The sequence below is a fragment of the Aureimonas populi genome, assembly GCF_017815515.1.
GTDB classification, from domain to species: Bacteria; Pseudomonadota; Alphaproteobacteria; order Rhizobiales; family Rhizobiaceae; genus Aureimonas; species Aureimonas populi.
The window spans coordinates 3,423,983-3,649,808 of the sequence record NZ_CP072611.1 but is presented as its reverse complement, the minus strand read 5'-3'; the positions used below and the strand labels follow the sequence as shown (position 1 = coordinate 3,649,808).

206 protein-coding genes, 2 tRNA genes, 2 other RNA genes and 1 pseudogene (1 of these 211 only partly in view) are annotated in these 225,826 nt (G+C 68.8%); 132 read left to right on the top strand and 79 right to left on the bottom strand.

The genetic code is table 11. The features are described 5' to 3' along the window. Positions 1-15: 15 nt before the first annotated feature. Positions 16-402, bottom strand: a complete 387-nt coding sequence (locus J7654_RS17360; protein ID WP_209737087.1) for a tautomerase family protein — start codon at positions 400-402, stop codon at positions 16-18. Positions 403-565: 163 nt separating this feature from the next. Beyond that, positions 566-1,267: a histidine utilization transcriptional repressor HutC gene (locus J7654_RS17355; RefSeq protein ID WP_209737086.1), complete on the bottom strand. Its 702-nt coding sequence runs from the start codon at positions 1,265-1,267 to the stop codon at positions 566-568. A gap of 130 nt (positions 1,268-1,397) precedes the next feature. On the opposite strand from J7654_RS17355, the gene hutI reads away from it, so the two are divergent. The 12 genes from hutI to J7654_RS17295 all read left to right on the top strand — a co-directional run bounded on the left by hutI (position 1,398) and on the right by J7654_RS17295 (position 13,569). Next, positions 1,398-2,606 (top strand): imidazolonepropionase, encoded by a 1,209-nt coding sequence (gene hutI, locus J7654_RS17350; protein WP_209737085.1) that lies wholly within the window; start codon positions 1,398-1,400, stop codon positions 2,604-2,606. Then, entirely contained in the window at positions 2,603-4,144 is a 1,542-nt protein-coding gene (gene hutH / locus J7654_RS17345) for a histidine ammonia-lyase (RefSeq protein ID WP_209737084.1), read from the top strand. The genes hutI and hutH overlap by 4 nt, the downstream gene beginning before the upstream one ends. Continuing rightward, positions 4,141-4,944 carry an N-formylglutamate deformylase gene (gene hutG / locus J7654_RS17340; RefSeq protein WP_209737083.1) on the top strand — a complete coding sequence of 268 codons (804 nt, stop codon included), beginning with the start codon at positions 4,141-4,143 and terminating at the stop codon, positions 4,942-4,944. Before hutH ends, hutG begins: the two co-directional genes overlap by 4 nt. Further along, positions 4,941-6,614: a urocanate hydratase gene (gene hutU / locus J7654_RS17335; protein WP_209737082.1), complete on the top strand. Its 1,674-nt coding sequence runs from the start codon at positions 4,941-4,943 to the stop codon at positions 6,612-6,614. The genes hutG and hutU overlap by 4 nt, the downstream gene beginning before the upstream one ends. A 58-nt stretch (positions 6,615-6,672) precedes the next feature. Further along, the gene (locus tag J7654_RS17330; protein ID WP_209737081.1) at positions 6,673-8,094 is read left to right on the top strand and encodes an FAD-binding oxidoreductase; all 1,422 of its coding nucleotides are present in this window, start codon (positions 6,673-6,675) and stop codon (positions 8,092-8,094) included. Between the two features lie 101 nt (positions 8,095-8,195). After that, positions 8,196-9,410 (top strand): MFS transporter, encoded by a 1,215-nt coding sequence (locus J7654_RS17325; RefSeq protein ID WP_209737080.1) that lies wholly within the window; start codon positions 8,196-8,198, stop codon positions 9,408-9,410. Positions 9,411-9,593: 183 nt separating this feature from the next. Further along, a complete protein-coding gene (locus J7654_RS17320) occupies positions 9,594-10,412 on the top strand; it encodes a ferredoxin--NADP reductase (protein ID WP_209737079.1) in 819 nt (272 codons plus the stop codon). A 108-nt stretch (positions 10,413-10,520) separates the two neighbouring features. After that, complete coding sequence (locus tag J7654_RS17315) at positions 10,521-10,766, top strand: Lrp/AsnC family transcriptional regulator (RefSeq protein WP_209737078.1); 246 nt, start codon at positions 10,521-10,523, stop codon at positions 10,764-10,766. 37 nt (positions 10,767-10,803) lie between these two features. Beyond that, positions 10,804-11,628: a dihydroneopterin aldolase gene (locus J7654_RS17310; RefSeq protein WP_209737077.1), complete on the top strand. Its 825-nt coding sequence runs from the start codon at positions 10,804-10,806 to the stop codon at positions 11,626-11,628. Positions 11,629-11,754: 126 nt separating this feature from the next. Then, complete coding sequence (locus J7654_RS17305; protein WP_209737076.1) at positions 11,755-12,408, top strand: amino acid kinase family protein; 654 nt, start codon at positions 11,755-11,757, stop codon at positions 12,406-12,408. An 8-nt stretch (positions 12,409-12,416) separates the two neighbouring features. Continuing rightward, a complete protein-coding gene (locus J7654_RS17300; protein WP_245195556.1) occupies positions 12,417-13,241 on the top strand; it encodes an urease accessory protein UreD in 825 nt (274 codons plus the stop codon). Positions 13,242-13,266: 25 nt separating this feature from the next. Further along, positions 13,267-13,569: an urease subunit gamma gene (locus tag J7654_RS17295; RefSeq protein WP_209737075.1), complete on the top strand. Its 303-nt coding sequence runs from the start codon at positions 13,267-13,269 to the stop codon at positions 13,567-13,569. On the opposite strand, the gene J7654_RS17290 is transcribed toward J7654_RS17295, so the two are convergent. After that, positions 13,566-13,778, bottom strand: coding sequence for a hypothetical protein (locus tag J7654_RS17290; protein WP_209737074.1), 213 nt, complete (start codon positions 13,776-13,778; stop codon positions 13,566-13,568). The genes J7654_RS17295 and J7654_RS17290 overlap by 4 nt on opposite strands. Before the next feature lie 257 nt (positions 13,779-14,035). Here J7654_RS17290 and J7654_RS17285 point away from each other — a divergent pair, with 257 nt between their 5' ends. Together J7654_RS17285 and J7654_RS17280 are read left to right on the top strand one after the other, a co-directional pair. Continuing rightward, positions 14,036-14,608: a HupE/UreJ family protein gene (locus J7654_RS17285; protein WP_209737073.1), complete on the top strand. Its 573-nt coding sequence runs from the start codon at positions 14,036-14,038 to the stop codon at positions 14,606-14,608. After that, complete coding sequence (locus J7654_RS17280) at positions 14,605-14,910, top strand: urease subunit beta (RefSeq protein WP_209737072.1); 306 nt, start codon at positions 14,605-14,607, stop codon at positions 14,908-14,910. Before J7654_RS17285 ends, J7654_RS17280 begins: the two co-directional genes overlap by 4 nt. Here the strand turns inward: J7654_RS17280 and J7654_RS17275 are convergent. Together J7654_RS17275 and J7654_RS17270 are read right to left on the bottom strand one after the other, a co-directional pair. Further along, on the bottom strand, positions 14,907-15,407 hold the full coding sequence (locus J7654_RS17275; protein ID WP_209737071.1) for a hypothetical protein: 501 nt from the start codon (positions 15,405-15,407) through the stop codon (positions 14,907-14,909). The genes J7654_RS17280 and J7654_RS17275 overlap by 4 nt on opposite strands. A gap of 79 nt (positions 15,408-15,486) precedes the next feature. Then, complete coding sequence (locus J7654_RS17270; protein WP_209737070.1) at positions 15,487-15,897, bottom strand: hypothetical protein; 411 nt, start codon at positions 15,895-15,897, stop codon at positions 15,487-15,489. A gap of 134 nt (positions 15,898-16,031) precedes the next feature. Here J7654_RS17270 and ureC point away from each other — a divergent pair, with 134 nt between their 5' ends. The 5 genes from ureC (at position 16,032) to ureG (ending at position 19,935) form a co-directional block, all read left to right on the top strand. Continuing rightward, positions 16,032-17,744, top strand: coding sequence for an urease subunit alpha (ureC, locus tag J7654_RS17265; RefSeq protein ID WP_209737069.1), 1,713 nt, complete (start codon positions 16,032-16,034; stop codon positions 17,742-17,744). 62 nt (positions 17,745-17,806) lie between these two features. Beyond that, the gene (locus J7654_RS17260; protein WP_209737068.1) at positions 17,807-18,157 is read left to right on the top strand and encodes an MliC family protein; all 351 of its coding nucleotides are present in this window, start codon (positions 17,807-17,809) and stop codon (positions 18,155-18,157) included. Then, a complete protein-coding gene (locus J7654_RS17255) occupies positions 18,154-18,651 on the top strand; it encodes an urease accessory protein UreE (protein ID WP_209737067.1) in 498 nt (165 codons plus the stop codon). Before J7654_RS17260 ends, J7654_RS17255 begins: the two co-directional genes overlap by 4 nt. Beyond that, on the top strand, positions 18,641-19,306 hold the full coding sequence (locus J7654_RS17250; RefSeq protein WP_209737066.1) for an urease accessory protein UreF: 666 nt from the start codon (positions 18,641-18,643) through the stop codon (positions 19,304-19,306). The genes J7654_RS17255 and J7654_RS17250 overlap by 11 nt, the downstream gene beginning before the upstream one ends. Then, the gene (gene ureG, locus J7654_RS17245) at positions 19,303-19,935 is read left to right on the top strand and encodes an urease accessory protein UreG (protein ID WP_209737065.1); all 633 of its coding nucleotides are present in this window, start codon (positions 19,303-19,305) and stop codon (positions 19,933-19,935) included. The genes J7654_RS17250 and ureG overlap by 4 nt, the downstream gene beginning before the upstream one ends. Before the next feature lie 141 nt (positions 19,936-20,076). Here ureG and glgB read toward each other — a convergent pair whose 3' ends face one another. The 13 genes from glgB to uraH all read right to left on the bottom strand — a co-directional run bounded on the left by glgB (position 20,077) and on the right by uraH (position 40,463). Next, complete coding sequence (glgB, locus tag J7654_RS17240) at positions 20,077-22,284, bottom strand: 1,4-alpha-glucan branching protein GlgB (protein ID WP_209737064.1); 2,208 nt, start codon at positions 22,282-22,284, stop codon at positions 20,077-20,079. After that, the gene (gene treS, locus J7654_RS17235; protein WP_209737063.1) at positions 22,284-25,610 is read right to left on the bottom strand and encodes a maltose alpha-D-glucosyltransferase; all 3,327 of its coding nucleotides are present in this window, start codon (positions 25,608-25,610) and stop codon (positions 22,284-22,286) included. The genes glgB and treS overlap by 1 nt, the downstream gene beginning before the upstream one ends. A 73-nt stretch (positions 25,611-25,683) precedes the next feature. Then, positions 25,684-27,717: an alpha-1,4-glucan--maltose-1-phosphate maltosyltransferase gene (locus J7654_RS17230; RefSeq protein ID WP_209737062.1), complete on the bottom strand. Its 2,034-nt coding sequence runs from the start codon at positions 27,715-27,717 to the stop codon at positions 25,684-25,686. A 135-nt stretch (positions 27,718-27,852) separates the two neighbouring features. Next, entirely contained in the window at positions 27,853-29,232 is a 1,380-nt protein-coding gene (guaD, locus tag J7654_RS17225; RefSeq protein ID WP_209737061.1) for a guanine deaminase, read from the bottom strand. Beyond that, entirely contained in the window at positions 29,229-30,482 is a 1,254-nt protein-coding gene (locus J7654_RS17220) for a urate hydroxylase PuuD (RefSeq protein ID WP_209737060.1), read from the bottom strand. Before J7654_RS17220 ends, guaD begins: the two co-directional genes overlap by 4 nt. 204 nt (positions 30,483-30,686) lie before the next feature. Further along, positions 30,687-31,769 carry a BMP family ABC transporter substrate-binding protein gene (locus tag J7654_RS17215; protein ID WP_209737059.1) on the bottom strand — a complete coding sequence of 361 codons (1,083 nt, stop codon included), beginning with the start codon at positions 31,767-31,769 and terminating at the stop codon, positions 30,687-30,689. A gap of 28 nt (positions 31,770-31,797) precedes the next feature. After that, positions 31,798-32,724 (bottom strand): ABC transporter permease, encoded by a 927-nt coding sequence (locus tag J7654_RS17210; protein WP_209737058.1) that lies wholly within the window; start codon positions 32,722-32,724, stop codon positions 31,798-31,800. Further along, positions 32,721-33,839 carry an ABC transporter permease gene (locus J7654_RS17205; RefSeq protein ID WP_209737057.1) on the bottom strand — a complete coding sequence of 373 codons (1,119 nt, stop codon included), beginning with the start codon at positions 33,837-33,839 and terminating at the stop codon, positions 32,721-32,723. The genes J7654_RS17210 and J7654_RS17205 overlap by 4 nt, the downstream gene beginning before the upstream one ends. Beyond that, a complete protein-coding gene (locus J7654_RS17200; RefSeq protein WP_209737056.1) occupies positions 33,823-35,373 on the bottom strand; it encodes an ABC transporter ATP-binding protein in 1,551 nt (516 codons plus the stop codon). The genes J7654_RS17205 and J7654_RS17200 overlap by 17 nt, the downstream gene beginning before the upstream one ends. Beyond that, on the bottom strand, positions 35,357-36,265 hold the full coding sequence (gene xdhC, locus J7654_RS17195) for a xanthine dehydrogenase accessory protein XdhC (RefSeq protein WP_209737055.1): 909 nt from the start codon (positions 36,263-36,265) through the stop codon (positions 35,357-35,359). Before xdhC ends, J7654_RS17200 begins: the two co-directional genes overlap by 17 nt. Continuing rightward, entirely contained in the window at positions 36,262-38,658 is a 2,397-nt protein-coding gene (gene xdhB / locus J7654_RS17190) for a xanthine dehydrogenase molybdopterin binding subunit (RefSeq protein WP_209737054.1), read from the bottom strand. Before xdhB ends, xdhC begins: the two co-directional genes overlap by 4 nt. Continuing rightward, positions 38,658-40,088: a xanthine dehydrogenase small subunit gene (xdhA, locus tag J7654_RS17185; RefSeq protein WP_209737053.1), complete on the bottom strand. Its 1,431-nt coding sequence runs from the start codon at positions 40,086-40,088 to the stop codon at positions 38,658-38,660. Before xdhA ends, xdhB begins: the two co-directional genes overlap by 1 nt. A 3-nt stretch (positions 40,089-40,091) precedes the next feature. Beyond that, a complete protein-coding gene (gene uraH, locus J7654_RS17180; protein WP_209737052.1) occupies positions 40,092-40,463 on the bottom strand; it encodes a hydroxyisourate hydrolase in 372 nt (123 codons plus the stop codon). 156 nt (positions 40,464-40,619) lie between these two features. On the opposite strand from uraH, the gene puuE reads away from it, so the two are divergent. Genes puuE through J7654_RS17165 form a run of 3 tightly spaced genes read left to right on the top strand, consistent with a single transcriptional unit; the run spans position 40,620 to position 43,554 of the window. After that, a complete protein-coding gene (puuE, locus tag J7654_RS17175) occupies positions 40,620-42,044 on the top strand; it encodes an allantoinase PuuE (protein WP_209737051.1) in 1,425 nt (474 codons plus the stop codon). Beyond that, positions 42,041-43,060, top strand: a complete 1,020-nt coding sequence (gene alc / locus J7654_RS17170) for an allantoicase (RefSeq protein ID WP_209737050.1) — start codon at positions 42,041-42,043, stop codon at positions 43,058-43,060. The genes puuE and alc overlap by 4 nt, the downstream gene beginning before the upstream one ends. Continuing rightward, positions 43,057-43,554 (top strand): ureidoglycolate lyase, encoded by a 498-nt coding sequence (locus J7654_RS17165; protein WP_209737049.1) that lies wholly within the window; start codon positions 43,057-43,059, stop codon positions 43,552-43,554. Before alc ends, J7654_RS17165 begins: the two co-directional genes overlap by 4 nt. Here the strand turns inward: J7654_RS17165 and J7654_RS17160 are convergent. From J7654_RS17160 to J7654_RS17145, 4 genes are read right to left on the bottom strand one after another with little or no spacing between them, the layout of a single operon-like run. Beyond that, positions 43,527-44,564: a DUF1176 domain-containing protein gene (locus tag J7654_RS17160; protein ID WP_209737048.1), complete on the bottom strand. Its 1,038-nt coding sequence runs from the start codon at positions 44,562-44,564 to the stop codon at positions 43,527-43,529. The genes J7654_RS17165 and J7654_RS17160 overlap by 28 nt on opposite strands. After that, positions 44,561-45,445, bottom strand: a complete 885-nt coding sequence (locus tag J7654_RS17155; protein WP_209737047.1) for a transglutaminase family protein — start codon at positions 45,443-45,445, stop codon at positions 44,561-44,563. The genes J7654_RS17160 and J7654_RS17155 overlap by 4 nt, the downstream gene beginning before the upstream one ends. Next, positions 45,442-47,808, bottom strand: a complete 2,367-nt coding sequence (locus J7654_RS17150; protein WP_245195555.1) for a circularly permuted type 2 ATP-grasp protein — start codon at positions 47,806-47,808, stop codon at positions 45,442-45,444. Before J7654_RS17150 ends, J7654_RS17155 begins: the two co-directional genes overlap by 4 nt. 1 nt (position 47,809) lies before the next feature. Next, on the bottom strand, positions 47,810-51,127 hold the full coding sequence (locus J7654_RS17145; RefSeq protein WP_209737046.1) for a transglutaminase family protein: 3,318 nt from the start codon (positions 51,125-51,127) through the stop codon (positions 47,810-47,812). 208 nt (positions 51,128-51,335) lie between these two features. On the opposite strand from J7654_RS17145, the gene J7654_RS17140 reads away from it, so the two are divergent. The 7 genes from J7654_RS17140 to J7654_RS17110 all read left to right on the top strand — a co-directional run bounded on the left by J7654_RS17140 (position 51,336) and on the right by J7654_RS17110 (position 63,900). Next, positions 51,336-52,475 (top strand): zinc-binding metallopeptidase family protein, encoded by a 1,140-nt coding sequence (locus J7654_RS17140; protein WP_209737045.1) that lies wholly within the window; start codon positions 51,336-51,338, stop codon positions 52,473-52,475. A 154-nt stretch (positions 52,476-52,629) separates the two neighbouring features. Beyond that, entirely contained in the window at positions 52,630-54,498 is a 1,869-nt protein-coding gene (gene treZ / locus J7654_RS17135) for a malto-oligosyltrehalose trehalohydrolase (RefSeq protein ID WP_245195554.1), read from the top strand. Beyond that, positions 54,491-56,314, top strand: a complete 1,824-nt coding sequence (gene malQ, locus J7654_RS17130) for a 4-alpha-glucanotransferase (protein ID WP_209737044.1) — start codon at positions 54,491-54,493, stop codon at positions 56,312-56,314. Before treZ ends, malQ begins: the two co-directional genes overlap by 8 nt. Then, the gene (gene treY / locus J7654_RS17125) at positions 56,315-59,020 is read left to right on the top strand and encodes a malto-oligosyltrehalose synthase (protein WP_209737043.1); all 2,706 of its coding nucleotides are present in this window, start codon (positions 56,315-56,317) and stop codon (positions 59,018-59,020) included. A 29-nt stretch (positions 59,021-59,049) separates the two neighbouring features. Further along, a complete protein-coding gene (locus J7654_RS17120) occupies positions 59,050-59,445 on the top strand; it encodes a VOC family protein (RefSeq protein WP_209737042.1) in 396 nt (131 codons plus the stop codon). 82 nt (positions 59,446-59,527) lie between these two features. Further along, positions 59,528-62,989 (top strand): pyruvate carboxylase, encoded by a 3,462-nt coding sequence (gene pyc, locus J7654_RS17115; protein WP_209737041.1) that lies wholly within the window; start codon positions 59,528-59,530, stop codon positions 62,987-62,989. A 65-nt stretch (positions 62,990-63,054) separates the two neighbouring features. Next, positions 63,055-63,900: a formate/nitrite transporter family protein gene (locus J7654_RS17110; protein ID WP_209737040.1), complete on the top strand. Its 846-nt coding sequence runs from the start codon at positions 63,055-63,057 to the stop codon at positions 63,898-63,900. A 28-nt stretch (positions 63,901-63,928) separates the two neighbouring features. On the opposite strand, the gene J7654_RS17105 is transcribed toward J7654_RS17110, so the two are convergent. Further along, positions 63,929-64,087: a DUF3309 family protein gene (locus tag J7654_RS17105; protein WP_209737039.1), complete on the bottom strand. Its 159-nt coding sequence runs from the start codon at positions 64,085-64,087 to the stop codon at positions 63,929-63,931. Between the two features lie 159 nt (positions 64,088-64,246). Between J7654_RS17105 and ispG the strand changes: the two genes are divergently transcribed. Both ispG and J7654_RS17095 read left to right on the top strand, forming a co-directional pair. Further along, on the top strand, positions 64,247-65,512 hold the full coding sequence (ispG, locus tag J7654_RS17100) for a flavodoxin-dependent (E)-4-hydroxy-3-methylbut-2-enyl-diphosphate synthase (protein WP_209737038.1): 1,266 nt from the start codon (positions 64,247-64,249) through the stop codon (positions 65,510-65,512). Continuing rightward, positions 65,509-66,348 (top strand): lytic transglycosylase domain-containing protein, encoded by an 840-nt coding sequence (locus J7654_RS17095; protein ID WP_209737037.1) that lies wholly within the window; start codon positions 65,509-65,511, stop codon positions 66,346-66,348. The genes ispG and J7654_RS17095 overlap by 4 nt, the downstream gene beginning before the upstream one ends. Here the strand turns inward: J7654_RS17095 and J7654_RS17090 are convergent. Then, complete coding sequence (locus tag J7654_RS17090) at positions 66,345-67,247, bottom strand: polyprenyl synthetase family protein (protein ID WP_209737036.1); 903 nt, start codon at positions 67,245-67,247, stop codon at positions 66,345-66,347. The two genes, J7654_RS17095 and J7654_RS17090, sit on opposite strands and share 4 nt — an antisense overlap. Positions 67,248-67,398: 151 nt before the next feature. On the opposite strand from J7654_RS17090, the gene mtgA reads away from it, so the two are divergent. Together mtgA and rpmF are read left to right on the top strand one after the other, a co-directional pair. Continuing rightward, a complete protein-coding gene (gene mtgA / locus J7654_RS17085) occupies positions 67,399-68,076 on the top strand; it encodes a monofunctional biosynthetic peptidoglycan transglycosylase (RefSeq protein WP_209737035.1) in 678 nt (225 codons plus the stop codon). A gap of 219 nt (positions 68,077-68,295) precedes the next feature. Next, complete coding sequence (gene rpmF, locus J7654_RS17080; protein WP_209737034.1) at positions 68,296-68,481, top strand: 50S ribosomal protein L32; 186 nt, start codon at positions 68,296-68,298, stop codon at positions 68,479-68,481. A gap of 66 nt (positions 68,482-68,547) precedes the next feature. Here the strand turns inward: rpmF and phaR are convergent, their stop codons facing one another. Next, entirely contained in the window at positions 68,548-69,138 is a 591-nt protein-coding gene (gene phaR, locus J7654_RS17075) for a polyhydroxyalkanoate synthesis repressor PhaR (RefSeq protein WP_209737033.1), read from the bottom strand. 276 nt (positions 69,139-69,414) lie between these two features. Between phaR and J7654_RS17070 the strand changes: the two genes are divergently transcribed. The 8 genes from J7654_RS17070 to J7654_RS17035 all read left to right on the top strand — a co-directional run bounded on the left by J7654_RS17070 (position 69,415) and on the right by J7654_RS17035 (position 78,568). Beyond that, positions 69,415-70,599 carry an acetyl-CoA C-acetyltransferase gene (locus tag J7654_RS17070; RefSeq protein ID WP_209737032.1) on the top strand — a complete coding sequence of 395 codons (1,185 nt, stop codon included), beginning with the start codon at positions 69,415-69,417 and terminating at the stop codon, positions 70,597-70,599. A 72-nt stretch (positions 70,600-70,671) separates the two neighbouring features. Continuing rightward, positions 70,672-71,397, top strand: a complete 726-nt coding sequence (phbB, locus tag J7654_RS17065) for an acetoacetyl-CoA reductase (protein WP_209737031.1) — start codon at positions 70,672-70,674, stop codon at positions 71,395-71,397. Positions 71,398-71,491: 94 nt separating this feature from the next. Continuing rightward, positions 71,492-71,854, top strand: coding sequence for a PepSY domain-containing protein (locus J7654_RS17060; RefSeq protein ID WP_209737030.1), 363 nt, complete (start codon positions 71,492-71,494; stop codon positions 71,852-71,854). A 122-nt stretch (positions 71,855-71,976) separates the two neighbouring features. Next, positions 71,977-75,216, top strand: a complete 3,240-nt coding sequence (locus tag J7654_RS17055) for a helicase-related protein (RefSeq protein WP_209740668.1) — start codon at positions 71,977-71,979, stop codon at positions 75,214-75,216. Between the two features lie 7 nt (positions 75,217-75,223). Then, on the top strand, positions 75,224-75,589 hold the full coding sequence (locus J7654_RS17050; RefSeq protein WP_209737029.1) for an RNA-binding S4 domain-containing protein: 366 nt from the start codon (positions 75,224-75,226) through the stop codon (positions 75,587-75,589). Between the two features lie 441 nt (positions 75,590-76,030). Further along, positions 76,031-76,369 (top strand): ferredoxin FdxA, encoded by a 339-nt coding sequence (gene fdxA / locus J7654_RS17045; RefSeq protein WP_209737028.1) that lies wholly within the window; start codon positions 76,031-76,033, stop codon positions 76,367-76,369. 461 nt (positions 76,370-76,830) lie between these two features. Then, entirely contained in the window at positions 76,831-77,418 is a 588-nt protein-coding gene (locus J7654_RS17040) for a CarD family transcriptional regulator (RefSeq protein WP_209737027.1), read from the top strand. A gap of 283 nt (positions 77,419-77,701) precedes the next feature. After that, on the top strand, positions 77,702-78,568 hold the full coding sequence (locus J7654_RS17035) for an RNA polymerase factor sigma-32 (protein WP_209737026.1): 867 nt from the start codon (positions 77,702-77,704) through the stop codon (positions 78,566-78,568). 78 nt (positions 78,569-78,646) lie between these two features. Here the strand turns inward: J7654_RS17035 and J7654_RS17030 are convergent, their stop codons facing one another. The 8 genes from J7654_RS17030 to J7654_RS16995 all read right to left on the bottom strand — a co-directional run bounded on the left by J7654_RS17030 (position 78,647) and on the right by J7654_RS16995 (position 83,379). Then, positions 78,647-80,098, bottom strand: coding sequence for a M48 family metalloprotease (locus J7654_RS17030; RefSeq protein WP_245195792.1), 1,452 nt, complete (start codon positions 80,096-80,098; stop codon positions 78,647-78,649). Between the two features lie 526 nt (positions 80,099-80,624). Continuing rightward, positions 80,625-80,837 (bottom strand): cold-shock protein, encoded by a 213-nt coding sequence (locus tag J7654_RS17025; protein ID WP_209737025.1) that lies wholly within the window; start codon positions 80,835-80,837, stop codon positions 80,625-80,627. 185 nt (positions 80,838-81,022) lie between these two features. After that, a complete protein-coding gene (gene rpsU / locus J7654_RS17020) occupies positions 81,023-81,301 on the bottom strand; it encodes a 30S ribosomal protein S21 (protein ID WP_209737024.1) in 279 nt (92 codons plus the stop codon). Between the two features lie 90 nt (positions 81,302-81,391). Further along, the gene (locus J7654_RS17015) at positions 81,392-81,601 is read right to left on the bottom strand and encodes a hypothetical protein (RefSeq protein WP_209737023.1); all 210 of its coding nucleotides are present in this window, start codon (positions 81,599-81,601) and stop codon (positions 81,392-81,394) included. 139 nt (positions 81,602-81,740) lie between these two features. Further along, a tRNA-Arg gene (locus J7654_RS17010) sits at positions 81,741-81,817 on the bottom strand. 49 nt (positions 81,818-81,866) lie between these two features. Next, positions 81,867-82,319 carry a pyridoxamine 5'-phosphate oxidase family protein gene (locus tag J7654_RS17005; protein ID WP_209737022.1) on the bottom strand — a complete coding sequence of 151 codons (453 nt, stop codon included), beginning with the start codon at positions 82,317-82,319 and terminating at the stop codon, positions 81,867-81,869. A gap of 53 nt (positions 82,320-82,372) precedes the next feature. Beyond that, entirely contained in the window at positions 82,373-82,738 is a 366-nt protein-coding gene (locus tag J7654_RS17000; RefSeq protein ID WP_209737021.1) for a DUF427 domain-containing protein, read from the bottom strand. Positions 82,739-82,803: 65 nt separating this feature from the next. Further along, complete coding sequence (locus J7654_RS16995; RefSeq protein ID WP_209737020.1) at positions 82,804-83,379, bottom strand: DUF2585 family protein; 576 nt, start codon at positions 83,377-83,379, stop codon at positions 82,804-82,806. 162 nt (positions 83,380-83,541) lie between these two features. Between J7654_RS16995 and J7654_RS16990 the strand changes: the two genes are divergently transcribed. Genes J7654_RS16990 through J7654_RS16975 form a run of 4 tightly spaced genes read left to right on the top strand, consistent with a single transcriptional unit; the run spans position 83,542 to position 88,337 of the window. Continuing rightward, complete coding sequence (locus J7654_RS16990) at positions 83,542-84,774, top strand: glycosyltransferase (protein ID WP_209737019.1); 1,233 nt, start codon at positions 83,542-83,544, stop codon at positions 84,772-84,774. After that, positions 84,771-85,919 (top strand): lycopene beta-cyclase CrtY, encoded by a 1,149-nt coding sequence (crtY, locus tag J7654_RS16985; protein WP_209737018.1) that lies wholly within the window; start codon positions 84,771-84,773, stop codon positions 85,917-85,919. Before J7654_RS16990 ends, crtY begins: the two co-directional genes overlap by 4 nt. Beyond that, the gene (locus J7654_RS16980; RefSeq protein ID WP_209737017.1) at positions 85,916-87,415 is read left to right on the top strand and encodes a phytoene desaturase; all 1,500 of its coding nucleotides are present in this window, start codon (positions 85,916-85,918) and stop codon (positions 87,413-87,415) included. Before crtY ends, J7654_RS16980 begins: the two co-directional genes overlap by 4 nt. Next, positions 87,408-88,337, top strand: a complete 930-nt coding sequence (locus J7654_RS16975; RefSeq protein WP_209737016.1) for a phytoene/squalene synthase family protein — start codon at positions 87,408-87,410, stop codon at positions 88,335-88,337. Before J7654_RS16980 ends, J7654_RS16975 begins: the two co-directional genes overlap by 8 nt. Positions 88,338-88,347: 10 nt before the next feature. Here J7654_RS16975 and J7654_RS16970 read toward each other — a convergent pair whose 3' ends face one another. Together J7654_RS16970 and J7654_RS16965 are read right to left on the bottom strand one after the other, a co-directional pair. Further along, the gene (locus J7654_RS16970) at positions 88,348-88,857 is read right to left on the bottom strand and encodes a sterol desaturase family protein (protein ID WP_209737015.1); all 510 of its coding nucleotides are present in this window, start codon (positions 88,855-88,857) and stop codon (positions 88,348-88,350) included. 19 nt (positions 88,858-88,876) lie between these two features. Further along, on the bottom strand, positions 88,877-89,773 hold the full coding sequence (locus tag J7654_RS16965) for a polyprenyl synthetase family protein (protein ID WP_209740665.1): 897 nt from the start codon (positions 89,771-89,773) through the stop codon (positions 88,877-88,879). A gap of 91 nt (positions 89,774-89,864) precedes the next feature. Between J7654_RS16965 and fni the strand changes: the two genes are divergently transcribed. From fni to J7654_RS16950, 3 genes are all read left to right on the top strand, one after another. Further along, the gene (fni, locus tag J7654_RS16960; RefSeq protein WP_209737014.1) at positions 89,865-90,914 is read left to right on the top strand and encodes a type 2 isopentenyl-diphosphate Delta-isomerase; all 1,050 of its coding nucleotides are present in this window, start codon (positions 89,865-89,867) and stop codon (positions 90,912-90,914) included. A 78-nt stretch (positions 90,915-90,992) separates the two neighbouring features. After that, the gene (locus J7654_RS16955; protein WP_209737013.1) at positions 90,993-92,042 is read left to right on the top strand and encodes a threonine aldolase family protein; all 1,050 of its coding nucleotides are present in this window, start codon (positions 90,993-90,995) and stop codon (positions 92,040-92,042) included. Between the two features lie 256 nt (positions 92,043-92,298). Further along, positions 92,299-93,753 (top strand): glutamate synthase subunit beta, encoded by a 1,455-nt coding sequence (locus J7654_RS16950; RefSeq protein WP_209737012.1) that lies wholly within the window; start codon positions 92,299-92,301, stop codon positions 93,751-93,753. Positions 93,754-93,760: 7 nt separating this feature from the next. Here the strand turns inward: J7654_RS16950 and J7654_RS16945 are convergent, their stop codons facing one another. Together J7654_RS16945 and J7654_RS16940 are read right to left on the bottom strand one after the other, a co-directional pair. Beyond that, the gene (locus J7654_RS16945; RefSeq protein WP_209737011.1) at positions 93,761-95,110 is read right to left on the bottom strand and encodes an SGNH/GDSL hydrolase family protein; all 1,350 of its coding nucleotides are present in this window, start codon (positions 95,108-95,110) and stop codon (positions 93,761-93,763) included. Between the two features lie 8 nt (positions 95,111-95,118). Next, positions 95,119-96,351: a lytic murein transglycosylase gene (locus J7654_RS16940; RefSeq protein ID WP_209737010.1), complete on the bottom strand. Its 1,233-nt coding sequence runs from the start codon at positions 96,349-96,351 to the stop codon at positions 95,119-95,121. Positions 96,352-96,612: 261 nt separating this feature from the next. On the opposite strand from J7654_RS16940, the gene J7654_RS16935 reads away from it, so the two are divergent. The 5 genes from J7654_RS16935 (at position 96,613) to J7654_RS16915 (ending at position 100,506) form a co-directional block, all read left to right on the top strand. Continuing rightward, on the top strand, positions 96,613-97,236 hold the full coding sequence (locus J7654_RS16935; protein ID WP_209737009.1) for an alpha/beta hydrolase: 624 nt from the start codon (positions 96,613-96,615) through the stop codon (positions 97,234-97,236). A gap of 22 nt (positions 97,237-97,258) precedes the next feature. After that, entirely contained in the window at positions 97,259-98,197 is a 939-nt protein-coding gene (locus J7654_RS16930) for a ring-cleaving dioxygenase (protein WP_209737008.1), read from the top strand. Between the two features lie 70 nt (positions 98,198-98,267). Then, positions 98,268-99,101 (top strand): N-acetylmuramic acid 6-phosphate etherase, encoded by an 834-nt coding sequence (locus tag J7654_RS16925; RefSeq protein ID WP_209737007.1) that lies wholly within the window; start codon positions 98,268-98,270, stop codon positions 99,099-99,101. A 131-nt stretch (positions 99,102-99,232) separates the two neighbouring features. After that, positions 99,233-99,988 carry a cytochrome c oxidase assembly protein gene (locus J7654_RS16920; protein WP_209737006.1) on the top strand — a complete coding sequence of 252 codons (756 nt, stop codon included), beginning with the start codon at positions 99,233-99,235 and terminating at the stop codon, positions 99,986-99,988. Further along, a complete protein-coding gene (locus J7654_RS16915) occupies positions 99,985-100,506 on the top strand; it encodes a CopD family protein (RefSeq protein WP_209737005.1) in 522 nt (173 codons plus the stop codon). The genes J7654_RS16920 and J7654_RS16915 overlap by 4 nt, the downstream gene beginning before the upstream one ends. Here the strand turns inward: J7654_RS16915 and J7654_RS16910 are convergent. Continuing rightward, positions 100,470-100,970, bottom strand: coding sequence for a DUF2231 domain-containing protein (locus J7654_RS16910; protein ID WP_209737004.1), 501 nt, complete (start codon positions 100,968-100,970; stop codon positions 100,470-100,472). The genes J7654_RS16915 and J7654_RS16910 overlap by 37 nt on opposite strands. 24 nt (positions 100,971-100,994) lie before the next feature. Between J7654_RS16910 and coxB the strand changes: the two genes are divergently transcribed. The 3 genes from coxB to J7654_RS16895 are packed head-to-tail and all read left to right on the top strand — an operon-like array spanning position 100,995 to position 104,595. Continuing rightward, positions 100,995-101,696: a cytochrome c oxidase subunit II gene (coxB, locus tag J7654_RS16905; protein WP_245195553.1), complete on the top strand. Its 702-nt coding sequence runs from the start codon at positions 100,995-100,997 to the stop codon at positions 101,694-101,696. Next, positions 101,693-104,242, top strand: coding sequence for a cytochrome c oxidase subunit I (ctaD, locus tag J7654_RS16900; protein ID WP_245195552.1), 2,550 nt, complete (start codon positions 101,693-101,695; stop codon positions 104,240-104,242). Before coxB ends, ctaD begins: the two co-directional genes overlap by 4 nt. Then, positions 104,242-104,595 carry a hypothetical protein gene (locus tag J7654_RS16895; RefSeq protein WP_209737002.1) on the top strand — a complete coding sequence of 118 codons (354 nt, stop codon included), beginning with the start codon at positions 104,242-104,244 and terminating at the stop codon, positions 104,593-104,595. Before ctaD ends, J7654_RS16895 begins: the two co-directional genes overlap by 1 nt. 39 nt (positions 104,596-104,634) lie before the next feature. Here the strand turns inward: J7654_RS16895 and J7654_RS16890 are convergent, their stop codons facing one another. After that, positions 104,635-105,549, bottom strand: coding sequence for a choline ABC transporter substrate-binding protein (locus J7654_RS16890; RefSeq protein ID WP_209740661.1), 915 nt, complete (start codon positions 105,547-105,549; stop codon positions 104,635-104,637). Between the two features lie 268 nt (positions 105,550-105,817). Between J7654_RS16890 and betB the strand changes: the two genes are divergently transcribed. Beyond that, complete coding sequence (gene betB, locus J7654_RS16885; RefSeq protein ID WP_209740659.1) at positions 105,818-107,929, top strand: betaine-aldehyde dehydrogenase; 2,112 nt, start codon at positions 105,818-105,820, stop codon at positions 107,927-107,929. Beyond that, positions 107,929-109,584 (top strand): choline dehydrogenase, encoded by a 1,656-nt coding sequence (gene betA / locus J7654_RS16880; protein WP_209737001.1) that lies wholly within the window; start codon positions 107,929-107,931, stop codon positions 109,582-109,584. Before betB ends, betA begins: the two co-directional genes overlap by 1 nt. 4 nt (positions 109,585-109,588) lie before the next feature. Here betA and J7654_RS16875 read toward each other — a convergent pair whose 3' ends face one another. Continuing rightward, positions 109,589-109,831, bottom strand: a complete 243-nt coding sequence (locus J7654_RS16875; RefSeq protein WP_209737000.1) for a hypothetical protein — start codon at positions 109,829-109,831, stop codon at positions 109,589-109,591. Between the two features lie 210 nt (positions 109,832-110,041). On the opposite strand from J7654_RS16875, the gene J7654_RS16870 reads away from it, so the two are divergent. The 4 genes from J7654_RS16870 (at position 110,042) to J7654_RS16855 (ending at position 114,354) form a co-directional block, all read left to right on the top strand. Beyond that, on the top strand, positions 110,042-111,238 hold the full coding sequence (locus J7654_RS16870; RefSeq protein WP_209736999.1) for an MFS transporter: 1,197 nt from the start codon (positions 110,042-110,044) through the stop codon (positions 111,236-111,238). A 152-nt stretch (positions 111,239-111,390) separates the two neighbouring features. Then, positions 111,391-112,107, top strand: a complete 717-nt coding sequence (locus tag J7654_RS16865) for a GntR family transcriptional regulator (RefSeq protein WP_209736998.1) — start codon at positions 111,391-111,393, stop codon at positions 112,105-112,107. Between the two features lie 109 nt (positions 112,108-112,216). Next, a complete protein-coding gene (locus tag J7654_RS16860; protein WP_209736997.1) occupies positions 112,217-113,512 on the top strand; it encodes a hypothetical protein in 1,296 nt (431 codons plus the stop codon). Beyond that, positions 113,509-114,354, top strand: a complete 846-nt coding sequence (locus J7654_RS16855) for a COG3904 family protein (protein ID WP_209736996.1) — start codon at positions 113,509-113,511, stop codon at positions 114,352-114,354. The genes J7654_RS16860 and J7654_RS16855 overlap by 4 nt, the downstream gene beginning before the upstream one ends. Here J7654_RS16855 and J7654_RS16850 read toward each other — a convergent pair. Further along, on the bottom strand, positions 114,326-115,294 hold the full coding sequence (locus J7654_RS16850; protein ID WP_245195550.1) for an alpha/beta fold hydrolase: 969 nt from the start codon (positions 115,292-115,294) through the stop codon (positions 114,326-114,328). The genes J7654_RS16855 and J7654_RS16850 overlap by 29 nt on opposite strands. 164 nt (positions 115,295-115,458) lie before the next feature. On the opposite strand from J7654_RS16850, the gene J7654_RS16845 reads away from it, so the two are divergent. After that, positions 115,459-116,490 (top strand): ABC transporter substrate-binding protein, encoded by a 1,032-nt coding sequence (locus J7654_RS16845; RefSeq protein ID WP_209736995.1) that lies wholly within the window; start codon positions 115,459-115,461, stop codon positions 116,488-116,490. A gap of 29 nt (positions 116,491-116,519) precedes the next feature. Next, positions 116,520-117,305: an ABC transporter ATP-binding protein gene (locus J7654_RS16840; RefSeq protein WP_209736994.1), complete on the top strand. Its 786-nt coding sequence runs from the start codon at positions 116,520-116,522 to the stop codon at positions 117,303-117,305. 8 nt (positions 117,306-117,313) lie between these two features. Here J7654_RS16840 and J7654_RS16835 read toward each other — a convergent pair whose 3' ends face one another. After that, positions 117,314-118,543, bottom strand: coding sequence for an IS110 family RNA-guided transposase (locus tag J7654_RS16835; RefSeq protein WP_245195507.1), 1,230 nt, complete (start codon positions 118,541-118,543; stop codon positions 117,314-117,316). A gap of 290 nt (positions 118,544-118,833) precedes the next feature. On the opposite strand from J7654_RS16835, the gene J7654_RS16830 reads away from it, so the two are divergent. The 8 genes from J7654_RS16830 (at position 118,834) to J7654_RS18430 (ending at position 125,931) form a co-directional block, all read left to right on the top strand. Beyond that, positions 118,834-119,592 (top strand): ABC transporter permease, encoded by a 759-nt coding sequence (locus tag J7654_RS16830; protein ID WP_377946387.1) that lies wholly within the window; start codon positions 118,834-118,836, stop codon positions 119,590-119,592. A 56-nt stretch (positions 119,593-119,648) separates the two neighbouring features. Then, complete coding sequence (locus J7654_RS16825) at positions 119,649-120,638, top strand: ribonuclease T2 family protein (protein ID WP_209736993.1); 990 nt, start codon at positions 119,649-119,651, stop codon at positions 120,636-120,638. Between the two features lie 129 nt (positions 120,639-120,767). Further along, positions 120,768-122,417, top strand: a complete 1,650-nt coding sequence (gene ettA / locus J7654_RS16820; protein ID WP_209736992.1) for an energy-dependent translational throttle protein EttA — start codon at positions 120,768-120,770, stop codon at positions 122,415-122,417. A 180-nt stretch (positions 122,418-122,597) separates the two neighbouring features. Further along, entirely contained in the window at positions 122,598-124,076 is a 1,479-nt protein-coding gene (locus J7654_RS16815; protein ID WP_209736991.1) for a sensor histidine kinase, read from the top strand. After that, positions 124,054-124,452: a response regulator gene (locus tag J7654_RS16810; RefSeq protein WP_342451396.1), complete on the top strand. Its 399-nt coding sequence runs from the start codon at positions 124,054-124,056 to the stop codon at positions 124,450-124,452. Before J7654_RS16815 ends, J7654_RS16810 begins: the two co-directional genes overlap by 23 nt. A gap of 48 nt (positions 124,453-124,500) precedes the next feature. Beyond that, positions 124,501-125,121, top strand: a complete 621-nt coding sequence (locus tag J7654_RS16805) for a DedA family protein (RefSeq protein ID WP_209736990.1) — start codon at positions 124,501-124,503, stop codon at positions 125,119-125,121. Further along, on the top strand, positions 125,118-125,702 hold the full coding sequence (locus tag J7654_RS16800; RefSeq protein WP_209736989.1) for an MOSC domain-containing protein: 585 nt from the start codon (positions 125,118-125,120) through the stop codon (positions 125,700-125,702). Before J7654_RS16805 ends, J7654_RS16800 begins: the two co-directional genes overlap by 4 nt. Positions 125,703-125,808: 106 nt before the next feature. Beyond that, positions 125,809-125,931: a hypothetical protein gene (locus J7654_RS18430; RefSeq protein WP_280842344.1), complete on the top strand. Its 123-nt coding sequence runs from the start codon at positions 125,809-125,811 to the stop codon at positions 125,929-125,931. A 70-nt stretch (positions 125,932-126,001) separates the two neighbouring features. On the opposite strand, the gene J7654_RS16795 is transcribed toward J7654_RS18430, so the two are convergent. After that, positions 126,002-126,331 (bottom strand): DUF2293 domain-containing protein, encoded by a 330-nt coding sequence (locus J7654_RS16795; RefSeq protein ID WP_209736988.1) that lies wholly within the window; start codon positions 126,329-126,331, stop codon positions 126,002-126,004. An 88-nt stretch (positions 126,332-126,419) separates the two neighbouring features. On the opposite strand from J7654_RS16795, the gene J7654_RS16790 reads away from it, so the two are divergent. Further along, positions 126,420-127,406, top strand: a complete 987-nt coding sequence (locus J7654_RS16790) for an ArsR/SmtB family transcription factor (RefSeq protein WP_245195549.1) — start codon at positions 126,420-126,422, stop codon at positions 127,404-127,406. 11 nt (positions 127,407-127,417) lie between these two features. After that, entirely contained in the window at positions 127,418-128,323 is a 906-nt protein-coding gene (metF, locus tag J7654_RS16785; RefSeq protein ID WP_209736987.1) for a methylenetetrahydrofolate reductase [NAD(P)H], read from the top strand. A gap of 330 nt (positions 128,324-128,653) precedes the next feature. Here the strand turns inward: metF and J7654_RS16780 are convergent, their stop codons facing one another. Beyond that, complete coding sequence (locus J7654_RS16780; protein WP_209736986.1) at positions 128,654-129,922, bottom strand: amidase; 1,269 nt, start codon at positions 129,920-129,922, stop codon at positions 128,654-128,656. A gap of 103 nt (positions 129,923-130,025) precedes the next feature. On the opposite strand from J7654_RS16780, the gene J7654_RS16775 reads away from it, so the two are divergent. Beyond that, a complete protein-coding gene (locus J7654_RS16775) occupies positions 130,026-131,237 on the top strand; it encodes an alanine racemase (protein WP_209740650.1) in 1,212 nt (403 codons plus the stop codon). Between the two features lie 186 nt (positions 131,238-131,423). Here J7654_RS16775 and J7654_RS16770 read toward each other — a convergent pair whose 3' ends face one another. From J7654_RS16770 to J7654_RS16760, 3 genes are all read right to left on the bottom strand, one after another. Beyond that, on the bottom strand, positions 131,424-131,864 hold the full coding sequence (locus J7654_RS16770; protein ID WP_209736985.1) for a DUF4112 domain-containing protein: 441 nt from the start codon (positions 131,862-131,864) through the stop codon (positions 131,424-131,426). 119 nt (positions 131,865-131,983) lie between these two features. Further along, positions 131,984-133,177 (bottom strand): lytic murein transglycosylase, encoded by a 1,194-nt coding sequence (locus tag J7654_RS16765; RefSeq protein ID WP_209736984.1) that lies wholly within the window; start codon positions 133,175-133,177, stop codon positions 131,984-131,986. An 88-nt stretch (positions 133,178-133,265) separates the two neighbouring features. Further along, positions 133,266-134,117, bottom strand: coding sequence for a glycoside hydrolase family 25 protein (locus J7654_RS16760; RefSeq protein ID WP_245195548.1), 852 nt, complete (start codon positions 134,115-134,117; stop codon positions 133,266-133,268). A 150-nt stretch (positions 134,118-134,267) separates the two neighbouring features. Here J7654_RS16760 and J7654_RS16755 point away from each other — a divergent pair, with 150 nt between their 5' ends. The 29 genes from J7654_RS16755 (at position 134,268) to J7654_RS16615 (ending at position 165,063) form a co-directional block, all read left to right on the top strand. Next, positions 134,268-134,987 carry a TerB family tellurite resistance protein gene (locus tag J7654_RS16755; protein WP_209740646.1) on the top strand — a complete coding sequence of 240 codons (720 nt, stop codon included), beginning with the start codon at positions 134,268-134,270 and terminating at the stop codon, positions 134,985-134,987. Continuing rightward, on the top strand, positions 134,984-135,739 hold the full coding sequence (locus J7654_RS16750) for a peptidoglycan recognition protein family protein (RefSeq protein WP_209736983.1): 756 nt from the start codon (positions 134,984-134,986) through the stop codon (positions 135,737-135,739). The genes J7654_RS16755 and J7654_RS16750 overlap by 4 nt, the downstream gene beginning before the upstream one ends. A gap of 188 nt (positions 135,740-135,927) precedes the next feature. Further along, positions 135,928-136,446, top strand: coding sequence for a lytic transglycosylase domain-containing protein (locus J7654_RS16745; RefSeq protein WP_209736982.1), 519 nt, complete (start codon positions 135,928-135,930; stop codon positions 136,444-136,446). 71 nt (positions 136,447-136,517) lie between these two features. Then, positions 136,518-136,907: RNase P RNA component class A (rnpB, locus tag J7654_RS16740), an RNA gene on the top strand. 475 nt (positions 136,908-137,382) lie between these two features. Further along, positions 137,383-137,841, top strand: coding sequence for a division/cell wall cluster transcriptional repressor MraZ (gene mraZ / locus J7654_RS16735; protein WP_209736981.1), 459 nt, complete (start codon positions 137,383-137,385; stop codon positions 137,839-137,841). Then, positions 137,838-138,884 (top strand): 16S rRNA (cytosine(1402)-N(4))-methyltransferase RsmH, encoded by a 1,047-nt coding sequence (rsmH, locus tag J7654_RS16730; RefSeq protein WP_209736980.1) that lies wholly within the window; start codon positions 137,838-137,840, stop codon positions 138,882-138,884. Before mraZ ends, rsmH begins: the two co-directional genes overlap by 4 nt. Beyond that, positions 138,884-139,240 carry a cell division protein FtsL gene (gene ftsL, locus J7654_RS16725; protein WP_209736979.1) on the top strand — a complete coding sequence of 119 codons (357 nt, stop codon included), beginning with the start codon at positions 138,884-138,886 and terminating at the stop codon, positions 139,238-139,240. The genes rsmH and ftsL overlap by 1 nt, the downstream gene beginning before the upstream one ends. Then, positions 139,237-140,973: a peptidoglycan D,D-transpeptidase FtsI family protein gene (locus J7654_RS16720; protein WP_209736978.1), complete on the top strand. Its 1,737-nt coding sequence runs from the start codon at positions 139,237-139,239 to the stop codon at positions 140,971-140,973. The genes ftsL and J7654_RS16720 overlap by 4 nt, the downstream gene beginning before the upstream one ends. 187 nt (positions 140,974-141,160) lie before the next feature. Then, positions 141,161-142,609, top strand: a complete 1,449-nt coding sequence (locus tag J7654_RS16715; protein WP_209736977.1) for a UDP-N-acetylmuramoyl-L-alanyl-D-glutamate--2,6-diaminopimelate ligase — start codon at positions 141,161-141,163, stop codon at positions 142,607-142,609. Further along, the gene (locus J7654_RS16710) at positions 142,606-144,069 is read left to right on the top strand and encodes a UDP-N-acetylmuramoyl-tripeptide--D-alanyl-D-alanine ligase (RefSeq protein ID WP_209736976.1); all 1,464 of its coding nucleotides are present in this window, start codon (positions 142,606-142,608) and stop codon (positions 144,067-144,069) included. The genes J7654_RS16715 and J7654_RS16710 overlap by 4 nt, the downstream gene beginning before the upstream one ends. Beyond that, entirely contained in the window at positions 144,063-145,145 is a 1,083-nt protein-coding gene (gene mraY, locus J7654_RS16705) for a phospho-N-acetylmuramoyl-pentapeptide-transferase (RefSeq protein WP_209736975.1), read from the top strand. Before J7654_RS16710 ends, mraY begins: the two co-directional genes overlap by 7 nt. Beyond that, positions 145,142-146,533, top strand: coding sequence for a UDP-N-acetylmuramoyl-L-alanine--D-glutamate ligase (murD, locus tag J7654_RS16700; RefSeq protein WP_209736974.1), 1,392 nt, complete (start codon positions 145,142-145,144; stop codon positions 146,531-146,533). The genes mraY and murD overlap by 4 nt, the downstream gene beginning before the upstream one ends. 4 nt (positions 146,534-146,537) lie before the next feature. Continuing rightward, positions 146,538-147,704, top strand: coding sequence for a putative lipid II flippase FtsW (ftsW, locus tag J7654_RS16695; protein WP_209736973.1), 1,167 nt, complete (start codon positions 146,538-146,540; stop codon positions 147,702-147,704). Positions 147,705-147,710: 6 nt separating this feature from the next. Further along, entirely contained in the window at positions 147,711-148,808 is a 1,098-nt protein-coding gene (murG, locus tag J7654_RS16690) for an undecaprenyldiphospho-muramoylpentapeptide beta-N-acetylglucosaminyltransferase (protein ID WP_209736972.1), read from the top strand. Between the two features lie 20 nt (positions 148,809-148,828). Next, complete coding sequence (murC, locus tag J7654_RS16685) at positions 148,829-150,241, top strand: UDP-N-acetylmuramate--L-alanine ligase (protein WP_209736971.1); 1,413 nt, start codon at positions 148,829-148,831, stop codon at positions 150,239-150,241. Beyond that, positions 150,241-151,182 carry a UDP-N-acetylmuramate dehydrogenase gene (murB, locus tag J7654_RS16680; RefSeq protein ID WP_209736970.1) on the top strand — a complete coding sequence of 314 codons (942 nt, stop codon included), beginning with the start codon at positions 150,241-150,243 and terminating at the stop codon, positions 151,180-151,182. The genes murC and murB overlap by 1 nt, the downstream gene beginning before the upstream one ends. Before the next feature lie 42 nt (positions 151,183-151,224). After that, positions 151,225-151,464, top strand: a complete 240-nt coding sequence (locus J7654_RS16675) for a transcriptional regulator (RefSeq protein ID WP_209736969.1) — start codon at positions 151,225-151,227, stop codon at positions 151,462-151,464. Then, positions 151,464-151,631, top strand: a complete 168-nt coding sequence (locus tag J7654_RS18395) for a type II toxin-antitoxin system RelE/ParE family toxin (RefSeq protein WP_245195546.1) — start codon at positions 151,464-151,466, stop codon at positions 151,629-151,631. Before J7654_RS16675 ends, J7654_RS18395 begins: the two co-directional genes overlap by 1 nt. A gap of 259 nt (positions 151,632-151,890) precedes the next feature. Further along, positions 151,891-152,814 carry a D-alanine--D-alanine ligase gene (locus J7654_RS16665; protein WP_209740644.1) on the top strand — a complete coding sequence of 308 codons (924 nt, stop codon included), beginning with the start codon at positions 151,891-151,893 and terminating at the stop codon, positions 152,812-152,814. Further along, on the top strand, positions 152,802-153,713 hold the full coding sequence (locus tag J7654_RS16660; protein ID WP_245195545.1) for a cell division protein FtsQ/DivIB: 912 nt from the start codon (positions 152,802-152,804) through the stop codon (positions 153,711-153,713). Before J7654_RS16665 ends, J7654_RS16660 begins: the two co-directional genes overlap by 13 nt. Further along, positions 153,710-155,038 carry a cell division protein FtsA gene (gene ftsA, locus J7654_RS16655; RefSeq protein WP_209736968.1) on the top strand — a complete coding sequence of 443 codons (1,329 nt, stop codon included), beginning with the start codon at positions 153,710-153,712 and terminating at the stop codon, positions 155,036-155,038. The genes J7654_RS16660 and ftsA overlap by 4 nt, the downstream gene beginning before the upstream one ends. Before the next feature lie 118 nt (positions 155,039-155,156). Beyond that, entirely contained in the window at positions 155,157-156,683 is a 1,527-nt protein-coding gene (gene ftsZ, locus J7654_RS16650; protein ID WP_209736967.1) for a cell division protein FtsZ, read from the top strand. A gap of 291 nt (positions 156,684-156,974) precedes the next feature. Next, entirely contained in the window at positions 156,975-157,919 is a 945-nt protein-coding gene (lpxC, locus tag J7654_RS16645) for a UDP-3-O-acyl-N-acetylglucosamine deacetylase (RefSeq protein WP_245195544.1), read from the top strand. Positions 157,920-158,095: 176 nt separating this feature from the next. Beyond that, positions 158,096-159,001 carry an outer membrane protein assembly factor BamD gene (locus J7654_RS16640; RefSeq protein ID WP_209736965.1) on the top strand — a complete coding sequence of 302 codons (906 nt, stop codon included), beginning with the start codon at positions 158,096-158,098 and terminating at the stop codon, positions 158,999-159,001. Between the two features lie 142 nt (positions 159,002-159,143). Then, the gene (recN, locus tag J7654_RS16635) at positions 159,144-160,817 is read left to right on the top strand and encodes a DNA repair protein RecN (protein WP_209736964.1); all 1,674 of its coding nucleotides are present in this window, start codon (positions 159,144-159,146) and stop codon (positions 160,815-160,817) included. Between the two features lie 71 nt (positions 160,818-160,888). Next, a complete protein-coding gene (gene ligA / locus J7654_RS16630; RefSeq protein WP_209736963.1) occupies positions 160,889-163,420 on the top strand; it encodes an NAD-dependent DNA ligase LigA in 2,532 nt (843 codons plus the stop codon). A gap of 65 nt (positions 163,421-163,485) precedes the next feature. Continuing rightward, entirely contained in the window at positions 163,486-164,001 is a 516-nt protein-coding gene (locus J7654_RS16625) for a YbjN domain-containing protein (RefSeq protein ID WP_209736962.1), read from the top strand. 139 nt (positions 164,002-164,140) lie between these two features. Further along, entirely contained in the window at positions 164,141-164,770 is a 630-nt protein-coding gene (locus tag J7654_RS16620) for an AzlC family ABC transporter permease (RefSeq protein ID WP_209740641.1), read from the top strand. Continuing rightward, positions 164,767-165,063, top strand: a complete 297-nt coding sequence (locus J7654_RS16615) for an AzlD family protein (RefSeq protein WP_209736961.1) — start codon at positions 164,767-164,769, stop codon at positions 165,061-165,063. Before J7654_RS16620 ends, J7654_RS16615 begins: the two co-directional genes overlap by 4 nt. 61 nt (positions 165,064-165,124) lie before the next feature. Here J7654_RS16615 and J7654_RS16610 read toward each other — a convergent pair whose 3' ends face one another. Then, the gene (locus J7654_RS16610) at positions 165,125-166,108 is read right to left on the bottom strand and encodes a TIM44-like domain-containing protein (protein ID WP_209736960.1); all 984 of its coding nucleotides are present in this window, start codon (positions 166,106-166,108) and stop codon (positions 165,125-165,127) included. Between the two features lie 224 nt (positions 166,109-166,332). Here J7654_RS16610 and J7654_RS16605 point away from each other — a divergent pair, with 224 nt between their 5' ends. Next, positions 166,333-166,833 (top strand): BA14K family protein, encoded by a 501-nt coding sequence (locus J7654_RS16605; protein WP_245195542.1) that lies wholly within the window; start codon positions 166,333-166,335, stop codon positions 166,831-166,833. 70 nt (positions 166,834-166,903) lie between these two features. Here J7654_RS16605 and J7654_RS16600 read toward each other — a convergent pair whose 3' ends face one another. Next, the gene (locus J7654_RS16600; protein ID WP_209740637.1) at positions 166,904-168,730 is read right to left on the bottom strand and encodes an aminopeptidase P family protein; all 1,827 of its coding nucleotides are present in this window, start codon (positions 168,728-168,730) and stop codon (positions 166,904-166,906) included. Positions 168,731-168,917: 187 nt separating this feature from the next. On the opposite strand from J7654_RS16600, the gene J7654_RS16595 reads away from it, so the two are divergent. Next, positions 168,918-169,118 carry a hypothetical protein gene (locus tag J7654_RS16595; protein WP_209736959.1) on the top strand — a complete coding sequence of 67 codons (201 nt, stop codon included), beginning with the start codon at positions 168,918-168,920 and terminating at the stop codon, positions 169,116-169,118. A 6-nt stretch (positions 169,119-169,124) separates the two neighbouring features. Here the strand turns inward: J7654_RS16595 and J7654_RS16590 are convergent, their stop codons facing one another. Next, entirely contained in the window at positions 169,125-169,985 is an 861-nt protein-coding gene (locus J7654_RS16590) for a 50S ribosomal protein L11 methyltransferase (RefSeq protein WP_209736958.1), read from the bottom strand. 124 nt (positions 169,986-170,109) lie between these two features. Then, the gene (locus J7654_RS16585; RefSeq protein WP_280842343.1) at positions 170,110-170,739 is read right to left on the bottom strand and encodes an SCO family protein; all 630 of its coding nucleotides are present in this window, start codon (positions 170,737-170,739) and stop codon (positions 170,110-170,112) included. 76 nt (positions 170,740-170,815) lie between these two features. Here J7654_RS16585 and J7654_RS16580 point away from each other — a divergent pair, with 76 nt between their 5' ends. From J7654_RS16580 to J7654_RS16570, 4 genes are read left to right on the top strand one after another with little or no spacing between them, the layout of a single operon-like run. After that, a complete protein-coding gene (locus J7654_RS16580) occupies positions 170,816-171,514 on the top strand; it encodes a DapH/DapD/GlmU-related protein (protein ID WP_245195541.1) in 699 nt (232 codons plus the stop codon). Then, entirely contained in the window at positions 171,511-172,353 is an 843-nt protein-coding gene (locus J7654_RS16575) for a PhzF family phenazine biosynthesis protein (RefSeq protein WP_209736957.1), read from the top strand. The genes J7654_RS16580 and J7654_RS16575 overlap by 4 nt, the downstream gene beginning before the upstream one ends. A 28-nt stretch (positions 172,354-172,381) precedes the next feature. After that, complete coding sequence (locus J7654_RS18425; protein WP_280842342.1) at positions 172,382-172,516, top strand: hypothetical protein; 135 nt, start codon at positions 172,382-172,384, stop codon at positions 172,514-172,516. Positions 172,517-172,550: 34 nt separating this feature from the next. Further along, positions 172,551-173,588 carry an NAD-dependent epimerase/dehydratase family protein gene (locus J7654_RS16570; RefSeq protein ID WP_209736956.1) on the top strand — a complete coding sequence of 346 codons (1,038 nt, stop codon included), beginning with the start codon at positions 172,551-172,553 and terminating at the stop codon, positions 173,586-173,588. Positions 173,589-173,597: 9 nt separating this feature from the next. On the opposite strand, the gene J7654_RS16565 is transcribed toward J7654_RS16570, so the two are convergent. Beyond that, a complete protein-coding gene (locus tag J7654_RS16565; protein WP_209736955.1) occupies positions 173,598-176,321 on the bottom strand; it encodes an ATP-dependent helicase in 2,724 nt (907 codons plus the stop codon). Between the two features lie 136 nt (positions 176,322-176,457). Between J7654_RS16565 and J7654_RS16560 the strand changes: the two genes are divergently transcribed. Then, positions 176,458-180,147, top strand: coding sequence for an AsmA family protein (locus tag J7654_RS16560; RefSeq protein WP_209736954.1), 3,690 nt, complete (start codon positions 176,458-176,460; stop codon positions 180,145-180,147). 58 nt (positions 180,148-180,205) lie between these two features. Here the strand turns inward: J7654_RS16560 and J7654_RS16555 are convergent, their stop codons facing one another. The 4 genes from J7654_RS16555 to ssrA all read right to left on the bottom strand — a co-directional run bounded on the left by J7654_RS16555 (position 180,206) and on the right by ssrA (position 181,773). Continuing rightward, complete coding sequence (locus tag J7654_RS16555) at positions 180,206-180,445, bottom strand: ribbon-helix-helix domain-containing protein (RefSeq protein ID WP_209736953.1); 240 nt, start codon at positions 180,443-180,445, stop codon at positions 180,206-180,208. Then, positions 180,442-180,642, bottom strand: coding sequence for a DUF4169 family protein (locus tag J7654_RS16550; RefSeq protein ID WP_209736952.1), 201 nt, complete (start codon positions 180,640-180,642; stop codon positions 180,442-180,444). The genes J7654_RS16555 and J7654_RS16550 overlap by 4 nt, the downstream gene beginning before the upstream one ends. Before the next feature lie 18 nt (positions 180,643-180,660). Further along, on the bottom strand, positions 180,661-181,245 hold the full coding sequence (locus tag J7654_RS16545; RefSeq protein ID WP_209736951.1) for an SspB family protein: 585 nt from the start codon (positions 181,243-181,245) through the stop codon (positions 180,661-180,663). Between the two features lie 169 nt (positions 181,246-181,414). Continuing rightward, positions 181,415-181,773, bottom strand: a transfer-messenger RNA (tmRNA) gene (gene ssrA / locus J7654_RS16540). Positions 181,774-181,961: 188 nt separating this feature from the next. On the opposite strand from ssrA, the gene J7654_RS16535 reads away from it, so the two are divergent. The 5 genes from J7654_RS16535 to J7654_RS16515 all read left to right on the top strand — a co-directional run bounded on the left by J7654_RS16535 (position 181,962) and on the right by J7654_RS16515 (position 187,590). Continuing rightward, positions 181,962-182,756 carry a thymidylate synthase gene (locus tag J7654_RS16535; protein ID WP_209736950.1) on the top strand — a complete coding sequence of 265 codons (795 nt, stop codon included), beginning with the start codon at positions 181,962-181,964 and terminating at the stop codon, positions 182,754-182,756. After that, positions 182,753-183,307: a dihydrofolate reductase gene (locus J7654_RS16530; RefSeq protein ID WP_209736949.1), complete on the top strand. Its 555-nt coding sequence runs from the start codon at positions 182,753-182,755 to the stop codon at positions 183,305-183,307. Before J7654_RS16535 ends, J7654_RS16530 begins: the two co-directional genes overlap by 4 nt. 133 nt (positions 183,308-183,440) lie before the next feature. Continuing rightward, positions 183,441-184,676, top strand: a complete 1,236-nt coding sequence (gene hflK, locus J7654_RS16525) for an FtsH protease activity modulator HflK (RefSeq protein WP_209736948.1) — start codon at positions 183,441-183,443, stop codon at positions 184,674-184,676. Then, on the top strand, positions 184,673-185,827 hold the full coding sequence (gene hflC / locus J7654_RS16520) for a protease modulator HflC (protein ID WP_209736947.1): 1,155 nt from the start codon (positions 184,673-184,675) through the stop codon (positions 185,825-185,827). The genes hflK and hflC overlap by 4 nt, the downstream gene beginning before the upstream one ends. A gap of 176 nt (positions 185,828-186,003) precedes the next feature. After that, positions 186,004-187,590, top strand: coding sequence for a Do family serine endopeptidase (locus tag J7654_RS16515; RefSeq protein WP_209736946.1), 1,587 nt, complete (start codon positions 186,004-186,006; stop codon positions 187,588-187,590). A 3-nt stretch (positions 187,591-187,593) separates the two neighbouring features. Here the strand turns inward: J7654_RS16515 and serB are convergent, their stop codons facing one another. Then, on the bottom strand, positions 187,594-188,475 hold the full coding sequence (serB, locus tag J7654_RS16510; RefSeq protein WP_209736945.1) for a phosphoserine phosphatase SerB: 882 nt from the start codon (positions 188,473-188,475) through the stop codon (positions 187,594-187,596). Positions 188,476-188,502: 27 nt separating this feature from the next. Between serB and miaA the strand changes: the two genes are divergently transcribed. The 6 genes from miaA to J7654_RS16480 all read left to right on the top strand — a co-directional run bounded on the left by miaA (position 188,503) and on the right by J7654_RS16480 (position 194,825). Further along, a complete protein-coding gene (gene miaA / locus J7654_RS16505; RefSeq protein WP_209736944.1) occupies positions 188,503-189,396 on the top strand; it encodes a tRNA (adenosine(37)-N6)-dimethylallyltransferase MiaA in 894 nt (297 codons plus the stop codon). A gap of 47 nt (positions 189,397-189,443) precedes the next feature. Beyond that, positions 189,444-190,277 (top strand): DUF1206 domain-containing protein, encoded by an 834-nt coding sequence (locus J7654_RS16500; RefSeq protein ID WP_209736943.1) that lies wholly within the window; start codon positions 189,444-189,446, stop codon positions 190,275-190,277. Positions 190,278-190,527: 250 nt separating this feature from the next. Further along, a complete protein-coding gene (locus J7654_RS16495) occupies positions 190,528-192,285 on the top strand; it encodes an acetolactate synthase 3 large subunit (protein WP_245195790.1) in 1,758 nt (585 codons plus the stop codon). A 59-nt stretch (positions 192,286-192,344) separates the two neighbouring features. Further along, positions 192,345-192,926 carry an acetolactate synthase small subunit gene (gene ilvN, locus J7654_RS16490; RefSeq protein ID WP_209736941.1) on the top strand — a complete coding sequence of 194 codons (582 nt, stop codon included), beginning with the start codon at positions 192,345-192,347 and terminating at the stop codon, positions 192,924-192,926. A gap of 134 nt (positions 192,927-193,060) precedes the next feature. Further along, the gene (locus J7654_RS16485; protein WP_209736940.1) at positions 193,061-193,660 is read left to right on the top strand and encodes a LysE family translocator; all 600 of its coding nucleotides are present in this window, start codon (positions 193,061-193,063) and stop codon (positions 193,658-193,660) included. Between the two features lie 37 nt (positions 193,661-193,697). After that, complete coding sequence (locus J7654_RS16480; protein ID WP_209736939.1) at positions 193,698-194,825, top strand: ATP-dependent DNA helicase; 1,128 nt, start codon at positions 193,698-193,700, stop codon at positions 194,823-194,825. A 164-nt stretch (positions 194,826-194,989) separates the two neighbouring features. On the opposite strand, the gene J7654_RS16475 is transcribed toward J7654_RS16480, so the two are convergent. After that, a complete protein-coding gene (locus J7654_RS16475) occupies positions 194,990-195,814 on the bottom strand; it encodes a hypothetical protein (protein ID WP_209736938.1) in 825 nt (274 codons plus the stop codon). 150 nt (positions 195,815-195,964) lie between these two features. Here J7654_RS16475 and J7654_RS16470 point away from each other — a divergent pair, with 150 nt between their 5' ends. The 4 genes from J7654_RS16470 to J7654_RS16455 all read left to right on the top strand — a co-directional run bounded on the left by J7654_RS16470 (position 195,965) and on the right by J7654_RS16455 (position 199,075). Then, positions 195,965-196,702: a pyridoxine 5'-phosphate synthase gene (locus J7654_RS16470; protein ID WP_209736937.1), complete on the top strand. Its 738-nt coding sequence runs from the start codon at positions 195,965-195,967 to the stop codon at positions 196,700-196,702. 100 nt (positions 196,703-196,802) lie between these two features. After that, positions 196,803-197,477, top strand: coding sequence for a TetR/AcrR family transcriptional regulator (locus J7654_RS16465; protein ID WP_245195540.1), 675 nt, complete (start codon positions 196,803-196,805; stop codon positions 197,475-197,477). 2 nt (positions 197,478-197,479) lie between these two features. Continuing rightward, positions 197,480-198,499: a ketol-acid reductoisomerase gene (ilvC, locus tag J7654_RS16460; protein ID WP_209740631.1), complete on the top strand. Its 1,020-nt coding sequence runs from the start codon at positions 197,480-197,482 to the stop codon at positions 198,497-198,499. A gap of 138 nt (positions 198,500-198,637) precedes the next feature. Then, entirely contained in the window at positions 198,638-199,075 is a 438-nt protein-coding gene (locus J7654_RS16455; protein WP_209736936.1) for a PilZ domain-containing protein, read from the top strand. Here J7654_RS16455 and J7654_RS16450 read toward each other — a convergent pair. The 6 genes from J7654_RS16450 to J7654_RS16425 all read right to left on the bottom strand — a co-directional run bounded on the left by J7654_RS16450 (position 199,072) and on the right by J7654_RS16425 (position 205,935). Continuing rightward, complete coding sequence (locus tag J7654_RS16450) at positions 199,072-200,028, bottom strand: NAD(P)/FAD-dependent oxidoreductase (protein WP_209736935.1); 957 nt, start codon at positions 200,026-200,028, stop codon at positions 199,072-199,074. The genes J7654_RS16455 and J7654_RS16450 overlap by 4 nt on opposite strands. Positions 200,029-200,131: 103 nt before the next feature. After that, positions 200,132-201,568, bottom strand: a complete 1,437-nt coding sequence (locus J7654_RS16445; RefSeq protein WP_245195539.1) for an aspartate aminotransferase family protein — start codon at positions 201,566-201,568, stop codon at positions 200,132-200,134. 24 nt (positions 201,569-201,592) lie between these two features. Beyond that, positions 201,593-202,603 (bottom strand): NAD-dependent epimerase/dehydratase family protein, encoded by a 1,011-nt coding sequence (locus tag J7654_RS16440; RefSeq protein ID WP_209736933.1) that lies wholly within the window; start codon positions 202,601-202,603, stop codon positions 201,593-201,595. After that, positions 202,600-203,034, bottom strand: a complete 435-nt coding sequence (locus J7654_RS16435; RefSeq protein ID WP_209736932.1) for a DMT family transporter — start codon at positions 203,032-203,034, stop codon at positions 202,600-202,602. Before J7654_RS16435 ends, J7654_RS16440 begins: the two co-directional genes overlap by 4 nt. A 107-nt stretch (positions 203,035-203,141) precedes the next feature. Further along, positions 203,142-204,506 (bottom strand): FAD-binding oxidoreductase, encoded by a 1,365-nt coding sequence (locus tag J7654_RS16430; RefSeq protein ID WP_209736931.1) that lies wholly within the window; start codon positions 204,504-204,506, stop codon positions 203,142-203,144. After that, positions 204,496-205,935, bottom strand: a complete 1,440-nt coding sequence (locus tag J7654_RS16425) for a UbiA family prenyltransferase (RefSeq protein WP_209736930.1) — start codon at positions 205,933-205,935, stop codon at positions 204,496-204,498. The genes J7654_RS16430 and J7654_RS16425 overlap by 11 nt, the downstream gene beginning before the upstream one ends. Positions 205,936-206,217: 282 nt before the next feature. Here J7654_RS16425 and J7654_RS16420 point away from each other — a divergent pair. Then, a tRNA-Lys gene (locus J7654_RS16420) sits at positions 206,218-206,293 on the top strand. 138 nt (positions 206,294-206,431) lie between these two features. On the opposite strand, the gene J7654_RS16415 is transcribed toward J7654_RS16420, so the two are convergent. Together J7654_RS16415 and J7654_RS16410 are read right to left on the bottom strand one after the other, a co-directional pair. Further along, positions 206,432-208,165 carry a hypothetical protein gene (locus J7654_RS16415; protein ID WP_209736929.1) on the bottom strand — a complete coding sequence of 578 codons (1,734 nt, stop codon included), beginning with the start codon at positions 208,163-208,165 and terminating at the stop codon, positions 206,432-206,434. Positions 208,166-208,253: 88 nt separating this feature from the next. Continuing rightward, positions 208,254-209,212, bottom strand: a pseudogene (locus J7654_RS16410) (lysylphosphatidylglycerol synthase transmembrane domain-containing protein); the annotation flags it as partial. Positions 209,213-209,515: 303 nt separating this feature from the next. Here J7654_RS16410 and J7654_RS16405 point away from each other — a divergent pair. Continuing rightward, positions 209,516-209,665 carry an entericidin domain-containing protein gene (locus J7654_RS16405; protein WP_209736927.1) on the top strand — a complete coding sequence of 50 codons (150 nt, stop codon included), beginning with the start codon at positions 209,516-209,518 and terminating at the stop codon, positions 209,663-209,665. Between the two features lie 44 nt (positions 209,666-209,709). Here J7654_RS16405 and J7654_RS16400 read toward each other — a convergent pair whose 3' ends face one another. From J7654_RS16400 to J7654_RS16355, 10 genes are all read right to left on the bottom strand, one after another. After that, positions 209,710-210,738, bottom strand: coding sequence for a quaternary amine ABC transporter ATP-binding protein (locus J7654_RS16400; RefSeq protein WP_209736926.1), 1,029 nt, complete (start codon positions 210,736-210,738; stop codon positions 209,710-209,712). After that, positions 210,731-211,618 (bottom strand): ABC transporter permease, encoded by an 888-nt coding sequence (locus J7654_RS16395; protein ID WP_209736925.1) that lies wholly within the window; start codon positions 211,616-211,618, stop codon positions 210,731-210,733. Before J7654_RS16395 ends, J7654_RS16400 begins: the two co-directional genes overlap by 8 nt. Positions 211,619-211,806: 188 nt before the next feature. Continuing rightward, positions 211,807-212,142: a response regulator gene (locus J7654_RS16390; protein ID WP_209736924.1), complete on the bottom strand. Its 336-nt coding sequence runs from the start codon at positions 212,140-212,142 to the stop codon at positions 211,807-211,809. Positions 212,143-212,261: 119 nt separating this feature from the next. Beyond that, positions 212,262-214,265 carry a putative bifunctional diguanylate cyclase/phosphodiesterase gene (locus J7654_RS16385; protein ID WP_209736923.1) on the bottom strand — a complete coding sequence of 668 codons (2,004 nt, stop codon included), beginning with the start codon at positions 214,263-214,265 and terminating at the stop codon, positions 212,262-212,264. Between the two features lie 111 nt (positions 214,266-214,376). Next, positions 214,377-215,309, bottom strand: coding sequence for a lipid A biosynthesis lauroyl acyltransferase (locus J7654_RS16380; RefSeq protein ID WP_209736922.1), 933 nt, complete (start codon positions 215,307-215,309; stop codon positions 214,377-214,379). Beyond that, positions 215,306-216,352: a zinc-binding dehydrogenase gene (locus J7654_RS16375; protein ID WP_209736921.1), complete on the bottom strand. Its 1,047-nt coding sequence runs from the start codon at positions 216,350-216,352 to the stop codon at positions 215,306-215,308. Before J7654_RS16375 ends, J7654_RS16380 begins: the two co-directional genes overlap by 4 nt. A gap of 22 nt (positions 216,353-216,374) precedes the next feature. Next, entirely contained in the window at positions 216,375-217,655 is a 1,281-nt protein-coding gene (locus J7654_RS16370; RefSeq protein WP_209736920.1) for a beta-ketoacyl-ACP synthase, read from the bottom strand. After that, positions 217,652-218,836 carry a beta-ketoacyl-ACP synthase gene (locus J7654_RS16365; protein WP_209736919.1) on the bottom strand — a complete coding sequence of 395 codons (1,185 nt, stop codon included), beginning with the start codon at positions 218,834-218,836 and terminating at the stop codon, positions 217,652-217,654. Before J7654_RS16365 ends, J7654_RS16370 begins: the two co-directional genes overlap by 4 nt. A gap of 27 nt (positions 218,837-218,863) precedes the next feature. Further along, positions 218,864-219,148, bottom strand: coding sequence for an acyl carrier protein (locus J7654_RS16360; RefSeq protein ID WP_209736918.1), 285 nt, complete (start codon positions 219,146-219,148; stop codon positions 218,864-218,866). Positions 219,149-219,252: 104 nt separating this feature from the next. Continuing rightward, positions 219,253-220,161 (bottom strand): LysR family transcriptional regulator, encoded by a 909-nt coding sequence (locus J7654_RS16355; protein ID WP_209736917.1) that lies wholly within the window; start codon positions 220,159-220,161, stop codon positions 219,253-219,255. Between the two features lie 139 nt (positions 220,162-220,300). Between J7654_RS16355 and J7654_RS16350 the strand changes: the two genes are divergently transcribed. The 3 genes from J7654_RS16350 to J7654_RS16340 all read left to right on the top strand — a co-directional run bounded on the left by J7654_RS16350 (position 220,301) and on the right by J7654_RS16340 (position 222,754). Continuing rightward, on the top strand, positions 220,301-220,657 hold the full coding sequence (locus J7654_RS16350) for a hypothetical protein (RefSeq protein ID WP_209736916.1): 357 nt from the start codon (positions 220,301-220,303) through the stop codon (positions 220,655-220,657). 290 nt (positions 220,658-220,947) lie between these two features. After that, positions 220,948-221,898 carry a tRNA dihydrouridine(20/20a) synthase DusA gene (dusA, locus tag J7654_RS16345; RefSeq protein WP_245195789.1) on the top strand — a complete coding sequence of 317 codons (951 nt, stop codon included), beginning with the start codon at positions 220,948-220,950 and terminating at the stop codon, positions 221,896-221,898. A 31-nt stretch (positions 221,899-221,929) separates the two neighbouring features. Then, positions 221,930-222,754 carry a sulfite exporter TauE/SafE family protein gene (locus J7654_RS16340; RefSeq protein WP_209736915.1) on the top strand — a complete coding sequence of 275 codons (825 nt, stop codon included), beginning with the start codon at positions 221,930-221,932 and terminating at the stop codon, positions 222,752-222,754. Here the strand turns inward: J7654_RS16340 and J7654_RS16335 are convergent. Genes J7654_RS16335 through J7654_RS16325 form a run of 3 tightly spaced genes read right to left on the bottom strand, consistent with a single transcriptional unit; the run spans position 222,751 to position 225,213 of the window. Beyond that, positions 222,751-223,452 carry a retropepsin-like aspartic protease family protein gene (locus J7654_RS16335; protein WP_209736914.1) on the bottom strand — a complete coding sequence of 234 codons (702 nt, stop codon included), beginning with the start codon at positions 223,450-223,452 and terminating at the stop codon, positions 222,751-222,753. The genes J7654_RS16340 and J7654_RS16335 overlap by 4 nt on opposite strands. A gap of 4 nt (positions 223,453-223,456) precedes the next feature. Then, positions 223,457-223,654, bottom strand: coding sequence for a DUF1289 domain-containing protein (locus J7654_RS16330; RefSeq protein ID WP_209736913.1), 198 nt, complete (start codon positions 223,652-223,654; stop codon positions 223,457-223,459). 56 nt (positions 223,655-223,710) lie between these two features. After that, positions 223,711-225,213, bottom strand: a complete 1,503-nt coding sequence (locus J7654_RS16325) for an ATP-binding protein (protein WP_209736912.1) — start codon at positions 225,211-225,213, stop codon at positions 223,711-223,713. A 215-nt stretch (positions 225,214-225,428) separates the two neighbouring features. Here J7654_RS16325 and J7654_RS16320 point away from each other — a divergent pair, with 215 nt between their 5' ends. Continuing rightward, on the top strand, positions 225,429-225,826 hold the 5' portion of the coding sequence (locus J7654_RS16320; RefSeq protein ID WP_209736911.1) for a uracil-DNA glycosylase family protein. The gene runs 229 nt beyond the window's last position; 398 of the gene's 627 nt are visible here — the first part of the coding sequence; it begins with the start codon at positions 225,429-225,431; its stop codon lies beyond the right edge, outside the window.

The following is a 225,826-nucleotide window of genomic DNA, read 5'->3' as shown; positions in this document are numbered from 1 at the left end:
GGATCGTTGCGGCGATCACACGTCGATCTTGAAGCCGAGGTCGATCTCGCTGGCGGGCAGTCCCCCGAGCCCCCAGTTCACGGGATCGATTTCGACGAGCACGATTTTGATGTCGCTCGCCGGCACGCCGAATGCCGACAGTTCCTCGGCAAGGGCGGCATACAATTTTCGCTTGGCATCGAGAGATCGGCCGGAGAAAAGCTTGATCTCGATCACGGAGTAGGAAGGCCCCTTGCTCGGGGGCGTGATCATCGCGTCGGCTTCGTATTCCACCAGGCTTATGCAACGGTCGTGGTCCGGTATCTGCAAACCGGTCAGAAGTGCTCGTTGCACCGCCTCGATGACCTCCAGACGACGGTTGCCGATCCAACCTCGCCTCGTTTCCATTCTGGTGGCAGGCATGAGTTTCCCTTCCGTGCGCTTCTTCTCGCATCGCGGCTCATCAGCAGCTCTTTCCAAAATCGCGATGAAAGAGAGGCCTCGGCATCCGGCCGTTGCGACGCACCGGCCATTTATGCAGGCGGCGCCGATGGCCGCAACGGGTCGCCGCCGGCCCTCAGCCGGCTCACATCACTGTCGTCAGGCGGTGGCTCTGGGGGTGGACCATGCGCACGGCGGTGATGGGGCTGGCGAGGAGCCAGGTGCGGCGTTCGCCGATGAAGACGGGCTCGTGCGTCTCGACGCCGAGAAAGCGCGCTTCCTCTTCGGCCGGAAGGGCGGCGAGGAAGGTGAACTCGGCGCGCGAGAAGGGGGCGGCGGCCACCAGCCATTCATTCGGCCCCTGATGCTCGAAGCCCTCCTCCAGCGCCTTCGGCGCGGCCGCCGGATTGATGAGGCGGTCCTCGAACTGATAGGGCCGGCCGTCGGCGAAATGCAGGCATTGCAGGTGGAGGACGATCTTGCCCGGCGCCACCCCCAGGCGGGCGGCGTCCGCCTCGCTGGCCTCGCGCGCCTGCCGGGCGAGAAGCCGGTACTCGTAGGCCGCGCCCAATGCCACGATCTCCTGCGCCACGATGGGGATGGCGAAGCGCGCCTCCCGCACCGGGTGCAGCGCCACGCGCGTGCCTACCTTGCGCTTGCGCTCGATCAGGCCGGCCCTTGCCAGTTCCTGAAGCGCGCGGTTCACCGTGGCGCGCGCGGCGCCGAATTCGGCCGCCAGGGCCTCCTCGCCGGGAATGAGGCTGCCCGGCTTCCAGACACGCTCGCCGATGCGCCGGGCGATCTCGTCCTTGATGGCTCGAAAGGAGGAACGGGCAGGGGGCTTCATCCGCGTCGCCTTACCGTTTGCGAGGGGGGAAGGCCAGCGCGGCGCCGGCCTCGCAGCGCCGCGCGGCGTTGACGTATATGTCTATACATAATAGCGTCCGGACTCAAACGGAATGATCGGTGTGTGCACCATGACCAAGCGCCTCCTTCTCGATTTGACGCTCGCCACGATGGAGCCGGGGCGCGCGCCCTACGGCCTCGTGGAGGACGCGGCGGTCGCGCTGGAGGGCGGGCGCGTCGCCTGGGCCGGGCCGCGCGCCGGCCTGCCGGGGGAATGGCGGGGCATGGCGGCCGAGGGCCTCGACGGGCGGCTCGTCACGCCGGCCCTTGTGGATTGCCATACCCATCTCGTCTTCGGCGGCAATCGCGCGCGCGAGTTCGAGATGCGCCTCGAGGGCGCGAGCTACGAGGAGATCGCGCGGGCGGGCGGGGGCATCGTCTCCACCGTCTCGGCCACGCGCGCGGCAAGCGAGGAGGCCCTGTTCCAGGGCGCCCTGCCGCGCCTGGACGCGCTTCTGGCGGAGGGCGTGGCGAGCGTCGAGATCAAGTCCGGCTACGGGCTGACGGTCGAGGACGAATTGAAGATGCTGCGCGTGGCGCGCCGGCTGGGCGCGGCGCGCGGCGTGCGCGTGCGCACGAGCTGGCTGGCCGCCCATGCCCTGCCGCCGGAATACAAGGGCCGGGCGAGAGACTATCTCGACGAGGTGGTGCTGCCCGGCATGGAGCGGGGCGCCGCCGAGGGGCTGATCGACGCGGTGGACGCCTTCTGCGAGGGCATCGCCTTTTCGGTGGAGGAGACGCGCCGCGTGTTCGAGCGCGCACGAAGCCTCGGCCTGCCGGTCAAGCTTCACGCCGAGCAGCTCTCGGATCTGGGCGGCGCGGCGCTGGCGGCCGAGTTCGGCGCGCTTTCGGCCGATCATCTGGAATATCTCTCGCCGGCCGGCATCGAGGCGATGGCCGGGGCCGGCACCGTCGCCGTGCTCCTGCCGGGCGCCTTCTACACGCTGCGCGAACGCCAGGCACCGCCCGTGGCGGCCCTGCGCGAGGCCGGCGTTCCCATCGCGCTCGCCACGGACTGCAACCCCGGCACCTCGCCGCTCACCTCGCTGCTGCTCACCATGAACATGGGCGCGACGCTGTTTCGCCTGACGCCCGAAGAGGCGCTGGCGGGCGTCACGCGCGAGGCGGCGCGCGCGCTGGGGCTCCAGGGCGAGATCGGCACGATCGCGCCCGGCCGCCGGGCGGAACTCGCCGTCTGGAACGTGGAACACCCCGCCGAGCTTGCCTACCGCATCGGCTTCAACCCGCTTCACCGGCTCATCAAGGACGAGGCCGCATGACCATTCTTCTCAAGCCCGGAGCGGTGTCGCTCGCGACGCTGGAGCGCATCTATCGGGGAGACGAGGCCGTGCGGCTCGATCCCGCCTGCGGCCCGGCCGTAAAGGCCGCCGCCGGGCGCATCGCGGAGATCGCGGCCGGGGATGCGGCCGTCTACGGCATCAACACCGGCTTCGGGAAGCTCGCCAGCGTGCGCATCGCGCCGGGGGATGTCGAAACGCTCCAGCGCAATCTCATCCTGTCGCATTGCTGCGGCGTCGGCGCGCCGCTGGCGCCGGAGATCGTGCGGCTGGTCATGGCGACGAAACTCATCTCGCTGGGGCGCGGGGCCTCGGGCGTGCGGCCCGTCATCGTCGCGTTGATCGAGGCGATGCTGGAAAAGGGCATCCTGCCCGTCATCCCGGGGCAGGGCTCGGTCGGCGCCTCCGGCGACCTCGCTCCGCTCGCCCACATGGCCGCCGCGATGATCGGCGAGGGCGAGGTGACGGTGGAGGGCGTGCGCCGCCCCGCCGGCGAGGCGCTGCGCGAGGCGGGCCTCCGGCCGGTCACTCTCGCGGCCAAGGAGGGGCTGGCCCTCATCAACGGCACGCAGGTCTCCACCTCGCTCGCGCTCGCGGGCCTGTTCCGCGCCCACCGCGCGGGAGAGGCGGCGTTGATCACCGGCGCGCTCTCCACGGACGCGGCGATGGGCTCCTCGGCCCCCTTCCACCCGGATATCCACACGCTTCGCGGTCATCGCGGCCAGATCGACACGGCGCGGGCGCTGCGCGCTCTGCTGGACGGCTCGCAGATCCGCGAAAGCCATCTCACCGGCGACGAGCGGGTGCAGGACCCCTACTGCATCCGCTGCCAGCCGCAGGTGGACGGGGCCTGCCTCGACCTTCTGCGGCAGGCGGCGCGCACGCTGGTGGTGGAGGCCAATGCGGTGACGGACAACCCGCTGGTGCTCTCGGACGGCTCGGTCGTTTCGGGCGGCAATTTCCATGCCGAGCCGGTGGCGCTGGCCGCCGACCAGATCGCGCTCGCCATCTGCGAGATCGGGGCCATCGCGCAGCGGCGCGTGGCGCTGCTCGTGGACCCGGCGCTGTCCTTCGGCCTGCCGGCGTTCCTGGCGAAGAACCCCGGCCTCAATTCCGGGCTGATGATCGCGGAAGTCACCTCCGCCGCGCTCATGAGCGAGAACAAGCAGATGGCGCATCCGGCGAGCGTCGATTCCACGCCCACCTCCGCCAACCAGGAAGACCACGTCTCCATGGCCTGCCACGGCGCGCGGCGGCTGCTTCTGATGACCGACAATCTGGCCGGCATCATCGGCATCGAGGCGCTGACGGCCGCGCAGGGGGTGGAGTTCCGCGCGCCGCTGAAGACCGGCGCCGAACTCTTGCAGGCCCATGCGGCGATCCGCGCCGTGGTGCCGACGCTGGAGGAGGACCGCTACATGGCCGGCGACCTGGCGCGCGCGGCCGAACTCGTCTCCTCCGGCGCGCTGGCCGCCTCCATCTCCCCCGGCATCCTGCCCGCCCTGGAGGAAACGTCGTGAGCGTCGTCGAAGTCCGCCGGGGCTCATCGCCCGTCATCCTCGGCCTGCCGCATACGGGAACGCATGTCCCGCCCGAGGTCTTCGAGCACCTCAACGAGGAGGGGCGGCGGCTGCGCGACACGGACTGGCATATTCACCGCCTCTATGACGGATTGCCGGAAGACGCGACGAGCGTGCGCGCGACCTTCCACCGCTATGTGATCGACGCCAATCGCGACCCGTCCGGCGCCAGCCTCTATCCGGGACAGAACACCACCGGCCTCGTGCCGACGACGGATTTCGACGGGGCGCCGATCTGGGCGCGGGAGCCGGACGAGGCCGAGGTCGCGCGCCGGCTGGCCGCGTTCCACGCGCCCTACCACGCGGCGCTCGCGGCCGAGATCGAGAGGGTGAGGGCGCTGCACGGCGTCGTCATCCTCTATGACTGCCATTCGATCCGCTCGACCATTCCCTTCCTGTTCGAGGGGCGGCTGCCCGACTTCAACATCGGCACGGATGGCGGGCGTAGCTGCGACCCGCGCATCGAAGCGGCGGCGCGGGAGGTCTGCGAGGCGGCGAAAGGCTACACCAGCGTCCTCAACGGCCGCTTCAGGGGCGGCTGGACGGTGCGCCATTACGCCCGCCCGCAGGAGGGCGTCCACACGATCCAGATGGAGCTGGCGCAGGCGACGCATCTGGCGAGCGAGGCTCCGCCCTTCGCCTATGACGAGGCGAAGGGCGAGCGCCTGCGCGCGCCCCTGGCCATGATTCTCCAGCGCCTCGCGGCGCTCGCCACCGAACTGAAAGGGCTTGACCGATGAACCCTGTCGACCGCCGCCACAATGCCCGCGAAGTGCGCGCCCCGCACGGAAGCGAGCTGACCGCCAAAAGCTGGCTGACGGAAGCGCCGTTGCGGATGCTGATGAACAATCTCGACCCGGACGTGGCCGAGAACCCCAACGAGCTGGTGGTCTATGGCGGCATCGGGCGCGCGGCGCGTACCTGGGACGATTTCGACCGCATCGTCGCGGCCCTGCGCGCCTTGAACGAGGACGAGACGCTGCTGGTGCAGAGCGGCAAGCCGGTCGGCGTCTTCCGCACCCACCGGGACGCGCCGCGCGTGCTCATCGCCAACTCCAACCTCGTGCCGCACTGGGCGACCTGGGACCATTTCAACGAACTGGATCGCAAGGGGCTGGCCATGTACGGCCAGATGACCGCCGGCTCGTGGATCTATATCGGCACGCAGGGCATCGTGCAGGGCACCTACGAGACCTTCGTGGAGGCCGGGCGCCAGCATTACGGCGGCGACCTCGCGGGCCGATGGGTGCTGACCGGCGGGCTCGGCGGCATGGGCGGGGCGCAGCCGCTGGCCGCCGTCATGGCCGGGGCCTCGTGCCTTGCCGTGGAATGCAACCCGGACTCCATCGAGTTTCGCCTGCGCACCCGCTATCTCGACGAGAAGGCCGAGACGCTGGACGAGGCGATGGCGCTGATCGAGCGCTGGACGCAGGCCGGCGAGGCGAAATCGGTCGGGCTTCTGGGCAATGCCGCCGAGATCCTGCCGGAGATGGCCAGGCGCGGCATCCGGCCGGACATGGTGACGGACCAGACCTCGGCGCACGACCCGGTGAACGGCTACCTGCCCATCGGCTGGACGATGGCGCAGTGGCGCGCGATGCGCGAGAGCGACCCGAAGGCGGTGGAGAAGGCGGCGCGCGCCTCCATGCGCGTTCACGTGGAGGCCATGCTCGCCTTCCATGCGCGCGGCATCCCCACGCTCGACTACGGCAACAATATCCGGCAGGTGGCCAAGGACGAGGGGCTGGAGAACGCCTTCGACTTTCCCGGCTTCGTGCCCGCCTATATCCGCCCGCTCTTCTGCCGGGGCGTCGGGCCGTTCCGCTGGGCGGCGCTTTCGGGCGACCCGGAGGACATCTACAGGACGGACGCGAAGGTGAAGGAGCTTCTGCCCGACAATGCGCATCTGCACCGCTGGCTGGACATGGCGCGCGAGCGGATCGCCTTCCAGGGCCTGCCGGCGCGCATCTGCTGGGTGGGGCTGGGCGACCGGCACCGGCTGGGCCTCGCCTTCAACGAGATGGTGCGGAACGGCGAGCTGAAGGCGCCCGTGGTGATCGGCCGCGACCATCTGGATTCGGGCTCGGTCGCCTCGCCCAACCGCGAGACGGAAGCGATGAAGGACGGCTCGGACGCGGTGTCGGACTGGCCGCTCCTGAACGCGCTTCTCAACACCGCGTCGGGCGCGACATGGGTCTCGCTGCACCATGGCGGCGGTGTTGGCATGGGCTTCTCGCAGCATTCGGGCATGGTGATCTGCGCCGACGGCACGGAGGACGCCGCGCGCCGCCTTGCCAATGTCCTGTGGAACGACCCGGCCACCGGCGTGATGCGCCACGCCGACGCCGGCTATGAGGACGCCCTGGCCTGCGCCCGCGAAAAGGGCCTCAACCTGCCCGCCATTCTGTAATAGGGCTTTTCGCAGCTCGGCCGGGGGCTTAAAGCCTCGCGCGTGAAGGAGCCCGACCATGGATACGCCCATCTCCACCCTGCCTGCCGGCTTTGCCGAGGCGCTTGCCGATATCGTCGGCCCGCAGGGGCTGCGGGGAGGGGAGGCGGTGGGCCTCATCCATCCCGGCCAGCACGAGGACAATCTCGCCGCCGGCCTCGTGGTCTCGCCCGGCTCGACGGACGAGACGGCGCGCGTCGTGCGGGCGTGCCTTCAGGCGGGTGTACCCATCGTATCGCATGGCGGGCGCACGGGGCTCGTGGGTGGGGGCATCTCGCGCGGCGGGCAGATCGTCCTCTCCACCGCGCGCATGAACCGCATCCTGCGGCTGGATCCGGTGGAGCGCGTGGCCGTGGTGGAGGCCGGCGTCACGCTGGAGGCCTTGCAGGAGGCCGCCGCCGCGCACGGGCTGGAGCCCGGCATCGACATTCCCGCCCGCGGCTCGGCCACCATCGGCGGCATGATCTCCACCAATGCGGGCGGCCTTCTGGCCTTCCGCAACGGAGTGATGCGCCATCAGGTCTTCGGCATGGAGGCCGTGGTGGCGGACGGCACGGTGCTGTCGGACCTGACGCGTGTGGTGAAGACCTCGGCGGGCTACGACGTCAAGCACCTCCTGATCGGCGCGGAAGGCACGCTCGGCGTCGTGACCGCCGCGTCCATCAAGCTCTATCCCAAGCCCGCCGCCAGCGCGACGGCGCTGTTCTCCATGCCGGACGTGTCGGCGCTGCTGGACACGATCCGGCTGGCGCTGGAGCCGCAGGCGGGCGAACTGCGCGCCGCCGAGGCGATGTGGAACTCCTATATCCGCTTCACGGCCGACGAGCACGGCTGGTCGGACCCCGCCGTGCCGCTCGACGCGCCGCTCTACCTTCTCCTGTCGCTCGGCGGGCGGGACGAGGATGCCCTGAAAGGCGCCTTCGAGGCCTTGTTCGAGACGGTGGCCGAGCGCTACCCGGACATCACCGGCCTCATCGCCAGCTCGTCCCGGCAGGAGGCCGAGCTGTGGCGCCTGCGCGAGGACACCGAGGCGGTGTTCCGGCGCTATCCGGGCTCACCCGCCTTCGACGTGTCGCTGCCGCAATCGGAGATCGCCGCTTACGTGGCGCGGATCGAGGCGGAACTGAAGGCCATCGACCCGCAATTCGAGCCCTATATCTTCGGCCATCTGGCGGATGGCAACATCCACCTTCTCCTGAACCGTGCCGGCCCGCTGGACGCTGGACTCGTGGCGCGGGTGGAGGACGTGCTCTACCGGACGTTGAAGGCTTCGGGGGGCTGCTTCTCGGCCGAGCACGGCATCGGCGCCAAGCGCATCGACCCGCTCTATGCGACGGGCGACGCGGGCAAGCTCAGGCTGATGGAGACCATCAAGGCGACGCTCGACCCGCAAGGGCTGTTCAACCCCGGCAAGGTCCTGCGCGGGCGCATTCCCTCTTGACGGGAAAGCGCTAAGGGGAGCTTATGGCCGCGCTTCGTAGGCGGGCCGGCACCCGGGGAGCATGCGCCGTGCCGGGCGGGAGGAAGGCGGGGGGTGAGGACATGAGTGTGGCTGCCACGCGCGCACCGCAGGGCCAGGCCGCGAACCGGACGACCTTCGCCGTCCTGTTCGCCTTGAGCCTCTGCCATCTTCTGAACGACACGATCCAGTCGCTCCTGCCCGCGCTCTACCCCGTGCTGCAGGCGAACTATGCGCTGACCTTCACGCAGATCGGGATCCTGCACTTCACCTTCCAGGTCACCGCCTCGCTGCTGCAGCCGGCCGTCGGCTTCTGGACCGACAGGCGCCCGCGCTTCCGCCTGCTGACGCTCGGCATGGGCTTCAGCCTGGTGGGGCTGCTCATCCTTGCCGGCGCGCACAGCTACGCCGTGCTTCTCATCGCCGCGGCCGCCATCGGAATCGGCTCCTCGATCTTCCATCCCGACGCCTCGCGCGTCGCGCGGGCCGCCTCCGGGGGGCGCTACGGGTTCGCGCAGTCGATCTTCCAGGTGGGGGGCAACACCGGCACGGCGATGGGGCCGCTGCTGGCGGCCTATGTCGTCCTGCCGCTCGGCCAGCCGTCCGTCGCCTGGTTCGGCGCGCTCGCGCTTCTGGGCATGATCGTGCTGTGGAAGGTGGGGACATGGGCGAAGGCGCAGCATCTGGCGCGCGCGGGAGCCAAGCTCGCGCCGCTGGTCTCGCCGGGCCTCTCGCGCGGGCGGGTGGCGTTCGCCGTCCTCATCCTGGCGCTGCTGGTCTTTTCCAAGCAGATCTACACGGTCAGCCTGTCGAGCTACTACACCTTCTACCTGATCGAGGTCTTCGGCGTGTCCATCCGCCAGAGCCAGATCCTGCTCTTCCTGTTCCTGGCCTCGGCCGCGCTCGGCACGCTGCTGGGCGGCCCGCTGGGGGACAGGATCGGCCGCAAGGCGGTGATCTGGTTCTCCATCCTGGGCGTCCTGCCCTTCACGCTGGCGCTGCCCTATGCGGACCTGTTCTGGACGGCGGTGCTGACGGTGGCGATCGGGCTGATCCTCTCCTCCGCCTTCTCGGCCATCGTGGTCTTTGCGCAGGAGCTGATGCCCGGGCGCGTCGGGCTCGTGGCGGGCATCTTCTTCGGCTTCGCCTTCGGCATGGGCGGGATCGGGGCGGCGGTGCTCGGGGCCGTGGCCGATGCGCGCGGGATCGAGACGGTGTTCGTGATCTGCTCCTTCCTGCCCTTGCTCGGCCTTCTGACGATCCTGCTGCCGCCGGAGCCGTCCCTGCGGCGCGGGTGAGGGCGCATGCTTTTTCGCCTTCGCGGCGGCATGGAGCAAAATCCGTTCTGGCGTTACGGGCCGTTCTGCGGCAAAACGCTCGCGCGATCCCGTGCCCGCGCGCCCTTTCGTGCGCCGGCGCCATGCCATGAACGGCACGTCGTGCCGCGCCCGATCCGACGAACATCCGAAGGTCCGCCACTCATGAACGCCGTCGTCGAAGCGAAACAGACCGAGACCGCCTTCCCGATCCCCGCCAACGTGTTCGCCGAAACGGTGACGCAGGTGCGGCACTACACCGACAGCCTCTTCATGTTCCGCATGACGCGGCCCGCCAGCTTCCGCTTCCGCACGGGCGAGTTCGCCATGATCGGCCTGCCCAATGCCGAGAAGCCGGTCTTCCGCGCCTATTCCATCGCCAGCCCCGCCTGGGACGAGGAGCTGGAGTTCTTCTCCATCAAGGTGCCGGGCGGCCCGCTGACGGAGCATCTTCAGAAGATCAAGGTCGGCGACACGGTGCTGATGCGCAAGAAGCCGACCGGGACGCTCGTGCTGGACGCGCTGATCCCCGGCAAGCGGCTCTATCTCTTCTCCACCGGCACGGGCATCGCGCCCTTCGCCGGCATCGTGCGCGACCCGGAGACCTACGAGAAGTTCGAGGAGGTCATCCTCACCCACACCTGCCGCACGCGGGAGGAGCTGACCTATGGCCGCGACCTGGTGGAGGCGACGCGCACCGACGAGATCCTGTCCGAGGTGGTGGGCGACAAGCTGCGCTATTTCGGCTCGGCCACGCGGGACGGGGAGACCCGTGGCGAGCGCATCACGACGCTGATCGAGAACGGCAAGCTGTTCGACGAACTGGGCGTGCCGAGGCTCGACCCGGCCACCGACCGCGCGATGATCTGCGGATCCATGGCCATGCTCAAGGACACGGCGGCACTGCTGGAGGCCAACAGGCTGGAGGAGGGCGCCAACTCCAAGCCCGCCACCTACGTGGTGGAACGCGCCTTCGTGGATTGATGCCCGCCGAAGAGCGCGCCGGGCCGGCCTCTCCGTCCGCCTCGCGCCTTTGACGGGGATGGCGGCGCTTTGATACGAGACGGCGACGCATCGCATGGGAGCCGGCCGGTGAAGACCATTTTCGTTCAGTTCAAATGTCGTCCCGGCCGCGCCTACAAGGTGGCGGACACCATCGCCGAGACGGTGGAGGAGCTCTCGGAGGTTCATTCCACCTCCGGCCAGTTCGACCTGATCGCCAAATTCTATCTGGGCGAGGAGGCCGATATCGGCCATTTCGTCACCGAGCGGCTCCAGACCGTGGACGGCGTGTCCGATACCTTCACCACCGTCGCGTTCAAGGCCTTCGGCCGTTGAGCCGGAGCCTCGCCGACGGCCGGGGCCGGGCGGCCGGATGACGAAGCTTCTGGCCTCGCTTGCGCGGGAGGACGAGGCCGGCGCGGCCTTCGCGGCCGGGGCGGTGCTGGTGGAGATGCCGGCCGGCGCGGTTCTGGACGCTGGCGGGAATCGTGTGCCGGCCGCCTTCGTCGAAGCGGACGAGAGCGAGTGGCCCGCCGCGCTCGACGCGGCGGCGGATCGAGGCGGGAATCTGGCGATCCTGACGGAGCGGGGCGGGCCCTTCTTCGCGCGGCACAGCTTCGCGGAAGCCTCGCGCTTTGCGGCGCTCTGCCGCGCGCGGGGCCTCCCTTTCGGCTTTGCCGGGGCGCTGGAGCCGGCCGACGTGCCCCGCCTCCTGCCGCTGCGCCCGGACCTTCTGGGCTTCGGGGAAGCGCTGCGCCGGGAGGGGGCATTCGATGCCGGGGCCTGCCGGGCCCTGCTGGCGCTCATGGACCCGCCTCGGGTGCGGCCAGTGGAGCCGGGGACGGTGCCCGACCGCGTCTTCGTGCGCGATTTCGTGCAGGAGATGGCGGTGGGCGCCTATGGCGGAGAGCGCGGGCGATTGCAACGCGTGCGCTTCTCGCTGGAGGCGCAGGTCGCGCCGGCCGGCGGGGGAGTGGCTGGCCTCGGCGAGGTCTATTCCTACGACCGGATGATGGACGCGGTGCGCGAGCTGGCGGCCCGGGGCCATACCGATCTGGTGGAGACGCTGGCTGAGGAACTGGCCGCGGACCTCCTGCGGGACCCGCGCCTGGACTCGGTGACGGTCAAGGTGGAGAAGCTCGATCTCGGACCGCTGATTGCCGGCGTGGAGATCGTGCGGCGGCGGCTTCCGACCTGAACGCCGCACCGCGCTTTTGCGGCGCAACGACGAATTGAAGGAACCGCAGGCTGGTCAAACGTGTCTGAATAATGGCAGAATGACATCGCCTGCCTGTCGCATCGCGTAACGCGGAGAGGTTCAGAGATGGACGATATTCTGATCGTCAAATTCGGTGGAAGTTCGATTTCCCCGCCAGACCTCGTCCGCTGGGTGCGGGCGATGGAAGAAAGCCAGCGCCCGCTGATCCTCGTGCCCGGCGGGGGGCCGTTCGCCGATGTCGTGCGCGATTATCAGGCACAGGTGGGCTATGACGACGATGCCGCGCATCACATGGCGATCCTGGCCATGGAGCAGTTCGGCCGCGCGCTGGTGAGCCTGGGCGAGAAGCTGGTGCCCGTCGCCACGCAGGAGGCCATCGGCAAGGCTCTGGACGACGGGCTGGTCCCGGTCTGGATGCCTGCCAAGCTGGTGCTGCAGGCCGGTGAAATCCACCATGACTGGAGCACCACCTCCGACAGCCTGGCCGCTTGGCTTGCGGGCCGTTATCCCGGCGCCAGCCTCTGTCTCATCAAGCAGATCGACCTGCCGGAGGGGCGCGACCTCGATGCCGTTTCGGCCGCGGGCGTGGTCGACCCGTCCTTCGTGCGCCAGCTCCATCCGGCAACGCGCGTCTTCATCGCCGGTCCCTCGGACCTCGCCATGGCCGGCCGCCGGCTGGCGGGCGGCACGGTGCCGGGCCGGGAGGTGACCCCCGCGCACCGGCCCGAGGAGTGCGACCTCTTCGAGGCGGCGCAGTAAACCCCATCTTGGAACATTCCCTGCCGCAGATCGGCGGCGCTCCCTCCTTGCAGCGCGCGCGTGGGGCCGTGCAAGCCACGATGCGCCAGCGCGAGGGGCGAACGCGCCTCTCCCGCCTGCGCCAGGAGGGCTGCCTGAAGCTGCGCTTTCCCAAGGTGGGGGCCGGGCCGGCCCAAGCCGTGCTCGTGAACACGGCCGGCGGCCTCGCGGGCGGGGACAGGCTCGACCAGTCCTTCGCGGTGGAGGAGGCGGGCCATCTTTGCGTGACGACGCAGGCCGCCGAGCGCGTCTACCGGTCCCTGGGCGCGGCGGCCACGGTCCGCACGGGCGTATCGGTAGCGGCCGGGGCCGGATTCTCCTGGCTGCCGCAGGAAACCATCCTGTTCGACGGAGGGCGCCTGTCGCGGCGGCTCGATGTCGACGCGGAGGCGGGAAGCCGCCTGCTGCTTTGCGAAAGCGTCATTCTCGGCCGCGAGGCGATGGGCGAATCGGTGGCGGAGGGGCTTCTGGAGGAGCGCTGGCGCGTTCGTCTCGCCGGGCGCCTCGTCTTCGCGGACAATCTGCGCCTTCATGGCGATCTCGCGGGCCAGACCGCGCGGGCGGCCGGCCTGGCCGGCCATCGCGCCTTCGCCACCGTTCTGGCCACCGGGAGCGGATGCGATCTTTCGGCCCTGCGCGCTCTGCTCGGTCCCTCGGGCGGCGCGAGCCGGCTGGAGGAGGGCCTCCTCGTCGCGCGCCTCGTCGCGCCTTCGGGCATCGAACTGCGGCGGCGGCTGGTTCCTGCGCTCGCGCTTCTGGAAAACGGGCCCCTTCCGCGTCTATGGTCGCTATGAGGCTCAACGGAAAGGACCCCGGCGCATGCAACTGACCCCGCGCGAGAAGGACAAGCTCCTCGTCTCCATGGCCGCCAGCGTGGCCCGGCGGCGGCTGGAGCGCGGCGTCCTGCTCAACCATCCCGAGGCCATCGCCCTCATCACCGACTTCGTGGTGGAAGGCGCGCGCGACGGTCGGAGCGTCGCCGATTTGATGGAGGCCGGGGCGCACGTCATCACGCGCGAGCAGGTGATGGAGGGGGTGGCCGAGATGATCCACGACGTCCAGGTGGAGGCCACCTTCCCGGACGGCACCAAGCTCGTGACGGTTCACGAGCCGATCCGTTAGTCCTGCGGCAGGGACGCCAGATCGGCGCCATCTGGCGCGATGAAGCGGAAGCGCTTCTCGACCACGGAATAGTAGGCGGGGCCGGTGACGCCGTCGATAGTCACGACACGCACGATCGGCGGCTCGCCCGGCCCGGCGGGGGCGGGGGCCGCCGACAGGGCGATCAAGGCCGAGGCGAAGGCGAGCGCGAAGGCCATCGGCTTCCTCATCGAATCACTCCTTGCGAGACACAATCCATCGTCCTCCCGGTCGGGCACAGAACGCCGCAGGCGGCCTGCGGTTCATCTTGGTTAGCATTTGCTTAAAACTGCCGGCTTCTGGTGCATCCGGGGCGCTCGTTTCCTTTTGACAAGGCGTTGGGCCACCGCCCATCATGACCGCCTGGTGGGGACGGGAATCGGGCATTTCGCCGGACCGGCCCGCGACGAAGCACCGGCGCCACCGCGCGCAGGAAAAGGGACAGACCATGAAACGTGCCTTGACGGCCGCAATCGCGCTTCTGGCGGCAACGGCTCCGGCCTATGCGCATCTCGACCCGGCCGGGCATGGCTCCTTCATGGCCGGCTTTACCCATCCGCTCTTCGGGCTCGACCATATCCTCGCAATGGTCGCCGTCGGGCTCTGGGCGGCGATGCTGGGCGGGCGGTCGCGCTGGCGCGTGCCGGCGGTCTTCGTCGGAACCATGGCGGCCGGCTTCGCCCTTGCGCTCGCCGGCGTGCCGCTGCCCTTCGTCGAGCCTGCGATCCTGGCCTCTGTCGTCGCGCTCGGCCTGCTCGTGGCGATGGCCGCCCGCGTGCCGGCGGCCGGCTGCGCGCTCATCGTGGGCGGTTTCGCGCTGTTCCACGGCCATGCCCATGGCGGCGAGATCGGGGGCGCGGACGTCTTCGGCTATGGTGCGGGCTTCGTTCTCGCCACCGCCATGCTCCATGGCTCGGGCATCGCGCTGGGCCTCGGGCTGGCCCGGTTCGGCGCAGCGCCCGCGCGCTGGCTGGGCGCCGCGACGGCGGCGGCGGGACTCGTCCTGATGGTGCAGGCATGATTCCCGGCGAAGTCCTGCCGAAGGAAGGCGAACTCGTTCTCAACGAGGGCGCGCCGGTCACGCGGTTGACGGTGGCCAATACCGGCGACCGGCCGATCCAGGTCGGTTCGCACTATCATTTCGCGGAGACCAACCCCGCTCTGTCCTTCGACCGCGGCAGCGCGCGGGGAATGCGGCTCGACATCCCCGCCGGCACGGCGGTGCGCTTCGAGCCGGGGCAGGCGAGGGAGGTCGCTCTCGTGCCGATCGGGGGCGAACGGAAGATCTACGGCTTCAATGCCAAGATCATGGGCGCGCTCTAGCGCCCGTCGGCCTTCGGCGTGGCGCTGGGGCCGGCTTCCAACGCGTCGCGAATCCCACCCAGATCCACGGCGACGGAGGCGCGGGGAATGTTGACCTTCTCCCGGCCTGCCGGCGCACCGCCGGCCGCAGCCTGACCCGCCTCCGTTCCGCCCGAGCCGCCGATCGAAGTGGCCGCCCCGACATTGCCCGTGCGCGCCACCGCATCGGCGTTGATCGAGTTGATGCTGGTGGAGCCTTCCGTCGCCCGCTCCTGCGTGGAGAGCCCGCCCTCTCCAGTTCCGCCTGCACCTTGCGAGGGCGAAATACCGGTTCCCGAAGCGCCCGGCGTGGTCGTGGCGCCGGTGCCGGTCGATGTTCCCAGGCCGCCCGATGAGCCGACGCTGCTTCCACCGCCGGCGGACGTGCCGCCCGGGCTTCCGGACAACTGGGCTGCGGCCGGGGCCGCCAGGGCAAGGCTCACGATGACGGCGGCGGCGGGTGCCAGAAGCGGTTTCATGGATACGGTTCCTTCGAAGATCATCGGTCCCCACGCGAGGGCGTCGGGGGAGAAACGTACCCCGACGGGCAGCGTTCCGCTACCGCCCGATCCGCCGCGCGCCGAGCGCCGGGCGCGTGACGGAGCTGCCGCCGATGGCTCGCGGCCCCTCGCGCGCGAAGGAGCCGGCGCGGCCTGAATCGAGGCGCGAGCTGCCTTCGCGGGCGCGCAGCTCGATGGGCGTATCGGCCGTGGCCCGGGGCACGCGGGGGCGCAGATGGCTGTCGTCATAGTCCCGGCCCCAGGCCCGCTCCTCCACCGTGTCGCCGAAGACCCTTGCGTTCGGAACGCGCGGCGTGTTCAGCCGCACCGCCCCCCCCACCCGGGCGCCCGACTGGGAGGTTCCCACCACCGTGCCCGGCGGGCCCGATTCGAAGGGCTGGGCCCAGGCGTGCGAGCCGCCGGCGGCCAGCAGCGCGAGCGCTCCCGCGATTGCCCATTTTCGTGTCATCGGCCGATGCTCTCCTGCGGCGCGAGACGGCATGTCGCGGCGTTGCGCCTGAATGTGAAATGGTTGTGCGCTTGGGGGAAGACAAGCTTTTGCGATCTTCCTATTGTCTCGCCCGGTTCACCGGAGATCTGCCCATGCCCGCCAGAATTGCCCGCTCGACCTATGCCGCCATGTACGGGCCGACGGTCGGCGACCGGGTGCGGCTTGCCGACACCGAGCTGTTCATCGAGGTGGAGAAGGACCTCACCACCTATGGCGAGGAGGTGAAGTTCGGAGGCGGCAAGGTCATCCGCGACGGCATGGGGCAGTCCCAGGCCAGCCGCGCGGAGGGCGCCGTCGATACCGTCATCACCAACGCGCTGATCGTGGACCATACCGGCATCTACAAGGCCGATGTGGGGCTGAAGGATGGGCGAATCGCCGCCATCGGCAAGGCCGGCAACCCCGACACGCAGCCCGGCGTCACCATCATCGTGGGGCCGGGGACCGAAGCCATTGCCGGGGAGGGCAAGATTCTTACTGCCGGCGGGGTGGACAGCCACATACACTTCATCTGCCCGCAGCAGATCGAAGAGGCGCTGTTTTCCGGCGTCACCTGCATGGTGGGCGGGGGCACGGGGCCGGCGCACGGCACGCTGGCCACCACCTGCACGCCCGGCCCCTGGCACATGGCGCGGATGCTCCAGGCGCTGGACGCCTTCCCCATGAACTTCGTGCTCTCCGGCAAGGGCAACGCCTCGCAGCCGCAGGCGCTGGAGGAGATGATCAAGGGCGGGGCGGGCGCGCTGAAGCTGCACGAGGACTGGGGCACGACGCCGGCTGCCATCGACTGCTGCCTTTCGGTGGCAGACGCCTTCGACGTGCAGGTGATGATCCACACCGACACGCTCAACGAATCGGGCTTCGTGGAGGACACGGTCGGCGCCTTCAAGGGCCGCACCATCCATGCCTTCCATACGGAAGGGGCGGGCGGGGGCCATGCGCCGGACATCATCAAGGTCTGCGGCCTGCCCAACGTCCTGCCCGGCTCCACCAATCCGACGCGGCCCTACACGGTGAACACGCTGGAGGAGCATCTCGACATGCTCATGGTGTGCCACCACCTAGACTCCTCCATCCCGGAGGACATCGCCTTCGCCGAAAGCCGCATCCGCAAGGAGACGATCGCGGCCGAGGACATCCTCCACGACATCGGCGCCTTCTCCATCGTCGCCTCGGACTCGCAGGCCATGGGCCGCGTCGGCGAGGTTCTGATCCGCACCTTCCAGACGGCGGACAAGATGAAGCGCCAGCGGGGCCGGCTGGCGCAGGAAACCGGCGAGAACGACAATTTCCGTGTGCGGCGCTACATTGCCAAGGTGACGATCAATCCCGCCATCGCGCAGGGGCTTTCGCGGGAGGTCGGCTCGGTGGAGGTCGGCAAGCGCGCCGACCTCGTCTTGTGGGACCCGGCCTTCTTCGCGGTCAAGCCGATGATGGTTCTCATCGGCGGCACCATCGTCGCCGCGCCCATGGGCGACCCCAACGCCTCGATCCCCACGCCCCAGCCGGTGCACTACCGCCCCATGTTCGGCGCCTTCGGCAAGGCGGTGGGCGCGAGCGGCGTCTCCTTCGTCTCGCAGGTGGCGGCGGACGATGGGCTGCGCGAGCGGCTGGGCTGCGAGAAGGCCTTCCTGCCCGTCCACAACACGCGCGGCGGCATCTCCAAGGCCTCCATGCTGCTGAACGACGCCACGCCGCAAATCGAGGTGAACCCGGAAACCTACGAGGTGCGGGCCGACGGCGAACTCCTGACCTGCGAGCCGGCGAAGGTGCTGCCGATGGCGCAGCGCTACTTCCTGTTCTGACGCCTCTTTCCGGCCGCGAATGCGCTAGATTAGCAGGAGCGGAACGCAGGGAGAAACGCCTCATGGCTGCTCTATGGATCAGGCCGGCGCTGGCCGGCACGGCGCTTGCCGCGTTTGCGACAGGCGCGCTTGCGCTCGATCTCGACCTTCCGGGCGAGGCGCAGCGCGAAACGATAGGCTATGCGTGCTCGGACGAGGTTCGGCGCACGGCCGAATATATCAATATCGGAGACAATTCCTTGGCGCTTCTGAACCCGGGCGACGGCGCCCGCCTCTTCGTCAACGTGGTCGCGGCGTCCGGCGCGAAATATGTCTCCGGCTCCTCGGTGTGGTGGACCAAGGGCGCGGAGGCGACGCTGGAGGACGAGACGGCCGGCACCCAGGCCGTCACCTGCCGGGAGAGCGCGTCGTGATCGCCGCGGAGAACGTCGTCGAGCGCGGCCGGCACACAGGGGACTTCGCCGATACGATCACGCTGGATGAGGGGCAGCGCCATCGCCGGCGCATGGCGATGGTGTCCGATGGGGGTATCGCCTTCCTGCTGAATCTGCCGGAGGCCCGGCTCCTGCGCGAGGGCGACGGCATCCTTCTCGATGACGGGCGGGTGATCGAGGTGAAGGCGAAGCCGGAGGCGCTCTACGAGGTGCGCGGGCGCGATGCGGTGCACCTCCTGAACCTCGCCTGGCACCTGGGCAACCGGCACCTGGCCGCCGCCATCGAGGAGACCCGCATTCTCATCCGCCAGGACCGGGTGATCCGCGAGATGGTGGAGGGCCTCGGCGGGACGGTGAAGGAGGTGGAGGCCGCCTTCGATCCGGCCGGAGGAGCCTATGCTTCCGCCCACGTGCACGAGGGCGAGGCGGGGCACCATCCCCACGGGCATGGCGCCCATTCGCATGACCATTGAGGGGGAGGGCGCGCCCGGCCTTCTCACCTTGCTCACATGGTTCTCCCCAGCCTTTCCGGTCGGCGCCTTCGCCTATTCTCACGGTTTGGAAGCGGCCGTCGCGCAAGGGCGGGTAACGAGCGCCGGGGCGCTGTTCGACTGGGTCGAGACGCTCGTTCTCGAGGGCAGCGGCTGGAACGATCTCGTGCTTCTCGCCGAAGGGATGCGCCGGGCCGAGGCGCGGGACGCAGCCGGGCTGGATGAACTGGCGGAACTGGCGCTGGCCCTTTCCGGCTCGGCGGAGCGGCGGGAGGAGACGCGCGCGCTGGGCGAGGCCTTCGGCCGCGCGAGCCTGCCCTGGGGCGCGGCGGGTGCGCCGAGGCCCTATCCGCTGGCGGTGGCCGAGCGGGCGGCGGCGTCCGGCGCGCGTGAGGGCGACATCCTCGCCGCTTACGCCCATGCGTTCGCGGCCAATCTCGTCTCGGCGGCGGTGCGCCTCGTGCCGCTCGGCCAGAGCGAGGCGGTGGCGGTGATGAAGCGGCTGGAGCCCGTTATTGCCGGGGCGGCGCACCGCGCCGGCATGAGCACCCTTGACGATCTCGGCTCATCGGCGATCCTGTCCGACATCGCCGCCATGCGGCACGAATCCCTTCCGGTGAGGCTTTTCCGCACATGACGAACAGGCACGGTCCCCTTCGCGTCGGCATCGGCGGCCCCGTCGGCTCCGGCAAGACGACGCTTGTGGAAAAGCTTTGCGTGGCGGCGCGCGAGCGCTGGTCCATCGGCGTCGTGACCAACGATATCTATACGGTGGAGGACGCCGAGGCGCTGGTGCGCCGGCAGGCCCTGCCGGCCGACCGCATCGAGGGCGTGGAGACGGGTGGCTGCCCGCACACGGCGATCCGGGAAGACGCTTCCATCAACCTGTCGGCCATAGCGCGGCTGAACGCGCGCCATCCCGGGCTCGACCTCGTGCTGGTGGAATCGGGCGGCGACAATCTGGCCGCAACCTTCTCGCCGGACCTCGTCGACCTGTCCCTCTACGTGATCTCGGTCTGCCAGGGTGACGATATCCCGCGCAAGGGCGGGCCGGCCATCACCCGCTCGGACCTTCTCATCGTCAACAAGACGGACCTTGCGCCCTATGTCGGGGCCGACCTGACGCGCATGGAGCGGGATGCCGAAAAGGGCCGGCAAGGTCGCCCGACCGTCTTCACCGACCTTTCGCGCAGCCAGGGCCTCGACGTGGTGCTGCGGTTCCTGCTGGAAACGGGCGGGTTGCCGTCGTTCGACCGGGCCGCTTGAGCGAAGCGGGCTCCCGGCCTCGAGCCAGGGCCGCCCGCACGCCGGCTCAGCAGCCGTCCCGGCTCAAGGCCGGGATTGCGCCGTCAGGAAGGTTCGGGAAGGAAGCGGCTCCGCCCCAATCGAGCCGTTCCGGGAGCGCTCTCAGCCCTCCGGCACGAACACCATGGTCGCCAGAGGCGGGATGGTGAGGGGCAGGGAGTAGGGCCGGCCGTTCGCATGGGTCTCCTCGGCCTCGCGTCCGCCCATGTTCCCCACATTCGAGCCGCCGTAGATATCCGCGTCCGTATTCATCGCCTCGCGCCAGAAACCACCGCGCGGAACGCCGACGCGGTAGCCGTGATGGACGTTGGGCGTGAAGTTGCTGACGACCAGCACCGGGTTGCCGTCCGCATCCTTGCGCAGGAAGGAGAGGATCGACTGGTCGGCATCGGAGGTGTCCACCCATTCGAAGCCGTTCGGGTCGCAGTCGAGCTGGTGCAACGCGGGCGTGCCGCGATAGAGCGTGTTGAGGTCGCGCACGAGGCGCTGCGCGCCCTTGTGCTCGGCATGGTCGAGCAGATGCCAGTCGAGCGACTGGTCGTGGTTCCACTCCGCGCTCTGCCCGAACTCGCCGCCCATGAAGAGCAGCTTTTTGCCGGGATGGGTCCACATGAACCCGTAATAGGCGCGCAGATTGGCGAATTTCTGCCACCAGTCGCCCGGCATCTTGCCGAGGATCGAGCCCTTTCCGTAGACGACCTCGTCGTGGGAAAGCGGCAGGATGAAGTTTTCCGAATAGGCATAGACCATGCCGAAGGTCATGTGGTGCAGGTGGTATTTCCGGTTGATCGGGTCCTCCTGCATGAAGTGCAGCGTGTCGTGCATCCAGCCCATGTTCCACTTGAAATGGAACCCCAGCCCGCCGGCATAGGTGGGGCGCGAGACGTTGGGGAAGGAGGTGGATTCCTCGGCGTGGGTGGAGGCGGCCGGGTAGTATTCGCCAGCGCGCTCGTTCGTCTCCTTCAGGAAGGCGATGGCCTCCAGATTCTCGCGGCCCCCGTGGATGTTGGGCTCCCATTCGCCGTGGTTTCGCGAATAGTCGAGATAGAGCATGGAGGCGACCGCATCCACGCGCAGCGCGTCCACATGGAAACGGTCGAGCCAGTAGAGACCGTTGGCGACGAGGAAGTTCCTCACCTCCGTGCGCCCGTAATCGTAGATCAGCGTGTTCCAGTCCTTGTGGAAGCCGCGCCGGGGGTCCGGGTGCTCGTACAGCGCGGTTCCGTCGAAACGGCCGAGGCCATGGACGTCCGTCGGGAAATGGCCCGGCACCCAATCCAGGATCACGCCGATATCGGCCTGATGGAGCGCATCCACGAGGCGCGCGAAACCGGCCGGGTCGCCATGCCGCGCCGTGGGCGCGAAAAGGCCGATGGGCTGGTAGCCCCAGGAGCCGTAGAACGGGTGCTCGGACACCGGCAGAAGCTCCACATGGGTGAAGCCCATTTCCTTGACATAGGGGACCAGCTCGGCGGCGATCTCGTCGTAGGTGAGGAAGGCGTTGTCCTGCCCGCGCCGCCATGAACCGAGATGCACTTCGTAGATCGTCACAGGGCTGGACGTATCCTGCCAGCCCTGCCCCTTGGCACGGAAGGCCTCGTCGCCCCATTCGTGGGAGACGAGCCCGTCCACGACGGAGGCGGTGGAAGGCGCCAGCTCCTGGCGCAGGCCGACCGGGTCCTGCTTGAGCGGCTGCACGTCGCCATGCGGGCCGACCACCTCGAATTTGTAGACCTCCCCGCGCCCGATGCCGGGCACGAACAGCTCGAACATGCCTGTTTCGTGCCGCTTGCGCATCACGTGGCGGCGGCCGTCCCAGGCGTTGAAATTGCCGACCACCGAAACGCGCCGGGCGTTCGGCGCCCAGACGGCGAAGGCGACGCCCTCCACCCCCTCCATGGTCCTCGGATGGGCGCCCAGCTTTTCATAAAGCTTGTAGTGCTTTCCTTCCGCCAGGAGATAGGCGTCGAGATCGGAGAGGATCCAGCCGAAGCGGTAGGGATCCTCCTCCTCCCATGTCACCGAATCATGGGTGTAGCGCAGGCGATATTCGCTTGTGCCCTGCGGCAGCGCGCCGGAGAAGAAGCCCTGATCGCCAAGCGGCTCCAGCTTGGCGATCACCGTGCCCGCCGCGTCGATGGCCGCCGCGCTCTGCGCGCCGGGGCGGAAGACGCGCAGGGCCATCCCCCCGCCGAGATGGTGGGGGCCGAGCAGGGAGAACGGATCGCCATGCGCCCCGCTTTCGATCTCGCGAACCTCATGCGGGCTGGGGCGATGGGCGGCGGCCGTGGCCTCGCTGGCATTTTGCATCAGATCACCTGGCGGTTCTGGAGAAGGGAGACGATGCCGCGCAGCGGGATGGAGAGCCATGCCGGACGCATCGAGGCCTCGTATTTCAGCTCGTAGAAGGCCTTCTGGAGAAGGAAGAGATCGAGAAGCCTGCGGTTCCCTTCCTCGGACAGGTCGATGCCGGAGGCCGTCGACCACGCGGCGAGGAAGGACAGGGAAACATCGTCCCTCCACGCCTCGGCCATCTCCCGAACGCGCGTTGCCGCCGCCTCGTCGGTGGGCCCCACCTTGTCGCGCGCGGCGAAGGCCGCGTAGTCGTAGGAGCGCAGCATCCCCGCGACATCGCGCAGCGGCGAGGTCTTGGCGCGGCGCTCTTCCAGCGGCCGGCCGGGCTCACCCTCGAAATCGAGGATGACCACGTCGTTGCGCGACACAAGCACCTGCCCGAGATGGTAGTCGCCGTGAATGCGCGTGAGCCGGCCGGAGAGGCCCTGGGCGCCGAAGGCGTCGAACCAGCCCATCACCGCCGCGCGGGCCTCCTCCAGCGCCTGGATTTCGGCGACCTCCTCCTCGCTCAGCGCGACCCCCACCTTCGTCAGCATGTCGAGGGCCTCTCCGGCCTCGCGCTTGGCCTCCTGAACGATGCGCTCCACCCAGGCGGCATCCAGCGGCTCGGGATCGAAATCCGGGTCGCCCGTCACCGTGGCGAGCGCGGCGTGCATCTCTCCCGTGCGTCGGCCGATGGTCTCGCCCGGGTCGAACTGGAGCAGGAAGGCGGCGTCGGGATTGGCGCCCTCGTCCGCGGGTTCGGCCGGTTCATCGCGGCCATAGGCGTTGTCTCGCAGATAGAGCGCCAGCGTCTCCGTCACGCGCGACCATGCATCGCCCTGGTTGTCGATGCGCTCGAACAGGGCGGCGACGGCGGCAGAGGAGCCGTCCGCGCGATGCAGCTCGGCGGAGGCGAGAAGCGCGGGCGCGGCGGTGAAATCCGTCTTCTCCGTCAGGAAGCGCGTCACCTCCAGCTCCGGCTGGATGCCGTCGCGAAGGCGGCGGTAGAGCTTGAGGATGCCGGCGAGCCCCACCTTGATCGAGGTGTTGGACTGCTCGCCCGCCAGAGGAGCAATCTCCTCCAGCGTCACGTCGCGGGCCAGCTCCAGAGCCTCGGGCCGGCGCGAGGAGGTGACGACCTCTATGCTGCGGTCGCCGAAGGGCAGGGAGCGCCCGCCGATCAGGAGATCGACAAGGTTCTTGACGAAGCTGGTGTCGCGCGAGGCGTCCAGCACCGCGCCGATCTGCGCACCCTGGCGGATTTTCGCCAGCGTGTAGGGCAACGTCGGCGCGTCGCGGTTCAGGTGACTCTCGCCCCATTTGGCCGCCAGCGGCAGGAAGTAGCGCTGCTGGCCCTCGGCCGTCTCCACCACCGCCTCGCCCAGAAGGTCGAAGCGGCTGTTGGGCCTCAGCGAGCCGATGATCTCGTAGCTCGCCCGTGTGGGACTTGCCGCCTTGGCCGCGAACCAGCGCTGGCGGCCCATGAAGGCCGGCAGCACGCTTTCCACCTCGCGCCGGTTGCGCCCAGGGATCGTGTCCTTCAGGTCGCCCGTGATGACGAGGGTGGAGAATTCGGGAAGCGTCTGGGGGTCCTGCGCGCCGTCGCGAACCGTCTCGGAGGCGTTCAGAGAGAACCAGAAGAAGCCATAGGCGGGCAGGGAAAGGAGATAGGGATTCTGGCCGATGGGCGGGAAGACGGACAGGCCCAGCATCTCCACCGGCACCGTGCCCGCATAGGCCGACAGGTCGAGCTCCACCGCCTGCGCGGAGGAGGAGAGGTTGGCCACGCACAGGATGGCCTCGCCATTGTGCTCGCGGATATAGGCCAGGATCTTGCGGTTGGACGGGTAGAGGAAGCGGATGGCGCCGCGCCCGAAGGCCTCGCGCGTGCCGCGCACCTGGATGAGGCGGCGCGTCCAGTTGAGCTGGCTGGCCGGGTTGGCCCCTTGCGCCTCCACGTTGATGGCCTGATAGCCGTAGAGCGGGTCCTGGATCGTGGGCAGGTAAAGCCGCTGCGGATCGGCCCGCGAGAAGCCACCATTGCGGTCCGGCGACCATTGCATGGGCGTGCGAACCCCGTCGCGGTCACCGAGATAGATGTTGTCGCCCATGCCGATCTCGTCGCCGTAATAAACGACCGGCGTGCCGGGCATGGACATGAGCAGCGCGTTGAGAAGCTCCACCTTGCGCCGGTCGTTGCCCATGAGGGGCGCGAGGCGCCGGCGGATGCCCAGGTTGATGCGCGCCCGCTTGTCCGAGGCATAGGTGGACCAGAGATAGTCGCGCTCCTCGGCCGTGACCATCTCCAGCGTCAGCTCGTCATGGTTGCGCAGGAAGATCGCCCACTGGCAGTTGTCGGGAATGTCCGGCGTCTGGCGCAATATGTCGGTGATCGGGTGCCGGTCCTCCTGCGCCAGCGCCATGTACATGCGCGGCATCAAGGGGAAGTGGAAGGCCATGTGGCACTCGTCGCCCTCACCGAAATAGGGGCGCGTGTCCTCCGGCCACTGGTTGGCCTCGGCCAGCAGCATCCGGTCCGGGTAGGAGCGGTCCAGCTCGGCGCGGATCGCCTTCAAGACGTCGTGGGTCTCGGGCAGGTTCTCGTTGTTGGTGCCCTCGCGCTCGATCAGATAGGGGATGGCGTCGAGCCGCAGCCCGTCCACCCCCTTGTCCAGCCAGAAGCGCATGACGTTCAGCACCTCTTCCAGGACCTTGGGATTGTCGAAGTTCAGGTCGGGCTGGTGAGAGTAGAAGCGGTGCCAGAAATACTGGCCGGCGACCGGGTCCCACGTCCAGTTCGACGTTTCGGTGTCGAGGAAGATGATGCGGGTGAGGTCGTAGCCCTTGTCGTCGTCCGCCCAGACGTAGAAGTCGCGCTCGGGGCTGCCTTTGGGCGCGCTGCGGGCCGCCTGGAACCAGGCGTGCTGGTCGGAGGTGTGGTTGATCACCAGTTCGGTGATGACGCGAAGACCGCGCTTGTGCGCCTCTTCCACCAGCCTCTCGAAGTCCTCCATCGTGCCGTAGGACGGGTTGATGGACGTGTATTCGGCGATGTCGTAGCCGTCGTCGCGCAAGGGCGAGGGGTAGAAGGGCAGGAGCCAGATGGCCGTGACGCCCAGCTCCTTGATGTAGTCGAGCTTCGACAGGAGCCCCGGAAAATCGCCGATCCCGTCGCCGTTGGAATCGGCGAAGGTCTTCACGTGAAGCTGGTAGATGACGGCGTCCTTGTACCAGTCGTTCGCCTTCGGGTCGGGACTGGTCGCCTCGGTGGAGGCGGCGGGGGCGGTCTGCTCGTTCATGACGGCTCTTTTCGAAAATGTCGGCGGTTTCGGACGGCGCGGAAAAGCGCGGCCGGCACGGCGGGGAATGGGGTCAGGCGGAGAGGCGGAAAGCCGCGTAGGGGCAGTCCTGCGGGTTCAGCCACCAGTGCTGCATCTTCCCCTGCCAGGCGAAGCTCCTGCCGCTCACGAGGTCTTCCACCTGCAGCGTTCCATCGTCGGGCAGGCCGAACTCCCAGAGCGGCACCTCGAAGTGCCCGCCCTGCGCATTGTGCGGGTCGAGATTGACGAGGAAGAGGAGGTAGGAGGAACGGTCGGCCGTGCGCTTGGCGTAATAGAGGATCTTGTCGTTCCAGCACTGGAAGAAGGCGAGCGAGCGGAAGTCGCGCAGGGCCGGCTCCTCGCGCCGCAGGCGGTTGAAGAAGGCGATGTCCTCTCGGATGTTGCCCGGCGCGAACCAGTCGAAGGCGCGGATCTCGTACTTCTCCGAGTTCAGGTACTCCTCCTTGCCGGGCACCGGCTCGGCCTCACACAGCTCGAATCCGGAATAGACCCCATAATTGCCGCCGAGCGTGGCGGCCAGCGCCAGGCGCAGGCGAAAGCCCGCCCGGCCGCCGAGCTGGAGGAAGACGGGGTTGATGTCGGGCGTGTTGACGAAGAAGTTCGGCCGCATGAAATCGGCGCATTCCTCGCCCGTCAGCTCCTTGAGATACTTTTCCAGCTCCCACTTCTCGTTGCGCCAGGTGAAGTAGGAATAGGACTGGTTGTAGCCGACCTTGGCGAGCCGCTTCATCACCTTGGGGCGCGTGAAGGCCTCGGCGAGGAAGATGACGCCGGGATCGTGCCGGCGCACTTCCTCGATCATCCATTCCCAGAAGGGGAACGGCTTGGTGTGCGGGTTGTCGACCCGGAAGATGCGCACGCCCTTGTTCAGCCAGAACAGCACCACGTCGCGCAGCTCGACCCAGAGGGAGGGGATTGCGTCCGGCCGGTAGAAGTCGACATTGACGATGTCCTGGTACTTCTTCGGCGGGTTCTCGGCATATTTGATGGTGCCGTCCGGGCGCCAGTCGAACCAGCCGGGGTGTTCCCTGATCCAGGGGTGGTCCGGCGAGCACTGGATGGCGAAGTCGAGCGCGATCTCCAGCCCGTGCGCACCCGCCTCGTTGATGAGGCGGGCGAAATCCTCGAACGAGCCCAGCTCGGGATGGATGGCCTTGTGCCCGCCCTCCGGCGCGCCGATGGCGTAAGGCGAGCCCGGCTCGCCCTCCTGCGCCGTCACAGAATTGTTCTTGCCCTTGCGGAATGCCTTGCCGATGGGGTGGATGGGCGGAAAGTAGAGAACATCGAAACCCATCTGCCGAATGTCGGGCAGGCGCTTGATGACATCGTCGAACGTGCCATGGCGGTTCGGGTCGTTGGACTGTGAGCGCGGGAAGATTTCGTACCAGGCGGAGAAGCCGGCCGCCTCGCGATCCACCCAGACCGGCACCTCCACCTCCCAGCGCGTCAGGTCGTCGCGCGGGGCTACGCGGTTCATGAGGTCCACCGTCTCCGGCTCATCGAACAGCGCGTATCGGCGTTCCACGTCACCCAGCTTGTCGAGCCTGGCGATGAAGCTCTTCAACGCCTTCCGGTCCGCCTTCGAGCCGCGCCCGGCGGCGGCGGCGCGGTCCATCAGCGCGCGCGCCTCCTGCAACTCCAGCGACACGTCCTGGCCGGCGTCCTTCTTCTTCCTGGTGTCGCTCGCCCAGGTGGCGTAGGCGTCGCGCCAGGCGATGATGGTGTAGCGCGCCGGGCCCGCCTCGCCGAAGGACACGGAGCCGCGCCAGCGGTCGTTCTCCCAGAAGGTCAGCGGGGTCTCCACCCAGTCGTCGTCGCCCGCGCCGCGCGTGAGAAGGGCGGCGTCGATCTTCTCGTGCCCGTCGCAGAAAATATCGGCCTCGACCTCCAGCGGCTCGCCCACCAACCGTTTGACGGCGAAGCGGCCGTGGTCAATCAGCGGCGTCACGCCCTCGATGGCGAGCCGCGAGCGGGACAACTCCAGCAGCCGCTCCTGCGACGGGCCGGCCAGGCCTGCCTTGCGCGCAGCAGCCTTCAGGGGCTTGCTCAGGATTTCGCTCGCCATGGATGCCCTCTCGTCTTCGTCTCTCGGCCCGGCTGTGCCGCAAGCAGTCCCTCCCGCCCGTCGCCACACCCGCTCTAGGGATAGGAATCCCGTGGCGTCTGTCCAGTTGCATCCGCCGGAAAAGGTTTCGACAGCCTATTGCTGGGACGGACTCTCGTTCGCGCCGCCGGAGGCAAGGGCAGGGGGCGCCTCGACGGGCGGCAACGCGGCCGCGCCGCCTCGCGCATGGACCCGCCGGCCGTTGGCGTAGGTCGCCGCCACAGCCCGGTCGTCGCCCATCGTCATCAGCAGGAACAGCTCCTCCCCCAGCGTTTCCACCCGTTCCATGCGCCGGCGCATGGCGGGTGTGGCGGAGGAATCCAGAAGCGCGAAATCGGCCTCGAAGCCGGGCGCGATGCGGCCGATCCGCTTGCCGAGGCCGATGGCGGCGGCATTGCCGGCCGTCATCCAGTGAAACGCCTGCAGGGCCGGCAGCTTCTGGTGGCGCAGCGCCAGCGCCTTGTAGCCCTCGCCCGCCGTCGCCAGCATGGAATAGGACGTGCCGCCGCCGATATCGGTGGCGATGCCGGTGCGGATGCCGGCGGCCAGAAGCCCCGCGCGGTCGAACAGGCCGGAGCCCAGGAAGAGGTTGGAGGTGGGGCAGAAGATCGCGCTGGCGCCCGCTTCGGCAAGGCTGGCCTTCTCGCGCTCCGTCAGGTGGATGCAGTGGCCGAACAGGGCCTTCTCGCGCACCAGGCCGTAGCGCTCGTAGACGGCCAGATAGTCCTGCGCCCAGGGGAAAAGCTCCCGGACATAGGCGATCTCGGCGAGGTTCTCCGAGAGATGCGTCTGGATCGCCATGTCCGGGAATTCGGCCGCCAGTGCGCCGGTCGCCTCCAGCTGCGCCTCGGTGGAGGTGGGGGCGAAGCGGGGCGATATGGCATAGGACAGGCGGCCGCGCCCGTGCCAGCGCTCGATCAGGGCCTTCGATTCGTCATAGCCGCGCCGGGGCGTGTCGAGAAGCGATGGCGGCGCGCCGCGGTCCATCATCACCTTGCCGGCCAGGATGCGAAGACCCCGCCGCTCGGCCTCCGTCATCAGGCTGTCGACGGATTGCGGATGCGAGGTGCAGAAGAACACCGCCGTCGTGGTGCCGTTGGCCAGAAGCTCGGACAGGACGAACCGCGCCGCCGCGTCCGACACGGACTTGTCACCGTAGCGGCTTTCCTCCGGGAAGGTGTAGCGCGAGAGCCATTCGAGCAGTTCCGTGCCGTAGGAGGCGATGACCTGCGTCTGCGGCATGTGCAGGTGCGGGTCGATGAAGCCGGGCATGAGCAGATGCGGGCGGTGGTCCACCACGCGGCAGTCGTGCGGCAGGGCGGGCACGAGGTCCCGCGCCTCGCCGAGCGCCTCCACCACGCCCTCGCGGACGATGACGAGCCCGTCCTCGATATAGGTCGTGGCGGCCGGGTCGAGCCGGGGGTCGCCATCGAAGGTGAGGATGCGCGCCCGGATGGCCAGGGTGCCGCCGTTCATGGCCGGTAGAGCCCGTCGCCGGAGGCGATCCAGCGCGAGAGCGTCAGCCGCTCCTGCGCCTCCAGGCCGGTAATGTTGCCGGGCGGCATGGCGTGGCTGCGCACGGATTGCGCGTCGATGAGCCGGGCATTGTGGACGATGTCCTGCGGCGTTTCGAGGAAGATGGCCTTGGGCGCGTGGCCGATGCCCGGCCAGAGCGGCGCGCGCGCGTGGCACATGGAGCAGCGGGCCAGCACGATGCCCTCCGCCTCGGGAAAATGGGTGGAGGCCATCAGCGCGCGGCCGGGGTCGCCTTCGATGCGCGGGAGGACGACGGCTTCCTCTTTCTGCGCCGAGGCGCGCCAGCCCGGCGCGCCGGAGAGCGTGATGACGGCCGCGAACAGCGCCCCGGCCACGGCCCAGCACCACCACAGCTTCCGGTGCGTCTTGTGCATGGTGTTGAAGAAGTGCCGGATCACCGCGCCCATCAGCAGTACGAGGCCGGCGATCGCCCAGTTCCATTGGGTAGCGAAGGCGAGCGGGTAGTGGTTGGACAGCATGAGGAAGATGACGGGCAGGGTCAGGTAGTTGTTGTGCAGCGAGCGCTGCTTGGCCTCCGCCCCCAGCCGGGCCTCGGGCGTGCGGCCCGCCTTCAGGTCCGCCACCACGATCTTCTGGTTGGGGATGATGATGAAGAAGACGTTGGCCGTCATCAGCGTCGCGATCATCGCGCCCGTGTGCAGCATCGCGCCGCGCCCGGAGAAGAGCTGGGAGAAGATGAAGCTTGCCGCCACGACATAGACGAAGAGGACGGCGAGGAGAGCGGTGTCGTTGCCCTTCAGCGGAGACTTGCAGATGAAGTCGTAGACCACCCAGCCGAGCGCGAGGCCGCCTATGCCGATCAGGCTCGCGCCCCAGACCGGCAAATCGGCCACCGAGCGGTCGATGAGGTAAAGGTCCGCGCCGACATAATAGACGAGGAAGAGCAGGGCGAAGCCCGACATCCACGTCGCGTAGCTCTCCCATTTGAACCAGGTCAGATCCTCGGGCATGTGGGCCGGGGCGACCATGTATTTCTGGATGTGGTAGAAGCCCCCGCCATGCACCTGCCACGCCTCTCCGCCCACGCCCTCGGGAGGGGTGCCGTGCGGTTTGCGCAGGCCGAGATCGAGCGCGATGAAATAGAAGGACGAGCCGATCCAGGCGATGGCGGTGACGACGTGCAGCCAGCGCACGCCGAAGGAAAGCCATTCGGAGAAATAGGTCCACATGGGATGAGCCTCGAAACGCCGCCCCCTTGTCGCGGACGTTTCCGTTGTTGATCCGATGTGCCGTCATGGCCCTCCGTCGTTCAGGAGACGGTGAGGAGGGCAGGCGTTCCTGCAAGGCGCCGCAAGGGCGCCGTTTCTTGTGCCGGTCATCCCGGGCCGAGCCCGGGACGACCACGGTCGAGCCAAATCGCCGGCGCGGGCCGGCTAGTTGCGCACGCCTTCCACATACCACTCCATGGAAAGCAGCTCCTCGTCGGGGATGACCTCTCCATCGGCCACGCGCTCCTCTCCGGCCTGGTCGCGGATCGGTCCGGTGAAGACGTGATAGGTGCCGGCGACGGTGTCGTCCACGATCTTCTGGGCGGCGGCCCGCACATCCTCCGGCATGGCCTCGTTGAAGGGCGCCATCTCCACCTCGCCCTCCTTCATGCCCAGCCAGACGCTGCCCGTCTCCCAGGTGCCGTCGATCACCGCCTGCACGCGCTGCACGTAATAGGGGCCCCAGCGGTCCACGATGGCGGTCATGTGCGCGTTGGGCGCGAAGCTCTGCATGTCCCAGGCCTGGCCGAAGGCGATGGCGCCGCGCTCCTCGGCCGCCTGGAGCGGGCCGGGCGAATCGGTGTGCTGGGTGATCACGTCGGCGCCCTGGTCGAACAGCGCGTTGGCGGCCTGCGCCTCGCGCGCGGGGTCGTACCAGGAGTTCACCCACACGACCTGCGTCTCGAAGTCCGGGTTCACCGCGCGGGCGGCCTGGGTGAACGCGTTGATGCCCATCACCACTTCCGGGATCGGGAAGGAGGCGACATAGCCGGCCTTGCCGGTTTCCGACATCATGCCGGCGATGGTGCCCAGCACCGCGCGGCCCTCGTAGAAGCGCGCGTTGTAGGCGGCCATGTTCTCGGCGGTCTGGTAGCCGGTGGCGTGCTCGAACTTCACGTCCGGGAACTGCTGAGCCACACGGAGCGTCGGGTTCATGAAGCCGAAGGAGGTGGCGAAGATGATGTCATTGCCGTCCTGCGCGAGCTGGCGCAGCACGCGCTCGGCGTCCGGCCCCTCGGCCACGCTCTCCACATAGGTCGTCTCCACCTGGTCGCCGAGCTGCTCCTCCAGGTAGAGGCGCGCCTGGTCGTGGGCGTAGGACCAGCCGAAATCGCCGATCGGGCCGACATAGATGAAGGCCGCCTTCACGGGGCGGTCCGTGACCTGCGCGGCGGCGGGCGCGGCGACCGTGAAGGTGAGGATGGCGGCGGCGCCGGCCATCAGCATGCGGCGGTTGAGGAAGCTCATCGAACGATCTCCTTGGGATGGAACGGGATCAGGCAGCGGCCCGGAAGGGCTTGCCCAGGCAGGCGGGGGCGGCGGTGCGGGCGCTGAGCCGGCGGCCGGAAATGAGGGCGAGGACGAGGATGGTGGCCAGATAGGGCAGGCTGGTCAGGAATTCGGGCGCGAGCCCGGACCAGCCGGCGGCCTTGGCCTGCAACTCCAGCGTGATGACGGCGCCGAACAGATAGGCGCCGAGCAGCAGGCGGCCCGGCCGCCACGCTGCGAAGACCACCAGCGCGATGGCGATCCAGCCGCGCCCCGACGTCAGCCGCTCGGCCCACATGGGGGTGAGCACCAGCGAGTAGAAGGCACCCGCCAGCCCCGCCAGCGCACCGCCGAAGAGCACGGCCATGTAACGCACGAAGAGAACCGGATAACCGATGGAATAGGCTGAGCTATCGCTTTCGCCCACCGCGCGCAGCACCAGCCCGGCGCGGCTGTGCTTCAGGAACCACCAGACCGCCAGCGTCAGGGCGAAGGACAGGTAGACGAGCGGCGAATAGCCGAACAGAACGCGCCATATCGGATCAGCCGCGAGCGCGCGCGGGAAGACGGGCCCGAGCGTGGAGGTCGTGACCCCGACGAAGGACGCGCCCAGAAGCGCCGAGACGCCGGTGCCGAAAATGGTGAGCGCAAGGCCCGTGGCCACCTGGTTGGCCGTCAGCGTCAGCGTCAGATAGCCGAAGATCATGGAAACGGCCGCGCCCGCTGCCAGCGCCGCCAGCGCGCCGAGCCATGGCGAGCCGGTCGAGACGGTGACGATGAAGCCCGTCACCGCGCCGATCAGCATCATGCCCTCGACGCCCAGGTTGAGGACGCCGGACTTCTCCACCACCAGCTCGCCCAGCGCGGCGATGAGGATGGGGGTGGAGGACATGACCACCGCGAAGATGATGGCGACGGCGAATTCGGGGCTCATACCGCTGCCTCCCCGGAGCGCGAAGCCCCGGCGCCGGCCTTCGCCCCGCCCGCATCCCGCCCGCCGCGGGCAAGGCGGTAGCGGATGAGGATGTCGGAGGCGAGGAGGAAGAAGAGCAGCATGGCCTGGAACACGCCGATGGCCGCCGAGGGCAGGCCGATGGCGGTCTGCGCGCTTTCCCCGCCCACATAGGTGAGGGCGAGGACGAGGCTGGCCAGCACGATGCCGACGGGGTGCAGGCGCCCCAGGAAGGCGACGATGATGGCGGTGAAGCCGTAGCCGGTGGGAAAGCTGGGCACCATCTGGCCGAACGGGCCGGCCGCTTCCAGAATGCCGGCCAGGCCGGCCAGGCCGCCGCCCGCCAGAAGGCAGAGCCAGACGATGCGGTTCTCGGAAAAGCCGCCGTAGCGCGCGGCCTGCGGGGAAAGGCCCATGAGCCGCACCTGGAAGCCCGCCACGGTGCGCGCCATCACGAACCACACGGCCAGCGCCAGCGCCAGCGCGAGGGGAATGCCCAGATGGATGAGCGTGCGCGGCACGATGATGGGCAGCGTCTGGTCGAGTGAGAACATCGCCGTCTGCGGGAAGCCGAAGCCCATCGGGTCCCGCCAGGGGCCGCGCATCAGGTAGTAGAGAAGCTGGATGGCCACGTAGTTCAGCATCAGGCTGGAGAGAATCTCGTTGACCCCCAGCTTCACGCGCAGGAAGGCGGGAACCGCCGCATAGGCCATGCCGCCCACGATCCCGCCGAGCACCATGGCCGGCAGGATCCAGGCGCCCGACAGGTCGAGCGTGGCCAGCGCGATGCCGGTGCCGGCAAGGCCGCCCACGACATACTGGCCCTCGGCCCCGATGTTCCAGACATTGGCGCGGAAGCCGATGGACAGGCCGATGGCGATGATGGCCAGCGGCGCCGCCTTCACCAGAAGGTCCTGCCAGCGGTTGATGTTGGTGAGCGGCGCGAGGAAGATCTGCCGCACGGCCCCGAAGCCGTCATAGCCCAGAAGCGTGAAGACGACGCCCCCGACGATGAGCGTCGCCACCACCGCCGCCAGCGGCGAGGCGAACAGCATGAGGCGGCTGGGCTGAAGGCGCGGCTCAAGCCTGAGCGACATGGACGGCCTCCTCTCGCGCGGGCGCCAAGGGGCTGCCGTGGATGCCGCCCATCAAGAGGCCCAGCTCCTCGATGGACACGGCGCCCACATCCATCGCCTTCGACAGGCGCCCCTCGTTGATCACGGCGATGCGGTCGCAGATCGACAGAAGCTCGTCGAGGTCCTGGCTGATCACGAGGATTGCCGCACCTTTCTCGGCAAGGTCGGCCATCGCCTGCCGGATGAAGGCGGCCGCGCCCGCGTCCACCCCCCATGTCGGCTGCGAGACGATGAGCACCGCCGGGTCCTGTCCGATCTCGCGGCCCATGATGAACTTTTGCAGGTTTCCGCCCGAGAGGGAGCCTGCGGCGGCGTTCGGCCCGGTGGCCTTCACCGAGAAGGCGGAGATGACGGAGGCGGCGAAATCGCGCGCCGCGCCCGTGCGCAGGAGGCCGCCGGAGGAAAGGCGCGCGCGGCCGCGCGCCGAAAGAATGGCGTTCTCGGCCAGGGACATGGCCGGCACCGCGGCATGGCCGTTGCGCTCCTCCGGCACGCTGGCAAGGCCGAGGCGCCGGCGGGCGGAGACGCCCTGCGACACGGTCTCCTCTTCCCCGATGCGGATCGAGCCCGCGACCCCTTGCATCTTCTCTCCCGACAGGACCTCGAACAGCTCGCCCTGCCCGTTGCCGGCCACGCCCGCAATGCCGAAGATCTCGCCCGAGCGGACCTGAAGGGCGATGTCCTTCAGGCTCGTGCCGAAGGGCGGCTCGCCCGGGGCGCTCAAGCCCTCGACCGTGAGGCGCGGTTCGCCGAAGGCGCGCCAGCCGCGCCTCTGCACGTCCTTCAGATTGCCGCCGATCATCATCTCGGCCATGGAGCGCGCCGTTTCCCGCGCCGGATCGCAGGTGGCCACCACGCGCCCGCCGCGCAGGATGGTGGCGGTGGAGCAGAGCGCTTTGATCTCGTCCAGCTTGTGCGAGATGTAGAGGATGGAGCAGCCCTCGGCCGCGAGCTGGCGCAGCGTGGCGAACAACTCCTCCACCTCCTGCGGGGTGAGGACGGAGGTCGGCTCGTCCATGATCAGGAGTTTGGGGCTGACCAGAAGCGCGCGCACGATCTCGATGCGCTGGCGTTCGCCGACGGAGAGGGTGTGCACGATGCGATGCGGATCGAGCGCCAGCTTGTAGTGCGCCAGCACTTCGCGCACCCGCGCCTCCAGCTCGCGGCCGGGCGGCGGCTCGTCCATGCCCAGCGCAATGTTCTCCAGCACCGTCATGGCCTCGAAGAGGCAGAAGTGCTGGAACACCATGGCCAGCCCGAGGGAGCGCGCCTGGCGCGGGGAGGCGATCTCCACCTCGCGCCCGTCGAACAGGATGGCGCCCTCGTCGGCCTTCTGCACGCCGTAGATGATCTTCACCAGCGTCGACTTGCCAGCGCCGTTCTCGCCCAGCAGGGCATGGATGGCGCCCGGGGCCACGGAAAAGGAAATGGAATCGTTGGCAACGACGCCCGGATAGCGCTTCGAGATCGACAAGAGCTCAAGACGTGGCGGCATGGCGCTCCGTTTCCCGGACCAGAGGATTCTGTCCGTCCGAGGAGTCTTTATCGCACTGCATTTCAACACGCGCAAAGGCTGTGCAACGGTTTTCCAGAGGCGCGAGCCTGACGAGGAGTTCGGCGGCGGTGAGGGCCGCGATCACCTCCGGCCGCTTGTCGCGCAGCGTGTGGCCGCCGATGGGCAGGGTCAGCGCGTCGATGGAGGCGCTGGACCCCGTCCGCGCCAGATGCCGGCGGAACTTCTCGCGCTTGGTGGCCGAGCCGATCATGCCGACATAGGCGGGGTCGGCGCGTTCGAGGGCTCTGGCCGTGAGGAGGAAGTCGAGCGCGTGGTCGTGGGTCATCACCACGAAACCGGAGCCGGGCGGGGCCTTGTCGATCTCTGCCTCGGGCAGGGGCGTGGCGCGGCGGGCGATGCCGGCGGGCAACTCGGCCAGCCGCTCGGGGCGGGTGTCGATCACCGTGAGGTTGAAGGGCAGGGGGGCGAGCGCGCGGGCCAGCGCCTGCCCGGTGTGCCCCGCGCCGAAGAGGAGGATGACGGGCCGGCCCGCGCGCTCGGCCTGCGCCCCGGCTTCCATCCGGCGTAGCAGGGCGGGCCCGGCGCGTTCGAGCGCGAGGGCGACGCGCCCGCCGCAGCATTGGCCGATGGCCGGGCCGAGCGGGATGTCGAGGGCGCTGGCGCTCTCTCCCGCCGCCAGCATCCGGCGCGCCTCCAGGATGGCCTCCATCTCCAGCGCGCCGCCGCCCACCGTGCCCGTCTGCCCGCCCGCCGTCACCAGCATGGCGGCGCCGGCCTCGCGGGGGGTGGAGCCCTGCGCGCGCGCCACCGTGACGAGGACGGCCGCCTCGCCCGCCGAAAGCGCTTTGCGAAGGGCGGCGAGCGGGCTCATCGCGCGGCCCGCACCATGTCCACGGCCGCCAGGATGCGCTCGGGCGTGGCGGGGGCGTCGAGATCGGGGAAAGCGCGATGATCCCCCGCCGCCAGAACGGCGTCGCCGAGCGCGGAGAAGACCGACAGCGCCAGCATGAAGGGCGGCTCGCCGACCGCTTTGGAACGGTAGATCGTGGCGGCTGGGTTGCGGCCCTTGTCCCAGAGCGCGATGCGCAGATCGTCCGGCCGGTCGTTGGCGGTGGGGATCTTGTAGGTGGAGGGTGCGTGGGTGCGCAGCCGGCCGGCCTTGTCCCACCACAGCTCCTCCATGGTCAGCCAGCCCATCCCCTGGATGAAGCCGCCCTCGATCTGGCCGAGATCGAGCGCCGGGTTCAGCGAGCGGCCGACATCGTGCAGGATATCGGCGCGGATCACGCGGTTCTCGCCGGTGAGCGTGTCGATCACCACCTCGGAACAGGCCGCGCCATAGGCGAAATAGTAGAAGGGCGTGCCGGAGGCCGTGTCGCGGTCGTAGGAGATGCCGGGCGTCGCGTAGAAGCCGGTGGAGGACAGCGAGACACGGGCAAGATAGGCCTCTCCAACGAGATCGTCGAAGGAAAGCTCTGTCTCGCCGATGCGCACGCGGCCGGGCAGGAACTCCACCTCTTCCCGGGGCACGCGGTAGCGCCGCACGGCGTAGTCGGCGAGGCGCTCCTTGATGGTGCGCGCGGCTTCGCGCGCGGCCATGCCGTTCAGGTCCGAGCCGGAGGAGGCGGCGGTGGCGGAGGTGTTGGGCACCTTGGCCGTGGTGGTGGCGGTGATCCTGATGCGGGAGACGTCGATCTGGAACTCCTCGGCCACCACCTGCGCGACCTTGGTGAAGAGGCCCTGTCCCATCTCCGTGCCGCCGTGGTTCAACTGGACCGAACCGTCCTTGTAGAGATGGACGAGGGCGCCGGCCTGGTTGAGATGGGTGGTGGTGAAGGAGATGCCGAACTTCACCGGCGTAAGCGCCAGCCCCTTCTTCAGGACAGGGCTTTGCGCGTTGAAGGCCCGCACCGCCCGGCGCCTCGCGCGATAGTCGCTCGAGTCCTCCAGCTCCTCCACGATCTCGGCGATGACGCAGTCGGTGACGGCCATGTGGTAGGGTGTCCGGGCCTCCACGCCCGAGCCCATGGCCGGGTAGAAATTGCGCTTGCGCACGTCCAGCGGGTCGAGCCCTTTCTCATGGGCGATGCGGTCGAGCGCGCGCTCCACCGCGACCATGCCCTGGGGCCCGCCGAAGCCGCGAAAGGCGGTGTTGGAGGCGGTGTGCGTCTTCAGCCGCCGCGAATGGATCCGCGCGTTGTGGAGCGCATAGGCGTTGTCGGCGTGGAACATCGCCCGGTCCGCGATGGCGCCCGAAAGGTCGCGCGAATAGCCGCAGCGCACGAAGTGCTTCAGGTCGGCAGCGAGGATGCGGCCCTCCTCGTCGAAGCCGAAATCGTAGTCGGCGCGCATCTCGTGGCGCTTGCCGGTCATCTCCATGTCGTCGTCGCGGTCGAGCCGGCATTTGGCCGGGCGCCCGGTCTTCACCGCCACCAGGGCGCAGACGGCGGCGAAGAGCGCGGGCTGGCTTTCCTTGCCGCCGAAGCCCCCACCCATGCGCCGCACCTCCACCGTCACCGCGTGGTCGGGCACGCCCAGCGCCTTGGCCACATTGTGCTGCACCTCCGAGGGGTGCTGGGTGGAGGAGCGCACGAGGACGTCTCCGTCTTCCAGCGGAACGGCGGTGGCGATCTGGCCCTCGAGGTAGAAATGGTCCTGCCCGCCAGTCTCCACGCGCCCGGCGATCCGGTGGGGGGCGGCGGCGAGCACGGCCTCCGGCTCGCCGAGCCGCATCGTGTGCGGGGGCAGAAGGTCCTCGCCGCCCAGCGCCAGGGCCTCGTCCAGCGTGATGGCGGCGGGCTTCTCCTCATAGGCGACGCGGGCGAGCCCGGCCGCGGCGCGCGCGGCCTTCAGCGTCTCGCCGGCCACGGCAAAGAGCGGCTGGCCGAGAAAGGACACGCTCTCCTCCGCGAAGATCGGGTCGTCGCCGAAGACGGGCGAATAGTCGTTCCTGCCGGGAATGTCGGCGGCCGTCAGGACCGCGACGACACCCGGCGCGGCGCGCACCGCCGCAAGGTCCATCGACACGATGCGCGCATGGGCCTTTTGCGCCATGGCAAGGTAGATGTGGAGCGTGCCCGGCAGTTCGGGGTCGTCATCGACATAGCGCGCCTGTCCGCTCACATGCTTGGCGCCGCTGTCGTGGCGCAGGCTCGTGCCGACGCCGCCCTCGATGAAACGCGGATGGGGCGGCGCCTTCTCGTGGAGCGTGGCCGGGTCGATCGTGCCGGCCTCGCCCCGGTCCTGGATGCGGGTCTCGTCCATCAGGCGACCTCCGCCACGCGGGTCCGCACGCCCCGAAGCGACAGGCAGAAGCGCAGGAGCGCGTTCTGCGCGGCCTTCAGGCGATAGTCGCTCGTGGCGCGCATGTCGGTGATGGGCTGGAAATCCGCCTCCATCGCCGCCATCGCGGCGCGGCAGGCGACCTCGTCGAAGGGCTTGCCGATGAGGGCGGCTTCCGCATGGGCCGCGCGCTTCGGTATGCCGGCCATGCCGCCGAAGGCAAGGCGGGCCTCGGCCACCGTCTCGCCGGCGAAGCCGAGCTTGAAGGCGGCCATCACCGCCGAGATGTCGGAATCCATGCGCTTGGCGATCTTCGAGGCGTGGAAGCGCTCGAAAGGCTGGAGAAGCGGCACCTCCACGGCGGCCACGAACTCGCCCGGAGTCCGGTCCTGCCGGCCGTAGTCGATAAAGAAGTCCTCCAGCGGCAGGGAGCGCGCCTCGTCGCCCTTGCGCAGATGCAGCGTGGCGCCGAGCGCGATCAGCGCGGGGGGCAGGTCGCCGATGGGCGAGCCGTTGGCGATGTTGCCGCCCACCGTTCCCGCATTGCGCACCTGATGGCCGGCAAAGCGGCGCATCAGCTCTCCGAGATCGGGATGGATGCCGGCCAGCTTCGCCGCCGCCTCGCTGTGGGTGACGGCCGCCCCGACATAGAGCCGGCCGGGCGCTTCCTCGACATGCATCAGGTCGGCGACGCGGCTGACATCGATCAGCACGGGAAGGTCGCGGTGCTGCTTCGTCACCCACAGGCCGACATCGGTCGCGCCCGCCACCAGCCGCGCATCCGGGTGCGCGGCATAGGTGTCGGCGAGGGCATCCACATCTGGGGGCGAGAGCCAGAGCCCGCCTTCGCCCTCGTAGGAGAAGACGCCGGCCCCGCGCAGCGCTTCGAGCCGGCTTGCGAGCCGCGCCTCCGCCGGCCCGTCCGCCACATGCTCGTGCCGGCCCGCCTCCAGCCCGGCCTCCACGATGGGGCCGTAGCCCGTGCAGCGGCACAGATTGCCCGAGACGAGGTCCTTGACCGCCTGCCGGTCCGTCAGCGTCTCGTTCAGCCAGCCCGAATAGAGCTGCATCACGAAGCCGGGCGTGCAGAAGCCGCATTGGCTGGCGTGCTTCTCCACCATCGCCGTCTGGACGGGATGCGCACCGCCCAGCGCCTCCACCGTCTCCACGGCGCGCCCGTGCAGCGCGGGCAGGAACAGGATGCAGGCGTTCACCGCCCGGCGCTTCAGCCCGCCGGCCCCGTCCGGCTCGGCCAGAACAACCGTGCAGGCCCCGCAATCGCCCTCCGCGCAGCCTTCCTTGGTGCCGGTCAGCCGCTCGCTGTAGCGCAGATGGTTCAGGACCGTGGTGGTGGGGTGCAGCCCCTCCACCGCCCGTTCCTCGCCGTTCAGGAGAAAGCGGATCGGCGCCATGCGTCAGCTTCCCCTGTAGGTTGAGTAGCCGAAGGGCGAAAGCAGCAGGGGCACATGGTAGTGCCGCTCCTCGGCCATGCCGAAGCGGATCACCACCTCGTCCAGGAACTTCGGCTCGGGCAGCGCGGCGCCCGATGCATCCAGATAGGCCCCGGCCTGGAAGACGAGCTCGTAGACGCCGGCCTCGAACGCCGCGCCCGAGAGCAGCGGCGCGTCGCAGCGGCCGTCCGCATTGGTCACGACGGAGGCGACAGCCTCGCGCGCGGCGCCGGTCACGCGGAAAAGCTCGATCGCCAGCCCGGCGGCGGGCCGGCCGGTCGCGGTGTCGAGAACATGAGTCGTGAGGCGCCCGGCGCCCGTTTCGTTCTGCGCCATCTGGCGATGATTCCGTCTGCGATTTATCCGTCCAGCCGGGGAGTGTGCCCTCGTCCCGCGCGTGCGTCCAGCCCCTCTGGAACCGTTCGAAACGCATGACGGCGCTTGGATCGGCGGGCCGCTTCGTCGTATCGGTAAGCCGAAGGAGACCGCCTCATGCCCAATCGCTACCCCCGCGACATGCGCGGCTACGGCCGCACCACGCCCGACCCGAAATGGCCGGGCGGCGCCAGGATCTGCGTCCAGTTCGTGGTCAATTACGAGGAGGGCGGCGAGAACGCGATCCTCCATGGGGACAAGGCGTCGGAAGCGTTCCTGTCGGAGATCGTGGGCGCGCAGCCCTGGCCGGGCCAGCGCCACATGAACATGGAATCCATCTATGAATACGGCGCGCGCGCCGGCTTCTGGCGGCTCTGGCGCCTGTTCACCGAGCGGGCCATGCCCGTCACCGTCTATGGCGTGGCCACCGCGCTCGAGCGCTCGCCCGAGCAGGTGGCCGCCATGCTGGAGGCCGACTGGGAGATCGCCTCGCACGGGCTCAAATGGATCGACTACAAGGACCATTCCATCGAGGCCGAGCGGGCCGACATGGAGGAGGCCTGCCGCCTGCACGAGGCGGTGACGGGCGAGAAGCCGCAGGGCTGGTACACGGGCCGTTCCTCCGGCCACAGCCTGGAACTCGCCGCCGAGAAGGGCTTCCTCTACGCTTCGGATGCCTATGCCGACGACCTGCCTTACTGGCAGGAGACGCGCTCGGGCCCGCTGCTCGTCCTGCCCTACACGCTCGACACCAACGACATGCGCTTCGCCACGCCGCAGGGGTTCAATTCGGGCGACCAGTTCTTCGCCTATCTGAAGGATTCCTTCGACGTGCTCTACGAGGAGGGCCGGGCGGGGGCGCCGAAGATGCTGAATGTCGGGCTGCACTGCCGGCTTGTCGGCCGCCCCGGGCGCGCCGCCGCCCTGGCCCGCTTCCTCGACTATGTGCAGGGGCATGAGGATGTGTGGGTGGCGCGGCGCGTCGATATCGCGCGGCATTGGCGCGAGCACTTCCCGCACCGGCCCGGCATCCGCCCGAGCTGGCTGGAGAAGCCGGTCTTCCTGCGCATGTTCGACGGGGTCTTCGAGCATTCGCCCTTCATCGCCGAGCGGGCCTTCGACAAGGGGCTGCACGATGCGCATGACAGCGCGGTGGGCCTTTCCGCCGCGCTGAACGCGGTGTTCCGCACCGCCAGCCGCGAGGAGCGGCTCGCCGTCCTGAAGGCGCATCCGGACCTGGCCGGCAAGCTGGCGCTGGCCGGGGGCCTGACGGCGGAATCGACGGCGGAGCAGAAATCGGCCGGCCTCGACGCCTTGAGCGCGGAGGAACTGGCGCGCTTCACCAGCCTCAACACGCGCTATCAGGCGCGTTTCGGCCATCCCTTCATCATCGCCGTGCGCGGGCTGGGCAAGCAGGACATCCTCGACGCTTTCGAGAGCCGCATGTCCAACACGCCGGACGAAGAGCTTGCAACCGCCGCCCGCGAGGTCGAAAAGATCGCCCGACTACGCATCGACGCGATTCTCGGAGGGACGACTTGAGCGAACGATTCCTGACCGCCGCCCCGGCGCCGGAAGCCGAGGAGCTTCTCAAGCGCTTCGTGGACCTGGCGCATCCGCGCCTCGGCACGGAGGTGACATTCGCCACGGACGACTTCTTCGCCGACAAGTCGCGCATGATCCAGCCGGAGCCGGCCGTGTTCTACCCGGACCGCTTCGACGACAACGGCAAGTGGATGGACGGCTGGGAATCGCGGCGCAAGCGCGTGCCCGGCCACGACCACGCGGTGATCCGCCTCGGCCAGCGCGGCACGATCGACACGATCGACGTGGACACCTCCTTCTTCACCGGCAATTTCCCGCCGGAGGCCGAGATCGAGGCGGCCGACACGCCGGGCGAGCCGGGCGAAGGGGACTGGACGGTCATCGTGCCCAGGGCCGCGCTGAAGGGCGATTCTCATAACCTCTTTTCCGTGACGGCCGAGGGGCCGTGGCGCTGGCTGCGCCTGCATATCCACCCCGATGGCGGCGTGGCGCGCCTGCGCGTCTACGGCACCATCGCCAAGGACTGGTCGCAGGTGGCGGCGGATGAGGAGATCGACCTCGCCGCGCAGGTGAACGGCGGCACCGCGATCGCCTGGAACGACGCCCATTACGGCTCCCCCGCCAACATGCTGGCGCCGGGCACCGCGCCGGTGATGGCGGACGGGTGGGAAACCGCGCGCCGCCGCAGGCCGGGGAACGACTGGTGCGTGCTCAAGCTCGGCACGGCGGGCACCATCGGGCGTGTCCATATCGACACGCGCCATTTCAAGGGCAACTTCCCGGACCGCTTTACCCTGCGCGCCAAGCGCCTCGGCTCGGACCCGGCCCCGGACGTGATCGAGGAGGCCTCGGCCGACTGGCCGCTGCTCGTGACCGAGACGAAGCTCGCCGCCCACGACCAGCTCGAGATATCGCAGGTGGAGGCGCTGGGGCCCGTCACCCATGTACGGCTCGACATCTTTCCCGATGGCGGCGTCTCGCGCCTTCGTCTCTTCGGAAGGAAGGAGGCGTGAGCGGCGTTCTCTTCCCCGAGCCGCTGACGGCGGATGCCTTTCGCCCCTTCGGTGAGGTGATCGAGCCGGACAACGCCTCCGAGATCAAGCTGATCAACAACGGAACGACGACGCGCTTCCATGACATCGCGCCGGTGGAGGTGGGGGAGGGCCGCGCGCTCATCTCCATCTTCCGGGGCAAGCCCTTCGCCCTGCCGCTGCAGGTGAGGATGCTGGAGCGGCACCCGCTCGGCTCCCAAGCCTTCATGCCGATCGAGGGCAGGCCCTATCTCGTTGTGGTGGCGCCGGACGATGGCGGGCGGCCCGGCGCGCCGCGCGCCTTCCTCTGCGAGGGCGACAAGGGCGTCTCCTACGCGCGCAATGTCTGGCACCACCCGCTGGTGGCGCTCGGGGAGCGCTCCGATTTCCTCGTGGTGGACCGTGGCGGGGAGGGGGTGAACCTCGAGGAGTTCGTCTTCGACGAGCCCTATTCGGTGGAAAGCTCGGCCCGGTAGAGCACCGGCCAGTCGTCGGGCATCACGCCCCGGCACTCGCCCATCACGGCACTCTCGACAAGGGTCGGCGCGCCGGCGTCCATCGCCCAGCTTGCGATGGCGCCGCAATCGCCGAGGCCCCGTCCGCGCGCGAAGGCGGTGATGGTGAGCCCGTCCTCCATCAGCGTCGGATTGACGAGCGTGGAGGTGCCGTCCCCGCTGAAACCCTGGCCGAAGGCGCCGAAATCGGCCGGCTCGGCGGTGCCGTCGCGCACGATCCAGAAGTCATAGGAGAGGTTGTAGGCGCCGGCCGAGCTGCAGACGCCCCAGAGGCGTGTGCCATCCGCCGCCTCGAACACGAGGTCGTCGAGGTTGTCGGGGCAGTATTCCTCCGGTGCGCCGAGGGCGGCGGGGCGCTCGCCCGGCTCGGCGATCTCGCTCAGCGGCTGGGCCGTCACGGTGACGGGCGGCGGGGCGGGCGTCACGCTGTCGGCCGCCGCCTCGCCCTTGGCGACGAGCGCGGTGAGGCCGCCGGCCCGGCCCTGCACATCATCCATGTAGCGGAGCGCGGCGGAAAGGCCCTCCAGCGAGACCGGCACCGTATCCCCGCCGAGGGAGACGTCGAGCACGGAAGCGGGCAGGAGTGCGTCGAGGAAGGCGCCGTGATCGACGTCGCCGAGTTCGGCGGCGGCAAAGCTCGTATCCGCGCCCTCCGGCACGTCGAGCGAGGTGACGGGCAGCGTGCCGTCCGGCAGCGCGAGGCCGATCGGCCCGCCGGTTTCCAACTGGTCGAGGATCGAGACGGAGACCGTGGGCTCCGCCTGCGCGCCCGCCTCCCGCGCCACCTTCAGATAGGCGAAGACCGGGGCGGCCTCGGGCGAGAGGCCGATGGCGGTACAAGAGAGGCGGTTGTCGCAGCCGGCGATCCAGTCACCGAAGCTGCGCATCTCGCCCGGCTCCCCGGCTGCGGCCGGCGCGGCGAGGAGCAGCGGCAGGAGGGGCGTGGCGCGCGCCAGGTCGGTCAACTTCATTCTTCGTTCTCCAGCGGGATCACGTCCACATTGTGCCATGCGCTTTGCGGCCCGGCCGTGATCAGGACGCCGTCCACCGGCGCGACATCGGCATAATCCCGCCCGAGAGCGACGATGATGTGGCCGTCCAGGGCAAGGCAGCCATTGGTGGGGTCGAACCCGACCCATCCCGCTTCCTCCCCCAGCCAGACATCGACCCAGGCGTGCATGGAATCGGCGCCTTCGAGGCGCGGCAGGCCCGGCGGCGGTTCGGTGCGGATAAAGCCGGAGACGTAGGCGGCAGGTACGCCAAGGCCACGCAGGGCGGCGATCATCAGATGGGCGAAATCCTGGCAGACGCCGCGCCGGTCGCGCAGCGTTTCCTCCACCCGTGTCTGGATGCCGGTGGAGCCCGATTCGTAGAGGAAATCGCGCTGGATGGCGCGGGCGAGCGCCAGCACGGCCTTGAGGGCGGGCGTGTCCGGCGCGCCGATGGCGCCTGCGGCGAAGTCGCGCGCCGCGCGTGGCAGGCTCACGAGGCGGCTGGGGCCGAGATGGTGGATGGGGCTGCCGCCCTCCGGCTCGCGGCAGCGCTCTGCCGCTTGCGCGATCTGCCGCAGCGTCGGGGTATGGGCGGGCGGGGGGCCGCGCGAAACGCGGGCACGGGCGCGCATCTCCACCGCGAATTCGCCATGCGCGCCCTCCAGGCGCAGATGGCGGGTTGCGTTGCCGAAGAAGTCCGTGTCCGCCGCCAGCTCGGCGGGGGTGGGGCGCAGCTCCAGCGCCAGCCGCTCCACGCTCTGGCCCCGGTCGGTGCGCGGGCAGATGCGCAGGGCGTGCCGCGCCTCCTTGACCGGGAAGGCATAGCGGTAGCCGATGCGCAGGCGCAGATCGTATCTCATTCGCCCTCGCCCGAAGGAGCGGCCATGGGCCGCGCGAGGCCGAAATAACGCTCGGCCAGATGGTCGGAGATGTCGGCGAAGTCGCCCACGACGCGTGCGAGGAAGGCTGCGTCGATCTCCGCCGGCTCTGCCGTGCGCAGGCGCACGCACAGGCGCGCAAGGCGCCGGCCGGCCGGTTCCACGCTCTGCCCGCGCGCCGTGCCCGGCAGGCGGGCGTGGATGTCCTCCACCCCGTTGGCCAGGAAGGCGAGCGAGCGCGGGTTGAGCGGATCGAGGATCGCAAGGTCGATCACCGCCTGCCGGTGAAGGTCCACGGAGAAGCGGCGGCGATAGGTCATGCGGCTGTCGGCGAACTCCAGAAGCGCCTCGCAGACGCCCTCTTCGCCCAACGCGGGGTCGAGCAGGCGCGAGCCCACATGGGCCGTCATCAGCCCTCGCTCCAGTTGCCGGCCGATCTCCAGGAAGCGCCAGCCGGTAAACTGGTACATGTTCTCCCGCACGAGGCCGGTGAAGCCGGCAAGCTGCATCAGGAGGCGCGAATGCAGCTCCGCCTCGCCAAGGGACGCGTCCTGAAGAAGCTCGACGATCTCGGACAGCGCCCGCCAGCCATCGGGCGAGAAGCGGTCACGGATGCGGGCGGCGATGTCGAGCGCGGTGCGCGCCAGCACGAGAAGGCCGGGCCGGCGGTCCTCGCCCGCGCCGAGAAGGCCGCCCAGAAGCTCGTCCAGCCGCCGGTCGAGCGCCGTCTCGCCCGTTTCGCCCGTGCGGCGCGCGGCGGCCAGGCGCGCCAGCCGCACGGCGATCTCCGTTCGCTCCGTCTGCCGGCCGAGCCAGTAGAGATTGTCGGCCGCGCGCGCGGGCAGGGCTCCCGGCAGGCGGCGGTGGAAGCGATCCTTCGAGGCCAGGAGGGTGAGCGGCGCTTCCGGCTTGTCGGACACGACCCAGACATCGGCCGTGCGCCCGCCGCCCTGCATGGAGACGGAGCTGCCGCCCGCGTCGTCCGAAAGGCGCGCGAAGCCGCCCGGCATCACCTCCCAGCCCGCCTCGCCGCGCGCCAGGAAGACGCGCAGCGAGACCGCGCGGGGCTCCAGCCGCCCTTCCACGAAGACCGGCGCGGTGGACAGGGGCGCGCTCTCCTGCGCCACCAGCGCGGCGGGGTCGTCCGCGAGGCGGCCGGCCGGGACCGGATCGTCCGCGCTGAGGCCCGGAAAGGCCGCGCGCAGCGTCAGCCCCGGCGCCCGGCCCACATGGGCCAGCGCCTCGGGCGTGCCGCACCACCATGTGGCGATGGTGGGAAGCGCCAGCGCCTCGCCGGTCAGCCGGCGGGCGAGAGCGCCCTCATAGGCAAGAAGGGCACGGGTTTCCAGAAGCCCCGAGCCGAGCGCGTTGACGAGGTGGAGCTTGCCCGCGCGCACCGCGCGCGCAAGGCCGGGCGTGCCGATGGCCGAGCCGGAGAACAGCTCCAGCGGGTCGGCGAAGTCGGCGTCGAGGCGCCGCCAGAGCACCGAGAGGGGCGCCGGCCCCTCCACCGTGCGCAACGCCACCTCGTCGCCGGTCACGGCCAGATCGCCGCCCTCCAAAAGCTGGAAGCCGAGATAGCGGGCGAGATAGGCGTGCTCGAAATAGGTCTCGTTGTGCGGGCCGGGCGAGAGCAGGCCGACCTTGGTGGGATGGGCGCCGTTCAGGGCCAGGAGCGAGCGGCGGAACCCGTCGAAGAAGCCGGCGAGGCGGCGCACCTTCATCTCGCCGGAGAGTTCGGGAAAGGCCTTGGCCGTCGCCACGCGGTTTTCCAGCGCGAAGCCCGCGCCCGAGGGTGCCTGCGTCCTGTCGCCCAGCACCCACCAGCGCCCGTCCGCGCCGCGCCCGAGATCCACGCCGATGAAGCGGATGAGCGGTTCGCCAGGCAGGCCCTGGCGGGCGAGCGGCCGCAGGAACTCCGGGTTGCGGCCCAGGATCGTGCTCGGCAGGAGCCCCTCGCGCACCACGCGCCGCTCGCCGTAGAGATCGGCGAGGAGGCGTTCGAGATAGGCCGCGCGCTGCTTCAGACCCGTTTCCAGCGCCTGCCACTCGCCCTGTTCCAGGATCAGCGGCGGGTGGGAGAGGGGCCAGGCCCTCGTCTCGTCCTCGCCCTCGCCCGGATCGTAGACGCGATAGAAGACGCCGGCCTCGCGCAGATATTGCGCGGCGGAGCCGAAGCGGGCCTGCCGCTCGGCCTCTCCGAATCCCGCCAGCGCCTCGATGAGCGGCCGGTAATGGGGGCGGAGCGCACCGCGCGCGTCCACCATCTCGTCGCGCAGGGCCGGCCGGTAACCGGCCAGCAGCGTCTCCACCCCGCCGGCGCCCGCCGGTTGCGCATGGCCCATGTCAGATCGCGAGCCGCGCCGGCCGGCGAAGGTCGAGCGTCATGGGGAAGGAAGGGTCCGGGATTTCCGCCATCGGCTCGAACACCCCGCCCGTGTGGCCGATGGGCTCGAACCGCGCGAGGCGGCGCGCTTCCGCCTCATAGGCGTTGACGGGGAAGGTATCGTAGTTGCGCCCGCCCGGATGGGCGACATGATAGGTGCAGCCGCCGAGCGAGCGCCGGGACCATTTGTCGTAGATGTCGAAGGTGAGGGGGGCGTGGACGGGGATGGTCGGGTGCAGGCCCGAGGCCGGCTGCCATGCCTTGAAACGCACGCCGGCCACCGCCTCGCCGGGCGTCTGCGTGGGGGTGAGCGGCACGAAGCGGCCGTTGCAGGTGACGGCATGGCGGGAGGCGTCGAAGCCGGTGAGCTTCACCTGAAGCCGCTCGACCGAGGAATCGACGAAGCGCACCGTGCCGCCGATGGCGCCGGTCTCGCCCATCACGTGCCACGGCTCCAGCGCCTGCCTCAGTTCCAGCGAGACGCCCTCGCGCTCGATGCGCCCGCAGAAGGGGAAGCGGAACTCGGCCTGCGCCTCGAACCATTCGGGCCGCACGGGGAAGCCGGAACGCTCCAGGTCGGAGAGAACGTCGAGGAAGTCGGCCCAGACGAATTCGGGCAGCATGAAGCGGTCGGCCAGCGCTGTGCCCCAGCGGGCGAAGCGCCCGTCCTGCGGCTCGTTCCAGAACTTGGCGATGAGCGCGCGGATGAGAAGCTGCTGGGCAAGGCTCATTTTCGCGTCCGGCGGCATCTCGAAGCCGCGGAACTCCACGAGCCCCAGCCGGCCGGTCGGCCCGTCCGGCGAATAGAGCTTGTCGATGCAGATCTCGGAACGGTGCGTGTTGCCGGTCACGTCCACGAGCAGGTTGCGGAAGAGGCGGTCCACCAGCCAGGGCGGCGGCGCCTCGCCCGTGCCGGGTGACGGCACGTGGCTCATGGCGATTTCCAGCTCGTAGAGCTGATCGTGGCGGGCCTCATCGACGCGCGGCGCCTGGCTGGTGGGGCCGATGAAGAGGCCGGAGAAAAGGTAGGAGAGGGAGGGGTGGCGCTGCCAGTGCAGGATGAGGGACTTGAGCAGGTCCGGCCGCCGCAGGAAGGGCGAGTCGGCCGGTGTCGCGCCGCCGACCACGACATGGTTGCCGCCCCCGGTGCCTGCGTGCTTGCCGTCGATCATGAACTTGTCGGTGCCCAGCCGCGAGAGCCGCGCCTCCTCGTAGACGGTGGTGGTGATCTCCACCGCCTCCTCCCACGAGGCGGCGGGGTGGACGTTCACCTCGATGACGCCGGGGTCCGGCGCGACGCGCACCACGTTGATGCGCGGGTCGAAGGGCGGCGCGTAGCCCTCGATGCGCACCGGCAGGTCGAGCGCCTCGGCGGCCGTTTCCACGGCGGCGAGAAGCTCCAGATAGGCTTCCATCGTTTCCACCGGCGGCATGAAGGCGCACAGCTTGCCCTCGCGCGGCTCGATGGTGAGCGCGGTGCGCACCGCGCTTTCGATCTCGCCCGCCACTTCCTCGGGCGGCTGCCAGACGGCCGGGTCCTGCGCCTCGATCCGGCGCTGCGCGTGGCCCAGCGCCTCGGGCGCGGCCTCGGGCAGGGGCGGGAAGTCCTGCATCGGGTCGGCCGGGTGGGTGTAGGGATATTGCGCCGGGGGCAGGTGCGGCAGGGAGGAGAGCGGGAGGCGGTAGCCCACCGCCGAATCGCCCGGCACGAGGAAGAGCTTGCCGCGCCGCGTCTTCCAGCGCTCGGAGCGGAAGCGCGAGGCGCGGCCCTGCCATTCCTGCACCGGCAGCACGACGCCCGAGGGCTTGTCGAGACCCCTGTCGAAGACCCGCGCCAGCCGGGCGCGCTCCTCCGCGTCCTCCAGCCTGGAATCGAGCGGATCGACATTGACCGGCAGCTTCGCCTCGCGCGCCAGCCAGTAGGCGGGATCCTCGAAGGCCGGCGCGGCATTGTCGGGATCGACGCCGAGGCTGGATGCCACGCGGCGCACGAGGCGCTCCGCGTTCTCGATCGTGGCTCCTTGCGCGCCGTCCTCTCGCACGAAGAGCGCGGGGTTCTTCCAGATGGGCTTGCCGTCCTTGCGCCAGTAGAGCGAATAGGTCCAGCGCGGCAGGGTCTCGCCGGGATACCACTTGCCCTGGCCGTGATGCAGGAAGCCGCCCGGCGCGAAGCGGTGCTGGAGGCGGCGGATGAGGTCGTCGGCCAACCCGGCCTTCTGAGGCCCGGTCGCATCCGCGTTCCACTGGCCGGATTCGAAATCGTCGATGGAGACGAAGGTCGGCTCGCCGCCCATGGTCAGGCGCACGTCGCCCGCCAGCAACTGCGCGTCCACCGCGTGGCCCAGCGCGTCGAGCGCCTGCCAGCTCTCCTCGGAGAAGGGGGCGGAGACGCGCGGGCGCTCGGAGATGCGGTCCACCGTCATCTCGAAATGAAAGTCCACCTCCGCATAGTCCACCGCGCCGGAAATGGGCGAGGCCGAACGGTAGTGGGGCGTCGCGGCGAGCGGCACGTGGCTCTCGCCCGTCATCAGGCCCGAGGTCGGGTCGAAGCCGATCCAGCCCGCGCCCGGCAGGTAGACCTCGGCCCAGGCGTGCAGATCCGTGAAGTCGCGGTCCGTGCCGCTCGGCCCGTCCAGCGCCTGCCGGTCTGGCTTCAACTGGATGAGGTAGCCGGAGACGAAGCGGGCGGCGAAGCCGAGATGCCGCAGGATCTGGACGAGCAGCCAGGAGGAGTCGCGGCACGAGCCGGAGGCCTTCGCCAGCGTCTCCTGGGGCGTCTGCACGCCTGGCTCCATGCGGATGGTGTAGGCCACGCGCTGCGCGAGCAGGCGGTTCAGCCCGACGAGGAAGTCCACCGTGTGCGTCTCGCTCCGGTCGAGCGTGGCGAGGAATTCCTGCAAGGCGGGCCCGGCCGCTTCGGGGCCGAGATAGGCCCTGAGGTCGGTTTCAAGCGCCGGCTCGTAGTGGAAGGGCCAGGCGGTGGCGTAATCCTCCACGAAGAAGTCGAACGGGTTGTAGACCGTCATGTCGGCGAGGAGATCGACCTCCACGCGGAACTCGGTCGCGGGTTCTGGAAAGACCAGCCGGGCGAGATAGTTGCCGAAGGCGTCCTGCTGCCAGTTGATGAAGTGGTTTTCCGGCAGGATCTTCAGCGCGTAGGAGGGAACGCGTGTCCTGGAATGGGGGGCGGGGCGCAGGCGGATGGTCTGCGGGCCGAGCCGGACGGGGCGATCGTAGCGGTAGTGCGTGACGTGATGCAAGGCGGCGAGGATCGACATCGGCTGGGATTTCGCCTTTACGCAGGGGCCTGGAACGAGAGGCAGACTAACGGAACCGGCCCCATGGGGAAACGGGCATTCGGCGGGGCCGCGCGGGGAGGCCGCGAATTATTTCGCGCCTGCGGGATTTGCCCGGAACCGCGAGGGTGCTGAAGCTCTTTCAGCGGGACGCAACCCATGCCGGCCGGCTCTTGGCGGATCGCTTCCCATGAAACTCTTCTCCTGCCCCTCCTGTGACCAGATCGTGTTTTTCCACAACACGCTGTGCGAACGCTGCGGCCATGCGCTCGGCTACGAGCCATTGTCGAACCGCATGCTGGCGCTGGAGCCGGACCCGGAGAGCGGCTTCTGGGTTTCGGTCGGCCGGGGCGCGCGGGGCGAGCGCTGGAAGTATTGCGAGAACTATCAGTACGGCGTGTGCAACTGGCTGCTGGCGGCCGACAGCCCCGAGACGCTCTCGCTCGCCTCGCGATTCAACAAGACGATACCCGACCTCTCCAACCCGGAGAACGTGACGCTCTGGCGCCGGATGGAGTTCGCCAAGCAGCAGCTCATCTATACGCTGCTGCGCCTTCGCCTGCCCCTGATGACGGCGGACGAGGCGCAGGAGGGGCTGTCCTTCGACTTCCTGACGAGCGATCCGCAAACGGGCGGCAACGTGATGACGGGCCACGATCTGGGCCACATCACCATCGCGCTGGTGGAGGCGGACGACGCCGAGCGCGAGAAGCGCCGCACCTCCATGGGCGAGCCCTATCGCACGCTGCTCGGCCATTTCCGCCACGAGATCGGCCACTGGTACTGGGACCGGCTGGTGCGCGACGGCGGGGCGTTGGAGGAATGCCGCGCCGTGTTCGGCAATGACGAGGAGGATTACGGCGAGGCGCTCCAGCGCCATTACGCCAACGGACCCAGGCCCAACTGGCAGGAGGAATACGTCTCCGCCTATTCCGGCGCCCATGCATGGGAGGATTTCGCCGAGACATGGGCGCACTACCTGCACATCGTCGATTCGCTGGAAACGGGCGGCGCCTGGGGCATCACCCTGCAACCGCGCCTCGACCGCGAGGGCATCCTCACCACCGATCTCGACTTCAAGGTCTACGACGACTCCACCCGGATCGAGGAGATCGCGGAAGCCTGGACCGCCCTGTCGGGCGCGCTCAACTCTCTGAACCGCTCGATGGGGTTGCAGGACGTCTATCCGTTCGTCCTCTCGCCCATCGTCGTCGGCAAGCTCGCCTTCATCCACGACCTCGTCCACGGGCGCGTCGGCCATGCGGCCAAGCAGGGGGTGAGCGAGGACCTAGCCAAGGACCAGCAGCCCTCCACGGCGCTGCCGGCCTGACGCTGGCCGGGCGAGGATGAAGGGCCGAAGCCTCCCCCTGCCCAAGGGCGGCCGGTGCTCCATGTGGACATGAGGGGTTCGCGCCGCAGCAGCGGGGCGAGAGACGGAAAGGCACGGGCCATGGCGGCCACGGCCGCGAAGGGACAATCTGACAATGGGCAATGGTTTCGCGTTCGAGACCTCCTGGGGCACGCGCTACGATGCCGCCGGCACGCGCTTCCGGCTGTGGGCGCCGCATGCGCGGCGTGTGGCGCTGGTGCATGAGGGAGTGGGCCAGCGCTCGCAACTGCCGATGGCGAAGGGCGAGGGCGGATGGTGGGAGATCGTCACGACGCACGTGCCCGTCGGCGCCGGCTACGGCTTTCGCGTCGATGACGGCGACATCGTGCCGGACCCGGCCGCGCGCGCCCAGCTCTCGGACGTGCACGGCCTCTCGCGGCTGGTGGATCCGCGCGCCTACAATTGGCGGACGACAGAGTGGCAGGGTCGGCCCTGGCACGAATGCGTCTTCTACGAGCTGCACACCGGCACCTTCTCGCCGCAGGGCAGCTTCGACGGCATCGTGGAAAAGCTCGAGCATCTGCAGGCGACCGGCATCACCGCCATCGAGCTTCTGCCCGTGGCGCAGTTCGGCGGGCGGCGCGGCTGGGGATATGACGGCGTGCTGCTCTATTGCCCGCATGAGATCTATGGCGGCGCGGAGGGGCTCAAGCGCCTCGTGGACGCGGCGCACGAGCGCGGGCTCATGGTCTTCCTCGACGTCGTCTACAATCATTTCGGGCCGGACGGGAACTACATCCCCTCCTATCTGCCGGACTTCTTCCATGCCGAGGTGAGCACCGCCTGGGGGCCGGCCATCGCCTATGGCGAGACCCCCGTACGCGACTTCATGATCGAGAACGCGCTCTACTGGCTGGAAGAATATCGCATAGACGGACTGCGGCTGGACGCTATCGATTCCATCAAGGACACCACCGACACGCCTCTGGTAAAGGAGCTGGCGCAGCGGGTGCGGGCGCGCTTCCCCGATCGCCACGTGCATATCACCACAGAGGACGACCGCAACATCACCTGGCATATCGAGCGGAACGAGGACGGCTCCATCCCGCTCGTCTCGGGCGAGTGGAACGACGACTTCCACCACACCGCCCACGTGCTCGCCACCAATGAGCGGGAAGGCTACTACCGCGATTTCGACCCGGCGACTGCCGAGCAGATGGCCACGGCGCTGGCCGGCGGCTTCGTTTATCAGGGGCTCGAATCCTCGCATAGATCCAGGAAGGTCGGCCATTCCTCGACGCATCTGCCGCCAACCGCCTTCGTCAACTTCATCCAGAACCACGACCAGATCGGCAACCGCGCCTTCGGCGACCGCCTGCGCACACTTTCGTCGGCGCGGGCGCATGACTGCCTGCACGCCATCCTGCTCCTCTCGCCCCAGATCCCGCTGATCTTCCAGGGCGACGAGTTCGGCGACTGCCACTCCTTCTGCTTCTTCACGGACTTCCACGGCGAGCTGGGCCTGGCTGTTTCGAAGGGCCGCAAGGAGGAGTTCAGCCATTTCGCCGCCTTCGAGGATTCGCGCGCGCAGGCCGTGTTTCCCGACCCCAACGACCCGATGACCTTCGAGGCCTCCAAGGTGGACTGGAGCCAGGTGATCCGCCCGGTGAACCGCCGCCGGCTCCAGGTGACGCAGGAGCTGTTGCAGGCGCGGCGCGATCATCTCGTGCCGCTGCTGGCGGGCGCGCCGGGCGAATGCGGCTCGGCGCTGGTGGACGGGCGAGCCTTCGTCGTGGCGTGGAAGCTGGCGCCGGGCCGCGTCTATCACCTCTTCGCCAATCTCTCCGACGCCTCGTGGGAGATCGAGGACGGCGTCCTCTCGCCGGCCGTGGCGGGCGCGCGCGAGGTCTTCTCCAACCATATTTACACGTTCGAGGAGCTGGGAACGGGCGTCATGTCCGGCTATTCCGTCAGCTTCGTCATGGCGGACGACTATCTGGTGGAGGTTTTCAAGGATGACTGAGTGGCTCGACGATCTGGCGGCGAGCCACGGCATCCAGACCCGCTACATCACCGAGCAGGGGGAGGAGGCGCGAATTCCCGACCACGCCAAGGAAGCGCTGCTGCGCATCCTGAAGGTCGATCCGGCATCCGGCGAGGCCGGGCATTTCGAGGGGGCGCAGCATAAGGCGACACGCGCCTGCCACATGCCCGACTGGCTTGCCGCGCACCGCGTCTGGGGCGTGGCCTGCCAGCTCTATGCCCTTCGCTCCCGGCGCAGCCTCGGGCTCGGCGATTTCGAGGATCTGGCGCGGCTGGCCGAGATCGCCGCACGGGGCGGCGCTTCGTTTCTTGGCGTCAGCCCGCTCCATGCGCTGTTCCTGGCCGATCCCGCTCGCTGCAGCCCCTATTCCCCCTCCACGCGCCGGTTCCTGAACCCGCTCTACATCGCCGTGGACCGGCTGCCCGGCGGGCCGGAGGCCATCGAGGCGCTGCGCGCGAAGGAGCCCAGCCTGTTCGAGACGCTGGACGGCGATCTGGTGGATTATCCGGCCGTGGGGCGCCTGAAGCGGACGCTCCTGCGCGCGCTGTTCGAGGAAAGCACGCACGATGCGGCCTTCGACGCCTTTCGCGTTTCGGGCGGGAAGGCGCTGCGCGAGTTCACGCTGTTCGAGGCGATCTCGGCCATGGAGGTGGAGGCGGGGCGCCATGCGGGCTGGCATGAATGGTCGCAGGAGATGCACCATCTGTCCGGCGGCGAGGCGGGGCGTTTCGCGCGCGACAACGAGGACGAGATCACCTTCCACCAGTGGCTCCAGTTCGTCGCGGACCGCCAGCTCGGCGAGGCGCAGGCCCGCGCCCGGGCGGCGGGGATGCGCGTCGGCCTCTATCTCGACTTCGCCGTGGGCGTCGCGCCGGACGGCGCCGACACCTGGGCCGATCCGCAGCTTGCGGTGCCGCAGGCGCGCGTCGGCGCGCCGCCGGACCTGTTCAACGCCGGCGGGCAGGATTGGGGCCTTGCGCCGCTCTCGCCCGATGCGCTGGCCCAGCGCGGCTACCGGCCCTTGGCGGAAGCCTATCGCGCCATCATGAAACATGCCGGCGCCATCCGCATCGACCACGCCATGGGGCTGGCGCGCCTGTGGTGGATTCCGCAGGGGCATGAATCGCGCGACGGCGGCTATGTCCGCTACCCGCTGGGTGCCATGATCGACACGGTGGCGGACGTTTCCGACGAGAGCCGGTGCCTCGTCATCGGGGAGGACCTCGGCACGGTGCCGGACGGTTTCCGGCCGCAGGCGCACGAGGCCAACATCCTGTCCTACCGCGTCCTCTATTTCGAGCGCACGGCGGGCGAGGGCTTCGTGGCCCCTTCGGCCTATCCGGAACTCGCGCTGGCCTGCGTCTCCACGCACGACCTCGCTACCCTGTCGGGCTGGTGGGCCGGCACGGATGTCGAGCTTCGGGCGCAGGCGGGGCGGCAGGACGAGGCGTCCACGGCCCGCGAGCGCGAGGAGCGCAGGGGCGACCGCAAGGCGCTTCTCTCCGCCCTCGCGCGCGAGGGATTGCTGCCGCAGGGCATCTCGGCGGACGCCGGCAAGATGACGGCGGAGCTGGCGGCGGCCGTCCACCGCTACGGTGCGCGCGCGCGTTCGCTGCTCTTCGCCGTGCAGCTCGACGACATGATCGGAGCCCGCCGCCAGCCGAACCTGCCGGGCACGATGGACGAGTATCCCAACTGGCGCATTCGCTGCGAGCTTCCGCTGGAGGAGATCGAGGCCGATGCGCGCTTCCAGACGATTGCCCGCGCGCTGCGCGAGGAGAGGCCGGAGAGCTGAATGACACGCCCGCTCGTCGCGACCTACCGGCTCCAGTTCCGCGAAGGGACGGGTTTCGGCGAGGCGCAGCAGCTCATCCCGTATCTGCGCCGGCTCGGGATCAGCCATCTCTACGCCTCGCCGGTCTTCTCGGCCTCCGAGGGGTCCACCCACGGTTACGACGTGACCGACTACAACGAGTTCGAGGCCGAGCTGGGCGGACAGGAGGGGTTCATCGCCCTTTCGGATGCGCTGCGCGCGGCCGGGTTGGGCCTCACCATCGACTTCGTGCCCAACCACATGGGTGTCTCGCCGCGCAACAAATGGTGGGAGGACGTGCTGCGCTGGGGGGCGGACTCGCGCTACGCCCAGACCTTCGACATCTCCTGGGAGGCGGAGAAGATCCTCATCCCCATTCTCGGCAAGCCTTACGGCGAAGCTCTGAAGGACGGCGACCTTTCCGTCCTTTTCGACGAGGCGCGGCGCGAGCTTCGCTTCGACGCGGCCGGCTATACCCTGCCCATCGACCCGCGCACCCTGTCCCACATTTTCGGCTTTCTCGATCATGAGGAGCGCGACCGGCTGGTACGCCGCTTCTCCGCCGCCGATCCGGCCGACGGGGACGACCTTTCCGAGCGATTCGAGGAGCATCTCGCCGCGCCCGGCTTCGAGGCGGCGCTGAAGAAGGCCGTGAAGGGGATCAACGCCGATCATTCCTGCCTCCACGCGCTGCACGAGGCGCAGGGCTGGCGGCTCGCCTGGTGGCGGCTGGCGCGCGAAAAGCTCTCCTATCGCCGTTTCTTCGAGATCGCGGAGCTGATCGGCGTGCGGCAGGAGATGCGCCGGGTGTTTCGCGACAGCCACCGCACCGTCCTGCGCCTTGCGCGCGACGGGCGCCTCGACGGCATCCGCATCGACCATGTGGACGGGGTGGCCGACCCGAAGAACTATCTTCTCGACCTGCGGCAGGCCTTCAACGCCGTGCGCGCCAACCCCTTCATCCATGTGGAGAAGATTCTCACCGGCCCCGAGCGCATCCGCGCCTCATGGAAGGTGGAGGGAACCACCGGCTACGAATTCATCACCGCGCTCGCCGGCCTTTACACGGACGCCGCGCGCGAGGTGGAGATGACGAAGGCCTATGAGGGCTTCATCGGCGGCACCGAGGATGTGCGCGCCATGGTGGCCGACCAGAAGCGCTACATTCTCGGCCACAACCTTGCCGGCGAGCTCGCCGTGCTGACCGATCTTGCGCTGAGCGTGGCGGCCGGCGGGCTCGACACGCGCGATTTCGGCCGCGACGCCATGTCCCGCTCCATCGTGGAGGTGGCCACCGCGCTGCCGGTCTACCGCACCTATGTGGGCGTGGACGGCGTGCCCTCCAAGGATATCGAGATCATCGACGACGCGGTGGAGCTGGCGCAGTCGCGGCGCGAGGTGGAGGCGGAGGAGCCGGTGGCCTTCGTCGGGCGGCTCCTGAAGCTCGATTTCGAGGAGGGGCGCGAGGTGTCCGGCGCGCTGGATTTCACACGGCGCTTCCAGCAGACCACCGGTGCCGTAATGGCCAAGGCCGTGGAGGACACGGTCTTCTACCGCTACAACCGCCTCATCGCGCTGAACGAGGTGGGCGGCGAGCCGGACCATTACGGCGCCGACGTCTCGGCCTTTCACGAGGCCATGGAGATCCGGCTTCAGGACCAGCCCGAGGGGCTGACGGCCTCCTCGACCCACGACACCAAGCGCGGGGAGGACGCGCGCGCCCGGCTCTATACGCTCAGCGAGGCGCCCGAGGCTTGGGCGCGGATCGTGGCCGGGGCCGCCGAGGCGCTCGCGCCCTTCCGCAAGATCGGGCCGGACGGACTGCTCTCCCCGGACCCGGCGACGGAATGGGGCTTCTACCAGTCGCTCCTCGGCGTGCTGCCGGCCGACTTCGACCCCGCGGACGACGCGGCGCGGGCCTCGATCTCGGAGCGCCTCGTCACCTTCATGGAAAAGGCGGTGCGCGAGGCGAAGAAGCACACCTCCTGGACCGCCCCCAACGAGCCGTATGAAAGCGCCCTGCGCGATTTCGTGCAGGCCGCCATGTCGCGGGAGGCGTCCGGCGGGTTCCTGGCCGGGTTCTGGCAGGCCGCGCAGCCCTTCGTCGCGGCGGGCGCGCTCACATCGCTGTCGCAGACGCTCCTGAAGCTGGCCGCGCCGGGCGTGCCCGACATCTACCAGGGCACAGAGTTCTACGACAATTCGCTCGTGGACCCGGACAATCGCCGCAAGAGCGACACGGCCCCGCGCCTCGCCGCGCTGGATGACGGTGTGCCGCTCGGCCTCGCCGGCCGGGACTGGCGCGACGGCCGCGTGAAGGCCAAGCTGACTCTGGCGGGCCTTCAGGCGAGGGCGGGGGCGCCCGCGCTCTATTCCAGGGGCGCCTACCGGCCGCTGGAGGTGGTGGGAGAAAAAGCCGCCCATATCGTCGCCTTCGCGCGCACGGATAGCGAGGGCCGGGCGGCGGTGGTGCTTGCGCCGCGCCTGGCGCACGCCCTTCTGGGCGGCGGAACGGACGCGACGCCTTCCGCCGAGGTGTGGGCGGATTCGACGGTTCGCCTGCCGGCCGAGCTCTCCGGCCTCGCCTTCTCCGACGTGCTGGGCGGGCCGGGCCATGCGGGCGGCGAAAGCCTTGCGCTCCGCACGGTTCTGGGCACCTTCCCCATGGCGCTGCTGACAGCGCCCTGAGGAACCACGAACCATCCGGGGGTCGCGATTTGGCCAAGCTCATCCATTCCATGATCCGCGTGCGCGAGGAAGCGCGCTCGCTCTCCTTCTACGAGAAGGCGTTCGGCCTGACGGTGGCCGAGCGCCTCGCCTTCGACGGTTTCACGCTGATCTACCTCTCCAATGCCGAGACCGGTTTCGAGCTGGAGCTGACGGTGAATGCCGGGCGCGATAGCGCCTACGATCTGGGCGACGGCTATGGCCATCTCGCTGTTTCGGTGAAGGATCTGGAGGCCGAGCACCGGCGATTCACGCAGGAGGGGCTGAAGCCGGGCGGCGTGAAGGAGCTGTCCCATCCCAGCGGCCTGCTGGCCCGATTCTTCTTCGTGGAAGACCCGGACGGTTACCGCATCGAGGTGCTGCAAAGGGGCGGCCGCTTCCTCTGACGCCGCGCATTTATGCTGCATTGCACAAACTCGCATCCGCGCCCTATAGTTGCGGCGTGAACGGCTTTGGGGGGAGCAGTGCATGCCGATTTCCAAAATCCTCGTCGCCAACCGGTCCGAGATCGCGATCCGCGTCTTCCGGGCGGCGAACGAGCTCGGCCTGAAGACGGTGGCCATCTGGGCGGAGGAGGACAAGCTCGCCCTGCATCGCTTCAAGGCGGATGAGAGCTGGCCCGTAGGGCGCGGCCCGCATCTGCCGAAGGACATGGGGCCGATCGAAAGCTATCTGTCGATCGAGGAGATCATGCGCGTGGCGCGGCTCTCCGGGGCGGATGCGATCCATCCCGGCTACGGCCTCCTGTCCGAGAGCCCGGAGTTCGCGGAAGCCTGCGCAGAGGCCGGCATCGTCTTCATCGGCCCGAGCCCGGAGACGATGCGCCGGCTCGGCAACAAGGTGGCGGCGCGCAACCTGGCCGTCGAGCTGGGCGTGCCCGTGGTGCCCGCCACCGAGCCCCTGCCGGACGACATGGGCGAGGTGGCGCGGATGGCCGGGGCGGTCGGTTATCCTGTGATGCTGAAGGCGAGTTGGGGCGGGGGCGGGCGCGGCATGCGCGCCATTCGCGAGCCGGCCGATCTCGCCCGCGAGGTGACAGAGGCCAGGCGCGAGGCCAAGGCCGCCTTCGGCAAGGACGAGGTCTATCTGGAGAAGCTGGTCGAGCGCGCCCGCCATGTCGAGGTGCAGGTGCTGGGCGACACCCACGGAAACGCCGTCCATCTCTTCGAGCGCGACTGCTCCATCCAGCGGCGCAACCAGAAGGTCGTGGAGCGCGCGCCGGCGCCCTATCTGAACGCGCAGCAGCGTGCGGAGCTGGCGGGCCATGCGCTGAAGATCGCGCGGGCGACGGCCTATGTCGGGGCCGGGACGGTCGAGTTCCTGATGGACGCCGACACGGGCGCCTTCTACTTCATCGAGGTCAATCCGCGAATCCAGGTGGAGCACACCGTCACCGAGGAGGTGACGGGCATCGACATCGTCAAGGCGCAGATCCACATCCTCGACGGCCATGCCATCGGCACGCCGGAATCGGGCGTGCCGGCGCAGGAGGACATCCGCCTCAACGGCCACGCCCTCCAGTGCCGCATCACGACGGAAGATCCGGAGCACAATTTCATCCCCGATTACGGGCGCATCACCGCCTATCGGGGCGCGACGGGATTCGGCATCCGGCTGGACGGCGGCACGGCCTATTCGGGCGCGGTCATCACGCGCTTCTACGACCCGCTTCTGGAAAAGGTGACGGCCTGGGCGCCGAGCGCGGCGGAAGCGGTGGCACGCATGGACCGGGCGCTGCGCGAGTTCCGCATAAGGGGGGTGGCGACGAACCTGACCTTCCTCGAGGCGATCATCGGGCACGAGAAGTTTCGCGATCTCACCTACACCACGAAGTTCATAGACGAGACGCCCGAGCTCTTCGCGCAGGTGCGCCGCCGCGACCGCGCGACCAAGCTCCTGACCTATCTGGCGGACGTGACCGTGAACGGCCATCCGGAGACGAAGGGGCGGGCCCGACCCCCGGCCGACCTGCGCAAGCCCCTTGCGCCGCTCTTTCCCGGCGAGGTGCCCGACGGCTCGCGCCAGCGCCTCGAGGCGCTGGGCGCGGCCGGCTTCGCGGCGTGGATGCGCGGGCAGCGGCAGGTGCTCGTCACCGACACGACCATGCGCGACGGGCACCAGTCGCTGCTGGCCACCCGCATGAGGACGCACGACATCGCCGGCGTGGCGCAGAGCTACGCCACCGGCCTGCCGCAGCTTCTCTCCCTCGAGTGCTGGGGCGGGGCGACCTTCGACGTCGCCATGCGCTTCCTGACGGAAGACCCCTGGGAGCGCCTCGCGCTGATCCGCGAGCGCGCGCCCAACATCCTCCTCCAGATGCTGCTGCGCGGCTCCAACGGCGTCGGCTACACCAACTATCCCGACAATGTGGTCAAGCGCTTCGTGGCGCAGGCGGCCATGGGCGGGGTGGACCTCTTCCGCGTCTTCGACTGCCTGAACTGGGTGGAGAACATGCGCGTCTCGATGGACGCGGTGCTGGAGGCGGGCAAGCTCTGCGAGGGCGCGATCTGCTACACGGGCGACCTCCTGGACCCCGCCCGCGCCAAATACGACCTCAAATACTATGTGGCGCTGGCCAGGGAGATGGAGGCGGCGGGCGCCCATATACTGGGCCTGAAGGACATGGCCGGGCTGTTGAAGCCGGCGGCCGCGCGGGTGCTGGTCAAGACCCTGCGCGAGGAGGTGGGCCTTCCGGTGCACCTGCACACCCACGACACGAGCGGTATCGCGGCCGCGACCGTGCTGGCGGCGGTGGAGGCGGGCGTCGACGCGGTGGACGCGGCCATGGACGCGCTGTCGGGCAACACCTCGCAGCCGTGCCTCGGCTCCATCGCCGAGGCACTGAAGGGCACGGAGCGCGATCCCGGCCTTTCGGCCGAGGCGATCCGGCGCATCTCCTTCTACTGGGAGGCCGCCCGCGCGCAATACGGGGCCTTCGAGAGCGACCTGAAGGGGCCGGCCTCCGAGGTCTATCTGCACGAGATGCCGGGCGGGCAGTTCACCAACCTCAAGGAACAGGCCCGCGCGCTGGGGCTGGAGGCACGCTGGCACGAGGTGGCGAGGGCCTATGCGGATGCCAACGCCATGTTCGGCGATATCGTCAAGGTCACGCCTTCCTCCAAGGTGGTGGGCGACATGGCGCTGATGATGGTGGCGCAGGACCTTTCCGCTGCCGACGTGGAGGACCCGCAAAAGGACATCGCCTTTCCCGAATCGGTGGTCTCCATGCTGCGGGGCGATCTCGGCCAGCCGGCGGGCGGGTGGCCGGAGGGCCTGCGCCGCAAGGCGCTGAAGGGTGAGGAGCCGATCACCGTGCGGCCCGGCTCGCTGATTCCCGAGGCCGATCTTTCGGCCGAGCGCGCGAGCGCGGAGGAGAGGGCCGGCCGCCCCGTGAGCGAGGCGGAGTTCGCCTCCTTCCTCATGTATCCCAAGGTCTTCACCGAGTTCGCCGCCGCCGGCGAGCGCTACGGCCCGGTCTCGGCGCTGCCCACCATGAACTATTTCTACGGCATCGCCCCGGAGGAGGAGATCGGCATCGAGATCGAGCGCGGCAAGACGCTGATCGTGCGGTGCCTCGGCCTCGGTGAAACGGACGAGAAGGGGATGCGCACCGTCTTCTTCGAGCTGAACGGCCAGCCGCGCCGCATCAAGGTGCCCGACCGCTCCCGCTCGGACGCTTCCGTGTCGCGCGCCAAGGCCGAGGCCGGCAGCGCCACCCAGCTCGGCGCGCCCATGCCCGGCGTCGTCTCCACTCTCGCCGTCTCGGCCGGCCAGGCGGTAAGGTCCGGCGATATCCTCCTGTCCATCGAGGCCATGAAGATGGAGACCGCCCTCCACGCAGAGCGCGACGGCATCATCGAGGCCGTCTTCGTGAAGGCGGGCGACCAGATCGACGCCAAGGACCTGCTCCTGGCCTACAAAGCGCAGTAAGGCGGTTTCCAAACGCCTCGAGCGCGACATCTTCCCCTTGCGGTTGCGGAAGGGAAGGGGCCTGAATGGCGGACGAGGCGGAATTGGCGGTGGACGACGCGTCTCCCGCGCAAACGGCGCGGAACACGCTCGACTATCTGTGCGGCAAGGTGCGCAAGGCGTCGAGCGAGGTGCTTGTGCTCTCGCTCCTCGCAGGCGGCTACATCGCCTTCGGGGCCATCGTCTTCCTCGTCGTGGGTGCGGGCGGGGAGGGGTTCTCGGGCCCCGGCCACCTGCTCGCCGGCCTCGGCTTCAGCGTGGGGCTGATCCTCGTCATCGTGGCGGGGGCGGAGCTTTTTACCGGCGATACGCTTCTCGTCGTCAACCGCATCCGCGGAACGCTGGACGCGGGCACCATGTGGCGCTTCTGGACACTCGTCTATTTCGCCAACTTCGCGGGCGCCCTGGTGATCGCGGCGCTCTTCGTGGTAGCAGGCGGGCACATGGCCGGCGAAGGAGCGGTGGGCCTCAACGCGCTGGAGGTGGGCGCCAGCAAGACGGGCAAGAGCGTTGTCGCCATTCTGGCTTCGGGCATTCTGGCCAACATGCTGGTGTGCCTTGCCGTGTGGGCCGCGCAGGCCGCGCGCACCGTTCCGGGCAAGATCCTCGCCGTCATCGGGCCGATCTCGGCCTTCGTGGCGGCGGGCTTCGAGCATTCGGTGGCCAATATGTCGCTCCTGCCCATCGCGCTGATGGTGAAGGGCGGGGCCGGCCCGGAATTCTGGGCCGCCACCGGCGTGAGCGCGGCGGATTTCCCCGAGCTGACGCTGGGGAGCGCCGTCCTGAACCTCGTCGTCTGCACGATCGGGAATACGCTGGGCGGCGCTTCCATCGGCCTGGCCTATTGGTACGCCTTTCTGAGAAAGGCGTGAGGCGCTTTCGCGCCCCACGCCCCCCGTGTCAGAGCCGCCCGGTCAGGAGCAGGATGATGACGATGATGAGGATGACGCCGAGAATGCCGCTCGGCCCATATCCCCAGCTCCGCGAATGGCCCCAGGAGGGCAGGGCGCCAACCAGCAGCAGCACGAGAATGATGACGATGATGATCGTGAGGTCCATGATGTCCGTCTCCAGCCGTGGGGCTTGAAGCGCCCCCTGTTCTCACAAACCCTTGACCGTGGCGGCGGTTCCGCTCATCGCCTTTTTTGTGCCGTATTTGACAAGCCGCCTCCCGATGCCCACCCAAGGGCCATTCTCGACAGCCGGACGATCCTTCCGATGAATGCCAGCGCTCCCATCGAGCCCCTGATCGCAGACCCCCTGCCGCGGCGGCCGACCGTGGGGGTCGATGTCGGCGGCATTGTCGTCGGCGGCGGCGGGCCCGTCGTCGTGCAATCGATGACCAATACCGATACGGCCGATGTGGACGCCACGGTCGCGCAGGTGGCGCGGCTGGCGCAGGCGGGCTCGGAGATCGTGCGCATCACGGTGGACCGGGACGAATCGGCTGCCGCCGTGCCGCGCATCCGCGAGCGGCTGCTTCGGCTGGGGCACGACGTGCCGCTGGTGGGCGACTTCCACTATATCGGCCACAAGCTCCTGGCCGATCATCCCGGCTGCGCCGAGGCGCTGGCGAAATACCGCATCAACCCCGGCAATGTCGGCTTCAAGGACAAGAAGGACCGGCAGTTCGTGCAGATCGTGGAAACCGCGATCCGCTACGGCAAGCCCGTGCGCATCGGCGTCAACTGGGGCTCGCTCGACCAGGAGCTCCTCACCCGCCTGATGGACGAGAACAGCACGCTCGCCCAGCCGCTGCCGGCGCGCGCGGTGATGCGCGAGGCGATCATCCGTTCGGCCATCTATTCCGCCCAGCTCGCGGAGGAGACCGGCCTGCCGCGCGAGAAGATCATCCTCTCGGCAAAGGTCTCCAACGTGCAGGACCTCATCGCGGTCTATCGCGACCTCTCGCGCCGCACGGACCACGCCATCCATCTCGGCCTGACCGAGGCGGGCATGGGCTCCAAGGGCATCGTGGCCTCGTCCGCGGCGATGGGCATCCTGTTGCAGGAGGGCATCGGCGACACGATCCGCGTCTCGCTGACGCCGGAGCCCGGCGGCGACCGCACGCGCGAGGTGCAGGTGGCGCAGGAAATCCTTCAGACGATGGGGTTCCGCCAGTTCATCCCGATCGTCGCCGCGTGCCCCGGCTGCGGGCGCACCACGTCCACGCTGTTCCAGGAGCTGGCCGAGACGATCCAGGCCGACATTCGCGCCGCCATGCCGGAGTGGCGCGAGCGTTACCCGGGCGTCGAGGCGCTGAGCGTCGCCGTGATGGGCTGCATCGTCAACGGGCCGGGGGAAAGCAAGCACGCCGATATCGGCATCTCGCTGCCGGGCACCGCCGAGACGCCCTCCGCGCCCGTCTATGTGGACGGCCAGAAGGTCGCCACCCTGCGCGGGCCCGACATCGCGGGCGATTTCCGGGTGATGGTGGCCGATTATATCGAGCGGCGCTTCGGCCGGCGGGACGCGGCCGAATGAAGGCCTGGCGCGCCGGTCTGATCGCCGCCGCGCTTCTCATGGGGGCCGGTGCGCGGGCCGAGGAACCGGACGCGCGCGTCGGCGCGATCTGCGACCTGATCGAGGCCCATGCCGAAGAGACCGGCATGTCGCCGGACTTCTTCGCGCGGCTGATCTGGAAGGAGAGCCGCTTCGACGAAAAGGCGCTCTCGCCGGTCGGCGCGCAGGGCATCGCGCAGTTCATGCCCTACACGGCGCAAGAGCGCGGGCTGGACGATCCGTTCGACAAGGAGCAGGCGATCGGCCATTCGGCCCGTTACCTGCGCGACCTGCGGGCCGAGCTCGGCTCCTGGGGCCTGGCGGCGGCGGCGTATAACGGCGGCATCAACCGGGTGAAGCGCTGGATGGCGAGCGGCGGGCGCCTGCCTTACGAGACCGAGGACTATGTCCTGTCCATCACCGCCCAGCCCGCCTCATGGTTCCGCGAGGAGATCCGCGAGGCGGCGGTGAAGCCGCTGGACCCCGAGCGCGCCTTTCCCGAAGCCTGCCGGCGCCTGCCGATCATGGCGACCCGCGCCGTCTTCGCCACGGCCGAATCGGCGCCTATGAAGCCCTGGGGCGTGCAGGTGGCGGGCCATGCCAACGAGGCCATCGCCATGAAGATGTACCGCAAGCTCCAGGACACCTACCCGTCCGTGCTGGGCGGGCTGGACCCCATCGTCATGCGCACGCGCCCCATCTCCGGCCCCCGCCGCATCACGGCCGTGCGTCTGGGCACCGATTCGCGCCGCGAGGCCGACAGCCTGTGCGGCCGCCTGCGCTCGTCCGGCGGGGCCTGTGTGGTGATGAGGAACTAACTCGTCCGGTTCGCTACGAAGCGCGCCGCCTCGATGAGCGTGGCCGCGCGCTCGCCATAGGGAGCGAGAATAGCCTCGGCCTCGACGACGAGGGCGTCGAGGCGCCTGCGCGTCCAGTCTATGCCGTGCAGGGCGGGCAGGGTCTTCTTGCCGCGCGCCCGGTCCTTGCCGGCGGCCTTGCCCAGCGCGGCGGCGTCCGCCGTCTCGTCGAGCAGGTCGTCGGCGAGCTGGAAGGCGAGGCCGATGGTCTGGCCGAAGCGGCGCAGGCGCTCGCGGTCCTGCGGGCGCGCGCCCGCGACGATGGCCCCGGCCTCGCAGGCAAAGGTCAGCAGCGCGCCGGTCTTCATCGCCTGCATGGCGGCGATCTCGCCTTCCGAAAGCTCGCTCGTCTCCGCCGCGAGGTCGAGCGCCTGCCCGCCGACCATGCCACCGGCCCCCGCCTGGACCGAAAGCGCGGCGACGAGTTCGATTCGCGCCGAGGCGTCGATCCCTTCGGCGAGCGCGACGAGGCCGAAGGAGAGCGTCAGGAGCGCGTCTCCGGCCAGGATCGCCGTCGCCTCGTCATAGGCCTTGTGGACGGTCGGGCGGCCCCGGCGCATGTCGTCGTCGTCCATCGCCGGCAGGTCGTCGTGGACGAGCGAGTAGCAGTGCAGAAGCTCCAGCGCCGCCGCCACCTGTGCCGCGCCTTCGGCCGGGCCGGCGAAGAGGCGCGCCGATTCCATCACAAGGCAGGGGCGCAGGCGCTTTCCGCCCGCCAGGGCGGCGTGGCGCATGGCCGCGAGCAGGCGCTCGGGCGCGCCGGCGACGAGCGGATGGCCGGGCGAGAGGGTGCGCTCCAGCACGGCCTCGCTCGTCCACGCGTCGCGCGCCAGCCTGTCGGCGAAGCCTCTCGTGTCCATGTGCCGTCCCTTCCACGAATCCGTCCGCGTCGTTGTGTGGCGCGGCCGGCGCGCGGCTGCAAGCGCCCCGCCGGTTTGCCCTGCGCGGGCGGCCTCGCTAAGACGAAAAAGGAGCCGGGTTCAGGAGGCGTGACGCAATGGCCTTATATCGATGCTGCGACGCCTGATTCGGTGGGCGCTTCTCCTGTGCGTCGCCTTCCTCGCCGTTCCGCTCATTCTCGTCCCGGTCTACGCGGTCCAGTCCGTGCGGCCGGTCTCCACCCTCATGCTGGCCGAGCATTTCACCTTCCAGCCCTATGACCGCCAGTGGGTGCCGCTGGAGCGGATCGCGCCGGTGATGGTCCACACGGTGGTGATGTCGGAGGATGGGCAGTTCTGCCGGCATGACGGCATCGACTGGGCGGAGTTGTCGGCGGTGGTCAATCGCGCCCTCGAGGAGGGCTCGGCCGGGCGGGGCGCCTCCACCATTCCGATGCAGACGGTGAAGAACCTGTTCCTCTGGGGCGGGCGCTCCTATGTGCGCAAGGCGCTGGAGGTGCCGCTGGCGCTCTATGCGGACGCGCTCTGGTCCAAGCGCCGGATGATGGAAATCTATCTCAACGTCGCGGAATGGGGGCCGGGCATCTACGGCATCGAGGCGGCCGCGCGCTACTATTTCAACCGGCCGGCGGCCGACCTCTCGCCCCGGCAGGCCGCGCTGCTCGCCGTTTCGTTGCCCGCGCCGCTCGCGCGCGATCCGGCCAATCCGAGCGCGGGCGTCGCACGCCTCGCCGACCGTGCGCAGGCGCGGGGCAGGGCGGCGGGCGACTATGTACGGTGCCTCGGCTGAGCCGGGCGCGCGGTTTGGCGGGGCGGCACCCTTTTCATCCCCGCCCGTTCCTGCTATGGGCTCACCGAAATTCCAGTCGTCTTCGTGAGTGAAGCGATCGTGCGGACCACGATCATTCCTTTCGTCATGGCGGTGGAGGCGGGCGGCAAGCCGGCCCGCAACGAAGATTGAAGACACGGTCCGGCCCCGGCGCCTTGAGGACCTAAGACGGAGCAGGACATGGCCGTACCCAAGAGAAAGACTTCCCCGTCCAAGCGCGGCATGCGCCGCTCGGCCGACGCGCTGAGCGCGCCGACCTATGTCGAGGACAAGAATTCGGGCGAGCTGCGCCGCCCGCACCATATCGACCTGAAGACCGGCATGTACCGCGGCAAGCAGGTGCTGAAGGTCAAGGACAACGCCTGATCCATCCCTTCGGGGTGGTCGGCGCATGGAAGGAGCCGGGCCTTGGGCCCGGCTTTTTCGTGTCCGCTACTGCGCCTTTTGCAGGGCGAGCTCGTCCAGCTTGCGACGCATTTCAGCGATCTCGCGCCGCATGGCCGCCAGATCGTCGGCCTGCGCGTCGCCTGTCGCCGGCTCCTCGCGGCGCGGCGGAGCCTCGCCGCCGGCCGCTGCGGCCAGGAACGGGTTGAACATGCCCATGGCCTGGCGGAACATCTCCGTGTTGCGCCGCACCTGTTCCTCGATCAGCCGCGTCGTCTGCGCCACGGGGTTGCCCGCGTCCCTGAAGGTTTCCTGCTCGCGGGAGAGCGCGGCCATCGACTGTTCCAGATAGGCGGGGATCACCATCTGCATCTGGTCGCCATAGAAGCGGATGAGCTGGCGCAGGAAGGTGGCGGGCATCAGCGTCTGGCCGCTCTTGTTCTCCTGTTCGAAAATGATCTGCGTCAGCACCTGATGGGTGATGTCCTCGCCCGTCTTGGCGTCCTGGACGGTGAAGTCCTCGCCTCCCTTCACCATCGACGCGAGGTTCTCGAGCGTCACGTACATCGACGTGCCCGTGTTGTAGAGCCGCCTGTTGGCGTATTTCTTGATGATCGTCGTATCGGCGTTCTTAGCCATCTTGTCCTCTCCTCCCGGCAAGAGCGGCACGGCGCGAGCGCCTCCTGCGATGCCGCCCGGACCCTTGGGGCGGATTAGGCACTGTTTGGCCCATCAGTTCAAACGGATTTCCCGGGCGCGCGCTCACGTCCGCGCATCCTCGCGCCCGGCGTGGGCCGTTGCGAGAAAAGATGCCGCGCCGGGCTTCACAGGCGCGCCCCGGCGCGCTTCATTCGTGGGAGAAGGAGTGGTCCGGCCGTTGCCCGGTGCCGCTTGGGAGGTCAGGAAGGAACGGCCATGAGCCTGGAACAGTCGATCGTCATCGTGGGAGCGGCGCGCACGCCGGTCGGCGCCTTCAACGGCGCCTTCGCTTCGGTCCCGGCCCATGAGCTGGGCGCGGCGGCGATCCGCGAGGCGCTGGTGCGCGCGCAGGTCGAGGCGGCGGAGGTGGATGAGGTCGTGATGGGCCAGATCCTGCAGGCCGGCGAGGGGCAGAACCCCGCGCGGCAGGCCGCCATGGCCGCCGGCTGCCCGAAGGAGACCACCGCCTGGGGCCTCAACCAGCTCTGCGGCTCGGGGTTGCGGGCCGTGGCCATCGGCATGCAGCAGATCGCGCTGGGCGATGCGCGCATCGTGGTGGCGGGCGGCCAGGAATCCATGTCCATGGCGCCCCATTGCGCGCATCTGCGCGGCGGCGCCAGGATGGGCGACTTCAAGATGGTGGACACCATGCTGAAGGATGGCCTGATCGACGCCTTCCAAGGATACCACATGGGCATCACGGCCGAGAACGTCTCGCGCCAGTGGCAGATCACCCGCGAGGAGCAGGACGAGTTCGCGGTGAAATCGCAGAACAAGGCCGAGGCGGCGCAGAAGGCTGGCCGCTTCCGGGATGAGATCGTGCCCTTCACCGTGAGCGGGCGGAAGGGCGACACGGTGGTGGACGAGGACGAGTACATCAAGCACGGGATGACGCTCGAGAAGGTGCAGAAGCTGCGCCCGGCCTTCGACAAGGAAGGCACGGTGACGGCGGCCAATGCCAGCGGGATCAACGACGGCGCGGCGGCCGTGGTGCTGATGAGCGAATCGGAGGCCGAAAGCCGCGGGCTCCAGCCCATGGCGCGCATCGTTTCCTGGGCCACGGCCGGGGTCGATCCCTCGGTGATGGGAACGGGGCCCATACCGGCCTCTCGCAAGGCGCTCGAAAAGGCCGGCTGGAGCGTCGACGATCTCGACCTCGTCGAATCCAACGAGGCCTTCGCGGCGCAGGCCTGCGCGGTGAACAAGGATCTCGGCTGGAGCACCGACATCGTCAATGTCAACGGCGGCGCCATCGCCATCGGCCATCCCATCGGCGCCTCGGGCGCGCGGCTGCTGAACACGCTGCTGTTCGAGATGGCCCGGCGGGACGCCCGCCGGAGCCTTGCCACGCTCTGCATCGGCGGCGGCATGGGCGTGGCCATGTGCTTCGAGCGCGTTTGACGGAAGCCGGCGGGGTTCGGGGAGGAGGCCCGCCGCGTGCCTGAAGAAGCTCGACCGGACGGGAGGAATCGCATGGGCAGGGTGGCGATCGTGACGGGAGGCACGCGCGGCATCGGCGCGGCGATCTCCCGGGCGCTGAAGGACGCCGGCTATGCGGTGGCCGCCAACTATGCCGGCAACGAGGAGCGGGCGAACGCCTTCGGCGCGCAGACGGGCATCCCGGTCTTCCAGTGGGACGTGGGCGACTTTGCGGCCTGCGAGGCCGGCGTGGCCGAGGTGGAGGCCGCGCTGGGGCCGGTGGAGGTGCTGGTCAACAATGCCGGCATCACGCGCGATGTCATGTTCCACAAGATGACGCCGCAGCAGTGGAACGAGGTGCTGACGACGAACCTCACGGGCCTGTTCAACATGACGCGCAATGTGTGGGAGGGCATGCGCGAACGCTCCTTCGGGCGCATCGTCTCCATCTCCTCCATCAACGGGCAGAAGGGGCAGGCGGGGCAGGTGAACTATTCGGCCGCCAAGGCCGGCGATCTCGGCTTCACCCGCGCGCTCGCGCTGGAGGGGGCGGGGCGGAACATCACCGTCAACGCCATCTGCCCCGGCTATATCGACACGGAGATGATGGCAACGATCCCCGAGGACGTGATGCGCGAGGCGATCCTTCCGAAGATTCCCGTGGGGCGGCTGGGGGAGGCGCAGGAGATTGCGCGCTGCGTCCTCTTCCTCGTGGCGGACGATGCGGCTTTCGTGACGGGTTCGACGCTTTCGGCCAATGGTGGGCAGTACTTCGCCTGAACGCGGGTGATCCGCGTCTCGGGAACGCGGGCCCGCGCCGCGAGTTTACCGCTCACGCAACCAGCATTGCTGTCTGGCAACAAGGAACAGAACGATGATCAGGAAGTCGTGGACCTACGGGCTCGTGGCGCTCGCCGCCCTCGGCATCGCCACCCCGTCCGTGGCGCAGAGCATCCAGATCGGCCCGGATGGAATTCGCCTCGTCGAGCCCGGGCGCGAGGGGCAAAGGCGCGACGAGCGCGGCGGGCCGTCTCGTGAGGGCCCCCAGCGCGGCGGTCCTTCGCGCGAGATCGGCGAGCGGGACGCGGTGCGCATCGCGCGGGCGGAGGGCGTGAGGGAGGTCGATACGGTGAGCCGCAACCGCTCCAGCTACCGCGTATTGGGCGTGGACCGGCGCGGCGACGATATCCAGGTGGATGTCGACCGGCGCACGGGCGAGGTTCTCGCCGTCCGCTGAGGCGCGCCGTCCTCTTTGCAAGGGGCCCTGGCGCGTGGCGCCGGGGCCTTTTTATCTAGGTGGCTCCCAGCCCGCCGTTTGCGTTTTGAACGCGCCGACCCCACTATATCGGCTCAGTGATGATGAACGCCCCTTTCCCGACCCGTGCCGGCGATTCGAGATCGGCGTTCGACGGCACCGGCGTCACCGCTGTCCTCGGGCCGACCAACACCGGCAAGACGTTCCTCGCCATCGAGCGGATGGTTGCCCATTCATCGGGGGTGATCGGCCTGCCGTTGCGCCTTTTGGCGCGCGAGGTCTATCAGCGTGTCGTGGAGCGCGTGGGGGTGGGCGCGGTTGCGCTCATCACGGGCGAGGAGAAGATCAAGCCCAGGAACGCGCGCTACCAGATCTGCACCGTCGAGGCGATGCCGCGCGAGCCCTCCGCCGCCTTCGTCGCCATCGACGAGGTGCAGCTTTGCGGAGACCTGGAGCGCGGCCATGTCTTCACCGACCGCATCCTCCATGCACGCGGCCGCGAGGAAACGCTGCTTCTCGGCTCGCAGACCATGCGCGGCGTGCTCGAGCGCCTGTTGCCGGGCATTCGGTTCGTCACGCGGCCGCGCCTGTCCAACCTCCTCTACGCCGGCTCCAAGAAGATCACCCGGCTGGGGCGGCGCACCGCCGTCGTCGCCTTCTCGGCCGAGGAGGTCTACGCCATCGCCGAGTTGATCCGCCGCCAGCGCGGCGGGGCGGCGGTGGTTCTGGGCGCGCTCTCGCCCCGCACGCGGAACGCGCAGGTGGAGCTTTACCAGAACGGCGATGTCGAATTCCTGGTGGCGACGGACGCGATCGGCATGGGGCTGAACCTCGATGTCGATCATGTGGCCTTCGCGCAGGACTGGAAATATGACGGCTACCAGTATCGCCGCCTGACGCCGGCCGAATACGGCCAGATCGCCGGACGAGCCGGGCGCCATGTGCGCGACGGCACCTTCGGTGTGACGGGGCACACCGATTCGCTGGAGCCTGAACTGGTGGAGGCGCTGGAGGCGCATCGCTTCGAGCCCATGCGCGTGGCGCAATGGCGCTCGCGCCAGCTCGATTTCGCTTCGCTCGACAGGCTGAAGGCCAGCCTCGAGACCCTGCCGCCCGCGCCGGAGCTGACACGCGCGCTGCCCTCAGTGGACCAGCGGGCGCTGGAGTTCCTCTCGCGCGACGAGGAGGTGGCGCAGAAGGCTACGGGGCCGCGCGCGGTGGAGCTTCTTTGGGAGGCTTGCAAGCTGCCGGACTACCGCCGCATCGCGCCAGCGCAACACGCTGAAATCATTGCTCAAATATACGGGGACCTGGTGAGCCGGGGGCATGTGGCCGAGGACTATATGGCGGCGCAGGTGCGGCGTGCGGACCTGGCCGAGGGCGATATCGACGCCCTGTCCCAGCGCATCGCGGAAATCCGCACCTGGACCTATATTTCCCACCGCCCCGGCTGGCTGGCCGATCCGACACACTGGCAGGAAAAGACCAGGCTGATCGAAGACCGCTTGTCCGACGCGCTTCACGAGCGGTTGACGAAACGCTTCGTAGACCGCAGGACAAGCGTCTTGATGCGGCGGTTGAGAGAGAACGCATTCATGGAAGCTGAAATCGGCGGCGACGGCACGGTGCGTGTCGAAGGCCACCATGTGGGCGAGCTGCAAGGCTTCAGGTTCACCGCGGACTCGCGTTCGGACGGGCAGGACGCCAAGGCCGTGCGTGCGGCCGCGCAGAAGGCGCTGGCCGGGGAGTACGACGCCCGCGCGGAGCGCTTCTCCAACTCGCCCAATGGCGACATCGCGCTGGGGCAGGACGGGCTCCTGCGCTGGCTCGGGGCGCCGGTGGCAAGCCTGACGGCCGGCGCCGAGCCGCTCTCGCCGCGTGTCGTGCTTCTGGCCGACGAGCAGTTGACAGGCCCGGCCCGCGACAAGGTGGCCGCCCGGGCCGAGCGCTACGTGACCTACCAAGTCTCCACCGTGCTCAAGCCGCTGGCCGACCTTCGCGCCGGCGAGGGGCTGGAGGGCTCGGCCAAGGGCATTGCCTACCGGCTTTCCGAGAATTACGGCCTGTTGCAGCGCCGTGACGTATCCGAGGACGTGCGCGGCCTGGACCAGGAGGCGCGTGCCGCGCTGCGCCGGCTGGGCGTGCGCTTCGGCGCCTACCACATCTTCGTTCCCGCGCTGGTGAAGCCGGCGCCGGCCAACCTCCTGACGCTCCTGTGGGGCATCGCGACGGAGGGGCGGGACAAGGCGGGCTACGGCGAAGTCACCCAGCTCCTGGCCACCGGCCGCACCTCGGTGAAGCCCGATCCGGCCTTCGATCCCGCCTTCTACGCGCTGGCGGGCTATCGTGTGCTCGGCAACCGTGCCGTGCGCGTGGACATATTGGAGCGGCTGGCGGACCTTATCCGGCCGGCGCTCGCCTGGAAGCCGGGCACGGGCAAGCGCCCCGATGGCGGCTATGACGGGCGCGAGTTCGTCGTGACGCCGGCCATGATGTCGATTCTGGGCGCCACCGCCGAGGATATGGACGAGATTCTCAAGGGCCTCGGCTATCGCTCGCACGGGGTGGATGCGCGCGTGGTGGAGAAGACCGTCGCGGAGGCCGACACCGCCTTCGAGGCCGCGCAGGCTTCGCGGGTGCAAGCCAGGCTGGCGGAGGAGGCGGCGCAGGCCGCCGCCGCCGCGCAGGCGGCCGGAACGGAAGGCGAGACCGAGTCCACCGAGGCGCCAGCCATGGAGCCGTCGGCCGCCGTGTCGGAGGCGGAGGCGGTGGAGACGCAGAGCGAGGAGCCGCGCCCGGTCGATACGGTTCTCTCCGACAATGCCTCTGCCGAAACGGTGGAGGTTCCGCACGGCGACGAGCAGCCGGAAGCGAACGATGCGGCGCCGGGCGGCGAGGCGCCTCCGCAGCCGGCGAGCGTCGGCCAGCACGAGGAAGACGCATCCCCGTCCGCTTCGCCCCTTGAGGAGGAGGTTAAGCTCGTTCAGCTTTGGCGCCCCTCTCGCGGGGACCAGCGCGGCGGGCGCCGCGACGGACGCGGACAGCGTGCGCCGGGGCAGCACCAGGGCGAGCGGCAGGGCCAGCCGGGCAGGGGGCGGCGGCCGGAAGGCGAGGGCGGCGCCGGGCGTCCGGCCTCCGCCAAGGGCGAACCGCGCGGCGAGCGGCCCGGCGGCAAGGGCGGTTTCAAGGGCAAGGGCAAGCCGCGCTTCGAGGAGCGGCCCGAAGCGCGCGGCCCGCGCCCGGAGCAGGGCGGCCCGCGCCGATCGGAAAAGCCCTCGCGGCCGATTGATCCCGATTCACCCTTCGCCAAGCTCGCGGCGCTGAAAGACAAGTTGAAGAGCTGAGCGGCGCATGGCGGGCGGAGGACAGCGCATCGACAAGTGGCTGTTCTTCGCGCGCATCGCCAAGTCGCGGAGCCTGGCCCAGAAGCTCGCCGTCTCCGGGGCCGTGCGCGTGAACCGCGAGAAGATCTCGCAGTCGGCGCGGATCGTTCGGCCCGGCGACGTGCTGACGCTGGCGCTGGAAAGCCGCGTCCTCGTGCTGAAGGTGCTGGAACCGGGAGAGCGGCGCGGCCCGGCGCCCGAGGCGCGCACGCTCTACGAGGATCTGTCTCCACCGCCCGCGCCTCCCGAGCCCGGCAGGCCCGATGCGGGGCCGCGCCCCTCCTCGCGCGAGCGGCAGGAGGCGCGCCGGTTCAAAGCATCGGGTGATCATTAGAGCGCAGTTCGGCAGGCCCTGTGCGGCCCATCAAGGCGAGGACGGGCGCTTTGGCAAGCTATGGCCGAAGCGCGGACCGGTTGGGGCTGGCCGGCCCTTGCGGTAAGCCTGTGCTGCGATGCTCATTGTCGGCTGGCTTCGCGGGGTCTGCTGGCGCGACCCGCGCCGTCCTTCGCCGCGATCCGACGGAGAAGGCGGACGGAATGACGTCTTCGGTCGTCCGGTTCTGGAGGGGGCGTAGCGTCTCGGACAAAACCCGCCGGTCGGGGCAAAGCGTTTCCCCTGCCATGCGTAAGGCGCAATGCTTTGCCCTTGCAAGCGCCCGTGCCAAAGGCTACCTCCGGGCGGATATCGCAAAAAGTCCGCCGGGTCCGCTCTGGCGGCGTCTGCCTCGATCCAGCGACGATGCGCTGCGGAAAGGCTCGACCCAAGGCCCTAGCCATGACCTATGTCGTCACCGACAACTGCATTCGCTGCAAATACATGGACTGCGTGGAAGTCTGTCCGGTGGACTGCTTCTACGAGGGCGACAACATGCTCGTCATCCATCCTGACGAATGCATCGACTGCGGCGTCTGCGAGCCCGAGTGCCCGGCCGAGGCGATCAGCCCGGACACCGAGCCCAATCTCGACAAATGGCTGAAGGTGAACGCCGAATACGCCGAGAAATGGCCGAACATCACCATCAAGCGCGATCCGCCGGCCGACCATAAGGAATTCGACGGGGAAGAGGGCAAGTTCGAGAAGTATTTCTCGCCGGAGCCCGGTTCGGGCGACTGATCGCCGGCTGCCGGACCGACGCTACGTCGCGCCCAAACCCGGCCTTTTCTGCGCCAGGGTGGAGATACCTTCGAGCGGTGGCCGGTTTCTCCGGAGCGAATTCGGGCGCGTAGAGCCGAAATCGGCTCGATGAAGCTTGCGTGGGGCGCAATTTCCTTGAAATTTGCGCGCGAGTAGGGTATTATTTCTGCAACAGTCGAATGCCGGAGCGGGCCGAGCGAACTCGACCCGGTATTCTTCCCGCTATTCTCCGAAAGGCGCTCTTCGTCAGCTCTGCTCGTCGTCGCCAGGGCTCTAAGGCCCTGTGCTGCCGCGCCTGCGCTCGGACAAAGGCATCCCCTTAGGGTCTGCGGACTGTTGCCCACTGGAAGGTGGCGCTCGCGAAACCGGCGGCGAACCAGCGTCGTCCCCGTGCTTAGCTTCTGTCGCGGCTCGGCACAACAGGGAGTTTTACAAAGCGTATGAGCATTCAGAAGAAGACCTCCCAGCGCCAAGGTTTCAAGACCGGCGAGAGCATCGTCTACCCCGCCCACGGCGTGGGGCAGATCGTGGCGATCGAGGAGCAGGAAGTGGCGGGCATGAAGCTCGAGCTCTTCGTGATCGACTTCGAGAAAGACAAGATGCGTCTCAAGGTGCCTGTCGCCAAGGCGGAGAGCGTCGGCATGCGCAAGCTCTCCGAGACCGATTTCGTGGATCGCGCTCTCAAGGTCGTGCAGGGCAGGGCCCGCGTGAAGAAGACCATGTGGAGCCGCCGCGCCCAGGAATACGACGCCAAGATCAACTCCGGCGACCTGATCCAGATCGCGGAAGTCGTGCGCGATCTCTACCGCGCTGAGAGCCAGCCCGAGCAGTCCTATTCCGAGCGCCAGCTCTATGAGGCGGCGCTCGGCCGCATGGCGCGCGAGATCGCGGCCGTGAACGAGCTTTCGGAGACGGAAGCCGTGCGCCTGATCGAGGCCAACCTGAACAAGGGCCCGAAGCGCACCAAGGGCGCCGAGGCCGAGGACGAGGCCGTCGAAGACGAGCCGGCGCAGGACGAAGCGGCCTGATCCGCTACGCCTCCTTCGAGCCATAATGATGAAGCCGGCCGCTCATTCGAGCGGCCGGCTTTTCTTTGGGCCGTTCTTTTGCTACTCGTAGACGAGCAGGGGGCGCTGGAGAACGGCGCCCCTTGCTTTTTTCCGATCCCTCTCCATCTTGCGCCAAAAAGTTTTCCCTCGTTGGAACGTTGTCGGCGCGCGCCCGTTATCGGCCCAGAAGGCGGGTGTCGGCGCATTGAAATTCGACCTCGTCTCGTCTGCGACTCGCCAGATCCGGGGAAGGTTCGATCTCATGAAATCCCAGTCCGCACGCCGAGTGATGATCCGCGCCGCCATGGCTGCGCCCTATCTCCAGCGGGAGGAAGAGTACGAACTCGCCATCCGCTGGAAGGAACAGCGCGATCAGGCCGCGCTCCACAAGATCACCTCGGCTCACATGCGGCTGGTCATTTCCATGGCCTCCAAGTTCCGCCATTTCGGCTTGGCGATGAACGACCTCATCCAGGAGGGCCATGTCGGCCTTCTGGAAGCGGCGGCGCGCTTCGAGCCGGAGCGCGAGGTGCGCTTCTCCACCTATGCGACATGGTGGATTCGTGCCTCGATCCAGGACTACATCCTGCGCAACTGGTCCATCGTCCGGGGCGGCACCTCCTCAGCGCAGAAGGCGCTCTTCTTCAACCTGCGCCGCCTGCGCGCGCGGCTGAGCCAGGGTTCCGACAGCCTGTCCGGCTCGGCCATGTATCGCGAGATCGCAACGGCCCTCAAAGTTTCCGAGAGCGATGTGGCGCTGATGGATTCGCGCCTCTCCGGCCCGGATTCCTCGCTCAACGCACCCTTGATGGATGACGAATCGGGCAGCGCGGACCGCCAGGATTTCCTCGTCGCCAACGACCCGCTGCCCGACGAGATGGTTTCGACCTCGATCGACGAGGAGAGGCGCGTGCACTGGTTGAACGATGCGCTGGACGTCCTGTCGGAACGCGAGCTGCGCATCATCCGCGAGCGGCGCCTGCGAGACGACGGGGCGACCTTGGAGGCGCTGGGCAGCAAGCTCGGCATCTCCAAGGAACGGGTGCGCCAGATCGAGACGCGGGCGCTGGAAAAGCTGCGCGCGGCCCTGCTCCAGACCAATCCCGACCAGGCGGCTTATGTGAGCTGATTGTTCCGCTGCCGGAAAACGGAAAAGGCCGCCCTCGAGGCGGCCTTTTCCGTTTGACCGTCGGCCGCTCCTCGCAGCCTATTCGGCAATGATCTTGTAGCGCTCGCCGGGACGAACCGCGCCGCCGCCTTCCAGTCCGTTCAACAGGCGGAACAGCTCCACACGCCGGTCCACCCCTTGCATTTTCGCGGCGATGGAGCTTTCGGTATCGCCGGCCCGCGCGGTGACGATGCGAATGCGCAGGGGCTTGAGCGCTTCCCGCTCGGCGGCGTCGAGAAGGCGGAAGGACTGCGAAATCCCGTCTGCGATCGGCTGCAGCCGCTCGGAAGAAGAGGCGGGAAGGGCGGTGAGGAACCGGTAGACCTGCGGGCCGACCCGCACCACCGTCACGTCGAAGACATAGGCCCCGCCCGAGGCGCGTGCCGAGACGGCTTCCAGATTGCCGATGCGCTTCTGGCGGATGCTGGCGGGATCGAGGCCGCCGATCCAGCCGCTTCCCACATAGTCCACCAGCGAGACGCGCGGGGGGAGGGCGACGCCATCGAAGCGCAGCGCCACATCGCCCGGCCCGGTGGCCAGCACCGCCTCGGCGGTGTTGTCGATGATGAAGCCCTCGGGAACGGTGAAGGTGATGCCGAGCGCAGGGTGATAGAAGGCGCGCTCGCGAACATAGCCCTCGGTGGCCGTGTCGCCGAAGAGCATCCCGTTGATGCCGTCGAGATAGCGGTCGCGGTCCGTGGTGCCGTTCTGCCCTGCAAATTGCGCCGCGTGCTGGCGGGCAAGCTGGACGCGCTGGGGGGCGGCGGGGTGCGAGGCCAGGAAGTCGAGTTCGGCGTTGGGTGCCTGGAAGGCATTGCGGAAGCGGGTGAAGGATTCCATCGCCTCCAGGAAGCGCGCGGCGGCGGTGGCGTCGTAGCCGGCGCTGCCGATCTGGCGAATGCCGAGCCCGTCCGCCTGGAGTTCCTGGTTGCGAGAGAAGCTGGCAAGGTTCAGCCGCCCGCGCGCCAGCGCGGCCTTGCCGGCCGGCTCGCTCGCCAGCACCTCCGTTACCACGCGCCCCGCCAGCTCGGCCGCTTCCTCGCGCTGCTGGCGCTCGATGCCGTGATTGGCCGCCACATGGGCCATTTCATGGGCGATGACGGCCGCGACTTCGGCCGAATCGTTGGCGAGCGCCAGAAGGCCGCGCGTGACGTAGAGATAACCGCCCGGAAGAGCGAAGGCGTTGACGTTGGGCGAATTGAGGATGGTGATGCGATAGGCGCGGCCCGGGTCCTGCGAGACCGCGCTCAGCTTGCCGACGATGCCGGCCAGCGCCCGTTCCAGCCTCTCGTCCGAATAGGCGCCGCCATAGGCGGCCAAGATGCGGGGGTGCTGCGTGCGGCCGATGGAGGATTGCGGGTCGTTCTGCTGCACGCCCTCGAAGGAAATGGGCTGGCGCGATTCGCCCGGCAGGTAGCCGGTGCGCAAGTCGGGACTGGTGGCGGTCTCCTCGAGGCCCTGGCCGAGCGTAGTGCAGCCGCCGAGCGTCATAAGCGCGGCAAGCCCCAATGCCGCGGGCCGCAGGCGGCGCCGAGTGTGCAGTCGGGGCCGGTGCGTGTCCGGCAATGTCCTGGCCATCCCCGTCATCGAAGTGCCGTTCCCCCGGGTATCCTTCCGCATCAAAGGCGGCGGCCCTTTCCTATCGCAGGCGGGGCCGAAGGCGAAAGCGCGCCGGTGCAACAGGCCCGTCCCAATGCTTGTCGCGGCGCGGCTCCGGCGTCCTTCCCTCGCCGCCAAATCCGCCCGAAATAGGACCGGGCGCGTGGAGCATGCTTGCCGGTGCGGGGGTGTCCTCGATTCGAGGCACGCCCGCATCCTCACGGCGAAGGCCCGTCAAGGCTGCGGCAGACGAAAGGGGCGCCAATAAAAAACGGCCGGCGAGGCGCATGCCTGCCGACCGGGTCCGCGACGAGCCCCTGCGGGTGTCGCTTTTGGCCCGTCGCGCCGCCGGTACATCCGTGGTCGGCGCGCGCAGGCCTGATCTGGGCTCCCCGCTTCCGGGGAAGCGGAGGCTCGACTAGTCGAGAGCCTTGAGGTTGTCGGCCGACATCTTGCCGGAACGACGATCCTGAACGAGCTCGAACGAGACCTTCTGGCCGTCCGTCAGGCCGCTGAGGCCCGAGCGCTCCACGGCGCTGATGTGGACGAAAGCATCGCTGCCGCCGCCATCGGGGGCGATGAAGCCATAGCCCTTGTCGTGATTAAACCACTTAACGGTTCCCGTCGCCATGGGACACCTTTCTTACGTAAAAGTTCCGGCAGGTGCGCAGGGTGCGCACCCTTTTGAATCGATGTGTAGGGGAGAAACTGAAGGAGCAAGTCGCTGTTTTCCAGCGAAGGGCCACAAGTCCCGGCCGTCGATCGACAGCCGCACTATGGACCTTCTGCGCCGGCACGGCAAGCCCCGCTCGCAAACTATCGCGAGACGCCGACGGAGGGCGCGGGCGCCGCACCCGGACGGGGCGGGCGAACCTTGCGCTTGGGGCCCGGAAGCAGGCCTTCGCGCTGGGCGTTCTTGCGATTGAGCTTCTTGGCGCGCCGAACGGCGTCCGCCTTCTCGCGCGCGCGCCGCTCGGACGGCTTTTCGTAGGCGCGGCGCGCCTTCATCTCACGAAACACGCCTTCGCGCTGAAGCTTCTTCTTCAGGACGCGGAGCGCCTGATCGACATTGTTGTCTCGAACGAGGACCTGCAAGATTTCTCCAAACTGGCCGCGCCGGGTCGGGCGCGTCCCTCAAGGTTGAAATTCGACGGTATAAGCGACGCGAGGCGTTCGCGATAGCCGTCAGGATGCGCGTTTGCGTTTGCGCACCGGCTTGGCGGGCGCTTCGGGCGGCGGAGCAGCCGCTTCCTGCTCCATGCGCATGAGGCGCAACTTGGCGGTTTTCTCCACGCGTGCCTTTGTCTCGGCAGCGATCATGCTCATCGCGGAACCCTTCTCTGCCCTGTCGGCCATGGGCCTGGCGGGAAAGGTGCTCTTGGCTTCGGCGCTCATCAGGCGACTTTCGAATCGGCGGGACGCCGATACACGCGCATTTGCGTCAAAGGCTCCGGCAAGCGTGGAAGGGACATCATTATCCCATATAGGTCCGACCGGTCGAATTGCGAGCCGTGCAACGCAATCCCCAAGCCGGTGGTGATCCCAGTAGGGCTCGAACCTACGACCCCCAGATTAGGAATCTGGTGCTCTATCCTGCTGAGCTATGGGACCTGCCGCGCGCACCATAAGGCGATCGCGCGCCGATGCAAAGTCCCGTCCGTCACGCAAGGGCCGCGCTGTCGAGCGCGATCTCGCCCTCGTCCTCACCATTCCAGTAATGGGCGCGGGTGGCACGAACCTTGATGAGGACGATGTTCGGCGTGTCGACGCCGTTCTTGAACCAGTAGTTCAGCTCGGGCGTCCAATGAGCCTCGAAGGCGCTCTTGTCGCGGATAAGCTCGGCCGTGCCCTCGATGGCGATGAAGAGTGGCGGTCCGCCCAAGAGGCCCGCCTTGCCCTGGAAGCCGAGGCCGACCTTCGGGTCATGCTCGATATCGGAGATCGTGCGTGCCTCCTCATAGGCGAAGAAGAACGAGTCGCCGTCGAAGTCGACATCGCCGTTGTTGCTCATCGGACGCGCGGCTATGTCGCCGCCGGCGGATTTGCTCGACAACATGCAGAAATCGATCCCGCGCATGGCCTGGGAAAGATCGGAGAGCGTCATCTGGCTCATGTTTCATCTCCCTTCCGGGTTGGTTGAAGCCGGGTCCGGCGCCGCAAGGCGGGTCAGCCGACGGTGATGTTGAAGGGATTGGGGTCGAAGCCGAGATGATCGGCGAGCTGGCGCTCACTCTCGCCGGGCTTCGTGAGCGTCCACACCGCATTGGCGACGCCGCCGCCGGACGCGACCACGGACCAATAGCGCGGGGCGCCGTCGCCGCTATCTGCCGGCGGCTCGTCCGACTCCGTCAGGTGCTCCATGTAGACGTCCTTGCGCGGGACGTAATAGACCGGCGAGCCTCCATCCTGCGTGACGAGCAGCGCCTCGTTGCTGGCCGCGATCACCGCATCGTGGCGCTTGATCACGAGCGGGCGCGCCTCGCGCTCGATGAGCAGGCGGCCGGCGCCGGGCGCCGTGTTCTGGGGGTGCATGGAACCTCTCCCTTTCGTTCCCGAAGAGGTTAAGTCGCCCGGCCTCCAGGCGTTCCACGGCGTCGTCAGACCGGTAGGCCGAGGACGCGCAGCGCGCCGAGCGCATAGCCGTCATTGGCCATGGACCAGACCAGCGCTTCCAGGCCCAGCGCCAGCGTCAGCATGGCCCAGCCCGGCAGGGCGCGGCCGATGAGGAAGCCGAGGACGACGAAGAGGGTGTCGGCGACGGCGTTGAGAATGGAATCGCCCGCATAGGGCGGCGCGCCCGGCGCGTTGCCGAACACCGCGATGATAAAGGGCAGGTTCTCCACCGCCTCCCAGATCGCGGCGGAGGCGAAGGCGACCAGAAGCCGGCGCCCGACAGGCCAATGGGGGCGGATGGTATCGAGCCAGAGCCAGAGCGCGAGGCCGAAGACGATGTGAAGCGCCGAATACCAGTCCGCCACCTGCTGCGAGGTCTGCGGGGAGGCGGCGTCGGCCACGAAGAGGCGCACCGTCCCGCATGGGCAGGCGGCCGGGCGCCCGGCCGCCAGCAGCCAGAGGACGAGCGCTGCCAGGATGGCCACGGCAATGGCGATTCGCCCGGCGGGGGTGTCCGCAAGGCTTGTGCGCTCGGTCAGGAAAGGGGAAGAGGAATTCACCGTCGCCGGCCGGCGATTGTTGGTTCAGCGGGCAAGTCGGCCTTCCATTCCCTTGGGTCTCGCGTCGCACGACCGCAATTGCTTGAAACGCGGCATCTGTCCCGCTCTAAGTGCTCGTCGCTTCGGCTCCTTCAAGTCTTGAGAAGAGCGCTTCACGCCTGCATGACGCATTTTGCGATGATCTGCTCACCCTATCCCAGCCATGTCGGCGCCTTCGAGGCGCTGGGCGGGGCGCTGGCGGCGCGCGGCCATCGCGTCACGCTGGTCGTCGGGGAGGGGAGCGGGGCGGCGGTGACGGCGAGGGGCGTCGAGATGCGCATCGTGCATTTCGCCGCCGCGCCGCGCACCGCCGGGCGGCTGGCCAACGGGCCGCTCGCCATCCTGCGCACGGTCGGCCGCGGGGCGCGCTTCACCGAGGCGCTATGCGAGGTTCTACCCGCGCTCCTGCGCGAGATCGCGGCCGATGCGGTGCTGGCGGACCAGATGGAGCCGGCTGGCGGGCTGGTGGCTAGCTATCTCGGCCTCCCCTTCCTGTCGGTCGCCTGCGCGCTGCCGGTGGAGCGCGACCCCGGCGTGCCGCCGCCCTTTCTGGACTGGCCGTTCGATACGAGCGTCGAGGGGTGCAAGCGCAATCGCGGCGCGGAGCGCGTGACGCGGCTTCTCCTGTCGCGCCAGCGCCGGGCCATCCGGGAGCAGTCCGAACGCTTCGGCCTTGCGGGCTTCGCCGAGCTTCAGGATTGCCTTTCGCCGCTCGGAACGCTGTCGCAGACCGTGGCTGGCTTCGATTTTCCCAGGCCCGAGGGGGGGCGGCTGCATCCCATGGGGCCGTTTCGCGCAGGCGAAGAGAAGGCGGAAACCCTGCCTTTCGCGCCCGATCCCGCCCGGCCGCTCGTCTTCGCTTCGCTCGGAACGCTCCAGGGGCATCGGATCGGCCTGTTCCGGACCATCGCGGCGGCCTGCCGCCGGCTGGGCGCGCAGCTCGTCCTCGCCCATTGCGGCGGCCTCGCGCCCGATCAGGCGGCGCGCATCGAGGCCGACCTGGTCACGGATTTCCTGCCCCAGCGCGCGGTTCTGTCCCATGCGGCGGTGTGCATCACCCATGCGGGCCTCAACACGGCGATGGACGCGCTGGAGGCGGGCGTGCCGATGCTGGCCATTCCCATCGCGTTCGACCAGCCGGGCGTGGCGGCGCGCATCGTCCATTACGGCGTGGGGCTCAAGCTCTCGCGCCGCTCGCTGGAGGAGCGGGCCGTTCACGATGCCGTGCAGCGCCTTCTTGCCGAAGACGGTTTCCGGCGGCGCGCCCGCGCTCTGGGGCAGGAGGTGCGCGAGGCCGGCGGCGCGCCGCGGGCCTCCATGATGGCGGAGCGGCTGCTGTCGCGGGGGCGGCCATGAACCGGCCGGACCTCGTCATCGTCGGGGCCGGGCTTTCCGGCGGGCTGCTCGCCTGCCGGCTGGCCGCGCTGCGGCCGCAGGTGAAGCTGCTCGTCCTGGAGGCCGGCGAGAGGCCGGGGGGCGCGCACACCTGGTCCTTTCACGCGGGCGATGTCGATGCGCGCCAGCGCGAATGGCTCGCCCCCTTCGTCGCCTCGTCCTGGCCCGGCTACGAGGTGCGCTTTCCGGCACGGCGGCGGCGGATCGAGACCGGCTACGCCACCGCGCCCTCCGGCCGCTTCGCGAAGATCGTGGAGCGGGCGCTGGGCGCAAGGCTGGTGGCGGGCGCGCCGGTGGCGCGCCTCATGCCCGGCGCGGTCGAGATGGCGGACGGCGCGCGAATCGAGGCGGGCGCGGTGATCGACGCGCGGGGCCCGCGCGAGACGCCGCATCTGCGGCTCGGCTTCCAGAAGTTCCTCGGGCAGGAGGTGGAGTTCGAGCGGCCGCACGGGCTCGGCCGTCCGGTCGTCATGGACGCGACGGTGAGCCAGACGGAGGGCTACCGCTTCGTCTACTGCCTGCCGTTCTCGCCCACGCGGATGCTGATAGAGGACACCTATTACGCCGACGGCGCCGCGCTGGACCGGCAGACGCTGCGCGGCCACGTGGCGGCCTATGCGAAGGCGGCGGGCTGGGGAGGTTTCCAGGTGGTGCGGGAGGAGGACGGCGTCCTTCCCATTGCGCTGGGCGGCGATATCGAGGCGCATCTCGCCTCCCTTGCCGGGGTGCCGACCATCGGCCTTGCCGCCGCGCTCTTCCACCCCACCACCGGCTATTCGTTGCCGGACGCGGTGCGTACGGCCGATCTCGTGGCCGGGCTTCCCGATCTTTCGCCCAGGGCCCTGAACGAGGCTCTTACCCGCCATGCCCGTGGCCTCTGGCGCGAGCGCGCCTATTTCCGCGTCCTCAACCGGTTGCTGTTCCTGGCCGGCGAGCCTTCGGAGCGCTACCGCATCCTCCAGCATTTCCACCGCCTTCCGGCTCCCCTGATCGCCCGTTTCTATGCCGGTCGCCTGACCGCTTTCGACAAGGCGCGCATCCTGATCGGCAAGCCACCCGTATCTGTTCGCGGCGCGCTCGCCGTCCTCTCCAAGGGAAGTTCATGATCGCAGGGCCGAACAACCCCTCCAGAACCGCCATCGTCGTCGGCTCGGGCTTCGGCGGCCTGTCACTCGCCATCCGCCTCCAGGCCGCCGGCATCGCCACCACGCTGGTGGAGAAGCGCGACAAGCCGGGCGGGCGGGCCTATGTCTACGAGGATCAGGGCTTCGTCTTCGACGCCGGGCCGACCGTCATCACCGATCCTTCCGCGCTGGAGGAATTGTTCGCCGTGTCCGGGGCGAAGCTCTCGGACTATGTGACGCTCCTGCCCGTCAGCCCGTTCTATCGCCTGTGCTGGGAGGACGGCTACGCCTTCGACTATGTGAACGACCAGGCCGAGCTCGACCGGCAGATCCGGGCGAAGAACCCGAAGGACGTGGAGGGCTATCGCCGCTTCCTCGATTATTCCCGCGCCGTCTTCGAGGAGGGCTATCTCAAGCTCGGCACCGTGCCCTTCCTGCATTTCCGCGACATGGTGCGGGCGGGCCCCGCGCTGATGAAGCTTCAGGCGTGGCGCAGCGTCTATTCCAGGGTCGCCGGCTTCATCGAGGACGAGCAGCTTCGCCAGGCGCTCTCGTTCCACTCGCTCCTTGTCGGCGGCAATCCCTTCGCCACCTCCTCGATCTACGCGCTAATTCATGCGCTGGAGCGCGAATGGGGCGTGTGGTTTCCCAAGGGCGGCACAGGCGCCCTGATCGCGGGCATGGTGCGGCTGTTCCGGGACAAGGGCGGCACGCTGGAGCTGAACGCGGAAGCTGAGCGGATCGAGGTGGAGGATGGGCGGGCGAGCGGGGTCGTCCTGAAGGACGGCCGGCGCTTTGCCGCCGATCTCGTGGCCTCCAACGCCGACGTGGTGCACACCTATGCGACGCTCCTCTCGGGCACCGCGCGCGGGGAAAAGGAAGCGCGGCGGCTGAAGGCCAAGCGCTTCTCCATGTCGCTCTTCGTCCTCTATTTCGGCCTCTCGCGGCACCAGGCGCATCTTCAACACCACACGGTGCTGTTCGGCGCGCGCTATCGGGAGCTGATTTCGGAGATCTTCAAGGGGCCGGAGCTTTCGGCCGATTTCTCGCTCTATCTCCACTCGCCCTGCGCCACGGACCCCTCGCTCGCGCCGGAAGAGGCGGGGAGCTACTATGTGCTCTCGCCCGTGCCTCATCTGGGCAACGCGCGGATCGACTGGGAAGCGGAGGGGCCGCGCTATCGCGAGCGCATCTTCGACTATCTGGAGGCCCACCACATGCCGAACCTGCGCCGGGACCTCGTGACGCACCGCATCTTCACGCCCTTCGATTTCCGAGACGAGCTGAACGCCCATGTCGGCAGCGCCTTCTCGCTCGACCCCGTGCTCACGCAGTCGGCGTGGTTCCGCGCGCACAACAGGGACGACGAGATTCCCAATCTCTATTTCGTCGGCGCCGGCACGCATCCGGGCGCCGGCGTGCCGGGCGTCGTCGGTTCGGCCAAGGCTACGGCGGGGCTGATCCTCGGCGATGGCTGAGACCGACCTTTCCGCCTTCGCCAGCGCGTCCATCGCGCGGGGGTCGAAGAGCTTCGCCGCCGCCTCACGCCTGTTCGACGCCAGGACGCGCGAAAGCGTCGTCCTGCTCTATGCCTGGTGCCGGCATTGCGACGACGTGGTGGACGGGCAGGAGGCGGGCTCGCCCATGCGCGCCGGCGGCTCGCGCCCCGCCGCCGAGGCGATCGAGGCGCTGCGGCGCGACACGGCGCTCGCCTTCGAGGGGTGCACGCGCGGCCTGCACCCCGCCTTCGCCGCTCTGGGCGAGGTGGTGCGCCGGCACGGCATCGACCGCTCGCTGGCGCAGGAGCATCTGGCCGGCTTTGCGATGGACGCCGAGGGGCGGACCTATCGCACGCTCGACGATCTGATGCTCTATTGCTGGCGCGTGGCGGGCGTCGTGGGCGTGATGATGGCGCGCATCATGGGGGTGAGCGACGAGGAGACGCTCGACCGGGCGGCCGATCTCGGCCTCGCCTTCCAGCTCACCAACATCGCCCGCGACATGGTGGACGACGCGAAGGCCGGTCGCGTCTATGTGCCGACGGACTGGCTGCGGGCGGAAGGGATGTGCCCGCACGATCTGGCGGACGCAGCCTTCGCCGCCCCCATCGCGCGCCTGCGCAAGCGCCTCGTGGACGAGGCGGAGCATTATTACGGCTCCGCGCGCCTCGGGATCGACGCCTTGCCGCGCCGCTGTGCCTGGGCCGTGGGCACGGCCTGGGGGGTCTATCGCATGATCGGGCTCAAGCTCGTCGAGAAGGGTGCGGACGCCTTCTCCTACCGTGTCTCCACGGGCCGGGCCGAGAAGATCGGGCAAATCGCCGGGGGCACGCGCATCGCGCTCTGGCGCGGTGGCCGCACGGTGCCCCGCCCGGCGCATCTGTGGACGCGCCCGCGCTGAGGCCGGGCCGTCAGTGCAGCGTGCGGCGCTCGTCCTGTTCGGCCGCCACGCGGCCGGAGCGCTTCAGCTCGGCCGTCAGCTTCTCCACCGGCGGCGCGTAGAGGAAGCCGAAGGAGACCGCCCCGTCCTTGCCCTTCACCGCGTGATGGAGGCGATGGGCCTGCACGAGGCGCTTGGCGTAGCCCTTGTGGGGAATGTGCCGGAAGGGCCAGCGCTGGTGCACCAGCCCGTCATGCACGATGAAGTAGAAGAAGCCGTAGAGCGTGATGCCGCTGGCGATGGCCGTCACCACCGGCCAGTCCATCAGCGAGCCGAGGGCGAAAAGCGCGATGGCGAAGACCGCGAAGACGACGGCGTAGAGGTCGTTCTTCTCGAACAGGCCCTCATGCGGCTCGTGGTGGCTTTCGTGCCAGCCCCAGCCCCAGCCGTGCATGATGTATTTATGCGCCGCCCAGGCCACCCCTTCCATCACCAGGAAGACAGCGACCGCGATCGCGATCAGAACCGGCCAGCTCGTCATCGTCCGTCCTTGAATGGTGTCAGCGGGCGCCCGCTTCCTGCTCCGACATATCGGCGGTGCGGGCAAAGACGTCATCGACCAGCGCGGCAAGCCGGCTGCGCGGGCCGAACACGGCCTCCAGATGGATATGCGCCTGCGCCAGATGCCGTTCAATGCGTTTCTCCACGGGCACGGCGCCGAGCATGGAGACGACGGTCGACTTTCCCTCGTCGCGGCCCGGATCCTTGCCCGTCACGTGCATCGGCTGGTGGTCGAGAAGGTCGTCGAGAAGCTGGAAAGCCTGCCCGATCTCGTCGGCGAAGGCGCGCAGCGCCGGGCGGCTGCCCTGGGCCCCCGCCAGCACTGCCCCGGCCTCGACCGAGGCGGCGAAGAGGGCACCGGTCTTGAGCGAATTGGTGGCCAGGATCTCCGCCAGTGGCCGGGCCCGGCGCCCGCCGTGAAGGTCGTTGAGCTGGCCGGCGGCCAGCCCTTGCGTGCCCACGGCGCCGGAGAGCAGCGTCAGGCATTCCAGCCGCGCCTCGCCGCACGCGCCGCCGGTGGCGGCGACGATGCCGAAGGCCTGCGTCAGCAGGGAAACGGCGGCCAGCACCGCCACGTCCTCGCCATGGGCCCGGTGAAGCGCGGGGCGCCCGCGACGAAGCGCCGCATCGTCCATGCATGGCAGGTCGTCCAGCACGAGCGAGGCGGCATGGACCATCTCCACCGCGCAGCCGACATCCAGCGCCGCATCCGGCGGCCCGCCGAGATCCTCGGCGACGATCATCGTCATCAGGGGTCGCAATCTCTTGCCGGGCGCCAGCGCCGCGTCGGCCATCGCTGCGCCCAGCGCATCGCCGCCGGCGGGAAGAAGGCCTGCCAGCCGCGCGTCGATGCGCTGGAGAAGCTCCCCCGTCCCCCTCAAGCCTTCGCCGACCATACCCACCCGCTTCTTGCATCCTCTTGCCGCCAGCATGTCATTTTAGAAGCGCTTGCGATATGCCTCTATTGGCCGACAGGGAGGCCCCTCGATGACATCTGCGGGAACGGCGGGGAGCGCCTCGCCCATCGGCGAACGCAAGAGCGACCATCTCGATATCGTGCTCCGGCCCTCGCTGCCCTCCGCGCGCCTTTCCACCGGTTTCGAGGCGGTCCGGTTCGAGCATGTGGCGCTGCCGGAGATCGATTTCGCCGCCATCGACCTCTCCCGCCCCTTCCTCTCGCGCCGCCTCGCCGCGCCTGTCCTCATCTCCTCCATGACCGGGGGGCCGCAGCGGGCGGGGCGAATCAACCGGCATCTGGCGGAGGCCGCGCAGGCGCTGGGCATCGCGCTGGGCGTCGGCTCGCAGCGCATCGCGCTGGAGGGGCGGGGGGATGCCGGGCTCGGGCCCGAGCTTCGGCGGCTCGCGCCCGACGTGCCCATCCTGGCGAATATCGGCGGCGCCCAGCTCGTGTCCGGCTACGGGGAGGCCGAGGCGCGCCGGGCGGTGGATATGATCGAGGCCGACGCGCTGATCGTGCATCTCAACCCGCTGCAGGAGGCCGTGCAGCCGGAAGGAGACCGCGACTGGCGCGGCGTCCTGGCCGCCATCGAGGCGCTGGCGCGTGTCCTTGGCGTGCCGCTCGTGGCCAAGGAGGTGGGGGCGGGGCTGTCCGGCCCGGTCGCGCGGCGCCTGCTCGACGCGGGCGTCGGCGTGCTCGACGTTGCGGGGGCGGGCGGCACGAGCTGGGCGGCGGTGGAGGCCGAGCGCCATGCCGACCCCGTCCGGCGCGCCATCGCGCTCGCCTTCTCGGACTGGGGCGTGCCGACGGCGCAGGCCATCGCCTGCGTGCGCGCGGCCTGCCCCGGCGCCACCATCATCGGCTCGGGCGGCGTGCGCAACGGCGTGGACGCGGCCAAGGCCATCCGCCTGGGGGCCGACCTCGTGGGGCAGGCGGCCGGCGGCCTGGCGGCGGCCGACGCTTCGGCGGAGGCCGCGCACGCGCATTTTTCCGGCTTCATCGAGGAGCTGCGCGTGGCCTGCTTCTGCACCGGATCGGCCGATCTCGCCGCCCTGTCCGGTGCTGCCCTCATTCCTTGACGCGGGCGCGCCCGCTCCTGTAGGCCGCCGCTTCATGCCGCTCGATGCGGGCGGCGCCGGCAAGGGCTTGCAGAACCCATGATCTTCGCTTCGGACAACTGGTCGGGCGCGCATCCCGCCATCGCCGCGTCTCTCGCCAAGCACGCCTCGGGCATGGCCGCCGCCTACGGCGCGAGCGATCTCGACAAGGCGGTCGAGAAGCGCTTCAACGAGATCTTCGAGCGGGAGGTGGCCGTGTTCTTCGTGGGCACGGGCACGGCCGCGAACTCGCTCTCCTTCGCCGCCGTCAACCGGCCGGGCGGGGTGGTCCTGTGCCACCGCGAGGCCCATGTGATCGAGGACGAGTGCGGGGCGCCGGAATTCTTCACCCACGGCGCGCGGCTCGCGCCCGTGGACGGCGCGCACGGGCTGATCGACCCGGCCAACCTGCGCCGCGAGCTGTCGCGCTTCCGGCCCGACTTCATCCATGCCGGCCAGCCGATGGCCGTCTCCCTCAGCCAGCCGAGCGAAGCCGGCACGCTCTATCCCGTCTCGCGCATCGAGGCGATCACCCAGATCGCGCACGAGCGGAACCTGGCGGTCCACATGGACGGAGCGCGCTTCGCCAACGCACTTGCGGCCACCAACGCCACTCCGGCCGAGATGAGCTGGAAGCTGGGCGTGGACATCCTGTCCTTCGGCGCCACCAAGAACGGCTGCTGGTGCGCCGAGGCCGTCGTCTTCTTCGATCCGGCCAAGGCGGTGCAGTTCCCCTATATCCGCAAGCGCGGCGCGCAGCTCTTTTCCAAGACCCGCTTCATCGCAGCGCAGTTCCTGGCCTATCTGGAGGACGACCGCTGGCTGACGCTCGCGGGCCACGCCAACCGCATGGCGGACCTTCTGCGCGAGGGCGTCCACAACAGCGCCCATGCCCGCGAGGCGTGGGAGACGCGCACCAACGAGGTCTTCGCGATCCTGGAGCGGCCGGTCGCCAAGCGCCTGCGCGCCGAGGGCGCCGTGTTCTACGACTGGAATGCGCCCCACGGCACCCCGGCGCTGGTGGGCGAGGACGAGCAACTCATCCGCCTCGTGACAAGCTGGTCCACGGAGGAGGCGGATGTGGCGCGCTTCAGCCGGGCGCTCGCCTGAGGGGGCCTTGCGGCGGAGCGGCAATTAGGGCAGTAGTGCTGCCATATTTCGGGAAGGCCAAGGCCGTTCGACGAGGACGGTCCGCCTCCCGCTGCGCGAAAAAAGCGAAATTTGGAAGCGTTCGAATTTCGTGGGGGACTGGTATAAGGCAGCAAGGCCCTTCGGGCGGTCCTCACGGGCCGGCCGGCGGGCGCGAACGCGCCGGGGAGGGGCCTGAAAGCCTTTCCCGGGCGCGCGGCGACGGACGGAGTTTGGCATGGGCAAGGTTACGGGCTTCCTCGAGATCGACCGGCAGACGGCGAAATATCAGCCGGCCTCCGACCGAATCCGGCATTTCCGCGAGTTCACCCTGCCGATGTCGGAGGAGGAGGTCGGCCGGCAGGCCGCGCGCTGCATGGATTGCGGCATTCCCTTCTGCCACGGGCCGACGGGCTGTCCCATCCACAACCAGATTCCGGACTGGAACGACCTCGTCTATGGCGGCGACTGGGAGGGTGCGATCCGCAACCTCCACTCCACCAACAATTTTCCCGAGTTCACCGGCCGCATCTGCCCCGCCCCCTGCGAGGAGGCGTGCACGCTGAATCTCGAGGACGTGCCGGTCGCCATCAAGACGGTGGAGCAGGCCATCGCCGACAAGGCCTACAAGCTCGGCCTCATCAAGCCGCAGCCGGCCGATGTGCCGACGGGCAAGCGCGTGGCCGTCATCGGCTCGGGCCCGGCGGGGCTGGCGGCCGCCCAGCAGCTCGGCCGCGCCGGCCATGCGGTGGATGTGTACGAGCGCGAGTCGAAGCCCGGCGGGCTCCTGCGCTACGGCATTCCCGACTTCAAGATGGAGAAGCACTGGATCGACAAGCGCGTCGAGCAGATGAAGGGGGAGGGCGTCACCTTCCATTGCGGCGTGGAGATCGGCCGGGGCAAGCCGCTGGACGAGCTTTTGGAGGCCTACGACGCCGTGCTCTATTGCGGCGGGGCGGAGCGGCCGCGCGAGGCCGGCATTCCCGATGACGGCTTGTCGGGCATCCACGACGCCATGCCTTATCTCGTGCAGCAGAACCGGCGCGTGGGCGGCGAGAAGATCGAGAGCGTGGCCTGGGCCGAGCCGGAAATCTGGGCCGGCGGCAAGCATGTCGTGGTGGTGGGCGGCGGCGACACCGCCTCCGACTGCGTGGGCACCGCGTTCCGCCAGGGCGCGGTGAAGGTGACGCAGCTCGACATCCGCCCGCAGCCGCCCAAGACGGAGAACAAGCTCGAGGTCTGGCCGTTCTGGGCCACCAAGATGCGCACCTCCTCCAGCCAGGCCGAGGGCGCGGTTCGCGAATTCCAGGTGGCCACGCTGGCCTTCATGGGCGAGGACGGGCAACTCACCGGCGTGAAATGCGCCGAGGTGGACGAGAAGCGCCGGCCCATTCCGGGCACCGAATTCGTCATCAAGGCCGATCTGGCCTTCATCGCCATCGGCTTTGCCGGCCCCTTCGAGGACGGTCTCCTGGCCCATGCCGGCGAAGCGCTGGAGCGGGTGGCCGACCGACGCGGGAACGTTTCGGTGAAGGCGGACGACAAGAGCTATCGCTCCTCGATCGACAAGCTCTACGTGGCGGGCGACGTGCGCCGGGGCCAGTCGCTCGTGGTCTGGGCAATCCGCGAGGGGCGGCAGGCGGCGCGGGCGATCGACCTCGCCTTGATGGGCGAAACGACGCTGCCGCGCTGAGGCGCCGTCACTCGGCGCCCGCCGCCGGCTCAGCCTCGGGCGAGGGAGTGTCTCCTTGCGCCCGGGCGCGCAGTGAATCGAGGCTGGTCGATCCGCGGAACACGATGGCGTTGTTCTGCGTGGCGGGCGAGACCGCCGCGCCCCGGCCGGTCCAGTTGAAGCTGTCGGCGCGGCCGGGCATGGCCTCGGCCATCGCGCCCGCCATGGCGGTGCTCCTCGGCGCGGCCGAGCCGCCGCCCAGAAGCGCGTCACCGCCGAAAAGGCTCGGGTCCGTCAGCGCCACGGGCGGCAATGCCCTGACGTTCTCGGGCTCGGCCGGCGGCGCGACGGCCGCCGGCAAGTCGCCCTCGGGAAGCTGGTGGGGGGCGAGGCTGACGAGAAGGTCGTCCACGCTCAGCCCCAGAAGCCGCATGATCGGCTTTTCTGCGTAGTAGGCGAGCTTGGCCGAGCCGGCGGCCGTCATGGTGATGCCGTCGGAATTGCGCAGGCGGGCGGGCTGGCCGGTGGGGTCGGGGCCCGATGCGGTGTAGGCGCCGCCCGCATCCACGAAGCCGCCCCAGATATCCACGAACTCCCCGTCCACCGACGCAGCGGCGCGGGTATAGAGATCGTTCAGGAAGACCATGTCCTCGGTCATGCGGTTGGACTGGAAGGGCGGCATGCCGACCCAGACGAGCGGCAGGCCCTTCTCCCCCACGATGGCGGCCAGCGCCTGCGTGCGGCGTGTGTATTCCTGCGTCCAGCTTTCCGAGCGCACCGCCTCGGAGCGCCCTTCGATGCGGATGGCCTGCCGGTCGTTCGAGCCGAGCATGACCACCACGAGTTCGGCGCCGGTCTCCTCGATCAGGCCCGGCAGGTTCGCCAGCCAGTCGTAATAATCGTCGCGCACCAGCCCGGAAGAGCCGTTCGCGCGGGGCACGATGCGCACGTCGCGGTTGGTGGCCGTGGCATCCGTCAGGCCGCGCGCCAGCGAGGCGGCAAGGAAATCGCCCACGATCAGCACGTCGCGCGCGTTCTCGGCCTTCTCCACCGCCTGCACGGGGGGCGCGGCCGGGGCGGCGCTGCGGGCGGCATCACGGTTGCGCCGCTGGCCGCCGGCCTGCTGGCGCTGGCCCTGCCGGCGTGGCTGGGCCTGCTGGCGCCGGGGCTGGGCCTGCTGGCGGCGAATCTGCTGGGGAGGCTGCGCCTGCGGCTGGGCGCGCTGGCCGATGGGCGGGCCGAACAGCCGCTCCAGCACGCCGCGAGGCCGCTCCTGCGCGCTGGCGGGGAGGGAAAGGGCTCCTGCCGCGAGGGCAGCGGCCAGCGGAGCGCACCAGACGAGGATGAGCCTTGAACGTCGGGTTTTCCGCTCCGCCATGCGTGCCCTCAGTTTCGCCGAAGCATATCGAGAAGCGCCTTGGAGGCGTTGCCGTCCTCCGCCACGCCCACGCGCCGCTGGAAGGCGGTGATCGCGCTGCGCGAGCCGGAGCCGATCAAGCCATCGATCTTGCCGTCATACAAGCCCTGCGAGGTCAGGCGCTGCTGAAGCTCGTGCCGCTCCTGCATGGTGAGGGGCGTGTAGCCGCGTGGCCAGTTCTGCACGAACTCGCCCCCGCCGGCGATACGGTCGGCCAGATGGCCGACGCCCAGCGCATAGGTATCCGCGTTGTTGTAGCGCTTGATGACGAAAAAGTTACGCGTCATCAGGAAGAGCGGCCCGTTCGGCCCGCCCAGCATGACGAGATTGGCGTTCTCGGACCGGTCGTTGAAGGAGCGGCCGGCCACGCGGCGAAAGCCGAGGCGCTCCCATTCGGCGATGGTCTTGTTCGCCCGGTCGAGGCCCGCCAGGTTCACGCCCGAGGGCGCCTGCACCTCGTAGCCCCAGGTGCGGCCCGTCCGCCAGCCATTGTCCTTCAGGAGGTTGGCGGCGGTGGCCAGCGCGTCGGGGATGGAGTTCCAGATGTCGGCGCGCCCGTCGCCGTCCATGTCCACCTTCCAGGCCTGGTAGCTGGTGGGGATGAACTGCGTGTGCCCCATGGCGCCGGCCCAGGAGCCCGTCAGCGCCGCGGGCGCGACATGGCCGTCCTGCACGATCTTGAGGGCGGCGATGAGCTGCTGGCGCGCGAAGCGGGCGCGGCGCTGGTCCAGATAGCCGAGCGTGGCCAGCGCCTGCGGCACGTTCTTCAGCCGGTCCACATTCTCCAGCGCCCGGCCGTAATTGGATTCCATCGACCAGATGGCGAGCAGGATGTGGCGATCGACGCCGAAGCGCTGCTCGATGCGCTGGAGCCAGGGCCCCCATTCGCGCAGCATCCGCCGCCCTTCGGCCACGGTCGAGTCGTTGACGCGGTTGTCCAGATAGTCCCACGCATTGTCGCGGAACTCCGGCTGGAAGCGGGCGCGCCGGATGACGTCGTGGTCCGGCTCGGAGACGCCGGAAAAGACGGCGCGATAGGTCTCGCGCCGGATGCCGTTCTGCGCGGCGGTCGATTCGAAATTCGCGATCCACTGCCGGAAACCGGCATCGGCGAGCGTCGAGCCCGTCGTGGCAAGGCTCAGTGTCGCGGCGACGAGCGCCGATTTCACGAGAGTGCCGAAAGCGAATCTGCGTCCAGGCATTGTCGGGCTCCTCCGAAGGATCGGGACGTTTGCGAGGACTCCGACGATAGAGCGAGGACGTTAACGCTTCGTTCACCACGACGGGCCGCATTCCCGCTGTCGCGGGCACCCCTGTCTCCCTCACAGGCTTTGTGGGCAAAATGACGGCACGGCCCGCGCGACGCGGCTGGTTGACAATGCGTCAGCCAGCCCGAGGGGCGACGGGCCGGTCGTCGCGGCCCATATGCGGGGCTGAAATTAGCCGTCGAGCGGAGCATGAGAATGGACGGGCCAGCGCTGGATTCCACGCATCGCTACGAGCCGGGTGAGGCCGGCTGGACGCCGCTGCTTCTGCTGCACGGCACGGGCGGCGACGAGAACGACCTCTTGCCGCTCGGGCGCATGGTAGCACCCGGCGCGCCGCTTCTTTCTCCGCGCGGCAAGGTGCTGGAAGGCGGAATGCCGCGCTTCTTCAGCCGGCTCGCCGAGGGCGTGTTCGACGAGGCGGAAGTGGCCGCGCGCGCCGACGAGCTGGCCGATTTCATCGAGGCCGCGCGGGACCGCTACGGCCTTGCGAGCCCCGTCGCGCTCGGCTTCTCCAACGGCGCCAACATCGCCGCCGCGATCCTCTATCGCCGGCCGCGCGTGCTGGCGGGCGCAATCCTGATCCGCGCCATGGTGACGCTCGAAGCGGCGCCGAGGGAGCCTTTGGACGGCAGGCCGGTGCTCGTCCTGTCGGGGGCGAGCGATCCGCTGATCCCGGCCGAGAACGCCGGGCGGCTGGCCGACGCGCTGGAGCGCGCCGGCGGGCGGGTTTCCCACCGGACCCTGCCGGCGGGGCACGGGCTGACGCAGGGCGACGTGGCGACGGCGCGCGACTTCCTGGCCGCTGAATTTCCCAACTGACATTTTCGAGAGGAGCGTTTCGATGCAGCTCACCGGTATCCACCACCTCACCGCCGTGACGGCGAACGCCAGCGGCAACCATAACTTCTACACGCGCGTGCTCGGCCTGCGCATGGTCAAGAAGACCGTGAACCAGGACGATGTGTCGGCCTATCACCTCTTCTATGCCGACAGGGAAGGGAGCCCCGGCACCGACATCACCTTCTTCGACTGGCCGGTGGACCGCGAGCGGCGCGGCACGCATTCGATCACGCGCACCGCCTTTCGCATCGCCGGCCGCGCGAGCTTCGACTACTGGCGCGCGCGGCTCCAGGAGCACGGGGTGGCGGCCGGCGACATCGTGACCCGCGATGGCCGGCTGACGCTCGATTTCGAGGATGCCGAGGGCCAGCGCCTGTCCTTCGTGGACGATGGCGGGGCGGGTTCCTTCGCGGTGTGGGAGAAGAGCCCCGTGCCGGCGGAGCACCAGATCCGTGGCCTCGGCCCGATCACCATGAGCGTGCCCGACGTTTCGCGCACCGAGGCGGTGGTGACGCAGGTGCTGAACATGCGCAAGGACCGGGTCTATAGCGGGCTCGGCGGTGCGCGGACGCATGTCTTCGCCATGGGCGAGGGGGGCGCCTCGGCCGAGTTGCACGTGGCAGAGGAGCCGGGCCTGCCGCAGGCCCGGGCCGGCGCGGGCAGCGTCCACCACGTCGCCTTCCGCATTCCCGACGACGCCTATGGGGCATGGGCCGAGCGGCTGAAGACGGTGCGCCTGCCCTCCAGCGGCCCGGTGGACCGCTTCTATTTCCGCTCGCTCTATTTCCGCGAGCCGAACGGCATCCTCTTCGAGATCGCGACGGACGGTCCCGGCTTCCATGCGGACGAGCCGATGGAGACGATGGGCGAGGGGCTGGCCCTGCCGCCCTTCCTGGAGCCGCGCCGCGCGGAGATCGAGGCCGGCCTGAAGCCGCTTTGAGGCGGCTCTCGCTCTTGCGGCCCGGGCGTCTATCTTCCCTGTCCACGTGACGTTGCCGCGAGGGCCCGCGATGGGTGAGACGCCCGAGACCGAAGCGGCCGACCCGCGCTTCCGAGACCTGGAAACGCGCCCGCTGGCCGATACGCTGGCCGCGCTCCTGGCCGGGCAGGGGCGGGCGATCGAGGCTGTCTCCGCCGCCCTGCCGGCGCTGGAGGGAGCGGTCGCCGCCGCGCGACCGCGCATCGAGGCGGGCGGGCGGCTGGTCTATTGCGGGGCGGGAACCTCCGGCCGGCTCGGCCTTCTCGACGCCGTCGAGCTGCGCCCGACCTTCGGCTGGCCCGCCGACCGCGCGCTGGCGATCCTGGCGGGCGGGCCCGAAAGCCTGCTCGCCGCCCGCGAAGGCGCCGAGGACGACGCCGAGGCCGGCGGCCATGGGGTGGACGCTCTTGATCTGGGCGCGAGCGACGTTCTCCTCGCCATCGCCGCCAGCGGCCGCACGCCCTTCACGCTGGCGGCCTGCCGGCGGGCGGGGGAGCGCGGCGCGCTGACGATCGCCTTCGCCAACAGCGCCGGCAGCCCGCTGCTCTCGGCGGCCGAGCACGGTGTGCTGCTGCGCACGGGGCCGGAGGTTCTGGCAGGCTCGACGCGCCTCGCAGCCGGCACCTCGCAGAAGATCGCGCTCAACCTCTTCTCCACCGCGCTGATGATCTCGCTCGGCCGCGTGAAGGGCGGACGGATGGTGGCGATGCGCGCCTCCAACGCCAAGCTGCGGGCGCGGGCGGCCTCGATGCTGGTGGCGATCAGCGGTTGCGAGCCGGAAGAGGGGATGCGGACGCTGGAGGCCTGCGACTTCGACGTGACGGCCGCGCTGCGCCTCCTCTCGCAAGGGGGAGGCGGCGAGTGAAACGGTGTGGCCGCATGGCCCCTGCGGTCAAAAAACGGAGAGTGCGGCCATTTTGAAGGGTTCCAAGCCTACAGCTTCGGCGCGAGTGCGCTAACACTTGCCTGAGGAATGCTGACGAGGGGAATTCAGGAATGAGGGAAACGGTCGTCCTGCCGTTCTGCGGAGCGCCGCCGCTGCCGGGCGAGCTTTGGATGCGCTGGACGCTGGATCCGGTCCTCATCGGCCTTCTGGCTCTGGTGCCGGCGCTGTATCTGACCTTCGTGCCCAAGGGGGAGGGGCGCGAGCGCGCCTTCTTCTGGCTCGGCTGGGCAACGCTCGTCGTCGCCTTCGTCTCTCCGCTCTGCGCGCTTTCGGCCGCGCTCTTCTCGGCGCGTGTCGCCCATCACGTGCTGCTCGTGGCGGTGGCCGCGCCGCTGCTCGCGCTCGCCAACCCCTGGCGCGCGCGCATGGCGCTGCCCTATCCGGCGCTGTGGCTCCTGATCCACGCCTTCGCCCTCTGGTTCTGGCATGCGCCGATTCCGTACGAGGCGGCCTTGCGCTCGGATGCGCTCTACTGGCTGATGCAGCTCAGCCTTCTCGGCTCGGCCCTCCTCTTCTGGTCCAGCGCGCTTTCGGGCCGCCACGCCGCGATGACGGCGCCCGTGACGCTGCTGGCGGCGATGATGCAGATGGGCCTTCTGGGCGCGCTCATCACCTTCGCGCCGCGCCCGCTCTATACCGCGCACGCGCTCTCGACCGAGCCCTTCGGCCTCACCCCGCTGGCGGACCAGCAGCTTGCCGGCCTCATCATGTGGGCGCCGGGCGCGCTGCCCTACCTCGTCGCCGCGCTCGCCTTCGCGGCTTCGGCCCTGCGCGGCGCTGCCGCCGGGAGCGCGCCGTCTCGATGATCGTCTGGCTCAAGGCCTTCCATATCATCGCGTTGTCTATCTGGTGCGCGGGTCTCATCACGGTGCCGGCCATGCTGGCCAGGCGCACGCCGGGGCTTGCCGGCGAGCCTCTTTACGAGTTGCAGAAGATCACCCGCTTCGCCTTCGTGGTGGTGATCTCGCCGGCCGCCTTCATCGCCATCGGCACGGGCACGGCGCTGATCTTCGCGCGTGAGACCTTCACCTTCTGGTTCGCGATCAAGCTCCTGCTCGTCGGCGTCCTCGCCAAGCTGCATATCCGCGCGGGCGCCTCGGTGGTGGAGGTGTTCAAGGAGGATGGCACCTATCCGCTGTGGCGCATGGCGCTGGGCATGTCGCTCGTGGCGCTTGTCGTCGCCGGCATTCTCGTCGCCGTCCTCGCCAAGCCGACCATGGAAGAGCTCGGCATTCCCGCCGGGCTGATGCGCCCCGGGGGGCTAGGGCAATGGCTGGGCTTTGCGCCTCAGCCGTCTTCCGAAATCACGATGCCGATGCCATGATCGAACACCAGCTTGCCCCCGTACCAGCCCGCAAGCCCGGTGACGCCGGACGCGATGACCGACAGGAACAGGCCGAGCGGCAGAACCTGAGCCGGATCGACCAGACGCACGCCCCAGTTGGCGCCGGCGATGGAGATCAGCGTCATGGCCGCGACGGCGTGCGTCCAGCTCGCGGCGCGGATGCGGATGCCTTTCACCAGGATCAGCTCGGCGGTGCCCACCATGCCGGCCGCCACGCCCGAGACGAACGCGAAGCCGGCCGTCCAGACGCCCGCGCGCAGGAAGAACGGGTCGCCCGAGAACCAGTAGATCAGGTCGCAGCCGAGCGTGGCGATGACGAGGACGATGGGAAAGTGCACGCTCATCGCGTGAAGCGGATGCCCGGCCACCGCGACGGCGGACTGGATGTCGTGCTCCGCGATATCGGCGATGATCGGGTTGCTGGAATTCTTGGATTTCGACATGGCGGGCAGATCTCCGGTTCGAGGGTGAACCTATCGCGCGCGGCGAGAATTGGCACCCTCGCGCTGGCCGGCCTTTCCCTCGCCGCCTGCGGGGGGCCGCTCTCCGCGCTGGACCCGGCCGGGCCGGCCGCCGCCCATATCGCGCAGATCTGGAACGTCATGCTGGTGGGGGCGACGCTGCTCTTCCTCCTGGTGATGGTGCTGTTCGCGCTGGCGTTCCTCAAGCCGCAATGGCGCTGGAGCGAGAGGGCGGGCTTCCGCTGGCTCCTCTATGGCGGCTTCGTCATGCCGCTGACGGTGCTCACCGCGCTTCTCTTCTATGCGCTGGCGGGCGGAGAACGCCTGCTGGCGCATCCGGAGGCGGAGGGGCTGGTGCGCGTGGAGGCCGAGGCGCGCCGCTGGCAGTGGACCTTCCGCTACCCCGATGCGGAAGGGGCGGGGGAAAGCGTGGACGTGCTGCACATTCCGGCCGGGCGGCCGGTGGATGTCGTCATCACCTCGCGGGACGTGATCCATTCCTTCTGGGTGCCGCGCCTCGGCGGCAAGCTGGACGCCATTCCCGGCCACACCAACATCCTGCGCATCGAAGCCGACACGGAAGGGACCTATGGCGGTATCTGCTCCGAATATTGCGGGTTCGGTCACGCCGCCATGAGCTTTACCGTCGTCGCACACCCGCCTGAAGACTACGAGGCGGCCCTTGCCGCGCAGGAGGCCGGTCAGTGAGCCGCGTTCCCGATATCGAGACCCCCTTCGCATCCGCGCCCAAGCCCGACCCCGTCCGGCTGCACCGCGCCCTGCACGAAATCTGGAAGACGGAGCCGGGCCTCGGGCGGCTGGCGGCGGTGAACCACACCATCATCGGCCGCCGCTTCATGCTGGCCGCCTTCTTCTTCTTCGCGGTCGGCGGCGTGCTTTCCATGCTGATCCGCGCGCAGCTCGCCACGCCCAACAGCGCCTTCGTGGGCCCGGACTACTACAACCAGATCTTCACCATGCACGGCACGGTGATGATGTTCCTCTTCGCCATTCCGATGTTCGAGGGGTTCGCCATCTACATGCTGCCGAAGATCCTGGGCGCGCGCGACCTCGCCTTTCCGCGCCTGGGGGCCTACGGCTTCTGGTGCTACATCTTCGGCGGGTCGATCCTGCTGGCCGCCATGGCGGCGGGCGTGGCGCCGGACAGCGGCTGGTTCATGTACACGCCGCTGTCGTCCGGCGTGTATTCGCCCGGCATCAATGCCGACGTCTGGCTGCTGGGCATCACTTTCGTGGAGATTTCCGCCATCGCGGCGGCGGTGGAAATCGTGGTCACGATCCTGACCATGCGTGCGCCCGGCATGTCGCTCGACAAGATGCCGCTGCTCGGCTGGTACCTGCTCGTCACCGCCGGGATGATGCTGGTGGGCTTCCCGCCGCTCATTCTCGGCTCGATCTTCCTGGAGGTGGAGCGCGCTTTCGACATCCCCTTCTTCGACCCCGTGCGGGGCGGGGACTCGCTTCTGTGGCAGCACCTCTTCTGGCTGTTCGGCCATCCGGAGGTCTACATCATCTTCCTGCCGGCGGCCGGCGCGCTTTCCACCATGATCCCGGCGCTGGCGAGGCGCGAGATCGTCGGCTACACCTGGATCGTGGTCTCGGTCATCGCTGTGGGGTTCATCTCCTTCGGCCTGTGGGTGCACCACATGTTCACGGTGGGCATCCCGCATCTGGCGCTCGCCTTCTTCTCGGCCGCCTCGGCGCTGGTCGCCATTCCCACGGCGGTGCAGATCTTCGCCTGGCTGGCGACGCTCCTGGACGGGCGGCCGCAGCTCAAGCTGCCCATGCTCTACGTCTTCGGCTTCTTCTTCGTCTTCGTGTGCGGCGGGCTGACGGGGGTGATGGTGGCGGTGGTGCCGTTCGACTGGCAGGCGCACGACACCTATTTCGTGGTCGCGCACCTGCATTACGTGCTCGTCGGCGGCTTCGTCTTTCCCATGCTGGCGGCGGCCTATTACTGGCTGCCGCACGTCACCGGCCGCATGTCGTCCTTCGGCCTCGGCAAGGTGGCGTTCTGGCTGATCTTCGTGGGCTTCAACGCGACCTTCTTCCTGATGCACCTGACGGGACTGAGGGGAATGCCGCGCAGGATCGATTCCTATCCCGCCGAGGCAGGATGGACGTGGCTCAACCTCCTCTCCTCGGTGGGCGGGTTCGTCATGACGATGGGCTTCATCCTTTTCGTCGTCGACATGATCCTGCAATTGCGCTTCGCCAAGCGTGCGCCGCGCAACCCCTGGGAGGCCAAGACGCTGGAATGGGCGACGCCCGTGCCGCCGCCCTCCTATGCCTTCGCCTCGCTGCCCCATGTGCAGTCGCGCGAGCCGCTGCGCCAGTCGCCGGACCTCGGGCGGCGGCTTGCGGCGGGCGAGGGCTATCTCGCCTTCACGCGCAACAATTGGCAGGAGACGCTGCGCGTGCACCCCGTGACGGGGGCGGCCGAGAGCGTGGTGGTGCTGCCCCGGCGCACTTTCCTGCCGCTCTGGACGGCGCTCGTCACCTCCACCATCTTCCTGTCCCTGCTGTTCAGCCTTTACTGGCTGACGCCTTTCGCCTTCCTCGCCACCGTTGCCACGCTGCTCCTGTGGACGCGCGGGCAGGGCAATCTCGTCGATTACGGGCCTCTGCCCATCGGGCGCGGCCGATCCGTGCCCGTGGCCGAAGAGACGGAGGCCTCGCCGGCGGTCTGGGCGATGGCGGGGGTTCTCATCGCCAATCTTTCGCTGTTCGGCTCGCTCCTCTTCGGGGCCCTGTTCCTCTGGCTCGTGGCGCCCTCCTGGCCGCCACCGGAGCTGATGCGCACCGGGCGTGGGCTGATCGTCATCGTCTTGGGCGCGGTGTTCTTCGCGGCCACGGCCGGGCGCCATGCCGCCGCGCTCAACCGGGCCGGCCATCCGCGGCGGAACATCTCGCTGATCGGCTGCGCGGTGGCGCACGCCGTCGCCCTTTCGGCGCTGGCGCTGATCCTCGCCTACCACCTGCCGGACCCGACGGCGCACGCCTATGCGGCGGTGACGCTGGCGCTCCTCTCCTATGTGGCGATGCAGAGCTTCGTCGGGCTGCTGCTGGCGGGCGTCGGCTTCCAGCGCTGCAAGCTGGGCTATGTCTCGCCCAACCGGCGAGGCGCGCTGACGATCGGCCAGCTCTGGCACGACTATACGGCGCTGACGGCGCTCGTCGCCCTGGGGCTGGCGGTTCTCCTGCCCACGCTCGTGGCCGTGGGGCCGGCGTGATGCGCGTGTCAGCCGCCAACCCTCGCGCCGCCTCCTTTCTGCTGCTGGCCGGCTTCATCCTGTGGAGCGCGGCCTTTGTCGGGCTCTATACGCTCCTGTCCTTCGGCTGCGCCTATGGGTGGGAGGAGGTCGCGCTCGGCCCGGTCACGCTCCAGCGCGCGGCGCTGGTGGGGGCGTGGCTTCTCAGCCTCGCCGCGCTCGCCGCCCTGTTCGTCGCCATGCGGCGGCTCTTCACGGCGGGCGACAGGATGTCCCGCTTCCTTCTCGTCGCCGGCCTGGCGCTGACGGCGCTGGCCGGCGCCACGACGGTGTGGAACTTCGCCATGGTGACGGTGCTGTCCACCTGCCTCTGACGAAAAAGAAAAGGGCGCCTTGCGGCGCCCCTGTTCGTGCTATCCGGCAATCGCCGCGCGGACCCTTTCCAGGCCCGGCTCGCCGGTGAAGGTGGTGACGCCCTCCAGCCAGGCGTCGAGAACCTCGGTATGGGCGGCCAGCCACTCCCGCGCGGCGTCCTCCGGCTGCGCCCCGTCGTTCAGGATCGCGCCCATGATCTCGTTCTCCATCTCCAGCGTGAAGGCGAGATTGGCCAGGAACGCGCCGACATTCGGGCATTCCTGCGCGTAGTTCGCACGCGTGTTGGTGTCCACCACCGCGCCGCCGAGATCGGGGCCGAACACCTCGTCGCCGCCTTCCAGATACTCGATCTCGAAATTGGCGTTCATCGGGTGCGGTTCCCAGCCGAGGAAAACGATGGGCTGCTCGGCGCGCGTCTGGCGCGCCACCTGGCTCAGCATCCCCTGCTCGGAGGATTCCACCAGCTCGAAGCCGGAAAGGCCGAACTGGTCCGCCTCGATCATGTCCAGGATCAGCCGGTTGCCGTCATTGCCGGGCTCGATGCCGTAGATGCGCCCGCCCAGTTCTTCGCGGAACTCGTCGATCTTGGAGAAGTCGTCGAGGCCCGCCTCGTAGAGGTAGCGCGGCACGGCGAGCGTGTATTTCGCCCCTTCCAGATTGGTGCGCACCACCTCGATGCGCCCGTCGTCGCGGTAGGGCGCGATATCGGCCTCCATGGTGGGCATCCAGTTGCCGAGGAAGACGTCGATGTCGCCGTTGGCAAGCGAGGCGAAGGTGACGGGCAGGGCGAGGATGCTGGTCTGCGGCTGGTAGCCGAGCGCCTCGAGCACCACGGAGGCGGTCGCCGTCGTCGCGGTGATGTCGGTCCAGCCGACATCGGCCAGCCGCACGGCGCGGCAAGCATCGGGCTCTGCGGCGAAAGCGGACGAGGCGAAAAGCCCCGCAGCCAGCATCGATGCGGCAAGAAGTCGGCGATGACGGAAAAGCGGCACGGCAGGTCCTTTTGCAGAGGCCGAAGGGTCGGCGGGATTGCAGGCGAACGAAGGTCGCCGATGCCGTGCGGTTTGTCAAAAGCGTCGGTTGAACGGCTGTTCAATATATAGATCCCAAGGCCGCGAAACTTGATAGATGACCGACAGGGCGTCGCCGAAGGTCTGTTGGCAAGGGCAGCGCGTCGTTGAATGATCGTTCAATTGATGCTATGGAAGCGGCATGATGGACATGGATATCACTGGCGCGCCCGGTGCGCGCGCCGACGAACTGCGCCGCCGCCAGTTGATCGACGCGACTGTCGCGGCGCTTGGCGAAATCGGCTTCCAGGCCTCCACGCTCGCCGAGATCGCGGGCCGTGCAGGCGTGGCGCCCAGCCTCGTGTCGCATTATTTCGGCGACAAGGACGGGCTCCTGGAGGCGACGCTGCGCCATCTGGCCGGTCGGGTGGCGAAGGGCCTGCGCCAGCGCCTGGCGCAGGCGCGCACGCCGCGCGAGCGGGTGCAGGCGGTGATCGACGCCACGCTGGCGCCGGAGGAATTCGACGCGCGGACCGGCAGCGTCTGGCTCGCCTTCTGGGGGCAGGTGCTGCATTCGGAGCGGCTCAAGCGCGTCCAGCGCGTCTATGGCGAGCGCACGCTTTCCAACCTTCGCCACGATCTGCGCGCGCTGGTGCACGAGGAGGACGCCCGGGAGATCGCCGCCTCCATCGCCGCGCTGATCGACGGGCTCTGGCTGCGCTCGACGCTGTCGGGCCTCGCGGAGCCCGAGCACGGCGCGCAGGCGCGCCGCATCGCCACCGACTACGCCGATGCAAGGATCGCCGCCGCGCGGCCGCGCCGGCAGGGCGGGGAGGAAGGCGTGCCGGCTCCCGTGCGCTTGCGGGGCGTGCGCCTTCTGTCCAGCCATGTCGGCGGAGCCTATCTGCCCGCGCGGGCGGCCGAGACCTTCACCACCATCGATCCCGCGACCGGGGAGGTGCTGGCCGAGGTGGAGGTGGCCGGCGAGGCCGAGATCGAGGCGGCCGTCGAGGCCGCGCGCAAGGGCCAGGCGGTGTGGGGCGCGATGACCGGCGCCGAGCGCGGGCGCGTCCTGCACCGCGTCGTCGCGCTGATGCGCGAGCGCAACGAGGAGCTTTCGCGGCTGGAAACCCGCGACACGGGCAAGCCGATCCAGGAAACGCTGGTGGCGGATGCGGCGTCCGGCGCCGATTGCCTGGAATATTTCGCCGGGCTGGCCGCCGGCCTTGCCGGCGAGCATGTGGACCTCGGCCCTTCCGCCTTCGGCTATACGCGGCGCGAGCCGCTGGGCGTGGTCGCGGGTATTGGCGCGTGGAACTATCCGATCCAGATCGCCTGCTGGAAGGCGGCGCCCGCGCTGGCGGCGGGCAATGCGATGATCTTCAAGCCGGCGGAGCTGACGCCGCTCTCGGCCGCAAGGCTTGCCGAGATCATGACGGAGGCCGGCGTGCCGGCGGGCGTCTTCAACGTGGTGCAGGGCGATGCCTCCACCGGCCGGCTCCTCTCGCGCCATCCGCAGATCGCCAAGATCTCGCTGACCGGTGAGGTCGGCACCGGCCGCAATGTGATGGCGGACGCCGCCTCCAGCCTGAAGCAGGTGACGCTGGAACTGGGCGGCAAGTCGCCGCTCGTCGTGTTCGACGACGCCAGCCTCGACGATGCCGTGGGCGCGGCCATGCTGGCCAATTTCTACTCGGCGGGCGAGGTCTGCTCCAACGGCACGCGCGTGTTCGTGCACGAGCGGGTGAAGGCCGCCTTCCTCGACAAGCTGGCCGGGCGCACGAGGGCCATGGTGGTGGGCGACCCGCAGGACATGGCCACGCAGGTCGGCGCGCTGATCTCGGAGGGCCATATGCGCAAGGTCCTGTCCTATCTCGACATCGCCCGGCGCGAGGGCGCGCGGGCCGTGGTGGAAGGCGGGCGGGTGACGCAAGGCGCGCTCGGTCGCGGCTTCTTCGTCTCGCCCTCGGTGTTCGAGGCGCAGGACGAGATGCGCATCGCGCGCGAGGAAATCTTCGGCCCGGTCATGAGTGTCCTCTCCTTCACCGATGAGGAGGAGGTGATCGCGCGGGCCAACGCCACCGATTTCGGTCTGGCGGCCGGTGTCTTCACGCGCGACATGGCGCGTGCCCACCGCGTCATCGCGCGGCTGGAGGCCGGCACCACCTGGATCAACGCCTACAACCTGACGCCCATCGAGCTGCCCTTCGGAGGGGTGAAGTGCTCGGGGCTGGGGCGCGAGAACGGCCGCGCGGCGCTGGAGGCGCATACGCGGGTGAAGAGCGTCTACGTCAATCTCGGTTCGGTGGAGGCCCCTTACTGATGGCGGTTCAGGAATTCGACTATGTGATCGTGGGCGCTGGCTCGGCCGGCTGCGTGCTGGCCAACCGGCTGACGGAGGACGGGCACAACTCCGTGCTCGTGCTGGAATTCGGCGGCTCGGACCGCTCGGTCTTCATCCAGATGCCGAGCGCCCTTTCGATCCCCATGAACATGAAGAAGTACAATTGGGGCTATGTCTCCGAGCCGGAGCCGCATCTGGGCGGGCGGCGGATGAACCTGCCGCGCGGCAAGGTGCTGGGCGGCTCCTCCTCCATCAACGGCATGGTCTATGTGCGCGGCGCGCCCGAGGATTTCGATCGCTGGGAGCGGGAGGGGGCGGCCGGTTGGTCGTATCGCGACGTTCTTCCCTATTTCAAGCGCGCGGAGAACCGGGCGGCGGGTGGCGACGAGTATCGCGGGCACGAAGGCGCGCTGCATACGAGCTACGGCAAGCTGGAGAACCCGCTCTACAACGCCTTCATCGAGGCCGCGCGGCAGGCGGGGCATCCCCTGAACCCGGACATCAACGGGGCGACCCAGGAAGGCTTCGGCAAGATGGACATGACGGTCCATCAGGGCCGCCGCTGGTCCACGGCCAACGCCTATCTGAAGCCCGCGATGAAGCGGCCCAACCTTGCCGTGGCCACCCATGCGCTGGTGGAGCGCGTGCTGTTCGAGGGCCGGCGGGCGGTGGGCGTGGCCTACCGCATCGGCGAGCAGCGGGTGGAGGTGAGGGCGCGGCGCGAGGTGATCCTCTCGGCCGGCTCCATCAATTCGCCCAAGCTCCTGAAGCTCTCCGGCATCGGCCCGGCGGACGAATTGCGCGGCCACGGCATCGAGACGGTGGCGGACCGGCGGGGCGTGGGGGAAAACCTGCAGGACCATCTGGAGTTCTACTTCCAGCTCGCCTGCAAGGAGCCGATCACGCTCTATTCGGCCCAGAGCCTCGTGCGCAAGGGCCGCATCGGCGCACAATGGCTGATGATGAAGAAGGGCCTGGGCGCGACGAACCATTTCGAGAGCTGCGGCTTCATCCGCTCCTCGCCGCAGGTCGGGCACGCCGATATCCAGTATCACTTCCTGCCGCTGGCCGTGACCTATGACGGCAAGGGGCTGGCCTCCGAGCACGGCTTCCAGGCCCATGTCGGGCCGATGCGCTCCAAGTCGCGCGGCCATGTGCGCCTCGCCTCGGCCGATCCGGCAGAGGCGCCGAAGGTGCTCTTCAACTATATGAGCCACGCGGATGACTGGGCCGAGATGCGCGCCTGCGTTCGGCTGACGCGCGAGATCTTCGCGCAGCCGGCGTTCGACCGCTGGCGTGGCCGCGAAATCCAGCCCGGCGCGCATGTGCAGAGCGACGAGGCCATCGACGCCTTCATCGCCGAGCACGCCGAAAGCGCCTACCATCCCTCCTGCACCGCCCGAATGGGCGCGGCGGACGACGCGATGGCGGTGGTCGACCCGCAGGCGCGGGTGCTGGGCGTGGACGGGCTTCGGGTGGTGGATTCCTCGATCATGCCGTCCATCACCACAGGCAATCTGAACGCGCCGACCATCATGATCGCGGAGAAGGCGGCCGATCTGATTCTCGGCAGGCCCGCCCTGCGGGCGCAGGTGCCCGCCCTATCCGCCGCGCGGGCGGCGATGGCGAGCTGAGCCTCTATTCGTCGGGGAGGAAGCTCGGTCCGACGACGCGCACCTTGCGCGGTTCCTGCCGCGCCGGCTCGGGCCTCGTCTGCTTCCCGGCGCGCAGGCGCTCGCCCTCCGTGGAGACCAAGGCCCTGTCCGTCGCATCGGCGATGGCGATGCGCGCGGGCGCGTTCTCGCCCGGCTCGCCGGCCATGGCCGATCCGCCTGCCAGAAGGGCGGCCACGATGCCCGCCAGATAAACGCCTGCCTTCATTTCGCCGCCCCGTCGCCTGAACGTCAGTTCGGGCATTGAACAGCCTCGGCGCATCGAGGTTCCCCGCGAGCTTCCGCATTTTGCCGAGCGCGCCATCCTTTCGGTGCTGGGTTGCAATGGTGGGGCGTGAGCCGGGCGAAGGCCCGCCTTGCGGTCGGCCGGAGGATGGGCCACCCTCGCGCGGCCTTCTCTCCCTCGCGCCGGTTTCCCATGCTCAAGACCTCGACGCCGGTGCCGGCCCCTGCGGCCCGCGCCGCCGCAATCGTGCTTGTCCTCACTTATCTCGGCTTCGTGAGCCTTGGGCTGCCCGATGCGGCCTATGGCGTGGCGTGGCCATCGCTGCGCGCCGCGTTCGGGCTGGGGCAGGGCGCGTTCGGCGCGGGGCTTGTGGCGGTCGGCGCGGGCTTCATGGTCTCCAGCCTCTCGGCCGGGGCGGCGCTTCGTCGCTTCGGCGGCGGGCGGCTCCTGGCCGGCTCCACGCTTCTGGCCGCCCTCGGCCTCGCCGGCTTCGCGGTGGCGCCCAACTGGCCGGTCTTCCTGCTGGCCGGCCTCCTGGTCGGCATCGGCGGCGGGGCCATCGATTCCGGCCTGAACGCCTATGCGGCCGCCCATTATTCGGCGCGCCAGATGAACTGGTTGCACGCCGCCTTCGGGCTGGGCGCGGCGCTGGGGCCGCTGGCGATGGCTTGGGGCGTGGCGAATACGGGCTGGCGCTATGGCTACGCCGCCATCGGGCTGAGCATGGGGCTGCTCGGCCTGCTCTTTCTCTTCACACGCCGTCTTTGGGGCGCGGCTGGGCCGCAGGCCACGGTGGAGGGCGATGCGCCGCCCCTCGTCACGGCATGGCAGGCGCTGGCCGACAAGCGAGTTCGCCTTCAGGTTGCAACGTTCTTCGTCTATGTCGGCGTCGAGATCGGGGCCGGCCAGTGGGCCTTCGCCGTCCTCACGCAAACGCGGGGATTCTCGGTCGCGGCGGCCGGTTTCTGGACGGGCGCCTTCTGGTTCGCGATATTCCTCGGGCGTGTCGTGCTGGGCCTGGGCGCGGACCGGATCGGCTCCGGACGGCTGGTGGAGTGGGGCGCAGTCGGCGCCCTGGTCTCGCTCGGCGTCTTCGCGATGGACCCCGCCGGGCTCGGCGTGGCAGGTCTTTTCGCCGCCGGTCTCGCGCTGGCGCCGATCTTTCCGATGCTGATGCACCGCACGCCCGCCGCCGTCGGCGCGGGCGCGGCTTCCCACGCGATCGGCTTCCAGGTGTCGGCCGCCATGGCGGGCGGCGTGGTGCTGCCGTCGCTGATCGGGATGCTGGCGGCCCGGGCGGGGCTCCTCGCCGTTCCGTGGGCCCTGTTCGCCATATGCGTGTTTTTGGTGGCTCTGACCCTTGCCGTCGTGCGGCAGCGCGCAAATTGATGTCAAGGCGCTTCGGCGCTTGCGTTTGCAAGGGCTTCGTTCGCGAAGCCGTTGCGCAGGAATCCTCGATCCTCTAGTTGTTGTCTTCTTGTGTCTGTTTGCCGACTATGCGACCATAAGTTGCAATGATGACGAAGGCAGGGACGGCTCCGATGTCACTCGCAAAGCAGTTCAACACCCGACCTCTGTACCAGCAGGTTGCGGACGAGTTCATTTCGCGGATCGTGTCGCGGCAATGGGCGCCGGGGCAATCGATCGAGAACGAGGCGGACCTTGCCCGCTCGCTCGGCATCAGCCTCGGCACCGTGCGCAAGGCATTCGACATCCTGAGCGAGCATCGGTTGCTGGACCGCCAGCAAGGGCGGGGTACGACCGTCGCGGATCTCGATTCGGCCAGCGCCAACGGACGATTCTCCAACATTCGCGACCTTCAGGGGCGGCGCATTCGCGGCGATGTGGAGGTGGGGGCCGTATCGCTTGCCTTGCCCACGCCCCGCGTCGCCGCCGCGCTCGGCGTCAACGGCCGGACCCCGCTCGTGCGCTTCGAGCGGCAGCGCTTCCACCACGGGCGGTGCTTCATGGTGGAGGAGGTGCATCTGCGCGCCGATGCCTCCGCGCACAACGCCTCGCCGCAGGACCTGCGCAGAATCGCTCTGGAGCGGTGGCAGGGCCAGGATCTGGCAACGCGCAAATGTGAGACCGTCGGAGCTGCGCCCGCCGAGGAGCGGGACGTGGCGATCTTCGGCATCGGCCGTATGGGCGCCGTGCTCACGCTGGAGCGCGTGATCTATTCCTACCAGGAGCGCCCGCTGGAGCTGCGCATCGCCCGCTGCCATCTGGGAGATGATCTGACCTACGGCGCGACCTGACGGCGCCGCGCGAAAACCTTAATCGGTTCTTAACGCCTTAGCGTGACGGCGTGGTGCGTGCTATCGCTCGTGCCACGCAGGCTTTCCCGTTCGCAAGGTGTATCGACCGATGGCGCAGTCGCATTCCTACACGCTGCGCGGGCAGCTCAGCCGCCTCGACCTGATGACGCGCATGACGCTGGCGATCCTGGCCACGGGCTCGGGCGTCTTCACCTATATTGGAGTGCGCGACCTCATCGACGGCTCGCCCACCACGATCCTGGTGGGTGCGGTGATCTACTCGGTCGCCGTTTCGGTGGCGATCTACGCCTTCTGGTCGTACCTGATGCGCATCATGCCGCATGTGCGCGATCGCGGCGGGCGGGCGATGTTCTATCTGGCCATGGCCATCGGCATGGTGATGATCATGGCGATGTCGGCCTGGCTGAACGCGGCGGCGCTGGCTGGGGGCGCGGCGCTGGAACAGCATCTCTCCGTCGCCACCGAGGATTACCAGGGGCGGCTGAACGAGGCGCATGAAAACGCGCTGGCGGCCCAGAGCCTCATTCCCGACATCCAGCTCGCCTCGCAGCGATTCTCCCGGCTGGCGGACGAGGAGCGTTCCTCGGGCGCGCTGACGGGCACTTCCGGTTCGGGAACGGTGGTGCAACTCCTCTCGCAGATGTCGCGCCAGCTCGACGGGCTGGCGGCGGAGATCGACGCGTCCCGCGCGCGGGTCGCCGACCTGTTCGAGGAATCGGGCGTGCGGCTGAACGCCATGCGGGGCCTCGTGGCGGGCGAGGGGCCGGTCGCCGAGCGCTCCACCGCCTTCGCGGTGGAGGCGACGGCCCTGTCCGGCCTCATCGCCTCGCTTCAGCAGACCTCCGTGGCCCCCGCCGTGCGGCGCGCGGCGGAAGATCTCGGCCGCTCCTTCATCGCCCCGGTGGCCGGGGGGCTTGCCGAGGACCTGCGCGCGCGCCAGAGCGAGGTGCTGGGGCGCGTGGAGGCGGCGGTGCAGCAGCAGAGCGCCGCGCTCGCGCAGGCCGCCGACGAGATTCTGGCGCGCCCGGCGGTGGAGACGGTGCGCTTCACGCCTCTCTCCAAGCCCGACGCCGTCATCCGCTATGCGGGCGATTTCCTGCCCTCCTGGGCCGGCGCGATCTCGATCGACCTGATGCCGGCGGTGCTGGTCCTGATCCTGTGCTTCACGCAGGACCAGATCCGTCGCGAGGAGGGCGACGAGATGGAGGTGGGCGACATGAGCGCCGCCGAGATGATGCGCGCCCTGCGCATCCAGAAGCGGCTGCGCGCGGAAGCGGGGGAGGACGAGCTGCCGCGCCTGGCGCCGGCCGACGACATCGTGCAGCACAATGAGCCGGGCGCGCCCGCGCCGTTCCCGCTGCGGCAGGGAAGCGGCCACTCGTGATCGCGGAGGAGCCCTCGCCGGGCCGCTTCGAGCGGTTCGTCCTGTCCATTCCCGACGGCACGCTCATGCGCGCCCTCTTCCTCGGCGTGGTGGGGTTGGCGGGCTGGGTGGTCTCGCTGGACCTCGTGGAGGCCCAGCAGGCCGGCGCGGACGAGGCGCGGATGACGCGCACCACGCCGCTGCCCTTGCGCCTGCCGAGCCCGGGCGACCAGATCCGCCCCTATCTGCCGCGCAGCATTCCCGTCGGCCCCGATCGCGGCGAGCCGCGCCTGCCCGGCTATGACGGGCCGGTGGACGGCGAGGCGATGGGCCAGCCGATGCGCTTCCTGCGAGAGGACGGGGGCGACTCGGTGGTGGCGATCGGGCGGATCGACCCGGGCACCGCCAGCCTTCTGGAAGCTTTCCTGCAAGCGGAGGGGGAGGGCGCCCGCACGCTGGTGCTGCACTCGCCCGGCGGCTCGGTTTCGGACGCCATCGCCATGGCGCGCACCGTGCGCGAGGCGGGGCTGGACACCAGGGTTCCGGCGGACGGCTATTGCGCTTCGGCCTGCCCCCTGCTTCTGGCTGGCGGTGTCTCACGCTCCGCCGGGGAGAATGCCTGGGTCGGCGTTCACCAGGTCTACGCGGTCGAGATTCCGGGACTCGCCCGCGATGTCGATCGCTCGATCTCCGACATCCAGTCCACCATTGCCGATTGCCAGGACCTTCTGGTCGAGATGGGCGTCGATCCGCGCCTGTGGATCGACGCCATGCGCACGCCGCCCCAGGAGCTTTACGTCCTGACGCCCGAGGAACTGGCCGAGTTCGCGCTCGTCACGCCTCCGCAGGCGCCTGCGGCTTGAGGGAGGTGCGGGGCGCGATGCGCTCCAGCCAGAGCGTAAGCGATCGAAGCGCCGGGTCGCGATAGGTGTCCGTCTCGTTCAGCGTCTCGTGCCGTGCGCCGGGCACGACGCGGGTGGTGACATCGCGCGATCCTGCCCTGCGCAATCGTTCGCCGAGGCGCGCCACGCCCGTGCCCCCATCGGTGGCGGGGTCCGCGCCGCCGCCGAGAAGGTGCACGGGCAGCGCCGGCGGCAGGTCGCAAAGTCCGGCGCTGCCCTTCAGGATCAGCGCCAATATGTCCTCCGCCATAGAGACGGTCGGCGTCCAGCCGCAGAGCGGGTCGGCCAGATAGGCCTCGATCTCGTAACGGTCGTGGCTGAGCCAGTCGGCGGGCGTTCGCCGCTGCGGAACGCTCCGTGCCCAGGTCTCGAAGGTGGCGCGCGCAAAGAGAGCGCTGGCCACGTCCGAGCCCTTCAGGGCTCGCTCCACCTTCAGCGCAAGGCGCCCGAGGCGAACCTGCCGGCCGCCCTCGACATCGGCATTCCACACGCACAGGCCGGCAAGCTCTCCGCCATGCCGGCGCGCGTGGTTCAGGGCAATGAGCCCGCCCATCGAATGGCCGAGAAGGACGACGGGCAGGCCGGGCGCCTCGGCCATCGCGCGCTCGTGCACCAGCCGCGCGTCCTCCAGCACGCGCAATGCCCCGTCGCGGGCGGCGAAGCGGCGCGGCGGGGCCTCTCGCCCGCGTGTTTCGCCGTGCCCGCGATGGTCGTGCGCGAAAACGTGGAAGCCCAGCGCGGCCATCTCTTCGGCGAAGCGGGCATAGCGCAGGGAATGCTCCGCCAGCCCATGATGAACGAGGAGGACGCCGCGTTCGAGAGCGCTCGGCCGGCTGTGCCGGAGCCGAATCATGGCCCCGTCATCTGCCTCCAGCAGATGGGCCTCGTCGAACATTGCCATTCCGTATGCCGCTTATGTGGTCGGAAAGCTTCTCTCGAAGCCTGCCTTGGGAGCATTCTGCGCCAATTTTGTGCGATGTCATAGGCCATGCAGATTGTGGTTGCAGCGCGTCCGGCGAGCGGCAAGAATATGTCGTCCTCGTCTCAAGTCCGGGCCCAAACGACATGATCCGTGCCAAGATGCGCGCTTTCCTCCTTGCCGCCGCCCTTCCTCTCGCAAGCGTCGCGGCGCCTGCCGGCGCGCAGGACCTCACGCCCGTCCGCTTCACGCTGGACTGGCGCTTCGAGGGGCCGGCGGCCGGCTTCCTGCTGGCGCAGGAGCGCGGTTATTTCGAGGAGGCGGGAGTGGATGTCTCCATCGACACGGGCAACGGCTCGCTGGAGGCCATCCCCCGCATCACCACCGGCACCTACCAGATGGGCTTCGGCGACCTGAACGCCCTCATCAAGTTCCTGGACACCAATCCGGACGAGCCGATCGAGGCCGTCCAGATGATCTACGAGAAGCCGGCCTTCGCCATCGTGGGGCGCGCCGACAGGGGCATCGAGGAAGATCCCGCCTCGCTGGAGGGCAAGACGCTGGGCGCGCCGCCGCCGGACGGCGCCTTCGCCCAGTGGGCCGCCTTCGCGCAGGTGAACGAGCTGGACACCGACACGATCACCATCGAAAGCGTGGGCTTTCCCGTGCGCGAGCCCATGCTGGCGCAGGGCGCGGTCGACGCCGTCTTCGGCTTCGCCTTCTCCGTCATCCTGAACCTCAAGGCGCAGGGTGTGGAGGACGACAACATCGTCTCGCTGCTGATGGCCGACCACGGGCTGGACCTCTACGGCAACGCCATCCTCGTCAACACGAACTGGGCGGCGGAGAATCCCGAGGCCGTGCGTGGCGTCCTGGCGGCGCTGACCAAGGGCTTCAAGGATGCGCTGGCCGATCCGCGCGCGGGCGCGGAGGCCGTGCTGCGCGCCAACAACATCCTCGATCTCGAAACCGAGGTGGAGCGGCTCGAGATGGCCAATGCGATGAACATCGCGACCGAGGCGGTGCGCGAGGACGGCTTCGGCGGCATACGCGAGGAGAAGCTCGCCAGCTCCATCGAGCTTCTGAACCTGTCGGTCGGCCTGACCAACCCGCCCGCGCCGGAGCGCATCTTCAACGCCGAGTACCTGCCGCCGGAAGCCGACCGGATGCTGGACTGACCCGCCGGAGCGAAAAGGGGGCCGCCGCGATGACGCTCGTTTCTCTCGACAACGTGGCCCTGACCTATGGCGGGGACGAGGGCACGCTCGCGGTCGACGACCTTTCGCTGAAGGTGAGGCGCGGCGAGTTCGTGGCCGTGGTGGGGCCCTCGGGCTGCGGCAAGTCCACCTTGATGAAGCTCGTCACCGGGCTTCAGCGGCCGAGCGAGGGCGTCGTCATCGTGGCGGGCAAGGAAGTGACCGAGCCCGTCTCCATCGTCGGCATGGCCTTCCAGAACCCGACGCTGCTCCCCTGGCGCACCACGCTCGACAACATCCTGCTGCCGCTGGAGATCGTCCAGCGGCACCGCAAGCGGCTGCGGCGGCACAAGGCCGAATATGTGGCGAAGGCCGAGGCGCTGCTGGCGCTGGTCGGGCTCAAGGGCTTCGGCTCGAAATTCCCCTGGCAGCTCTCCGGCGGGATGCAGCAGCGGGCCAATCTGTGCCGCGCGCTGATCCACGAACCCGAGCTCATCATGCTGGACGAGCCTTTCGGGGCGCTGGACGCTTTCACCCGCGAGGAGCTGTGGGGCGTCATCCGCGACATTCATGCGCAAAAGGGCATCACCATCGTCCTCGTGACCCACGATCTGCGCGAGGCGGCCTATCTGGCCGACCGGGTGCTGGTGATGACGGCCCGGCCCGGCCGGGTGAAGCTGGAGCGGGAGGTGCCCTTCGCGCGCCCGCGCCCGCTGGACCTCATGTATGAGAAGCCCTTCGTGGACCTCGTGCACGAGCTTCGCGCCGAGATCGCCGAAGCGCGGGATGCAGCCTAATGGTTTCGTCAAGCTGCATTCTTGAAGTTTGGGCTGAACGGCGTCCTTGTTTGGAGGATGGCCCAGACGACATTTACGCGCCGCCGTGCGAGGGCGATGACGGCTTGGTTGTGGCGTTTTCCCTCGGTTCTCTTTCGGTCGTAGAAGGCGCGGCTTTCCGGGTCTGCGAGAGCGTTGAAAGCGGACTGGAAGAAGACGCGTTTGAGGGTTTTGTCGCCTCCGGTGGATCGTCGGACGGTTCTGGATTTCCCGGACTGGCGCAGGACGGGAGTGAGCCCGGCGGCGGCTGCGAGTGCATCGGCGGAACGGAATCGGGTGGCCGAGCCGACGCAGGCGATGAAGTCTGCCGTGAGCACGGCCCCCATCCCCGGCAGGCTGCGGATGAGGGCCGCATCAGGGTGGCAATCGAGAAGGAGCTCAAGATCGGCATCGATGCGGTCGCGCTGCGCACGGGCGGCCAGCGCCTCGGTGGCGAGGTCCCTGACCAGTCTGGCGCGGGTTTGGGCGCCGGGCACGTCGATGGCCTGCGCCTTGGCCAGGGTGACGGCCTCTTCGGCCATGGCGTCAGCGCCCCGCATGCGCGGATAGGCTTTCGTGAGCTGGCGTGCGAGGCGTTCGGGCTTGGCGTCGCGCAGCTCGTGCGGAGCGGCGAACAGGCTCAGGAAGACGAGGCCGGCCTTGGTCCTCACGTCGATGCGCCGCTCCAGCGCCGGAAAGAGCGAGGAAGTAAGGTCGCGCAAACGCGCGAGACGTCTGGTCTGATCGACGACGACCTCGCGACGTCGGCCGACGAGCAGACGGATGTCGACGTTGATCTCGGTTTCGACCTCCACCGGCCGCAGGTCCATGCGGGTTCGCGCCAGATCGGCGATGGTCGCGGCGTCACGGGGATCGGACTTGTTCTCGCCGCCGCGTGTTCCCTGCCGGGCTCGGTTGACCGCAAGGCCGGGCGTGTGAACAACCCGGAAGCCCGCTTCGGCCAGCATTGCACAGAGCAGAGTGGCGCAGCCGCCGAGCAGGTCGAGCGCGACCGTGACGCTTGCGGCATCCGGCGCGGACAGTTCGCTGATCAACGCCTCGATGCCTTCCGGGTCGTTCCTGACAGCATGGCTGAAGATGGCCTTTGCGTCCGAGCTGATAGCGCAGGCCCAATGGATGTCCTTGGCGGCGTCGATACCGACGTAAAGGTGCATGCTTTCCTCCCTGATGCGTCCTCCTTTGAGCGGCAACCTTCCCACGCCGTCCTCGCCCTACACAGCGATCAATCGCAGAGCCTAATCAGCGGTCGGGTCAGGTGTGGAGACCGGGCGGTTCTGCCTCCCGAGCCATCGAGGGCGGCCAGCATGATAGCCATACCCGGTCCCCTGCCTTCCGACATCTTCGGTCATAAGAACCGCGCCGAAAAGGCAGATGTCGAAATGCACTTCATTGGTAGGGCCGCGTGAGCAAGGCCTCCACCAAGGAACTGCCCGCCGAAATCCGCGCCGTGGAGGCGAGGCCGAAGCCCGGCACGCCCCGAAAGAAAGGGATCGACTGGATCAAGGTCGCACCCTGGGCCTACACGATCGGGCTGTTCGTGCTCTGGGAAGCGGCGGTGCGGCTGTTCGCTATGCCCGTCTACATCCTGCCCGCTCCCTCGGCGATCTTCGGGGCCATCGTCCGGTACTGGCCGGCGATCTGGACGAACTCGCTCCAGACGCTTTTCACCACGGTGGCCGGCTTCCTGCTGGCCGTCGTCTTCGGGCTCGGGCTGGGGCTCCTCGTGGGGTGGTCCAAGTCGATCTATGCCGGACTCTACCCGTTGATGATCGGCTTCAATTCTATCCCTAAGGTGGCGGTGGTGCCGATCCTCGTCATCTGGTTCGGCATCGGCACGGTGCCGGCCATCCTCACCGCCTTCCTCATCGCCTTCTTCCCTATCGTGGTGAACGTGGCGACGGGCCTTGCCACCATCGAGCCGGAGACCGAGGACGTGCTGCGCGCGCTCGGCGCATCGAAATGGGACGTGATGACCAAGGTCGGCATCCCGCGTTCCATGCCGTATTTCTTCGGCTCCCTGAAGGTCGCGATCACGCTCGCCTTCGTCGGCTCGGTCGTGTCGGAGACCATCGCGGCCAATTCCGGCCTCGGCTTCATGATGTTGAGCGCCCAGTCGCAGTTCAACGTACCGCTGGTCTTCGCCGGCCTCCTGATGCTGGCGATCGAGGGTATCGTCATGTACGCCCTCATGGCGCTTCTGGAGATGCGCATGACGGGCTGGGCGCATCGCTCGGGCCAGCCGCGCTAGCGACTGCGGGCAGAGCGGGGGTATACGCTGGGGCCTCATCCGCTATGGTCCGGCGGATGAAGCCTCTCCTGATCGCCCTCTTCCTCCTCCTGCCCCATGCGGCCCTCGCGCAGGTGCCGATGGTCGGCGCCTTCACCGCCGAGGCGACCTGCGCGGCGACCCCGTCCATCCGCGAGCCGGATCGCAACCCCGGCAATATCGCAACGCAGGCGGGGCGCACCTACGAGTTGATCGGGCGCAACGCCGTGCCCGGCAGCCACTATCTGATCCTGATACCGGAAGCCGAGCCGGAACGCCGCTGGGTCGCCTATGGCTGCGGGCGGGTGGAGGAGGACGGCTCCACCGGGCCGGTCCAGGCCTCCGCGCGCGAGCGTGAGCCCGCGCTCCCGGCCAAGACGCGGCACGACGACTATGTGCTGGCGGTCTCGTGGCAGCCAGCCTTTTGCGAGACGCGAAGGCGGGTGAGCGAATGCCGCGGCGGCGGGCGCGACGATGGGGGCTTCACGCTGCACGGCCTGTGGCCGCAGCCGCGCGGGCGCCAGTATTGCGGCGTGCCGGCGCGGATCGTGGCGGTGGACGAGGAGGGCGACTGGCGAAACCTGCCGCAGGTGGAGATCTCCCCGCGCGTGCGGGCGGAGCTGGCCGCCGCCATGCCCGGCGTCGCCTCCAGCCTCGACAGGCACCAGTGGTGGAAGCATGGCACCTGTTTCGATGGCGAGGCCGAGGATTACTTCGCGCTGTCCGTGCGGCTCCTGTCCGAGCTGAACGAGAGCGCGGTGCGCGAACTGTTCGAGGCGGCCATCGGCTCCGAGCTGTCGGCGCGGGAGATTCGCGCCGTCTTCGACCGTGCGTTCGGGCGCGGGGCGGGCGAGAGGGTGCTGGTGGATTGCGCCGAGATCGACGGGCGGCGGCTCGTGCGCGAGTTGCGCATCGCGCTGGCCGGCCGGCCCGGCGAGGCCTTGGCCGCCATGATCCGAGCCGGCGAGCCTGCCGCGCGCGGATGTCGCGGCGGAGAGGTCGATCCGGGCGGTTTCGAGCGGGGCTGAGGAGCGCCGCATTCTTGAGAAAACCGGCGCGGCAGCCTATCTCCGCGGCGGGCGGACGCGTTCCATTCGCGGCCGTCCTGCGCTAGAAGCGCCCCAACTCATTCATATCAGCGACAACCGGGACGGTTCATGGCTCGCCAGTACATCTATCATATGTCCGACCTCACCAAGGCCTATGGCAACAAGAAGGTGCTGGAGAATATCAACCTCTCCTTCTATCCCGATGCCAAGATCGGCATTCTGGGCCCCAACGGCGCGGGCAAGTCGACCCTCCTGAAGATCATGGCGGGCGTGGACAAGGACTATACGGGCGAGGCCTGGGCGGCTGAGGGCGCCACGGTGGGCTACCTGCCGCAGGAGCCGCATCTCGACGAATCCAAGACCGTGTTCGAGAACGTGATGGAAGGCGTCGCCGACAAGAAGGCGATTCTCGACCGTTACAACGAACTGATGATGAACTACTCCGACGAGACGGCGGAGGAGGGGGCCAAGCTCCAAGACGCGATCGACGCGCAGAACCTGTGGGACCTGGAAAGCCAGGTCGAGATGGCGATGGACGCGCTGCGCTGCCCGCCGGGCGACGCGCAGGTGGGGCCCCTTTCGGGCGGCGAGAAGCGCCGTGTGGCGTTGTGCAAGCTGCTCCTTTCCCGCCCCGACATCCTGCTTCTCGACGAGCCGACCAACCATCTCGACGCCGAGACCATCGCCTGGCTGGAAAAGCACCTGCGCGACTACACCGGTTCCGTCCTGATGATCACGCACGATCGCTACTTCCTCGACAATGTGACGGGCTGGATCCTGGAGCTCGATCGCGGGCGCGGCCTGCCCTATGAGGGCAATTATTCCAGCTATCTGGAGAAGAAGGCCAAGCGCATGACGCAGGAGGGCCGCGAGGACGACAGCCGCATGCGCGCGCTCTCGCGCGAGCGCGAATGGATGCTGCAGGGCGCCAAGGCTCGCCAGTCGAAGTCCAAGGCGCGCATCAAGGCCTATCACGAGCTGGTGGAACTGGCGGAGAACCGCAAGCCGGCCGACGGCAAGATCGTCATCCCCACCGGCGAGCGCCTCGGCAACAAGGTGATCGAGGTGACGAACCTCACCAAGAGCTTCGGCGACCGCGTGCTGATCGAGAACCTCTCGTTCAAGCTGCCGGCCGGCGGCATCGTGGGCATCATCGGGCCGAACGGCGCGGGCAAGTCCACCCTGTTCAAGATGCTCACCGGCGTGGAGAAGCCGGATTCGGGCGAGATCCAGATCGGCGAGACGGTGGATCTGGGCTATGTCGACCAGAGCCGCGACCATCTGGACGCCTCCAAGACCGTCTGGGAAGAGGTCTCGGGCGGCGTCGATATCATGAAGCTCGGCAAGTACGAGATGAACAGCCGCGCCTATGTCGGCAACTTCAACTTCAAGGGCTCGGACCAGCAGCAGAAGGTGGGCACGCTTTCGGGTGGCCAGCGCAACCGCGTGCATCTGGCCAAGATGCTGAAGTCGGGCGCCAACGTCATCCTCCTCGACGAGCCGACCAACGATCTCGATACCGAGACGCTGGCCGCGCTGGAGGACGCGCTGGAGGAATATGCCGGCTGCGCCGTGGTGATCAGCCACGACCGCATGTTCCTGGACAGGCTCGCCACGCACATTCTCGCCTTTGAGGGCGACAGCCATGTGGAGTGGTTCGAGGGCAATTTCGAGGATTACGAGCAGGACAAGATCCGGCGCCTCGGCCCCGAATCCGTCAACCCCAAGCGCCCCACCTACAAGCGCCTGACCCGCTAGGCGCAAGGCAAGGACGCATTTTGTCGAAAAAATGCGTCCTTCATCTTTCCTAATATGTTTAGGCAGCTAAATCACTGATCGGTCGTCACCGGGAAACCCTTCGGTCCTGGTCGGAACTCCGCGTCTCGTGCGCGGTTTCGATCCCGCCCGGTGGGAAACAAGGATCGAGCAGCAGGCAGGATGGATCGACTTACCTTCAGGCAGCTTTTCCACGCCCTGCCGAGCCCACACATGCTTCTCGACCGCGAGTTGCGCTATGTGGCGGCGAACCCGGCCTATGAAACGGCCGTCATGCGCCGCCAGAGCGAGTTGTTGGGGCGCCGAATCGACGAGGCGTTTCCCAACCCGGGCGCTTCCGGAAAGCGCCTGATCTCCTCCCTTCTGAGCGTCATCGAAACGGGCCGGCCCGACACACTGGCCTACATCCCTTACGAGATCCCGGTTCCGGGCGCGCAGGGCTGCGAGTTCGAGACGCGCTACTGGACCGCCGTCCACTCGCCCCTCCTGGACGAGAAGGGCGAGGTCCTCTTCGTCCTGCAGAACACGGTCGACATCTCCGAGCTGGTCAAGCTGCGTGAGGCGGCCACGGTGCCCTTCCGCATCCTGCCGGGCGAACTGGAGCTGATCCAGCGCGCGCGAGAGGCGGAGGAGGCGTATCGTTCCGTCCGCGACACCAGCGCCGCCTTCCGCCGCCTGTTCGAGAACGCGCCGGGCATGGTCGCGGTTCTGCAGGGCGAGCGGCACGTCTTCACCTTCGCCAACGAGGCCTATCAGCGCTTCATCGGCCGCCCCGTGCTGGGGATGCCGATGCGCGAGGCCTTGCCCGAGATGGAAGGGCAGGGCGTTTTCGAGATGCTCGACGAGGTCTTTTACGAGGGAAGGGTTCGCGTACTCCAGGGCTACCGCCTGCTCCTGCGCAGGCAGGGCGACCAGCCGATGGAGGAGACGTTCCTGGATTTCTCCTACCACCCCATTCAGGAAGCCAGCGGAACGATAACCGGCATCTTCGTGCAGGCCTACGAGCGGACGGGAGAGATTCTTTTCCAGCAGCGCCAACGGCTTCTTCTGGATGAGTTGAACCATCGTGTGAAGAATACCCTCTCCACGGTGCAGTCGATCGCGCGCCAGAGCTTTCGCGGGGTGCAGGATCCGGCGCTGGCGCAGCAGGCGTTCGACTCGCGCATCCAGGCGCTTTCCAAGGCGCACGACGTGCTGAGCGACCGCCACTGGGAATCGGCCGAGCTGACCGACATCCTCATGCAGGAGCTGGCGGTCTACGGGGCCGAGCGGGTGACGGCCTCCGGCGCGCTGACGCAGCTCAAGCCGAAGGCCGCCATCGCCTTCGCCATGGTGTTCCACGAGCTTTCGTCCAATGCGTCCAAATATGGGGGGCTGGCCACGCCCGGCGGCGCCGTTTCGGTGGTCTGGTCGCGTTCGAGCGGGCCGGACGGGCGCCTTCTGGTGGAGTGGACGGAGGCCGGCTTCGATACCGGCGAGCTGGCGCTTGTCCCCGGCTTCGGCCTGCGTATGTTGCAAAGGATCATCACTGGCGAACTCGATGGCACGCTGGAGCTTGCTTTTCGCCGCGACGGCCTCATCTGCCGCATCGAAGTTCCGCTGATGGAGGTCGAAACTGTTGCAAGCGTTGATGCAGGCTGAGGCGACGGCTCTGAACGGAGTTCGTGTTTTCATCGTCGAGGACGAAAGCCTCGTCGCAATGCAGCTCGAGGACATGCTCCTCGACATGGGCTGCGCCATCGCCGGCATGGCGATGCGCGTGTCGAAGGCGCAGGAGATGCTCGGCGGCGAGCTGTCCTTCGACGTGGCGATCCTCGACGTCAATATCGGGGGTGAGAAAGTCTATCCCGTGGCCGAGTTGCTGAAGGGCCGGAACGTAGGGATCGTCTTCGCCACCGGCTACGGGCGCAGCGGCGTGCCGGAGGAATGGCAGTTCTGTTCCGTGCTGCAAAAGCCCTATACAGAGGCCCAGGTCGAGGCCGTGCTGCGCGAGGCGCTGCAGGCACGCCGGGCTTAAGGGCCTCAATCTCCGGGTCCTGCGGGCCGCTTTCAGGGAACACGACGCGTGGACCAGTTCGTCAAGTCGTTGATGGAAGACTTCGGGGCGTTCGGCATCGCGCTTCTGATGTTTCTGGAAAACATCTTTCCGCCGATCCCCTCCGAGATCATCATGCCACTGGCCGGCTATCAGGCGGCCACGGGCCAGATGTCCATCGTCTCCGTGCTCGTGGCAGGGACGATCGGCTCGCTTCTGGGCATCATCCCCTGGTACTTCCTCGGCTATTTCTTCGGCAAGCAGCGCATCATGGCGCTGGCGGCGCGGTGGGGCCGTTGGATGACGATGACGCCGAAGGATGTCGACACGGCCGATGGCTGGTTTCGCCGGCATGGCTACTGGGCCGTCTTCCTGGGGCGTCTCGTGCCGACGGTGCGCACGCTGATCTCCGTTCCGGCCGGGCTGGCTCGCATGCCGTTCGCGCTCTTCCTCGCCTTTTCCGCCATCGGCACCGCCATCTGGACGGCCGGGCTTGCCCTGGCAGGCTACCTCCTCGGACAGAACTACGAGCTGATCGACGCCTATGTCGGCCCGGTCTCGAACGCGGTCATCATCGGCATCGTGGCGCTCTATATCTACCGCGTCGTGACCTTCAAGCCCGCGCCGGCGAGGGACGACGGCAGGGCGTGAGCCCGGCGGCGCACCGTCCGGCCCGCAAGATCAGGGGGCACGTCACCGCCACCCTGCGCACCATGGGCAAGGGCTTCGAAACCGAGCCGGTGGACGGGCTGGACCTGACCTTCGCGGGGATCGGGACCGACCGGCATGGCGGCCTCACCCGCCGCACCGGCGGGCGCGAGCCCTGGTACCCGCGCGGCACCGAGATCCGAAACGAGCGGCAACTATCGATCCTGGCGCCGGAAGAACTGGCCGAAATCGCGCAGGCGCTGGGCCTGGACACGCTGCCGGCCGGCTGGATCGGGGGCAACCTTGTCCTTCAGGGCATCGCGCGCCTCAGCCGGCTGCCGGCGCGCACGCTCCTGTTCTTCGAAGGCGGTGCCACGCTCAAGATCGACGGCGACAACAGCCCCTGCCGCGCGGCAGGGCGCGCCATCGCGCGCCACCACAGCGAGCGGGCAGGGCTCGACCTCGACTTCGTGAGGGCCGCAAGGCACCGGCGCGGGCTTGTGGCGTGGGTGGAAAAGCCCGGCCGCATCGTTCCGGGCGAGGCGTTCGAGGCGCGGCTTCCCGAGCAGTGGATCTATGAGTAAGAGGATGCCTGCCTGATAGGCATGGCTGGCATGCAGGCAGGCGGGTAGCTCGAAAGCTTTGGAGCGGCTATTTTTTCCTTCGATACACGTCGCAAGGAGAATCCCCATGGTGATGAGCCGGATCAAAGAAGTAAGCGGACGTGCATTCAAGCGTCTGGTGGAAGCGCGAGAAGAGCAGGCCCGCCGCCTGATCGAGCTGCACCGCCCATCGAACCGCGACCGTTTCTAGACTATACAAAGCCGGCCTTCGCTGAAGGGCCGGCTTTTGCTTTTGGTGCCGCGCATTTTCTCGGGCCCGATCATAGATCGTCCGTTTCTCTGGCGTCTTCCCCGGGTTCGGAGACGAGTTGGCGGGTTGCGCCCCAGCGGTCCAGCACCGCATTGACCTCATCCAGCACGAAAAAGCGTGCTTCGTCGCGTTCATACCCCTCGTCCCGCAACGTGTCGTAATCCGTATAGCGATGGCGGATATGGGCCAGTGTCGCGAGCCAGAGGGCCGCCTCGGGCGAAAGCCCGCGCATGTGCCGCGCGCCCGCCGCCGAGCGGATGGCCTGCGCATCGAAATAGGGCGCGCGCGGGATGGTCGCCGTCAGGGCGCGCGCCACTGCCTTTTGCCGCTGCGTCGTCATCGTCGCTCCTCTCCGGCTCGCGGCCGCCTCTCTTGCCAAGCGCTTCGATCACACATAAACATATCCTTATGTGATCTGGGAGGCTTTGGTGGCGGCGACATTTGCGTTCGATGATACCGTGGATCGGCTGAAGGCGCTTGCCGAGCCGACGCGGCTTCGTCTCGTCGCGCTCCTTGCGTGCTCGGACCTCACCGTGACCGACCTCGTCTCGATCCTGGGGCAGTCGCAGCCGCGCATCTCGCGCCATCTGAAGCTTCTCGTCGAGACGGGCGTCCTCACGCGCTATCAGGAGGGGGCCTGGGCCTATTTTCGGCTGGCGGAGGACGCGGGCTCCAGCGGCCTCGCGGCGGCCGTTCTGGCCCAACTCTCGCGCCACGACCCGGTTCTGGAGCGCGATGCGGAGAAGCTGGAGGCGGTACGGCGCCAGCGCGCGGAGCGGGCGGCGGAGTACTTCGCGCGCAATGCTGAGCGCTGGGACCGCATCCGCTCCCTGCACGTGGCCGATGCCGAGGTGGAGGATGCGCTCCTCGCCGCCCTCGGCCGGGGGGTCTTCGAATCCGTTCTCGACATCGGAACCGGCACCGGCCGTATGCTGGAGCTTTTCGCGCCCCACGCCGCGCGGGCCGTGGGGGTGGATGCCTCGCGCGAGATGCTGGCGCTGGCGCGGGCCAAGCTGGACGCGGCCGGCCTGTCGCGCGTCTCCGTGCGGCAGGGCGATGCGTATCACCTGCCGTTCGAGCCCGGCAGCTTCGACCTCGTGCTGCTGCACCAGGTGCTGCATCATCTCGACGACCCGGCCGAGGCGGTGCGCGAGGCGGCCCGCACGCTGGAGCCGGGCGGGCAATTGGCCATCGTCGATTTCGCCCCCCATGCGCAGGAGTTCCTGCGCCAGGAGCATGCCCATCTGCGCCTCGGCTTCTCGCAGGCGGCGCTGGCCGGCTTCCTGGAGGGCGCCGGCCTCTTTGCCGAAACGAGCCTGTCGCTCGAGGCGCCGGGCGAGGGGCAACTGACCGTCACCATCACTGTCGGCCGGCTGGCCGGCATCTCCCGCTCCGCACTGCGCAAGACCGCCTGAGGAACCTTCATATGAGCCAGAAGCGCCTGCGTCAGGGCGGCATTTCCGCATCCTTCGAATTCTTCCCGCCCAAGTCGGCGGCGATGGAGGAGAGTCTCTGGGCCTCCATCCAGCGCCTGGCGCCGCTGGGGCCGAGCTTCGTTTCCGTCACCTATGGCGCGGGCGGCTCGACGCGCGAGCGCACGCACCAGACCATCGCCCGCATCCTCAGCGAGACGGCGCTGAAGCCGGCCGCCCACCTCACCTGCGTCGATGCCTCGCGCGAGGAGGTGGACGATGTGGTGCGGCAGTATCGGAGCACGGGCGTGCGGCATTTCGTGGCCTTGCGCGGCGACATGCCGGGCGGCGCAGGCGCGCCCTATCGGGCCCATCCGCAAGGCTACCGCAACGCGGTGGACCTGACGGCGGGCCTCAAGGCCATCGACCCCGATTTCGAGATTTCCGTCTCCGCCTATCCGGAGAAGCATCCGGAAAGCCCGGATTTCGCTACGGATATCGACCTCCTGAAGCGGAAGGTGGACAATGGCGCCACGCGTGCCATCACCCAGTTCTTCTTCGACAACGACACCTATGAGCGCTTCGTGGAGCGGGTGCGCAAGGCGGGGGTCTACGTGCCCATCGTGCCGGGCATCGTGCCGATCCACGACTTCACCAAGGTGGCCCGCTTCTCGGCCGCCACCGGCGCCAGCGTTCCCACCTGGCTGGCCGAGCGCTTCGCCGGGCTGGAGGACGACCCGCAGACGCGCGCCCATGTGGCCGCCGCCGTCTGCGCCGAGCAGGTGCTCGACCTCGTGGAGCGGGGAATCTGCGATTTCCACTTCTACACGATGAACCGCGCCGATCTCGTCTATTCGATCTGCCACATTCTCGGCCTGCGCCCACGGGACGAGGCGAAGCAGCAATCCGCCGCCGCCTGAGGGACAGGGCACCCAAATGCAAAAAGGCCGGGCGAAGCGCCCGGCCTTTCTTTTCGTGTCACCACATTCAAGGGCGAGGCGCGCCGGGTTCTCTCCGCTTAGGAGATGACCCCGACGATCAGGGCGCCGACAAAGACAAAGGCAGCACCGGTCAAGAGAAAATTCAGCGAACGCGTAATTTCCATCCAAAGGCCTCCTCGTCACGAACTGTTACAGTGTTAATCAGTCTTGAAACTTCGTAAAGGCCCGAACGTTGCGCGACGGTGGAGGAAATGTGTCGAATTCTTCCAAAGGACTGATTTTCAAGAGAAAGATTTTGTCGGCTCAATGTCATTTGGGCCGGGACAGGAGGCCCTCAAGCCAGCTTGCGAGGGCCAGCGCCTGCCCATCCCGCCCAAAACGTGCCACGACGGACAGGCCGAGCGGGCGCCCGTCCGAGGCGCGCAGGCCCGGAACGCTGACGCAGGGATTGCCCGTCAGCGTCCACAGGCGGTTCATCACCGGGTCGCCGGTAGAGGCCAGCGATGCGGGGGCGGGGCCCAGGGCGGAGGGGGCGAGGAGAGCATCCACCTCCCCGAACAGGGCGGTAACGGCGCGGCGCGCCTGCCGGGCCGTGCGGCGGGCCTCGTCATAGGCCGCCGGCTCGATGGCCGCGCCCTTCTCCAGCGCCTCGCGCAGCCTCGGGCTCAATTCATCGGCGTGCAGGCGCCGCTCATGGGTCAGGGAGAGGGCGCTCTCATAAAACTGGATCGTTTCCTGCGCCTGCCTTGCCCTTGCCAGCGCGGCCGGCTCCTCGATCTCCACCAGCCTCGCGCCGGCGCGCTCGGCCAGGCGGGCGGCCGTCTCCCATGCCTCGCGCATCGCCGGCTCGATCCGCCCGTCCACCGCCGAGCGGTAGAGGCCGAGCCGTAGCGCGGGCACGGCGTCCTGTCGCACCGAGAGGGGCCGGCCCGACAATCTCTCGGCCAGCATCGCGACATCGGCGACAGTCGCGGCGAAGAGGCCGGCGGTATCCAGCGTCCAGGCGGAACACTTCATGCCGACGGTCGGCAACAGGCGGAAGCTCGGCTTGAAGCCGGCGACGCCGCAGAAGGCGGCGGGCCGGATGACGGAGCCGGCCGTCTGCGAGCCGAAGGCGCCGGCCACCATGCCCGCCGCGACCGCCGCGGCCGAGCCGGAGGAGGAGCCTCCGGGCGTATGGCCCGGGGCGGCCGGATTGCCGGTGGCCGCCGGCTGAAGGAAGGCGAATTCGGTGGTGACGGTCTTGCCCATCACGGCCGCGCCGGCCGCGCGCGCCATGGCGACGAGCACGGCGTCGGACGAGGGGCGGAAGCCTGCGTGGATCGGCGAGCCGTAGGCGGTGGCCATGTCGGCGGTGTCGAAGATGTCCTTGATGCCGAGGGGAACGCCTGCCAGCGGCCCCGATGCCTTGGCCGCGGCGCCAAGGCTCTCGGGCGGGGCGAGAGTGGCGAAGGCGCCGATCCCGCCATCCACCGCCTCGATCCGTTCCATCGCGCGGGCGATGGAGGTGGCGGGGGACAGGCCGTTCTCGATCCCGGCCAGGAGTTCGATGAGGCCGAGCGGCGCGAAATGGCTCATGAGGTTTCTCCGAAATGCTGCCCTACTTTGCAGATCGGACATCGTCCTGCTACCCGCACGGGCTAGAGGATCGACATTGGCGGCCAGACGAGGGCTCTTCATCTTGCAGAAATTCTCCAACGCCACCGAGGCGGCGCTGACGCTGCGCCCGGATGTGCCGGTCTACTGCTTCCGCCCCCAGGTGCTGACGGCGGACGCGAAGAGCTTCATGGAGGCTTTTCCGGGCCGCACGGCCTATGCGGTCAAGACGAATGGCGAGCCGATGGTTCTGGAGACGCTGGCCAAGGCCGGCGTCGATCTCTTCGACGTGGCCTCGCCCGGCGAGTTCGCGGCCGTGCGGGCCGTCGCGCCCAAGGCCGAGATGCTCTACATGCATCCCATCAAGGCGCAGTCCGACATCCGCCTCGCGCTGGAAACCTACGGCATCCGGGTGATGAGCCTGGATCATGAGGACGAGGTGGCCAAGATCCTGCGCATCGTGCGCGCGCTCGATCTCGACCCGGCCTCGATCACGATCTTCGTGCGGATACAGACCAAGGGCCATGCGGCCTATGAGCTGTCCAAGAAGTTCGGCGCCGCCCCCGCCCATGCCGTGGAACTGCTCCAGCGTTGCCACCGCATCGGCTTCAAGGTCGGGCTGTGCTTCCATGTCGGCTCGCAGATCGAGGACCCGGAGACCTACGAGCGCGCGCTCGCCTCGGCCGACTGGGTGCGCAACCGCGCCGACGTACCGCTGGCGGGCCTCGATGTCGGCGGCGGCTTTCCGGCCGAATACGGCCACGACCCCCGGCGCAAGAAGCCGCAGATGCCCGGGCTCGGGCAGATCATGTCGCGCCTGCGCTCCGACATTCAGGATTGGGGCTTCGCCGACATGCCGCTGGTGGCGGAGCCCGGCCGTGTGGTCGTGGCGCGCGCCTTCTCGCTCATCGTGCGCGTGCTTCTGCGAAAAGGCCGGCGCCTCTACATCAACGACGGCATCTGGGCGTCCCTGTCCGATTCATGGACGGGCAAGATCACGCTGCCGGCACGGTTCATCCCCGATCCCGCCCGCACCCGGCGCACGGGCAATCCCGGCACGATCAGCGCCTTCCGCGTCTGCGGCGCGACCTGCGATTCGGTCGACATCCTCTCGCGCCCCTTCTGGCTGCCGGAGACGGTGGACACAGGTGACTGGATCGAGATCGGCCATATCGGCGCCTACTCGCTCTCCTTGAGAACGCGCTTCAACGGCTTCTATCCCGACACCTTCGTGGAGGTGGAAACACCCTTCGGCGAGGCGGAAGGCTATGCGAGCCTCGAGACAATGGCGGATTGACGGGGCCTGCTCGGGGGCTTCTCTCACTCGATCCGCAATGGAAACGCCTTGGCATGGATCCCGGATCAAGTCCGGGATGACCAGGGGCGAGAGGAGGTGGACACGCGGTAAGGGGCCCCGAGCGTACCCAATTGCTGACGGGGCGCTGGGCGGGAAGCGCAAGAGGCCGGGAAGCGATGATTCGCCTCAGCTCTTTTGCGGCGTCACGTCCTTCATCCGGGCGTAGAAGGCGTCCCGGTCGTAGTCGAAATGGTCGAGGATGATCGCGACGTTGCGCTTGTGGGCCTTGAAGTAGACGTCGAACACGGTGCCGGCCACGGGCATGGCGCCGAACAGGGCGTCGATGCCGAGATTGCCGACCATGCGGGCGATCTTGGTATAGGGGAGGCCGAGCTTGCGCGCTTCGTTGACGATCACGAGGCCCATGCCTGCCGCGATCGAGTCGCCGATGGCCGGAAACAGGCTGATGAGCGCGTCCGCCCCGAAGCGGATGTTGGTTCCGGGGATTCGGAAGGCGGTGTCCATCATCTTCGCGAAGCGCGCCAGCCGCTCCAGCCGCCGCATCTTCTCGGCATGGGAGAAGGTGGCATCGTCGAAATAAGCGCGGTCGAAATCGGCTGCGGTCATGGCGGGCGCGTCCCTCGTCTCGGGCCGGCCGGACAGGGGCGTCCGGCTCGGCTTTCGATATGGGGAGGGCAAGGCGCCGCTTGAAGAGGCGCGCTTGCCGAGCCGGGGCAGGTGGGGCGTCAGTTGAGCGCCGCGAGAAGCTCGGCCGTGGGCCAGGCGTCGGCCGGCAGGCCAAGGCGGAGTTGCTCGGTACGCACCGCCGCGCGCGTGCCCGCGCCGAGAATGCCGTCGATCTTGCCCACATCGTGGCCGCGCGCCTGCAGGCGCTGCTGGAGCCGCACCATCTGGTCCGCGTCGAGGCCGGGACGCGGGTTGCCGGCCGTCACGCGCGGCGCGCCGTCGAGCCGGGTGGCGAAGTAGGCGGCCGAGAGCGTGTAGATGAGCGAGTTGTTCCACTCGATATAGATGTCGAAATTCGGGAAGGTGAGGAAGGCCGGCCCGCCCGCGCCCTGGGGCAGCACGATGGAGGAGGGCAGGTTGTCCCGCTCCAGCGCCGATCCGTCCGCCTTCGTCACGCCGAGCTCGGCAAAGGCGCTGCGCGGCTCGCGCGAATAGACGGCGGCGCGCTCCAGCGGGAAGTTCTGCGGCAGGCGCACCTCCTCGATCCAGGGCTCGCCGCGCCGCCAGCCGAGATTCTGGATGAACTTGCCGGTGGTGAACAGCGCGTCCGCCCGGTCGCGGATGAGGTCGATGCGCCCGTTATTGTCCGCGTCGGTGCCGAAGCGGATATAGTCCTCTGGAAGGAGCTGCGTCTGGCCGAGCTCGCCGGCCCAGGCGCCGCGCATCTGCGAAGGCTCCAGATAGCCCAGATCGACCAGCCGGATGGCGGCGATCAGATGCGGGCGGAAGAGCTCCGGGCGGCGGCAATCATGGGCCAGCGTGGCAAGGGCCGGCAGCGTCTCGAAATCGCCCAGGAACCCGCCGAAATCCGTCTCCAGCCCCCAGAAGGCGGTGAGGACGGCACCCGGCACGCCGGTTTCGGCCTCGATGCGCCGGAAGAGGTCGGCGTTGCGCTGGAGCTCCTGCCGGCCGCGATCCAGCCGGTTTTGCGAGATCATGCGGTCGGCGAAGGTGAGCCAGGCCTGCTGGAACACGCCCTGCGCCCGGTCGCGCTGGAGAACGCGCTGGTCGATGCGAAGGCCGGTGGTCGCGCGCCGCACCGCGTCCTGCGACATGCCTTGCGCGATCGCCTCGGCGCGCACGCCCTCCACGAACTGGCCGAAATCCCCGCCGCACTGCGCGCCCTGCGCGAAGGCGCCGGCGGTGCCGGTCAGAAGGATGGCGGCGGCGGCGAGCATTCCGGCGGGTTTCATGGGGCTTGTGGTCCTCGAACTGTCTGGGGGCGCGATCTGCGCCCGTCGCACAGCTTCGAAGAGCGCGGCAAGATGGCTCTTTCAAGGATCAGCGGCGGGCCGTGCGCAAAAGCGGGCGGTGAGCGTCCAGCCAGCGCTGCCAGTCGCGCTCGCTTCCCGAAAAGGCGTTGCGGTCCACCGGGCCGCGCACCCCGGCGACAGTGCCCGATTCGGTGTACTGCCAGAAGTGGAACTCGCGGTCCTCGTAGACATTCGAGGGGTGGTCGCGCACGGCGCGCAGCCAGAACTGCTCGCCCGCGAAGGCGCCGACCATCCGCTCGCGATGCACGTCGATGGGCACGTAGATGATGGGGCGCACGCCGTAATGGCGCTCCAGCGCGTCCATGAAGGCGTTCATCTCGCGCTTCATCTCGGCAAGGTCCGGGCGGCGCGTGCAGGTGGGCGAGAAGGGCGTCCATTCCACGTCGAGCACGGGCGGCAGCGCCTCGGGGTCGCGCGGCACGTTCTGGATGAACCAGCGCGCCTGCTCGATGCCCGGCCGGCACCAGTAGAAGAAGTGATAGGCGCCGCGCGGCACGCCCGCCTCGCGCGCCGCCTTCCAGTTCTCCATGAAGCGGTCGTCCAGCATGTCGCCGCCCTCGGTGGCCTTGATGAAGGCGAAGGCCGTGCCGTCGGCGCGCGCGGCGCGCCAGTTGATCGTGCCCTGGTACTTGGAGACGTCGATGCCGTGGACGGGATAATGGTGCGGCCTGGTGCCCGAGAGATGCGCCATGCGGAACGGGGCGAGAGAGGAGGGCGCGGGATAGCCGAGCCCGAGGTCTCGCGCGTCGAGCGAGGCGCTGGAGCAGGCGGCGAGCGTTGCGAGCGCCAGCGCGCCGAACAGCGTGGCCAGCTTGCGGCCGGGCAGGCCCCTTGCGGCTCCGAAACCTGTTCCCATCATGCGCCGCCCATCCCCCGCCGTGCCGAACGGCGAACCTGCCCCAAACCGCTTGCCCCGGCCTTGCGGCAAGGTCGCGCGTTTCCATTCGCGCCCATCGGGGGTAGATAGCCGTGAGCCCTCATGCATCAGAAAGAGACCGATTTGCAGGTGATGTCCATCCTCTCCGCCCTCGGCACCCTCGTGCGCGACCTCGTCGCGCAGGGCGTGGCCAGCGCGGAGGCCATCGTGGAGCGGGTGAAGACGCTGTATGGCGGCGACCGCGAGACGCGGCGGCGCGTGGCGTTCTCCGTCGCCATGATCGCCCTTTCGGCCAAGATGGCCAAGGCGGACGGCGTGGTGTCGCAGTCGGAGGTGGACGCCTTCCAGCGCATCTTCGTCATTCCCCCGCACGAGGTGCGCAACGTCTTCCGCCTCTACGACCTCGCCAAGCAGGACACGGCGGGCTTCGAGGCCTATGCGGCGCAGATGGCGAAGCTTTGCGAGGCGCAGGAGGGCGAGCAGAGCCTTCTGGTGGACGTTCTGGACGGCCTCTTCCACGTGGCGGGGGCGGACGGGGTGGTGCATGAGCGCGAACTCGCGTTCCTGCGGCGCATCGCGGATATCTTTGCCCTCTCGCAGGCCGAATTCGCCCAGATCGAGGCGCGGCACGTGCGCGGCCGGGCCGGGCGGGCCTTCGCCATCCTCGGCGCCGAGCCGGACGATCCGCCCGAGGAGGTGCGGCGCAAATATCTGAAGCTCGTGCGCGAGAACCATCCCGACAGGCTGGCCGCGCGGGGCGTTCCGCAGGAGTTCATGGCCATCGCCACCGAGCGGATGAAAGCGATCAACGAGGCGTGGTCCACCGTTTCGAAGGCCGCGCCCGCCGTATGACGCCCGATAGCCACCTCGTTTCCGAATGCCGCCCCTCGCCCAACCACGATGAACGCAGGGACGGGCAGGTGCCCGCCATCCTGCTGCTTCACTATACGGGCATGAAGACGGGCGAGGCCGCGCTCGAACGGCTCTGCGACCCGCAGGCAGCCGTCTCCAGCCATTATCTGGTGGAGGAGGACGGGCGCGTCTTCCAGCTCGTTCCCGAGGCGCGGCGCGCCTGGCACGCGGGCGAGGGGGCGTGGCACGGGGCGCGCGACGTGAATTCGCGCTCCATCGGCATCGAGATCGTCAATCCCGGCCATGAGCACGGCTATCGCCCGTTTCCAGCGCGGCAGATCGAGGCCGTGATCGAATTGTGCAAGGATTGCGTCGCTCGCTGGGCCATCCTGCCGCAAAACGTCCTCGCCCATTCCGATACCGCGCCCGATCGCAAGCAGGATCCGGGCGAATTGTTTCCGTGGGATCAACTTTCCGCCGCCGGCGTCGGGCTTGGCCTTGCGCCGGTTCCCATCGCAGGCGGGCGGTTCCTTTCGCCGGGCGAGCGCGGCCAGCCGGTCGAGGCCTGGCAGGGCCTTCTGGCGGCCTTCGGCTACAGCGTGCCGATCGACGGACTCTACGGGGAAGAGACGCGCCTGGCGACGCTTGCCTTCCAGCGTCACCACCGGCGCGAACTGGTGGACGGCGTTGCCGATCTCTCCACCATCAAGACCCTCCACGGCCTGCTGACGACCATAGCCGATAAGATATGAGAATTCCTTCGGGTCAGCGGGTTCCATGGGATTTTGTGACACGCTGTAACATCGCGTGATCCCGGCGACACATTGACGGTCCCTTTCCCCGCCACAAGCCCAGCCGTCGCGGCGGCGTATTTGGCGCGACGGGGATTTCAGATACGAGGGCGCGCCCGAGGGGGGTGCCCGCCATTGACAGGAAGACAATGACAAAACTGCCTGCCGTGGCTTTCGCCGCGATGATGACGCTCGCCTCCATTCCAGCCGCGTCCGCCGACACGGCCTCCTCCACATCCACCGCGCCCGTCGGGGAGCCCGTGCTGACGCAGACGGCCGGGACGCCGTTCGACGACCTGCCCTTCGCCGAAATCATCGCTAAGGAGGCAAAGGCCGCCGGCGTGCCGGTGGAGCTGGCCCATGCGGTCGTCTTCATCGAGAGCAGCTACCGGGCGGACGTGACGGGGAGCGCCGGGGAAGTGGGACTGATGCAGATCAAGCTGGCGACCGCGCGCGACATGGGCTTTCGCGGCAGCCGCAAGCAGCTCTACGATCCGGCCACCAACATCCGCTACGGCATGAAATATCTCGCCGGCGCCAAGCAGCGCGGCGGCGGCTCGGTCTGCGGTACGATCCTGAAATACAATGCGGGGCACTACGCCAAGCGCTCCAACCCCACCTCGCGCCGCTATTGCGAGCGGGTGAAGCTGCAACTGGCGAGCTACTGACGGCGCGCCGCCCGCCCGAAGTGGCGGCGCCGGCTTGACATCGGGGCGGCCAGCCCCGATGGGTCGCCCCGTCAGCCGGCCGGGCGGCCGCTCCCGTCATATGCCGAAAGGCGGCGGGGGAGGAAAGTCCGGGCTCCACGGAGAGACGGTGCCGGGTAACGCCCGGCGGGGGCGACCCCAGGGAAAGTGCCACAGAAAACAGACCGCCCCGTTCATCGGGGTCAGGGTGAAACGGTGGGGTAAGAGCCCACCGCGCGACCGGCAACGGAAGCGGCACGGCAAACCCCACCGGGAGCAAAACCGAATAGGAACGACGCGGCGGGAAACCGCCAGCCTTCTCCGGGCCGGTCGTTCGGGTGGGTTGCTCGAGGCGCGGCGCAAGCCCCGTCCCAGAGGAATGGTCGCCCTGCGGGCCCTCGGGCTCCGCAAGACAGAACCCGGCTTACAGGCCGGCTGACGCTCTGCCTCGCCTTTCAGTCTTTCGAAAGTTTTCGCTGCTTATGGCCGCGCATGGGAATACGCCCCACGCCGAAAAGCGGCTGGCTGCTAATGCGTTGTTTCAAGACGATTTTGGCCCGCGGGGAGGGGCGATGCGGCGGTTCTCTGTCGTGAATTCGCGATCCAGCGATCCCCATTCAGATAGCTGATATCATTCATCTTTTTGTTTAATCAGGTGTCGGCCCTCGAGGCGCCTGGGCGCCGTCCAGTGGGGCGTTGTCCCATTGACCCCCATGCTGGCCCATGCTACCCCTGAAAGCACAAATCGGGCGCTCCTCGCGGGTGCCGTTTCAATGAACACGCAAGTCTTGGTCCGCTCGTTCGAGCGGGCGGTTCGGGTGCCCTCCCAGGCTCCCGTCCGGCGAAGCTTTGCGCATGTTCGGGCGCACGAGGGCTGCATGGATCGCAGCGCGGGACAGGGGGCAGGCGCGGCGGTCGATGGAGCGGTTTCTCTCCAGCGCTATCAACTCGATCGACGCCAAGGGCCGCGTTTCGGTTCCCGCCGGCTTCCGGCAGGTGCTCACCAAGCGCGGCTTCCGCGAGCTCTACGCGCTCCAGTCCATCGGCCATCCGGCCATCGATGTCGGGGGCATGGATCTCCTGGAGCGATACGAGAGCCGCATGGCGCAGGAAGATCCCTTCAGCGAGGCTTTCGCGGACATGTCGCTCTTCGCCTATGGCGACGGCGCCTTCCTCAAATTCGATGCCGAGGGGCGCATCACGGTGACGGACTTCATCCGCTCGCACACGGGCATCGCCGACAAGGTCGTGTTCGTGGGGCGCAACGACTTCTTCCAGCTCTGGGAGCCCTCGCAATTCGAGGCGCACCGTGCCCAGGCGCGACAGCGCCTGCTCGCGATGCGTGCGAGCGGCTCCCAGCAGGGCGCACCGGAATGATGGCGGGCAACGGCGAGGCTTCACGCCCGGCCGGTGGCGGACCTGCCCGGCACATTCCGGTGCTCCTGCCCGAGGTTCTGGACGCGCTCGGCGCGGCGGGCGGCGAGACGGTGGTGGACGGCACCTTCGGGGCCGGCGGCTATTCGCGCGCCATCATGGAGCGCGGCGCGAGCGTCCTCGGCATCGATCGCGACCCGACCGCCATCGAGGCCGCGCGCCCGCTCGTGGAGGAGATGAAGGGCCGCCTGCGGCTCGTGCGCGCCCGCTTCGGCGAACTGGACGCGGTGGTGCGCCGGGAGGCGCCCGAGGGCCGCGTGGACGGCGTGGTGCTGGATATCGGCGTGTCCTCCATGCAGATCGACACGGCGAGCCGGGGCTTCTCCTTCCAGAAGGAAGGGCCGCTCGACATGCGCATGGGCGCCGACGGGCCGAGCGCGGCCGATGTGGTGAACCACCTGAAGGCCGGCGACCTGGCGCGCGTCCTTTCGTTTCTGGGGGAGGAGCGGCAGGCGGGGCGCATCGCGCGAGCCATCGAGGCGCGGCGCGCCGAGCGGCCGTTCGAGACGACGCTGGACCTCGCCGCGCTGGTCGGCCGGGTCGTGGGGCGCAAGCCCCAGGACAGGATCGACCCCGCCACGCGCACCTTCCAGGCGCTGCGCATCTACGTCAACGACGAACTGGGCGAGCTGGTGCGCGGCCTTGCCGCGGCCGAGCGCGTGCTGCGGCCGGGCGGCCGGCTGGTGGTCGTCACCTTCCATTCGCTGGAGGACCGGATCGTCAAGCGCTTCATCAGGGAGCGCTCCACCGCACCGGCGGGCTCGCGGCATTTACCGGATGTTCAGCACGTTGCCCCCACATTCGAGGCCCGCAACAAGGCCGTCGCGGCGAGCGAAGCGGAAGCCTCCGCCAATCCGCGCGCGCGCTCGGCCAAGCTGCGGGCCGCTATCCGAACCGACGCCGAGCCGCGTGGGGGAGGGAGCGGCGAGAGCCCCTTCGACCTTCCGCCGCTGGCGGAGCTGCCGCAATCTCGGGTGACGCGCTGATGCTGAAGACGGTGGACATCGTACTGGTGGCGATCATGCTCTGCGTGGCCGGATGGACGTTCGGCACCAAGCACGAGGCCGAGCTGATCGAGGAGCGGCTGCGCGTAGTGGAGCGGCAGATCGCGCAGGAACGCGACACCATCTCGCTCCTGGAGGCCGACTGGGCCCTGCTCGACCAGCCGTACCGCCTGCAGCGGCTGGCGGACGCCTTCGCCGAGGAGCTGGGCCTGGCGCCGCTGGAGCCCGAGCAGGTGGTGGCGCCCGACGAATTGCCGGCCGAGCCGGTGCGTCTCTCTCCCGAACAGCAAAACCTTATCGGCGACCTTGCCGACGCATCGCGGAGTTCTGCTCGATGAACGTGCTTTCCGGCCTGATCGGCAAGCTTCGCGGCACGCTGGCCGCGCGCCGCGCTCCCAGCGAGGAGGCGCCCTGCGGCCTTCGCCGCCGCCGGCGTGCCGAGCCGCCCCGCAACCGGCCCCGCTTCGTCATCGCGGTGGGCCTGTTCTGCGTGGTCTACGCGGTGATCGGCGGGCGGCTGGTGGTGTGGGGCGTGGAGCCGGACCAGCAGTCCGTCTATCGCGGTCTCGCGCAGGGGCCGGCCTCGCGCCCGGAACTGATCGACCGCAACGGCGAGACGCTGGCCATCGACATCCGCTCGGCCTCGCTCTTCGCCGAGCCGCGCCGCATCGTGGATGCGGACGAGGCCACCGAGGCGCTCATGTCCGTTCTGCCGGACCTCAACCCGAGGACGCTGCACACGCGCCTTTCCAGCAATGCGGGCTTTGCCTGGCTGAAGCGCGAGATCACGCCCCGCCAGATGCAGGAAATCCATTCCCTGGGCATTCCGGGCATCGGCTTCCGCACGGAGAAGCGCCGCTTCTATCCGGGCGGCAACACCGCCTCGCATGTCGTGGGCCATGTCAATGTCGACAATCAGGGCATTGCCGGCATGGAGAAATATGTCGACGATTCGGGCTACCGCGCCATCCAGGCGGCGGGCCTGGCCTCGGGCGCCGAGCTGGAGCCGGTGCGACTTTCGCTCGACGTGCGGGTGCAGCACATCCTGCGCGACGAGCTGGCGGCCGCCATGGAGCGATACAAGGCCATCGCGGCGGCCGGTGTCATCCTCGACGTGGAGACGGGCGAGGTCGTGGCCATGTCCTCGCTGCCCGACTACGACCCGAACAACCCGGTGGACGCGCTCAAGAAGGAGAACCTCAACCGTGCTTCGGCCGGCACTTTCGAGATGGGATCGACCTTCAAGGCGTTCACCGCGGCGATGGCGCTGGATTCGGGCAAGGTGAAGATGTCCGATTCCTTCGATGCGCGCGGCTCCATCCGCATCGGCGGGTTCAACATCACCGATTTCCGCGGCAAGAACCGCGTGCTGACGCTGCCGGAGGTCTTCATATACTCCTCCAACATCGGCACCGCACGCATGGCGGACGTGGTAGGCATCGAGGCGCACAAGGAGTTCCTGACGCGGCTCGGCCTTCTGACGCGTGTGCAGACCGAGCTGCCCGAGACGGCCATGCCCACCCAGCCGCGCGAGTGGCGCAAGATCAACTCCGTGACAATCTCGTTCGGCCACGGTGTCTCGACGACGCCGTTGCAGACGGCGGTGGCGGCGGCGGCGCTGATGAACGGCGGATACTACATTCCGCCGACCTTCCTGACGCGCACCAAGCAGGAGGCCGACGCGATGAAGGTGCCCGTCCTTTCGCAGAAGACCTCCGACGAGATGCGCTATCTCTTCCGCCTCAACGGCACGGACGGCTCGGGGCGCACGGCCAACGTGCCGGGCTACGACGTTGGCGGCAAGACGGGCACGGCCGACAAAGTGGTCAATGGCCGCTATGCGAGCGGCAAGCGCTTCAACGCCTATCTCGGCGCCTTCCCCATGCGCGACCCGCGCTACATCGTTCTCATCACGCTGGACGAGCCGGAGCGCGCCGAGGGGCAGCCCTTCGCCACCGCCGGTTGGAACGTGGTGCCGGTGACGGGGGCGGTCATCAAGCGCGCGGCGTCCTTCCTCGGCGTGAAGCCCGAGTTCGGCGAGGAGGGCCGTTCGCTTCTCGTCTCCTACTGAAGGCGGCGCCGCCCCGGCGGCGAAGCCTGTGGCAAGCTTGCGTCCCTCGCGCGCCGATCGCCATCCGGGCGGGCGGCGCGCTTCAATCCGGGGGAGCCATGTTCTAGAAGAGCCCGGCCGGACATTCTTTCGCGGCATTTTGCCGGTGCCGATGGGCCGGACAACGATACGGCGCGGACGGACACGGATGAATTTACGCGAGTTGAGCGAAGGGCTGGCGACGGGCGCTGACGACGCCTCGATCGAGATCTCGGGGCTGACGGCCGATTCGCGCGCGGTGCGGCCCGGCTTCCTCTTCGCCGCGCTTGCCGGCACCCGGACCGACGGGGCGCGCTTTGTGGCCGACGCGCAGGCGGCTGGCGCGAGCGCGGTGCTGGCGGCACCCGATACCGTGCTCGAAACCTCGCTGCCGATCCTTCGCGCGCCCGATGCGCGCCGCGCGCTTGCACTGATGGCCGCGCGGCTGGCCGGGCCGCAGCCCGATCACATCGTCGCCGTCACCGGCACCGCCGGCAAGACGTCCGTCGCCGCCTTCCTGCGCCAGATCTGGGCGCGCGCGGGCAAGCAGGCCGCATCCATCGGCACCACGGGCCTCGTTTCCCCGACGCGTACCGAATATGGCTCGCTGACGACGCCCGAGCCCGTGGCGCTCGCCAACCTCCTCGCCGAACTGGCGCGCGAGGGCGTGACGCATGTGTCGATGGAGGCGTCCAGCCACGGGCTGGAGCAGCGGCGGCTGGACGGCTTGACCCTGCGCGCCGCCGGCTTCACCAATCTGGGCCGCGACCACATGGACTACCATGCGAGCGTGGAGGAGTATTTCGCCGCCAAGATGCGCCTGTTCGACACGCTCCTGCCCAAAGGGCGCCCGGCGGTGATCTTCGCGGACGACCGCTGGTCGGGCGCGGCCATCGAGGCGGCGCAGAAGGCGGGCGCCAGCGTGATGACGGTGGGGCGCGAGGGCGGCTTCCTCAAGCTCAAGCGGCTGGAGCACGAGCGCCGCCGGCAGGTCGCGGAAATCGAGGTCGTGGGCAAGCTCCACCGCATCGTCCTGCCGCTGGCGGGCGAGTTCCAGATGTCGAACGCGCTGGTGGCGGCGGGCCTTGCGATCGCCAGCGGCGTCAATATCGAGGACGCGCTTCACGCGCTGGAATATCTGGAAGGGGCGCCCGGGCGGCTCGAGCTGGCCGGCACGACGGCCGCCGGCGTGCCCGTCTACGTGGATTACGCGCACAAGCCTGAGGCGCTGGAGAACGTGCTTTCGGCCGTGCGGCCGTTCACCACCGGCCGCGTCATCGTGGTGTTCGGCTGCGGCGGCGACCGGGACCGGGGAAAGCGCCCCATCATGGGCGGCATCGCCACGCGCCTGGCCGACATCGCCATCCTGACGGACGACAATCCGCGCTCCGAGGAGGCGGCCGCGATCCGCGCCGAGGTACTGGAGGGCGCGCCGGGCGCCGAGGAGATCGGCGACCGGCGGCAGGCCATCCGCGAGGCCATCTCCCGCGCGGGGGCGGGCGATACGGTGGTGATCGCCGGCAAGGGGCACGAGAACGGCCAGACCATCGGGGCGCAGACCTTCCCCTTCAGCGACCACGAGGAAGTGCGCCTCGCCATCGCGGACGCGCCGCGATGAGCGGCGCGCTCTGGACCGGGGCCGACCTCGTCGCGGCGACCGGCGGGCGGCCCGTCGCGGACGTGCCGCACAAGATCTCCGGCATTTCCATCGACAGCCGCACCGTGCAGCCCGGCGAAGCCTTCTTCGCCATCAAGGGCGACCGATTCGACGGGCACGACTTCCTGACGGGCGCGGTGGCGGCCGGGGCGGGCCTCCTCGTCGTCTCCAAGCAGAAGCTGCCGGCGCTCGGCAAGCTTTCCGCGCCGCTCCTGGTGGTGGACGACGTGCTGAAGGCGCTGGAGCGCCTCGCGGCGGCGGCGCGCAAGCGCTCGCAGGCCCGTATCGTCGCCATCACCGGCTCGGTCGGCAAGACCACCAGCAAGGAGGCGCTCGCCCGCGCGCTCGCCCCGAGCGGTTCGGTGCACGCCTCGGCGGCCTCCTTCAACAATCATTGGGGCGTCCCGCTCAGCCTCGCCCGCCTGCCGGCCGAAACGCACTATGCCGTGTTCGAGATCGGCATGAACCATCCGGGCGAAATTCGCCCGCTCGTGAAGCTGGTGCGCCCGCACGCGGCCATCGTCACGCTCATCGCGCCGGCCCATCTCGGCTTCTTCTCCGGGCTTGCCGAGATCGCGCAGGCCAAGGGCGAGATTTTCGAGGGCGTGGAGCCCGGCGGCACGGCCATCGTCAACGCCGACGATCCCTATGGGCAGGCGCTGGGCGAGATGGCGCGCAAGGCCGGCGTCTCGCGCGTGCTGACCTTCGGGGAGGCGGCAGGGGCCGATTTCCGGCTCGGCGCATGGCGGGAGGAGGGCGAGGGCGCGCTTCTCTCCGCCACCATCGCCGGCCATTCGCTCGAGGGGCGGATCGGCACGCGGGGGCGCCATATCGGGCAGAATGTCCTTGCCGTTCTCGGCGCGGCCAGCGTGCTGGGCGCCGATGTCGACGCGGCGGCGGCCGCGCTGGCCGAATGGCGGGCCGGCAAGGGGCGCGGCGAGCGGCGCGAGATCGAGACCGGCGAGGCGCCGATCCTTCTTCTCGACGAGAGCTACAACGCCAACCCCACCTCCATGCGCGCGGCGCTGGCCGTGCTCGGCGACACGCCGCCGGCGGGGGACGGGCGGCGCGTCGCGCTTCTGGGCGACATGCGCGAGCTGGGCGGCCATTCGCGAAAATATCACGTCGACCTCGCCGGCCCCATCGCGCAGGCGCAGGTCGATGCCGTCTTTCTCGTCGGCGACGAGATCCGACCCTTGAGCGGCGCGCTCGGCCCCGCCATCCACTGCGAGTGGCACCGCACCGTGGAAGAGACGCAAGCGGGCCTTGCGGCCTATCTCAAGCCCGGCGACGTTCTCATGGCCAAGGCCTCGAATGCCGTCGGCCTTTCCAAGCTCATCGAAAGACTTCCCATCTTGATCCAGCGCCCGGACGCGCCCGCCCTCGACGCCGACGCGAGCGGGGAGGGCCAGCCGTGCTGACCTATCTCGCCGCCTTCGCCGGAGACGCGCAGATCTTCAACGTCTTCCGCTACATCACCTTCCGCACCGGGGCGGCGATGATCACCTCCTTCATGGTGGTGTTCCTGTTCGGCCCCGCGATCATCGACAATCTGCGTGTGCGGCAGGGGCGGGGCCAGCCGATCCGGGCCGACGGGCCGCAAACCCATTTCAAGAAGGCCGGCACGCCGACCATGGGCGGGCTGATGATCCTGTCCGGCGTGGTGATGGGCACCGTCCTGTGGGCCGATATCTTCAACGTCTATGTCTCCGCCGTCCTCATCGTCACGCTCGGCTTCGGCGCCATCGGCTTCTACGACGATTACCTGAAGGTCACGAAGCAGAGCCACCTTGGCTTCTCGGGCAAGGCGCGGCTGGCGCTGGAATTCGCCATAGCGGGCGCCGCGGCGGTGCTCATCTCCTATGCAGGGGCGGGTGATCTGGCGACGACGCTGACCTTCCCCTTCTTCAAGCAGCTCGTGCTCGACCTCGGCATCTTCTACATCGCCTTCGCCGCCTTCGTGATCGTGGGGGCGGGCAACGCGGTGAACCTGACGGACGGGCTGGACGGGCTGGCCATCGTGCCGATCATGATCGCGGCCGCCGCGTTCGGGCTCATCGCCTATCTGGCCGGCAACGTGAACTTCTCCAACTATCTCCAGATCCACTATGTCGTGGGCACGGGCGAATTGTGCGTGCTGGCGGGCGCGGTGATCGGGGCCGGGCTCGGCTTCCTGTGGTTCAACGCGCCGCCCGCCGCCATCTTCATGGGCGACACGGGCTCCCTCGCGCTCGGCGGCCTGACCGGCACCGTGGCTGTCGCGACCAAGCACGAACTGGTGCTGGCCATCATCGGCGGCCTCTTCGTCATCGAGGCGATGTCCGTCATCATCCAGGTCGTCAGCTTCAAGCTCACGGGCAAGCGGGTGTTCCTGATGGCGCCGATCCACCACCATTTCGAGAAGCTCGGCTGGACGGAAAGCCAGGTGGTGGTGCGCTTCTGGATCATCGCCATCATGCTGGCCTTCATCGGCCTTTCGACGCTGAAGCTGAGATGATCGCCGCGCGCAGCTTCAAGGGGCGCTCCGTCGCCCTGTTCGGGCTCGGCGGATCGGGCCTTGCCACCGCGCGCGCGCTCGTGGCCGGCGGCGCGCAGCTCACGGCCTTCGACGATAATCCGCGCTCGGTGGAGGCGGCCGCCGCCGAGGGCATCGCGACGGGCGACCTTCACGCGCTCGACTGGCGCGCGGTGGATGCGCTCATCCTCTCGCCGGGCGTGCCGCTGACCCACCCCAAGCCGCATTGGGCGGCGGAGCTGGCGAAGAGCGCCGGGGTGCCGGTGATCGGCGATATAGAGATCTTCTCGCGCGAACGCGCGGCGCTTTCGCCGCAAGCTCCGTTCGTGGCCATTACGGGCACCAACGGCAAGTCCACGACCACGGCGCTCATCGCCCACGCCCTGCGGGCCTGCGGCCGCGACACGCAGCTCGGCGGCAATATCGGCGTGCCGGTGCTGACGCTCGATCCGCCCCTCCAGGGGCGTTTCCATGTGGTGGAGTGCTCCTCCTACCAGATCGACCTCGCGCCCTCGCTCCGCCCCAGCGTCGGCCTTCTCCTGAACCTCTCGCCAGACCATCTCGACCGGCACGGCTCGATGGAGAACTATGCCGCGATCAAGGAGCGGCTCGTGGCCGCCAGCGATGTCGCGGTGATCGGCGTGGACGATGCCCACTGCCGGGCCGTCGCCGGCCGGCTGGAGGCGGCGGGCCGGCGCGTGGTGCGCATCTCCAGGGAGACGCCGCTGGAGGAGGGCGTGTTCTTCGACGGCGCCGACGTGGTGCGGCGCGGGCAAGCGGGGGAGACGCGCTTCGCGCTGTCGGGCATCGGCTCGCTGCGCGGGCGACACAACGGGCAGAACGCGGCCGCCGCTGTCGCCACGCTGACGGCCTGCGGCCTTTCGGACGCTGAAATCCGGGCCGGACTGACGAGCTTTCCCGGCCTCGTGCACCGCATGGAACAGGTGGGCCGGCGTGGCCCCGTGCTCTTCATCAACGATTCCAAGGCGACCAATGCGGATGCCGCGGCGCCCGCGCTGGCGAGCTTCATGCGCATCCGCTGGATCGCGGGCGGCCTGCCCAAGGAGGGCGGCATCGCATCGCTGGAGCCCTTCTTCCCGCGCATCGCCAAGGCCTATCTCATCGGGGAGGCGGCCCCGCTGTTCGCCGCCACTCTTGGTGAACGAATTCCTTACGAAATCTCGGCTACTCTCGATGTCGCGGTGAGAAGCGCCGCGCGAGACGCCGATGAGGCGGGTGGCGAGGAGGTCGTTCTCCTTTCGCCGGCCTGCGCGAGCTTCGATCAATTCCGCAACTTCGAGGTCCGGGGAGAGGCGTTCCGCCAGGCGGTCGCCGGTCTTGCCGGAATCGAGCTGTTCGCGAAGGGGTGAGACGATGGCAAGCCGGGCCAAAAGAGGGCTGATCGCCGACTGGTGGTGGGGCGTCGACCGCTGGTTCCTCGCCGCCTTCCTCTTCCTGATGGTGGCGGGGCTGGTCCTGTCCTTCGCCGCCAGCCCGCCGGTGGCCGAGCGCATCGGGCTGGAGCCCTTCCACTTCGTGCGCCGCCACGCCGTCTTCCTGCTGCCCTCCCTCGCGGTCATGCTGGGCGTGTCGCTGCTCTCCGCGCACGGGGTGCGGCGCCTCGCCTTCTTCATGCTGGCCGGCTCGCTGGTGGTGATGGTGATGGCGCTGTTCCTGGGCGTGGAGGTGAAGGGCGCGCGGCGCTGGATGGAGTTCGGCCCCCTCACCGTGCAGCCCTCCGAATTCATGAAGCCGGCCTTCGCGGTGGTCTGCGCCTGGCTCTTCGCCGAGCGGGCGCGCCGCCCCGAGATACCGGGCAACCTCCTCTCGCTGATCCTCCTGATCACGGTCGCCGCGCTGCTCGTCGCCCAGCCCGATCTCGGGCAGACGGTGCTGACCGCCGGCGTCTGGGGCGGGCTGTTCTTCATGGCGGGGATGCCCTGGCTGTGGATCGTGGTGCTTGGGGGCGTCGGCACTCTGGGGCTGGGCACCGCCTATGCGGCCTTCCCCCACTTCGCCAGCCGTATCGACCGCTTCCTGACGGGCGAGGGCGACACGTTCCAGACCGACACCGCGCGCGAGGCGATCATGCGTGGCGGCTGGTTCGGGCAGGGTCCGGGCGAGGGCACGGTCAAGCGCCTTCTTCCCGACAGCCACACCGACTTCGCCTATGCCGTGATCGCCGAGGAGTTCGGCATCATCACCTGCATGGCGCTGACGGCGGTGTTCTGCTTCATCGTGGTGCGCGGCCTCCAGGTGGCCTTCGAGCAGCGCGACGTCTTCTCGCGGCTCGCCATTTCCGGCCTCGTGATGTTGTTCGGAATGCAGTCCATCATCAACATGGCGGTGAATCTCCAGCTCATGCCGGCCAAGGGCATGACGCTGCCCTTCATCTCCTATGGCGGCTCCTCCATGATGGCCGTGGCGGTTTCGGCCGGCTTCATCTTGGCGCTGACGCGCAAGCGCGCCGAGAATTCCTCGCAGACGGACCGCCTGAGCGAGCGCAGCCTCGCCTTCGGCGGCGCGCTGGGATACCGCTGATCCCCCATGACAGGCCCCATCCTTCTCTGCGCCGGGGGCACCGGCGGCCATCTCTTCCCCGCGCAGGCGCTGGCGCACGAGCTGATCGCGCGGGGGCGCACCGTCCATCTCGTCACCGACGAGCGGGCGGGGCGCTTCCTCGACGGCTTTCCGGCCGCCGCCATCCACCCGGTGCCCTCGGCGACCTTCGGCTCGAAGCGCCCGGACCGCATGGCCGCGTCCTTCTGGCGCATCTGGAAGGGCTTTCGCGCCTCGGGCGCGCTGATCCGCTCGCTCAAGCCGCAGGTCGTCGTCGGCTTCGGCGGCTATCCCACCGTCCCGCCGATGATGGCCGCGCAGCAGGCCGGCAAGCCGACCATCGTGCACGAGCAGAACGCGGTGATGGGGAGGGCCAACCGGATGCTGGCCGCGCGGGCGACGAAGGTCGCCGCCGGTTTCCCCCAGGGCAACCCCAAACCCGCGCTGGCGCAGAAGCTGGTGGTGACGGGTAACCCCGTGCGCCCGGCCGCCATCGAGGCGGCCGCGATACCCTATGAGCCCAGCGGCGAGGGGCAGCCCTTCCGCCTCGTCGTCTTCGGCGGCAGCCAGGGCGCTTCCTTTTTCTCGCAGGCCCTGCCGCAGGCGATCGAGCTTCTGCCCGAGGCGCTGGTGAGGCGGCTGGAGGTGACGCAGCAGGCGCGAGCGGACGAGGAGGCGCAGGTGCGCGCCTTCTATGCCGGCCGCTCCATCCCCGCCATTGTCGCGCCCTTCCTGCCCGACATGGCCGAACGGATCGGCCGCGCGCATCTCGTCGTCAGCCGCTCGGGCGCCTCCACGGTCTCGGAGCTTTCGGTCATCGGCCGTCCCTCCATCCTGGTGCCGTATCCTTACGCGCTCGACCACGACCAGGCGGCCAACGCGGCGCGTCTGGAGGCGGCGGGCGGCACGATCGTGGCGCGCCAATCGGAGCTTTCGGCAGAGCGGCTCGCGGCGCTCATCGCCCGCATCGCCGAGGACAGGGACGAGGCCGCCCGGATGGCGGCCGCCGCCAGGGCCACCGGCATACCGGACGCGGCACGGTTGCTTGCCGACCTCGTGGACTCTATGTCGGCGGACAGCCTCTAGAGACAAAAGGAAATCGCGACATGAAGATGCCGCCCAATATCGGACCGGTCCATTTCATCGGGATCGGCGGCATCGGCATGAGCGGCATCGCCGAGGTGCTGGTCAATCTCGGCTACACCGTGCAGGGCTCGGACGCGGCCGAGAACGCCAATGTGCAGCGCCTGCGCGAGAAGGGCGTCACCGTCCATATCGGGCACGCGGCAGAGAATCTGGGCGTTGCCGAGGTGGTGGTGGTGTCGACCGCCATCAAGCGCTCCAACCCGGAGCTGGCGGCCGCGCGAGAGCGCCTGCTGCCTATCGTGCGGCGCGCCGAGATGCTGGCGGAGCTGATGCGCTTTCGCCAGGCCATCGCCATCGGCGGCACGCACGGCAAGACGACGACCACCTCCATGGTGGCGACGCTGCTGGACGCCGGGGGCCTCGACCCCACGGTCGTCAACGGCGGCATCATCAACGCCTACGGCACGAATGCGCGCATGGGCGGCGGCGACTGGATGGTGGTGGAGGCCGACGAGAGCGACGGCACCTTCCTGAAGCTGCCGGCCGACATCGCCGTCGTCACCAATATCGACCCCGAGCATCTCGACCATTACGGCACCTTCGACAAGGTGCGCGCCGCCTTTCGCGCCTTCGTGGAGAACGTGCCCTTCTACGGCTTCGGCGTGATGTGCCTGGACCATCCTGAAGTGCAGACGCTGGTCTCCGAGATCGAGGACCGGCGCATCATCACCTATGGCGAGAACATCCAGGCGGACATGCGCTTCTCCAACGTGCGCGTGGAGGGCGCGAAGTCTCGCTTCGACGTGACCTATCGCGACCGGGTGAGCGGCGAGACGACGAAGATCGAGGACATCGTGCTGCCCATGCCGGGGCGCCACAACGTGGCCAATGCCACGGCCGCCATCGCGGTGGCCTACCGGCTCGGCATCTCGGCCGACGCGATCCGCTCGGGCCTTGCGGCCTTCGGCGGGGTGAAGCGGCGCTTCACCTTCACCGGCTCGTCGGGCGGCGTCGATGTCTACGACGATTACGGCCACCATCCGGTGGAGATCCGCGCGGTGCTTTCGGCCGCGCGCTCGGCCACCGGCGGCAAGGTCGTGGCCGTGGTCCAGCCGCACCGCTATTCCCGGCTTCAGAGCCTGTTTTCCGATTTCGCCGCCTGCTTCAACGATGCCGACACGGTGATCCTCGCGCCGGTCTACGCGGCGGGCGAGGAGCCTATCGAGTTCGTCAATTCCGAGATGCTGGTGGAGCGGCTGAAGCTGGGCGGCCATCGCGACGCGCGCCTCATCGACGGGCCGCACGAGCTGGCGCCGCTGGTGGCGCGCGTGGCCTCCGCCGGCGACATGGTGGTATGCTTGGGCGCCGGCTCGATCAGCCAATGGGCCTACGCGCTGCCGAAGGAGCTCGACGCGCTCGCCGGACAGGCGTGATGGACGGCGCCCGCCTCATCGGGGCCCTGCCGCCCTTGCGCGGCAAGCTGACGCCCGGCGCCGACATGGCGAAGGTGACATGGTTCCGTACCGGCGGGCCGGCCGACCTTCTCTTCCAGCCGGCCGACGAGGCGGACCTTTCGGCCTTCCTCGCCGCGCTGGGCCCCGACGTGCCGGTGACGGTGGTGGGCATCGGCTCGAACCTCCTGGTGCGCGACGGCGGCATCGAGGGCGTCGTCATCCGGCTCTCGCCCAAGGGCTTCGGCGAGGCGCGGGCGCTGGACGGCAACCGTCTGCGCGCGGGTGCGGCGGCGTCCGACAAGCGCGTGGCGGCAGTGGCGCTGGAAGCCGGGCTTGCCGGTTTCCACTTCCTCCACGGCATTCCCGGCTCCATCGGCGGCGCGCTGCGGATGAATGCGGGCGCCAACGGGGTGGAGACCGCCGAGCGCCTGGTGGAGGCGGTGGCGCTGGACCGCAAGGGCCGCCGCCACGTCCTGTCCGCCGCCGACATGGGCTTCACATACCGCCATGCGGCCGCGCCGGGAGAGCTCATCTTCGTCTCGGCGACCTTCGAGGGCGTGCCCGCCGCGCGGGACGAGATTCGCGCGGCCATGGATGAGGTGCAGCACCATCGCGAGACCGCCCAGCCGGTGCGCGAGAAGACGGGCGGCTCCACTTTCAAGAACCCGCCGGGCACCTCCGCCTGGAAACAGGTGGACCTCGCCGGCTGCCGCGGCCTGACCATCGGCGGCGCGCAGATGAGCGAAATGCACTGCAACTTCATGATCAATACCGGCTCTGCGAGCGCGCACGATCTGGAGCTTCTGGGCGAGACCGTGCGCGAACGCGTCTTCGCCGCCTCCGCCATCCTGCTCGAATGGGAAATCGCGCGGATCGGGCGGTTCGAGGAGGGGCGGGAGGTTTTGTCGTTCCACCCCTGACGGCGGCTGGACAGAGCGGGGCTGCTTCGCCACATTGACGCAATGGGCGACCTTCTCCTTTCCCCCGACCTGGAAGCGCGCATCGAAAGTCTGGCGCGACGGTCGCGGCGTTCCGCTGCGGAAGTGGTGGCCGATGCGTTGGTGAACGGCCATTCCCTGGATTGGCAGGAAGATTTCCTGCGCCGCGTGGGCGAGGGGATCGAGGCTGCGGACGCGGGCCGCTTCGCCTCGGAGGAAGAGCTTTCGCGCGTGCGCGGGAAATACGGTTCCCGCCATTCCTGATGCGGGTGCAATGGACACTTCCGGCCCTTCGCCATCTCGACGAGATACAGGACTATATCGCCGAGCGCAGCCATGACGCGGCCTATCGACTGACGGCCCAGATCATCGAAAAGACGACCGATCTCCTCTCGGCCAATCCATCGATCGGACGCAGGGCCGCGTCCTGAGCACGCGTGAACTGGTGCTGGCGCCCACCGCCTACATCGTCGTCTACCGCGTGCGGGATGAGGCCGTGGAGATCCTGGCGGCGATTCATGGCGCGAGGCGCTGGCCGAGCGACTTCGGCCCGGAACCGCCGCGGTAAACACTCCCCTTCCAATCGCCCTTACGATTTTCTTTCTTTCGCCATAAAGCCTTAACCAGCGCTTAACCATCGCAAGGCGATGAATGATCTCCAGCCAAGGTGGTGATGGGATCGAGCGGTTCATGACGACGCATGTCGCGATGCTGATGGGCGGGTTTTCTTCCGAGAGGCCGGTCAGCCTCTCGTCGGGAGAGGCCTGCGCGGATGCGCTGGAGGCGGAAGGCTTTCGCGTGACGCGGGTCGACGTGACGCGTGACATCGCCACGGTTCTGAAGGATCTCGCTCCCGACGTCGCGTTCAACGCGCTGCACGGCCCGTTCGGCGAGGACGGCACGATCCAGGGCGTGCTCGAATTCCTCCAGATTCCCTATACCCATTCCGGCGTGCTCGCCTCGGCCCTTTCGATGAACAAGAACCGCGCGAAGATCATGGCGCGCGCCGCCGGGATCGGCCTGGCCGAATCGCGCCTCGTGCATCGCCTGGAAGCGGGCAGGGCGCATGTCATGGCGCCGCCCTATGTCGTGAAGCCGGTGGCGGAGGGATCCTCCTTCGGCGTCTTCATCGTGCGCGAGGACCACGCCCACCCGCCGCAGGAGCTGATGCGCACCGACTGGGCCTTCGGCGACATCGTGATGGTGGAGGCCTATGTGCACGGGCGCGAGCTGACCTGCGCCGTGATGGGCGACGTCGCGCTCGGCGTCTGCGAGATCCGGTCGAACGACCACGCCTTCTACGACTACGATTCCAAATACGCGCCCGGCGGCTCCACCCACATCATTCCGGCCGAACTTCCCAAGGCCGTGACGGCCAGGGTGCAGGAATATGCGCTGGCCGCCCACAAGGCGATGGGATGCCGGGGCGTGTCGCGCTCCGACTTCCGCTACGACGACCGCTTCGGCGAGGGCGGCGAGCTGGTTTGGCTGGAGATCAACACGCAGCCGGGCATGACACCGACCTCGCTGGTGCCGGACATCGCGCGGGCCGCCGGCCATTCCTTTGGCGAGCTTCTGACCTGGATGGTGGAGGACGCCTCATGCGGCCGCTGAGCCCGCGCCGGACCCAGGAGCTTCTGGCCGAGCCGATGAGCCGCGCCTCGCTGCGGCTGGCGCTGATGGCCAAGCGCGCCGGCAGCTACGCGCGCGCGCTCCAGGCGCTGCCGCTGCCGCGCTTTCCCGTCCTGGCGGTCGCCGTCCTCGGCTCGACGGCGCTTTACGGCACGTCGCTGGGCGGCCACACGCCGGCGGTTCTCGACGCGGTCTCCGAGCCTCTGGGGCTCACCATCGAGCGGGTGGACATTTCCGGCAATTCCGAGACCTCGCAGATCGACATCCTGCAGACCCTCTACATGACCGGCGCGACGACGCTGCCGGGGCTCGACGTGGTGGCCGCGCGCGCCGCCATCGAGACCATGCCCTGGGTGGAAAGCGCCAGCGTTTCCAAGGTCTACCCGGACCGGGTGGCCATCGAGGTGGTCGAGAAGCGCCCCTATGCGCTGTGGCAGCGCGGGCGCGAGCTGATGATCATCGACCGTGAAGGCGAGGAGATCGTTCCCTACGCCACCACGCGCTTCACGGAGCTGCCCTTCGTGGTGGGGCCGGGGGCGGCGCGGGACGCGGCCGAGCTTCTGGACCGGATCGAGGTGATCCCCGAGCTGACGCCGCGCATCCGCGCCTATGTCTATGTCGCCCAGCGCCGCTGGGACCTGCATCTCGACAACGGGGTCGTGGTGAAGCTGCCCGAGTTCGAGCCGCTGGAGGCCGCCGCGCGCGTGGTGCGGATGGACCGCGACACCCGCCTCCTGTCGCGAGACATCGCGGCGGTCGACATGCGGGTGGACGGCCGGATGGTCGTGAAACTGACGCCCGAGGCCAAGGAGCGGCGGGACGCCGCGCTGAAGGAACGTGCCCGGGTGATGAAGCAGGCGCAAAGGGAGAAACCGGTATGAGTCTGTTCGCGTCGCGGCCCGCCAGTCTGCCGCGCATGGGCAAGCTCTCGCAGCGCCGCACCCGGATCGTATCCGTCCTCGATGTCGGATCGTCCAAGGTCACGTGCCTGATTGCCCGCCTGCGCCCCCGCGAGGCCGGCGAGGTGCTGCCGAACCGCACCCATGTGGTGGAGGTGCTGGGTATCGGCCATCAGCGCTCACGCGGTATCAAGTCCGGCGTCGTCGTCGATCTGGAGGCGGCCGAGAAGTCGATCCGCCACTGCGTGGACGCGGCCGAGCGCATGTGCGGCCTGACGGTGGAATCGCTGATCGTCTCGGTCACGGCCGGGCGGCTGAAGAGCCTGCGCGGGCATGGCGAGGTGACGGTGGGCGGGGCGCAGGTGAGCGAGGCGGATTTCCGCCGCGCGCTGACCAACGCTGCCCGCACGCAGATGGAGACGGGGCGCATCCCGCTTCACTCCATTCCCTTCGACCTGACGCTGGACGGCGAGGGCGGGCTGGAGAACCCGGTGGGCATGACCGGCGAGGCGCTGGGCGCGGAGCTGCATGTCCTTTCGGCGGAAGAGACCCCGCTGCGCAATCTGGAGGCGGCGATCAACCGCGCCCATCTGGTGGTCGAGGCCTTCGTCGCCGGCCCCTACGCCAGCGGCCTTTCCACTCTGGTGGAGGACGAGGCGGCGATGGGTTCCGCCTGCATCGACATGGGCGCGGGCACGACGACGATCTCGATCTTCCAGAACGGGCACTTCGCCTATGCCGACGCCGTGGCGCTCGGCGGACACCACATCACCATGGACCTGGCGCGGGGTCTTTCCATCTCGCCCGAACAGGCCGAGCGGCTGAAGGTCGTGCATGGCAACGCCATGACCGAACTCCTGGAGGACGAGGAGACGCTGATGGTCGAGCCGCTGGGCGACGACGGGACGCAAGGGCCCGTTCAGGTTTCGCGCTCGCTCATCTCGCGCATCATCCGCCCGCGGGTGGAGGAGACGCTGGAGCTGATCCGCGACCGGCTGGCCGCCTCCAATCTGGGGCATGTCATCGGCAAGCGCGTGGTGCTGGCAGGGGGCGCGAGCCAGCTTGCGGGCATGACGGACGCCTGCCGCGACATCCTCCAGCGCAATGTTCGCCTCGGCCGTCCGGTCGGCGTCGCGGGCCTTTCGGCCGCCAACAAGAGCCCCGCCTTCGCGACGGCGGTGGGGCTCCTGATCTACCCGCAGATCGCGCACAACGAATTCGTGCCGAGCGCGTCACCCATCGACTTTGCCTTCGACGAATCCACGCGCGTCGGCCGGGTCGGCGCGTGGCTGCGACGCAGCTTCTGAAAAATCCGGCCCGCAAGGTTCGAGCGGGCCTTGAGGACTACGGTGCGTGCCGAGCACCGCCATTTGACGACAGCGGCCGACGCGGCGAGGCGGCCAACTGTGAAGAGGAAAAACGGTCATGAGCATCAATTTGCAGAAGCCGGACATCACTGAACTCAAGCCCCGCATCACCGTGTTCGGCGTCGGCGGGGGCGGCTGCAACGCCGTCAACAACATGATCAACGCCGGTCTCGAGGGCGTGGAATTCGTGATCGCCAACACCGACGCCCAGGCGCTGCGCTCCTCGCGCGCCGAGCGCGTCATCCAGATGGGCGTTGCCGTCACCGAGGGCCTGGGTGCCGGCTCGCAGCCCGAGGTCGGCCGCGCGGCTGCCGAGGAATCCATCGACGAGATCTGCGATCACCTGCTCGGGTCGCACATGTGCTTCGTCACCGCCGGCATGGGTGGCGGCACCGGCACGGGCGCGGCGCCGGTCGTGGCTCGCGCGGCCCGCGAGAAGGGCATCCTCACCGTCGGCGTCGTCACCAAGCCCTTCCACTTCGAGGGCCAGCGCCGCCTGCGCATCGCCGAGCAGGGCATCGAGGAGCTTCAGAAGAGCGTCGACACGCTCATCGTGATCCCGAACCAGAACCTGTTCCGCATCGCGAACGACAAGACGACCTTCGCCGACGCCTTCGGCATGGCGGACCAGGTCCTCTATTCCGGTGTCGCCTGCATCACCGACCTGATGGTCAAGGAAGGCCTCATCAATCTCGACTTCGCCGACGTGCGCTCGGTGATGCGCGAGATGGGCAAGGCGATGATGGGCACGGGCGAGGCATCCGGCGAGGGCCGCGCCATGGCCGCCGCCGAGGCCGCCATCGCCAACCCGCTGCTCGACGAGACCTCGATGAAGGGCGCCAAGGGCCTGCTGATCTCCATCACCGGCGGGCGCGACCTGACGCTCTTCGAGGTGGACGAGGCGGCGACCCGCATCCGCGAGGAGGTCGATCAGGACGCCAACATCATCCTCGGCGCCACCTTCGACGAGGCGCTGGAAGGCGTGATCCGCGTGTCGGTCGTCGCGACGGGCATCGACAAGACGGCGGCCGAGGCCTTCGATCGCGCTCCGGAGTTCCGCAACGCGCCGGTTCAGCGCCCGGCGCCGGTGCAGGCGCCCGCGGCCGCGCAGCCGGCCTACGCCCCGGCCGCCTATGCGGCGCCCGCCGCCCCGGCCCATGCGCCGGCGGCCGCGAGCTACGCAGCGCCCGAGCCCATGGCCGATCTGGAGGACGACTTCACCGCCGCCCTCGAAGCGGAGATCGCCCATGTGGCGCCGCAGCCCGCGCCCCGCATGCCGCGTGTGGACGAGTTCCCGCCGGTGGTGCAGGCCGAGCTCGCCCGCGCCTCGGCACCCGAGAGCCATGCCGACGAGCGCGGCCCGATGGGCCTGCTGCGCCGCCTGACCACGGGCCTCTCGCGCCAGGACGAGGGCGCGCACGAGCCGCGCGCCGCCCAGCCGGCCCGCCCGGCCGAGCCGAGCCCCTATGCGCCGCGCCGCGTGGCCGCCGAGTCCGCCGCGCGCCCCGCGCCGCAGGCCCTGCGCCAGCCCAGCGACGACGATCAGCTCGAAATCCCGGCCTTCCTGCGCCGCCAGTCGAGCTGATCTCTTCACGAAACCAGCTTCACAACAGCCGGCCCGCCTCTTCCAGAGGCGGGCCGGTTTCGTTTAGTGCATTGAAATCGCTTGCGATTAAACCGTCGTTAAGAGGTGTTGCGGTAACACGGAGTAAGAAAGCGTGATTTGGTCGCGGGCCGGCCGAACTTTATTTTGGAGACAAGAAAGAGCTCGCACCTGATGAGCCGGCAGGGCCCCTGGCCTCCGGCTCGCGGTGATGCGGGTTTTCCGGTCTTCGAGCATGAGTATCGGAAATCGGCGAGAAGGATGTTTCCGGGCGTGACACAGCATCAGCAGACGATCGGCGCGCGTATCGAGTTCAATGGCGTCGGCGTCCATGGCGGTGCGGCGGTCTCCATCGTGCTGCATCCGGCCGAACCCGACACCGGAGTGGTGTTCCACCTGTTCGAGCCCTCCGGCTTCGTGCGCGAGATTCGCGCCGTCTCGGCCAATGTCTCCTCCACCGATCTTGCCACCGTCGTGGGCGATGTCCAGGGCGTGCACGTCTCCACGGTCGAGCACCTGATGGCGGCCCTTTACGCGATGGACGTCGACAACGTCATCATCGAGGTCGAGGGCGGCGAGGTGCCGATCATGGACGGCTGCGCCTCCCGATTCGTGGAGGGCATGATCGAGGCGGGCCTCGTGAAGCAGCGCGCCTCGCGCCGCATGATCCGCGTGCTCAAGCCCGTGACCGTCGAGATGCAGGGTGCGCGCGGCCAATACCTGCCGTATGACGGCAGCCGTTTCGAGATCGAGATCGACTTCGCCACGCCCGCCATCGGGCGCCAGATGCTGTCGCTCGACCTGACGCCCCAGACCTTCCGCCGCGAAGTTGCGCGCGCGCGCACCTTCGGCTTCATGAAGGACGTGGAGCGGCTCTGGGCCTCCGGCCACGCGCTGGGCTCGTCGCTGGAGAATTCCGTCGTGATCGGCGACGACGACCGCGTCATCAATCCGGGCGGCTTGCGCTACGAGGACGAGTTCGTGCGCCATAAGGCGCTCGACGCCATCGGCGACCAGGCCCTGGCCGGCGCGCGCATCCTGGGCTGCTATCGCTCCTATCGCGGCGGCCACCGGCTGAACGCGATGGCGTTGGGCGCGCTCCTGTCGGATCGCAGCGCCTACGAGATCGTGGAAGTGCCCCTGGCGCCGGCCCGCAGCTCGCGCGCCGCGTCCCTCGCGGTGGCGGCCGCCTCGGCCCTCGGGCCGCAGGTTCTCTGACGCTTTCGGGGCGCCGCGCCTCAAAAAAGGCGTGTTGCCTCGTCTTCAAACGTTGTCGGACCTTTCCGCTTGCCTGTAGAGAAGCGGGAAGGCGCGCCGCCTCGGCGGGCGCGGGGACGCATCAGCAGGGGAAGACTTCCATGCGCATTCACTCGCGAAAGGGCAGCCGGCCTGTCATGACGCGCGCTGCCCTCGGGCTCGCGCTCGGCGTCTCGGCCATGGCGCTCTCGGGCTGCATGTCCGGCGGTGACGACGACAATTTCGACGCGCTGGCGCTCGCTTCGCAGACGGAGCCGGCGGATGTGCTCTACAATCAGGGCCTGGCCAATCTGGAGAACGGGCGCCTGCGCGAGGCTTCGGCCAAGTTCCAGGCGATCGACCGGCAGCATCCCTATTCGGAATATGCCCGCCGGGCGCTGATCATGCGCTCCTTCACCTCCTACCGCGCGCAGGACTATGACGAGGCGGTCTCCTCCGCGCGCCGCTACGTCACGCTCTATCCGGGCTCGAACGAGGCGGCCTACGCGCAGTACATCACCGGGCTCTCCTACTTCCGGCAGATGCCGGACGTGACGCGCGACCAGGCGCAGACGGCGCGCGCGGCGAACGCGTTCCAGGAGGTGATCGACCGTTATCCCGAATCCGAATATGTCGAGGATTCGCGCGCCAAGCTGCGCCAGGCGCGGGACCAGCTCGCCGGCAAGGAGATGCAGGTCGGGCGCTATTACCTGGAGCGGCGCGAATATATCGCGGCCATCAACCGCTTCCGCAATGTCGTGGATACCTACCCGCAGACCCGCCATGTGGAGGAAGCGCTGGCGCGCCTGACGGAAGCCTATCTCTCCATGGGCCTCCAGCAGGAAGCGCAGGCGGCCGCCTCCGTTCTCGGCCAGAACTTCCCCGATTCGCAGTGGTATGCCGATTCCTACGCCCTGCTTCAGTCGGGCGGCCTCCAACCGCGCGACGGCACGTCCGATTCCTGGTTCGGAAACGCCACGCGGCTGATCACGGGCGGCCCGCGCGATCCCGCGCCGTCGGCCGTCGCGGCCGACCCGGTGCTCGGACCCCCGCCGAGCGCCTGATCGCTTCCCGAGAGGCCGGCTTTCAAGCCGGCCTCTCCATTTCCGGTCCCGGCTCCTCTTCCGGAGGCTTTGCCGCGCGCGCCGGACACCTTATGTTCGCCTCGCACCGCCAACGGCGCCAAAGGCGACACGCTCCGCATCCATGCTGGTCCATCTTTCCATCCGCGACATCGTGCTGATCGAAAAGCTCGACCTGTCCTTGAAGGACGGGCTCTCGGTGCTGACCGGCGAGACGGGCGCGGGCAAGTCGATCCTGCTCGACGCGCTGTCGCTGGCGCTCGGCGGGCGTGGCGACGGCTCTCTCGTGCGCCATGGCGCGAAGCAGGGGGAGGTGACGGCCGTCTTCGACCTGCCGGGAGACCATCCCGCGCGCTCCGCGCTGGCGGCCAACGGCTTCGAGGATGATGGAGACCTCATCCTGCGCCGCGTGCAGGGCGCGGACGGGCGCACGCGCGTCTTCGTCAATGACAGGCCGGCCAGCGTTTCCCTCATGCGCGAGCTGGGTGCCGGGCTGGTGGAGATCCACGGCCAGCACGACGACCGGGCGCTGGTGGACCCCGAGGCGCATCGCGAGCTTCTGGATGCCTATGGCGGCCTCGGCGCGCAGGCCGAAGCCGTGGCGGCCGCCCATGCCGCATGGCGCCAGTGCGAGGGCGAGCTGGCCCGCCACCGCGCGCGGGTGGAGGCGGCGGCGCGCGAGGCCGACTATTTGCGCGCGGCCGTGGAGGAATTGTCCGAGCTTTCGCCGCTGGCCGGCGAGGAGGAGGAACTGGCGGAAAGGCGCCAGACCATGATGCGCTCGGAAAAGATCGCCTCGGACGTGAACGAGGCGCATGAGGAGCTTTCGGGCCCCGCCTCCGCCATTCCCGCGCTGGCGGGGCTCCTGCGCCGTCTCGACCGGCGCAAGGACGAGCTGCCGGGACTTCTGGACGAGACGCTGGAGCGGCTGGACACGGCGCTGGATGCGCTGTCCGATGCGCAGACGAGCCTTGAAGGCGCGCTGCGCAGCCTCGAATTCGACCCGCGCGCGCTGGAGGCGACGGAAGAGCGGCTGTTCGCGCTGCGCGCTGCGGGGCGCAAGTACAACCTGCCGGTGGACGAGCTGCCGGTGCTCGCCGAGAAGATGATCGCCGATCTGGCCGATCTCGATGCCGGGGAGGAGCGTGTGGGCGCGCTGGAGCGTGAGGCGGCCGAGCGCCGCGCCGCCTTCGACAGGCTGGCGGCGGAGTTGTCCGGGCAGCGCCGCACGACGGCGCGGCTTCTGGAAGGCGCGGTGATGGCCGAGCTGCCGGACATGAAGCTGGAGCGGGCCGAGTTCATTGTGGAGATGCAGAGCGACCCCGCGCGCCCGACGCCCGCCGGCATCGACACGGCGGAGTTCTTCGTGCGCACCAATCCCGGCACGCGGGCGGGGCCGATGATGAAGGTGGCGTCCGGCGGCGAGCTTTCGCGCTTCCTGCTGGCGCTCAAGGTGGCGCTGGCGGACCGGGGCTCGGCGCCGACGCTGGTCTTCGACGAGATCGACACCGGGGTCGGCGGCGCGGTGGCGGATGCCATCGGGCGGCGCCTCGCCAAGCTCGGGCAGGGCGTGCAGGTGCTCTCCGTCACCCATGCCCCGCAAGTGGCCGCGCGCGCCACGACGCATCTGCTCATCTCCAAGGCGGCCGTGGCGGGCGGCGAGGACAGGCTGGCGACGCGCGTGGCGGAGATGGACGTGCCGGCGCGGCAAGAGGAGATCGCCCGGATGCTGGCGGGCGAGCATGTGACCGACGAGGCACGCGCGGCCGCCGCCCGACTGATCGGCCACGGGGCCTGAATCGTTTCGACGGGCCGCGGGAATCGGCTATCAAGCGGTCCTGACAATCCATGCAGGGGAGCGGTCGTTCGATGTCTTCGCAATCCGAGGTCGAGGCGATGGACGAGGCGGCGGCCGCCGCCGAGCTGGAAAGACTGGCGCGCGACCTGGCCGAGCACGACCGGCGCTATTACGAGAACGACGACCCGGCCGTCAGCGATGCGCAGTACGACCTCCTGCGCCGGCGCAACGCCGCCCTGGAGCGGCGCTTTCCGCATCTGGTGCGCGCCGATTCGCCCTCGCGGAAGGTGGGCTCGGCGCCGTCCGCCAAGTTCGCCAAGATCACGCACGCCCTGCCCATGCTCTCGCTGGACAATGCCTTCACGGACGAGGACGTGGCGGATTTCGCCCGGCGGGTGCGGCGCTTCCTGGGGCTGAAGGCAGAAGCGCCGCTCGCCATCACGGCCGAGCCGAAGATCGACGGGCTTTCGCTCTCGCTGCGCTACGAGAACGGCCGCCTCGTATCCGCCGCCACGCGCGGCGACGGGGCAGTGGGCGAGGACGTGACCGCCAACGCGCTGACGATCGACGATATTCCCCATCGCCTGGCGGGCCTGCGGCCGGATGTCTTCGAGGTGCGCGGCGAGGTCTACATGACCCATGGCGATTTCGCCGCGCTGAATGCGCGCCTCGCGGCCGGGACGGAGGAAGCGGGGGACGGAGAGGGGCCGCAGGCCCCCACGCGCGTGGTCCGCCAGTTCGCCAATCCGCGAAACGCCGCCGCAGGCTCGCTGCGGCAGAAGGACCCCGAGATCACCCGTTCCCGCCCGTTGAAATTCTTCGCCTATGCCTGGGGCGAGGTCAGCGAAATGCCGGCAGGCACGCAGATGGGCATGGTGGAGGCGCTGGCCGGCATGGGCTTTTCCACGACGCTTGCCGAGCGCGCCGGGCGCCTGCCGCTGATGCGCCGGCTGGAGAGCGTGGACGAACTGATCGAGCACTATCACTCCATCGAGGAGGAGCGGGCCAGCCTCGGCTACGACATCGACGGCGTCGTCTACAAGGTGGACGATCTGGAGCTGCAAGGGCGGCTCGGCTTCGTCTCGCGCTCGCCGCGCTGGGCCATCGCCCACAAGTTCGCGGCCGAGAAGGCGACCACGGTGGTGGAAGCCATCGACATCAATGTCGGGCGCACCGGCAAGCTGGCGCCGCTGGCGCGGCTGACGCCGGTCACGGTCGGCGGCGTGGTCGTCTCCAACGTGACGCTGCACAACGAGGATTACATAGCGGGCCGTGATTCGAACGGGCAGCCGATCCGCGAGGGGCGCGATATCCGCATCGGCGACACCGTCGTCGTCCAGCGGGCGGGCGACGTGATTCCGCAGGTGCTGGACGTGGTGATGGAGAAGCGGCCGCCGGACGCGGTGCCCTTCCGCTTCCCCGAGCGCTGCCCGATCTGCGACAGCCGGGCGGTGCGCGAGGTGAACCCGCGCACGGGCCGCCCCGATTCGGTGCGCCGCTGCACCGCCGGCCTCACCTGCCCGGCGCAGGGGCGCGAGGGGCTGAAGCATTTCGTCTCGCGCCATGCCTTCGATATCGTGGGCTTCGGCGAGGCCTATATCGAGACGCTGTTCGACAAGGGCATATTGCGCCAGCCCGCAGACATCTTCCGCCTCGAATTCGAACCGCTGAAGGAGGTGATCGAGGAGCGCGCGCTTGCCCTGCGGCTGGAGCGCGAGGCCAAAGAGGACGCCGAACTGGCGGCGCGCGGCGAGGCGCCGAAAGTGCGCGGCGCCCGCAAGGCGTACGACTATGCCGGGGCGACGCGCAACCTCCTCGCCGCCATCGAGGACCGGCGCAGCGTGCCGCTCGACCGCTTCATCTTCGCCCTCGGCATCCCCGATATCGGGGAGGCGACCGCCAAGGCGCTGGCGCGCCATTTCGACGACGTGGCCGCGCTCATGGCCGGCATGGCGGAGGCGAGCCGGCAGCAGCCGGGCGAGGCCTGGGCCGAGATCGGCGCGCTGGAGGGCATCGGCTCCAAGACGTTCGACCGGATGCTGGAGGTGGCGCAGGACAAGGCCGCCGAACCGGACTGGAACCCCTTGCGCGACGGCGGCCTCGGCCTGAAGGCCAACCAGCGCCATGCCTTGAAGAGCCGCTACGGCGAGGAGCCGGCGGCGCTGCGCGAGGCGCTGGGCGAGGCGGTGCGGACCGCGCCGGGGCCCGATTTCCTTCGGCTCACGAAGGATAGCGACATCGGCACCGTGGCCACGCTCTCGCTCATCCACTTCTTCGAGGAACCGCACAACCGCGACGCCGTTTCGGCGCTTCTCGATGCGGGCGTGACCACGACCAACGAACGCTCCCGCCCGCCCGCCTCCTCTCCGGTGGCCGGCAAGACCGTCGTCTTCACCGGCTCTCTGGAGCAGATGAGCCGCGACGAGGCCAAGGAGATGGCGGAGGCGCTGGGCGCGAAGGTGGCGGGCTCGGTTTCGAAAAAGACCGATCTCGTCGTGGCCGGCCCCGGCGCCGGCTCCAAGCTCGATAAGGCGCGTGAACTGGGCATCGAAATCCTGGACGAGGACGGCTGGTTTCACAGGATCGGCCGGCGGGGCGCGTGACGGGCGGGCGCTTTTGCGATAGCTTGGCCCGGCGTTTCGCGTGCCGTGTTTCCGGGAGTCTCGCCATGTTCGTCCCCGCTGCCATCCTCGCCGCGTCTCTCCTGGCCGCGACGGCTTCCTCCCAGGCGCAGGAGCGGATCGACGGCACCGACCCGCAGGCCATCGCGGACCTCGTTCGCGGCTACGGCTCGGCGCGGCTCGACGTGGCCGGTGACAATACGCCCATGATCCGGGGGCGGATCGAGGGAACTTCCTTCGTCATCTATTTCTACGATTGCGACGACCTGGACGCCAATTGCAACACGGTTTCCTTCGCCGCCGGCTGGGAGGTTTCCGGGCTGACCGTGGAGCAGGTGAACGCGTGGAACCGCGACAAGCGCTTCGGCCGCGCCTATCTCGACACCGAGGGCGAGCCTGTGCTGGAGATGGACGTGAACCTGAAGGGGTCCGTCAGCGCGGAGAATTTCGAGGATACGGTGGATTGGTGGCGCGTGGTGATGGCCGATTTCACCAGCAACGTCGTGAAGGCCGCTCCAGGCACGCCGGAGCCTGAAGAGCCCTCGGGCGAGATGCGCCTCTAGGAAGGGGCGTCCTCGGGGGAGGAGGGGCGCAGTGCCGGATCTGCAAGGCGGGCGGAGCCTGCCCTCGCACGGCGCAGTGTCCTCATGGGCGGACGTCCGCCAAGGGGCGCGCGAGGTGCTGCCGCTTCTCATCGCGCTCATGCCGTTCGGGGCCCTGTTCGGAACGCTGGCGGTGGATTCCGGCCTGACCGTGGCGCAGACGGTGGGTTTCTCGGCCACCGTCTATGCCGGCGCCAGCCAGTTCGTGGCGCTTCAGCTTCTGGCCCTGTCCTCGCCCATCTGGTCGATTCTCATCGCCGTGGTCGCGCTGAATTTTCGCCACGTGCTCTATTCGGCCTCCATCGGGCGCCATCTCGGGCACTTCAGCCGGGGCGAGAAGGCGGCGGCGTTCTTCGTTCTGGTCGATCCGCTCTTCGCCGCCGCCGAGGAGCGCGTGGGGCACCGCCGGCTCACGCGCAGCTATTACTTCACCTTCGGCCTGATGCTGTATGTTGGATGGTCCGTATCGACGCTTCTGGGAGCGATCTTCGGTGGGCTGATCGAGGACCAGCGGGCCTTCGGCTTCGATCTCATCCTGCCGGTCTATTTCATCGCGCAGACCATGGCGTTCCGCCAGCGCGCCGGGTTCCTCCCCGTCGCCGGCGTGGCGGCGATCGTCTCCATTCTCGTCTACGTCACGATAGGCTCGCCGTGGCACGTTACGCTCGGCGGCCTCGCGGGCATCGCCGTGGCCGCGCTGCGCCGGCCGGCGGGGAACGGTGCGCCGTGAGCGACATCTGGCTTCTGATCGCCCTCTCCGGCCTTCTGACCTACGCCACGCGCTTCGCGGGCCATCTGGTGCTGTCACGGTTCGAACGGGTGCCGCCGCGCCTCGAGGCGGCGCTGGACGCGGTGCCGGCCGCCATGCTCGTCACCATCGTCACGCCGGTCTTCGTGGATGGCGGCTGGCTGGAGCGAATCATCATCATCGCCTCGGGTTTCCTGGCGCTTCGCCTTTCCGTGCTCCAGACCGTGATCGTCGGCCTTCTGGCGGCGGCCCTCGCCAGGAGCGCCGGATACTGAAACGAGAACGGCGGGCCACCGGGGCCCGCCGTTCTGTCTGGTTTTCGCAGGATAAGGCGAATCAGGCCTCCTGGATCGCCGTCAGCTTCCACTCGTCCTGATGGTCGCGCAGGAAGGTCCAGACCTCGGTGGATTCCACCGGCTCGCTCTCGCTGCCCTCCACGATCTCGCCGCTCTGGCGGTCACGCAGGAACTGGATCATCGAGTAGCGCATGGCGACGGTGGCGAATTCGCGCGAGCCTTCCTTCCAGCTTTCGGCGACATCGCCCTGCAACAGCTCCACGTCGCGCACCTCGCTCTTCACGCCGCGCGTGGCGTTCTGCGACAGCTCCTCGGAGAGGTAGGACATGATCTCGGGCGTGGTGATCTCGCGGATCGCGGCGTAGTCCTCACGGCCGAACGCTTCCTGGAGGGCGTAGAGGCGGGACTGGAAAATCTCCAGGTCGGCCGGCGTGATGCCCAGCTCGTCACCCTTCGAGACGCTTTCGGGCGCCGCGGCCGCCGCCGCGCCGCCGCCCCCGCCCAGGCCCGCGCCGAGATGGCGGAAGTCGCGCCCCGTATTCCCGGGCTTGCCCTCATAGGCCATCCGGTTCGGGGCGCCCGCTGCCGCCGGCTGCGAGCGCGAGCGGAAGAGGCGGATGAGAAGGAATGCGAGACCGGCGATCAGCGCGATCTGGAGGAGGAAGCCGAGCATACCGGCCATGCCGCCGAAGCCCGTGCCCATCAGCACGCCGAAGAGGCCGCCCAGGAGCAAGCCGCGCATCAGCGGCGAGCCGAGGAAGCCGCCGCGCGTGGCGGCAGCGCCGGCGGCAGCGCCCGCTGCCGGTGCGCCGGGCCGCGCCGCCTGGTTGGGCGTGACCGAGCGCTGGACGGGGGCGGCGGAGGGCGCGGTGTTGGTCGCGGGCGCGCTCTGGAAGGTGCGCGCACCCCGGCTGCCGAAACTGCCGCCGCGGCGTGCTTCGGCATAGTCCACCGCGATCGAGGAGAAGATCAACGTGAAGACCGCAAGAAGCGTGGCGAACCTGAATCGATGTAGCGCGATCATCCCGATCTCCCGTAACGCATGATTGTCGCGCCTATATAGGATGAAAGCTGAGCGAATTCGAACCTCGAAGTGCGTGGTCTCGCAAAAGTTTTCGTCAACCGCCGCGTTTCTATGGCCCGGCGCCGGTTTGCTCCCCGAGCCGTTCGCATGTGCGTTCAGGAACCGTTCAGGCGCAGACTGGTTAATTCAGTACATCTCTTCAACGAACCGCCCTGGAGGCGAGCATGCGTATCATGAAGTTGTTCGGCGGGAAGGCTTTGGCGGTCGCTCTGGCGGCGGCGATGCTTCCCGCTTCCATAGCCATTCCCCAGTCGGCCCCCGTGGTCGGCTCTGTGCTGGGCGCGTCCGAGGCGCAGGCGCAGTATTACGGTGGCCGCCACTACCGTGGTGACCGGCAGTGGCGGGGCGATCGCCAGTGGCGGGGTGACAGGCACTACCGTGGCGACCGGCGCCATTATCGCGACAACCGCCGCCGCTCCAACAGCGGTGCGGTGATCGGCGGCGCGATCGCGGGCCTTGCGGCCGGTGCGATCATCGCCGGCGCGGCCAACCAGCCGCGTTATGTCGAGCGCCGCTATGCGCAGCCCGCGCCTTCCTACTCCTCGTATCGCCCGGCTCCGTGGACCAACGAGTGGTACCAGTACTGCTCGCAGCGCTACCGGTCCTTCGACGCGCGCTCGGGCACGTTCCAGCCCTATAACGGCCCGCGCCGCCTCTGCCAGTAACGGCAAGCCGGCCCCGTCGGGAAGCGTGAAGGCCCACGGCGAGGGATCCGCCGTGGGCCTTTCGGCGTCGTCAGGCCAGCGGCGCCGTCGCCTGCTCCAGCCAGAGCCGCTCCTCCTCGTCCACCAGCGGGGAGAGAAGCCCGCGCACCTCGCGGTGATAGGCGTGCAGCCACTCGATCTCGCCCCGTTCCATGAGCGAAGGCAGGATCAGGCGCCGGTCGATGGGCGCGAAGGTCAGGGTCTCGAAACCGTGCGTCTCGATGTCGCCGCCCTCCACCGCTGCCGGGGGCAGGGTGAGGAGCAGGTTCTCGATGCGGATGCCGAAGGCGCCCTCGCGGTAGTATCCGGGCTCGTTGGACAGGATCATCCCCGCCTCCAGCACAGCCGCCCCGCGCCGTGAGATCGATTGCGGCCCCTCGTGCACGCCGAGATAGGACCCGACCCCGTGGCCGGTGCCGTGGGCGTAGTCCGAACCGTCGCGCCACAGCGCGATGCGGGCCAGCGGATCGAGGTCGAGGCCGCGCGTGCCTTTCGGGAAGCGCGCGGTGGAGATGGCGATCATGCCCTTCAGAACCAGCGTGAACTTGCGTTTCACCTCATGCGGCACCGCGCCGATGGCGACGGTGCGGGTGATGTCGGTGGTGCCGTCCTGGTACTGCCCGCCCGAATCCACGAGATAGACCTCGCCCTCGCCGAGCACCCGGTTCGAGCCGTGGTTGACGCGATAATGGGGCAGGGCGGCGTTGGGCCCGGCGGCGGAGATGGTGTCGAAGGAGATGTCGCGCAGGGCCGTCCCGTCGCGCTCGGCGAACGTCCTGCGAATCTCCTCCAGCTTTTGCGCGGCGTCGATCTCCGTCAGGCTGCCCGAGGGCTGACCGTCGAGCCAGGCGAGGAACGCCACCATCGCGGCGCCGTCGCGCCTGTGCGCGGCGCGCGAGCCCGCGATCTCCGCCTCGTTCTTGCGGGCGCGGGGCAGGGCCACCGGGTCGGGCGCTTCCACCACCGTGCCGCCGGCGCTTTCCACGATGTCGGCGATGCGTCGCGCGGTGAGGGCCGGGTCCAGCATCACGCGTGCGCCCTGCGCGAGCTTGCGCAACTCGCGCTCGAAGCTCTCCGGCGCGGCGAGCTCGGCGCGTTCGGCCAGGGGCGGGCGGGTCCGGTCGTCGAGCTTGTCCGGGTCCATGAAGAGGACCGGCAGGCCGTTCTGGCGCAGAACGAGGAAGCTGAGCGCCAGCGGCTTGTGCGCCACGTCCTGCCCGCGAATGTTCAGCGCCCACGCGATCGAGGCGGGGTCGGAGAGGACCGCCAGTTCGGCGCCGGCCTTATCCACGGCGCGGGCCAGCTCCTCGCGCTTCTCCTCGGCCGTCCGGCCCGCGAACTCGTCCGGGTGGATGGAGACGCGGCCCTTGGGCGCTGCCGGGCGGTCCTGCCAGACCAGATCGATGGCGTTGCGCGACATCGGCACGAGGGTGAATCCGTGGCGTTCGCCCGCCTTGCGCAGCGCGGCGACCTCCCCGAGCGTATGCAGCCAGGGGTCGAATCCGATCTTCAGGCCCTTCGCGTTGGCCTCCAGATAGCTGGCGAGGGTGGTTTCCACGGAGTTGACGGGCGTGAAGGCGCGCGTGTCGAGCTGGGCGGATAGCTGAACGGTATAGCGGCCGTCCGAGAAGACCGCCGCCTTGTCCGGCAGCACCACCGCGAAGCCGGCCGAGCCGGTGAAGCCCGTGAGCCAGCGCAGGCGCTCGGCCGATTCGGGAATGTACTCGTTCTGGTGCTCGTCCGCGCGCGGCACGAGGAAGCCGTCGACCCCCGCCTGCGCCAGAATCGTCTTCAGACGGTCGAGCCGGCTGGCGCTTTCGGCCGAGCTGCCGGCTTCGTCGAAGCTTTGGAACATGATGGGATCTCCGGTTGGCCGAACGGCGGGTGAGCGGGAGCCGAGCGCGGGAATATGAAGAAAGGATGAAGGGAGCGCCAGAAAGGCCGCGCGTATCGCGCAGGTGAGCTATGCAACCGTCCCGCTACCGCAAGTGGCGCGAAGGATTCATAAAGGATGCGGGAGTTAAGCGCCCGATACGAGATTCGCCATGCAAACCGCACCCATCGACCGTTCCGTTCTCTCCTTCGCCCGCCTGGCCCTCGCCAATCGCCGAATCGAGGGCGCCAGCGGGCGTCGCCTGCCGGCTCGCCTGTCCGGCCGCCCGCGCGCGGGCGAGGGGCTTTCCATGCCGGCCCTCAACATTTCCCGTGCGTCGCTTTTCGAAGCAAGCGCGCCCGAGCGGTTCTGACAGCCCCTAGCGGGTGAGATGCAGCGTGACCCATTCGCCGCGCGTCAGCGTGCGGCGATGGACGAGCCCTTGCGCGCGATAGGCCGCCAGCACGCCGCGCCGCTGGCGGGCGAGGATTCCAGACAGGACGAGATCGCCACCAGGCGCCAGATGCGCCGCCATCCGCGGCGCCAGCGCCATCAGCGGGCCGGCCAGGATGTTGGCCACGATCAGCTCGAAACGCGGCGTGCCGGCGAAGACGCCTGAGTGAAAGCCGGTGGAGACGGCGGTTTCCACCAGCGCGTGAACGCCGTTGGCGCGCACGTTCTCCCGCGCCACCCTGACGGCCACCGGGTCGATATCCGTCGCCAGCACCGGCACGCGCGCCAGCTTGGCGATGCCGATGGCCAGCACCGCGCTGCCCGTTCCAAGGTCCAGCGCATTGGCCGGCCGGCGGCGGCGGACGATATCCCCGATGAGCGTCAGGCAGCCCGCCGTCGTGCCGTGATGGCCGGTGCCGAAGGCCTGGCCGGCCTCGATCTCGATGGAGAGGTCGCCCGCGCGCACCTTGTCGCGGTCATGCGCGCCGTGCACGAGGAAGCGTCCCGCGCGCACGGGCTTCAGCCCCGCCAGAACGCTCTGCATCCAGTCGATATCCGGCAGCGTCTCCACCTCCGCCGCATGGCCCTCGAAGGCGCGCCGGATCGCTTCGTCGCCGAAGGCCCCCGCATCCTCGAAATAGGCGGAGACTTCCTGCTCGCCGCTCGCCTCGTCGATTTCCACGATGGCGAGCGGCACGCCCTCCCCGCCGAACAGGGCGTCGAGCTTCTCGTAGAGCGCGAACGCCTCCGCCTTGGGCGCGCGGGCATGGTAGCGGGTTTGGGGCAAGCGTCTCGTCCTTTGCGGGCTCTAGAGCATTTCCGGTGACAACGAGATCACCTCCAATGCTCTATCTCTTTGTTTTTACGCCATTCCGGACGCAAAACTGGTTCCCACTTTCGCTGGAATGGCTCTAGAGCGTGGCAAGGCGTTGCAGCTTCTCGCGCGCCGTATCCGGGTTCTCGCCATAGGCGATGGTGCCGACGAACTGGCCGGCCGAGCCGAGCAGGATCACCGAGGCGGTGTGGTCCATCGTGTAGCTCTCGCCCTCGCCGACTCGGCTGTAATGGATGCCCCAGCCGTCCAGCATCTGGCGCACGGCCTGCGGCTCGCCCGTGAGGGCGGTGACATCCACGCCCAGCGAGCCGACATACTGGGCGAGGATATCGGGCGTGTCGCGCTCCGGGTCGACGGTGACGAAGACGACGCGCAGCGCCTCGCCGCGCTCGTCCAGCGCCTGCTTGTGGCCGGCCAGCTCGTAGAGCGTGGTGGGACACACGTCCGGGCAGTGCGTGAAGCCGAAGAAGATCGCCGTCGGCTCGCCGCGCAGCGATGCCTCGGTCACGGGCTCGCCGTTCTGGTCCACCAGTGAGAAGGGCGTGCCGTAGGGCTCGGTCGCCGTGCTCTCGTAGCCGCTGGTCCGGTTGAAGCCGAGCGCCCAGACGAAGACGAGCACGAGGGCCGCAACGGCGACCAGCGTCCAGAGGCCGATCCGCACGAGCGGCAGGCGCCCGCGCGGGCTGGGGGTGCCGGTATCTGACATTCGAGGCTTCTCCTGTTCGCCCAAGCCGATACAATATCGAAGCGGCGGGGCAAAGGATGGGCAAGGTATCAATCTGTTGAACGAACGCGACTACAGGACGCCGGCGGGCGAGGATCTGCGCTGGCGCGAGGACGAGCCGCGCGTCCATCCGAGCGCCGAATGCAAGGAGACGCGGCTCGGCCGCTTCTGCCAGATCGGCCGCGCCGTGGCGCTGCGCGAGTGCGAGATCGGCGACTATTCCTATTTCGAGCGGGGCGGGGAGGCCGCCTACGCAACGATCGGCAAGTTCTGCTCCATCGCGGCCAATGTGCGGATCAACGCGCTCGACCACCCGATGGAGCGCGTGAGCACCCACAAGATCAGCTACCGGCCGAACGAGTATTTCCGCTTCCTGGGCGTCGACGGCGCGGTGCGGGAGCGGCGGCGGGCGGCGCGCGTGACGATCGGCCACGATGTGTGGATCGGCCATGGCGCGGTCATCATGCCCGGCGTCACGGTGGGCAACGGGGCGGTGGTCGGCGCCGGCGCGGTGGTAACGAAGGACGTGCCGGCCTATACGATCGCCGCCGGCGTGCCCGCGCGGGCGCTGCGGCCCCGGTTCACGCCGGCGGTGGCCGCGCGGCTGGAGGCGCTCTGCTGGTGGGACTGGCCGCGCGAGGCACTGTTCGAGGCCATACCGGACATGCAGGCTCTGGGCGCCGAAGACTTTCTCGACAGGTGGGAAGGGCGCATCTCTGCCTTCCTCACACCGCAAGCCGAAAAGGCATCCCCATGACGACCGTGCCGATCTACCAGGCCGACGCTTTCACCTCCACGCTCTTCGGCGGCAATCCCGCCGCCGTGGTGCCGCTGGAAGCCTGGTTGCCGGACGAGGCGATGCGGGCCATCGCGCTGGAGAACAACCTGTCCGAAACCGCGTTTCTCGTGCCGGCGGGGCAGGCGCGGTGGGAGCTGCGCTGGTTCACGCCCGCCGCCGAGGTGCCCCTGTGCGGCCATGCGACACTGGCCACTGCCCTGGTGCTGACCGAATGCCTGGGAGTGAATGCCGCGACGCTCACCTTCGCCACGAAATATTCCGGCGATCTCATCGTTCGACGCGACGGGCCGTTCTACGAGATGCGCCTGCCGCGCCGCCTTTTCCACCCGGTCGCGCCGGATGCGACCGTGGCCGCCGCTCTCGGCGTCGAGCCGACCGAATACTGGGCGGTGCCGGTTCCGGGCGACGACGTGCTGATGGTGGTGCTGCCGAGCGAGGCCCATGTGCGCGACCTCGCTCCGGATCTCGGCGCGATCAAGCGCCTGTCGTGGCGCAGCGTTCTGGTGACGGCGAAGGGCGAGGGAAGCGTCGATTTCGTGTCGCGCTATTTCGCCCCCCGGTTCGGCATCGACGAGGACCCGGTCACGGGCTCGGCGCATTGCTCTCTCGCGCCGCTGTGGATGGAGAAGCTCGGCAAGGCCGAGTTCATCGCACGCCAGCTTTCGGCGCGTGGCGGCGAAATCTTCTGCCGCGTGGAGGAAGAGAGCGTCATCGTCGCCGGGCGCGGCGTCCTCTACATGGAAGGGCGCATCCGCCTTCCATCCCCCGCGCCATCGGAAAGCCGCGAGCGCGCCTGATCCAATGCCGGCCAACAGGAACATCGTCATGAAAACCGCCGCCGCCCTCCTCGCACTGACGCTTGGCCTTGCCGGCTGCGCCCAGATCAACAAGCCCATCACGCCCGACGACCCCTGGCGCGAGCAGGGCACGCGCCCCAGCAACTCCCTGCCTCAATATTGAGCCGGCGGGCGCCATCAAGGCTTGAGGAGGGGCGATGACCCGTCATGCGTTCATCATCGGCGGAACCGGACAGATCGGCCGGGCCCTGGCCGCCGAGCTGCTGGATCACGGATGGCGCGTCACTCTCTCCTCTCGCGGGGGCAGGGCACGGCCGGAAGAACTCGTACGGCGCGGTGCTGCTCTCGTCATGCTGGACCGGGATGAGCCGGGCGCGCTCGCCAGGGCGCTGGCCGGCGGGGCTGATGCCGTCATCGACACGGTCGCCTTCACGCCGTCCCATGCCGACCAGCTCCTCGAGGTCGAGGGCGATGCCGGCGCGCTCGTCGTCATCTCGTCGTGCAGCGTCTACCGCGACGATGCCGGGCGCACGCTGGACGAGGCGGCGCGGAAGGGTTTTCCGGATTTTCCCGCGCCGCTCCTCGAAACGCAAAGCACCGTAGAGCCGGGGCCGCAGACCTATTCGACACGAAAGGTCGCGGTGGAACGGCGGCTCCTGGACCATGCGGGCGGGCCGCTTACGATCGTCCGGCCCGGCGCCGTTCACGGGCCGTACTCGGCCCATCCGCGCGAATGGTGGTTCGTGAAACGGATGCTGGATCGCCGCTCCTCCATTCCGCTCGGCCACGGCGGCCGCAGCCGCTTCCACACCACGGCTGTCGCCAACATCGCCGCGCTGGTTCGGGCCGCGCTCGATAGGGGCGGCTCGCATATCCTCAACGCGGCCGATCCCGAGGCTCTGACGGTGGCCGAGATCGGCGCGGCGATTGCGAGCCGTCTGGGATATGAGGGCGAAATCCGCCTCTTCGACGGGCCGCCGCAGACCACGCAATCCGGGGTCGGGCGGAGCCCGTGGTCGGTTCCGGCTCCGTTCACGCTCAGCACCGAGGCAGCGCAAGCCGTCGGATACCGGCCGGCCATGGGCTACCGCGAGTCGGTTCACGCTGTGTGCGACTGGCTCATGGAGGAGGGCGGCGAAAACTGGCGGAAGCGCTTTCCCGTTCTCGCCAGCTATCCCTACGAGCTGTTCGACTATGCGGCGGAAGACAGGTTCCTGGCGACCGGCATCCTCTAGCCGACGCGCTCAAATCGCGTCGACGAAGCCGTCCAGCACCCGCTTCTGGCCCGCCTTGTCGAAATCGACGGTGAGCTTGTTGCCTTCCACCACCGCCACCGTGCCATTGCCGAATTTCAGGTGGAACACCCGGTCGCCCACGCCGAAGCGACTTTCCTCCACCGCCACGGACTTGGCCACAAGCTCGCCGGAGATTTCGCGCGGGCCGCCGTTTCGCGCCGAGGAATAGAGCCCGGCCCCCTTGCGCGGCGGCTCGTTGCGGCCGCGCCCGTGGCTGGCGGAGAAGGGCTCCGTCAGCCGGCCGGCAAAGCCCGAGCGGTCGAAGGCGGTGGGCTCCCTTTCGGCGCCTGCCGCTCCCCCGTCCCGCGCGATGTAGCGGTCGGCCCGCGAAGCGGCGTCCGGGCGGCGGGCGCGAAGGTTCTGCCCCGTCGCGCCGTTCTCGTCGTAGGAGACCGTGCGGTCCTTGTGGCTGGCGTGCGCGCCGCCGGAGGCGGCCTGCGCCCTGCGCCAGCCCGGCGTCTGGTAGGAGGAGGCGGAGAAGGCGTTCTGGTCCCAGCGGCTGGCGCCATAGTCGCCGAAGCCGCGCGCGCCATAGCCGCCGTAGGATGAGGAGGCTTCGATCACATCGACATGCTCCTCGGGCAGCTCGTCCAGGAAGCGCGAGGGGATGGTGGACTGCCAGAGGCCGTGAATGCGCCGGTTCGAGACGAACCAGAGCTTCACGCGCTTCTTGCCGCGCGTGAGGCCGACATAGGCGAGGCGGCGCTCCTCCTCCAGCCCGGAGCGGCCGCCCTCGTCGAGCGAGCGCTGGTGCGGGAAGAGGCCTTCCTCCCAGCCGGGCAGGAACACCGTCTCGAATTCCAGACCCTTGGCCGAGTGCAGCGTCATGATGGACACGGCGTCCAGCTCCTCGGCATGTTCCGCGTCCATCACCAGCGCCACGTGCTCCAGGAAGGAGGGCAGGCTCTCATACTCGTCCATGGAGCGGACGAGTTCCTTCAGGTTCTCCAGCCGCCCCGGCGCCTCGGCCGAACGGTCGTTCTGCCACATGCCCGTATAGCCGCTCTCGTCCAGCACCATCTCGGCAAGATCGGTATGGCGCATGGTGGAAAGCTGGTCGGACCAGCGGGTGAAATTCGCCACCACCTCCGCCAGCGCGGCGCGGGGCTTGGGCTTCAGTTCGTCCGTCGTCACCAGCTCGGCGGCGGCGGCCAGCAGCGGAATGCCCCTGGCCCTGGCGAAATCGTGCAGAAGCCGGATCGCGGCATCGCCCAGCCCGCGCTTGGGCGTGTTCACGATGCGCTCGAAGGCCAGATCGTCCGCCGGCTGGCAGATGCAGCGCAGATAGGCCATCGCATCGCGGATCTCGAGCCGCTCGTAGAAGCGCGGGCCGCCGATGACACGATAGTTCAGGCCCAGCGTGACGAAACGGTCCTCGAACTCGCGCATTTGAAACGACGCGCGAACAAGGATAGCCATATCGTTGAGAAGATGGCCTTTTCGCTGGAGCTGCTCGATCTCCTCGCCGACGGCCCTGGCCTCCTCCTCCGAATCCCAGGCGGCGGTAACGGTGACCTTCTCGTCCTCGGGGTCGGATTTCTCGGTGAACAGCGTCTTGCCGAGCCGGTCCTCGTTATGCGCGATGAGATGGCCGGCGGCGCCCAGGATATGGGCGGTGGAGCGGTAGTTGCGCTCCAGCCGCACCACCGCCGCCCCCGGAAAGTCCTTCTCGAAGCGCAGGATGTTGTCCACCTCCGCCCCGCGCCAGCCATAGATCGACTGGTCGTCGTCGCCCACGCAGCAGACGTTGACTTCGCTCCCGCCGCCGCCGCCGAGCGGCTCGCTTCGCGGGGGCGTGCCATCGGGCGCGACGGCCGTTCGGCCTTGCGTCGTGTCGCCCGGAAGGGTGCTGCGCTCGGTCTTCGGGCGCTGGGCCAGCAGGCGCAGCCAGAGATATTGCGCGACGTTGGTGTCCTGGTACTCGTCCACCAGGATGTAGCGGAAGCGCCTGTGATAGTCGGCCAGGATGTCCTTGTGCTCGGACAGGATGCGGATGGGGTGCAGGAGGAGGTCGCCGAAATCGGCGGCGTTGAGTTGCACGAGGCGGTCCTGATAGGCGCGGTAGAGCTCGCGCCCGCGCCCGTTGGCGAAGGCCCGCGCATCGCCCTCCGGTATCTTCTCCGGCGTCAGGCCCTTGTTCTTCCAGCCGTCCATCAAATTGGCGAAGGTGCGGGCCGGCCAGCGCTTGTCGTCGAGATTCTCGGCCTGGATCAATTGCTTGATGAGGCGGATCTGGTCGTCGGTGTCGAGGATGGTAAAGTTCGACTTCAGGCCCACCAGCTCGGCGTGGCGCCGCAGGATCTTCACGCCGATGGAGTGGAAGGTGCCGAGCCACGGCATCCCCTCCACCGCCTCGCCGACCAGAAGGCCGATGCGCGTCTTCATCTCGCGCGCGGCCTTGTTGGTGAAGGTGACGGCGAGAATCTGAGAGGGATAGGCACGCCCCGTGGCCAGGATATGCGCGATGCGCGTCGTCAGGACGCGCGTCTTGCCCGTGCCCGCGCCGGCCAGCACCAGCACCGGCCCCTCGGTGGTTTCCACCGCCAGGCGCTGCTCGGGGTTCAGCCCCGCCAGATAGTCCGGCGCGGCGCCGGCCGCCGGCCCGCGCGCGGCCATGGCGCGCTGCGAGATGGAGAGGCCTTTCGCGGGTGGGCTGTTCGGAGAGTCGCTCATCGCGTCCCTATTTAAGCCATTCGGCCAGGAACACTAGTGGAACGCCCGCCACGTTTCGTGTCGCCGGAAGGCTCGACAAAGCTCAAGGGTTCTGGCCTAACCTCCATCGAACGCTCAAGGGAAAGGAGGCGGCCGGTTGAGGATCTTCATCGCGATCGGCGGTCTCGTCGTTCTCCTCCTCTGCGCCGCGCTCGTGGTCCCGCTCTTCGTCGACTGGACGGCCTTTCGCGAGGATTTCGAGCGAGAGGCGAGCCGCGCCCTGGGCCAGCCTGTGCGCGTGGCGGGCGAGGCGGAGGCGCGGCTCCTGCCGTTCCCCTCGCTGACCTTCACCGATGTGGTCGTCGGCCCGGACGGGGCGGAGCCGGTAATGACGCTGGAGCGCTTCCGCATGGATGCGGAGCTGGCGCCCTATCTTTCCGGCGAGATCCGCATCTTCCAGATGCGCCTGGAATCGCCGCATCTGCGCGTGAAGCTGGGGGCCGATGGCCGGCCCGCCGGCCCGCCGCTCGCCGGCGCGACGGGGTCCAACGTGATCCTGGAGAATGTGGAGATCACCAACGGGCGCGTCAGCCTGCAGAACCGGGAGACGGGGCGCACGCGCGAGCTTGCGGGCATCGAGGCGCAGCTTTCGGCCCAGACCCTGAGCGGCCCCTTCGCGGGGGGCGGCGCGCTTTCGCTCGACGGGCGGCCCTTCACCTTCTCGCTGGCCTCCGGGCGCATCGCGCCGGAGGGCGAGTGGCCCTTGCGGCTGACCCTTTCCTCCGCGCCGCTCGGCGCGTCCTTCATGTTCGACGGCACGACGCTCGTGGGCGACGGCGCGCTGGACTTTTCCGGCGGTTTCGAGTTGGTCTCGCCCCTGCCGGGGGAGGAGGCGGGGACGCTGCCGCCCGTGCGGCTGACCAGCGCGCTGGCGCTGACGCCGCGCCGGGCCGAGTTCACCTCCATGCGCGCCGAGATCGGGGGCGGCGAGCGGCCCTATGTGCTGAGCGGGGAGGGTTCGCTCGACATCGCCGACATTCCGCACTTCACGCTCTCCTTGCAGGGCGAGCAGGTGGATGTGGACGCGCTGCCGGGCGCCACGCCGGGCGAGGGGGGCGCCGCGCCGGACTTTCCCGCCCGCGCCGAGGCGGTGCGCCGCACGCTGGCCGCCATCCCGCCGGTGGAGATTCCCGGCGAGATCGAGCTGGTGCTGCCGGTGGTGACGGCGGGCGACACCACGATCCGCAACACGCGCTTCCGGGGCTCGCCGACGGGTGGGGGATGGGCGATCCGCGAACTTTCCGCCGAACTGCCGGGGCGCACCCTCGTGGAAGCCTCCGGGCTGATGACGGTGCGCGAATCGCTCGGCTTTGCCGGCGACCTTCTCGTGGCCGCGCGCCAGCCTGGGCGCTTTGCCTCCTGGCTGACGGGCACGGCGGCCGAGCCGGCCGTGGCGGCGCTGAGCCGCGCCGGCTTCTCGGGCCGGGTCCGCCTGAGCGAACGCGAGCAGGTGTTCGAATCGCTGGAGGTCGATGTCGGCGGCCAGCGGCTGGTGGGCCGGCTGGAGCGCGGTGGCGAGCCGGGCGCGCGCCAGCTTTCCGCCGACCTTGCCGGCGAGGCGGCCGATCTCGACGCCTTCCTCGCCTTCGCGCGGGTCTTCTCGGGCGGCGCGGAGATCATCGAGCCGGTGGAGGCGATGGACCTGCGCATCGACGCCGGGCCCGTTTCCCTCGCCGGCTACCAGGCGGACACGCTGGCGGCGGACTTCTCCTTCGCCGACGACCTCCTCGACCTGCGCAGCCTGATCGTTGAGGGCCTTGCCGGCATGACACTGGACGCGCGCGGCACGGTGGCGGAACTGTCCACATCGCCGAGGCCCGACCTCGCGTTCGAGCTCGGCGCAGAGGATTCGGCGCAGGCCGCCGGGCTTCTCGTGCGCGCCTTTCCCGACCACCCCATCATGGATACGCTGGCCGTCCGCCTGCGCCCGCTGGGCGCGCTCGCCGTTTCCGGCGTCGTTTCCGCCCCGCCGGATGCGGAATCCGGCGCGTTGCGGGTCAGCCTCGAAGGGCAGGCGGGCGAGACGCAGCTCGCGCTCACGGCGCAAGCCGGGGAGGGCCTCGCAGCGCTTCGCGAGGGCGGGCGTTTCGAGGCGAATGCGAGCCTTTCGAGCGAGGAGCCCGGCCTGCTTCTGTCGCAACTGGGGCTGGCCGGCATCGACCTCGGCCTGCCGGCTCCGCTCACGGTCACGGCCTCCCTTTCGGGCGAGGACATCTCGGCCGCGCGGACCGAGCTGGCGCTGAGCGCGCCCGGCTCGCAGGCGTCGCTGAGCGGCACCACGGGGTTCGACGCGTCCGGCCTCGCCTCGGCCGATCTCGACCTTCGCGCCTCCAGCGAGGACGCCTCGCTCTGGCTCGTGGCTTCCGGCACCGCCTTCGGCCAGGGGCTGGACGCGGTGCCGCTGGACCTTTCCGCCCGGCTCGGCTGGACGCGGGAGGGATGGCGGCTGGAGGGGATCGAGGGAACGGTGGTGCAGACGGGGATCGCCGGCGCCCTCGCGGCGGATGCGGGCGGGCCCGTGGGCGGCGGCCTTTCCCTCTCCGACCTGTCGCTGCCCTGGCTGGCGACGGTCGTCTATGCCGGCCCACCGGACGGCGGCGCCGGGGAGGGCTGGCCGGAGCAGCCCTTCGGCTCCTCGCTTCTGCCGCGAACCGCGTTCGTGGTCGATCTGGAGGCCGGGCGGCTCGATTTGGGCGGCGGGGCCGAGGCGCGCGATTTCACGGCGACGGTCGAGGGCGGCGCCGACCGCCTGCGCCTTCTGGATGCCGCCGCGAGCCTTGCCGGCGGGCGGCCGGCCGGGCGCGTGGAGATGCGGAACGCAGGCGGGCTCGGCAGCCTGGCTTTCGACCTCTCAATGGAAGATGCACGCCTGCCTGCCGGCGGCCCGCTGGAGGGTATCCTCACCGGCCGGATTGCGGGCGAGGGCAGCGGGCAGAGCTTCGCGGCCCTGGCCTCATCACTGACGGGCGAGGGGCGCGTGGCCCTGGCCGAAGCGGCGCTGCGCGGCATCGCGCCCTCGCGCCTGCCGGGCCTTCTGGCCGCCGTCGATGCGCAGGGTTTCGAGTTGGAGTCCGAGCCCGTGGCGGGGTTGCTGCGGCAGGCGGACGAGGGCGCCGCCTATCCCCTGGGGGATGTGGAGGCGGATCTCGTTTTGGGGCTGGGTGCCCTTCGCGTTCTGCCGGTGAGTCTGGAGGCGGGGGACGAGAGGCTGGTCGGCAGCGGCTCGATCCGCCTGGCCGATTTCGGTGTGGAAGGCACTCTTGCCCTTGCCTTCACGCCCCCTGAGGCAGAGCGCCTGCCCGATACGGCGCCGGCGATCGGCTACCGGATCGACGGTCCCTTTGGCGCGCCCTTCGTTCTCTCCGACGTGGAGCCGCTGACCTCCTATCTTTCGCTGCGCGCCTATGCCCGCGAGCAGGAACGGCTGGAGGCGATGCGCGAGGATTTGCGCGAGACGCTGAGGCTGCGGCGTGAGGCGCGCTATTACCGCCATCTGGCCGCCGAGCGCGAGCGGGCCGAGGCCGAACGGCTGCGCCTCGAGCAGGAAGCCGAGGCGGCACGGCAGGAGGCGGAGCGCGCGGCGGCGGAGGAAGAGCAGGAGCGTATTCGCGCCGAGGAGGCGGAGCGGGCGAGGGCCGAGGAAGCGGCGCAGAGCGCCGACCCGGCCGCGCCGGCCGTCTCTCTGCCCGAACCCCTCTTGCAGGAGCCTGAAGCTCCGGGGCCGGCCGGCCCGCCGCCGCCTTCTTACGAAGGGCTACCGGGCGTCGGCCCGCCCCTCGACTTCTGAGAGACCGTTCGAGAATTCGGGCGGGTCGCGCCTGCGGGGCTTTTTCGCCGCCGAATTCTCAAACGGTCTCTTGGGGCGGGCCTTCCGCGGCGCGCTCAAGCGCATCGCGCAGCACGAAGACGCGGATGGCCGAGGAGAGGTTGCGGTCCGGGGCGCGGCCGTCGTCGATGGAGGCGACCAGCGTGGCCAGAGGCTGCCGGCCGCGCGCGGCAATGGCCTTGAGCGCAGCCCAGAATTCGTCCTCGATGCTGATGGAGGTGCGGTGGCCCCGGATCGACAGCGAGCGCTTGACGATCACGGCTCGCCTTCGCCGCGCCCGGGCTTGTCCAGACGGGCCCCTTCCAGCGTGGCCAGGAGCTTGGCCCGCTCCGATCCGGCCTTGGCCTTCTGAGGCTTGGTCAGCCCGTAGGCGGCGCGGTTTTCCTGCGCCTTCGCCTCGGCGCGCTTGCGCTCGCGCTGCTTGCGGGCCTGGCGAAGGTTGACGATTTCAGCCATGGGCCTGCCGAGGGCGCCCTACGGCTTCTTGCGGAAGGCGTCGAGCGAGACGACCTGCGCGGAGGCCTTGTCCTCGCCTTCCGGCGCGTCGTCGCCGGTATCCGTCTGCGCCTTCGCCTCGCCCGTCTTCGTGGCGGGCACGCTGGCGGGCGCCTTGCCAGCGGGCTGGGGCGCGGCGGGAGCCGGCGCGGGCGCCACGGGCTTGAGCTGCGTGGGCGCCGCGCCTTCCTCGTTCGCAGCCTCGGCGGCGCGCACGTCGAACTCCAGCTCGAAGTTCACTGCCGGGTCGTAGAAGCCGCGAATGGCCGCGAAGGGGATGAGCAGGCGCTCGGGGATGTCGGAGAAGGACAGGCCGATCTCGAAGCCGCTGTCGGTGACGGCGAGGTCCCAGTACTGGTGCTGGATGACGATCGTCATCAGGTCCGGGTACTTCTCGCGCAACCGCGCCGAAATCCGCACGCCGGGCGCGGAGGTGAGGAAGGTGATGAAGAAATGATGGTCGCCGGGAAGGCCGGTCTTGACCACTTCGGTCAACACCTTGCGGATGACCCCGCGCAGCGCGTCCTGGGCCAGAATGTCGTAGCGGATGAGATCCTGACTCATGACAACCTGCGTCTTGGGGCGCTGGCCGCTCGGCCCGCTGCCCGGTCTTTATTCCGTTTCGACGAGACCCGATGCGCAGGCCCATCGTCCTGCCCGGAGGTCCCAAGCACAACAGATGCTCTAGCGCTTCCGGCCGCTCCAAGGGAAGACCACGCGGCGGCGAAAATAAGGTGGAGGCTTCTGTTGCCAGGCGCCTCCGGGCCCCGCCTAGAGGTGCGAACCCCCAGGGCTTGAATTGAAGCTATCGCACCGCATTAAGCGGCGAGACGCGCTTCCGCATAGTTGTCGTTGGCAACTATTTTGACAGCCCGATAACGGTGGTACCATGCCGAGCGAAAGTTCGATCTTTACACCCTCGTCGATCCTATTTCGCCCCCGCCTCAAACCACCGCGAAAGGTGGGTTCAGGTGGAGGCGCCGGGTACCGCCCCCGGGTCCGAATGGTTTATTGCATCGTCCGTTTATCGCCATAGCCGACCGGATGGCCGGCACGGCGAATATAGGGGCAAGCGTTCCGCGTTGAAAGGCCCTTTCGAGAAGCGTGTCTCATCCGCCGTCCAAAATGACGCGCCGGTTGATTCGAGCGAATTAACTAATTGTAAATATTGTCGATTCGACTCCCGGCCGGTTCTCGGGAATCTATGTGCATGCCGCACGTCACGAGTCCTTAAAGCAGGTGTTGCATCTTCCGGCTCGTGGTAGGGTCGGAGTCTGCGTATGCGCCAATATCTCGAACTTCTGGACCGGGTCCTTGAAACGGGGACCGACCGGGGAGACCGGACGGGCACGGGCACGCGCTCCGTCTTCGGCCACCAGATGCGCTTCGATCTTTCCGAACGATTCCCGCTGCTGACGACGAAGAAGCTCCACATCCGCTCCATCGTGCATGAGCTGCTTTGGTTCCTGAAGGGCGACACCAACATCGCGTATCTGAAGACAAACGGCGTGCGCATCTGGGACGAATGGGCGGACGAGAACGGCGATCTGGGCCCCGTCTACGGTTCGCAATGGCGCTCCTGGCCGACGCCGGACGGAGAGGGGATCGACCAGATCTCCGATGTCCTCAAGGCCATCCGCGCCAATCCGAACTCGCGCCGGCTCATCGTCTCCGCCTGGAACCCGGCGCTGGTGGACCAGATGGCGCTGCCGCCCTGCCACTGCCTGTTCCAGTTCTACGTGGCGGAGGGGCGGCTGTCCTGCCAGCTCTACCAGCGCTCGGCCGACATCTTCCTCGGCGTGCCCTTCAACATCGCCTCCTACGCGCTGCTCACCGCGATGATCGCGCAGGTGAGCGCCCTGAAGCCGGGCGAGTTCATTCACACGCTGGGCGATGCGCATCTCTACCACAATCATTTCGAGCAGGCCCGCCTGCAACTCTCCCGCGAGCCGCTGCCCCTGCCGCGCCTTGCCCTGAACCCCGAGATCCGCGACCTGTTCGCCTTCCGATTCGAGGATATCGCGATCGAGGGCTACGAGGCGCACGGCTCGATCAAGGCGCCGATCGCGGTATGAGCATGGGGGAGCCGATCCTCGTCGGCATCGTCGCCATGGCGAAGAATCGCGTCATCGGGCAGGGGGGCGCGATGCCCTGGCGCCTGCCGAGCGACCTGAAGCGCTATCGGCGCCTGACGATGGGGCGGCCCATGATCATGGGCCGCAAGACGCTGGAATCCATAGGGCGCGTGCTGGATGGGCGCGACACCATCGTGCTGACGCGCGGCGAGGGCGCGCTGCCGGCCGGCGCGCTGCGCGCCGCCAGCCTGGCCGAGGCGGTCGAGATCGCCGCCGCACGGGCGCGGGAACGGGGCACGAACGAAATCGTGATCGCAGGCGGCGGACAGGTCTATGCGGCGTTCCTCGACCGGCTGGACAGGCTGGAGCTGACCGAGATCGACGCGCGGCCGCCGGGCGACGCGTTCTTCCCGGAGCTCGACAAAGCCTTGTGGCGCACGGTTGGCGAGGAGAAGATGGAACGTGGAGAGAAGGACAGCGCCGACGCGCGCTTCCTGACATTGGAGCGCATCGGCGTCGCCGCGTCCGAACCTGCGCGCGAACTCCGCTAACCATTTGCGCCATCAGGGCATCAAGCCGGCGCGATCTCGTTGAAAGGCGCGAGCCGAATTCCTATAAGACCGGCAGAGCGAAGAGGTGGTGGGCGGCGCGGCGGCGCAGCCTTCGGTGGACGAAAGGACGTAGATGCCCTGGAGCAATCAGACGGGGAACGGCGGCTGGAAAAGCGGCGGTGGCGGCAATCCGGGAGGCCCATGGGGCCAGCGGCCGCAAAATCCGCGCCCGGGGCCGGGCGGTCCCTCGCCCGATCTTGAGGACATTCTGCGTCGCGGCCAGGACCGGCTTCGCCGCGTCATGCCCGGCGGGGGCGGTGGCGGGTCCACCGGCGGCGGGCTCGCGCTGGCGGGCCTCGCGGCCGCCGGCATCGCTGTCGTGTGGCTGTTCAACGCCGTCTTCATCGTGGAGCCGGACGAGGTGGGCGTGGAGCTTCTCTTCGGCCAGCCGAGCGAGGAGGTTCTGGAGCCGGGGCTTCACTTCATCTTCTGGCCCGTCCAGACGGTGGAGACCGTGCCGGCGGTGGAGAATCAGCTCCCCATCGGCCGCAACCAGCAGGGCGCTTCGACGGGCCTGATGCTCTCGGGCGACCAGAACCTTGTCGATGTCCAGTTCTCCGTCCTCTATCAGGTCTACGATCCTCAGGCTTTCCTCTTCAACGTGGATGACCCGCAGGGGATGCTCCGGCAGGTCTCCGAAAGCGCCATGCGCGAGGTGGTGGGCCGTTCGCGCGTGGAGGCGCTCTTCCGCAACGACCGTGTGGGCATCGCCGAGGACGTGCGTGCCATCACGCAGGCAACGCTCGATTCGTACGGGGCCGGCCTGCGGGTGAACGCCATCGCCATCGAGGACACAGCGCCGCCCACGGAAGTGGCCAGCGCCTTCGACGAGGTGCAGCGCGCCCGGCAGGACCAGACCCGCTTCGTGAACGAGGCGCAGCAGTACCAGAACCAGCGCCTCGGCCAGGCGCGCTCGGAAGCCGTGCAGATCCGCGAGGACGCGGCCGCCTACAAGAACCGCGTCGTGCAGGAGGCCACGGGTGAATCGCAGCGCTTCACCTCGATCCTGACCGAGTATGAACGCGCCCCGGGCGTGACGCGCCAGCGCCTTTACCTTGAGACGATGCAGGCTGTGCTGGGCGATTCCAACATGGTGATCGTGGACGAGCGGGCGGCCGGCGGGCAGGGAGTCGTACCTTATCTCCCGCTCACCGAGGTGGAGCGCCAGGGCGAGCAGCGGCGCCAGAACCAGCAGCAGAACCGGCAGAACAACGGCGGTTCGGGCAACCAGGGCGGCGGCAGCGCCGCGCCCGCGCTTTCCTCCGGGCCAGTGGCCGGCCAGACGCTCGCGCAGGGGGCCGGTCGATGAACAATCGTTTCTATGCCGTCATCGCCGTCGTCGCGGCGGCCGTCTTCGTGCTCTACAACTCGCTGTTCGTGGTCAACGAGCGCGAGAAGGCCATCGTCCTTCGCTTCGGCGAGATCCAGCGGGTGATCGACGATCCTGGCCTCTATTTCAAACTGCCCTTCACCTTCGCGCGCGCCGACAACGTCCAGAAGCTATCCGACCGCCTCCAGCGGCTGGACCTCGAGGGCCTGCGCGTGCAGACCGCCGAGGGTCTCTTCTACCAGGTCGACGCGTTCCTGGCCTACCGCATCCAGGATGCGGGCCGCTTCCGCCAGCAGGTGGCCGGCGGTTCGCTGGAACTGGCCGAGCAGCGCCTTCGCACGCGCTTCGATTCGGCCATCCGCGCCGTCTACGGCCAGCGCTCGTTCGAGGCCGCGCTCTCCAACGAGCGCCAGGCGATGATGGTCGAGGTTCGCGACCAGATTCGCCCGGAGGCGGAGAATCTGGGCCTCTCGCTCGACGACGTGCGCATTCGGCGCACGGACCTGACCGACGACGTGGCGCAGCAGACCTATGAGCGGATGCGGGCCGAGCGCCTTGCCGAGGCCGAGGGGCTGCGCGCCAACGGCCAGGTTGCGGCGCGCGAGATCCGCGCGGCGGCCGACCGCGAGGTTTCCGAGACGGTGGCCGGCGCCCAGCGCGACGCGCAGATCCTCCAGGGTGAGGGCGACGCGGAGCGCAACGCCATCTTCGCCAGCGCCTTCGGGGCCAATCCGGAGTTCTTCGAGTTCTATCGCTCGATGGAGGCCTATCGCGGCGCGATGGAGAATGCGGGCACCACGATGGTGCTGTCGCCGAGTTCCGACTTCTTCCGCTACTTCAACGCGGATATCGCGCTGAGCGCGGAACAGGGCGGCGGCGCGCCCATCGCCCCGCCGGCCGCTCCCCCCGCCGCCCCGGCCACGCCGGAAGAAGGCACGCAGGAGGAGGGCGCCATGGAGATGCCGCCGCTGTCGCCGGCCGCCGAGGAGGCGCGCCGCGCCGCCGAGGAAGCGGCCCGCGCCATCAGTGCCGGCGAGGAGCCGCCGAGCATCCTGGCCCCGCTGCCGGACGATGAGACCGTTCCCGGCTCGGAAGGCGCACCAGACGCCGAGCCCGCCCCGGCGAACTGAGCCGGAACGACATGCAAACGCCCGCCCGGAATGTCCGAGGCGGGCGTTTTCGCTTTCCAGGCCGTGCCTGTGCTTCCATCCGGCAGGGAGCAGCGTGGCCGGCTCTTGATTCGGTCGCTTTTGTCGGCTTGCCTCAAGGCATGGGCCGGCGCGGCGCAGGACGGGAAGGAACGGGAATGAAGCTTCGTCACCGTGGGACGATCCTTTCGGCCGGGTTGGCCGCGGCCCTCCTCTCGCCGATGGCCGCCGGCGCGCAAGGCGTCATCGCGCCGCCGCCTGAGGGGGAGACCATCGCGCCGCAGCCGCCGACGAGCCAGACGGTCGAACCGCAGGCACCCGGCGTTCCACCCGCCTCCGCGCAGCCGCGCATGCAGGGGCCGGCCTCGGTCGCCGATCTGGCGGAAGGGCTTCTCGACGCGGTGGTGAACATCTCCACCGCCCAGAACGTGCCCTCGGCGGGCAGGGGCATGCCCCGTCTGTCCGCCCCGGACGGCTCGCCCCTTCAGGATTTCTTCGACGAACTGCTGCGCGAGGACGGGCGCAATTCGCGGCAGGTGCAGTCGCTCGGCTCGGGCTTCGTCATCGATGCGTCGGGTGTCGTCGTCACCAACAATCACGTGATCGCCGATGCCGACGAGATCACGGTGAATTTCGCGGACGGGCGCGCGCTGGAGGCGAGTGTCCTCGGCCGCGATCCCAAGACCGACATCGCGGTCCTGAAGGTCGAGCCGGAGGTGCCGTTGACGGCCGTTTCCTTCGGCAATTCGGAAGATGTGCGCATCGGTGACTGGGTGATGGCCATCGGCAACCCGTTCGGCCTCGGCGGCTCTGTCAGCGTGGGCATCGTCTCGGCGCGGGGCCGCAACATCAATGCCGGCCCCTACGACAATTTCATCCAGACCGACGCGGCCATCAACCGGGGCAATTCCGGCGGGCCGCTCTTCGACATGTATGGGCGGGTGGTCGGCATCAACACGGCGATCATCTCGCCCACTGGCGGCTCCATCGGCATCGGCTTCTCGATCCCGGCGCTTCTGGCCCAGAATGTGGTGGGGCAGCTACGCGAGTTCGGCGAGACGCGGCGCGGCTGGCTCGGCATCCGCCTTCAGGCGGTGACGCCGGACATCGCCGAAAGCCTCGGCCTGCCGGAGGCGCGGGGCGCCCTGGTGATGGGCGTGGTGCCGAACGGCCCTTCCGACAACGGGCGGATCGAGATCGGCGATGTCATCGTCGGCTTCGACGGGCGCGCCGTGGAAAGCTCGCAGGACCTGCCGCGCATCGTGGCCGAGACGCCGGTGGGCCGGCAGGTGACGCTGGAACTCCTGCGAAAGCCGAGCCTGGAAGCCGAGACCGAGGAGGTTTCGGTGGAGATCACGCTCGGGCGCCTGGAGGATGGCGAGGAGATGATGGCTGCCGCCGAGGGCGGCGAGCCCGCGTCGGAAGACGGGGCGCAAGAGGAGCAGGCCTCGCCGACGCTGGGCCTTCGCCTCGCGGACATGAACGACGCGCTGCGCGAGGAATACGGGCTGTCGAACGATCTGTCCGGTGTCGTCGTGACCGAAGTGGAGGAGCGTTCGGCGGCCGGGGAGAAGGGAATCGAACCCGGCAGCGTCATCGTGGAGATCGGGCAGGAGGAGGTGGCGACGGCTGCCGAGATGCGCGAGCGCCTGTCCTCGCTACGCGCCGGCGGCCAGCGCAACGCGTTGATGCTGGTGGCCGCCGCCAATGGCGATCTGCGCTTCGTGGTGGTCCCGCTCGATTGACTCCTAGCTTTTGAAGTCCCGGGCGCGGTAGCCCTGGAGGAAGAGAAGGGCGGTGAGGTCGCCGTGCCGGATGCGGTGCGGCGCCTCGGCCGCGACCTTGGGCTTGGCGTGGATCGCCACGCCCGTGCCGGCCGCCAGGATCATCGGCAGGTCGTTGGCCCCGTCCCCCACCGCCATGGCGTCGGCCGGGCTCAGGCCGCGCGCGGCCGTGATGGCGCGCAGCGCTTCCAGCTTGGCCTCGGCCCCCAGGATCGGCTCGGCCACGGTGCCGGTCAGCTTGCCGTGCGCCGTTTCGAGCAGGTTGGCGCGGTTCTCGTCGAAGCCGAGCCGCTCGGCGACGACCGAGGTGAAGGCGGTGAAGCCGCCGGAAACGAGGGCGGTATAGGCGCCGCCCGCGCGCATGGTGGCGACCAGTTCCCGCCCGCCCTGCGCCAGGGTAATGCGCGTGTCGATGACATGGGCGATGGTGGAAACGGGCAGATCGGCGAGCAGGGCCACGCGCTCGCGCAATGCCGGCTCGAAGGCGATCTCGCCGTTCATCGCGCGGGCGGTGATGGCCGCGACGGCGCCCTTCAGCCCCAGTTCGGCGGCCAGCTCGTCGATGCATTCCTGGTCGATCATGGTGGAGTCCATGTCGGCGAGGAGAATCTTCTTGCGCCGCCCCGCGACCTCCTGCACCACGCAATCCACCGCCTCGGCGCGGGCAAGCCGGCCGAGGCGCTCGCGCACTTCCGGCATGATCGGCTCGGGTGTGAGGATGTCGCAAGCCACGCCCTCCTCCAGCCAACGGATGTCGGCATCGCCGATCTCGTCGGCGGCTTCGCGGGCGAGGGTGCGGGTCACGCGCGGATCGTTGCGGGCGGAGATCAGCGTGGCGACGAACATGGGATCGGATAAACCTTGGCGCAGGGGATGAAAGCGATCCTGATAGCGGGGCCGACGGCAAGCGGCAAATCGGCGCTCGCCATCCGGCTGGCGCGCAAGCACGGCGGCGCGGTGGTCAACGCCGATTCCATGCAGGTCTATGACGGGCTCCCCATCCTCACCGCGCGCCCGCGCGAGGAGGAGATGGAGGGCTTGGCCCATCTCCTCTACGGGCATCGCGACCCCGCCCAGCCCTATTCGACGGGGGAATGGGCGCGCGAGGCGGCGGGGGTGCTGGCCGATCTTCGCCGGCGCGGCCTCGTGCCGGTCTTCTGCGGAGGAACGGGGCTCTACTTCCGCGCGCTTCTGGGCGGGCTGGACGATATGCCGCCGGTGCCGGAGGAGGTGCGCGCGCGATGGCGCGGGCGCATGGAGGCGGAAGGGCCGCAGGCGCTTCACCGCCTGCTGGCGGAGCGCGACGGCGCGGCGGCCGCGCGGATACGCCCAGGCGACCGGCAGCGAATCGCGCGGGCGCTGGAGCTTCTGGAGGCGACGGGCGCGCCGCTGGCGCAGTGGCGGAAGCAGTCCGCGCCCCCGCTGATCGAGGAGGAGGCCGCGCTGAAGCTCGTCATCGCGCCGCAGCGCCCGGCGCTGCGCGAGAGGATCGCCCGGCGTTTCGACGCCATGCTGGCGACGGGCGCGATGGAGGAGGCGCTGGCTTTCGCCCGGCGGCCCGGTGCGCTGGAGGGCCTGGCCGGCAATGCGATCGGCCTTGCCGAGCTTCTGGAGGTGCAGGCGGGGCGCCTGGAGATGGGCCGGGCGAGGGAGCTGGCGATCACCCGCACGCGCCAATACGCCAAGCGGCAGGAAACCTGGTTTCGCAACCAGCTCTCCGCGCATTGGCGGCGGATAGAGGAGCCGGAGGCGTTCGGGGGAACCTAAGGCTCGCGCGCACGGTTGATGCTTCCGATCAGCAGGAAGGAAACGAGATGTCGTCCGTTGCGCCGAAGGACCACCGCGAGGCCATCGAGAAGGGCGCGCGGCTCGGCTATCTCGCCCGCGCTCTCGTTTTCCTCGTCATCGGCTATTTCGCCTTCCGCTCCGCCTTTGCCGGCGGCCAGGCGCTGAGCGAGGAGGACGCGATTCGCGAGCTCGTCGGCTCGCCCTTCGGCATGGTCATGCTGGTGCTGCTGGTGGTGGCGCTGCCGGCCTTCGCGCTCTGGCGCTATGTGCAGGCCTTCTTCGACGCGGACGGCTACGGCAGGGATGCCAAGGGCATCGCCACGCGCATCGGCCGCTTCTTCTCGGGCTGCGTCTACCTGTTCCTCGCCATCTATGCCGGCTCGCTGCTCTTCGGCTTCTCCACGCGGGACAGCGGCGGCGGCGGGGTGCTGGAGGCCTGGGCACCGTTGTTCGGCCCGTGGTTCACGGTTCCTGCGGGGCTGGTGATGCTGGCGGTGGCCGGCGCGCATGTGAAGCGCGCCTGGACGGGCGAGTTCCTGAAATTCCTGTCTCTGCCGCCCGCGCATGAGGGCTGGATGACGGCGCTTTGCCGCGTGGGCATCGTGGCGCGCGCCGTGGTCTTCGCCACCATTGCCTTCCTGTTCTTCACCAGCGCCTGGCGGTGGACGCCGGAGGACACGCCGGGCGTGCAGGATGCGTTGACCGAAATCGGCCAGTGGCCCCTCGGATGGCTGCTCCTTTCCCTCACGGGCGCGGGGTTGATGGCCTTCGGCGGCTATTGCCTGGCCCTGGCGCGCTACGGCCATGTGCGCTCGCCCGATCTCGACCCCTCGAAGGCGATGGCGGCCATGCGGGGGTGAGGGGCGGGGTTGACGAAGGCTCTTCGGCCCGCTAGCGTCCCGCCCCATGAAGAAGAACCTCATTCTCGTAAGTAGGCGCACACGCGAGGCGGTCTAAGGACCGCCCGGCTCCTGCCACGTGTGCGCGACCCAAGGCCCCTCGGAGGGCCTTTTTTATTACCCGAATTCCTGAGGAAACAGACGCCGGAACGGCGACACGACAAGGCCGAAGACGATGGACGAGATGACGATCGACCGCCAGCCCCGCCAGATGACGGGCGCGCAGATGGTGGTGCAGGCGATGAGGGACCACGGTGTCGCGCACCTCTTCGGCTATCCGGGCGGCGCGGTTCTTCCGATCTACGACGCCATCTTCCAGCAGGACGAGGTCAAGCACATCCTCGTTCGGCACGAGCAGGGCGCGGGCCATGCGGCGGAGGGCTACGCCCGCTCCACCGGCAAGCCGGGCGTCGTCCTCGTCACCTCCGGCCCGGGCGCGACCAACATGGTCACGCCCCTGCAGGACGCGTTGATGGATTCCATCCCGCTCGTGTGCATCACCGGCCAGGTGCCGACGTCGCTCATCGGCTCGGACGCCTTCCAGGAGGCCGACACGGTGGGCATCACCCGGCCCTGCACCAAGCACAACTGGCTGGTGAAGAGCGTCGAGGACCTCGCCGAGATCCTGCATGAGGCCTTCCACGTCGCCACCTCGGGCCGGCCCGGCCCGGTCGTGGTCGATATCCCGAAGGACGTGCAGTTCGCCACCGGCACCTACCTGCCCCCCGCCGCCTCGCACGCGACCGAGCGCTACCATCCCAAGGTCTCCAGCGATGCCGGGCGCATCCGCGCGGCGGTGGAGCTGATGGCCTCGGCCAGGAAGCCGGTGCTCTACACGGGTGGCGGCGTCATCAATTCCGGCCCGGAGGCAAGCCGGCTCCTGCGCGAGCTGGTGGCGCTCACCGGCTTTCCGATCACCTCGACACTGATGGGCCTTGGCGCCTATCCGGCCAGCGGCGAGAAGTGGCTCGGCATGCTGGGCATGCACGGCACCTACGAGGCCAACCTCGCCATGCACGATTGCGACGTGATGGTGTGCATCGGCGCGCGCTTCGACGACCGCATCACCGGCCGGCTCGACGCCTTCTCGCCCAACTCCAAGAAGATTCATATCGATATCGACCCGTCCTCGATCAACAAGAACGTGCGCATCGACCTGCCGATCATCGGCGACGTTGCCAATGTGCTACGGGACATGGTGGCGGCGTGGAAGGAGACTGGCGCGGCGTGTGACGCCGAGGCTCTGGCCGAGTGGACGCGCCGGATCGACGGCTGGCGCGCGCGCAACTGCCTCGCCTTCAACCAAAAGGGCGACACGATCCTGCCGCAGCACGCGATCCGCCGGCTCTACGAGCTGACGAAGGACCGCAAGACCTACATCACGACCGAGGTCGGCCAGCACCAGATGTGGGCCGCGCAGTTCTATGGCTTCGAGGAGCCGAACCGCTGGATGACCTCGGGCGGGCTCGGCACCATGGGCTACGGCCTGCCTGCGGCGCTGGGCGTGCAGATCGCCCATCCCGACGCGCTGGTCATCGACATCGCAGGCGATGCCTCGGTGCAGATGACGATGCAGGAGATGTCGAGCGCGGTGCAGTACGGCGCGCCGATCAAGATCTTCATCCTCAACAACCAGTATATGGGCATGGTGCGCCAGTGGCAGCAATTGCTGCACGGCAACCGGCTGTCGCACTCCTATTCGGAGGCGCTGCCCGACTTCGTGAAGCTGGCGGAGGCCTATGGCGGCGTCGGCCTGCGGGTGGAGAAGGAGGGCGACCTCGACGGGGCGATCCGGGAGATGATCGACGTGACGCGGCCGGTGATCTTCGACTGCTGCGTGGCCAACCTCACCAACTGTTTCCCGATGATCCCATCCGGCAAGGCGCACAACGAAATCCTCCTGCCCGACGAGGCGAGCGACGAGGCGGTGGCGAACGCCATCGACGCCAAGGGCAAGGCGCTGGTCTGAGCCCACCCGGCGGGGCATGAGCCCCGCCGCCCATCCGCTTCCCTCACTGGAAATCCTCCATGAACTCCGCCATCCAGCCGCCTGCCTCCGCCTATTTCATCACCGAGGAGAAGCCGGCGCCCGAGCAGCGCACGCTCTCCATCATCGTGGACAACGAGCCGGGCGTCCTCGCCCGCGTCATCGGCCTCTTCTCGGGCCGGGGCTACAATATCGAGAGCCTGACGGTCTCCGAGACCGAACATGCCAAGCACCTTTCGCGCATCACCGTCGTCACGCGCGGCGCGCCGCATGTGATCGAGCAGATCAAGAGCCAGCTCGACCGCATCGTGCCGGTCCACAAGGTGGTGGACCTCACGCTGGCGGCCCGCAACTCGTCCGAGGACGGGCCGATCGAGCGGGAGCTGGCCGTGGTGAAGGTGGCGGGGCGGGGCGACGACCGCGTGGAGGCCCTGCGCATCGCGGACGTGTTCCGCGCCAAGGTGATCGATTCCACGACCGAGCACTTCGTCTTCGAAATCACCGGCAAGTCGTCCAAGATCGAGAAGTTCGTATCGATCATGGCGCCGCTCGGCCTGGTGGAAATCTGCCGCACGGGCGTGGCCGCCATGAGCCGCGGCAAGGACGGAATGCTGGAGGGGTAGGCTTTCGGCCGGGGGGTAAAGCGGCTTGCCTCGGGGCCTGCCTATGCCTTTCCCGATCGTCATCCCGGATAAGTCCAAGGTGTCTATCTCCGCCCCGGCTGCGTTTTGCCCGAAGGTCCCCCGGAAACCGACTCATGTCCCTCGACGTCCTGGTCGCCCTCGTCACCTTCGCCTTCGTCTCCTCGGTCACGCCGGGGCCGAACAACTTCATGTTGATGACGTCCGGCGTGAATTTCGGCTTCCGGCGCACGCTGCCGCATATGTTCGGCATCGCCGGCGGGTTCTGCTCGCTGCTTCTGGCGGTGGGCTTCGGGCTCGGTGCGTTGATCCATGCCTTCCCGGCGCTGGAAATGGCGATGAAGGTGGCAAGCGCGGCCTATCTCGCCTTCCTGGCGTGGAAGATCGCCTTTTCCGGCGCGCCGGGCGACAAGGGGGAGAAGGCGGCGCGCCCGCTGACCTTCATGGAGGCGGCGGCCTTCCAGTGGGTGAACCCGAAGGCCTGGGCGATGGCGCTCGTCGCCATGGGCGCCTATGTCAGCGTCGAGGCTCCGATTCTCTCCGTCCTCATCGTGGCGCTCGCCTTCGTTGTGGTGAACTTTCCCAGCGTTTCGATCTGGACGCTGTTCGGCATGGGGCTGCGGCGCTTCCTGTCGAACGAGAAGCGGCTGCGCGCCTTCAACATCGCCATGGGACTTCTGCTCCTGGCCACGATCTGGCCCCTCGTCGCCAACTGACGCTTGCCCGCGCGGCGCATTTCTGCGACGCGGGGGCATGAAGCTCTCACCCCAGCAGGACGAGGCGCTGACGCGCGTTTCCGATTGGCTGAAGCGCGCAGACCAGCCGGTCTTTCGCCTCTTCGGCTTTGCCGGCACCGGCAAGACGACGCTCGCGCGCCATTTCGCCGAAGGCATCGACGGGCAGGTTCAGTTCGCCGCCTTCACGGGCAAGGCGGCGCAGGTGCTGCGCTCCAAAGGCGCGAAAAGCGCCAAGACCATCCATTCGCTGATCTACCGGCCGCGCGGCGAGGAGACCGTGTCGGACGAGAGCACGGGCACGGCGCGCATCTCACCGGCCTTTTCGCTGAACCGGCAGAGCCCGGTGGCCAAGGCCAAGCTCATCGTGGTGGACGAATGTTCCATGGTGGACGAGGCGCTGGGGCGCGACCTCATGAGCTTCGGCACGCCCATCCTGGTGCTGGGCGACCCCGGCCAGCTTCCGCCCGTTTCGGGCGGCGGCTTCTTCACCGAGGCGGAGCCCGACTATCTCCTGACCGAAATCCACCGGCAGGCGCGCGACAACCCGATTCTGGAAATGGCGCTGGCCGTGCGCGAGGGGCGCGATCTGGAGCGCGGCGACTACGGCACCGCCAAGGTCATCTCCAAGCGCGAGGTGGACCGGGACGAGGTGCTGGCGGCCGACCAGGTGCTGGTGGGCACCAACCGCACGCGCCGGCTCTATAACGGCCGCCTGCGCGAGCTGAAGGGCTTCGCGGGGCCGCTGCCGCTTTCTGGCGACAAGCTGGTGTGCCTGCGCAACGACCCCGCTAAGGGCCTGCTCAACGGTTCGCTCTGGCAGGTGATGACCTCATCCCCCGAGACGGTGAAGCCCGGTGTCAATCTCATCGTCAAGCCGGACGACGACGACATCGACCGGGGCGCGGCCAAGATCAAGCTTCTGAAGGCCGCCTTCGAGGACCCGCTGGCCGACATTCCATGGGCCACCAAGAAGCGTTTCGACGATTTCGACTTCGGATACGCGCTCACCGTCCACAAGGCGCAGGGCTCGCAGTGGAACAACGTCATGCTCTTCGACGAGAGCTGGGCCTTCCGCGACACGCGCGAGCGGTGGCTTTACACCGCCATCACTCGCGCCGCCGAGCGGCTGACGATCGTGCGGTGAGGTGCCGGATCGTCGGTTTAGGCGCTGCGGCATGGATCCCGGCCTTGAGCCGGAATCCATGCCGTCTGTGCGACGCTCTGCAGCCGTGCCGGGCGTCCTCGGCCTTCGACGGGCTCAGGGCGAGGCTACTCAAACGCTCAGCATGAGGGTGAAGTCAGCGTTCCTTATTGGGCAGGCGGCTGGCCGCCGGGGTTGGGTGCGTTCTCCTCGGCCTGCGCGGGCTGCTGGTCCGGCGCGGCCTGGGCGCCCTGCTCGGCCTCGACCTCCGGCGCTGCGGGCGCTTCGGTGCAGTTCTCCGGCGCCAGATAGGCCGCGCCCGAGGCGACGCCGGCCAGGCGCACGGTGCAGGTTTCGGAAAGGTCCACGGTCTCGCCCTCCGAAACGCTTTGCGGCTCGCCGCCCTCGGGCGTGACGCTCGCGGTGCCGGCCTCGAGATCGAGTCCGGAAAGGTCGAGGCGCGTGCCGCCGAAGATCGCCGCCTGCCCGGGAAGGAGCACGGCGCCGGTGGCGCCGATCTGCGCGGCGAGGCGCCCCGCCTCGTCCTCGGCGGGGGCAGGGGCGGGCGCGTCCTGCATCATCGCCTCGGCGCGCGCGGCCAGTTCCTCGCGCAGGCCCGCCACATCGCCGCGCAGCGTCTCGATACCGCCGTGCATCTCCTCCAGCGTGGCACCCATCGCCTCGCCCGTCTGGCCGGATACCTCGCCGAAGCGTGTCGCGGCGGCCTCCGTCTGGGTTGCGAGGCGCCCCTCCAGTCCCGCCAGGCTCTCTTCCATCCGCGTGTTCAGCACGTCGGCGTCCGGCATCTGGCCCATGCGCGCCTCGATGGAGGCGACGCTTGCCTGCAATTGCTGGATCAGCGGCGTCTGCTCGTTGAAGCGGGCGGCGAAATCGTTGCGAACCGCGCCGATATCGGGCGCCAGAAGCCAGCCGATGAGGACGCCGCCCAGGCCAGCGACGACGACGGGTGCGAGTTTCGTGCTCATGCTCATGCGGTGGTCTCCTGAGGGTGCTGGCGGGTTGCGTTGTCCTACGCGAAAAGGGGAGAGAGGGGAGATGGCGGCGGTGTCAACCTCGCGCGGCGCTGGAACTCCCCTGCGTGCTCGGCTATGGCTCCCGGCATCTGTCCGAGGACGCAGCCCATGCCGACCCGCCTTTCCGCCAATCTGAACGCCGTGGCGATGCTGCGCAACCGCCGCGACCTGCCCTGGCCGAGCGTGGTGGGCATCGGGCGTATTGCCCTGGCGGCCGGCGCGGCGGGGCTCACGGTGCATCCGCGGCCCGACCAGCGCCATATCCGATTCTCCGACCTTGCCGACCTGCGCGCGCTCATCGACGCGGAGTTTCCCGGCGCGGAGTTCAACATCGAGGGCTATCCGACGCCCGAATTCCTGGACCTCGCCCTGTCCGTGCGGCCGGAACAGGTGACGCTGGTGCCGGACCATCCCTCCCAACCCACCTCCGATCACGGCTGGGACTTTGCGGCCTCGCGCGACATCCTCGCGCCCGTGGTGCGGCGGCTGAAGGGAGAGGGCGCACGCGTCTCGATCTTCGCCGATCCCGACCCGGCCGGGTTCGAATGCGCCGCCGAACTCGGGGCGGAGCGGCTGGAGCTCTATACCGGGCCCTACGGCGCCACCCATGGCGACCCGCAAGCCGCCATCCGGGAGCTGGAGCGGCTGGGCAAGGCCGGGGACGCCGCCCATCGGCTTGGCCTCGGCCTGAATGCCGGCCATGACCTGACCGTGGAGAACCTGCCGCCCCTGATCGCCCGCCTGCCTTTCATCGCGGAGGTCTCCATCGGCCACGCGCTGACGGCCGAGGCGCTGGAACACGGCATGGCCGGCGCGGTGCGGCGGTTCATAGACGCTTGCGCGTGAGCCGCGATTCTTTCTCTTAAACCCTCTTGCGCGGGCGGGTTCGCCTGCCGTACAAGCCGAACCGAACGTTACGGTACGCCTCGGCGGCGGGAGATATCGGGTGGCGAGCCTGCGCACCGAAGATCGGGTGGAGGAATGGAGCAAGCGGCAGGGCGAGGTCCTGGATGCGGCTCTGGAACTGCTCGTCTCCTCCGGCAGCGGGCTGACGATGAACGCCGTCGCGCGCCGCGCCAATTGCTCCAAGGAAACGCTCTACAAGTGGTTCGGCGGCCGCGACGGCCTGCTGACGGCCACGGTGCAGCGCCAGGCCTCCAAGGTTCGGGCCGTGCCCGCGCAGGAGGGTGGCTGCGAGCGGCAGGCCCTGATGGCCAGCCTGGAGCGCTTCGCCTCCGACTGGCTGAAGACCATCGCCGGGGAGACCTCCGTGGCGCTGAACCGCCTTGCGGTGGGGCAGGCCGGGTCTGCCAAGCGCGATCTGGGCGCCGTCGTTCTTCATAACGGCCCCTTTGCCATGCAAAGGCGGCTGTCGCCGCTGCTGGAGGCGGCGCGGGAGGGCGGGCTCCTTGCCTTCGACGATGCCGAGGCGGCCTTCCGCACCTTCTTCGGCCTTGTCGTTCGCGACATGCAGATCCGGCTGCTCCTGGGCGAGCGGCCGGCCCCCGAGCCCCGGGCGCTGGAGGCGCAGGCCCGCCACGCCACCGAGCAGTTCATGTCCCTTTACGGGGCGCAAGACCAAAGCGGGCCGAAGTCCGCGAGCCTGAAAGAGAGGAAATGACCATGCGCGTTTATTACGATCGCGACGCCGATCTCAATCTCATCAAGTCCAAGCAGGTCGCCATCGTCGGCTATGGGAGCCAGGGCCGCGCCCATGCGCTGAACCTGAAGGATTCGGGCGCGGCCAATGTGGTGGTGGCGCTGCGGGCGGGCTCGGCCACGGCCAAGAAGGCCGAGGCCGACGGCTTCAAGGTGATGACCGTCGCCGAGGCGGCCAAGACGGCCGACCTGTTGATGATGGCCACGCCCGACGAGCTTCAGGCAGACATCTACAAGGACGAGATCGCGCCCCATATCCGCGACGGCGCGGCCATTGCCTTCGCCCATGGCTTGAACGTGCATTTCGGCTTGATCGAGCCGAAGAAGACGCTCGACGTGGTGATGATCGCGCCCAAGGGCCCCGGCCACACGGTGCGCGGCGAGTACCAGAAGGGCGGCGGCGTGCCCTGCCTCGTGGCGGTGGACCAGAATGCCTCCGGCAACGCGCTGGAGCTGGCGCTCTCCTACGCCTGCGGCGTCGGCGGCGGGCGCTCGGGCATCATCGAGACCAATTTCAAGGAAGAGTGCGAGACCGATCTCTTCGGCGAGCAGGTGGTGCTGTGCGGCGGCATCGTGGAGCTGATCCGCGCCGGTTTCGAGACGCTGGTGGAAGGCGGCTACGCGCCCGAGATGGCCTATTTCGAGTGCCTGCACGAGGTGAAGCTGATCGTCGACCTCATCTATGAGGGCGGCATCGCCAACATGAACTACTCGATCTCGAACACGGCCGAGTGGGGCGAGTACGTGACCGGCCCGCGCATCATCACCGAGGAGACCAAGGCGGAGATGAAGCGCGTCCTGAAGGACATCCAGACCGGAAAGTTCACCTCCGACTGGATGCAGGAGTACCGCTCGGGCGCCGCGCGCTTCAAGGGCATCCGCCGCGTCAACGATGCTCACCAGATCGAGGAAGTGGGCGAGAAGCTGCGCGGCATGATGCCGTGGATCAAGTCGAACGCGCTGGTCGACAAGGCGCGCAACTGATCCAGCGGATTCACGCTCCATCAACATATCGGAAGGCCGGTCCCCCGGGATCGGCCTTTTTTCACGATTCGATTCAGCAATCGGCAACCGCTTGGCGATACGGTCGGGCCTATTCTTCCCAGGCTGGGAGCCACGCGGATGTCGGAACTGCAACGAACGGGTGCGAACGAGGCTGAACGGCGCGTGGCGCCGCGCGTGCGCACGCTGAAGCGGGCGCGCGTGCTCTTCAACAACCGCTTCTCCACCATCGACTGCATCGCGCGCAATGTTTCGGCGACGGGCGCGCTGCTGACGATCGATCCCGCCGTCCATATTCCCAAGACCTTCGAGATCACCATCGGAGAGGGTGGGCAGATCCGGCCGGCCAAGCTGGTCTACCGCCGGGAGATGTTCGCGGGCGTGCACTTCCTCGATGCCCCGGCCGAGGAGACGGCGCACCTTGGAACCGTCGAAGGACAGGCTGGCGCGGGGGCTTCGGCCGAGCCCGCCACGGACGAAACCTCGGTGCACCGCATCATCGCAGCGCCACTGCCGCGCGCGCTGGCCGCGCGCCTGCCCTGGGCCGTCTTCGGCTAGAACTCCGGCTCGTCCTGTGTGGGCAGTTCGCAGCGATTGTGGATGTCGGTCGCGGCCACGGCGGCGTGGCCCATGCCCACGACGATCTGGCTGAGGCCCCGCACCACGTCGCCCGCCGCATAGAGGCCCTTCACGCTGGTGCGGCAATGGTCGCCGACGAGAAGGGCGCCGTGCTCGTCCTGCCGCGCGCCCATGGCGGTTGCCAGGTCTGAGCGGAAGCGGGTGCCGAGGGCGGAATAGAGATGGTCGAAGGAAAGCCGGGCGCTGCCGGCCATCCTCAGGGCCGTGATCCTGCGGTCCTTCGCGTCGATGTCGAGCGAGCCGATCGGCTCATGCACCACCGTGATGGCGTGCTCGCGGGCCTGCGAGGCTTCTTCCTGCGTCAGGTCGAGACCCGCCCCCAGCGTGAGGAGCGTGATGCGCGCATCGTAGGTGCGCGCCATGAAGATCGCCTCGCCGAGACCGCGCGCTCCGTGCCCGATGACGGCGACGGTCTTCCCGCGCGCCTCGTATCCGTCGCAGATCGGGCAGTAGCGCACCAGCCCGTCGCGCACGGCGGCCGGCAGGTCGGGCAGGTCGGGCTCGATATCCTCGGCGCCGGTGGCAAGGAGAACGCGGCGGGCGCGCACCTGCCGCGCAGCGCCGTCCCCGTCCCGATAGGAGGCGAGGAACAGGCCGTCCTCGCACGCCAGCCGCTCGACGCAGCCCTTGCGCAGTTGCGCGCCGTATTCCGTGGCGCTGTGCGTCTGGCGGGCCAGAATCTCGCGACCGGAGATTCCTTCGGCGAAAAGGGGAATGTTGTGGCTGGTGGGGATCCAGGCGGCCCGCGGCTCGCCCGCGTCGATCAGCAGGGTTTGCCGGCGGAAACGCGCCAGATAGAGCGCGGCCGTCAGCCCCGCCGGGCCGCCTCCCACGATCAGGCAGTCGATTTCGCTTCGTCCGCTCTCGCTCATCGCCCTGTCCGCTCGGCTCGTTCCCAGGAGAACATGGTGCGCCGCAGCGAAAAATCCTCCCTTCGCCCGCGTCCGGCGGGCGAAGGGGCCTTTCGCGCGAGCTTCAGCCGAGCTGGCTTTTCACGAAGTCCTTGACGATGGAGACGATGCCGCGGCCCAGCAGCGTGTCGAGCGCCACGCAGAACTGGTCCACGTTCTCCCGCGTACAGATCAGCGGCGGCTCCAGCCGGATGACGTTGCGGTTGTACTCGGTGAAGGCGACGAGGACGTCATGGTCGCGCAGGAGAAGCGCGCCCACGAAGCCCGAGAGCGAGCCCTTGAGTTTCTCGTCGAGGATGGCGACCATCGGGCGAAGGGCGAGCGGCAGGGTGCGCGAGAAGTCGTGGAACTCCAGCCCGACCATCAGCCCCTGTCCGCGCACTTCCTTGACGATGGTCGGATATCTCGCCGCGATCTCCTGCAAGCGCTCGAGCAGATAGGTGCCGACGTCCTGCGAGTTGCCGATCAGATCCTCGTCATAGAGCGTGTTCATCGCCTCGATGGATGTGACGCAGCCCTCGCCGATGCCGCCGAAAGTGGCATGGGCGTGGATCATCGCCGTCTTCGGCGTGCCGTAGGCGCGCATGTAGATGTCGCGACGGGCGATCATCGCCGCCATCGCCGCCTTGCCGCCGCCGAAGCTCTTGGCCAGCGCCGTCACGTCCGGCACCACGCCGTGATGCTCGAAGGCGTAGAAGCGGCCCGAGCGGCCGAAGCCGCACTGCACCTCGTCGGCGACCCAAACGACCTTCAGCTCGTCGCACAGGCGCCGCACGCCCTGCCAGTAGGCGGTAGGGGCGGTCACGATGCCGGCGCCGCCCTGGATTGTCTCCAGAACCACGACGCCGATCTCCGGGTCCGAGCGCAGGAGCCGCTCCAGCGCGGGCAGGTCGCCGAAGGGCACCTTGTAGCTGTTGCCCACCAGCTTGAACTCGCCCTGGTAGAGCGTGGAATCGGTCAGGGACAGGACACCCTTGGTCTTGCCGTGGAACGAATTCTCGGCGTGGACGAACTTGCAGTTCCTGCGGCCCGAGGCCCGCTCGGCCACCTTGATGGCCGCCTCCATGGCCTCCGAGCCCGAGGAGCCGAGGAAGACCATGTCGAGGTCGCCCGGCGAGACGAGCGCCAGATTGCGAGCGAGCGCCGAGGCGTATTGCGACAGGAAGGCGATGGCGATCTCGTGCCGCTTCTCCTCCTGGAACCTGCGTCGTGCCTCCAGGATGCGCGGGTGGTTATGCCCGAAGGCGAGGGAGCCGAAGCCGCCGAAGAAGTCGAGGATCCTGCGGCCGTTCTGGTCGATATAGAACATGCCCTCCGCGCGCTCGACCTTCACCTTGTGAAAGCCGAGCAGCTTCATGAAATGGAACTGGCCGGGGTTGATGTGGGCCTTGAAGAGGTCCGCCATCTCCTGCACGTCCAGCGCCTTGGCGTCTTCCACCGAAAGCAGCCGGGGCTTGGCGGGGCCGCGCGGCAGGGCCGGGGTGAGGGCAGGGGCGCTCATGGTCGGTTTATCCAGCATCGGCCCTTACTCCGCCGGCTGGAAGGAGGAGGCGGCCGCCGGGCGGCCTTCCTTCCTGGCGCGGTACTCCGCATAGGCCGCGATCAGCATGTCCTCGTCCCGGTATTGCGCGCTCCACCCCAGGTCGCGCTTGGCCTTGGAGCAGTCGAGAATGCACATCTCGTCGGCGATCAGATACTGTTCCGGGTCCATGATCGGCATGTTCATCCAGTCCAGAAGGTCGAGCGTCTTCTTCACCGCGAAGGCGGGGGTGGGCAGCAGCATCGACCTCGAACCCGCATGGCGGATGAGGTCCGAGAGGAGCTTGCGGACGGGCGGCGGGTTGTCGGAGCCCAGATTATAGGCCTCGTTCGGCACCCCGGCCTTCCAGGCCAGGCGCGCCGCCTCCGCGCAGTCGAACACGGAGATGAACTGGTAGGGGTTCGCGCCCGAGCCGATCATGGGCACGGGAAGGTTGAGATCCACCAGCCGGAACAGCTTGGAGAGGATGCCGAGCCGGCCCGGGCCGATGATGAGGCGCGGGCGGAAGAGCGAGATGGACAGGCCCCGCGCGCGCCACTCGGCCGCCAGTTCCTCCGTCTTCCACTTCGACAGGCCGTACTCGCCGAGCGGATTGGCCGGGTGCTCCTCGGTTTGCGGGTAGGTGTAGGTGTGCCCGTAGACCATGTCGGTCGTGTAGTGCACGAGGCGGCTGGCGCCCGCCTTGTCCATGGCGTGGATGATGTTCTCGGTGCCGTGGTAGTTCACCGGCCAGAAGAAGTCGTGCCGCTCGGCCCGCGTAACGATGGGCGAAAGCATCTTGGCCGAGAGGTTGTAGACCATGTCGTCCGGCGCGATGGGCGCTCCCGCCACGGCGGCCGGGTCGGTCACATCGATCGCCAGATGGGTGGCGGAGCGGTAGTGCGGCAGGTCGCTTTTGGCGATGTCGGCGACGACCACCTCCTCGCCGTCCTTGACGAGACGTTCGGCAAGATGGCGCCCGACGAAGCCGTCGCCTCCGAAAATGACGTGTTTCATCGAATGACCTCGTTGGGGGAAGTGTCGTGCGTGGACGACGCGGGCTCGCCCTCGATGCGCGTGCCGCCCTGGGCGATGAAGACCGTGCCGACGCAGATGAGGGCGATGCCGCCGACGCGCCAGGCGTTCAAATCCTCGGAAAAGAGGAACCACGCGGCGATGGCGACGGCCACGTAGGCCAGCGAAAGAAAGGGATAGGCATAGGACAGCTCCACCTTCGACAGGACGAAGAGATGGGAGGCCATCGAGATGACGAAGGTGGCGAGCCCGAGGAACACGAAGGGGCTGAACACGATCTGCAGGATCTTCAGAAGCGGATTGACCCCGGCGAAGCTCAAGGGGCCGAGCTGCATCATGCCGTATTTCAGCATCACCTGCGCCGCAGCGTTGGTGAAGACGGTGAAAAGGATGAAGGGGAGGTATTTCGACATGCTCAAGCCCTCTACTACGCCCTCTTCTACATCCTTTATAACAAAAAGGCTTAGCCCATTTCATGATTGGCACGCCGGCGGCGGCCCGATTCCCGGCTCTTCTTTCCCTAGGGTAAAGGGAGGGTTGCGGCGGGTGGCGCGTCTTCGTCGGCCCGTGGAAGGCATGCGGCCGTCCGGCGCCAGAAGTCGGACATCATGGCCGGATCGCGAAGTGCCTCCAGCGCCCGCCATCCGGGGAAGGAAGCCTGGAAGGTCTGCGGCGACATGCGGGCATCCTTGTAGGGGTTCACCGCGCCGCCCGCCGAGACCGTGATGGCGTCGAGTTCGGAAAGAAGGGCGAGCGTCGCCTCGCCGCGATGGGGAAAGTCGAGCGTGAGCGTGTAGCCGGCGCGGGGGAAGGAGAGGAGACCGGGGCTTTGCAGATCGCCGAAGCGCTTGAGCACGGTGAGGAACGAGCCGTGGCGGTGGGCGGTCGCGCATTCGAGCAGCGCCCGCACCGCCGCAGGCCCGCCGGCGGCCGGCAGGACGCTCTGGTGCTGGTGCAGGCCGCGCGGGCCGTAGAGCCGGTTCCAGCCGCCGAGGCGGTCGAGAGGATAGAAGAAGGCGTCGAAAGGTACGCGCGCGGTAGAGACGCCCGGCGGCGCCTTGCGGAAATAGGCTTCGTTGAAGGCGCCGAGCGCCAGCCCCCGCAGCGGGCTGACCGGCGGGGTGAAGGGAATGCGGGCGAGCGGCGGGCGGGCGATCCCGCTGCGCGAGCCGCTGGCGGCGTGGTCGCCGCAGATCAGATGGCCACGCCCGAGCGAGCGGCCGCGCTTCAGGGAGTCGACCCAGGCAACCGCGTATTCGTGGCGCTCGTCGGCGGCCGGGGCGAGGTCGAAATAGTCGTCGAGGCGATCGAAGCGGGTCGTCGTCTGGTCGATGTCGAGCGAGGCAACCCTCAGGAGACGGATGGTCGCGCGGGTGACGAGCCCGGTCAGCCCCATCCCGCCGATGGTGGCGGCGAAAAGGTCGGCGTTCTCCTCACGTGTGCAGAGGACGGGCCCGGGGCGGTCGGAGCGTTGCAGTTCCAGCGCCTCCACCCAGCGGCCGAAGGTGCCGCGCCGGTGGTGGTTCTTGCCGTGGACGTCGTTGGCAATGGCCCCGCCCAGCGTGACGAACTGCGTGCCGGGCGTGACGGGCAGGAACCAGCCGGCTGGCGCGACATGCCGGGTGATATCGCACAGAAGCACGCCGGCCTGTGCCTCCAGAATCCCGCTCGCGGCGTCGAAGGAGAGGATGCGCGAGGCGCCGCGCGTGTCGATGAGCAGCCCCTCGTCGTTGTGGCAGCTATCGCCGTAGCTGCGGCCGTTGCCGAAGGGCAGGAGCGAGCCTTCGGGGCCGGAGGGAAGCGTTTCGCCCGCCGCCAGCATCAGGGCCCCGCGCGGCACGTCCCTGCGCCCGCGCCCCCAGCTCCCGTAGCGCTCACGGGACATAGGCGGCCGCCACCAGCATGGCGGCGCCAAGGCCGATCATCACCTGCGAGCGCCAGTCGTTCAGGATGAAGACGACCGGATCGTCGTGCATCTGCCCGCGCCGCGCCAGAATCCAGATGCGCACGATGATGTAGAGGACCAGCGGACAAAGCGGCCAGACCATGTAGGGATGGGCGTACAGCTCGCGCATCTCGGCGCTGTCGACGTAAAGCGCCAGGACCAGCACGGCCGCGAAGCCGGAGGACATGCCGGCCTGCCCGATCGTGTCGAGATCGACATCCACATAGCCGCGTCCGGTCTTGGAGCGATGCGCTCCCTCCCCGAAATCGAGAAGCTCCGTATAGCGCTTCACCAGTGCCAGGGAGAGGAAGAAGAAGAGGGAGAACGCCAGGAGCCAGAAGGATTCGTCGGCCTCGATGGCCGCCGTGCCGGCGACGATGCGCGTCGTATAGAGGCCGGCGAGCGTCAGCACGTCGATCAGCAGCATCCGCTTCAGCGCCAGCGAATAGGCGGTGGTGGTGGCGAGATAGACACCCAGAACCAGGAGGAAGGTGGGCGGCAGGAAGAGGGAGAGCGTCAGAGACGCACCCACCAGCGCGCCGGCCAGAGCCAGCCCCAGCGGAATGGGAACCGTGCCGCTGGCGAAGGGGCGGTGGCGCTTGGTCTTGTGCCGCCGGTCCGCCTCCAGGTCGAGAAGGTCGTTGAGAATGTAGACGGCCGAGGCCGCGAAGGAGAAGGCGAAGAACGCCGCCAGCGCCGCCGCGACCGTATGGGGATCGAGGAATTCGTGCGAGAGGACGGCTGGCACGAAGATCAGGAGATTCTTCATCCACTGGTGCGGCCGCATCGCCTTGAGACATCCGCGCGCCAGCGAGCCCGTGCGCGGCAGAACCTGCGCTCCGCTCGATCGCGCCCAGCGGCCGGCCGCGCGATCCGGGCTCACCACCGTCGCCTCGCCAGCCATCTCGAACAGGCACACATCGTCGGCCGAGTTGCCGTAATAATCGTAGCCGCGCGGCCCGCAATGGGCGAGGATCGCCTGCCGCTTGGCGTGGGAGGAGAGATTGCGCGCGCCGTCGCTGGCCATGACGGCATCGAACAGCCCGAGATGGCCCGCCACCGCCTCGGCCAGGCGCCGGTCGGCCGCCGTCGCCAGCACCAGGGTGCGGCCTTGCGCGCGTGCCGCCCCCAGCGCCTCGACGACCTCGGGCCGGTAGGGCAGGGCGGCGGCGTCGAAGGCGATGGCCTCGGCGATCCTCGCCTTCAGCACCGCCTTGCCCTTCGCCAGCCAGAACGGAAGGCGCCAGAGAAGCCCCGGCCGCTGGCGGACGAGCAGGAACAGCGTTTCCCACAGAAGGTCGCTGCGGATCAGCGTGCCGTCGAGATCGACATAGATCGTCCGGTCAGGCTGCATGACTCGCGCATCCATCGGCCGCTCCCTTGCAAGCCTTTTCGTGAGAATCCCGGAGCATGATGGTGCCAGACCCGCCTTCGACCCGTGCTTCGCGCTCGATGGGGAGAGTTTTCGGGATCAAGGTTTAAGAAAAGCCTCGAGAAACGCTTCCTGTTTGACGCGCCGCGGCCGTTTGGCCGTGCGCGCCTGCGAAAAAATCGACGATCAGCGCCGGAATCTGGCCGCCCCGTTCTGGACAGGCCCGTTCGAACCGACTAGAACGCGTTTCGTCGGCGGCCGAAAGGCGGCGCGGCACGCGGGTGATTAGCTCAGTTGGTAGAGCAGCTGACTCTTAATCAGCGGGTCGTAGGTTCGATCCCTACATCACCCACCATTTATCCTTCTCAGAATTGTTCGGGCGCCTCGGCTTTTTGCCGTGCCTTTCGATGTGCGCCGGATGGTCTGGGTGCGACGAGCCGTGCCGGGGCCAAGGGCTCGGGGGGCGGCGGCGGTTCGGGGGCAGGCCTTCTCCTCAAAATCTCACATAGCCGCGCCAGCAGCGCGATATCGGCACGATTCGGTGTTCGGCGAGGCCCGGCTCATAGAGGCGGCGCAGGGCGTCGTTGGCCGAGGTAATGGGGCAGAGCGGCTCCAGCACGAGGTCGGTTTGCGCCACGGCCTCCAGGGTCTGCGCGTCCGGGGGCGGCACCGCGCGAGTCGGGTCGGCGCCGATGGCGATGTGGTGCGGACCCTGCCGGTCGAGCAGCCACGGAAAGGGATTGGCGAAGTTCAGGCTCATGATCGTCTCGAACCGCACCCCTTGCGCGGCCTCGTAGGCGAGGATCGCGCCCACGGCCTCGTCCGCTGCCTCGAACCAGCCGACCTGGAAGTCGAGGTCGGAATAGAGCCCGTAGGTCGGCAGCACCTTGGCATCCGCCATCGCCTGATAGGGCTGCGGATAGGTCGCGTAGATGTCGTGCAGGATGCGCGCGCGCTCCAGCACCTCGGCGCGCTGCGTGGCCGCGCCGAGCGTCTTCAGCCGGCTGCCCTCGATGACCTCGTACTGCGTCTGGCCGACGATGGCGCGCATCGAGCGATGGAAGACGTTGACGGCCGGCGGCAGGGCGACGGCCGCGACCAGCAGCGCGGTAAGCGCCGGGCGGCCCGCCGCCCCGGGTCGCGCTTGGGCGAGCACGAGAAGGAGGATGGGCCAGAGGAAGATGAAGCCGTGGCCGCCGGTGTTCTGCGTTTCCGCGAACAGGGCCGCGAACAGCGCGATGCCCAGCCAGAGCGCCGGCCGGTCGAGCGCGGCGGCGAGGCGGGCCATGGTCGAGCGCCCCGCCCATGCGCGCAGGTCGCCCTCATGCGTCCGGCGCCCGGAGAGGAGGAGCCAGGCGAGGAGAATGGCGCCGGGGCCCACGATGCCGAAATGGATCGACGCCGCCTGCACGAAACGCCGCGCGATGCTGCCCTCGTTGAGCTTCACCAGGGCCGCGATGTCGGCCAGATAGGCGCTCGGCAGGCGAAGGCTCAGTTCCAGCGCGCCCAGCGCCGCCAGGAAGATCGCCGCGCAGCCGAGCGCGATCCGCCAGCTCACCCGCCCGGCCGCCAGCGCGTAGGCGCAAAGCAGGCCGGCGGCCAGGAAGCCGGTGATCTTGAGAAGGAAGAGCGACAGGCAGCACCAGGCGACGACGGCCAGGAGCGTGCGCCGGCCCTCTACGAAGACCAGCGCGGCGGTGAGCACATAGAGCAGGTGGCAGACCTGCCGGTTGTAGATGCCGTAGCCGTCCACCCCCGGATAGACCGAATATTGCTCGATATTGATGGGCAGGAGCTGGAAGAACAGGAAGGGGCCGAGCAGCGCCAGCGCCAGCGGGCGCGAGCGGCGGTCCACGTCACGCAGCACCAGCGCCATCGCCGGGGCGGTGACGACGAGCAGTGACCACTGCGCCAGCAGAAGCGGCTGGCCCTCATCGAAAAGCCGGAGCGCGCCCGCCAGCAGCCAGTAGCCGAGCGGGCCTACGGGCGCGAAGAAATCGACGGAGGGAACCTGCCCCGCGGTCACGCGCTGCGCGCCGTCGATATAGACCACGAGGTCCCAGTACATAGGCCCCATCGGAAGCGTGAGAGGCAGGGCGGCGAGGACGGCGCAGGCCAGCACGGCCAGCGCGAGGAGCAGAAGCGGCGAGGGCAGCGCGGCCGCGAGGCCGCCGCCGCCCCCGCTCGGGGCCTTTGCGCGCTCGCTCGGTGCGTCGGACCTCGTCATGGTTCGTTTCCCGGCTCCCGCGCCACCTTCAGCGCGTTGCAGCATGGAGGCCCGGCGTTAAGGACGGGTTGCGCGGGGCTTCCCCGGCCTCGCGGCTCAGTCCGGCAGCTTGGGGCGCGCCTTGTTGCGGTTCCAGATGCGGCTCTGCTCGAAGCCCAGGACCATCACGATGGCGATGGCGAAGGGGACGAGCAGATAGAGGATGCGGAAGACGAAGAGGGCGGCCAGCACGTCGCTCTCGGCCATGTCCGAAAGGCCCGTGAGGAAGGCCACTTCAAGGACGCCGAGCCCGCCCGGCGCGTGGGAGAGCAACGCCAGCGAGAAGGAGATGACGAAGATCGCCAGGACGACGAGGAAGCCGGGATGGCTCTCGGCCGGGAGCGCGAAGTAGATGATGGCGGCGGCGAAGACGATCTCGGCCGGCGCGATGAGGAGCTGGCGGAACACGACGTCGCGGCGTGGATATTCCAGCCGGAACCGGCCGATCCGCAGCGGGCGGAAGCCGAGCAGGCTGCCGATAACGTAAAGTGCGATGAGCACGAGGATGACGATGGCCAGCGCCGGCCCCACCCACGGGCCGGGGTCGAAGTAGCGCGCCAGAACCTCCGGCTCCAGGAGGAGGGTGATCGCCCCGACCAGAAGCACGCCGAGTGCGAAGGTGAAGGAGCAGAAGGCGATGAGAAGCGCCACGTCCGCCACCGTCAGCCCGCGCGAGGTGTAGGCCCGATAGCGCACCACCGCGCCGGAGAAGACCGAGGCCCCGATATTGTGGGACAGGGCGTAGGTGGTGAAGGAGGTGGCCAGCACGAAGGGGAAGGACACCTGCCTGTCCACATGCATCAGGGCCAGCTTGTCGTAGAACGCCAGCATCGTATAGGCAGCGACGGCCGCGAGGCACGACAGGGCCCATTGCGTGGCGCCGATGGCCTGGAAGCTGACGAGGATGTCCTCCAGCGAGAGTTCGCGTACCTCGTGGTACAGAATCCAGCTCGAGAGGATAACGGCAAGGAGGCCGATGACCGGCCAGAGATAGTCCTTGATCTTCATGCAATCCCTTTCGACGCGCGGCGTCGATATGGATCGGCCTTCCAATGGCGATCATCCGCCCATAGCGCGTCCGGCGGTCCACCACAACGAAGCAGGGCGGATTTATCGCCGGCCGCCTCCCTTTGCGGGGTTCGGGCCGGCAGCCCCGTCATCCGAGGCCGGAAAGGCGGCGATTGTTGGCCTCTAGGTTGCCCGGGGGAAGGCGAAACGGCGCTCGCGCGCGAACATTATCTCTCCCGTCGCCGGAACCTTCGCGCTCTTGCCACATTTCCGGGAAGCTTATCGCCTTCAAGGAGCGTTATCATGAACACCCGCACCGCCGTCGTCGCTTCCATGCTTGCGGCCGTCATGGCCCTGTCCGCCTGCGCCAACACCGTTCGCGGCGTCGGCCGGGACGTGGGCAATACGGTCTCGGCCACCGGGGCCGCGGTAGACGATGTGGCCAGCCGCTAACAGGCTCGTTTTACGAGATCGCGCCCGGGCCACGGCCCGGGCTTTCACATGCGACCCGGCAGCGTCAGCGCGGCGACGATCCCTCGCAGCTCCGCCTGGCCCATGCGATTTCCCTCCGGGCTGACGATATCGGCCCGGCTGGCCTCGTTCTCCACCATCATCCGCGCCGCATCGCGCAGGCTCACGCGCGATTCGATGCGAAGCTGCGCCGGCTCCTCGCGGGCGGGCACGGCGAGATCCCCGACCGTCAGAACGCGTCCGCGATCCACGTCCGCGACGAAGGCGGCCACATAGTCGTCGGCCGGCGAAAGCACGATCTCCTGCCCCGCTCCCTCCTGCACGAGCTGCCCGTCCTTCAGGATGGCGATGCGGCTGCCGAGGCGCAGTGCCTCGTCGAGGTCGTGGGTGATGAAGACGATGGTGCGGCCAAGCTCGCTTTGCAGCCCCATGAGGAGCGTCTGCATGTCGCGGCGAATCAGAGGGTCGAGCGCGGAGAAGGCCTCGTCCATCAGCAGGATATCGGTATCGGTCGCCAGCGCGCGCGCCAGCCCCACGCGCTGCTGCATTCCGCCGGAAAGCTGGGCGGGAAACCGCCTTTCCTCGCCCCGAAGTCCCACGCGCTCGATCCAGACATGCGCCTTGTCGAGCCGCTCGCGCCGCGCCACGCCGGCCGCCTTCAGCCCATAGGCCACATTGTCGAGGACGGTGCGGTGGGGCAGGAGCGAGAAGCGCTGGAACACCATGGAAATGCGCTTGCGCCGGAACTCCAGCAATGCCCCCGGCGACAGGGCGAGCATGTCCTGGCCATCCACCTCCACCGTGCCGCTGGAAGGCTCGATGAGGCGGTTGATGTGGCGCACCAGCGTGGACTTTCCCGAGCCGGAAAGTCCCATCACCACCTGTATCTGCCCCCGCCGCACGTCCAGGTCGACGTCTCGCAGGGCAAGGTCGGCGCGATGGGCCTCGAGCAGAGCGGCGCGAGCGTGGCGGTCGGCGGTGCGCCGCAGCTCGGCCTCTGCCTTGCGGTCGAACAGCTTGGTCAGCGCGCGAAGGCGTATCACCGGATCAGTCATTGGCGGGTCCGCGATGGCGCTGGAGGCGGCGGGCCGCCGCCTGGCTCGTCCTGTCGAAGACGATGGCGATGGCGACGATGGCAAGGCCATTCAGCAAGCCTTGCGTGAAATACTGGTTGGTGATGGCCTGAAGTACGGGCTGGCCCAGGCCGCGCACGCCGATCAGCGAGGCGACCACCACCATCGCCAGCGCCATCATGATCGTCTGGTTCACGCCCGCCATGATGGTGGGCAGCGCCAGCGGCAGCTCGACCTCCCAAAGCTTGCGCCAGGGGCGCGTGCCGAAGGCGTCCGCCGCCTCCAGCACCTCCTTGTCCACAAGGCGAAGCCCGAGGTCGGTGAGGCGGATGACGGGGGGCATGGCGTAGATGACGACGACAATGATGCCCGGCACGATGCCGATGCCGAGCAGCATGACGATGGGGATGAGATAGACGAAGGAGGGCATGGTCTGCATCACGTCGAGCACGGGGTTGAGCACCCGCCTGAGCGTTGCCGAGCGCGACATGGCGACGCCGGTGGGCAAGCCCAGGGCCACCGCCGCCAGCGTGCAGACGAGGATGATGGCGAGCGTCCTCATCGTATCGGCCCACAGGCCGAACAGGCCGATGAGGAGGAAGGCCGCGGCCGTGCCGGCGGTGACGGCGCGCGATTTGGAGGCAAGCCAGACGATCAGGCACAGCACCGCCAGCACCAGCCACCAGGGCGTGGCGATGAGGAGCGCCTCCAGCCAGAGCAGAAGGTCCATCAGAGGGCGGAAGGCCGCCTCGATCGTATCGCCCCAGGCGCGCGAGAAGGTCCGGTAATGGCCGTCCACCGTGCGGGCCATCTCGCGGAGCGTGCGGGGCTCGATTTGCGGAAACTCCCGCAGCCAGTCCATGCAGAACCTCGTCCGGCGAAAGGAACGTCGCCGCGCGTCGAGGCACGCAGATGTGCCCGGCGAAGGCGATGTCAAATCCGCCTTAGCGGATGGTTAAGCATTTTCGCCCAATCTCGGCCCGTGGACGCTTCGGCGCCATGCCCCGGATCAGGTTCCTTGCGTACCGGGGCGGCGCCGCAAGGCGCGGCTCAGGCCGCCGCCGGCAGCACGGCCTCGATCTCCCTCGGCCGAAACGGCTTCGAAATCCTCGGCACCGCATCGAACCGCGCCGGCAATTCCGCAAGGCTTCCCGAAACGAAGCAGAAGGGGATGCCGCGCGCCATCAGGTCGAGCGCCACGGGGAGCGAATTGTTCTGCGGGCAGCCCAGATTGTAGTCGAGCATGGCGAAATCCACGCCCTCGGCCACCCGAGCCAGCCCGCCGCGCACGGTGGAGGCGACCACGCACTCGGCGCCCGCGCCCGTGACGATGTCCTCCAGGTCCATGGCGATCAGGGGTTCGTCTTCGAGAATCAAAATACGCATGTTCTCGTCCTCTTGCCGCTTTGAATGAAAACAGGCCGGAGAAGGGATCGTTGCCCGAAAATCTGTATTTTCTTTAAATTGTCAGGGTTTATACTTAACCGATCGTGAATGCGGCCGGCTCAGCCCGCCCGCGACACGGCCATCACCCCCAGCGCCCTGTCCTGGGCCGCCCAGGCGGCGGCGGTGCGGGCGGAGAAATGGTGCAGGATCTCGGCCGCGACCTTGTCGGCCGGCATGGGCTTGCCGAAGAAGTAGCCTTGCAACTGGTCGCAGCCGAAGGAATGGAGCAGGGCGGCCTGCTCGGCCGTCTCGATGCCTTCCGCCGTGACCTTCAGCCCGAGATGGTGGGCCAGTGAGATGATGGTGGCGAGAATCTGCGAGACGCTGGACTGCCCTTCCTGGAAGGCGGCCATGAAGGACTGGTCGATCTTCAGCTTGTCGAAGGGGAAGCGCCAGAGATAGCCCAGCGAGGAGTAGCCGGTACCGAAATCGTCCATGTCGACCGAGATGCCGAGGCGCCGGAGCGCGCGAAGCTGCTCCAGGATGTCGTCGGATTGCTCGAGGAGCAACGATTCCACCACCTCGATCCCGAGCCTGCGCCCCGGGATGCCCGCCTCCCTCAGTGCCTTCTTGACGATCGAGACGAGGTCGCCGTCGCGGAACTGCACGGCGGAGAGATTGATGGAGATGAACAGCTCGTCCGGCCACTGTGCTGCCTGGCGCGCGGCTTCGCCGATCACCCAGCTTCCGATGGCCTTGATGTAGCCCCTCGCCTCGGCGATGGGGATGAAGACGGACGGGGGGATATGCCCGCCGTCGCCGTCCGGCATGCGGATCAGCGCCTCGAAGCCCAGCAGCCTCTCGCCGTCGCCCGATACGATGGGCTGGTAGAACAGCTCGAAGCCGTTGCCTTCCAGCGCGGCGCGCAGCTTCTGCTCGATCACGCGCCGGCGATGCGATTCCTCGTCCATGGAGAGGTCGAACAGCGTGTAATCCGCCCGGCGCAGCGCCTTCTGGGTCTGGAGCGCCAGTTCCGCGTGCTTGATCAGCTCTGCATAGGTGCGCCCGTGATCGGGCATGGTCGCAACGCCCAGCGACAGGCACGGGATCACGCTATGCTCGCCGAGGTCGATGGGCTTCGCCGTCGCGTCCAGGATGCGGTGGGCCAGCGCGCGCAGGGATTCTTCGCTGCTGACCTGGCGTTGCAGCACGGCGAAGTCGTCCGAACCCACACGTGAGAGAAGGTCGGCCTGCTCCACCACCTCCGACAGGCGCCCGGCGGTCACGCGCAGCACCTCGTCGCCGCTGGCCTGCCCGTAGGAATCGTTGATCTCCGAGAGCCCGTCCACGTCAATGAACCAGAGCGCCATGCGCTCTCGCGTGGCGCGCGAGGTGGCCAGGAGACGGTCGGTCTCCTCGTGCATACGCCGGCGGTTCAAGAGGTTCGTCAGGGCGTCGTGGTTGTGCAGGAAGACGATCCGCTCGTCCGCCTCCTCCATCCTGCGCTTGCGGCGCATGTAGATCAGCGCCGGCAGGCCGGCGGCCACGACGAGGATCAGCACCAGCGTCATCGAGGCGATGGAAAGGGTTTGCGCGTAGGCGAGCTGGTCGGCCACCATGTCCACGGTGACGGAGAGATAGGCCAGGGTCTGGCCGTCCCGGATCAGGGGCATGACGACGGCGGGAATGGGGCCGCCCGCGCCATGCGCCGCCTGCCAGCGTCCCGGCTGCTCCATCGCCTCGGCGGAAAGGCGGCTTTCCGTCACGATGCCCCCGGGGCGGTTTCGCAGGAGCCATTCATATTGCGCGGAGCCGGTGGAGAAGGTCTCCCTGCCGTCACTGTCGAAGAGGCTGAAACTGGCGAAGTCCGAGAGGGAGGCGAGGGTGCGAGCGTGGGCCTCGATGTCCGGGTCGCGCGAAACGCCCGTCAGGAAGGCGTTGAGAACGGCGGGGTCGGAGACGAGATAGTCGGCAAAAGTCTGCGCCCGGCGGTTGACGCTGGTTTCGATCAACCGATCCACTGTGCCCGCGCCCAGATACAAGCCGCTTGCGGCCACGAGGGCGACGATTGTCGTGCCTCCGATCAGGGTCGTCCAGTTTCGCCTGGCAAAATTCAAGAGCATCGTCAGCCTTCGCCTTACGATGCGACCCTACAAATCGTTCGTAAACAATCCATGAGACTTCTGGTTGTCACCCGAAGTGTAGCCGCCTAATGTCCGGCCGGTGGCTCGCTTTTATGTGTGCCAGCGGCGGTGGAACCACATCCATTGCTCGGGATGTTCTCGAACCCATCCTTCGACCACGTCGTTCAGCCGCTGGCAGCTTGCGTCCACATTGATGCCGCCGGCCGAGTCGCGCGGCAGTTCCAGAGCCGGCATCAGTTCCAGCCGGTAGCGGCCATCCGGGAGGCGGATGGAGCGGGCGGGGTAGACGGGCGCGTCGAACTGGCGCGCCAGCTTGGGGAGGAGGGGATTGGTCTTCACCGCGCGGCCGAAGAAGGTGCCCGGCCGCCCGCGCGCGAATTTCTGGTCCACCAGCATGCCCACCGAGCCGTTCCGCTCCAGCGTGCCCGCCAGCGCCCACACCGCGCCCGCCTTGGACGGCACGAGATGGCCGCCCCGCGTCTTGCGCGCGCCGAGCACCCTTCGCGCGATATAGCGGTTGTTGGGTTGGCGGAAGAGGGCGGTGACCTCCAGCCCGAAGGTCGCCGCGCAGATCGGCAGAAGCTCGAAGCAGCCGAGATGGGCCGTGAAGAAGAGGAAGGGCCCCTTGCGCTCGCAAAGCTCCTTGAAAATCTCCACGCCTGAGACCTCGATCTGGCCCTGCTCGGTTTCGGGGCGGTCGGGGTCGTAGTCGAAAATCTCGTCCAGATAGATGTATTCGGCCGCGAGCCGGCCCATCTGGCCCCAGTTGGCACGCGCGGTTGCCTCGATCCACGCCTCGTCCCTCTCCGGGTAGGCGAGGCGCAGGTTCTCGAGCGCCAGCCTGTGGCGCGGCAGGTGCGGGCCGACCGTGCGCGCGATGCGGTCCGCCGCCTCGGTTCCGGCGCGGGCGGGCAGAAGGCGCAGCAACGCGAAAAGCGCGAAGACGAAGCGCGCGATCAGCCAGTCCTTGGCCTTGTCGGCCAGTTTGAACAGGCGCGCGAGAATCCGCTTCCAGCCGCTCATGCGGGTGCTGCGCCCTCCCGCAGGTCGAGCACGATCTTGCCGAAGACCTTGCGCCCTTCCATGCGCTGGAGCGCCATCTCGATGCCGTCCATGGAAACGCTGGTGTCCACGACGGGCGCGACGAGGCCGCGAGCCATCTTCTGCATGGCGTTGGCCATGTTCTCCATCCGGCAGCCGAAGGAGCCGATGAGGCGGAGCTGCTGCTGGAACAGCATCATCAGGTTGACTTCGGTGGAGACCCCGGATGTCGAGCCGCAGGTGACGAGCCGCCCGCCGCGCTTCATGCACAGCATGGAGCCGGCGAAGGTGTCCTTGCCGACATGCTCGAAGACGACATCCACGCCTTTCTTGCGCGTCAGCTTGCGCACCACGCCCTCGAATCGGTCCGAACGGTAGTTGACGACGTGATCCGCGCCCAGCGCCCTGGCCGGCTCGATCTTCTCGTCCGAGCCTACCGTGGTGATGACGGTGGCGCCCTGGCGCTTGGCAAGCTGGATAGCGGCCGTGCCGATGCCCGAGCCGCCGGCGTGGACGAGGATCGTCTCGCCCGCCTCCAGCCTGGCATTGTCGAAAAGCATGTGCTCGACCGTGCCGAAGGTGACGGGCGCCAGCGCCGCGCCCACCGCGTCGCATCCCGGAGGGGCGGGGACGAGGAGGCGGGCCGGAAGGTTCACACGCTCGCAGGCGAAGCCGTCGAGATGGAAGCCGTGAACGCCCGAGACGTGCTCGCAGAGATTGTCCCGGCCCTCGCGACAGGCGCGGCAGAGCCCGCAGGTGCGCGCGCCGTAGATGGAGACGAGTTGCCCCGGCAGGAGTCCGGCGGTGCCGGGGCCGAGGGCCTCCACCACGCCCGAGGCCTCGGCTCCCACCGTCAGCGGCATCTTGCGCTTGGCGAAGGCCATGCCGCGCCAGCCCCACACGTCGATATGGTTCAGCGCCACGACCGAGATGCGCACCGTCACCTCGCCGGGGCCGGGGGGCGGGACATCCTCGATCTCGACCTGCCTGAGGTCACGGTCGCCGACGAGTTGAAGTGCGCGCATGGTCAATCCGGAAAAGGAGGCGTCAGTTGCGCGGCTCGCGGCCGAGCACGAGGCAGACATTCTGTCCGCCGAAGCCGAAGGAGTTGGACAGGACGGCCGAGACATCGGCGCTGCGCGCCTTGCCCGGCACGGTGTCGAGCGGGATGGCGGGGTCCGGCTGGTCGTAGTTGATGGTGGGCGGCAGGGTGCCCTCGCGCATCGTCAGGATGGAGAACACCGCCTCGATAGCCCCCGCCGCCGTCAGCGTATGCCCGATCATGGACTTGTTGGAGGAGATCGGGGTGGAGGCGAGCGCCTCGCCGAAGACGGTGGACAGGCCCAGATGCTCCATCCGGTCGTTCTCGGGCGTGGAGGTTCCGTGGGCGTTGACATAGCCGATATCGGCCGGCGTCAGCCCGGAATCCTCCAGCCCCGCGCGGATGGTGGCGATGATCGGCGATCCGTCCGGCTTGGAGCGCGTGCGGTGGAAATCGTCCGCTTTCTCGCCGCAACCCAGGATCACGCCGAGCACGGTCGCGCCGCGCGCCCGCGCGCTTGCCAGGGATTCCAGCACCAGCGCCCCGGCGCCTTCCGCCATCACGAAGCCGTCGCGGTCCCTTGAGAAGGGCTTGGAAGCCTTCTCCGGCCGCTCGTTCTGCGTGGACAGCGCGGAGAGGAGGGAGAAGCGGACCAGCGCTTCCACGCCGACGGAGCCGTCCGTGCCGATGCAGATGGCCCGCTCGGTCTCGCCGCGCCGGATGGCCTCGAGGCCGAGCTGGATGGCGCTCGCGCCCGAGGCGCAGGCGGTGGAGAGCGTCACGGGCAGGCCACGCGTGCCGAGCCGCTCGGCAAGGCGCTCCGAAATGGCGCCGAACAGGGTGCGCTCGTACATGCCGGCCGGATGGTTGCGCCGGCCGATCTCGAGAAGCCGGTCATAGCCCGCTTCCTCGCGCGTGGCGCCGTCTATCTTGTCGAGCGCGAAGCGCGCGGACCATTCCAGCTCGATGGGCGGGGCGGCAAGGAAGAGCGGCCCTGCGAAATCGCCCTGCGGCAGGCCCGCCATGGCAACCGCCTCCGCGCCCGCGCTTTCGGCCAGCGCATAGGAAAGGTCGATCCCGCTCCACGGCTCGACATTCATGAAGTCGATCGTGCCGGCGATGGTGGTGCGCAGATTGTCGGTGGGAAAGCGTGTGATGGCGTGGATGCCGGACTCGCCCGCCGTGAGCCTGGCCCAATTCTCCTCGATGCCCCGACCGAGCGAGGAGACGACGCCCAGGCCCGTGACCGCGACGACGGGGCGGCCGGCGAAATCGAGATCGCTCATGCGCTGCGCTCCAAGAAGCAGACGCCTTCGCCGCGCGCGTGGCCGACACTGGTGACGAGGGCCGCGCGGGCCGGGGCGTCGGCGGGCCGCTCCTCGCCGCCCTCGCAGGGGGCGAGAAGCGCGCCGCGCGAAAGCGAGGCCGCGCCGAGGGCGACGCCCGCCAGGAAATGCGCCTCGAAGGCGTGGCCGAGGACGCTGCCGAAGGCCCGCAGCGCCGCGTTCGGATAGGCCTCGCGCAGGACGTCCCGCTCCCGGGCCGTCTGCCGGCCGACGCCGGTGGCGCCGGAGAGCAGCAGAAGCTCGCGATCCTGGGCCCCGGATGCGGCCAGGAGCGCCGCGAGGCGCTCGCCCATGCGCGCTTCCGGGCCGCGGTCGCCGGCGACATGGGCGATGCGCGCATAGGCGGGTGCGTTTCGTGCCCGTGCCCGCTCGCCCGATTCGAGCACGAGGAAGACGCCGAGACTGCCGGGCACGAGCCCGCCCTCCTCGCCGCGCGAGAAGACCGGCCGCCATTCGTCCCGCAGGAGAATACCGGCGATCTCGTAGTTCAGCAGCAGGTCCTTGCGCTCGGCCGAGAAGGCGCCGCCCACGAGGCAGGTCTCGCTCTGCCCGGAGGCGATGCGCGCCGCCGCCGTCTGCAGCGCCGTGATGCCCGCGCTCTCCTCGCCCATGAAGGTGCGCGAGGAGCCCGTCACCTTATGGACGATGGAGATGTTGCCGGCCATGAGGTTGGAGAGCTGGGCGAGGAACAGCGTGGGCCGCAATTCGCCGGCCAGCGTCTCGTTCAGCACCGGCCCGGGCCGCTCCAGGCCGCGCGTGCGCTCCAGCACCAGCGCGTCCACCGCCGGGTCGCGCTCGCCGCCGCCGGCCGCCACGATCATGTCCACGTGCGAGCGGGTGGCCTCGTCGGCCGGAACGCCGGCATCCGCGAGCGCCAACCCGGCGGCATAGACGCCCAGGCGCTGCCAGGTTTCCATCTGGCGCTGATCCTTGCGCGGGATCTGCGCCGACCAGTCGACCGGGGGCAGGGGATGGACAGGGTAGGGGGCGAACCGCTCCGTCTCCAGGGCGGGCTGGGGCGCATGGTCCCCCGCGAGCCGGCCCAGATGCGCCTCCACCCCCTCGCCGAGCGAGGAGAGAAGGCCGATCCCGGTGATGAGGACGTCGTGCCGATCAACCATCCGCGCGTCTTCTCTTCGTCCGCTCGTTCAGGCCGGCTTCTGCGCGCGAAGCTCTTCGATCTTGGCGACGAGGTTCTTCATGACGAAGTACTCCTCGGTGGGGACCGCGCCCTCGTTCACCTCCTGGGTCCATTTCTCCAGGGGAATCTTGATGCCGAATTCCTTGTCGATCGCGAAGACGATGTCGAGGAAGTCGAGCGAGTCGATCCCCAGATCGTCGATCGTGTGGCTCTCGGGCGTGATCTGGGCGCGGTCGATCTCGCTCGTCTCGGCGATGATGTCGGCGACCCGGTCGAAAGTGTTCGAAGACAATGCGGTTCCTCGGCTTGCAGGAGGGCTGACGATTTGGCGCGAGCTATAGGCGTTCGCGCAAAGTTTGGAAAGCTTGGCGGAAGGCGGGCGGCCCGCCGTGTGCGCTATCGGTTCGTCTGGAAGATGTCGGAGAGCGATTGCGCCAGGCGGTCGAGAAAGATTCGCACGAGCGGCAACATGCCCCGGCGCGAGGTGAAGAGCAGATGCAGCACGCCGCCCTCGCCGTTCCATCCCGGCAGCGCGTTGACGAGGCGCCCCGCATCGAGATCGGCCCGGATGACCTCCTCGGGAAGCAGCGCGACGCCGACGCCGGACAGGGCGCTCAGCCGGTTCAGATGCAGGTCGTTGGAGGCGACGACCGGCTCGTGCGTAACCGTGCGCGTGCTTCCGTCGCGGGCCGAGAGCAGCCAGGATTCGGGCGCGGCGTTGTTGTTGCCGATCGTCGGCAGGCGGGCGAGGTCGGCCAGGGAGGAGATGGGCCCGTGCCGCTCCAGGAAGGCGGGGCTGGCCACGACGATGGACGAAAGCTGGGCCACGCGCTTGATCATCATGTCGGCATCGGTATCGAGGCGCGTTCTCACCCGCACGGCGATGTCGATGCGCTCGGCGATGATGTCCACCCGCCGCATACCCACCGAAAGTTGCACGCGCGCTTGCGGGTAGTCGGCCAGGAAGCCCGGCAGCACGGCGGCGACAGCGTCCACGCACAGGCCGGGCGGGGTGCTGACCCGCAGGAGGCCGCGCGGCTCGCCGACATAGAACTGGGCCACCTCCTCGGCGGCCCGCACCTCGGCCAGCGCGTTCTCGCAATGCTTGTAGAAGGCCTCCCCCACCTCCGTCACCTCGAACCGGCGCGTGGAGCGCTCCAGAAGCCGGGCGCCGATGCGGTCCTCCAGCTCGCGCACGCGTCGGCTCAGCTTGGACTTGGGAACGCCGGTGTCGCGGCTGGCGGCGGCGAAGCCGCGGTTGCGCACCACGGCCGCGAAATAGGCGAAGTCGTCCAAACTGTGCATTGCGAAAGGTTCGTCCTACTGGTGAGACACTGCGTCTGTTGAGAGGGCCTACTACGGCGGCAAGGTGATGAGTACATGCGGCTCATCGAACAACGACGCCGCCTCCGCTGAGTGAGGCGCGCAACAAGGATGTAAGACAATGACCAACTATCGCAACGTCGCTCTCGCCGCCGTCGTTTCCTTCGGCTTCGTCGCTCCGGCGGCTGCCGAGATCGCGACCTCGCCGATCTCGCCTTCCTATGAGCAGAACGCGACGACCGTTTACGACACCGCGCCCCGCTCCGGCGCCGTGAATGCCCGTTCGACGGGCATCAGCCCGAGCGCACCGTCCCAGATCCAGAACGCGACGACGGTGCAGCGCGCGAACATGCAGCGCAGCAGTTCGGATGCGCCGGCCATCGGCGTGAGCCCGAGCGCTCCTTCCTACATGCAGGATGCGTCCACCGCCCAGGTGACGCGCGGCGTGTCGGTCGGCACCACGACGAGCGGCTTCTAATACCGGGCCGATCCCCGCTGCCTCCTGTAAAGGGGGCGGCCGGGACCGTCGAGAGCCAGGAACGCAGCCGCTGGGCCCGCAAGGGTCCGGCGGCTGCGTTTTGTCGTTCCGCGCCGGCTCGAATTTGCTACAGCAGCAGCCTCTTGCTACGCCGTAGCCCCGTCATCTCCTGAAACGCTCGAAAAAGGCCCGCTTTGGCCCAGACCACGACATCGCCGGCGGGCGGACAGGCCCCCGTTCTTCAAGGCGAAGGCCGCAAGATCAGGGGGTCCGTGCTTGCCGTAGCCCCCATGATCGACTGGACGGACCGTCATTGCCGCTTCTTTCATCGTCAGCTCAGCGGGCGTGCCCTGCTGTTCACCGAGATGGTGGTGGATCAGGCGATCCTGCACGGCGACAAGGCCCGGCTTCTCGGCTTCGACAGCGCCGAGCATCCCGTGGCGTTGCAACTCGGCGGCAGCGATGCGCGCCGTCTGGCGCAGGCTGCCGCCATCGGCGAAGCCTTCGGCTATGACGAGATCAATCTGAATGTCGGCTGCCCCTCGGACCGCGTCCAGTCCGGCACCTTCGGCGCCTGCCTGATGCTGCGGCCGGCGCTCGTGGGGGAATGCGTCGCGGCGATGCGCGAGGCCGTGTCGATCCCCGTGACCGTCAAGTGCCGCATCGGCGTGGATGAGCAAGACCCGGAGGAGGCGCTCGACGCCCTGGCCGATGCCGTGGTCGCGGCCGGTGCGCACGGCATCTGGGTGCATGCGCGCAAGGCCTGGCTGAAGGGCCTGAGCCCGAAGGAGAACCGGGAAATTCCGCCGCTCGACTACGGCCGCGTCCTTCGCCTCAAGCAGCGTCTGCCCTCCATCTTCGTGGGGCTGAACGGCGGGCTGGCCCGCGTGGAGGCAGCGGCACCCTATCTGGATGTGCTGGACGGGGTGATGCTGGGGCGCGCGGCGTACCAGAACCCCGCCGATCTTCTCCATGTCGATGCGCTGATCGACGCAAACACCGGGCCGCGGGCCGATCTCGAAGATGTGGTTCACGCGATGGCCGCCTATGCGGATCGGCATATCGCCTCCGGCGGCCGGCTTGCCCAGGTCACGCGCCACATGGTCGGCCTTTTCGCGGGCCGTCCCGGCGCGCGCCGCTGGCGACAGATCCTTTCCGAGCGCGCCACGCGGCCGCGGGCGACGGGCGCGCTCCTGATCGAGGCGCTCGACGAGATTCGTCCGGCGCTGAGCGCCGCCTGATTCCCTTCTCTCTCCATAGGAATTTCACGAGATGGCCGCCATCGACCTTTCCTTCTGGCTGCCGATGGTCGCCACGCTCGTTGTCGCCAGCCTCGTTTCCGGGCTGCTTGCCGGCCTTTTCGGCATCGGCGGCGGGGCGATCACCGTCCCGGTCCTGTTCTCGGCCTTCAACGTCCTGGGCATCGACCCCGCCATCACCATGCACATGGCGGTGGGAACCTCGCTCGCGCTGATCATCCCGACCTCGATCCGCTCGCTGACGGCGCATCTGAAGCGCGATGCCGTGGACAAGGCGCTCCTGAGGGAGTGGATCTTCGTCGTGCCTGTGGGGGCGATCCTCGGCGGTTTCGTGGCGGCCTGGCTTTCCTCCGAGGGCTTGCGCGCGGTCTTCGCCGTCATCGCCTTCGTCCTGGGCCTTCAGATGATGATCGGGAAAATGCCGTTCTCGCTGGGCTCGGACCTGCCGGGGAGGGCGGGGCGCACGGTGGCCGGCGTCGTCATCGGCGCCATCTCGGCCATCATGGGGATCGGCGGCGGGGTTCTGAACAACACGTTCATGACCCTGTACGGCCGCTCGCTCCATCAGGCGGTGGCCACCTCGGCGGGCGTCGGCGTCCTGATCGCCATTCCCGGCACCGTTCCCTACATCCTGTCCGGCTGGGGGGAGGCGGGCCTGCCGCCGCTCAGCCTCGGCTTCGTCAGCCTCACGGCGCTGGTCGTGCTCGTGCCGCTCTCGCTGCTTGTCGTGCCCTACGGCGCGGCGCTGGCGCACCGGCTTTCGCGCCGGCACCTGCAAATCGCCTTCGGCCTCTTTCTCCTCACCGTCTCCGCGCGCTTTGCGTGGAGCCTGCTCTAGTCGGTGAGCACGAGGCGGTCGCCGCGAAAGTCCACCGAGGAGAGCGAGCCTAGGAAGCTCATGCCCAGAAGGTCGATGCCGATGCCGTCGCCTTCCGTCACCACCGCGACCACGTTGCGCCGCGCGATGTCGCCGACGCGGACCTCGTCCAGCGTGACGGGCGCGGCGCGGGCGATGCCGTTGGCTGTGCGGATCTGCGCGGTATAGGCCAGCGCGGAGAGGTCCAAGCCTACCGCCTCGGCCGTTCCCCGGTCGATGGCCACCACGCTGGCGCCCGTATCCACGAGGAAGGGCACCCGCCGGCCATTGACCTGCGCATCGAGGCGGAAATGGTCGTCGCGCCCGCGCACCGCCAGAACCTGCCCCTCCTGCCCGCCGAGCGAAACGGCGCGGCCCGGCACCAGAACCGCCTGGATGCGGCCGGCAAAACCGCGAAACTCGCTTTCATAGGCGTAGGCGGCGATCAGGGCGAGAAAGATCGCGCCCCAGATCAAGGCGTTGCGCAGGGCGCGCGAAAGCCCGCTGCGGGCGAGGATGAGGACGCCCGAGCCGATGAACAGGCCGACCGCCGAAAGCTGCACGAGACCGGCGAACTGCCTGTCCTCCAGCCCGGCCACGGTGCCGTCCGACATCAGGAGAAGGGCAAGGCCGCCGAAGAGGACCGCCAGAAGAACGAAGAGGAGGGAGCTGTTGCGCATCCCCTCAGCGCTCCGCCGCCGCCAGAGCGGGAGGGGCCATGGCGGCCAGCCGCGCCGGCAGGCGTGCCATGATGGAACGCCGCGCCTGCGGCGAGAATTCGCGCCACGCGGCGATCTCCGCGCCGGTGCGCGCGCAGCCCACGCACTGGCCCGTCGCGGGGTCCAGGCGGCAGAGGTTGATGCAGGGGCTCTCGATCGTCATCCTATCCGAGATAAGGGCGCGGCGGGATGCAAGCAACCGCGAGCCTGCCCCGATCCCTAAAGATAGGCCTGCATGGCGGGCATGACCTCCAGCACCCGCCCGTGCGGGAAGATCGCCAGCGCCTCCGTGCCTTGCCCGGGCCTGGAATCCAGCCGGAACTCGCCATCGTGCAGATGCACCAGCGCCTGCACGATGGGCAGGCCGAGGCCGGAGCCCTGCTCGGCGTTCTTGATGGCCGCCGAGCCCTGGCCGAACGAGGTGAGGACGAGCGGAATCTCGGCCTCGGGGATGCCGGGGCCGTTGTCGCGCACCGAGACGTACTGGCCCCCGCCCGCCGTCCAGCCGACGCGAAGCACCACCTCGCCGCCCACGGGCGCGAACTTGACGGCGTTGGACAGGAGGTTCAGCACCACCTGGCGCAGCGCGCGCGGGTCGCCCCAGATCAGCGGCAGCCCGTCCTCCACGCGCGTGGAGAGGCGGATGCTCTTCCCGTCCGCCTTCATCTGAAGATAGGCGCGGCAATCATGGGCAATGGCGACGAGGTCGACTGCCTCCTCATTGAGCACATAGCGCCCGGCTTCCACACGCGAGAGGTCGAGAATCTCGTTGATGAGGTCGAGGAGGTGCTGGCCCGATGCGTGGATATCCTCCGCGTAGTCCCGGTAGACCGGGTTGCCCACAGGGCCAAGGATCTCCTTCGAGACAACCTCGGAGAAGCCTAGAATGGCATTGAGCGGGGTGCGAAGCTCGTGGCTCATCGTGGCCAGGAAGCGGGATTTGGCCTGGTTGGCCTCTTCTGCGCGCTTGCGCGCCTCGTCGGCGGCGATGCGCTCCTCCTCCAGCTCGGCGATCAGCTCGTCGCGCTCGGCCGTGTGGCGCAGACGCTCCAGCGTGTCGGCCCGAAGCCGCGCGGCGACGAAGGCGAACAGCGGCACGGCGCCGGCCGGCACCATCAGCATGGCGGCGGCCACAGGGTCGCTCGCTTCGCCCGCCCGCCAGAGAAGAACGAGCGCCATCGGCGCGAAGGCGACGGGAACGACTGCCCGCAGGGTAGCCCCCACCATCGCGGTCATGGCGACCGCGAGCACGAGGACGGAAAGCAGCAGCATCTCGAAGCGCAGCGGCGCGCAGGATGTGCAGCTCGCCTGCGCCAGCCAGGCCCAAATGAGGCCGGACAGCGCGTGGGTGCCGAGCATGAGCCGCGTCCACAGGCGCGGGTCGAAGCCGCGCCCGGCCTGCGCCTTCAGGCGGTCGGCCAAGCCCAGGTGGACGATGGACAGGCTCAGGGCCAGGCCCGACCAGAGAACCGCCATCGCGCTGCCGGCGAAGGCCCACAGCCCGGCGCCGGCCAGAATCACCGGCAGGGGCAGGAGGGGCGCCGCGGCGCGGACGGCGGAGGCGTGCTGCACCAGGAGCGCGCGCTCGAAACGCAGCGGCAGCGGGCGGCGGAACACCAGCCGCTCGCGCGCCTCGCGCAGCGTGCGCGCCAGTTCGCCCTCGCGGCGAGGCCGAGCGGCCTTGCCGGCGGTCCGATGCGGGTTTTGGGCGAGGGTGGACATGAACGCGGCGGAAACTCCGGGCAGGATCGGCGTCGCTCATCATCTTGCCGAATGCTTAAGAATTTGCCTTAAGAAAGGACGAAGCGAACACCCTGACGCCTCGCTTCAGAGCGCTAGCGCAAGGTGTTGATCGCGATGATTCTTCCATGCAGCGGCCGGACCCCCGAGCCGGCTCCGCGGCTCTTTTGCGGCCGCCGACGGCGCGGCGAAGCCTGATGGTGCAGGACCCGCTCGCCCTTCAGGAGACGATCCGCACCTGCCGGATCTGCGCCGAGGCACCCATCGGCCCGCCGCTGCCGGTGCCGCCCAATCCGATCCTCACCTTGTCGCGCACGGCAAGGCTGTGCGTGGCGGGGCAGGCGCCCGGCAACCTCGCCGACAAGGCGGGCAAGCCCTTCAGCGACCCCTCGGGCGTGCGGCTGCGCGACTGGATGGGAATCGGGCCGGAGATGTTCTACGACCCCACGCGCGTCTGCGTGGTGCCGATGGGGTTCTGCTTCCCGGGCTACAACGCGCACGGCCACGATTTGCCGCCGCGCAGGGAATGCCGGGCGACCTGGCATGAGACGGTCTTCGACGCGATGCCGCAGGTGGAGCTGGTGCTGGCCATCGG

Coding starts and splice junctions, on each gene's coding strand:
- J7654_RS17360 (WP_209737087.1), bottom strand. CDS start 402: ATGCCTGCCACCAGAATGGAAACGAGGCGAGGTTGGATCGGCAACCGT.
- J7654_RS17355 (WP_209737086.1), bottom strand. CDS start 1,267: ATGAAGCCCCCTGCCCGTTCCTCCTTTCGAGCCATCAAGGACGAGATC.
- hutI (WP_209737085.1), top strand. CDS start 1,398: ATGACCAAGCGCCTCCTTCTCGATTTGACGCTCGCCACGATGGAGCCG.
- hutH (WP_209737084.1), top strand. CDS start 2,603: ATGACCATTCTTCTCAAGCCCGGAGCGGTGTCGCTCGCGACGCTGGAG.
- hutU (WP_209737082.1), top strand. CDS start 4,941: ATGAACCCTGTCGACCGCCGCCACAATGCCCGCGAAGTGCGCGCCCCG.
- J7654_RS17330 (WP_209737081.1), top strand. CDS start 6,673: ATGGATACGCCCATCTCCACCCTGCCTGCCGGCTTTGCCGAGGCGCTT.
- J7654_RS17325 (WP_209737080.1), top strand. CDS start 8,196: ATGAGTGTGGCTGCCACGCGCGCACCGCAGGGCCAGGCCGCGAACCGG.
- J7654_RS17320 (WP_209737079.1), top strand. CDS start 9,594: ATGAACGCCGTCGTCGAAGCGAAACAGACCGAGACCGCCTTCCCGATC.
- J7654_RS17310 (WP_209737077.1), top strand. CDS start 10,804: ATGACGAAGCTTCTGGCCTCGCTTGCGCGGGAGGACGAGGCCGGCGCG.
- J7654_RS17305 (WP_209737076.1), top strand. CDS start 11,755: ATGGACGATATTCTGATCGTCAAATTCGGTGGAAGTTCGATTTCCCCG.
- J7654_RS17295 (WP_209737075.1), top strand. CDS start 13,267: ATGCAACTGACCCCGCGCGAGAAGGACAAGCTCCTCGTCTCCATGGCC.
- J7654_RS17290 (WP_209737074.1), bottom strand. CDS start 13,778: ATGAGGAAGCCGATGGCCTTCGCGCTCGCCTTCGCCTCGGCCTTGATC.
- J7654_RS17285 (WP_209737073.1), top strand. CDS start 14,036: ATGAAACGTGCCTTGACGGCCGCAATCGCGCTTCTGGCGGCAACGGCT.
- J7654_RS17280 (WP_209737072.1), top strand. CDS start 14,605: ATGATTCCCGGCGAAGTCCTGCCGAAGGAAGGCGAACTCGTTCTCAAC.
- J7654_RS17275 (WP_209737071.1), bottom strand. CDS start 15,407: ATGAAACCGCTTCTGGCACCCGCCGCCGCCGTCATCGTGAGCCTTGCC.
- J7654_RS17270 (WP_209737070.1), bottom strand. CDS start 15,897: ATGACACGAAAATGGGCAATCGCGGGAGCGCTCGCGCTGCTGGCCGCC.
- ureC (WP_209737069.1), top strand. CDS start 16,032: ATGCCCGCCAGAATTGCCCGCTCGACCTATGCCGCCATGTACGGGCCG.
- J7654_RS17260 (WP_209737068.1), top strand. CDS start 17,807: ATGGCTGCTCTATGGATCAGGCCGGCGCTGGCCGGCACGGCGCTTGCC.
- J7654_RS17250 (WP_209737066.1), top strand. CDS start 18,641: ATGACCATTGAGGGGGAGGGCGCGCCCGGCCTTCTCACCTTGCTCACA.
- ureG (WP_209737065.1), top strand. CDS start 19,303: ATGACGAACAGGCACGGTCCCCTTCGCGTCGGCATCGGCGGCCCCGTC.
- glgB (WP_209737064.1), bottom strand. CDS start 22,284: ATGCAAAATGCCAGCGAGGCCACGGCCGCCGCCCATCGCCCCAGCCCG.
- treS (WP_209737063.1), bottom strand. CDS start 25,610: ATGAACGAGCAGACCGCCCCCGCCGCCTCCACCGAGGCGACCAGTCCC.
- J7654_RS17230 (WP_209737062.1), bottom strand. CDS start 27,717: ATGGCGAGCGAAATCCTGAGCAAGCCCCTGAAGGCTGCTGCGCGCAAG.
- guaD (WP_209737061.1), bottom strand. CDS start 29,232: ATGAACGGCGGCACCCTGGCCATCCGGGCGCGCATCCTCACCTTCGAT.
- J7654_RS17220 (WP_209737060.1), bottom strand. CDS start 30,482: ATGTGGACCTATTTCTCCGAATGGCTTTCCTTCGGCGTGCGCTGGCTG.
- J7654_RS17215 (WP_209737059.1), bottom strand. CDS start 31,769: ATGAGCTTCCTCAACCGCCGCATGCTGATGGCCGGCGCCGCCGCCATC.
- J7654_RS17210 (WP_209737058.1), bottom strand. CDS start 32,724: ATGAGCCCCGAATTCGCCGTCGCCATCATCTTCGCGGTGGTCATGTCC.
- J7654_RS17205 (WP_209737057.1), bottom strand. CDS start 33,839: ATGTCGCTCAGGCTTGAGCCGCGCCTTCAGCCCAGCCGCCTCATGCTG.
- J7654_RS17200 (WP_209737056.1), bottom strand. CDS start 35,373: ATGCCGCCACGTCTTGAGCTCTTGTCGATCTCGAAGCGCTATCCGGGC.
- xdhC (WP_209737055.1), bottom strand. CDS start 36,265: ATGAGCCCGCTCGCCGCCCTTCGCAAAGCGCTTTCGGCGGGCGAGGCG.
- xdhB (WP_209737054.1), bottom strand. CDS start 38,658: ATGGACGAGACCCGCATCCAGGACCGGGGCGAGGCCGGCACGATCGAC.
- xdhA (WP_209737053.1), bottom strand. CDS start 40,088: ATGGCGCCGATCCGCTTTCTCCTGAACGGCGAGGAACGGGCGGTGGAG.
- uraH (WP_209737052.1), bottom strand. CDS start 40,463: ATGGCGCAGAACGAAACGGGCGCCGGGCGCCTCACGACTCATGTTCTC.
- puuE (WP_209737051.1), top strand. CDS start 40,620: ATGCCCAATCGCTACCCCCGCGACATGCGCGGCTACGGCCGCACCACG.
- J7654_RS17160 (WP_209737048.1), bottom strand. CDS start 44,564: ATGAAGTTGACCGACCTGGCGCGCGCCACGCCCCTCCTGCCGCTGCTC.
- J7654_RS17155 (WP_209737047.1), bottom strand. CDS start 45,445: ATGAGATACGATCTGCGCCTGCGCATCGGCTACCGCTATGCCTTCCCG.
- J7654_RS17150 (WP_245195555.1), bottom strand. CDS start 47,808: ATGGGCCATGCGCAACCGGCGGGCGCCGGCGGGGTGGAGACGCTGCTG.
- J7654_RS17145 (WP_209737046.1), bottom strand. CDS start 51,127: ATGTCGATCCTCGCCGCCTTGCATCACGTCACGCACTACCGCTACGAT.
- J7654_RS17140 (WP_209737045.1), top strand. CDS start 51,336: ATGAAACTCTTCTCCTGCCCCTCCTGTGACCAGATCGTGTTTTTCCAC.
- treZ (WP_245195554.1), top strand. CDS start 52,630: ATGGGCAATGGTTTCGCGTTCGAGACCTCCTGGGGCACGCGCTACGAT.
- malQ (WP_209737044.1), top strand. CDS start 54,491: ATGACTGAGTGGCTCGACGATCTGGCGGCGAGCCACGGCATCCAGACC.
- treY (WP_209737043.1), top strand. CDS start 56,315: ATGACACGCCCGCTCGTCGCGACCTACCGGCTCCAGTTCCGCGAAGGG.
- pyc (WP_209737041.1), top strand. CDS start 59,528: ATGCCGATTTCCAAAATCCTCGTCGCCAACCGGTCCGAGATCGCGATC.
- J7654_RS17110 (WP_209737040.1), top strand. CDS start 63,055: ATGGCGGACGAGGCGGAATTGGCGGTGGACGACGCGTCTCCCGCGCAA.
- J7654_RS17105 (WP_209737039.1), bottom strand. CDS start 64,087: ATGGACCTCACGATCATCATCGTCATCATTCTCGTGCTGCTGCTGGTT.
- ispG (WP_209737038.1), top strand. CDS start 64,247: ATGAATGCCAGCGCTCCCATCGAGCCCCTGATCGCAGACCCCCTGCCG.
- J7654_RS17095 (WP_209737037.1), top strand. CDS start 65,509: ATGAAGGCCTGGCGCGCCGGTCTGATCGCCGCCGCGCTTCTCATGGGG.
- J7654_RS17090 (WP_209737036.1), bottom strand. CDS start 67,247: ATGGACACGAGAGGCTTCGCCGACAGGCTGGCGCGCGACGCGTGGACG.
- mtgA (WP_209737035.1), top strand. CDS start 67,399: ATGCTGCGACGCCTGATTCGGTGGGCGCTTCTCCTGTGCGTCGCCTTC.
- rpmF (WP_209737034.1), top strand. CDS start 68,296: ATGGCCGTACCCAAGAGAAAGACTTCCCCGTCCAAGCGCGGCATGCGC.
- phaR (WP_209737033.1), bottom strand. CDS start 69,138: ATGGCTAAGAACGCCGATACGACGATCATCAAGAAATACGCCAACAGG.
- J7654_RS17070 (WP_209737032.1), top strand. CDS start 69,415: ATGAGCCTGGAACAGTCGATCGTCATCGTGGGAGCGGCGCGCACGCCG.
- phbB (WP_209737031.1), top strand. CDS start 70,672: ATGGGCAGGGTGGCGATCGTGACGGGAGGCACGCGCGGCATCGGCGCG.
- J7654_RS17060 (WP_209737030.1), top strand. CDS start 71,492: ATGATCAGGAAGTCGTGGACCTACGGGCTCGTGGCGCTCGCCGCCCTC.
- J7654_RS17055 (WP_209740668.1), top strand. CDS start 71,977: ATGAACGCCCCTTTCCCGACCCGTGCCGGCGATTCGAGATCGGCGTTC.
- J7654_RS17050 (WP_209737029.1), top strand. CDS start 75,224: ATGGCGGGCGGAGGACAGCGCATCGACAAGTGGCTGTTCTTCGCGCGC.
- fdxA (WP_209737028.1), top strand. CDS start 76,031: ATGACCTATGTCGTCACCGACAACTGCATTCGCTGCAAATACATGGAC.
- J7654_RS17040 (WP_209737027.1), top strand. CDS start 76,831: ATGAGCATTCAGAAGAAGACCTCCCAGCGCCAAGGTTTCAAGACCGGC.
- J7654_RS17035 (WP_209737026.1), top strand. CDS start 77,702: ATGAAATCCCAGTCCGCACGCCGAGTGATGATCCGCGCCGCCATGGCT.
- J7654_RS17030 (WP_245195792.1), bottom strand. CDS start 80,098: ATGACGCTCGGCGGCTGCACTACGCTCGGCCAGGGCCTCGAGGAGACC.
- J7654_RS17025 (WP_209737025.1), bottom strand. CDS start 80,837: ATGGCGACGGGAACCGTTAAGTGGTTTAATCACGACAAGGGCTATGGC.
- J7654_RS17015 (WP_209737023.1), bottom strand. CDS start 81,601: ATGAGCGCCGAAGCCAAGAGCACCTTTCCCGCCAGGCCCATGGCCGAC.
- J7654_RS17005 (WP_209737022.1), bottom strand. CDS start 82,319: ATGAGCCAGATGACGCTCTCCGATCTTTCCCAGGCCATGCGCGGGATC.
- J7654_RS17000 (WP_209737021.1), bottom strand. CDS start 82,738: ATGCACCCCCAGAACACGGCGCCCGGCGCCGGCCGCCTGCTCATCGAG.
- J7654_RS16990 (WP_209737019.1), top strand. CDS start 83,542: ATGACGCATTTTGCGATGATCTGCTCACCCTATCCCAGCCATGTCGGC.
- crtY (WP_209737018.1), top strand. CDS start 84,771: ATGAACCGGCCGGACCTCGTCATCGTCGGGGCCGGGCTTTCCGGCGGG.
- J7654_RS16980 (WP_209737017.1), top strand. CDS start 85,916: ATGATCGCAGGGCCGAACAACCCCTCCAGAACCGCCATCGTCGTCGGC.
- J7654_RS16975 (WP_209737016.1), top strand. CDS start 87,408: ATGGCTGAGACCGACCTTTCCGCCTTCGCCAGCGCGTCCATCGCGCGG.
- J7654_RS16970 (WP_209737015.1), bottom strand. CDS start 88,857: ATGACGAGCTGGCCGGTTCTGATCGCGATCGCGGTCGCTGTCTTCCTG.
- J7654_RS16965 (WP_209740665.1), bottom strand. CDS start 89,773: ATGGTCGGCGAAGGCTTGAGGGGGACGGGGGAGCTTCTCCAGCGCATC.
- fni (WP_209737014.1), top strand. CDS start 89,865: ATGACATCTGCGGGAACGGCGGGGAGCGCCTCGCCCATCGGCGAACGC.
- J7654_RS16955 (WP_209737013.1), top strand. CDS start 90,993: ATGATCTTCGCTTCGGACAACTGGTCGGGCGCGCATCCCGCCATCGCC.
- J7654_RS16950 (WP_209737012.1), top strand. CDS start 92,299: ATGGGCAAGGTTACGGGCTTCCTCGAGATCGACCGGCAGACGGCGAAA.
- J7654_RS16945 (WP_209737011.1), bottom strand. CDS start 95,110: ATGGCGGAGCGGAAAACCCGACGTTCAAGGCTCATCCTCGTCTGGTGC.
- J7654_RS16940 (WP_209737010.1), bottom strand. CDS start 96,351: ATGCCTGGACGCAGATTCGCTTTCGGCACTCTCGTGAAATCGGCGCTC.
- J7654_RS16935 (WP_209737009.1), top strand. CDS start 96,613: ATGGACGGGCCAGCGCTGGATTCCACGCATCGCTACGAGCCGGGTGAG.
- J7654_RS16930 (WP_209737008.1), top strand. CDS start 97,259: ATGCAGCTCACCGGTATCCACCACCTCACCGCCGTGACGGCGAACGCC.
- J7654_RS16925 (WP_209737007.1), top strand. CDS start 98,268: ATGGGTGAGACGCCCGAGACCGAAGCGGCCGACCCGCGCTTCCGAGAC.
- J7654_RS16920 (WP_209737006.1), top strand. CDS start 99,233: ATGAGGGAAACGGTCGTCCTGCCGTTCTGCGGAGCGCCGCCGCTGCCG.
- J7654_RS16915 (WP_209737005.1), top strand. CDS start 99,985: ATGATCGTCTGGCTCAAGGCCTTCCATATCATCGCGTTGTCTATCTGG.
- J7654_RS16910 (WP_209737004.1), bottom strand. CDS start 100,970: ATGTCGAAATCCAAGAATTCCAGCAACCCGATCATCGCCGATATCGCG.
- J7654_RS16895 (WP_209737002.1), top strand. CDS start 104,242: ATGCGCGTGTCAGCCGCCAACCCTCGCGCCGCCTCCTTTCTGCTGCTG.
- J7654_RS16890 (WP_209740661.1), bottom strand. CDS start 105,549: ATGCTGGCTGCGGGGCTTTTCGCCTCGTCCGCTTTCGCCGCAGAGCCC.
- betB (WP_209740659.1), top strand. CDS start 105,818: ATGGATATCACTGGCGCGCCCGGTGCGCGCGCCGACGAACTGCGCCGC.
- betA (WP_209737001.1), top strand. CDS start 107,929: ATGGCGGTTCAGGAATTCGACTATGTGATCGTGGGCGCTGGCTCGGCC.
- J7654_RS16875 (WP_209737000.1), bottom strand. CDS start 109,831: ATGAAGGCAGGCGTTTATCTGGCGGGCATCGTGGCCGCCCTTCTGGCA.
- J7654_RS16870 (WP_209736999.1), top strand. CDS start 110,042: ATGCTCAAGACCTCGACGCCGGTGCCGGCCCCTGCGGCCCGCGCCGCC.
- J7654_RS16865 (WP_209736998.1), top strand. CDS start 111,391: ATGTCACTCGCAAAGCAGTTCAACACCCGACCTCTGTACCAGCAGGTT.
- J7654_RS16860 (WP_209736997.1), top strand. CDS start 112,217: ATGGCGCAGTCGCATTCCTACACGCTGCGCGGGCAGCTCAGCCGCCTC.
- J7654_RS16850 (WP_245195550.1), bottom strand. CDS start 115,294: ATGGCAATGTTCGACGAGGCCCATCTGCTGGAGGCAGATGACGGGGCC.
- J7654_RS16845 (WP_209736995.1), top strand. CDS start 115,459: ATGATCCGTGCCAAGATGCGCGCTTTCCTCCTTGCCGCCGCCCTTCCT.
- J7654_RS16840 (WP_209736994.1), top strand. CDS start 116,520: ATGACGCTCGTTTCTCTCGACAACGTGGCCCTGACCTATGGCGGGGAC.
- J7654_RS16825 (WP_209736993.1), top strand. CDS start 119,649: ATGAAGCCTCTCCTGATCGCCCTCTTCCTCCTCCTGCCCCATGCGGCC.
- ettA (WP_209736992.1), top strand. CDS start 120,768: ATGGCTCGCCAGTACATCTATCATATGTCCGACCTCACCAAGGCCTAT.
- J7654_RS16815 (WP_209736991.1), top strand. CDS start 122,598: ATGGATCGACTTACCTTCAGGCAGCTTTTCCACGCCCTGCCGAGCCCA.
- J7654_RS18430 (WP_280842344.1), top strand. CDS start 125,809: ATGGTGATGAGCCGGATCAAAGAAGTAAGCGGACGTGCATTCAAGCGT.
- J7654_RS16795 (WP_209736988.1), bottom strand. CDS start 126,331: ATGACGACGCAGCGGCAAAAGGCAGTGGCGCGCGCCCTGACGGCGACC.
- metF (WP_209736987.1), top strand. CDS start 127,418: ATGAGCCAGAAGCGCCTGCGTCAGGGCGGCATTTCCGCATCCTTCGAA.
- J7654_RS16780 (WP_209736986.1), bottom strand. CDS start 129,922: ATGAGCCATTTCGCGCCGCTCGGCCTCATCGAACTCCTGGCCGGGATC.
- J7654_RS16770 (WP_209736985.1), bottom strand. CDS start 131,864: ATGACCGCAGCCGATTTCGACCGCGCTTATTTCGACGATGCCACCTTC.
- J7654_RS16765 (WP_209736984.1), bottom strand. CDS start 133,177: ATGAAACCCGCCGGAATGCTCGCCGCCGCCGCCATCCTTCTGACCGGC.
- J7654_RS16760 (WP_245195548.1), bottom strand. CDS start 134,117: ATGATGGGAACAGGTTTCGGAGCCGCAAGGGGCCTGCCCGGCCGCAAG.
- J7654_RS16755 (WP_209740646.1), top strand. CDS start 134,268: ATGTCCATCCTCTCCGCCCTCGGCACCCTCGTGCGCGACCTCGTCGCG.
- J7654_RS16750 (WP_209736983.1), top strand. CDS start 134,984: ATGACGCCCGATAGCCACCTCGTTTCCGAATGCCGCCCCTCGCCCAAC.
- J7654_RS16745 (WP_209736982.1), top strand. CDS start 135,928: ATGACAAAACTGCCTGCCGTGGCTTTCGCCGCGATGATGACGCTCGCC.
- mraZ (WP_209736981.1), top strand. CDS start 137,383: ATGGAGCGGTTTCTCTCCAGCGCTATCAACTCGATCGACGCCAAGGGC.
- rsmH (WP_209736980.1), top strand. CDS start 137,838: ATGATGGCGGGCAACGGCGAGGCTTCACGCCCGGCCGGTGGCGGACCT.
- ftsL (WP_209736979.1), top strand. CDS start 138,884: ATGCTGAAGACGGTGGACATCGTACTGGTGGCGATCATGCTCTGCGTG.
- J7654_RS16720 (WP_209736978.1), top strand. CDS start 139,237: ATGAACGTGCTTTCCGGCCTGATCGGCAAGCTTCGCGGCACGCTGGCC.
- J7654_RS16715 (WP_209736977.1), top strand. CDS start 141,161: ATGAATTTACGCGAGTTGAGCGAAGGGCTGGCGACGGGCGCTGACGAC.
- J7654_RS16710 (WP_209736976.1), top strand. CDS start 142,606: ATGAGCGGCGCGCTCTGGACCGGGGCCGACCTCGTCGCGGCGACCGGC.
- murD (WP_209736974.1), top strand. CDS start 145,142: ATGATCGCCGCGCGCAGCTTCAAGGGGCGCTCCGTCGCCCTGTTCGGG.
- ftsW (WP_209736973.1), top strand. CDS start 146,538: ATGGCAAGCCGGGCCAAAAGAGGGCTGATCGCCGACTGGTGGTGGGGC.
- murG (WP_209736972.1), top strand. CDS start 147,711: ATGACAGGCCCCATCCTTCTCTGCGCCGGGGGCACCGGCGGCCATCTC.
- murC (WP_209736971.1), top strand. CDS start 148,829: ATGAAGATGCCGCCCAATATCGGACCGGTCCATTTCATCGGGATCGGC.
- murB (WP_209736970.1), top strand. CDS start 150,241: ATGGACGGCGCCCGCCTCATCGGGGCCCTGCCGCCCTTGCGCGGCAAG.
- J7654_RS16675 (WP_209736969.1), top strand. CDS start 151,225: ATGGGCGACCTTCTCCTTTCCCCCGACCTGGAAGCGCGCATCGAAAGT.
- J7654_RS18395 (WP_245195546.1), top strand. CDS start 151,464: ATGCGGGTGCAATGGACACTTCCGGCCCTTCGCCATCTCGACGAGATA.
- J7654_RS16665 (WP_209740644.1), top strand. CDS start 151,891: ATGACGACGCATGTCGCGATGCTGATGGGCGGGTTTTCTTCCGAGAGG.
- J7654_RS16660 (WP_245195545.1), top strand. CDS start 152,802: ATGCGGCCGCTGAGCCCGCGCCGGACCCAGGAGCTTCTGGCCGAGCCG.
- ftsA (WP_209736968.1), top strand. CDS start 153,710: ATGAGTCTGTTCGCGTCGCGGCCCGCCAGTCTGCCGCGCATGGGCAAG.
- ftsZ (WP_209736967.1), top strand. CDS start 155,157: ATGAGCATCAATTTGCAGAAGCCGGACATCACTGAACTCAAGCCCCGC.
- J7654_RS16640 (WP_209736965.1), top strand. CDS start 158,096: ATGACGCGCGCTGCCCTCGGGCTCGCGCTCGGCGTCTCGGCCATGGCG.
- recN (WP_209736964.1), top strand. CDS start 159,144: ATGCTGGTCCATCTTTCCATCCGCGACATCGTGCTGATCGAAAAGCTC.
- ligA (WP_209736963.1), top strand. CDS start 160,889: ATGTCTTCGCAATCCGAGGTCGAGGCGATGGACGAGGCGGCGGCCGCC.
- J7654_RS16625 (WP_209736962.1), top strand. CDS start 163,486: ATGTTCGTCCCCGCTGCCATCCTCGCCGCGTCTCTCCTGGCCGCGACG.
- J7654_RS16620 (WP_209740641.1), top strand. CDS start 164,141: ATGCCGTTCGGGGCCCTGTTCGGAACGCTGGCGGTGGATTCCGGCCTG.
- J7654_RS16610 (WP_209736960.1), bottom strand. CDS start 166,108: ATGATCGCGCTACATCGATTCAGGTTCGCCACGCTTCTTGCGGTCTTC.
- J7654_RS16605 (WP_245195542.1), top strand. CDS start 166,333: ATGCGTATCATGAAGTTGTTCGGCGGGAAGGCTTTGGCGGTCGCTCTG.
- J7654_RS16595 (WP_209736959.1), top strand. CDS start 168,918: ATGCAAACCGCACCCATCGACCGTTCCGTTCTCTCCTTCGCCCGCCTG.
- J7654_RS16585 (WP_280842343.1), bottom strand. CDS start 170,739: ATGTCAGATACCGGCACCCCCAGCCCGCGCGGGCGCCTGCCGCTCGTG.
- J7654_RS16575 (WP_209736957.1), top strand. CDS start 171,511: ATGACGACCGTGCCGATCTACCAGGCCGACGCTTTCACCTCCACGCTC.
- J7654_RS18425 (WP_280842342.1), top strand. CDS start 172,382: ATGAAAACCGCCGCCGCCCTCCTCGCACTGACGCTTGGCCTTGCCGGC.
- J7654_RS16570 (WP_209736956.1), top strand. CDS start 172,551: ATGACCCGTCATGCGTTCATCATCGGCGGAACCGGACAGATCGGCCGG.
- J7654_RS16565 (WP_209736955.1), bottom strand. CDS start 176,321: ATGAGCGACTCTCCGAACAGCCCACCCGCGAAAGGCCTCTCCATCTCG.
- J7654_RS16550 (WP_209736952.1), bottom strand. CDS start 180,642: ATGGCTGAAATCGTCAACCTTCGCCAGGCCCGCAAGCAGCGCGAGCGC.
- J7654_RS16545 (WP_209736951.1), bottom strand. CDS start 181,245: ATGAGTCAGGATCTCATCCGCTACGACATTCTGGCCCAGGACGCGCTG.
- J7654_RS16535 (WP_209736950.1), top strand. CDS start 181,962: ATGCGCCAATATCTCGAACTTCTGGACCGGGTCCTTGAAACGGGGACC.
- J7654_RS16530 (WP_209736949.1), top strand. CDS start 182,753: ATGAGCATGGGGGAGCCGATCCTCGTCGGCATCGTCGCCATGGCGAAG.
- hflK (WP_209736948.1), top strand. CDS start 183,441: ATGCCCTGGAGCAATCAGACGGGGAACGGCGGCTGGAAAAGCGGCGGT.
- hflC (WP_209736947.1), top strand. CDS start 184,673: ATGAACAATCGTTTCTATGCCGTCATCGCCGTCGTCGCGGCGGCCGTC.
- J7654_RS16515 (WP_209736946.1), top strand. CDS start 186,004: ATGAAGCTTCGTCACCGTGGGACGATCCTTTCGGCCGGGTTGGCCGCG.
- serB (WP_209736945.1), bottom strand. CDS start 188,475: ATGTTCGTCGCCACGCTGATCTCCGCCCGCAACGATCCGCGCGTGACC.
- miaA (WP_209736944.1), top strand. CDS start 188,503: ATGAAAGCGATCCTGATAGCGGGGCCGACGGCAAGCGGCAAATCGGCG.
- J7654_RS16500 (WP_209736943.1), top strand. CDS start 189,444: ATGTCGTCCGTTGCGCCGAAGGACCACCGCGAGGCCATCGAGAAGGGC.
- J7654_RS16495 (WP_245195790.1), top strand. CDS start 190,528: ATGACGGGCGCGCAGATGGTGGTGCAGGCGATGAGGGACCACGGTGTC.
- ilvN (WP_209736941.1), top strand. CDS start 192,345: ATGAACTCCGCCATCCAGCCGCCTGCCTCCGCCTATTTCATCACCGAG.
- J7654_RS16485 (WP_209736940.1), top strand. CDS start 193,061: ATGTCCCTCGACGTCCTGGTCGCCCTCGTCACCTTCGCCTTCGTCTCC.
- J7654_RS16480 (WP_209736939.1), top strand. CDS start 193,698: ATGAAGCTCTCACCCCAGCAGGACGAGGCGCTGACGCGCGTTTCCGAT.
- J7654_RS16475 (WP_209736938.1), bottom strand. CDS start 195,814: ATGAGCATGAGCACGAAACTCGCACCCGTCGTCGTCGCTGGCCTGGGC.
- J7654_RS16470 (WP_209736937.1), top strand. CDS start 195,965: ATGCCGACCCGCCTTTCCGCCAATCTGAACGCCGTGGCGATGCTGCGC.
- ilvC (WP_209740631.1), top strand. CDS start 197,480: ATGCGCGTTTATTACGATCGCGACGCCGATCTCAATCTCATCAAGTCC.
- J7654_RS16455 (WP_209736936.1), top strand. CDS start 198,638: ATGTCGGAACTGCAACGAACGGGTGCGAACGAGGCTGAACGGCGCGTG.
- J7654_RS16450 (WP_209736935.1), bottom strand. CDS start 200,028: ATGAGCGAGAGCGGACGAAGCGAAATCGACTGCCTGATCGTGGGAGGC.
- J7654_RS16445 (WP_245195539.1), bottom strand. CDS start 201,568: ATGAGCGCCCCTGCCCTCACCCCGGCCCTGCCGCGCGGCCCCGCCAAG.
- J7654_RS16440 (WP_209736933.1), bottom strand. CDS start 202,603: ATGAAACACGTCATTTTCGGAGGCGACGGCTTCGTCGGGCGCCATCTT.
- J7654_RS16435 (WP_209736932.1), bottom strand. CDS start 203,034: ATGTCGAAATACCTCCCCTTCATCCTTTTCACCGTCTTCACCAACGCT.
- J7654_RS16430 (WP_209736931.1), bottom strand. CDS start 204,506: ATGTCCCGTGAGCGCTACGGGAGCTGGGGGCGCGGGCGCAGGGACGTG.
- J7654_RS16425 (WP_209736930.1), bottom strand. CDS start 205,935: ATGGATGCGCGAGTCATGCAGCCTGACCGGACGATCTATGTCGATCTC.
- J7654_RS16415 (WP_209736929.1), bottom strand. CDS start 208,165: ATGACGAGGTCCGACGCACCGAGCGAGCGCGCAAAGGCCCCGAGCGGG.
- J7654_RS16405 (WP_209736927.1), top strand. CDS start 209,516: ATGAACACCCGCACCGCCGTCGTCGCTTCCATGCTTGCGGCCGTCATG.
- J7654_RS16400 (WP_209736926.1), bottom strand. CDS start 210,738: ATGACTGATCCGGTGATACGCCTTCGCGCGCTGACCAAGCTGTTCGAC.
- J7654_RS16395 (WP_209736925.1), bottom strand. CDS start 211,618: ATGGACTGGCTGCGGGAGTTTCCGCAAATCGAGCCCCGCACGCTCCGC.
- J7654_RS16390 (WP_209736924.1), bottom strand. CDS start 212,142: ATGCGTATTTTGATTCTCGAAGACGAACCCCTGATCGCCATGGACCTG.
- J7654_RS16385 (WP_209736923.1), bottom strand. CDS start 214,265: ATGCTCTTGAATTTTGCCAGGCGAAACTGGACGACCCTGATCGGAGGC.
- J7654_RS16380 (WP_209736922.1), bottom strand. CDS start 215,309: ATGAGCGGCTGGAAGCGGATTCTCGCGCGCCTGTTCAAACTGGCCGAC.
- J7654_RS16375 (WP_209736921.1), bottom strand. CDS start 216,352: ATGCGCGCACTTCAACTCGTCGGCGACCGTGACCTCAGGCAGGTCGAG.
- J7654_RS16370 (WP_209736920.1), bottom strand. CDS start 217,655: ATGAGCGATCTCGATTTCGCCGGCCGCCCCGTCGTCGCGGTCACGGGC.
- J7654_RS16365 (WP_209736919.1), bottom strand. CDS start 218,836: ATGGTTGATCGGCACGACGTCCTCATCACCGGGATCGGCCTTCTCTCC.
- J7654_RS16355 (WP_209736917.1), bottom strand. CDS start 220,161: ATGCACAGTTTGGACGACTTCGCCTATTTCGCGGCCGTGGTGCGCAAC.
- J7654_RS16350 (WP_209736916.1), top strand. CDS start 220,301: ATGACCAACTATCGCAACGTCGCTCTCGCCGCCGTCGTTTCCTTCGGC.
- dusA (WP_245195789.1), top strand. CDS start 220,948: ATGATCGACTGGACGGACCGTCATTGCCGCTTCTTTCATCGTCAGCTC.
- J7654_RS16340 (WP_209736915.1), top strand. CDS start 221,930: ATGGCCGCCATCGACCTTTCCTTCTGGCTGCCGATGGTCGCCACGCTC.
- J7654_RS16335 (WP_209736914.1), bottom strand. CDS start 223,452: ATGCGCAACAGCTCCCTCCTCTTCGTTCTTCTGGCGGTCCTCTTCGGC.
- J7654_RS16330 (WP_209736913.1), bottom strand. CDS start 223,654: ATGACGATCGAGAGCCCCTGCATCAACCTCTGCCGCCTGGACCCCGCG.
- J7654_RS16325 (WP_209736912.1), bottom strand. CDS start 225,213: ATGTCCACCCTCGCCCAAAACCCGCATCGGACCGCCGGCAAGGCCGCT.